194 protein-coding genes, 16 tRNA genes, 2 riboswitches and 2 other annotated features (1 of these 214 cut by a window edge) are annotated in these 230,686 nt (G+C 51.2%); of the genes, 71 read left to right on the top strand and 139 right to left on the bottom strand.

What is annotated here, in order from left to right; all coding sequences use genetic code 11:
• Positions 1–3, bottom strand: the start of a protein-coding gene (locus B212_RS0102230; protein WP_019908670.1) for a transglutaminase-like domain-containing protein. The gene continues 1,143 nt to the left of window position 1, outside the view; only the first 3 of its 1,146 coding nucleotides appear in the window; its start codon is at positions 1–3; the stop codon falls past the left edge of the window.
• A 33-nt stretch (positions 4–36) separates the two neighbouring features.
• Entirely contained in the window at positions 37–474 is a 438-nt protein-coding gene (locus B212_RS0102225) for a hypothetical protein (RefSeq protein ID WP_019908669.1), read from the bottom strand.
• 279 nt (positions 475–753) lie between these two features.
• Here B212_RS0102225 and B212_RS0102220 point away from each other — a divergent pair, with 279 nt between their 5' ends.
• Positions 754–1,926 carry an MFS transporter gene (locus tag B212_RS0102220; RefSeq protein ID WP_019908668.1) on the top strand — a complete coding sequence of 391 codons (1,173 nt, stop codon included), beginning with the start codon at positions 754–756 and terminating at the stop codon, positions 1,924–1,926.
• A 716-nt stretch (positions 1,927–2,642) separates the two neighbouring features.
• Positions 2,643–2,999 (top strand): hypothetical protein, encoded by a 357-nt coding sequence (locus tag B212_RS0102215; RefSeq protein ID WP_019908666.1) that lies wholly within the window; start codon positions 2,643–2,645, stop codon positions 2,997–2,999.
• Between the two features lie 92 nt (positions 3,000–3,091).
• Here the strand turns inward: B212_RS0102215 and B212_RS34260 are convergent, their stop codons facing one another.
• Together B212_RS34260 and cyoE are read right to left on the bottom strand one after the other, a co-directional pair.
• Positions 3,092–3,295: a hypothetical protein gene (locus B212_RS34260; RefSeq protein WP_156830052.1), complete on the bottom strand. Its 204-nt coding sequence runs from the start codon at positions 3,293–3,295 to the stop codon at positions 3,092–3,094.
• A gap of 9 nt (positions 3,296–3,304) precedes the next feature.
• Positions 3,305–4,237, bottom strand: coding sequence for a heme o synthase (gene cyoE, locus B212_RS0102205; protein WP_019908664.1), 933 nt, complete (start codon positions 4,235–4,237; stop codon positions 3,305–3,307).
• Between the two features lie 229 nt (positions 4,238–4,466).
• Between cyoE and B212_RS0102200 the strand changes: the two genes are divergently transcribed.
• The gene (locus B212_RS0102200; RefSeq protein WP_019908663.1) at positions 4,467–5,471 is read left to right on the top strand and encodes a metal-dependent hydrolase; all 1,005 of its coding nucleotides are present in this window, start codon (positions 4,467–4,469) and stop codon (positions 5,469–5,471) included.
• Between the two features lie 182 nt (positions 5,472–5,653).
• Positions 5,654–5,851, top strand: coding sequence for a hypothetical protein (locus B212_RS0102195; protein WP_019908662.1), 198 nt, complete (start codon positions 5,654–5,656; stop codon positions 5,849–5,851).
• Here B212_RS0102195 and trpS read toward each other — a convergent pair.
• On the bottom strand, positions 5,848–6,837 hold the full coding sequence (trpS, locus tag B212_RS0102190; protein ID WP_019908661.1) for a tryptophan--tRNA ligase: 990 nt from the start codon (positions 6,835–6,837) through the stop codon (positions 5,848–5,850). The genes B212_RS0102195 and trpS overlap by 4 nt on opposite strands.
• A gap of 441 nt (positions 6,838–7,278) precedes the next feature.
• On the opposite strand from trpS, the gene B212_RS0102185 reads away from it, so the two are divergent.
• Entirely contained in the window at positions 7,279–8,253 is a 975-nt protein-coding gene (locus B212_RS0102185; protein WP_019908660.1) for an aldose 1-epimerase, read from the top strand.
• A 101-nt stretch (positions 8,254–8,354) separates the two neighbouring features.
• The gene (locus B212_RS0102180; RefSeq protein WP_019908659.1) at positions 8,355–8,588 is read left to right on the top strand and encodes an alpha/beta-type small acid-soluble spore protein; all 234 of its coding nucleotides are present in this window, start codon (positions 8,355–8,357) and stop codon (positions 8,586–8,588) included.
• A gap of 123 nt (positions 8,589–8,711) precedes the next feature.
• On the opposite strand, the gene B212_RS0102175 is transcribed toward B212_RS0102180, so the two are convergent.
• Positions 8,712–9,122 carry a hypothetical protein gene (locus B212_RS0102175; RefSeq protein ID WP_019908658.1) on the bottom strand — a complete coding sequence of 137 codons (411 nt, stop codon included), beginning with the start codon at positions 9,120–9,122 and terminating at the stop codon, positions 8,712–8,714.
• Positions 9,123–9,500: 378 nt separating this feature from the next.
• A complete protein-coding gene (locus B212_RS0102170; RefSeq protein WP_019908657.1) occupies positions 9,501–11,300 on the bottom strand; it encodes a M3 family oligoendopeptidase in 1,800 nt (599 codons plus the stop codon).
• A gap of 153 nt (positions 11,301–11,453) precedes the next feature.
• Between B212_RS0102170 and B212_RS0102165 the strand changes: the two genes are divergently transcribed.
• Together B212_RS0102165 and B212_RS0102160 are read left to right on the top strand one after the other, a co-directional pair.
• Entirely contained in the window at positions 11,454–11,645 is a 192-nt protein-coding gene (locus B212_RS0102165; protein ID WP_019908656.1) for a YycC family protein, read from the top strand.
• Positions 11,642–11,872: a hypothetical protein gene (locus tag B212_RS0102160; RefSeq protein WP_019908655.1), complete on the top strand. Its 231-nt coding sequence runs from the start codon at positions 11,642–11,644 to the stop codon at positions 11,870–11,872. Before B212_RS0102165 ends, B212_RS0102160 begins: the two co-directional genes overlap by 4 nt.
• A gap of 129 nt (positions 11,873–12,001) precedes the next feature.
• Here the strand turns inward: B212_RS0102160 and B212_RS0102155 are convergent, their stop codons facing one another.
• Together B212_RS0102155 and B212_RS0102150 are read right to left on the bottom strand one after the other, a co-directional pair.
• Complete coding sequence (locus tag B212_RS0102155; protein ID WP_019908654.1) at positions 12,002–12,706, bottom strand: DUF2225 domain-containing protein; 705 nt, start codon at positions 12,704–12,706, stop codon at positions 12,002–12,004.
• A 31-nt stretch (positions 12,707–12,737) separates the two neighbouring features.
• Positions 12,738–13,121 (bottom strand): globin domain-containing protein, encoded by a 384-nt coding sequence (locus tag B212_RS0102150; RefSeq protein ID WP_019908653.1) that lies wholly within the window; start codon positions 13,119–13,121, stop codon positions 12,738–12,740.
• A 383-nt stretch (positions 13,122–13,504) separates the two neighbouring features.
• On the opposite strand from B212_RS0102150, the gene ylbJ reads away from it, so the two are divergent.
• From ylbJ to B212_RS0102130, 4 genes are all read left to right on the top strand, one after another.
• On the top strand, positions 13,505–14,764 hold the full coding sequence (gene ylbJ, locus B212_RS0102145) for a sporulation integral membrane protein YlbJ (RefSeq protein ID WP_019908651.1): 1,260 nt from the start codon (positions 13,505–13,507) through the stop codon (positions 14,762–14,764).
• Between the two features lie 86 nt (positions 14,765–14,850).
• Positions 14,851–15,654: an NAD kinase gene (locus B212_RS0102140; protein WP_019908649.1), complete on the top strand. Its 804-nt coding sequence runs from the start codon at positions 14,851–14,853 to the stop codon at positions 15,652–15,654.
• A 172-nt stretch (positions 15,655–15,826) separates the two neighbouring features.
• The gene (locus tag B212_RS0102135) at positions 15,827–16,999 is read left to right on the top strand and encodes a stalk domain-containing protein (RefSeq protein WP_019908648.1); all 1,173 of its coding nucleotides are present in this window, start codon (positions 15,827–15,829) and stop codon (positions 16,997–16,999) included.
• A gap of 55 nt (positions 17,000–17,054) precedes the next feature.
• Complete coding sequence (locus B212_RS0102130; protein WP_019908647.1) at positions 17,055–18,518, top strand: S41 family peptidase; 1,464 nt, start codon at positions 17,055–17,057, stop codon at positions 18,516–18,518.
• A 140-nt stretch (positions 18,519–18,658) separates the two neighbouring features.
• Here B212_RS0102130 and B212_RS33595 read toward each other — a convergent pair whose 3' ends face one another.
• Both B212_RS33595 and lipA read right to left on the bottom strand, forming a co-directional pair.
• Positions 18,659–19,270, bottom strand: coding sequence for a YutD family protein (locus B212_RS33595; protein ID WP_019908646.1), 612 nt, complete (start codon positions 19,268–19,270; stop codon positions 18,659–18,661).
• A gap of 687 nt (positions 19,271–19,957) precedes the next feature.
• Complete coding sequence (lipA, locus tag B212_RS0102120) at positions 19,958–20,860, bottom strand: lipoyl synthase (protein WP_028530560.1); 903 nt, start codon at positions 20,858–20,860, stop codon at positions 19,958–19,960.
• Positions 20,861–21,164: 304 nt separating this feature from the next.
• Between lipA and B212_RS0102115 the strand changes: the two genes are divergently transcribed.
• Positions 21,165–22,253, top strand: coding sequence for a M23 family metallopeptidase (locus B212_RS0102115; protein ID WP_019908644.1), 1,089 nt, complete (start codon positions 21,165–21,167; stop codon positions 22,251–22,253).
• A gap of 12 nt (positions 22,254–22,265) precedes the next feature.
• On the opposite strand, the gene B212_RS0102110 is transcribed toward B212_RS0102115, so the two are convergent.
• The 3 genes from B212_RS0102110 to yunB all read right to left on the bottom strand — a co-directional run bounded on the left by B212_RS0102110 (position 22,266) and on the right by yunB (position 25,809).
• Complete coding sequence (locus tag B212_RS0102110) at positions 22,266–23,966, bottom strand: alpha amylase N-terminal ig-like domain-containing protein (protein WP_019908643.1); 1,701 nt, start codon at positions 23,964–23,966, stop codon at positions 22,266–22,268.
• A gap of 207 nt (positions 23,967–24,173) precedes the next feature.
• Positions 24,174–24,845, bottom strand: a complete 672-nt coding sequence (locus B212_RS0102105; protein WP_019908642.1) for an alpha/beta hydrolase — start codon at positions 24,843–24,845, stop codon at positions 24,174–24,176.
• A 115-nt stretch (positions 24,846–24,960) separates the two neighbouring features.
• Positions 24,961–25,809, bottom strand: coding sequence for a sporulation protein YunB (gene yunB / locus B212_RS30565; RefSeq protein WP_442950107.1), 849 nt, complete (start codon positions 25,807–25,809; stop codon positions 24,961–24,963).
• Between the two features lie 550 nt (positions 25,810–26,359).
• Here yunB and B212_RS0102095 point away from each other — a divergent pair.
• Positions 26,360–27,712 carry an IS4 family transposase gene (locus tag B212_RS0102095; RefSeq protein WP_019908640.1) on the top strand — a complete coding sequence of 451 codons (1,353 nt, stop codon included), beginning with the start codon at positions 26,360–26,362 and terminating at the stop codon, positions 27,710–27,712.
• A gap of 181 nt (positions 27,713–27,893) precedes the next feature.
• Here the strand turns inward: B212_RS0102095 and B212_RS0102090 are convergent, their stop codons facing one another.
• Positions 27,894–28,514 carry a TVP38/TMEM64 family protein gene (locus B212_RS0102090; protein WP_019908639.1) on the bottom strand — a complete coding sequence of 207 codons (621 nt, stop codon included), beginning with the start codon at positions 28,512–28,514 and terminating at the stop codon, positions 27,894–27,896.
• 1,267 nt (positions 28,515–29,781) lie between these two features.
• A complete protein-coding gene (locus tag B212_RS30560) occupies positions 29,782–30,792 on the bottom strand; it encodes a ketoacyl-ACP synthase III (RefSeq protein WP_019908637.1) in 1,011 nt (336 codons plus the stop codon).
• Positions 30,793–31,051: 259 nt separating this feature from the next.
• Between B212_RS30560 and B212_RS0102080 the strand changes: the two genes are divergently transcribed.
• The 4 genes from B212_RS0102080 (at position 31,052) to B212_RS0102065 (ending at position 35,823) form a co-directional block, all read left to right on the top strand.
• A complete protein-coding gene (locus tag B212_RS0102080) occupies positions 31,052–32,701 on the top strand; it encodes a helix-turn-helix domain-containing protein (RefSeq protein ID WP_019908635.1) in 1,650 nt (549 codons plus the stop codon).
• A gap of 163 nt (positions 32,702–32,864) precedes the next feature.
• On the top strand, positions 32,865–33,809 hold the full coding sequence (locus B212_RS0102075) for an iron-hydroxamate ABC transporter substrate-binding protein (RefSeq protein ID WP_019908634.1): 945 nt from the start codon (positions 32,865–32,867) through the stop codon (positions 33,807–33,809).
• A 5-nt stretch (positions 33,810–33,814) separates the two neighbouring features.
• The gene (locus tag B212_RS0102070; protein ID WP_019908633.1) at positions 33,815–34,819 is read left to right on the top strand and encodes a FecCD family ABC transporter permease; all 1,005 of its coding nucleotides are present in this window, start codon (positions 33,815–33,817) and stop codon (positions 34,817–34,819) included.
• Positions 34,816–35,823, top strand: coding sequence for a FecCD family ABC transporter permease (locus tag B212_RS0102065; protein ID WP_019908632.1), 1,008 nt, complete (start codon positions 34,816–34,818; stop codon positions 35,821–35,823). The genes B212_RS0102070 and B212_RS0102065 overlap by 4 nt, the downstream gene beginning before the upstream one ends.
• Positions 35,824–35,921: 98 nt before the next feature.
• Here B212_RS0102065 and B212_RS0102060 read toward each other — a convergent pair whose 3' ends face one another.
• From B212_RS0102060 to B212_RS0102040, 5 genes are all read right to left on the bottom strand, one after another.
• The gene (locus tag B212_RS0102060) at positions 35,922–37,277 is read right to left on the bottom strand and encodes a glycoside hydrolase family 28 protein (RefSeq protein ID WP_028530559.1); all 1,356 of its coding nucleotides are present in this window, start codon (positions 37,275–37,277) and stop codon (positions 35,922–35,924) included.
• A 78-nt stretch (positions 37,278–37,355) separates the two neighbouring features.
• The gene (locus B212_RS0102055) at positions 37,356–38,447 is read right to left on the bottom strand and encodes a glycoside hydrolase family 88 protein (RefSeq protein ID WP_019908630.1); all 1,092 of its coding nucleotides are present in this window, start codon (positions 38,445–38,447) and stop codon (positions 37,356–37,358) included.
• Between the two features lie 186 nt (positions 38,448–38,633).
• Complete coding sequence (locus B212_RS0102050; protein ID WP_019908628.1) at positions 38,634–39,509, bottom strand: carbohydrate ABC transporter permease; 876 nt, start codon at positions 39,507–39,509, stop codon at positions 38,634–38,636.
• Between the two features lie 21 nt (positions 39,510–39,530).
• Positions 39,531–40,499, bottom strand: coding sequence for an ABC transporter permease (locus B212_RS0102045; RefSeq protein WP_019908626.1), 969 nt, complete (start codon positions 40,497–40,499; stop codon positions 39,531–39,533).
• Positions 40,500–40,633: 134 nt separating this feature from the next.
• Complete coding sequence (locus B212_RS0102040) at positions 40,634–42,187, bottom strand: extracellular solute-binding protein (RefSeq protein WP_019908625.1); 1,554 nt, start codon at positions 42,185–42,187, stop codon at positions 40,634–40,636.
• Positions 42,188–42,830: 643 nt separating this feature from the next.
• Between B212_RS0102040 and B212_RS0102035 the strand changes: the two genes are divergently transcribed.
• The 5 genes from B212_RS0102035 to B212_RS0102015 are packed head-to-tail and all read left to right on the top strand — an operon-like array spanning position 42,831 to position 47,073.
• Positions 42,831–43,151, top strand: coding sequence for a PadR family transcriptional regulator (locus B212_RS0102035; RefSeq protein ID WP_019908624.1), 321 nt, complete (start codon positions 42,831–42,833; stop codon positions 43,149–43,151).
• Complete coding sequence (locus tag B212_RS0102030; RefSeq protein ID WP_019908623.1) at positions 43,148–43,705, top strand: HAAS signaling domain-containing protein; 558 nt, start codon at positions 43,148–43,150, stop codon at positions 43,703–43,705. Before B212_RS0102035 ends, B212_RS0102030 begins: the two co-directional genes overlap by 4 nt.
• Positions 43,702–44,532, top strand: a complete 831-nt coding sequence (locus B212_RS0102025) for a DUF4097 family beta strand repeat-containing protein (protein ID WP_019908622.1) — start codon at positions 43,702–43,704, stop codon at positions 44,530–44,532. The genes B212_RS0102030 and B212_RS0102025 overlap by 4 nt, the downstream gene beginning before the upstream one ends.
• A gap of 26 nt (positions 44,533–44,558) precedes the next feature.
• Positions 44,559–45,443 carry an ABC transporter ATP-binding protein gene (locus tag B212_RS0102020; RefSeq protein WP_028530558.1) on the top strand — a complete coding sequence of 295 codons (885 nt, stop codon included), beginning with the start codon at positions 44,559–44,561 and terminating at the stop codon, positions 45,441–45,443.
• Positions 45,436–47,073, top strand: a complete 1,638-nt coding sequence (locus B212_RS0102015) for a hypothetical protein (RefSeq protein ID WP_019908619.1) — start codon at positions 45,436–45,438, stop codon at positions 47,071–47,073. Before B212_RS0102020 ends, B212_RS0102015 begins: the two co-directional genes overlap by 8 nt.
• A 10-nt stretch (positions 47,074–47,083) precedes the next feature.
• Here the strand turns inward: B212_RS0102015 and B212_RS0102010 are convergent, their stop codons facing one another.
• Positions 47,084–48,595 carry an extracellular solute-binding protein gene (locus B212_RS0102010; RefSeq protein ID WP_019908617.1) on the bottom strand — a complete coding sequence of 504 codons (1,512 nt, stop codon included), beginning with the start codon at positions 48,593–48,595 and terminating at the stop codon, positions 47,084–47,086.
• Between the two features lie 181 nt (positions 48,596–48,776).
• On the opposite strand from B212_RS0102010, the gene B212_RS0102005 reads away from it, so the two are divergent.
• Positions 48,777–51,116, top strand: coding sequence for a helix-turn-helix domain-containing protein (locus tag B212_RS0102005; protein WP_019908615.1), 2,340 nt, complete (start codon positions 48,777–48,779; stop codon positions 51,114–51,116).
• A gap of 67 nt (positions 51,117–51,183) precedes the next feature.
• On the opposite strand, the gene B212_RS32925 is transcribed toward B212_RS0102005, so the two are convergent.
• The gene (locus B212_RS32925) at positions 51,184–51,891 is read right to left on the bottom strand and encodes a DUF3153 domain-containing protein (RefSeq protein WP_156830050.1); all 708 of its coding nucleotides are present in this window, start codon (positions 51,889–51,891) and stop codon (positions 51,184–51,186) included.
• Between the two features lie 390 nt (positions 51,892–52,281).
• Here B212_RS32925 and B212_RS34255 point away from each other — a divergent pair, with 390 nt between their 5' ends.
• From B212_RS34255 to B212_RS0101995, 3 genes are all read left to right on the top strand, one after another.
• Positions 52,282–53,040 carry a hypothetical protein gene (locus tag B212_RS34255; RefSeq protein WP_156830049.1) on the top strand — a complete coding sequence of 253 codons (759 nt, stop codon included), beginning with the start codon at positions 52,282–52,284 and terminating at the stop codon, positions 53,038–53,040.
• A 77-nt stretch (positions 53,041–53,117) separates the two neighbouring features.
• A complete protein-coding gene (locus B212_RS30550) occupies positions 53,118–53,489 on the top strand; it encodes a hypothetical protein (protein ID WP_036667961.1) in 372 nt (123 codons plus the stop codon).
• Positions 53,490–54,142: 653 nt separating this feature from the next.
• The gene (locus B212_RS0101995; RefSeq protein WP_019908613.1) at positions 54,143–54,409 is read left to right on the top strand and encodes a hypothetical protein; all 267 of its coding nucleotides are present in this window, start codon (positions 54,143–54,145) and stop codon (positions 54,407–54,409) included.
• 10 nt (positions 54,410–54,419) lie between these two features.
• Here B212_RS0101995 and B212_RS0101990 read toward each other — a convergent pair whose 3' ends face one another.
• From B212_RS0101990 to B212_RS0101965, 6 genes are all read right to left on the bottom strand, one after another.
• Positions 54,420–55,157 (bottom strand): hypothetical protein, encoded by a 738-nt coding sequence (locus B212_RS0101990; RefSeq protein WP_019908612.1) that lies wholly within the window; start codon positions 55,155–55,157, stop codon positions 54,420–54,422.
• A gap of 126 nt (positions 55,158–55,283) precedes the next feature.
• On the bottom strand, positions 55,284–55,967 hold the full coding sequence (locus B212_RS32920; protein ID WP_019908611.1) for a TetR/AcrR family transcriptional regulator: 684 nt from the start codon (positions 55,965–55,967) through the stop codon (positions 55,284–55,286).
• A 97-nt stretch (positions 55,968–56,064) separates the two neighbouring features.
• Positions 56,065–57,321, bottom strand: a complete 1,257-nt coding sequence (locus B212_RS0101980; protein ID WP_019908610.1) for an aminotransferase class III-fold pyridoxal phosphate-dependent enzyme — start codon at positions 57,319–57,321, stop codon at positions 56,065–56,067.
• 33 nt (positions 57,322–57,354) lie between these two features.
• A complete protein-coding gene (locus B212_RS0101975) occupies positions 57,355–58,134 on the bottom strand; it encodes a hypothetical protein (protein WP_019908609.1) in 780 nt (259 codons plus the stop codon).
• 24 nt (positions 58,135–58,158) lie between these two features.
• Positions 58,159–59,511, bottom strand: coding sequence for an APC family permease (locus tag B212_RS0101970; protein ID WP_019908608.1), 1,353 nt, complete (start codon positions 59,509–59,511; stop codon positions 58,159–58,161).
• 222 nt (positions 59,512–59,733) lie between these two features.
• Positions 59,734–61,563 (bottom strand): APC family permease, encoded by a 1,830-nt coding sequence (locus tag B212_RS0101965; RefSeq protein ID WP_028530555.1) that lies wholly within the window; start codon positions 61,561–61,563, stop codon positions 59,734–59,736.
• Positions 61,564–61,759: 196 nt separating this feature from the next.
• On the opposite strand from B212_RS0101965, the gene B212_RS0101960 reads away from it, so the two are divergent.
• A complete protein-coding gene (locus tag B212_RS0101960; RefSeq protein WP_019908606.1) occupies positions 61,760–62,470 on the top strand; it encodes a WD40/YVTN/BNR-like repeat-containing protein in 711 nt (236 codons plus the stop codon).
• A gap of 77 nt (positions 62,471–62,547) precedes the next feature.
• On the opposite strand, the gene B212_RS0101955 is transcribed toward B212_RS0101960, so the two are convergent.
• Complete coding sequence (locus tag B212_RS0101955) at positions 62,548–63,225, bottom strand: hypothetical protein (RefSeq protein ID WP_019908604.1); 678 nt, start codon at positions 63,223–63,225, stop codon at positions 62,548–62,550.
• A 194-nt stretch (positions 63,226–63,419) separates the two neighbouring features.
• Here B212_RS0101955 and B212_RS0101950 point away from each other — a divergent pair, with 194 nt between their 5' ends.
• From B212_RS0101950 to B212_RS0101940, 3 genes are read left to right on the top strand one after another with little or no spacing between them, the layout of a single operon-like run.
• On the top strand, positions 63,420–64,889 hold the full coding sequence (locus B212_RS0101950) for an FG-GAP repeat domain-containing protein (RefSeq protein ID WP_019908603.1): 1,470 nt from the start codon (positions 63,420–63,422) through the stop codon (positions 64,887–64,889).
• Positions 64,890–64,903: 14 nt separating this feature from the next.
• Entirely contained in the window at positions 64,904–65,599 is a 696-nt protein-coding gene (locus B212_RS0101945; protein ID WP_019908602.1) for a response regulator transcription factor, read from the top strand.
• Entirely contained in the window at positions 65,593–66,999 is a 1,407-nt protein-coding gene (locus tag B212_RS0101940) for a sensor histidine kinase (protein ID WP_019908601.1), read from the top strand. Before B212_RS0101945 ends, B212_RS0101940 begins: the two co-directional genes overlap by 7 nt.
• Positions 67,000–67,015: 16 nt before the next feature.
• On the opposite strand, the gene B212_RS0101935 is transcribed toward B212_RS0101940, so the two are convergent.
• Both B212_RS0101935 and B212_RS0101930 read right to left on the bottom strand, forming a co-directional pair.
• On the bottom strand, positions 67,016–68,011 hold the full coding sequence (locus tag B212_RS0101935; RefSeq protein ID WP_019908600.1) for an NADase-type glycan-binding domain-containing protein: 996 nt from the start codon (positions 68,009–68,011) through the stop codon (positions 67,016–67,018).
• Positions 68,012–68,154: 143 nt separating this feature from the next.
• Positions 68,155–69,078 carry a helix-turn-helix transcriptional regulator gene (locus B212_RS0101930; protein WP_019908599.1) on the bottom strand — a complete coding sequence of 308 codons (924 nt, stop codon included), beginning with the start codon at positions 69,076–69,078 and terminating at the stop codon, positions 68,155–68,157.
• Between the two features lie 122 nt (positions 69,079–69,200).
• Between B212_RS0101930 and B212_RS0101925 the strand changes: the two genes are divergently transcribed.
• Positions 69,201–69,620 (top strand): pyridoxamine 5'-phosphate oxidase family protein, encoded by a 420-nt coding sequence (locus tag B212_RS0101925; protein ID WP_019908598.1) that lies wholly within the window; start codon positions 69,201–69,203, stop codon positions 69,618–69,620.
• Between the two features lie 61 nt (positions 69,621–69,681).
• Here the strand turns inward: B212_RS0101925 and B212_RS0101920 are convergent, their stop codons facing one another.
• The 9 genes from B212_RS0101920 to isdC form a co-directional block, all read right to left on the bottom strand.
• Positions 69,682–71,736, bottom strand: coding sequence for an iron ABC transporter permease (locus B212_RS0101920; protein WP_019908597.1), 2,055 nt, complete (start codon positions 71,734–71,736; stop codon positions 69,682–69,684).
• 8 nt (positions 71,737–71,744) lie between these two features.
• On the bottom strand, positions 71,745–72,779 hold the full coding sequence (locus tag B212_RS0101915; RefSeq protein ID WP_019908595.1) for an ABC transporter substrate-binding protein: 1,035 nt from the start codon (positions 72,777–72,779) through the stop codon (positions 71,745–71,747).
• Between the two features lie 217 nt (positions 72,780–72,996).
• A complete protein-coding gene (gene cydC, locus B212_RS0101910) occupies positions 72,997–74,655 on the bottom strand; it encodes a thiol reductant ABC exporter subunit CydC (protein WP_019908594.1) in 1,659 nt (552 codons plus the stop codon).
• A complete protein-coding gene (gene cydD / locus B212_RS0101905) occupies positions 74,652–76,961 on the bottom strand; it encodes a thiol reductant ABC exporter subunit CydD (RefSeq protein WP_019908593.1) in 2,310 nt (769 codons plus the stop codon). Before cydD ends, cydC begins: the two co-directional genes overlap by 4 nt.
• Positions 76,962–76,992: 31 nt before the next feature.
• Entirely contained in the window at positions 76,993–77,775 is a 783-nt protein-coding gene (locus B212_RS0101900) for an ABC transporter ATP-binding protein (protein ID WP_019908592.1), read from the bottom strand.
• Positions 77,762–78,748 (bottom strand): FecCD family ABC transporter permease, encoded by a 987-nt coding sequence (locus B212_RS0101895; protein ID WP_028530552.1) that lies wholly within the window; start codon positions 78,746–78,748, stop codon positions 77,762–77,764. Before B212_RS0101895 ends, B212_RS0101900 begins: the two co-directional genes overlap by 14 nt.
• Positions 78,749–78,791: 43 nt before the next feature.
• Positions 78,792–79,739, bottom strand: coding sequence for a heme ABC transporter substrate-binding protein IsdE (isdE, locus tag B212_RS0101890; protein ID WP_019908590.1), 948 nt, complete (start codon positions 79,737–79,739; stop codon positions 78,792–78,794).
• 128 nt (positions 79,740–79,867) lie between these two features.
• Positions 79,868–81,913 carry an NEAT domain-containing protein gene (locus tag B212_RS0101885; RefSeq protein ID WP_019908589.1) on the bottom strand — a complete coding sequence of 682 codons (2,046 nt, stop codon included), beginning with the start codon at positions 81,911–81,913 and terminating at the stop codon, positions 79,868–79,870.
• Between the two features lie 67 nt (positions 81,914–81,980).
• Positions 81,981–82,538 carry a heme uptake protein IsdC gene (gene isdC / locus B212_RS30540; RefSeq protein ID WP_019908587.1) on the bottom strand — a complete coding sequence of 186 codons (558 nt, stop codon included), beginning with the start codon at positions 82,536–82,538 and terminating at the stop codon, positions 81,981–81,983.
• Positions 82,539–82,953: 415 nt separating this feature from the next.
• On the opposite strand from isdC, the gene B212_RS0101875 reads away from it, so the two are divergent.
• Genes B212_RS0101875 through isdG form a run of 3 tightly spaced genes read left to right on the top strand, consistent with a single transcriptional unit; the run spans position 82,954 to position 86,035 of the window.
• A complete protein-coding gene (locus B212_RS0101875) occupies positions 82,954–83,916 on the top strand; it encodes an ABC transporter substrate-binding protein (RefSeq protein WP_019908586.1) in 963 nt (320 codons plus the stop codon).
• Positions 83,913–84,911, top strand: a complete 999-nt coding sequence (locus tag B212_RS0101870) for a FecCD family ABC transporter permease (protein ID WP_019908584.1) — start codon at positions 83,913–83,915, stop codon at positions 84,909–84,911. The genes B212_RS0101875 and B212_RS0101870 overlap by 4 nt, the downstream gene beginning before the upstream one ends.
• A complete protein-coding gene (isdG, locus tag B212_RS35645; RefSeq protein WP_019908583.1) occupies positions 84,908–86,035 on the top strand; it encodes a heme oxygenase in 1,128 nt (375 codons plus the stop codon). Before B212_RS0101870 ends, isdG begins: the two co-directional genes overlap by 4 nt.
• A 215-nt stretch (positions 86,036–86,250) precedes the next feature.
• Here isdG and B212_RS0101860 read toward each other — a convergent pair whose 3' ends face one another.
• The 20 genes from B212_RS0101860 to B212_RS0101765 form a co-directional block, all read right to left on the bottom strand.
• Complete coding sequence (locus B212_RS0101860) at positions 86,251–86,721, bottom strand: C40 family peptidase (RefSeq protein WP_019908582.1); 471 nt, start codon at positions 86,719–86,721, stop codon at positions 86,251–86,253.
• A gap of 4 nt (positions 86,722–86,725) precedes the next feature.
• A riboswitch (cyclic di-AMP (ydaO/yuaA leader) is annotated at positions 86,726–86,858 on the bottom strand.
• Between the two features lie 228 nt (positions 86,859–87,086).
• Positions 87,087–87,644, bottom strand: coding sequence for a Fur family transcriptional regulator (locus B212_RS30535; protein ID WP_019908581.1), 558 nt, complete (start codon positions 87,642–87,644; stop codon positions 87,087–87,089).
• A complete protein-coding gene (locus B212_RS0101850; RefSeq protein ID WP_019908580.1) occupies positions 87,641–88,327 on the bottom strand; it encodes an ABC transporter ATP-binding protein in 687 nt (228 codons plus the stop codon). The genes B212_RS30535 and B212_RS0101850 overlap by 4 nt, the downstream gene beginning before the upstream one ends.
• Before the next feature lie 20 nt (positions 88,328–88,347).
• Positions 88,348–89,484 (bottom strand): ABC transporter permease, encoded by a 1,137-nt coding sequence (locus tag B212_RS0101845; protein ID WP_019908579.1) that lies wholly within the window; start codon positions 89,482–89,484, stop codon positions 88,348–88,350.
• Between the two features lie 2 nt (positions 89,485–89,486).
• A complete protein-coding gene (locus B212_RS0101840) occupies positions 89,487–90,788 on the bottom strand; it encodes an ABC transporter permease (RefSeq protein ID WP_198015822.1) in 1,302 nt (433 codons plus the stop codon).
• A 31-nt stretch (positions 90,789–90,819) separates the two neighbouring features.
• On the bottom strand, positions 90,820–92,124 hold the full coding sequence (locus B212_RS0101835; protein ID WP_019908577.1) for a Fe-S-containing protein: 1,305 nt from the start codon (positions 92,122–92,124) through the stop codon (positions 90,820–90,822).
• 37 nt (positions 92,125–92,161) lie between these two features.
• Positions 92,162–92,788, bottom strand: coding sequence for an iron transporter (locus B212_RS0101830; RefSeq protein WP_019908576.1), 627 nt, complete (start codon positions 92,786–92,788; stop codon positions 92,162–92,164).
• A 52-nt stretch (positions 92,789–92,840) separates the two neighbouring features.
• Entirely contained in the window at positions 92,841–94,037 is a 1,197-nt protein-coding gene (locus tag B212_RS0101825; protein WP_019908575.1) for an FTR1 family iron permease, read from the bottom strand.
• Between the two features lie 272 nt (positions 94,038–94,309).
• Positions 94,310–96,043, bottom strand: a complete 1,734-nt coding sequence (locus B212_RS0101820; RefSeq protein ID WP_019908574.1) for a hypothetical protein — start codon at positions 96,041–96,043, stop codon at positions 94,310–94,312.
• Between the two features lie 35 nt (positions 96,044–96,078).
• Positions 96,079–96,951 carry a carbohydrate ABC transporter permease gene (locus tag B212_RS0101815; protein WP_019908573.1) on the bottom strand — a complete coding sequence of 291 codons (873 nt, stop codon included), beginning with the start codon at positions 96,949–96,951 and terminating at the stop codon, positions 96,079–96,081.
• Between the two features lie 26 nt (positions 96,952–96,977).
• Positions 96,978–97,844: an ABC transporter permease gene (locus B212_RS0101810; protein ID WP_051128216.1), complete on the bottom strand. Its 867-nt coding sequence runs from the start codon at positions 97,842–97,844 to the stop codon at positions 96,978–96,980.
• 115 nt (positions 97,845–97,959) lie between these two features.
• On the bottom strand, positions 97,960–99,552 hold the full coding sequence (locus B212_RS0101805; protein ID WP_019908571.1) for an extracellular solute-binding protein: 1,593 nt from the start codon (positions 99,550–99,552) through the stop codon (positions 97,960–97,962).
• 328 nt (positions 99,553–99,880) lie between these two features.
• Entirely contained in the window at positions 99,881–102,127 is a 2,247-nt protein-coding gene (locus tag B212_RS0101800) for a helix-turn-helix domain-containing protein (RefSeq protein WP_036667957.1), read from the bottom strand.
• 25 nt (positions 102,128–102,152) lie between these two features.
• Positions 102,153–103,352 (bottom strand): MFS transporter, encoded by a 1,200-nt coding sequence (locus B212_RS0101795; RefSeq protein WP_232231459.1) that lies wholly within the window; start codon positions 103,350–103,352, stop codon positions 102,153–102,155.
• 202 nt (positions 103,353–103,554) lie between these two features.
• Positions 103,555–105,933 carry a glycoside hydrolase family 95 protein gene (locus B212_RS0101790; RefSeq protein WP_019908568.1) on the bottom strand — a complete coding sequence of 793 codons (2,379 nt, stop codon included), beginning with the start codon at positions 105,931–105,933 and terminating at the stop codon, positions 103,555–103,557.
• A gap of 30 nt (positions 105,934–105,963) precedes the next feature.
• Complete coding sequence (locus tag B212_RS0101785; RefSeq protein WP_019908567.1) at positions 105,964–106,980, bottom strand: zinc-binding alcohol dehydrogenase family protein; 1,017 nt, start codon at positions 106,978–106,980, stop codon at positions 105,964–105,966.
• A gap of 19 nt (positions 106,981–106,999) precedes the next feature.
• Positions 107,000–107,941 (bottom strand): aldo/keto reductase, encoded by a 942-nt coding sequence (locus B212_RS0101780; protein WP_019908566.1) that lies wholly within the window; start codon positions 107,939–107,941, stop codon positions 107,000–107,002.
• Positions 107,941–109,434, bottom strand: coding sequence for a UxaA family hydrolase (locus B212_RS0101775; RefSeq protein WP_019908565.1), 1,494 nt, complete (start codon positions 109,432–109,434; stop codon positions 107,941–107,943). The genes B212_RS0101780 and B212_RS0101775 overlap by 1 nt, the downstream gene beginning before the upstream one ends.
• Positions 109,431–110,909, bottom strand: a complete 1,479-nt coding sequence (locus tag B212_RS0101770; protein WP_019908563.1) for a tagaturonate reductase — start codon at positions 110,907–110,909, stop codon at positions 109,431–109,433. Before B212_RS0101770 ends, B212_RS0101775 begins: the two co-directional genes overlap by 4 nt.
• Positions 110,906–111,736 carry an amidohydrolase family protein gene (locus tag B212_RS0101765; RefSeq protein ID WP_019908562.1) on the bottom strand — a complete coding sequence of 277 codons (831 nt, stop codon included), beginning with the start codon at positions 111,734–111,736 and terminating at the stop codon, positions 110,906–110,908. Before B212_RS0101765 ends, B212_RS0101770 begins: the two co-directional genes overlap by 4 nt.
• A gap of 167 nt (positions 111,737–111,903) precedes the next feature.
• Between B212_RS0101765 and B212_RS0101760 the strand changes: the two genes are divergently transcribed.
• On the top strand, positions 111,904–112,776 hold the full coding sequence (locus B212_RS0101760; protein ID WP_019908561.1) for an AraC family transcriptional regulator: 873 nt from the start codon (positions 111,904–111,906) through the stop codon (positions 112,774–112,776).
• Between the two features lie 85 nt (positions 112,777–112,861).
• Here the strand turns inward: B212_RS0101760 and B212_RS0101755 are convergent, their stop codons facing one another.
• From B212_RS0101755 to B212_RS0101740, 4 genes are all read right to left on the bottom strand, one after another.
• Positions 112,862–114,811: a glycoside hydrolase family 2 protein gene (locus B212_RS0101755; RefSeq protein WP_019908560.1), complete on the bottom strand. Its 1,950-nt coding sequence runs from the start codon at positions 114,809–114,811 to the stop codon at positions 112,862–112,864.
• A 42-nt stretch (positions 114,812–114,853) separates the two neighbouring features.
• Positions 114,854–118,237 carry a DUF5107 domain-containing protein gene (locus tag B212_RS0101750; protein ID WP_019908559.1) on the bottom strand — a complete coding sequence of 1,128 codons (3,384 nt, stop codon included), beginning with the start codon at positions 118,235–118,237 and terminating at the stop codon, positions 114,854–114,856.
• Between the two features lie 92 nt (positions 118,238–118,329).
• Positions 118,330–119,274 (bottom strand): hypothetical protein, encoded by a 945-nt coding sequence (locus B212_RS0101745; RefSeq protein WP_019908558.1) that lies wholly within the window; start codon positions 119,272–119,274, stop codon positions 118,330–118,332.
• A gap of 15 nt (positions 119,275–119,289) precedes the next feature.
• A complete protein-coding gene (locus B212_RS0101740; RefSeq protein ID WP_019908556.1) occupies positions 119,290–120,132 on the bottom strand; it encodes a helix-turn-helix domain-containing protein in 843 nt (280 codons plus the stop codon).
• 119 nt (positions 120,133–120,251) lie between these two features.
• On the opposite strand from B212_RS0101740, the gene B212_RS0101735 reads away from it, so the two are divergent.
• Complete coding sequence (locus B212_RS0101735) at positions 120,252–122,567, top strand: beta-galactosidase (RefSeq protein WP_028530546.1); 2,316 nt, start codon at positions 120,252–120,254, stop codon at positions 122,565–122,567.
• Positions 122,568–122,644: 77 nt separating this feature from the next.
• On the opposite strand, the gene B212_RS0101730 is transcribed toward B212_RS0101735, so the two are convergent.
• From B212_RS0101730 to B212_RS0101720, 3 genes are all read right to left on the bottom strand, one after another.
• The gene (locus tag B212_RS0101730; protein WP_051128151.1) at positions 122,645–123,418 is read right to left on the bottom strand and encodes an alpha/beta fold hydrolase; all 774 of its coding nucleotides are present in this window, start codon (positions 123,416–123,418) and stop codon (positions 122,645–122,647) included.
• A gap of 182 nt (positions 123,419–123,600) precedes the next feature.
• Positions 123,601–124,395 (bottom strand): TrmH family RNA methyltransferase, encoded by a 795-nt coding sequence (locus tag B212_RS0101725; protein WP_019908553.1) that lies wholly within the window; start codon positions 124,393–124,395, stop codon positions 123,601–123,603.
• 26 nt (positions 124,396–124,421) lie between these two features.
• Positions 124,422–125,084, bottom strand: a complete 663-nt coding sequence (locus tag B212_RS0101720) for a potassium channel family protein (protein WP_019908552.1) — start codon at positions 125,082–125,084, stop codon at positions 124,422–124,424.
• 137 nt (positions 125,085–125,221) lie between these two features.
• On the opposite strand from B212_RS0101720, the gene B212_RS0101715 reads away from it, so the two are divergent.
• A complete protein-coding gene (locus tag B212_RS0101715; RefSeq protein ID WP_019908551.1) occupies positions 125,222–125,458 on the top strand; it encodes a small acid-soluble spore protein SspI in 237 nt (78 codons plus the stop codon).
• Between the two features lie 173 nt (positions 125,459–125,631).
• Here B212_RS0101715 and B212_RS0101710 read toward each other — a convergent pair whose 3' ends face one another.
• The 10 genes from B212_RS0101710 to B212_RS0101665 form a co-directional block, all read right to left on the bottom strand.
• A complete protein-coding gene (locus tag B212_RS0101710; RefSeq protein ID WP_019908550.1) occupies positions 125,632–127,218 on the bottom strand; it encodes a peptide chain release factor 3 in 1,587 nt (528 codons plus the stop codon).
• Between the two features lie 699 nt (positions 127,219–127,917).
• Positions 127,918–129,468 (bottom strand): glucose-6-phosphate dehydrogenase, encoded by a 1,551-nt coding sequence (zwf, locus tag B212_RS0101705; protein ID WP_019908548.1) that lies wholly within the window; start codon positions 129,466–129,468, stop codon positions 127,918–127,920.
• Between the two features lie 298 nt (positions 129,469–129,766).
• Positions 129,767–130,702, bottom strand: coding sequence for a YwmB family TATA-box binding protein (locus B212_RS0101700; protein WP_019908547.1), 936 nt, complete (start codon positions 130,700–130,702; stop codon positions 129,767–129,769).
• A gap of 75 nt (positions 130,703–130,777) precedes the next feature.
• Positions 130,778–131,431 carry a response regulator gene (locus B212_RS0101695; RefSeq protein ID WP_019908545.1) on the bottom strand — a complete coding sequence of 218 codons (654 nt, stop codon included), beginning with the start codon at positions 131,429–131,431 and terminating at the stop codon, positions 130,778–130,780.
• Between the two features lie 15 nt (positions 131,432–131,446).
• Positions 131,447–132,481 (bottom strand): histidine kinase, encoded by a 1,035-nt coding sequence (locus tag B212_RS30530; RefSeq protein WP_019908542.1) that lies wholly within the window; start codon positions 132,479–132,481, stop codon positions 131,447–131,449.
• 36 nt (positions 132,482–132,517) lie between these two features.
• Complete coding sequence (gene liaF / locus B212_RS0101685) at positions 132,518–133,165, bottom strand: cell wall-active antibiotics response protein LiaF (protein WP_019908541.1); 648 nt, start codon at positions 133,163–133,165, stop codon at positions 132,518–132,520.
• Between the two features lie 189 nt (positions 133,166–133,354).
• Positions 133,355–134,053, bottom strand: coding sequence for a PspA/IM30 family protein (locus B212_RS0101680; RefSeq protein WP_019908540.1), 699 nt, complete (start codon positions 134,051–134,053; stop codon positions 133,355–133,357).
• A 3-nt stretch (positions 134,054–134,056) separates the two neighbouring features.
• Positions 134,057–134,542: a PspC domain-containing protein gene (locus B212_RS0101675; RefSeq protein WP_019908539.1), complete on the bottom strand. Its 486-nt coding sequence runs from the start codon at positions 134,540–134,542 to the stop codon at positions 134,057–134,059.
• Positions 134,543–134,546: 4 nt separating this feature from the next.
• A complete protein-coding gene (locus B212_RS0101670) occupies positions 134,547–135,224 on the bottom strand; it encodes a PspA/IM30 family protein (RefSeq protein ID WP_019908538.1) in 678 nt (225 codons plus the stop codon).
• Between the two features lie 45 nt (positions 135,225–135,269).
• Positions 135,270–135,572 carry a hypothetical protein gene (locus B212_RS0101665; protein ID WP_019908537.1) on the bottom strand — a complete coding sequence of 101 codons (303 nt, stop codon included), beginning with the start codon at positions 135,570–135,572 and terminating at the stop codon, positions 135,270–135,272.
• 250 nt (positions 135,573–135,822) lie between these two features.
• Here B212_RS0101665 and B212_RS0101660 point away from each other — a divergent pair, with 250 nt between their 5' ends.
• The 5 genes from B212_RS0101660 (at position 135,823) to B212_RS0101640 (ending at position 143,184) form a co-directional block, all read left to right on the top strand.
• Positions 135,823–136,509, top strand: a complete 687-nt coding sequence (locus B212_RS0101660) for a response regulator transcription factor (RefSeq protein ID WP_019908535.1) — start codon at positions 135,823–135,825, stop codon at positions 136,507–136,509.
• Positions 136,506–137,540, top strand: coding sequence for a sensor histidine kinase (locus B212_RS0101655; RefSeq protein WP_019908533.1), 1,035 nt, complete (start codon positions 136,506–136,508; stop codon positions 137,538–137,540). The genes B212_RS0101660 and B212_RS0101655 overlap by 4 nt, the downstream gene beginning before the upstream one ends.
• Positions 137,541–137,636: 96 nt before the next feature.
• A complete protein-coding gene (locus B212_RS0101650) occupies positions 137,637–138,335 on the top strand; it encodes an ABC transporter ATP-binding protein (RefSeq protein ID WP_028530544.1) in 699 nt (232 codons plus the stop codon).
• Positions 138,332–140,857: an FtsX-like permease family protein gene (locus B212_RS0101645; protein ID WP_028530543.1), complete on the top strand. Its 2,526-nt coding sequence runs from the start codon at positions 138,332–138,334 to the stop codon at positions 140,855–140,857. Before B212_RS0101650 ends, B212_RS0101645 begins: the two co-directional genes overlap by 4 nt.
• Positions 140,858–140,991: 134 nt before the next feature.
• Complete coding sequence (locus B212_RS0101640; protein ID WP_019908530.1) at positions 140,992–143,184, top strand: alpha-galactosidase; 2,193 nt, start codon at positions 140,992–140,994, stop codon at positions 143,182–143,184.
• Between the two features lie 997 nt (positions 143,185–144,181).
• Here B212_RS0101640 and B212_RS32915 read toward each other — a convergent pair.
• The 4 genes from B212_RS32915 to B212_RS0101620 all read right to left on the bottom strand — a co-directional run bounded on the left by B212_RS32915 (position 144,182) and on the right by B212_RS0101620 (position 147,680).
• On the bottom strand, positions 144,182–145,129 hold the full coding sequence (locus B212_RS32915; protein ID WP_019908529.1) for a helix-turn-helix domain-containing protein: 948 nt from the start codon (positions 145,127–145,129) through the stop codon (positions 144,182–144,184).
• Between the two features lie 28 nt (positions 145,130–145,157).
• On the bottom strand, positions 145,158–146,123 hold the full coding sequence (yedA, locus tag B212_RS30520; protein WP_051128150.1) for a drug/metabolite exporter YedA: 966 nt from the start codon (positions 146,121–146,123) through the stop codon (positions 145,158–145,160).
• 53 nt (positions 146,124–146,176) lie between these two features.
• Positions 146,177–146,632, bottom strand: coding sequence for an Lrp/AsnC family transcriptional regulator (locus tag B212_RS0101625; RefSeq protein WP_232231458.1), 456 nt, complete (start codon positions 146,630–146,632; stop codon positions 146,177–146,179).
• A 487-nt stretch (positions 146,633–147,119) separates the two neighbouring features.
• On the bottom strand, positions 147,120–147,680 hold the full coding sequence (locus tag B212_RS0101620) for a GbsR/MarR family transcriptional regulator (RefSeq protein WP_019908524.1): 561 nt from the start codon (positions 147,678–147,680) through the stop codon (positions 147,120–147,122).
• 220 nt (positions 147,681–147,900) lie between these two features.
• Here B212_RS0101620 and B212_RS0101615 point away from each other — a divergent pair, with 220 nt between their 5' ends.
• From B212_RS0101615 to B212_RS0101590, 6 genes are all read left to right on the top strand, one after another.
• Positions 147,901–148,782 (top strand): carbohydrate ABC transporter permease, encoded by an 882-nt coding sequence (locus B212_RS0101615; RefSeq protein WP_051128212.1) that lies wholly within the window; start codon positions 147,901–147,903, stop codon positions 148,780–148,782.
• A 32-nt stretch (positions 148,783–148,814) separates the two neighbouring features.
• On the top strand, positions 148,815–149,657 hold the full coding sequence (locus B212_RS0101610; protein ID WP_019908522.1) for a carbohydrate ABC transporter permease: 843 nt from the start codon (positions 148,815–148,817) through the stop codon (positions 149,655–149,657).
• Between the two features lie 33 nt (positions 149,658–149,690).
• The gene (locus tag B212_RS0101605; protein ID WP_019908521.1) at positions 149,691–151,037 is read left to right on the top strand and encodes an ABC transporter substrate-binding protein; all 1,347 of its coding nucleotides are present in this window, start codon (positions 149,691–149,693) and stop codon (positions 151,035–151,037) included.
• 94 nt (positions 151,038–151,131) lie between these two features.
• Positions 151,132–152,112: an HAD family hydrolase gene (locus B212_RS30515; RefSeq protein WP_019908520.1), complete on the top strand. Its 981-nt coding sequence runs from the start codon at positions 151,132–151,134 to the stop codon at positions 152,110–152,112.
• A complete protein-coding gene (locus B212_RS0101595) occupies positions 152,109–152,450 on the top strand; it encodes a DMT family transporter (protein ID WP_019908519.1) in 342 nt (113 codons plus the stop codon). Before B212_RS30515 ends, B212_RS0101595 begins: the two co-directional genes overlap by 4 nt.
• A gap of 24 nt (positions 152,451–152,474) precedes the next feature.
• Positions 152,475–153,374 carry a metallophosphoesterase family protein gene (locus B212_RS0101590; RefSeq protein ID WP_019908517.1) on the top strand — a complete coding sequence of 300 codons (900 nt, stop codon included), beginning with the start codon at positions 152,475–152,477 and terminating at the stop codon, positions 153,372–153,374.
• 56 nt (positions 153,375–153,430) lie between these two features.
• Here B212_RS0101590 and B212_RS34250 read toward each other — a convergent pair whose 3' ends face one another.
• From B212_RS34250 to B212_RS0101530, 12 genes are all read right to left on the bottom strand, one after another.
• Positions 153,431–153,886, bottom strand: coding sequence for a hypothetical protein (locus B212_RS34250; protein ID WP_156830046.1), 456 nt, complete (start codon positions 153,884–153,886; stop codon positions 153,431–153,433).
• A gap of 100 nt (positions 153,887–153,986) precedes the next feature.
• Entirely contained in the window at positions 153,987–154,817 is an 831-nt protein-coding gene (locus B212_RS0101580; protein WP_019908514.1) for a MetQ/NlpA family ABC transporter substrate-binding protein, read from the bottom strand.
• Positions 154,818–154,871: 54 nt separating this feature from the next.
• Positions 154,872–155,534 carry a methionine ABC transporter permease gene (locus B212_RS0101575; RefSeq protein WP_019908513.1) on the bottom strand — a complete coding sequence of 221 codons (663 nt, stop codon included), beginning with the start codon at positions 155,532–155,534 and terminating at the stop codon, positions 154,872–154,874.
• Positions 155,527–156,288, bottom strand: a complete 762-nt coding sequence (locus B212_RS30510) for a methionine ABC transporter ATP-binding protein (protein WP_084673215.1) — start codon at positions 156,286–156,288, stop codon at positions 155,527–155,529. The genes B212_RS0101575 and B212_RS30510 overlap by 8 nt, the downstream gene beginning before the upstream one ends.
• A gap of 265 nt (positions 156,289–156,553) precedes the next feature.
• Positions 156,554–157,567, bottom strand: a complete 1,014-nt coding sequence (locus tag B212_RS0101565; protein WP_019908510.1) for an endo-1,4-beta-xylanase — start codon at positions 157,565–157,567, stop codon at positions 156,554–156,556.
• A gap of 25 nt (positions 157,568–157,592) precedes the next feature.
• The gene (locus B212_RS0101560; protein WP_019908509.1) at positions 157,593–159,170 is read right to left on the bottom strand and encodes a family 43 glycosylhydrolase; all 1,578 of its coding nucleotides are present in this window, start codon (positions 159,168–159,170) and stop codon (positions 157,593–157,595) included.
• Positions 159,171–159,210: 40 nt separating this feature from the next.
• Entirely contained in the window at positions 159,211–160,170 is a 960-nt protein-coding gene (locus B212_RS0101555; protein WP_019908508.1) for a carbohydrate ABC transporter permease, read from the bottom strand.
• A gap of 1 nt (position 160,171) precedes the next feature.
• The gene (locus B212_RS0101550) at positions 160,172–161,140 is read right to left on the bottom strand and encodes an ABC transporter permease (RefSeq protein ID WP_019908507.1); all 969 of its coding nucleotides are present in this window, start codon (positions 161,138–161,140) and stop codon (positions 160,172–160,174) included.
• A 99-nt stretch (positions 161,141–161,239) separates the two neighbouring features.
• A complete protein-coding gene (locus B212_RS0101545) occupies positions 161,240–162,925 on the bottom strand; it encodes a sugar ABC transporter substrate-binding protein (protein ID WP_019908505.1) in 1,686 nt (561 codons plus the stop codon).
• A 117-nt stretch (positions 162,926–163,042) separates the two neighbouring features.
• Positions 163,043–164,581: a response regulator gene (locus B212_RS0101540; RefSeq protein WP_019908504.1), complete on the bottom strand. Its 1,539-nt coding sequence runs from the start codon at positions 164,579–164,581 to the stop codon at positions 163,043–163,045.
• Positions 164,578–166,395: a sensor histidine kinase gene (locus B212_RS0101535; protein WP_019908503.1), complete on the bottom strand. Its 1,818-nt coding sequence runs from the start codon at positions 166,393–166,395 to the stop codon at positions 164,578–164,580. Before B212_RS0101535 ends, B212_RS0101540 begins: the two co-directional genes overlap by 4 nt.
• Positions 166,396–166,412: 17 nt before the next feature.
• Positions 166,413–167,954 carry a response regulator gene (locus B212_RS0101530; protein WP_019908502.1) on the bottom strand — a complete coding sequence of 514 codons (1,542 nt, stop codon included), beginning with the start codon at positions 167,952–167,954 and terminating at the stop codon, positions 166,413–166,415.
• Positions 167,955–168,149: 195 nt separating this feature from the next.
• On the opposite strand from B212_RS0101530, the gene B212_RS0101525 reads away from it, so the two are divergent.
• The 3 genes from B212_RS0101525 (at position 168,150) to B212_RS34245 (ending at position 169,593) form a co-directional block, all read left to right on the top strand.
• The gene (locus tag B212_RS0101525; protein ID WP_019908501.1) at positions 168,150–168,515 is read left to right on the top strand and encodes a Na-translocating system protein MpsC family protein; all 366 of its coding nucleotides are present in this window, start codon (positions 168,150–168,152) and stop codon (positions 168,513–168,515) included.
• Between the two features lie 165 nt (positions 168,516–168,680).
• Positions 168,681–169,235, top strand: a complete 555-nt coding sequence (locus tag B212_RS0101520) for a UbiX family flavin prenyltransferase (protein WP_019908500.1) — start codon at positions 168,681–168,683, stop codon at positions 169,233–169,235.
• 22 nt (positions 169,236–169,257) lie between these two features.
• Positions 169,258–169,593, top strand: coding sequence for a hypothetical protein (locus tag B212_RS34245; protein WP_198015821.1), 336 nt, complete (start codon positions 169,258–169,260; stop codon positions 169,591–169,593).
• A gap of 140 nt (positions 169,594–169,733) precedes the next feature.
• Here the strand turns inward: B212_RS34245 and B212_RS0101515 are convergent, their stop codons facing one another.
• The gene (locus tag B212_RS0101515) at positions 169,734–170,405 is read right to left on the bottom strand and encodes an NAD(P)H-dependent oxidoreductase (RefSeq protein WP_019908499.1); all 672 of its coding nucleotides are present in this window, start codon (positions 170,403–170,405) and stop codon (positions 169,734–169,736) included.
• 155 nt (positions 170,406–170,560) lie between these two features.
• On the opposite strand from B212_RS0101515, the gene B212_RS0101510 reads away from it, so the two are divergent.
• Positions 170,561–170,905 (top strand): winged helix-turn-helix transcriptional regulator, encoded by a 345-nt coding sequence (locus B212_RS0101510; protein WP_019908498.1) that lies wholly within the window; start codon positions 170,561–170,563, stop codon positions 170,903–170,905.
• A 124-nt stretch (positions 170,906–171,029) separates the two neighbouring features.
• On the opposite strand, the gene B212_RS0101505 is transcribed toward B212_RS0101510, so the two are convergent.
• From B212_RS0101505 to B212_RS0101480, 6 genes are all read right to left on the bottom strand, one after another.
• On the bottom strand, positions 171,030–172,427 hold the full coding sequence (locus B212_RS0101505) for an ADP-ribosylglycohydrolase family protein (RefSeq protein ID WP_019908497.1): 1,398 nt from the start codon (positions 172,425–172,427) through the stop codon (positions 171,030–171,032).
• 3 nt (positions 172,428–172,430) lie between these two features.
• Positions 172,431–173,387, bottom strand: coding sequence for a nucleoside hydrolase (locus B212_RS0101500; RefSeq protein ID WP_019908496.1), 957 nt, complete (start codon positions 173,385–173,387; stop codon positions 172,431–172,433).
• 718 nt (positions 173,388–174,105) lie between these two features.
• Complete coding sequence (locus B212_RS0101495) at positions 174,106–175,041, bottom strand: ABC transporter permease (protein WP_019908494.1); 936 nt, start codon at positions 175,039–175,041, stop codon at positions 174,106–174,108.
• Entirely contained in the window at positions 175,038–176,084 is a 1,047-nt protein-coding gene (locus B212_RS0101490) for an ABC transporter permease (RefSeq protein WP_019908492.1), read from the bottom strand. The genes B212_RS0101495 and B212_RS0101490 overlap by 4 nt, the downstream gene beginning before the upstream one ends.
• Entirely contained in the window at positions 176,077–177,639 is a 1,563-nt protein-coding gene (locus B212_RS0101485) for an ABC transporter ATP-binding protein (RefSeq protein ID WP_019908491.1), read from the bottom strand. The genes B212_RS0101490 and B212_RS0101485 overlap by 8 nt, the downstream gene beginning before the upstream one ends.
• Positions 177,640–177,746: 107 nt before the next feature.
• On the bottom strand, positions 177,747–178,895 hold the full coding sequence (locus B212_RS0101480; protein ID WP_019908490.1) for a BMP family ABC transporter substrate-binding protein: 1,149 nt from the start codon (positions 178,893–178,895) through the stop codon (positions 177,747–177,749).
• A gap of 328 nt (positions 178,896–179,223) precedes the next feature.
• Here B212_RS0101480 and B212_RS0101475 point away from each other — a divergent pair, with 328 nt between their 5' ends.
• From B212_RS0101475 to B212_RS0101405, 14 genes are all read left to right on the top strand, one after another.
• Positions 179,224–179,979, top strand: coding sequence for a helix-turn-helix transcriptional regulator (locus B212_RS0101475; protein WP_019908489.1), 756 nt, complete (start codon positions 179,224–179,226; stop codon positions 179,977–179,979).
• Positions 179,980–180,482: 503 nt separating this feature from the next.
• Positions 180,483–181,826, top strand: a complete 1,344-nt coding sequence (locus B212_RS0101470; protein ID WP_019908488.1) for a UbiD family decarboxylase — start codon at positions 180,483–180,485, stop codon at positions 181,824–181,826.
• Positions 181,827–182,284: 458 nt separating this feature from the next.
• The gene (locus B212_RS0101465) at positions 182,285–182,551 is read left to right on the top strand and encodes a BMC domain-containing protein (RefSeq protein ID WP_019908487.1); all 267 of its coding nucleotides are present in this window, start codon (positions 182,285–182,287) and stop codon (positions 182,549–182,551) included.
• Positions 182,552–182,732: 181 nt separating this feature from the next.
• Positions 182,733–183,893, top strand: a complete 1,161-nt coding sequence (locus B212_RS0101460) for a hypothetical protein (protein ID WP_019908486.1) — start codon at positions 182,733–182,735, stop codon at positions 183,891–183,893.
• A gap of 17 nt (positions 183,894–183,910) precedes the next feature.
• Complete coding sequence (locus B212_RS0101455; RefSeq protein ID WP_019908485.1) at positions 183,911–184,276, top strand: BMC domain-containing protein; 366 nt, start codon at positions 183,911–183,913, stop codon at positions 184,274–184,276.
• A 27-nt stretch (positions 184,277–184,303) separates the two neighbouring features.
• Complete coding sequence (locus B212_RS0101450; protein WP_019908484.1) at positions 184,304–184,585, top strand: BMC domain-containing protein; 282 nt, start codon at positions 184,304–184,306, stop codon at positions 184,583–184,585.
• An 8-nt stretch (positions 184,586–184,593) separates the two neighbouring features.
• Complete coding sequence (locus B212_RS0101445; protein ID WP_019908483.1) at positions 184,594–185,343, top strand: hypothetical protein; 750 nt, start codon at positions 184,594–184,596, stop codon at positions 185,341–185,343.
• Between the two features lie 44 nt (positions 185,344–185,387).
• Positions 185,388–185,669: a EutN/CcmL family microcompartment protein gene (locus B212_RS0101440; protein WP_019908481.1), complete on the top strand. Its 282-nt coding sequence runs from the start codon at positions 185,388–185,390 to the stop codon at positions 185,667–185,669.
• Between the two features lie 3 nt (positions 185,670–185,672).
• Complete coding sequence (locus tag B212_RS0101435; RefSeq protein ID WP_019908480.1) at positions 185,673–187,487, top strand: adenine deaminase; 1,815 nt, start codon at positions 185,673–185,675, stop codon at positions 187,485–187,487.
• 102 nt (positions 187,488–187,589) lie between these two features.
• Positions 187,590–188,273, top strand: coding sequence for a cyclase family protein (locus B212_RS0101430; RefSeq protein ID WP_019908479.1), 684 nt, complete (start codon positions 187,590–187,592; stop codon positions 188,271–188,273).
• Between the two features lie 24 nt (positions 188,274–188,297).
• The gene (locus B212_RS0101425; RefSeq protein ID WP_019908478.1) at positions 188,298–188,909 is read left to right on the top strand and encodes a DUF1989 domain-containing protein; all 612 of its coding nucleotides are present in this window, start codon (positions 188,298–188,300) and stop codon (positions 188,907–188,909) included.
• Positions 188,910–189,193: 284 nt separating this feature from the next.
• The gene (locus B212_RS0101415) at positions 189,194–191,425 is read left to right on the top strand and encodes an AraC family transcriptional regulator (RefSeq protein WP_019908476.1); all 2,232 of its coding nucleotides are present in this window, start codon (positions 189,194–189,196) and stop codon (positions 191,423–191,425) included.
• A gap of 196 nt (positions 191,426–191,621) precedes the next feature.
• On the top strand, positions 191,622–192,131 hold the full coding sequence (locus tag B212_RS0101410; protein ID WP_019908475.1) for a sigma-70 family RNA polymerase sigma factor: 510 nt from the start codon (positions 191,622–191,624) through the stop codon (positions 192,129–192,131).
• A 20-nt stretch (positions 192,132–192,151) separates the two neighbouring features.
• On the top strand, positions 192,152–193,672 hold the full coding sequence (locus B212_RS0101405; protein ID WP_019908474.1) for a DUF4179 domain-containing protein: 1,521 nt from the start codon (positions 192,152–192,154) through the stop codon (positions 193,670–193,672).
• A 1,090-nt stretch (positions 193,673–194,762) separates the two neighbouring features.
• On the opposite strand, the gene B212_RS0101395 is transcribed toward B212_RS0101405, so the two are convergent.
• The 4 genes from B212_RS0101395 to B212_RS0101380 all read right to left on the bottom strand — a co-directional run bounded on the left by B212_RS0101395 (position 194,763) and on the right by B212_RS0101380 (position 200,152).
• Positions 194,763–196,358, bottom strand: a complete 1,596-nt coding sequence (locus B212_RS0101395; RefSeq protein WP_019908470.1) for an extracellular solute-binding protein — start codon at positions 196,356–196,358, stop codon at positions 194,763–194,765.
• A gap of 172 nt (positions 196,359–196,530) precedes the next feature.
• On the bottom strand, positions 196,531–197,424 hold the full coding sequence (locus B212_RS0101390; RefSeq protein WP_019908469.1) for a carbohydrate ABC transporter permease: 894 nt from the start codon (positions 197,422–197,424) through the stop codon (positions 196,531–196,533).
• A 14-nt stretch (positions 197,425–197,438) separates the two neighbouring features.
• Entirely contained in the window at positions 197,439–198,377 is a 939-nt protein-coding gene (locus tag B212_RS0101385) for an ABC transporter permease (RefSeq protein WP_084673384.1), read from the bottom strand.
• Positions 198,378–198,754: 377 nt separating this feature from the next.
• Positions 198,755–200,152, bottom strand: a complete 1,398-nt coding sequence (locus B212_RS0101380; RefSeq protein ID WP_019908467.1) for an MATE family efflux transporter — start codon at positions 200,150–200,152, stop codon at positions 198,755–198,757.
• Between the two features lie 162 nt (positions 200,153–200,314).
• Between B212_RS0101380 and B212_RS0101375 the strand changes: the two genes are divergently transcribed.
• Together B212_RS0101375 and B212_RS34890 are read left to right on the top strand one after the other, a co-directional pair.
• Entirely contained in the window at positions 200,315–201,301 is a 987-nt protein-coding gene (locus tag B212_RS0101375; protein ID WP_019908466.1) for a helix-turn-helix transcriptional regulator, read from the top strand.
• A gap of 444 nt (positions 201,302–201,745) precedes the next feature.
• Entirely contained in the window at positions 201,746–202,141 is a 396-nt protein-coding gene (locus B212_RS34890) for a hypothetical protein (RefSeq protein WP_198015820.1), read from the top strand.
• A gap of 169 nt (positions 202,142–202,310) precedes the next feature.
• On the opposite strand, the gene B212_RS0101365 is transcribed toward B212_RS34890, so the two are convergent.
• The 3 genes from B212_RS0101365 to B212_RS30505 form a co-directional block, all read right to left on the bottom strand.
• Complete coding sequence (locus B212_RS0101365) at positions 202,311–202,871, bottom strand: cysteine hydrolase family protein (RefSeq protein WP_019908463.1); 561 nt, start codon at positions 202,869–202,871, stop codon at positions 202,311–202,313.
• 28 nt (positions 202,872–202,899) lie between these two features.
• Positions 202,900–204,333, bottom strand: a complete 1,434-nt coding sequence (gene allB, locus B212_RS0101360; protein WP_232231457.1) for an allantoinase AllB — start codon at positions 204,331–204,333, stop codon at positions 202,900–202,902.
• 104 nt (positions 204,334–204,437) lie between these two features.
• Positions 204,438–204,541, bottom strand: a riboswitch (purine riboswitch).
• 416 nt (positions 204,542–204,957) lie between these two features.
• Entirely contained in the window at positions 204,958–205,377 is a 420-nt protein-coding gene (locus B212_RS30505; RefSeq protein WP_019908461.1) for a MerR family transcriptional regulator, read from the bottom strand.
• 166 nt (positions 205,378–205,543) lie between these two features.
• Between B212_RS30505 and B212_RS0101350 the strand changes: the two genes are divergently transcribed.
• On the top strand, positions 205,544–206,464 hold the full coding sequence (locus tag B212_RS0101350) for an aldo/keto reductase (protein ID WP_019908459.1): 921 nt from the start codon (positions 205,544–205,546) through the stop codon (positions 206,462–206,464).
• A 301-nt stretch (positions 206,465–206,765) separates the two neighbouring features.
• Here B212_RS0101350 and B212_RS0101340 read toward each other — a convergent pair whose 3' ends face one another.
• The 15 genes from B212_RS0101340 to B212_RS0101265 all read right to left on the bottom strand — a co-directional run bounded on the left by B212_RS0101340 (position 206,766) and on the right by B212_RS0101265 (position 225,619).
• Complete coding sequence (locus B212_RS0101340) at positions 206,766–207,929, bottom strand: ABC transporter permease (RefSeq protein ID WP_019908455.1); 1,164 nt, start codon at positions 207,927–207,929, stop codon at positions 206,766–206,768.
• Entirely contained in the window at positions 207,877–209,154 is a 1,278-nt protein-coding gene (locus B212_RS30500) for an ABC transporter permease (protein ID WP_019908454.1), read from the bottom strand. The genes B212_RS0101340 and B212_RS30500 overlap by 53 nt, the downstream gene beginning before the upstream one ends.
• Before the next feature lie 15 nt (positions 209,155–209,169).
• Positions 209,170–210,102 (bottom strand): ABC transporter ATP-binding protein, encoded by a 933-nt coding sequence (locus tag B212_RS0101330; RefSeq protein WP_019908453.1) that lies wholly within the window; start codon positions 210,100–210,102, stop codon positions 209,170–209,172.
• A gap of 250 nt (positions 210,103–210,352) precedes the next feature.
• Positions 210,353–210,997: a response regulator gene (locus B212_RS0101325; RefSeq protein ID WP_028530537.1), complete on the bottom strand. Its 645-nt coding sequence runs from the start codon at positions 210,995–210,997 to the stop codon at positions 210,353–210,355.
• A gap of 30 nt (positions 210,998–211,027) precedes the next feature.
• A complete protein-coding gene (locus tag B212_RS0101320) occupies positions 211,028–212,179 on the bottom strand; it encodes a sensor histidine kinase (protein WP_019908451.1) in 1,152 nt (383 codons plus the stop codon).
• A gap of 305 nt (positions 212,180–212,484) precedes the next feature.
• The gene (locus B212_RS0101315; protein WP_019908450.1) at positions 212,485–213,006 is read right to left on the bottom strand and encodes a GNAT family N-acetyltransferase; all 522 of its coding nucleotides are present in this window, start codon (positions 213,004–213,006) and stop codon (positions 212,485–212,487) included.
• Positions 213,003–214,211, bottom strand: coding sequence for a Gfo/Idh/MocA family oxidoreductase (locus B212_RS0101310; RefSeq protein ID WP_019908448.1), 1,209 nt, complete (start codon positions 214,209–214,211; stop codon positions 213,003–213,005). Before B212_RS0101310 ends, B212_RS0101315 begins: the two co-directional genes overlap by 4 nt.
• Positions 214,208–215,032, bottom strand: coding sequence for a metallophosphoesterase family protein (locus tag B212_RS30495; protein WP_019908447.1), 825 nt, complete (start codon positions 215,030–215,032; stop codon positions 214,208–214,210). Before B212_RS30495 ends, B212_RS0101310 begins: the two co-directional genes overlap by 4 nt.
• 12 nt (positions 215,033–215,044) lie before the next feature.
• Entirely contained in the window at positions 215,045–215,944 is a 900-nt protein-coding gene (locus B212_RS0101300; protein WP_019908446.1) for an ABC transporter permease subunit, read from the bottom strand.
• Positions 215,945–215,965: 21 nt separating this feature from the next.
• Complete coding sequence (locus B212_RS0101295; RefSeq protein ID WP_019908445.1) at positions 215,966–216,856, bottom strand: carbohydrate ABC transporter permease; 891 nt, start codon at positions 216,854–216,856, stop codon at positions 215,966–215,968.
• Between the two features lie 234 nt (positions 216,857–217,090).
• Entirely contained in the window at positions 217,091–218,476 is a 1,386-nt protein-coding gene (locus B212_RS0101290) for an ABC transporter substrate-binding protein (protein WP_019908444.1), read from the bottom strand.
• Positions 218,477–218,735: 259 nt separating this feature from the next.
• Positions 218,736–219,602: a DUF6923 family protein gene (locus tag B212_RS32910; RefSeq protein ID WP_019908443.1), complete on the bottom strand. Its 867-nt coding sequence runs from the start codon at positions 219,600–219,602 to the stop codon at positions 218,736–218,738.
• A 181-nt stretch (positions 219,603–219,783) separates the two neighbouring features.
• Complete coding sequence (locus B212_RS30485) at positions 219,784–220,635, bottom strand: helix-turn-helix domain-containing protein (protein ID WP_019908441.1); 852 nt, start codon at positions 220,633–220,635, stop codon at positions 219,784–219,786.
• A gap of 171 nt (positions 220,636–220,806) precedes the next feature.
• Complete coding sequence (locus B212_RS0101270) at positions 220,807–224,316, bottom strand: alpha-amylase family glycosyl hydrolase (RefSeq protein WP_019908439.1); 3,510 nt, start codon at positions 224,314–224,316, stop codon at positions 220,807–220,809.
• Positions 224,317–224,866: 550 nt separating this feature from the next.
• Entirely contained in the window at positions 224,867–225,619 is a 753-nt protein-coding gene (locus B212_RS0101265; protein ID WP_019908438.1) for a helix-turn-helix domain-containing protein, read from the bottom strand.
• Positions 225,620–225,728: 109 nt separating this feature from the next.
• Between B212_RS0101265 and B212_RS0101260 the strand changes: the two genes are divergently transcribed.
• Positions 225,729–228,017, top strand: a complete 2,289-nt coding sequence (locus B212_RS0101260; protein WP_019908437.1) for a glycoside hydrolase family 65 protein — start codon at positions 225,729–225,731, stop codon at positions 228,015–228,017.
• Between the two features lie 74 nt (positions 228,018–228,091).
• On the opposite strand, the gene B212_RS0101255 is transcribed toward B212_RS0101260, so the two are convergent.
• The 16 genes from B212_RS0101255 to B212_RS0101180 all read right to left on the bottom strand — a co-directional run bounded on the left by B212_RS0101255 (position 228,092) and on the right by B212_RS0101180 (position 229,798).
• Positions 228,092–228,170 (bottom strand) — tRNA-Leu (locus B212_RS0101255).
• Between the two features lie 36 nt (positions 228,171–228,206).
• A tRNA-Cys gene (locus tag B212_RS0101250) sits at positions 228,207–228,280 on the bottom strand.
• 8 nt (positions 228,281–228,288) lie between these two features.
• Positions 228,289–228,363 (bottom strand) — tRNA-Gly (locus tag B212_RS0101245).
• Positions 228,364–228,368: 5 nt separating this feature from the next.
• A tRNA-Gln gene (locus B212_RS0101240) sits at positions 228,369–228,443 on the bottom strand.
• A gap of 19 nt (positions 228,444–228,462) precedes the next feature.
• Positions 228,463–228,538, bottom strand: a tRNA-His gene (locus B212_RS0101235).
• A gap of 48 nt (positions 228,539–228,586) precedes the next feature.
• Positions 228,587–228,662, bottom strand: a tRNA-His gene (locus B212_RS0101230).
• 23 nt (positions 228,663–228,685) lie between these two features.
• Positions 228,686–228,759, bottom strand: a tRNA-Trp gene (locus B212_RS0101225).
• Between the two features lie 5 nt (positions 228,760–228,764).
• Positions 228,765–228,850: transfer RNA gene (locus tag B212_RS0101220), tRNA-Tyr, on the bottom strand.
• Positions 228,851–228,855: 5 nt separating this feature from the next.
• Positions 228,856–228,931 (bottom strand) — tRNA-Thr (locus B212_RS0101215).
• A 20-nt stretch (positions 228,932–228,951) separates the two neighbouring features.
• A tRNA-Phe gene (locus B212_RS0101210) sits at positions 228,952–229,027 on the bottom strand.
• Between the two features lie 138 nt (positions 229,028–229,165).
• Positions 229,166–229,243 (bottom strand) — tRNA-Asp (locus tag B212_RS0101205).
• A gap of 4 nt (positions 229,244–229,247) precedes the next feature.
• Positions 229,248–229,324 (bottom strand) — tRNA-Met (locus B212_RS0101200).
• A gap of 80 nt (positions 229,325–229,404) precedes the next feature.
• Positions 229,405–229,480 (bottom strand) — tRNA-Val (locus tag B212_RS0101195).
• Between the two features lie 56 nt (positions 229,481–229,536).
• A tRNA-Glu gene (locus B212_RS0101190) sits at positions 229,537–229,611 on the bottom strand.
• Positions 229,612–229,626: 15 nt separating this feature from the next.
• Positions 229,627–229,719, bottom strand: a tRNA-Ser gene (locus B212_RS0101185).
• Between the two features lie 3 nt (positions 229,720–229,722).
• A tRNA-Asn gene (locus B212_RS0101180) sits at positions 229,723–229,798 on the bottom strand.
• A gap of 76 nt (positions 229,799–229,874) precedes the next feature.
• Positions 229,875–230,128: a sequence feature (23S ribosomal RNA rRNA prediction is too short), on the bottom strand.
• Positions 230,129–230,143: 15 nt separating this feature from the next.
• Positions 230,144–230,686: a sequence feature (23S ribosomal RNA rRNA prediction is too short), on the bottom strand.

The raw sequence follows: 230,686 nt of genomic DNA, 5'->3' as shown, positions 1-230,686 counted from the left end.
CATGTTTGTCCCGCCTTTCCATTCGTACAAAATTCATTACTGATTTTTCTTGGCTTCATCAATAAAGGTGTTGGTGGTGTCCGTAATGCTCCACTTGCCCAGGCTGACACCGCGGAATACAACTTCCACTTTGTCATTGCCAGCCGCACCCTTCACTTCAAGATTGGGCGTTGTAATCGTAAAGGTGCCGTCACCGCCGGAGGTATATTTGGCTTCCTTCGCTTCCTTCAGCATAACGTCCTGCGCTTCGCTCTTCAGCGTGCTAATCGTTTCGTCGGCCACCTTATTCACAGCGTTTCCAATTTGATCCATCGTAACCCCGCTGTAAATGAATAGACCTGCGACGATAGCAATAACAATCCCCCACTTCAGAACGGTCTTGATCAGATTAATCACCGCGAACAGCAGAACAAGCGCAATAACGATAACCAGCCAATTCTCTCTGATGAACTGTGACCACACTGCCGGATCCATCAATTTCACAACACCCCTATCGCCAAAATTCGTCACTGCAGGGAGCCTGTCCCCGGGACATTTCATTAATACTGATTATTATACATGAATGCTTCTTATAATTCATTGTAGTGCGGCCTAGTACAAGCAACACATCAATAAAATGGTATAAGCCCCCCTGGACTCACGTAGAGTACAAGTAGGTCATTCTTAGCAAATACGTGCCTGCCTTACATTTCGAAAAAGCGCCTGCCTGCGCCCCTGTGGTGCGGAGACTGGCCTTGTGGAGGTGTTTTTTTCGTGAAAACCGCGCTGTGGCTGTACTTGTTCCTCTTTCTGGCCTTCTTCGACCTGCATGCCCAGTACCCTATTCTGACCCCCTTTGCCCTATCGCTGGGCGCAGGACCGGCCTTTATCGGCTGGATGATGGGCATGTATTCGCTGACTCATCTTCCCGGCAATCTGCTGGCTGGTGTGCTGGTCGACCGCAACGGCAGCCGCCGCTATATTGTCTTTGCGCTCACGGCAGCAGGAGCCCTTCTGCTGCTGCAGTCCCACGTGCAGCTTCCCTGGCATCTGCTGCTGCTGCGCGCAGCCAGCGGCTTCGTTCTGGCCTTCCTCTCTCCGGCCTGTATGACACTGCTGGCCTCACTCTCCTCCGATCCCGCGACCCAAGGCAAATACATGTCCGGTCACGGAATCGTCCATACGCTTGCCTCGGTCGTTTCTCCGGCCGCCGGCGCGTATATTGTGGCGAAGGCCGGATACTCCGGCACCTTCAGCACGCTCGGCTGGCTGCTGATTGCCACCGGCGTCATGGCTTACTTCAGCGTGCCGAAGCATTCGCGGATCATGCCCGCTGCCAAGCCGGCGCTGCCATCAGAAGCGCCCTCCCTCAGAGATGAGCGGCAGCCCGCCCCGGTTACAAAACGTTACTACCTGCTGCCCTTTTTCGTCTCCTGCTCGCAAGGTGTGCTGTTCTTCGAGCTTCCTTTGTCACAGGGAAGCAAGGGATTGCTGTCAACCGGAATCCTGCTGTCCCTCCTTAGCCTGGGAGCCCTTGTGACGCTTAGCCTCTTTTTCCTCAACCGGCTTGCACCGGGGATAAGAATCGCCGCTGCTCTGCTGGGCATGGCGCTCTGCTTCTTTTCGCTGGCTGCATTCCGAAGTATTCCCGCGGGTGCAATTCTCTTCCTGCTCGGAGCAGCTAAGGGTGTGCTCTTTCCGGCCATGGCCTCGCTCTTCATTAGTCTGGGCGGCGAGGGGCGGATGGGCCGCACCTTTTCATTCCAGTCCATTGCCATGTCGCTCGGCGCGTTTGCCGGGCCGGTTGCCGCCGGACAATTGCGGGGCTTCGTCTCTCCCTACTTCATTGCCTTTGTGCTGCTGATGACCGCCATTCTGCTGCTTCCGCCCAGAGGCTCCGGCAAGCTGCAGTCATACCGCGCGGAATGGAATAATCCCGCAGCTTGATTTCACACATTGCGCACCAACCCGTACCCGGCACCCCCTAGCTCCTGTATGCCGGACTTCAACAACTAGCATTCTGGTGCTGTATATCCTGCTGGTAATTATTCAGAATGCCGGAATATTCTAGCCCAGCATCAGAGCTAAATCAGTGGGTGAGGTCATACACACAGGGATTGGTTAAGAGAAACCGCAGCAGCGGAGTCGGCTCCGTACGGACCGGAGAGCCGTTATTTTCAAGAAAACGCCATTTGTTGCGGCTTAGCGGACCGAGGGGCGCTTATGGTCTCCCAAAGGAACGTTTAGGAGCGCAACATTCGACCATAAGGCCCGTGGTGTCCGTAACATACCCAAGCCGTGACTCTCAGACGAATGAAGCGCAACTCAGTCCGTAACGCCGAGCCAAACGCCAATTTAAGAACGAACCCCCTCTGAGAAGGGGGGGACCTGAGGGAGGATCGCTCCACGCCTTCCGCCTTCCGTCCTTCGGGCATCCCAAGCCCCTACTCCACCATTGTAAATCTGACGTTCTGCCAGCTTGTCTGTATTTGCCGAATCGCTAAGCCTGCAATCACCCGGCCAGCAGCACCCGCCGGGTGATTGTTGCTTTTTACGACATTTCCCGGGGAATGATTCCATAATGCTTATTGACTATTAAAAAGTACAACTCTTAGGTAAAATATCATCAAAGACACATCACCACCGGGGGAGGCTGACAGAATATGCCCATCACCATCATTGTAGAAGGTAAAAATGACCGCAGCAGATTACGGCGGCTGCTCGCACCGGAAGTCGATATCCAGTGTACTTACGGAACACTTAACACCCTTAAGCTTGAAACATTGCGGCGCAATATAGGAGACAGGGAAGTATATCTGTATATGGACAATGACAGCTCAGGCAAAAGAATACGCGGTGTCTTAGGCGATGCCTTCCCCGATGCCGTTCACATTTATACCAGAAGAGGTTACGCCGGAGTGGAGGGCACCCCTGATGAATACAGCATCACACAGCTTGAAAAAGCCGGGCTTGAAGAGTTCATCCTCTATCCCCCGCCTTTGCCTTATTTGGAACCTTAGCCTCATATGAATGAGGGCAAAAAAACGCCTTGCTCCGTTTCTTGCGCAGGACGCAGAAAACCGGACAAGGCGTTTTTCCGTCTCAAATTACTTTATTGACGTAATAATTTATTCAATGCACCAGTAACCTGCTTCCCGTCCACATTCTCAAGTGAGAAGTCCTGCATTTTCCCGAGGACCGGCAGCTTCCGTGTACCATTGCTTAAAGAAATAGCCGCCAGATCAATGGCATGCCCACTGCCAGCAGGAGCAGAAGCCACGTCCATTTGTACCGTTTCAAGGTCTGCACAGGACACTCTCCTCACTTAACCGTGAATCGTGTTCAGTACAAGCGCAATCAGACTGACCGTCAGGTAATTAATGGAGAAGAGGAAATTTTGCTTCGCCCAGGCTTCGTCATCCTTTGCCGTTAAACCCTTCAGGGTTAAGTACAGCCAGCCGAGCGATAAGCCCGCAGAGATAACGAGGTAAAAGATGCCCGCATAATCATACACATACATCAGCACCGGTACCGGCAGCAGGAGCGCCACATAAGGGATCATCTGCAGCTTGGTGCGACGTGTTCCCTTAACGACCGGAAGGAGCGGGAATCCCGCCGCTCTGTATTCCTCCTTGCGGCGGATGCCGAGCGCCCAGAAATGAGGCGGCTGCCAGAGAAACAGCATAGCGAACAGCAGCCATGCACCCAAATCAACCTTTCCGGTGACTGCCACATATCCTATAACCGGAGGCATAGCGCCGGAGATGGCCCCTACCGATGTGCTCCATGTAGATGTTCTTTTCAGCCAAAGGGTGTACACTACTACGTAAACGAACATGCCGACGATGCCGAACAATCCGGCCAATACGCCCGAGAAGGCGAACAGCACTGCCAGCCCGGCTATCCCAAGACCGATGGCGTAGAGCAGCACGGTATTCGGCTTGAGTCTTCCCGTTGGAAGACCGCGCTCACGCGTTCTTTCCATCTTCATATCCAGGTCACGGTCGAAATAGTTATTAAATACGCAGGCCGAAGCCATAACCAGCATCGTGCCAAGCAGAGTCAGGATTAAACGTCCATATTGCACATCCCAGCCCGAAGCCACCCAGTAGCCTGCAAAAGCAGCGATCAGATTGGAGCGGATAATGCCGGGTTTCGTCACTGTAATGAAATCGCGCCAGCTTGCGCCTTCCTTGGGCGATTTGGCGGACAGAGCCGCGGAATCGGATGAAGCCTGATATCTCATATGATTGTCCACGTTTGGTGTTCCTCCTTCTTTGGGACTTTTAACGATCTATATCGAGAATGATATTTGCTTCGCTGTTAACTTTATCATAACAAACCGCAAAATACTTTGACAATCATTGACGTTAACGTTCATCAATTTGACAATTACGTGACAAAATTTATTTAGCCCGCTCTAAATAACTGGACATGAAATTGGGTAGTAATTAATAGAGAACCTACGTACAAAGGAGATCTGACCAATGGATACCGCTACACACTTTGTTATGGGCCTGGGACTCGCCGGACTTTCCTTCGTCGATCCCGTTGTCGCCTCCCACCCGACGCTGGCCGGAGCCGTTATGGTCGCTACTGTACTTGCTTCTCAGGCACCCGATGCCGATACTGCGCTTCGCCTGAAGGGGAATGCGATGTATATCCGCAACCACCGGGGAATCACGCATTCTTTGCCTTTTCTACTGCTGTGGCCCGCTTTGATCACACTGGTCATCGGACCGTTATTCGGGTTCACAAATGTTCATTTCCTGAGCCACATCGCGCTGTGGAGCTTCATCGGGGTGGCCGTCCACGTATTCTCTGATCTGTTCAATACTTACGGCACCCAGGCTGCGCGTCCCTTCACTGAGAAGTGGATTGCCTGGAACATTATCCACATCTTCGATCCGTTTATTTTTGGCAGCCACTCAGCGGCAATTATACTCTGGATCAGCGGGATGATTCCTCCGGCCCCCTTGTTCATCACCTTGTACAGCGTCACTGCGCTTTACTACATTTGGCGGACTCTGGTCCATTCACGCCTTACAAGAAATATCCGGAATAAAGATACACATCATCGGGCCGGTGAACGCTACATTGTGATTCCCACCGTTTCTCCTACGCGCTGGAATGTAGTGAAGGTTAAGCCGGACGGGAGCTACAATGTCGGACAGCTAAACGGGAGAAAGCTTGAATGGTTCAAGCATGCGGTATGCTCCACTCATCCGGCGGTTGAGCACTCCAAGACCCATCCGGACATTCAGTCCTTTCTGTACTTTACCTCCTATGCGGTAGCTGAAGTCGAGGTGCTGCCCTCAGGTTATATTGTACGCTGGGGAGATGTGCGTTATTTACACCGCAAGCAATTTCCGTTCGTCGCAGTGCTTGTTATGGATAAGCAATATCATCCACTCCATACCTACGTGGGCTGGCTCAGCAGTGAAAAGCTGGATGAACGGTTCGCCATTGATCCGGGGTCGATGAAGCTATAGCTTTGCTGGGAAGGCGTCCGTGCTGCGGGCGCTTTTTTTTCAGCTTGACGCCCGCTGTTGTATAGGGCACAATCACCATAAAGCGATTTCACTATTACAAAAATACAAAATCCCGCAGCGCACTTAGCGCTCCGGGATTCGCTCTATTCACTCTATTCTGATCAAGAAAGAAGGCTGCGTTTATGGGTAAAGGCCTGTCGCTCTGGTTCGCGTGCTCCTCCATTCTTATGCTTACCGCAGCTTCCATCTCCATTAGCTATAATATCTGGCTGGCTCTGCTGCTTGGCGTCTTGTGCATATTCAATATTGGCTGGGGGTTTATCGTTAAGGCAAAACGGAGACGCAAGGCTGAAGCTGCTACAGCACAACGGTCCTCTTAACGCAGCGGCAGGAATCCCATCCGTTCTTTAACACCTGCAAGTGTCTGGGCGGCAACTCCGCGCGCCCGCTCCGCGCCTTCAGCAAGTATATCGCCCAGGGCGCCGGAGCTGCGGATTTCCTTATATTTCTGCTGTAGGGGCTCAAGCGTCGCCACGAGAACTTCTCCCAGATCCTTTTTGAAGCCCCCGTACATTTGCCCTTCGTACCGGTCGGCAATCTGCTGCAGGGCCAGTCCCGAGCATTCGGCGTAAATGCTCATCAGGTTGCTGATCTCCGGCTTGTTCGCCGGATCAAAGATAACCTCACGCCCGGAGTCGGTTGTCGCCCGGCTGATTTTTTTGCGGATAACATCCGGCGGGTCCAGCAGTGCAATATAGCTGCCCGGATTCGGGTTGCTTTTGCTCATTTTTTTGGTGCCGTCATCCAGTGACATAATACGCGCGCCTACTTCCGGAATATACGGCTCGGGCACAGTGAAGAATTCACCGAACCGGTGATTGAAGCGTCCCGCCAAATCGCGTGTCAGCTCCAGATGCTGCTTCTGGTCTTCTCCTACAGGAACCAGGTCTGCATTATAGATCAGAATGTCCGCTGCCATCAGTGAGGGGTATACAAACAATCCCGCGCCAACAGAATCTTTACCGGAGGACTTGTCCTTGAACTGTGTCATCCGTTCCAGCTCGCCCATTGCGGTGAGCGTCGTCACAATCCAGCCCAGCTCCGCATGCTGCGGTACATGTGACTGCATATAGACATTCGAAATTTTCGGATCAATACCTGCGGCAAGATAGAGCGCTGCTACGGATTCCGAATGTTCACGCAGTGCGGCAGGGTCCTGGGAGACCGTAATCGCATGCAAATCCACTACCATGAAGTAACATTCATGCTCCTCCTGCAGCTTGACGAAGTTCTTGATCGCTCCGATGTAGTTGCCCAAGGTGAGTGAACCGCTGGGCTGAATGCCGGACAATACTTTTTTAGCCATAATATTACCTCCGTTTGATGTTATATGATTCAGGAAACACGCAAAAAAGCCCCACATCCGCAAGGGACGTGAGACCGTGGTGCCACCCTTATTCGCTGCTTGCAATCCCCCTTGAAGAGGCATAAGCAAGCTGCCTTAACTTCCTCTAACGGGGAAGAGCCGGCCGGTCTACTCAGGCTTCTGAAGGCCTGTTCAATCGCGGCGCTCATGGGTCCATTCGGACGGCTGCATCCCGCCGGTTCGCATCAACCACCGGCTTTCTGAAGGCACGCTTGCCGCTTACTTGTCCCTGTCATCACATTGTCATTTTCATGAATGCATTCATCATAGTGCGATACAGAGAAGTTGTCAAATGACTTAACCACGGGAATATAAATCTGGTATGATAAGGTTATTCGTGTTTGAATCAGATCACAGTTATTTCAAAGGAGCATATATCTCATGAAACAGGTGACCAAAGGGCAGTGGGGCGGTTATGATACGTACATTCTGCATAGCCGCGAGCTGGAAGTCACGCTTTTGCCGCGACTGGGCAACAACGTCATTTCGCTCTTGGACCGTAAGGAGAACCGGGAAATTCTGCGCCGGCCCGATGAAAGCGACCTGGAATATTATATGCAGAAGCCATATCATTTCGGCATTCCGCTCCTGGTTCCCCCCGGACGAATCCGTCAGGGAAGATTTCAATTTGAAGGCACAAGCTATCAATTCGAACAGAATACGGCGGAAGGCAACCATATTCACGGGCTCCACCGGATACAGTCGTGGTGCGTCAGCGATATTGAAGAGGATGAAGACGGCTGTGCGGTAACAACGGAATTCACTACCACTGATGATGCACATTGGATGGAACAATTCCCCGCTCCGCTTAGATTCGAAATGACGTTCCGCCTTCAGGATAACCGGCTCCGGCAGACCCTCAAGGTCACGCATTTAGGAGACAAGCGTATTCCTTTTGGCATCGGATATCACACCTGGTTCATGCTTGATGGCGAGCCTGACCGCTGGAAGCTGCAGCTCCCGGCTGAAGCTGTCTATGAGCTGAACGATGAGCTGCTGACGAGCGGCAATCTGCTGCCTCTGGATGATTTGAAGGCACTACCGCAAGGCATGAGCCTGAAGAACACTGACCTTGACACCGTATTGCGGATACGAGAGCAGCAGCCTGCAGAGGCTCTGCTGATGCGTGATGACGGCTATGGACTCCGCTATACCGCAGACCAGGACTTCTTCCGTCACTGGGTGATATATACGAAAGGGCAAGCCGAACAATTTCTGTGCATAGAACCTTATACCTGGCTCCCGGATGCACCGAATTTGCCCAAGGATGCTTCTTTTACAGGCATGATCATCTTGGAACCGGGCCAGGCACTGGCTTTGACAAGCACTCTTGAAATGATCTATCCCGAGCTCTAAATTTCATATAATTACCACCCTGCAAACCTTTCGAACCCGTGCATGAATTCTTCTCATAGCGCTCATACTATCTTCACAACGGGCGAAGGAGGTGAACAAACATGGGTCAAGCAGGTCAACAAGGTCGCGGTAGCCGTTCCAACAACCTGGTCGTTCCACAAGCAAACGCAGCGCTTCAGCAATTGAAATATGAAGCAGCGCAGGAGCTTGGTGTAACAATCCCAGCTGACGGTTATTACGGGAACTACACTTCCCGCGAAACCGGTTCTTTGGGAGGTTACATCACCAAACGTCTGGTGCAACTGGCAGAACAACAACTGTCCGGTCGTGCATAGTAACTAGCCTTATCATAAGTATCCCGCCAGGCCAAATGCCTGAAGCGGACTAGCTTCTCAGCCCTCCCGCGCTTCTTCCCAGAAACGCAGGAGGGCTTTTGCATGCGCATATCTATGTATAACTCAGCCGAAGGATTGGTCAGCGTTGCCCGTTTGGACATTGCGGGGGTAACGGATCATCAGGTTGGCCATATTGTAATTGGACTCCAGCGTGGCATCGACTACCACCATTCCCTTGCGGACTGCGAATTCGTAGCTGATCTCTCCATGTGTCCAGCGCCGCTTGTATTTTAGGCTCTCCAAGGCCATAAGCCGGAAGGAGGATTGCTGGCTTGCGGTTAATCCCTCCTGCTCTTCCTCAAACGTGCCGCTTCGTCCGTTCAGCGGATTGTGGCGGATGCCGAATTTGCCAATGGCGTTATTCCTGATTTGCACGAAAACCGTACCGGAAGACAATCCTGACAATTCCTCCTGCAGCTCCTTAAATACCAAATCAATCTGTCGTGCCAGTGATAGTTGTTCCGTTCTTAACATGTGTATCCCCCTAAAAGTTTTGTGAGCATAACTACCTGGCTGTTCTTCGTACAAAACTTGCTTCGCAAGCATTTCCTTAGTTTTGTGCGCTTAACTTACCTGTTAGCACGCCTTATATAAGGCTTTAGGCTCATTATAGGCCACTCCTCAGGGGTGTTCAACATTATTCAACATAATTGGGCATTCATCCCTATAAATGCGCAAATTTCATTATTTTATTATACATATCCTTCTACCAATCGTCTTAATTCGACAAATTTTCGAGTATAATAATAAAAAAAAGACCTCGAATAAGAGGTCTTTGCGTGTTCATTCAAAGCTAATAAAACTTGATTGTAGGCTGCAAAAATATGAAACGCCTTAGTTCAGACAAATTTCTTAGGCCAAATGCTCCGTCATTCTCAAAAATTCGTTAATATCCGCCGTGATCAAATCGGCAGCTCCCTGCCAGAAATCCGGCTGGGTTAAGTCCACACCCAGGTGCTTGGATACCAGATCCTCCAGCGTCATGATCCCCGTATCCCGCAGCAAGCTGTCGTATTTGTCGGCAAAAGAAGCCCCTTCTTGCAGCGCAAGCCGGTATAACCCCGTACTGAACATATATCCAACGGTATACGGGAAATTATAGAAAGGAACGTCGGTAGCATAGAAATGCAGCTTGGCAGCCCAGAAATGCGGATGATATTCAGACAACACACCGCAATAGGCTTCCTTCTGCGCTTCTACCATGAGCGCCGATAATTCTTCGGCATTCACAAGCCCTTCCTTGCGTTTCTCATAAAAACGGGTCTCGAACAAGAAGCGGGCATGAATATTCATGAAAAAGGCGACACTGTTCTGGATCTTCGTTTCCAGCAGGGCCAGTTTTTCTTCATCACTGGACGCCGCCTTCACCTGCGCATCGGCCACAATGACCTCGGCGAAAGTTGAAGCCGTCTCCGCCACGTTCATGGCGTAGTTCTGGTTGAAGTACGGGAGATCGTCCAGCAGGAAGGAATGATAGGCATGTCCAAGCTCATGCGCCAGTGTCGAAACACTGGACGGCGTGCCGCCATATGTCATAAAGATGCGGGATTCCTTGCTTTCCGGGAAAGAAACGCAGAAGCCCCCGGGACGTTTGCCCGGGCGGTCCTGGGCCTCAATCCAGTTGCTGTCGAACGCGCGCTCGGCGAAATCCGCCATCTTCGGACTGAATTTGCGGAATTGCGCAACAATGTCTTTTGCTGCCTCATCATAAGGAATTTTGCCGGAAGATTTGCCTACAGGCGCATCCACATCCACCCAGGCCAGGGATTCCAGCCCCAGAACCTTAGCTTTGCGTTTGAGGTAAGCGACAAGAGCCGGCTTGCTCCGCGTGATGACATCCCACATCATATCGAGTGATTCACGCGACATACGGTTGATGCCAAGCGGTTCCTTGAGCACATCCTCCCAGCCGCGGCCGTTATAAAGATTCAGGCGGAACCCCGCCAGATGATTGAGGGTATCCGCACAATAATCAGCAGCGCCTTCCCAAGCTTCTTCCCATTTGCGGAACATCTTCTTGCGCACATTCGGATCAGCATCATCCAGCTTGTTAAATGCCTGTCCGACGGACAGCAGCTTGGTTCCTTCTTCATCTTCATAGGGAATCTGTATTGCACCAACAATCGTTTCATAATGCTCGCTCCAGCCATGGTATCCATCGACAGCCAAGGACAGCGCAAGGCCTTCAAGCTCGGGACTCATCTTCTCACGGGCCAGATTACGGCTTTCGCTAAGTACAAATTCCAGCGGGGCAACTTCCGGACGGGCCATCCAGAGGCTCCATACTTCATCCGATGTTTGACGCAGCACATTGTCAAATTGTGAGCTGATTCCTTCAAATCCGGCGCGCATCCCTGTAACTTTGGAGGACAGTCTTACAGCCCCTTTGTCCAGTTGATTCTGTGCGCCAAGACAACTGGTGAATTCCGCAGCCTGAATCAGACGGCCGGAGCAGCTCTGCAAGAGTGCTATCACACTATCCAGCTTCTTCGTTGATTCAGCATCCGTTGGAGGGACAGAAGCCAACACCTGCTGCCCCAACACATTAATATCAGTCTCCAGCTTCTTCAAATAGCTCTCAAATTGAGGTGAAGCCGACCCTCCCGGAAAAAAGGAATCAAGCTCCCAATTCAATGATAGCGGTTCTTTCATGCAGTCTCACCATTCCTTCTTATCGCATTTGGTTTTCTTTGTATTTGGCCTGAAGCCATGGTAAAGTGAAGTACGATACAGCACCTGCCCGCAAGATCAAGCTTAAGCTTGCCGCAAGTTATCGCGAACAATACTATTTAGGAGGGCATTCACATGACGCCACTGAAAATCTCGCCTGAGACGGCCATCACGTTATCCAAGCAACTTGGCGTTCCGCTGGAACACTTAATGCATATGCCTCAACATATTTTGCTGCAAAAGATTGCGGAATTATCCAAGAAGCAAGACGGCGGCGCTCCGCAAGACAAAGCGGAAACCCAGCCCCCCGAGAAGGAAGAACAATGATTCCATTCAGCCACACCTGGCCTTATGACATTCTATTGGGCGATCTGTACGTGCAGTACTGCCCGTTCTGCAGCAAGGAGAACATTCTGCTGCCCATGAAGCCGAAGGAACTGCAGACGGTTCGTGACGGCAAAAAAAAGCTGCTGGTCTTTCCCTGCTGCAACACCAGTCTGACGGTCATCGACAACGATAATGACTACCTGCTGTTTGATCAGGCTGTACGCTGACCCTCTGTGTACAGATTAACCCCGGCACACCCATATGACGCACTAGGATAAGCCCCCTGTGCGTTTATTAGGCTTATGTTTCAGAAGACACCCTTCAGCAAGCGCCGAAGGGTGTCTTCCTGAAGCGCTCTATGTAGTTGAAGGCAGTCCATCCGGACTTACTCCGTCCCCCTGCATTTGTTCGCGAAGAATTGCCCACTGCTCACGGGCTGCCCGAATCATCGCGGCATCCATAATTTTCTGATCATTGATCAAGCGGGAAAACCACTTCACGGCATTTCCGAAATCGCTGATGCGGCGGTACAGCTCACCGATCAGGTACATCAGGCGGGCATCGTTCCCGCCGATCCCGTCATTTTCAAACACCTTAACATACATATCAAGCGAATACCGCAAGAAACGCTGCTCCTGCGCTGTATCCCCCTTGTAGCGATACATCCATGCAATATGATGCAGCAGGCTGGCGATAATCCGGTCCTTGTCCTTAATGCTCTGGGCACAGATAAGCGCAAGCTTGTAGGTCTCAAGTGCAGCTTCCCAGTCGCGCTTCTCTCCGAAATCCCGGCTAATCCAGCGTTTGCCCACTTGATCACTGAATGACTTGCGCTGCCAGTCGGCCAGCTTGTCCGCCGAATTCTCCGTAGAGGCAAAACCGCAGCTAGGGCAGACACGTACGACATAATAATCAGGATTCTCGTTCTTGTAATAAGAGCAGAAATCCGCGTCCCGTCGAATAGCCTTCTTGAGGCTTGGACGTACTCTTGAGGTCGAAAACTCATGTTCACAGTTGCAGCAGATAATTTTAATAGAATAAAGAGGTATTAATTCCGGCAAATGCCCTCATCCTTTCACGATCATCTACGCGTTACTCCTGGGGCATGTTGACAAAATGATGCGCAGGTCCCGCGAGCCGGCTCATTACAAACGAACGCAGGGGTTCCTCCACCCCCGTCTCCTCCAGCGCCTCTTTCATGCATTCCAGCCACTCCTCCGCGCGCTCCGGCGTAATAGGAATATGCATATGCCTTGCTCTCATCATCGGATGGCCATGCTGATCTGAATACAGCGTTGGACCGCCAAAAAACTGACTCAGGAATTGATACTGCTTCTCCATAACCGGAGTGATGTCTGCAGGGAATAATGGTCCCAGTTGCGGATGAAGCTGTACCTTGGCATAGAATACCTCCACCAGACGGTGAAGACCTTCAGCGCCCCCCAGGCTGTCGTAAATGCTGTCATTTGGATTCATCGGAGGTTACCAGCTTTCTTCCATATTAATTTAACGCCATTAGTATTATACCAAAATTTACGCCGCACGGTTATCCGCCTTTCGTCAGAAAAAAAGCGCCAAACAATTTGTTCAGCGCCTTGAGTATTTTAATAGGTCCGAAATTCCTCATCACCAGGGGGGACGAGAGAGACCCGGATAACATATACAAAAGCACAAACCAGAACTCCGGCAACTACACTCATCACCATCACTCCATCCCTTATAAGGTGTGCATTAATTAATTTTATAATACCATAATTTCAGTCAAAAAGCACAATGCAATGTAACCGCTTTCCTATATTTTTTGTGCTGTTTGTCCTAATTTCTGCATACATCTAACCATATACCGGGAGGCGTTGATCATGATTCTGAAAAAAACCTACGGCCCCCTGCTGGGCGGCATTCTGGCTGGGTGCATGCTGCTGATGCTGGTCCATCCGGCAAGCTCGCTGGAGGCTGCGCTGCGCGGGCTTGCTGTCTGGTGGGATGTGCTGTTCCCCTCGCTGTTTCCATTCTTCGTGATATCCGAGATCATGCTGGGCTTCGGCGTTGTGCATCTTTTTGGCGCACTGCTTGATCCGCTCATGCGTCCGCTCTTCAACATACCCGGCAGCGGCGGCTTTGTAGCGGCTATGGGATATGTATCAGGATACCCTGTCGGCGCCAGATTAACCGCCAAGCTGCGTGAGCAGGAGCTGATTAACCGCCTGGAAGGCGAGCGGCTGGTGGCCTTCACTACCTCCTCCGACCCGATCTTCCTGCTGGGCGCCGTCTCCGTCGGATTCTTCCACGATGCCTCAATAGGGCTGATCCTGGCACTCGCTCATTACGGGGGCGGCTTAATTGTCGGGCTGCTCATGTCGTTCCACGGACGGCGGGAGCCTCTATCCGGCGGGACGGTTGTGCCGGCGGAGCCTGATGTGCATAAGGGAACTCCAGCCGCTTCCAGCCCCGGCAGACTTGCCCTGGCGCTGCGGTCCATGGCCGAAGCCCGCCGGAAGGACGGCCGGAATCTGGGCGAACTCCTGAAGGGTGCAATTCAATCCTCATTACAGCTAATTATTGTCGTTGGGGGTCTGGTTGTGTTCTTTAATGTGCTGATGGAGCTGCTGGCCCGCGCAGGAATCATGTCTATACTCTTTACAGGTACAGCAAATCTGCTGCAAGTGGCGGGTTTTCCTTCGGAGCTGTCCAAAGCTCTGGTCAGCGGCTTCTTCGAGGTCACGCTGGGCGCCCGTTCGGCCGGAGCAGCAGCCTCGGCGCTGCCCCTGCAATTCAAAGCCGCCGCCGCAGCCTTTATTCTCTCCTGGGGCGGGTTGTCTGTGCATGCGCAGGTGGCCAGTATCCTGAACGGCACAGGACTGCGTTATCTGCCCTTTATGGCCGCACGGCTGATCCATGCCTTCCTGTCAGCGGGACTGGTCCTGCTGCTCTGGAAGCCCGTAGTCGGCTCGGGGCTCTCCAGAGATTTTGGCTCCACGCCAGCCGCCGCAGGCTTTGTCTCGCCGGGTTCCGGCCTTGCAGGAAGTCTAAGCCTGCTGGGCATTCTGCTCGGCGCGCTGCTGCTGCTCTCGCTGCTGTCCTGGCTGCTCCGCAGGATACCACGCTTGCGCCGCCGCTGACTTTTCGCTGCAACAAATATTGTGTTCCGCGTCAAGATTGATTATGATCGGTGTATGACTGAATCAGACAAAGGAGCCTATACACCTTGAGATATTATGTTCTGGACCGCGGAGACGAACTGTCCAGCGAACTTGCAGAGCAATTTCATAAGCTGGCAGCAGAGCGGAACCTGGAGCTGGATGCCGAATCTCCTGAAATTGTTGTTTCGATTGGCGGGGACGGCACCATGCTGCATGCTTTTCATACCTTTATCAATCAGATTTCCAATCTGGCCTTTGTAGGTGTTCATACCGGGCACTTAGGCTTTTATGCAGACTGGAAGGTCGATGAGCTGCCTACCCTGATTGATTATATGTGTGGAATTGGCGATTCCGGGCCCCATAAGCCCCGCATCGTCCAGTATCCGCTGCTCGAACTTGAGATCCACAAGAAATCAGGTACCACCTCGCATATTGCCCTTAACGAGTTCACCCTGAAAGGGGTAGATGGTACTGTTGTCATCCAAGTAGACATTAATGATGTTACCTTTGAAATGTTCCGGGGCGATGGCTTGTGCATCTCCACTCCATCAGGCAGCACTGCCTATAACAAAAGCCTTGGCGGCGCCATGGTGCACCCTTCCATTGAAGCGCTGCAGATTTCCGAGATTGCGTCGATTAACAACCGGGTCTTCCGGACGATGGGCTCGCCGCTGCTGCTGCCCAAGCATCATCACTGCGATATTTTTTCGCGCAAGGACCAGCGCCTGCTGCTGACGGTTGACCATAACAATATTCCTGTGGATGATCTGATCTCTGTCCGTTGTCAGGTATCCAGCCAAAAAATCAGCTTTGCCAGGTACCGGCCGTTTCCGTTCTGGGAACGGGTCCGCGAAGCGTTCCTGATCTAATTAAGCAAACAGAAAGCCGGAGATGCGGGAGCATTTCCGGTTTTCTTATGGGCTTTAACCCGTTAACATTTCTCTTAAAATAAGCTTACATGTTTGGATAGACAGCAGGAAAAAACGGATGGTATAATGAACCTATTTTACAAAGAGCTGTTATTTTAAAGGAGAGAGATTATTGAAAAGATTATTATCCCTGCTTGGCATAAGTTTGCTGGCCCTCACGCTGGCGGTTCCCGCTTTTGCCGCAGAAAAACCGATTAAGGTCTACATTAACGGAAGCAATGTTGCTTTTACCGCCGGCTCTCCTTATCTGTACAACAATACAGTGCTGGTTCCTTTCCGTGTAGTATTTGAGAAGCTGGGGCTTAAGGTGCTCTGGGATGCCAAGACGGGAACAGTCACCGGAACCGGTTCGAATCTGGAAATCCGGCTGAAGGTCGGCAGCAACCGGGCAACCGTCAACGGGCTTGTCAAGAAATTGACCACAGCGCCTGTCGCAACTAGCGGCACGACATACATACCCTTGCGTTTCATCGCAGAAGCTACCGGCGGCACAGCCGTCTGGGAATCAGCAGGCAGAACCGTACAGATCACCACCGCCGTATCCGCTGCAGCCGATGAACAGGAGATTACAGCGCTCATCCAATCCTCTATACAGTACTTAAATGAGGAGAATGCAAAAGGCTTCTACTCCCTTTTCATATCAGAGCAGGGTCAGACGGAAGCCATTGAGAGCATGAATGATTATTTCAAAAGCTATGATGTGAAAAACTCCATTGATAGCCTTAAGATCCTGAGCCTTCAGAGCAATGAAGCCACTGTCTACACCAAGGAAAGCTCCGTTCGGACAGGCGGCCGCTATCTTCCTGACGAGCAGATTGAATATTTGTATAGTCTGGTCCGCAAGAACGGGGTGTGGAAGATCTCTGGTTCGGAGGCACAGAATCGTTCAATTCTGCTGACGCGGGAGCAAGGAATGGCCGCTGCGGTAATTCCGCAGAACGACGCTTCTGTTATTAAAGACAATCTGAGCAAATATTTACAAGCGATGAGCGCTAAGAATGTGGACGGCGTCCATGCGCAAATGACCTCATACGGCCCAGAATATGATGACGCAAGCAAGAAGGATACCGCAGACTTCTTCAATAAATATAACATCAGCTACACATTGAATGATGCGAATGTCTTCTATTATGGCGGAGATGAAGCGGCGGTGTATGTGGAAACCTCGGTTAAAGACGCCGATTCAGGAGAGAGCTACAAGCAGTCCTTAATTTTTATTTTCTCCAAGTCGGACAGCGGTGCATGGACCATTGACGACAACTACCATGTTGCCTATTCTGAATAACAATCTTAAGGACCATGTCATTATAAATCTCATATAAAAAAGGGTGTATCTAATTATGAAATCAGGCAAGTTAATAACCACTGTTCTTAGCGGCTGTCTGGCTGTATCCCTTGTTCTTGCTCCGGCTGCGCTGGCGGCGGACAGCACTCAGACTACTGATGCTGCAGCCAGCACCAAGGCGGCTTCAAGCACCGATATTATTAATGAAATTATGGAGTATTTGGAGAAATACAACGTTGAGGGAGTGGACAAGGATAAGCTCGTCCGCGGAGCCATTGACGGTATGGTGGACACGCTTGATGATCCTTACAGCCAGTACTTTGACGCAGATGAGGCGGCTGAATTTAGCCATCAGGTCGATCTCGAATATGTGGGTATCGGTGTCAGAATGATGTACAGCTCGAATGATCTGTACATTGAAGAAGTAATGCCTGGTTCTCCAGCAGAAAAAGCCGGCCTGAAGCGCGGCGATACCATTCTGAAAATCAATGGTGTGAAGATCGAAGATACGCAAGGCGATGAGCTAGGCGGTAAAGCCGGCACGAAAGTTACACTGCTCGTAAAAAGAAACGGAGCGCTTAAAACTTACTCTGTCGTGCGCAGCGATATTGAATCGGTATCTGTGACCAGCAAAATCCTCGGACAGAAGGTTGCCTACATTTCCATCAGCGGCTTCACTCAAAATGCCGACGAAGAGTTCTCTGCCGCACTGGACAAAATGCGCGCCGCCGGCATGAAATCGCTTGTGCTCGACCTGCGTGACAATACAGGCGGATACATGGATTCCGCCTATAATATCGCCTCTAAATTCATGGACAAAGGGATTATGATGTACACCTCCGATGTAAGCGGAGCCTTGACCCCTGTTGCCATTACCGACGGCAGTAAAATCGGGGTGCCGGTTGTGGTGCTGACCAATGAATACACCGCCAGTGCTTCTGAAGCGCTGACCGGCGCACTGCGCGATAATAAGCTGGCCACGGTCGTCGGTACGCGTTCCTTCGGTAAAGCCCGGATTCAGAGCCTCATCCCTGTCTCTGGCGGAGCACAGCTCAAGCTGACAACACAAAAATATTTGACACCAAACAAAGAGGATTTCAACCACATCGGGCTGTCGCCTGACATTGAGGTCCAGGGCAAAACCGCCCAATTAATTACCGCCCTGCAGCTTGCCGGAATGACCAGCATCAGTGCCTCCGGGGATAATCATATTCTCGATATTAACGGCATTCCTTTTGTTGGAAATGTTGGACTCTTGAAGCAGGGAGACAAGATTTACGCTTCAGCCAAGGTGCTTGCTGCCCTTACTGAAAGTGAACTCACTTGGGACTCCAAGAGCAAGAAGGTAATTATTACTACCGGTGCCGGCACCGTTTACGGATTCGCCCAGGCTACCAAAGAGGGAATCATCTATAATAATGAGACCTATATTGAATTAAACGCCTTTAAAAAGAAATTCCCGACAATTACATGGAGCTATAACAGCTCCCAGAACCAATTAAAGCTAACTGTAAAATAACAAGCGTCGATCTCCATAACAAGGGTGTCTTGAAGCCACGAATGAACCGGCTGCCAAGGCACCCTTCTTTTATTTCAGAAAAAAAGAGTGCCTCATGCTGCCGTTATCGTACCGGCACCTGAGACACTCTTGCTGTTTCATTAGTTCGAAGGATTCTGCGGCTGACCCGAAGACTGGCTTTGCTGTGGTCTGCCTTGGGTTTCCTTATAATTTTTCTTATTCTGGGCGTCTCTGTTCCGGTGATTCCGGCTCTGATGCTCCCGTACGGGTCTGTCCTTGGCGGCATTCTCCTTAACCGGGGCGGACAAGCCCTTGTCACGGGCTGGAGAAGCCTGATTCGAAGACGGCCTGGATGGCTTGACTTGCTCTTCTTTTTCCAATGCGGCCGCTTCAGGGGAATCCAGTTCTGCTTCTTCATCCGCACTGGCTACCGAAGGCTCTTTGATCAGAATATCCTTGAAGGTACCGTCTTTAGGCAGCTCCTTCAGCTTGTGCAGCACAAAATAGGCGCAGCCAAAATTGCAGTATTCATTAATGTAATCCACCATGCCCGAAATCGCCGTGTCCCGGCTGACCTTCGGATGGTTATCCCGGTAAAAGCCTTTTAACCGTAATTGGCTATAACCCCAGTCACCGATAATGTAATCGTAACGGTCCAGCACCTCGCTGTATCTTCCGCGAAATGCCTCCGGGTTCCAGCCGTCCTTGTGATCCAACATGAGCTCGTAGCCTTTTCCACCAATAACGATCAAGCGTTTGTCGCCTGCCTTTCGGATGTGAGTAGGGAGGCGTTGATGAAGCCGTCATTCCGCGGGTTTTTGGATTTCCGGTCGCTGTTGTTGTCTGATTTCCTCATTTGAACCGCTAGGCGGTTGAAATCAGACAACTGCTTATGCTTACGATGCCAGCTTTCCTACGGAAAGCTCTCAGGCGAACGCTACGCTCCTCCAATTCCAAAATCCCTCTCCATGACTCCCTCAACGCGGGAGGGGTAGAGCAAACACCCAAAGAGCGGGTTGATTGCTGGCGCTCCAACCTAAACCATTAACATTAAACCCTAAAAACCTTAAAGACTAAACCTTAAACTTTAAAGACTAAACCAGTAAACCTTAAACCTTTAAAACATAACAAACAATACAAATCGGCCAAAGGCCGGAGGTTAAGTGGAATTAGTACCACTAATTTGCTTAAATCGGTGGCACACGCACATTTAGTGGGAATTTGTATACCTAATCGGGGAATAAACAGGCACTATCGCTCTATTTGGTCAGATTAACTGTACTTTTTCCCACTAATTCCGGTTTGAACTCATAATGATTCTGATTAGTTGTACTTTTTCCACTTAACTTTTTAATTCAATGAGGTGCAGATAGCAGAGTCCTTCCACAGCCAGGAATTTGCTCTCTTTCCGGCAGCCAAGGTCGGGCAAGCCGTTCACTTTACAGAATAACAGAACGCTCCTCACGCGCAGCAGTGGCGGACTTAACCTGCTCATGCGCATGATAGGAGCTGCGGACCAGCGGGCCGGACTCCACATGGCTGAAGCCGCGCTTCATTCCTTCGTCCTTGAGCTTCAGGAATTCTTCCGGTGTGTAGTATTTCTCCACATTCAGATGCTTAGGGGTAGGCTGCAGGTATTGGCCTATTGTCAATATATCACAATCCACCGCCCGCAAATCATCCATCGCCTGAAGAATTTCATCCCATTCCTCACCGACGCCAAGCATAATGCTTGATTTGGTAGGGATATCCGGCTTGATCTCCTTCGCTCTGCGCAGCAGCTCCAGGGACCGGCGGTATTTGGCTCTGGCCCGTACACGGTCGCTCATCCGCTCCACCGTCTCGATATTGTGATTCAGAATATCCGGGCGGCTGTTCATTACAATCTCCAGGCTGTCCCGGTCTCCAAGAAAATCCGGAATCAGCACTTCCACACTGCACAGCGGGAGACGCTTGCGAATCGCGGCCACCGTCCCGGCAAAAATCGCCGCACCGCCATCCTTCAGATCATCGCGGGCTACACTTGTGACTACACAATGCTTCAGCATCATGTTCTCTGCCGCCTCGGCCACACGCTCAGGCTCCAGCAGGTCCAGCTCAGTCGGCAAGCCTGTGTTCACGGCGCAGAACCGGCAGGCCCGGGTACAGATGTCCCCCAGAATCATAAATGTAGCTGTGCGGTTGGCCCAGCATTCATAAATATTCGGGCAGCGCGCTTCCTCACATACGGTATGCAAGGTTTTGGAGCGCATCATGCCTTTAATTTCCTGATAGTTATCACCAGTAGTTAACTTGATCTTGATCCAGTCTGGCTTGGGTTGTTTGGCTGTTCGATTAGACAAGTGTTGAACCCCGCTTTCGCCTGAATATTTGCTTCTCAAGGTTAAAAGTTGCTGCCTCATATTATAGCATGTGCAAGGGGCAAATGCCTGTTTTTGTGAACACTTTTAGGCAAGAACGGATAAAAATAACCCTTTTGCTTCAATCTAAAAGAAAAGCACCCTATCCGGGTGCCGTTCGATGACAAATAGAAACGGCTGCGCCGTCCTCTGGCAGAGGCGGCATCCGTTTCAGCGAGAAATAGAAGGATGATTTATAGCGTGAAACATATAATTCCTTATATTTGGACAAATGGAGGTTGTTATCATGCTTACCCTGTTCAAGAACTGCAACAAGCGGAGAACACTGCTCTGTCTGTCTGCCGCTTCCCTGCTGCTCAGCGGAGGTCAATTCGCCGCAGCCAACGCTGCTGGGCAGGACTGCCTGCTGCCCACAGCCGCATTCAGCGGAGGTTCAGTCCACAGCAAGGAGAACAGTGCCATCGCCCGCAAGGAGCTGTACGAGCAAATGAGCGCGGCCACAGGGATATCCTGGTTCAGATTCGCCGCCATCGACCAATACGAGCGGACGATGATCAAGAAGAAGAACAGCAGTGACAAGGTACAAGCACACCCGCGCCTTACCGGAATCAATATACCGGCACCGGTGTGGTCCGGTCCGCTTAATCCGGATCAGGAGGACCGGTCGCCGCAATCAATCAGTTTTTTTGGAGGTTTTGGCCGTGACGGCTCAGGAGATGGGGTAGCCGATCCTGACAATGACGCCGACGTGCTCTACAGCATGGCAAGCCATCTGTTGAAGTACGGAGATTCCCCCAGCGACTTCAACATCGGTGTCTGGGAATATTACCATAACGGACGCGCCACACAGCGGGTTGCGCAATTCGCCAAGCTGTACGAGCATTTCGGACGGCTTGACTTGTCGGGCAGCGCTTTTCCCCTGCCGGTCGGAACAACCTACTCCTACAACAGCACCTGGGGGACCGGCAGAAGCTGGGGCGGAGCGCGCATCCATGAAGGGACAGATCTATTCACCCCGCATGGCATGACCGTGCGCAGCACCTGCATCGGCGTAGTCGAGACCAAGGGCTGGAACCGTTTTGGCGGCTGGAGAATCGGCATTCGCGATATTGAGAACCGCTACCACTATTACGCGCACTTGGCCGGATACGAGAAATCCATCGCCCGGGGAGATATTGTAGTGCCGGGACAGACCATAGGCTGGGTAGGCAGCTCGGGCTACGGCAAACCCGGGACACAGGGCAAATTCCCTCCGCATCTGCATTACGGGATCTACCGCGACCGGGGAATCACAGAATGGGCCTTTGATCCTTACCCGCTGCTGAAGCAATGGGAGAACCAGGAGTTCAGAGCATTGAAAAAACACAAGAAATAACACCGTCAGTTACTATTGCAGCATTAGACAGCCAAAAGGCGCTACTTCCACCAGGACACGGTTCCCGCTGCGGAGGGTCTCTCCGGTCAACAGGTCAGTCAGCTTATCAGCATCTGGACGGAAGGGACTTAACTCCAGTTGATAGCTGTTCGGAGAATTATTGATGATCAGTCCGATTTTGTTCTGCCCGCTGCTGCGCACATATCCCAGGACATTGCGGGCCTCATCCGTAAACCAAGGACGGAAAGAACCCTGCCGCAGCACCTCATGCTCTTTTCTCAGCGCGATCAGCTTGGTGTACCAGCCGTGCAGTGCGGTATTCTGTTGCTCCTCCTGCCACAGCATCGGCTTACGGCAATGCGGGTCCGTCGCCCCCTCCATGCCGACTTCATCCCCATAGTAAATCATAGGCATGCCAATATAGGTCATCTGGAAAAATACAGCCAGCCGCATCCGCGGCAGCGCCGTGTTCTCCCGGTCCCAGCCGCGTCCGCCCAGCTTACAGGCCGTCAGAAAACGCAGTGTGTCATGGCTGCCGAGCAACTGGAACATGGCGGTATTGGCCTGATCGTTGCAAAGGGCTTCCAGATGAAGCAACTGTTCACTAAAACGCACCGGGCCAATGGATTGCTCGGCAAAAAATTCCAGCACCGCATCGCGCAGGATATAATTCATCCCGCCGTCGAACTGGTCGCCCCGAAGCCACGGACCTGAGTCATGCATGACCTCGCCGATCAGCAGCAGCTCAGGAAATTCTGCCTTCAGCTCCCGGCGGAACCGCGTCCAAAATATCGGAGACACCTCGTTGGCCACATCCAGACGCCAGCCGTCAATTCCCGCCTCCCGGACCCAATGCTTGGCTACACCCATCATATAATCGGCCACCTCGGGGTGCTCCATATTCAGCTTGGGCATATGCGCCTCTGCTTTGGCAAAGGTCTCATAATTCGGCGAGGGGGACTGCGTTACCGGGAAGGAGCGGATAAAGAACCAATCCTTATATTTCGAAGCCTCCCCTTTCTCCAAGACATCCTTGAAGGCAAAAAAAGTATCGCCGGCATGATTGAACACGGCATCCAGCAGCACCCTGATCCCATGACGGTGCGCCTGGTCCACCAGAGCCTTCAAGCCCTCAGTATCGCCAAAGGCGGGATCAACCCTATAGTAATCCGAGGTGTTGTACTTATGCTCGGAAGGGGACTCGAAGATGGGCGTCATATACATAACGGTAACGCCCAACTGCTCCAGATAGGGAATTTTGTCGCAAATCCCTTTCAGGGTTCCCCCGTTATAGCTGCTGGGATAAATCTGATAGACAACCGCATCCGAAGTCCAGGAAGGCAGCTTAAGCGCCTCCGGGCGATGCAAATAAGCATATTGAAAAGAGCCTGCACGCTCCCTGCTCTCCGCCGTTCCCCGCTCCCCGTACCACAAATACTCACCGGCCGAATTCTGCACATGGAACATATATCTGCATTTGCCCGTTTCCGTATAGAGGATTGCCTCATAAATCTCATAGGCACCTGCAGAGCCTACCCGCTCCATCAGCAGCGGAATTTCACAGCCTGGTGAATCGTAACGGTCAGAATGAATCACAGTACAGGTCAGTTGCCGGCCATTTTGCACAAATAGCCGCAGCTTCAACGCACCGGGACCTACCGGAAAAGCAAAGGGATCTTCGGCGGTATGATATAAAAACCAGCGGGTTGGCATATTTTACATAGCTCCTTTTATTGTAGGATGATGCTGTTTTTACAAAATATAATCGTATATCACATCAAGGGAAACCGGTTTCCTAACTAGAAAGTATCATACCCGATTGTGCGTTGTCAATGAACAAGGACTCTTCCTTGCCACGCAAAAAAGCCTCCTCAGCTCATTCGTGAAGGGGCTTGGCTATAACTCATACATGGGGGCACATCAATCTTCGGAGCTTTGAATGAACCTCAATATCTCATTCATCACATATTCGCTGTCATCGCAATAGCAGAGCATGTGTCCACTGTTCTTCACGAGCAGCAATTGCTTGCGGCCGGCAGGAATAGTCTGTTGCAGGTAAGCCGCGCTTTTGGGCTTCACCAGATGATCTCTTGTGCCCTGCACTATCATTGTCGGCGTCTTGATCTGCGGATAAATTTCAAAGCTCTCACGGACCAGCCGCAGAAATTCTCTGGTGGCCTTCCCTGGAGTGGAGCCGAATTTGCTCAGATAATTCCTGATCATCACCGGGCTGACGAGCGTCCTCAGAATCTCTACCGGATTGAGTGGAAACACCGGAGCAGACAACAGCGTAAGCGATTTGATCCGGTCCCGGTACTGTACCGACAGCCCGGAAGCAATAAGCGCTCCGGTGGAAAAGCCTATCAGATTCACCTTCCCGCCCCCATCATGGCGCAGCAGCTCCTGCAGCTCGTCCTCAGCGCTTTGCCGCCAATCATTTCTATCCGATTGAAGCAGAGCATGCCGGCTGCCTCCGTGTCCTTTTAGCGTAAATGTTCTGACAGGGTAATTATGCCGCTCCATAAATTGTGCCAACGGAGAGATTTCGTATTCGCCCCCGGTAAAGCCATGTATAAATAAACAACTGTCCATATACACCCTCTTCTCGCCGTAAATGATCGTAAGACCAGGCGATATGGTTATCCGCTTCATTTCATCCATATTATGAAAAATAAACCTTGGCAGTCAAGCCGCCAAGGTTCGTATCTTATTCTCCCTGCTGTCCGGGGTCCGCCCCGGCATCGCCGGCGTTTGAGGACGGCTCATTAACCGTTCCGCTGCCCGGTGTGCTGACATTGCCGCCTCCTTCGTTCACCGGAGCATCTTTTTCCGTCCCGCCATTCTTCTCCCCGCTTACAGGCGGGGCGGGAATGGCAATTCCCGGGGCGCTGCTGCCGTTTGTTCCCACAGGCTGACCCTGATTGTCGTAGTAATACATCGGCACATCACCGACAACCATCAGATAGGAGACGGGAATTTCCGTATCCACCACCTGAGGTTTCATATCGAACGGAATCACAACCGCCACCTCAGTGACAATATGAATGTAGACCTCGACGAGAATCATGTTAATTCCCGCATCCTTCTGGCGGGTGTTCAGCTCCACCTTGACCGCGCCCTGCGGCTCGACCTTGATCGGCACATCCGGTCCATAGGAAGCTATGAGCGAACTTCCGAGCGCCTGGCCGAGCGGGATATGCTCCGTCTGATTGCGGAGCTGCTGCAGCGTGGACTGGATAACCTCCGCCGCCTGCGAGGTAATGCGCATATGCTCCCTATAATTGAGCATGAAGCCTGAGATTTTACCGTTTTTGTCCGTCTTCCAGTCAATCAGCGCCTCGGCGTTTCCGCCGTCGGCCACTTGGGAGTTGATCGCCTTATTAATCGCTTCCGTAGCGATTTGCTTCACACGGATTTGCGCCAGATGAAGTATCGGCGGCTTCAAATGCTGCTCCACGTAACGCAGTCCCTGCAATACGGCCAGAATGAACAGAAGGCTGAAGATGATCCAGAATCTGCCTCGTCTCCGCGGCTTCTGCCCCCGTACTGTGGGGATATTGGCTGCTCCTTTCCGCTCGCTTCGTCTGAACAGCCTGAATGGCGTTCTGCTTCTTGGGACCCGATACTGTGCTCCCTGGTCGGACTGACGGAGGCCCGTCTTTGCCGGTTTTGCCTTAAATGCCGGACTGCACCCCGCCAGTCTGGGAATGCTGTCTCTGGATGGCCGCGCCTTGAACGATGGACTGCGGCCCGCTGCTCTTGGCATGCCGTCCCAGCTCAGCTTTGGCAGCCGCAGGCGGCCCAGGTTCGGCACCCTTGCTCTTCGGCTCCCCCATTTTCTGATTCTGCCCATGCCCTTCCCCTCCCAAGATTCCCGGAGGTCAAGCCGCCTCCATGTACTATAAGGCTATTCGGGCAAAGCGCAAAATAACCCCAAAAAGTGGGCCATATCTATATAACTCAACTTTCGCACCTTGAAAAATGGCTTAAACCCTTGAGCGCGTAAGGAGAACTCAGTAAAGTTAATCGAATTGACAAAAACACCTCGCTTGTTTGGTATCATGGAAGTGTCGAGCTTCATGCCAACAAGAAAGGTGCGTAATCCTATGTTACAACATCATTCCCTATCTGACCAGTCTCGCTTCTCCAAACTTTTTGTTCGTCTTCATATCGGAAAAACCTTGCGACAAGCGGGAATTTCTAAATCGTTTGGTCTTTCCAGTCTAGCCATTTTTCAAATCCTGTTCTCTTTGGTCTTCGAAGGAAAGAACTGGTTTCGTCTGCTGGAAAGTGACCGCGCAGCAGATCTTCCTGGCAAAGACGTCATCTACCGTTTTTTAAACCAAGCTTCTTTTGCATGGCGACGCTTTCTGCAGGCTTTAAGTCTTCGCATTGTACGACATTTCGAATCGCTCATTTCGCCGCATCGCGTACGTGTCTTCATTATCGACGATTCCGTTTTGAGTCGTAACCGGAGCAAAAAAGCAGAGCTGTTAGCACGCGTTTTTGACCATTCCACGGGCAAATTCACGAAAGGCTACACCATGCTAACTCTAGGGTGGTCGGACGGCTTTAGCTTTGCTCCCCTTGATTTTGTCATGTTGTCTTCCGCCAAACTGACCAATCGGTTATGCGAAATGTCTGGGACTCTCTCCAAGCGCAGTCAAGGGTACAAACGTCGGCTGGAGGCTTTTTTGCGCAAACCAGATGCGGTGGTCACTATGCTAAAACAGGCGCTGCGTGCAGGATTTACCGCCGACTACGTGCTTATGGATAGCTGGTTCACCCAAGCTCCACTTCTTCGCGAACTCGCCTCGCAGGGACTTCCTGTCATTGGCATGGTGAAAGAGTTGAAGCAGCGGTATCTCGTGCAAGGCAAACGCCTGACACTGCGTGAGGTGTTTCAAAGTCTTCCGGCCTCCACGGCAAAAGACGTGAAAGGCTCCGTCATCGTGCAAACGGCTTGTGGGTTACCGGTGAAGCTTGTTTTTGTCCGCAACCGGAATAAAAAACGGGAATGGCTAGCCCTGTTAAGTACCGATGTGACGCTGGATGCCGCTGCAATTGTACGGATTTACGGCATGCGCTGGAGCATTGAGACCTTTTTCAAAGTCACGAAAAGCTATTTAAAACTCGGAACCGAATTTCAAGGCCGATCTTTCGATGGGTTAATTAGTCACACTACAATTGTATTCAGCCGCTATTTGGTGATGGAATTCGAACGGCGTCAGTCGAGTGATGACCGGACCTTAGGAGGACTTTTCTTTCTTTTTGCTGACGAAGTCCGCGATCTGGACTACCAGACCGCACTTCAGCAGCTCATGAGTTTGTTTCTCGAAATGGCCCAGGCTAAAACGAAGAAGAACAAAACGACTGTTTTTTGTCAACTACAGGAATGGATTTCCGGTTTGCCCAGCTATATCAAGGGTTTGTTTAAAGTATTGAGCTGCGAAAGTTGAGTATATAAGTTAAACTAAAGAAAATATAAAAAGGGCGGAAGTGACGGAGGGGAAGTTTGGATACTTACGGAGCGGTAGTGACCGCACCAGACCCAATATGAAATCAATAATTCAATTTATATAGCAGCAAAAAAAGAAGAACACTTCCCCGGGTGAACCCCTTGGAAATGTTCTTCTCATATTATCCTTTTGATTCCAGCCTGCTCCGCTTATCCTCCTGCAGATGTCCCCAATGTCGGCGGATGAAGATTCCGATAAGAATCACAATAAAAACTCCATACCACGTTAAATAGCCGTCCCATTCCTCCCGCGGGACAATAAGGGTCGAGCTGATCGTTCCGAACAGCCAGATGTACGAAAGATTGCCAAGCACCGTTCCCCAGATAAAAGCCGATGCCTTGATCGGTGAAACGGCCGACATGAAATTAATAATATTGCTGGGAATGATCGGCACTGTGCGCAGCAGCACCAGCGTCCAGATCCCGTATCGGTCCAGGTAACGCTGCCACTTGTCATAGCGCTTCAGCTTGGAGCGCCACTTGCGGTCGAACCAGTTAAAGAGGTAACGCCGGAAGAGGAAGTACATCAGCACCGCACCCAGATTGCTGGCCAGCCAGCTAATCAGCATACCACCGATAACATCAAATACGGACACATGCAGAACAATCAATGCCGCTAAAGGAAAAAATCCGAACAAGCTCTGCAGCAGCGCCAAAGGAACGGTGACGAACAAAATATACGGCCCGCTAAGCCCAAGCGTCTGCAGCAGCCAATCAATCCAGGCGTTTATAGTCTCTGTCATGGAGCAGCCTCCTTTCTGGATTCCTTGAAGCAGCGCTGACTAACTTCTTTGTCTTCAAGAAAAACACCCCTTCCGGGGTGTTTAATGAACGAGTCTGCTGTATAACGATGCGTATGAAAAGAACATATCATCTTAGTGCACAGGGGTGTACAAGAGTGTACAAGTTACAGAATTGTAGCCTTTGGTTTTCTACATCATAGCACACAACATCGGCCGCTGCAAAAACTGAGCATTCATACATATCTCTTATTTTTGCTGGAAATACTCCTTGTATTCATCCTAATGCCTCATTATCTCGCAAGGCCTCATTGTTCCTTATGCTTCATCATATTCCCCAGTATTATTCTCTCTGCTCTATCCTAAAATTTCACCGTCTGAAGTACCGCGAACGAGCGGCATGAGTGTCTATGCACCAACAGTCGGCTAATTGCACTTTGTGCAATAACAATCGCCAATAATCGGCCATTCAGCAGGTCTATTGCACTTTGTGCAATTAAAATGAGCCCAGCATCCGAAAAAAGCGGAAATATTGAAATTCTGCTGTACAAAGTGCAGTTAAAACGAATTTCACCCGAAAAATGAGCGATTTTACTGCACAAAGTACAATTCTCTCTGCTCTATCCTAAAATTTCACCGTCTGAAGTACCGCGAACGAGCGGTATGAGTGTTTATGCACCAACAGTCGGCTAATTGCACTTTGTGCAATAACAATCGCCAATAATCGGCCATTCAGCAGGTCTATTGCACTTTGTGCAATTAAAATGAGCCCAGCATCCGAAAAAAGCGGAAATATTGAAATTCTGCTGTACAAAGTGCAGTTAAAACGAATTTCACCCGAAAAATGAGCGATTTTACTGCACAAAGTACAATTAAACGAATTTGCGCGCATCAAGCTTGGGTCTGAGTGCTGAACTGTCACTCCCAACACTAAGACTCAATTCCGAGGACTCAACTGTCACTTCCAACACTAAGCTATACTCCGGGGACACAACTGTCACTCCCAACACTAAGCTCTACACCGGGTGCTCAACACTTGCTCCCAACACTAAGCTTTACTCCGAGTGCCCAACTGTCACTTCGAACACTAAGCTCAATTCCGGGAACTCAACTGTCACTTCCAACACTAAGCTCTGTACCGGGTGCTGAACTGCTGCTGCGAACGTCCGACAAATAAGAGAACTATTGGCCTGGACTGCAGCAAACTATACTCTCTCTTACACTACTTACCATACACATTGCTCAAAACACGTTTACTACTTTGTGCCCCTTATAGCGGAGCAGGCCGCGACACCTCGGGGTCCAGCGCCAGCTTCATCAGCAGGCCGGCATGCGTGAGTCCGGCGCCGAAGCCGTACAGCAGAACCTGCTGGCCGTTCACCACCTTGCCTTCGCGGACACCCAGGTCCAGGGCAAGCGGAATGCTTGCGGCCGAGGTGTTGCCGAAGTACTCCAGGCTGTATAAAGCCTGCTCAAACGGGTAATTCATCCGTTCGCAGATAGGCTCGATCATGCGCAGATTGGCGCTGTGCGGAATGAACCAATCCACCTGCTCCATGCTAGCGCCTGCATTATTCAGTACCTGCTGCACCCCCTGAGGCACGGTTCGCACCGCCCACCGGAAAACCTCGCGGCCATTTTGCACCAGCTTGCCGGTATCTATCAGATCAACCTCATTCACCTTATGCGACAGGTTTGTGCGGTACACATGATGCGCCCCGCTGCCGTCGCTGCCCATATGGAACCCGGTGAAGCTGTCCTGCTGCGCGTCGCTCTCCACCAGCACCGCCCCCGCTCCGTCACCAAACAGGATACAGGTGCTCCGGTCGGTATAGTCCGTGATTTTGGACAAGGCATCCGCGCCAACCACCAGCACCTTACGGTGCAGCCCGGAAGCGACATAGGCATGCGCCGTATGCAGTGCATAGACGAATCCGGCGCAGGCAGCGCTCATATCTATGGCTCCGGCCGTGGCCGGAATGCCCAGACGGTTCTGCAGGATAGACGCAACTGAAGGAAAAGAAAAATCAGGCGTGCTTGTTGCGACGAGAATCATATCGACATCCTGTACGCTTTTGCCATAACGATTCATCAGATCCAGCACAGCGGCTGCACATAAATCACTGGTATATTCGTCCTCGCGGCTGATTCTGCGTTCGCGGATTCCGGTCCGCTGGACAATCCACTCATCATCGGTATCCACGATCTGCTCCAGGTCGTGGTTCGTAAGTCTCCGGGCCGGAACATAAGCTCCAATTGCGGTTATTTTGGCACCTTTCAAGAGGTTCACCCCATAACTTAGTATCTGATATTAGTACTTGGTACTAATTATAACCTCCGGCCCTCTATTTTGCAAAAGAAATCAAGAGCCAGCTTGACCGCCTTTACTAGCACACATACTCCATATCCCCAAAAAAAGAAGCTCTATATCATGAATTCCCCAGTCCGGGTAAATATATTACGCAGAAGGGCGGCAAACGTTATAATTAGAACACTGAACATGAAGAAGTATGTATCTTTACAGGATTGGAGGCTTTGTCTTGAATAATTTGAACCCGGAATGGGCTGAATCCCATTTTCCTTTATATACCGCTGACAGTATTCAGTCGATCTACGGAACCTCAAATCTGCCGAGAGTCCATATACACGAGAACAGAGCCGTACTGCTTGTCCTTGCCGCCGGCAGCGGCAGCCTGGAACTCAATAATCAGACTTATGAGCTTACGGAAGGAAGCGTGGTTCTTCTTCCCGCGAATACTCCGGCTTCTGTAGCTACAGTTCTCCAGCAGCCGTTCCATGCCTATAAGCTCGCTATCGGCGTTCAAGATCAGATACAGACACTGCCTGCCCATGCGATGCTGCGGGAAAGCGAAATTGCCTCAGCTAAGCTGCTGCTGCTCCCCTGTGAGCCGGCTATTTTATCCCAAATGAAAGAGCTGTATCTCCATCGCCTGCCGGATCACGAAAAACGCCATGTACAGAATCAGATCCTGTTCCATCAGATTATTCTGCAAGTGCTGGAGCACCAGGAAGAGAGACACGCTGTCACTGAGCAGCCATCCATGGAACGCAGCATTACCTACCTGGAGAATCATTTTAGCGAAAAAATAACACGGCAGCACCTGGCTGCGATGGCGGGGGTAAGCCTCTCCCATTATTCGACGCTTTTCAAGCAGCTTACGGGTTTCTCGCCCAATGAATATTTGTCCCGGCTGCGAATCCACCATGCTATGGGACTGTTGCTTAACGGCTCGGGCACGCTCAGGGATATTGCACTGAAGGTAGGCTATAAGGATGAATTCTATCTCAGCCGCCGTTTCAAGCAGCAGACAGGCGCATCCCCGTCGGGCTATAGCCGTACAGTGTTCCAGCGGGTAGCGGTCATGCTCACTCCGTATGCCAGCCATTTACTGCTGCTTGGACTGGAGCCGGCAGTCACGATTTCGGAGAGCAGTGAATATTTGAACCTTGCTGACCAGGAGCCTCCGCAGTCGATGAAGTTCATTAGTACAAGCAGCTCCGTCGAACAGATGAAATCAGCATTGCTTGAAGCGGACGTTGATTTGATTATTGCAGCCAAGCAGCATATAGAGGAATTTGGATTAAATTCCGCGCAGTTGTGGGGTGTAGCGCCTATTGTGGAAGTTCCGTGGATGGAGCTGGGGTGGAAGGACCACCTGCGGCTCATCGCCAAAACGGTTCAGCGGAAGGAACGGGCGGAGCAGTGGCTGGCGGAGTTCGAGCAAGAAGAGGAGGAAGCCCGCACATTGGTGCAGCACAGCGAAGCGGTTAAGGATATCGTGACCATTCTCGTCATCAAACCGGACGGTCTGCTCATTTACGGAGCCAGAAACGCCGGTTATGTAATCTACCAATCGCTTAGACTGAGAGCGCCGGCCTTGATTGAGGCGGAGATAGAGAAGCTGGGCGACCGGTTTCATTCGACTCCCGTTGACGTATCAGAGCTTGCAGATTATGCAGGTGACCGGTTCCTGGTCATTGTATTTCCCGATGCCAAAGGCTCCACCGCGCACTCGGAAGCGGTCTTTCACTCCCCCTATTGGAGCCAGCTTCCAGCCGTACAGCAGAAGAGAATCCATTTGCTCGATCTGCATGAATGGGTTCCTTATAATCCGGCTTCGATTCGTCTGCAGCTCGCACGCGCTGTAGCCTTGTTTGAAGCCCAATAATAATCCAAGGCTTTTCCCTAACAAAAAGGCATGGTTACCCGCAGAAGTGATCCCTATAATGATTACAAATGCGAATGATTCTCATAATCAACCACAAACAAAGCTGATCATTTGAATTGTTCACTGGAACACTGCCATTCGACAAAGGGGAGAGAATCATTTTATGAAAAAGATATTTATTCCGCTGGTACTTATTTTGGGAATCGCACTCAGCGCCTGCGGCGGAAATGGGGCCAAAGATGCAAGTACTGCAAGCAGCCCGCCTGCGGCAGCATCCTCTGAGCCGGAGAGCGGCACCTTCACCTATCAATCCGAAAATGGACCGGTTGAGGTTCCGAAGAACCCGCAGCGTGTCGTTGTGCTTACAAGATTTTTAACCGGTAATGTTATGGCGCTGGGTGTGCCTGTAGTGGGCGTAGACGAAATGTCCAAAACCAATCCGCGCTTTGAAGAGAAGCTCAAAGATGTTGAAGCCGTCAGTGATGAAAGCGTGGAGAAGATCATTGAGCTGCAGCCGGATCTGATTATCGGGCTGTCCGACATCAAGAACATTGATAAATTCAAGCAAATCGCACCAACCGTTACTTATACCTACAATAAAGTTGATTATTTGACCCAGCAGCTTGAAGTCGGGAAATTGCTGAATAAAGAGAAGGAAGCCCAGGCTTGGGTCGATGAGTTCAAGGTCCGCACCCAAAAAGCCGGAGAAGAAATCAGAGCAAAAATAGGCGAGAATGCGACCGTCTCGGTCATTGAGACTTTCAATAAGCAACTGTATGTATACGGATATAACTTTGGACGCGGCACAGAGCTGCTCTATGGAGATTTCAAGCTGGGCATGCCCGAAAAAGTGAAGGAAGGAACAAAAACGGACGGTTATGTTGCCCTCTCGACGGAAGTTCTCAAGGACTATATGGGCGACTATATTATTTTCAGCAAAAATGCGGATGAGGATAATTCCTTCCAGAACACAGAAATCTATAAGAGCATTCCGGCCGTCAAAAACAACCGCGTCTTCGAGGCCGATGCCAAGGCCTTCTACTTCAACGATCCGCTCAGTCTGGAATACCAGCTTGAATTCTTCGAGAAAAGCTTCCTTGGCAAGTAATACGCATGATGAACGCGAAGAAAGCTCCCTTCTTGTACAAGCTGCTTGGCAGCATGCTGGCAATGCTCCTGTTCTTCCTGGCCGCTATGATTTTCGGAGCCAAGGAAACAACGCTGCATGACCTGTGGCTGGCTATAACTTCCGGCTCTACGGCAGACAACGTGCTTATTCTGCGTGAGATCCGGCTGCCGCGCGAGCTGGCCGCAGCTCTGATCGGTGCAGCTTTTGCCGTGTCCGGTGCCATAATGCAGGGGGTTACGCGCAATCCCCTGGCCGATCCGGGCCTGCTGGGCCTGACCTCCGGTGCCAACATGGCGCTTGCACTTACGTTGGTATTTCTGCCGGGGCTGAACTATTTTGGAATCATGATCGCTTGCTTCTTCGGTGCCGCTCTGGGAGCCGCCCTGGTTCTCGCGCTTGGTTCGATGAGGCAAGGTCGACTGTCACCTATCCGCATCATCCTCGCCGGTGCAGCCGTGTCTGCATTTTTATATGCCATCGCAAGCAGCGTCACCATTGCCTTCAAAATATCCAAGGATGTGTCCATGTGGACGGCCGGCGGATTGATTGGCACAACCTGGGGACAACTCCAGGCCATTGCGCCGGTTATTCTTCTCGGGATCGTGGCGGCGCTGGCTTTTTCAGGACAATTAACCATTCTGAGCCTAAGCGATGAGGTCGCTATCGGTCTGGGTCAGAGGCTGGTATTCGTCAAAGCAACACTGTTCATTCTCATTATCCTTTTGACCGGAGCATCGGTTGCCCTGATTGGGGACATGGCCTTTGTGGGGCTGATGATCCCGCATATTGTCCGCAGAATTGTCGGCACCGACTACCGGTATATCCTGCCGGTCTCGATATTTACCGGTGCAGCCTTCATGCTGCTTGCAGATACTATCGGACGTACGATCAACGCGCCTTATGAGACACCGACAGCCGCCGTCGTGGCGACGCTGGGCCTGCCTTTCTTCCTGTTCGTTGTGCGTAAAGGAGGCAAAACCCTCTCATGATGTCATCCTCCTCCGTTCGTAAACAACGTCTGATCCTGTTGATCTGTACCGGGCTGATAGTGCTGACGGCTATGGGCGGCATGGGGCTTGGGTACGCTTCCCTATCCTTTGACCGGCTGCTTCCGGTATTGTTCGGCCACGGAACCTTCAAGGAGGATTTCGTGCTGTTCTCTGTGAGGTTGCCGCGAATCCTGATTACACTGCTCTCGGGCATGGCCCTGGCATTATCCGGGTCGATTCTGCAAAGTGTTACCCGCAACGACCTGGCAGACCCGGGCATCATCGGCATTAATTCCGGCGCAGGCGTGGCTGTCGCTGTTTTTTTCCTGTACTTCCCGGCCAGCGCCGGAGCATTTATTTATGCGCTGCCGCTGGCCGCTTTTGCAGGTGCACTGCTTACGGCAGCATGTATCTATTTGTTCTCATACAGCCGGACCAGAGGGCTTGACCCCATTCGGCTGGTGCTGGTCGGGGTAGGCTTCTCCCTGGCGCTGTCGGGCGTGATGATCGTAATTATTTCTTCGGCTGAGCGCGCCAAGGTTGATTTTATCGCAAAATGGATTGCCGGCAATATTTGGGGAACGGATTGGCCTTTCATCTGGGCGCTGCTGCCCTGGCTGCTCCTGCTCATTCCCTTTACATTGTTCAAAACAAGACAACTCAACCTGCTCAGTCTGAGCGAAGAAACAGCCATTGGCGTCGGTCTCAATCTGGAGCGTGAGCGTATCGTGCTGATCCTGGCTGCTGTCGCCTCCGCTGCGGCCGCAGTATCCGTCACAGGAGGGATCGCCTTCATCGGGCTAATGGCCCCGCACATTGCCAAAAGGCTGGTAGGGCCGCGCAATCAGATGTTCATTCCCGTTGCGGTGTTGCTCGGCGGCTGGCTGCTCCTGATCGCGGACACCGTCGGCCGCAACCTCGCCGACCCTGACGGTATTCCTGCAGGCATTATGGTATCGCTCATCGGCGTGCCTTATTTCGCCTATTTGCTGCTTAAGAAGTAACTGGGAACGTGAACATAAAGGGATGACCTGGGGCATTGCATTGGCTGCCCTTTGGTCATCCCTTTGTTATGCGCAGAAGTTTTGTTCCGGCAGTTCCATTACCCTTGACCGTTCACAGGCTCCACCGTAACCTGCTCGACCAGCTTTTCCGGCTTCGCGGTGTTCTTGGAGCGGCAGTTGATGAACTCCACCTCTTCCCCATTTTCAATGTAAAAGGCTGGCCCCTCATGGTTCTCAATAGTCACCTGATTGAACTGCACATCTCTTACATTCCCCAGGTAAAAGCCCCGGCCCTTCATCGGCTCAAGGCCTGTCATCATATCCGGAGCACCGGACACTGCATTCTCCGCCATCGAGATATCGACATTCGTGAAGGTAATCTCCGAGACATACTGCTCCGCAAGCCCATACAGGAAACCCGCCGAAGCGTGGACCTTCCGGGCTGTAATATTGGCATAATGAATCCGTCTGAAGCAAGGCGTGTCGGCCGTGATCGGATACGGGCTTTTGTCCCAGACATATTTCTCCTTGCCGCGCGGTCCGCAGAAATAATACAGATTAAGGGTAAAGGGGCAAATCACGTCCTCCATCACTATATTGCTGATACGGATATCCTCAATTATTCCGCCGCGTCCCCGTCTGGACTTCATGCGGATGCCGCGGTCCGTCTGCTTGAACACACAATTGCTGATCGTCACATTACGGATATCGCCGCTCATCTCGCTGCCGAGCACAACCGCTCCATGCCCGTGAAGCATTGTGCAGCCCGTGATGGTGATATTCTCGCAGGGAACACGCTCCTGTGTGTCTTCGGTTCCCGCTTTGATGGCGATGCAATCATCGCCAACGTCGATGTTGCAGTTGCTGATGCGAACCCCCGAGCAGGATTCGGGATTGATGCCGTCCGTATTCGGCGAATCCGCCGGGTTCAGAATCGACAGATTGTGAATGGTCACGTTGCTGCAGCCGATAGGATTCACCGTCCAGCTTGGCGAATTGATCAGCGTCACATCCTGAATGGTTACCCGCCGGCAGCCGATGAAGCCAATCAGGGTCGGACGCGGAAACTCCAGCTCTGCGGGTTGATTCCGGTGCTTATCCCACCACGGCGCACCGTTGCCATCGAGGGTCCCGCTTCCCGTAATGGAGATGTTGACCAGACCGGCTCCGTAAATACACGGGCTGTGAACCTGCCGCTTCACGCCCTCCCATCTCGATTCCACCGCCGGATAATCCAGCGGATTAGTGCTGAAGCTCAGCACCGCTCCCGGACTGAGCCGCAATTCAATGTTGCTGCGGAGCTGAATGGCTCCGGTCAGAAAAGTTCCCGCCGGAACGTACACGGTTCCGCCGCCAGCCTCACTTGCCGCTTCAATCGCAGCGGCAATCGCGTCCGTGGCCGCGACCGGACTATCCCGCAGCGCACCGTAATCGACTATATTGTACACGCACATATTCTCCTTTCTTGGGGATAACGGCATTTCTGCCGTTGTTCCACCCGGTTCCCGCCGGGGGCGTTCCAACGGCGCCGCCTAATACAAGCCCTGTATCTCCACGCAGGCCATGACCAGTGCACCGACGCCGTGCAGGTCATTGCTGACCTTCGGGCGGGTGACGTAACTCTCGTAGTCGCCCGCCGGGGTGCCGATGCAGATGCCGGGCAGAATGAGATTGCCCTCTTCATCCTGCTGCAGCACCCGGATCAAGCCCTCATAGCCTTTGCGGGCGGCGGCGGCCGCTCCAGGCGGGGCGATGCCCAGCTTCACAGCTCTGGCAATCGCATAGACGAACAGGCAGGAGCCGGAGGTCTCCAGCCAGTTATCCGGGCGGTCGCCTTTATCGACCACCTGATACCACAGCCCGCTCTCTCCGTCCTGATAGCGGATCAGCGCCTCCACGAAGCCGCCCAGCTCGGCGGCAAGCTCTGCCCTGCCCGGCTCCTCTGCCGGGAGCAGGTCCAGAAACTGCGAGACGGCCAGGCCGTACCAGCCAAGCGAACGGCTCCAGAACTCCGGCGAGCAGCCGGTCTGAGGATCGGCCCAAGGCATCCGCTTGCTCTCATCCCAGGCGTGATACAAAAGGCCGGTTGCCTCATCCTTCATGTGCTTACGCATCAGGCGCTCCTGGTGCAGCACCGTTTCCCGCAGACCCGGCTCGCCATAAGCGTTGGCATATTTCAGCGAGAATACACCGGCCATGTACAGCCCATCCAGCCACATTTGATTCGCGTATTTATCCTTGTGCCAGTATCCGCCTTCCGAGGTCTTGTTCAGCGTCAGCAGAAGATGGCGCAGCTTCTCCGCAGCGGTCCGGTATTTCATCTCGCCGGTCCGCTTATGCAGCGCGAACAGCAGCAGTCCGGCCTGAACGGCATCCAGTTCATCCCGGGCAAAATACAAATTGCCCTGCTCATCCACCAGATCATCAACATACTGCTGAATATATTCAATATACCGGTCCTCCTGGACCGCCTCCCACAATAGCTCCATCCCGCACAGGAACACGCCTTGATGATAATGCCAGCGGTGGGCCGGCGGCAGCTCGCCCGCTGCATAAGTTTCCATTAATGAATCACAGGCTTTTTTGGCCCATTCCACAGGTGTTGCCGACAGACTGCCTATCATCTCCATACCCCTTCCACTCTATAAGTTGAACTTTAGATTTGTCATATTTGGTCTGGTCATAACTGCAGGGAATGTTTGGACTTCCGGCCACTAACGCTCCTACAGTTCCAAACTTCCCCTCCGTACTTCTACCTTTTTATTCATTTTCCAAATTCATCTTATATAGATAAATCCTCTTTCTTTCCTTCAACCCTTCATCGACCCCAGCATCGCACCCTTGGCGAAATGCTTCTGCAGGAACGGATAGACCATCAGAATCGGCAGCGTAGCCACCACGATAACCGCCATCTTAATCGTCTGGTCCGGCGGAGGATTGGTCGCATCCAGCGAGGAGCTGTAATCCATGCCGCTGGCGAGCACGACAATTTGCCGCAGCAGCACTTGGATCGGCCATTTGGCACTGTCATCCAGATACAGAATCGCACTCATATAAGTGTTCCAGTAGGTAACCGCATAGAACAGCGAGATGGTCGCAATCGCGGGCAAGGACAAGGGCAGCACGATACGGAACAGGATGCCGAAGTCATTGCAGCCGTCGATTTTGGCCGATTCCTCCAGACCTTCGGGGATATTCTGAAAAAAGTTTTTGAGAATAATCATATTGAACGCGCTGATGGCCGACGGCAGAATGAGTGCCGAATACGTGTCGATCAGCCCCAGCTCCTTCACCACGAGAAATGTGGGAATCATCCCGCCGTGGAACAGCATGGTGAATACGACGAGAAAATTGACCACGTTGCGCCCGTCCAGGTCCCTTCTGGAAAGGCCGTAAGCCATCAGAGAGGTAATCAGCATACTGAACAATGTGCCAACAAGCGTAATGCCAATGGATACACCCATAGCTTTAAATATCGTATTGGTCGAGAAAATAAACTTGTACGCCTCAAAGCTCCATACCTTGGGAATCAGCACAAATTTGTTGGCCGCAATCTCTGCACTGGTAGTGAACGAGCCGGCAACCACATGGACAAACGGCAGCACGGTAATGAGTGTAATCAGGGCAAGCAGTATAAAATTCACAGCGGAAAAGATTCTCCCGCCTATGGTGCGATCTTCTACCATTTCAATTCCTCCCGCAGGTTCTCAATAAACGCCTTCTTCGCCCATTTTCTTGGACAATTTGTTGACCGACATCACCATAATCAATCCAATCACCGATTTAAAGAATCCGATAGCCGTACTATAGCTGAACTGACCCTGTCTCAAACCAGCCGTGTATACATACGTATCAATAATTTCCGCAACCTCGCGATTCATGGAGTTAAGCATCAGGTACACATGTTCAAATCCAAGATCCAGCACGGAACCAATTTTCAGAATAAGCAGGGTAATAATGACGCCGCGGATCGCCGGGAGCGTGATATGCCAGATTTGTCTGAGCCGTCCGGCGCCGTCCATGCGTGCTGCTTCATAGAGTCCGGGGTCGATGGCTGCAATTGAAGCGAGATAAATAATCGTTCCCCAGCCCGCTTCCCGCCAAATGACCTGAAGGATGTACATCGGCCTGAACCAGCTTGGATTCAGCAGAAAATTGATCTTTTCAAAACCGAAATAGGCCAGCAGCTCGTTAATGATCCCGCCGTCCATCGTAACCATAACAAAGGAAATCGAAACGACAATAACCCAGGACATGAAATGGGGCAAATAGATGAGCGTTTGAAAGGTTCTTTTGAAAAAAGTGCCTCTCAGCTCATTCAGCATCAAAGCCAGAATAATCGGAATCGGAAAATAAAACAGAATGTTCATTCCGAACAGAATCAGGGTGTTCCCCAAAATATTGAGGAAATCCGGCTCGGTAAACAGCCGCTGGAAATGCTTCAGCCCTACCCAATCACTGCCCGTTATCCCCTGATAAGGCTTGTAATCCTGAAAGGAGATAATTAATCCATACATCGGCAAATATTTGAAAATCACAAAATACAGCACACCCGGTAACAGCATGACGTAGAGCAATTTGTTTCTCCACAGTCGTTTTTTAAGCTCACTGCTGCTCTTATAGCTCTTCGGCTTCGGCTCGGGAGCGACACCTGGCTGAGCGGCGACTTCCTGCATAATACTCTTCCTTTCTCCTTCATAGTGAATACCTGACTGCGGGCGCGCCGCAAGAATCTGAAAAGACCGCTGAATATACGTTGTTAGCAGTCTTTTCAGCTCTTGGCTGTACTCAGTCACTCAATGCTGGCTGTCTATTTCTTGTACACGGCATTGTACTCTTCAATGATCTTGGCACCGCCGCGGTCTTTCCAGGCCTGCACTTCTTTTTCGAATCCGGCTTTGTCGATTTGCCCGTAGATATATTTATAAGTAGCATCCGAAATAATCTGCTGAAGCTCTACGCCCTTGGAAGTATACGTAGCGGAATCCAGCGCCGCCGTAGGATCAGCTACACCCACCTTGACATTCTCCAGCAGCAATTCTTCGGCATGGATTCTGCCCGGCAGGACGTTTAAGCTTTGGTACATGCCGTTGGTTTCCGCTTCACCGATCACACTGTCCTTGAAGCCCTTAACCTCGCGTTCAATCAGCTCCTTGTCATCCGAAGGTTTGGCTCTGCCGTCTACGACCGTGTAGTGCTTGCCTTCAATACCCCAGTACATCAGATTAGCCACCTCGGGAGTCATCATTTTATCGAAAAAGGCAAGAATCTGCTTCAGCTCGGCTTCATCCTTGACGGCCGATTTCGGGAACAAGACGACATTGTTATAGCCCGGAATCATCCACTGCGCAAATTTTCCATCCGGCCCGGCAACCATACTGTGCGTATCCAGCACGGCATTCGGGAAGTTTTTGATCAAATCCTTGTTGAGGGTATCAATATCCTGCATAGAGCCGCCGATGTACATCCCTGCTTTGCCGCTGACGAACATGTTGACGGCATCCGTTTTACTGGTCGCTGCGAAGTCCTGGTTCATGTAGCCGGCATCGCGGGCTTTTTTGAAGAAATCCATGGTGTCAAAATACTGCGAAAACGTGAACTCCGGCGCGAGCTGGCCATCCTTCTCTCCCCAGCTATTCGGTGTGCCGAACCAGGAGGATACGGTTTTGAATGCGCCATACACCAGCTCATTGCGGTCCACAATGCCTGTGGTATCTTTTTTGCCATTGCCGTCCGGGTCCTGCTCTGTGAACGCTTTCGCCATAGCGAACAGCTCATCCACCGTTGCCGGCGGCTTGAGGCCCAGCTTATCTGCCCAGTCCTTGCGGTAAATCATCCCCTGGCGCGCCAGCGGACGGCCGATGTACAGGGTGTAGAGCTTGCCGTCCACCTTGGTGTTGTTCAGGATTTCCGGCTTCAGCTTGTTGAGATTCGGGAACTCGCTTAAGAGCGGCCCGATCTCCCAGAACTGTCCGTCCTTGATCGACTCCTTCATCTGCAGGAAGGTCGTCTGATTCTTCAAATAAGTAACCTGCGGCAGGGAGCCGGTGGCGAACGAGGAGTTCAGCTTCTCCTCATACGTATCTGCCGGGTAGAACTGATAGGTGAGCTTCGTATTCGTTAACTTTTCCACTTCCGTCTTAATCGTATCCGGCGGAGTCTCTGTTGTGTTCAGCGGAAGCATAATCATGATCTCTGTCGGTTTGTCCTGCTCGGGCGCAGTGGTCGCCGTATCTGTTCCGCCCGTTGTTCCCGCATTGCTCGGAGAAGCTTCATTATTCTTGTTGTTGCCGCCTGAACACGCTGTCAACATACTGAACGTTAACAATGCGGACAGGAGCAGGGTGAAGGATTTTTTGTTCATGCCAATTTGACCTCCGTTTAACTTGTAATTGGTTACAAGCCCCACATTACAGCGTCCGCAAGGGTACGAATACAATCATTTCCTCATACAGCGGGGGTGGAGTGGGGGTTCTGGGGAAATGATTATCGTGATAATGGGGGAGCATTGAACGGAAATCTGGCGCGCGTTTGGGAGGCGGCTGGGCGTGGCTGCGGGGAATGTTTGGACTTTCGGCCGCTGTTATGTTTGGATTTCTCTGATTATAGACCGCTGCTAGCGGTAGAAATCCAAACATAAAGGCGGACGCTACGCTCCTACAGTTCCAAACTTCCCCTCCGCCACTCCCACCTCCCTTACGGGTGGATTTAAGTTCAATGCAAGGGAGAAGGGCAGAAAAAGATAGGGTGGACCGGATAAGGTGGTTGGCTTATCGTTAAAGGAGGTCTAGTACACGACCTTCTTTTTTGAATGACATCGTGAACTAGTTTACTGATAATCCGGCTGTCAAGGCAAGCGCCGGGAATGTGGTTATCAGCAATGTATCGTAGAGCACTATATTGCATTATTGAATAGTAAATGTTATCTTATAGCAGGAAGTTATTTTTTTTGATTCAGTATTCTATAATATTGAATAGTGAACATTGCTGCATAGGAGGACCGCTAAATGAATATACAGTTCAAAAAAGGTGTTCTTGATCTGTGTGTGCTGGCATTGACCGCACGTGAAGACCGTTATGGCTACGAGCTCGCCGTGGCGATTTCTTCGAAATTTGAGGTGGCGGTGGGCAGTGTGTATCCGCTGCTGAACAGACTGACGCTGGAGGGGTATTTCTCCACCTATCTGCGGGAGTCGCGCGAAGGACCTCCCCGCAAATATTACAAGCTTACAGCGCTTGGACAGAATCATCTGGATGCGCTGATCAGCGAATGGCGATCCTTCACCGTATCCGTAGATCAATTAATAAAGGAAGGTGTCGAGCGATGACACAGGAGCAATTTCTGAAACAACTCCGGGAGCTCATGAATCCGATTCCCGAGCCGCTGCGCAGCGAATGGATACTTGATTATGAAGAGCACTTTCGGCAGGCGGCCGGAGACGGACTTGCAGAGGAGCAAATTGCAGAGGAGCTTGGCGATCCGCGCCAGCTCGCCAAAGAAATGCTGCTAGTCTACCGGGTAAATGAGGCGGAAAGCAGCAACGGACGTTTTGCTCCTGTGTCACGGGCAGTGTTTGCTACGGTGGGGCTGGGCTTTTTCAATCTTGTTTTTGTGTTGGGGCCCTATATCATGCTTCTAGGTGTACTACTGATGTGCTGGGCTTCGTCCGTCATGAGCGGGATAGCCGCGCTTACTGCGATTTACGAAGGAATCATCGGAGGTGCCTTTACCCTAATCCAGGGAATTTTTGTTGCTATATTGCTGCTAGGCCTGGGAATGCTGCTCGGGGCGTTCTCACGCTGGCTGACCCAGGCAGTTTCAAGAATGACTTTGCAATATTTAAAATTTAATTCCAGGGTGATGAAGGGGAAACGAACATGAAAAAATGGATGATTACAGCAGCCATTCTACTTGTGGTCGGATTGATCGGCGTGGTCGCGACGATGTGGAATGAGGGCGGCTTCAGTTTTAGGAGTGTGGAGATCAACCAAAATCAGGCGATTGATGCTGAGGGTGTGAAGGATGTCGTTTTTTCATTAAACGGTATGAATATAACAACTGTGAAAGGGTCAACAAACGAGATTAAGGCTGCGCTTACTGGCAAGGTAAGCAAGAAATTTGTGGAGCTAACCAAACTGAACATTGTTCGGGAAAACGATACGGTCAAGATCAGCGTTGACACTAAAGGTTCGACTGTCGGCATCAGTATTTTTGATGTACAGATCAGAGTGGAGCTGCCCGAGCAGCAATATGATTCTGTAGTTCTTAATACCGGAAGCGGCGACCTGAATATGGCCGAATTGGCTGCCAATACCATTCGCATTGAAGCTGATTCAGGTAAAGTCACACTTGATAGGCTGACAGCACAGAAGCTGAAGCTGAAGACGGGCAGCGGTAATATCAACATGAAGGATGTGGAAGCTGAGCTTGAACTGGAGGCGGATACGGCCGAAATTGAGGCGGACATGGCGGACATCACGCACCCGATGAAAATCACAACCGGCAGTGGCGAGGTCACCCTCTATACAACTGAACGGCCTTCTTCCGCAACAATCAAATTCAGCCACGGTTCGGGTGAACTTCGTAACCAATGGGATGGGACTAAGCAGCCTGCTGCCGACGAGGAGCAAAGCATAGTCTTTGGCGATGGGAGCGTACCAGTGGACATCAAAACCGGTTCAGGCAATTTAACGCTTGGAAAGCGGTAAACGGCAGACCTTGGAGAGGAGAGATTATTGTGCTTACAATTGAAAAGGTAGGAAAAAGATATAATAAAGATTTCTGGGGAATCAAAGATATCAGTCTGGAGCTGAATTCCGGCATTATTGGGTTGCTGGGGCCAAATGGAGCGGGCAAATCGACACTGATGCGCATCTTGGCAACCATTTCCCAGCCGACTGAAGGGCGTGTGACTTGGAATGGCAGCGATTTGGCGGCGTATCCTGATGAGCTGCGCAACGTTTTGGGTTATTTGCCACAGGATTTCGGCGTGTACCCCAATTTAACGGCTGTCGAGTTTCTGCAATATATGGCGGCGGTCAAGGGACTTGGTGGCAGTCAGGTGAAGCGGAGAATTGACGAAATACTTGAACTGCTGAATTTGAATTCCGCCCGCAAACGCAAAATCGGCGGATACTCAGGCGGTATGAAGCAGCGGATCGGCATCGCACAGGCGCTGCTGAATGACCCGAAACTATTAATCATTGATGAGCCGACGGTAGGACTTGATCCTGAGGAGCGAATGCGGTTCCGCAATCTGCTTGCGGATTTGTCCAAGGAGCGTATCATTATTTTTTCGACCCATATTGTTTCCGATATCGAGGCAACGGCAGACCGGATTATCATTCTGGCAAAATCCCGCTTGCTGGCCGATGAGACCCCTTCCCAACTGCTGAAGCAGGCCGAAGGAAAGGTATGGTCAACGGTTATACCGGAAAATCAATTGCACGAAGCACGCTCAAAATGGCTGATCAGCGGATCTGTTCGGACTGAAAATGGACTGCGGGTCCGCATGGTGGCGGAAGGTGCTCCGACTCCTCAAGCTGTAAAGGTTGCTCCAGACCTTGAAGATGCCTATTTGTATCTTCGCTCTGATTTCGGGGGAACAGTCCATGAGTAAAGCATATACAATCTATCATCTCGCCCGTGCCGATTTTCTTGAAAGAACGAGGCGGTATTCATTTTTTATAACGGCTGTACTGGCGGTTTTTGCAGCTTATTTGTTCGTCCCTCCTGCCGATTCGAATTATGTGACTTTTTATCTGGGCAGTTACAGGGGGCTTTACAATTCTGAATGGGTTGGCGGAACGGTAGCGATCTCAACGACCATGTTTTTGACGCTGATTGGATTTTTTTTGGTCAAGAACAGCATTGACAGGGATCAGCGTACAAGGGTGGGCTTTATCATTGCAGGGACTTCGCTGAAGAGGCGGCATTACCTGTTTGGCAAGGCGCTCAGCAATTTTGCTGTTCTGTCAGTGATTGCATTCCTGATGATGTTCGTCGCCCTGTTTATGCAGCTTATACGCGGAGAAGATATGACAATTCATATCTTGGACCTCGCTTTGCCGTTTCTGATTGTTGTCATTCCCCAGATGGCTATTGTGGCTGCGCTGGCGGTTGTCTTCGAAAGCTGGTTCCTCCTGCGCGGAGTCGCCGGTAATATAATTTACCTGGCGTTGTTTATCGCAACTGTTACGATTTCAATTAATAGCGGTAATATTTCTACAGGTATTATTTCCGGACAAATGCAGAGCGATCTCAAGCAGATACATCCCGCATATAACGGAGAATTCGGGCAAGGCATCCTGTTTCTTGACAAACCATTGAGCCTGTTTCAGTGGAATGGGGTTCATTGGAGCGGCAGCATAGTGGGCATGCAGCTACTGCTGTTCGCCGCCGCGTTGGTCCTATGCTTGCTGGCATCTCTGTTATTCGGCGGTTTCGCGGAGCTGCCGACAAGCCGGAAGCGAGACAAGCACAGCAGATTTCCCCAAAAAACGGCGGCAAAAAAGAATACTGCATCGCCGCAGTCCGAGGAAAACGAACAGCCTAAGCAGGCGGCAGCAGCCGTAGCTCCGACGTTCTCGGCGGCAGAACTGACACCGGTTGCTTATAATTTCCGTTACATAACACTTATAAAGGCTGAATTGGGCCTCATGCTGAAGGGCGTTTCATGGTTATGGGTTGTCATTGCCGCAGTACTGAATGTGCTTTGTCTCCTGTTGCCGCTGAATACGTCTTTTCCTGTCCTCTGGCCGCTGGCGTGGATTTGGCCGCTGATTCTGTGGTCCAGTATGGGCTGCCGTGAAGTCACGCATGGTACTCATTTCTTCCTTGCCACCAGCCCCCGGCTGATATCCAGACAACTGCCTGCTGTTTGGACAGCAGGTTACATCGTTACTGCGGCAGCAGGAGGCGGCATACTAATCCGTCTGCTTATAGAAGGAGACATGCTTCATGCCTTGTACTGGCTGCTCGGCAGCCTATTCATTCCGACTCTGGCCCTTGTATCAGGCGTTATTACCCATTCTAAAAAAATGTTTGAAGTTCTGTACATGCTCTTGTGGTATATCGGCCCGTTCAATCAGGCGCCGGGAATTAACTTTCTGGGAACGGATTCACCTGCCCGTTCGCTGGTTCAGGTCAGCTCTCTTACGTGGCTGTCACTGGCCGGATGCCTCGTTCTGACAATTGTATTGTTTGTTTCAGCTTTCGTGTTCCGCCGCAGGCTTGCGACTGTGCACTAACACAATGGACTTATTTCCCTGCCTCAGCCTCCCCATACTCCTGAATAATCAGGTCGCCGCCGCCGGCTCTCCACTTCTCTACCTCTACGCGGAAGCCTTCGGCAGTGAGGTTGCCAAGGATATAATTGTAGGTGGCATCCATGATGATGGCGGACAGCTCGGTGTTTTTCTCGTCAAAGGTTGTGGAGCTTAGGCTGACGGTTGGATCATCGACCAGAAACTGTTCGTTGTCTTCGCTGAGCTGGTCGGCTAAGGCGGTTAGCTGTTCTTTTTGCGCAACCCCCATAATATTCTTATTGCCGATATCGGCAATCATGAGGGAGTAGAGCGGGTTCACTTCGTACACACGTAGCTGCGAGGTTTCATCGGGAAGGATCACTTTTCCGTCTTTAAGCTTATAATGGCGGCCTTCAATCCCGTACATCATCAGATTCGCAACATCCTTATCCATCGTCCGGTCAAAAAAGCCCAGCACCCGCTTCAGCTCCTGCTCCGTCGCAATTGCCTTTTTGGAGAAAAGATACAGCCCGTTATAGTTGGGGATTGACCATACTTTATAGCCTTGCGGCCCTTTGATCCGGTTGATCAGAGTAAGCTCGGCTCGCGGGTTAATCGCCTGGGCCTCGATGGAGAGCCGCTTCGCATCGGTCATGCTGCCAATAAATATGCCTGCCGTCCCCCGGATAAATTGATCCCGCTGCACTTCCTTGCTGGTCAAGGCAAAATCCTGATTGATAATCTTCTCCTTATATAACTTCCGCATAAAATTCATTGTGTCCATATATTCGGGCGTCTCGAATTCAGGGATGAACCGGCCGTTCACAAGCTTCCAGTTATTCGGCGTGCCGAAATAGGAGCTAAGTGTTTTGAATACCCCATAGACCAGATCATTGCGGTCAACGAGTCCGAGCGTATCCGCTTTACCGTTTCCGTCGGGGTCATTATATGTGAACTGCTTCATAACCTCATACAGCTCATCCAGTGTCTGCGGCTTATTCAGATGGAGACGGTCCAGCCAATCCTTGCGGATGATAATCCCCTGTCTGGAAGAAGGGCGCTCGGTGTAGAGGCCATAGACTTTGCCGTCCACAGCAGATTGCTTCAGAATCGAAGCGTCAAGCTGCTTCAGATTCGGGAAGTCCTGAAGATACGGGCCAATCTCCCAAAAAGCCCCGGAGCGGATCACATTCTTCACCAGATTGGAATCCGTGAATTTGACGAAGGTGACTTTCCCCAGAGAATTGGTTGTCAGGGCCGTGTTCATTTTATCCGTGTAGACGCCCTCTGGAACCCAGGTGATATCCAGCTTGACCCCGGTCAGCTTTTCAATTTCGGCAACAATGTCCTTGGAGGGAGTCTGGGGAAAATGAAGCGGTGCCAGAATCGAAATCGAAGAAACCTCCCCGCCTGGGCGGGACTGAACGGAAGCCTCCCCACTGCAAGCGCTTAACAAAATAACAGCAAGTAACACAAGCAAACAGCAATACCGGGCACCATTTTTCCTGAGCCGTGGTCTGGACATTCCCGCATCCTCCTACAAAATATTATACATTTCATTCCTAACAGATGAATAAATTGCAATTGATAGTGATAATTAGAGAAAATGATTATTGCGGCACCAGATGATTATTGTTATTATCCTTCGTGATGCATACACTTGAAGCAGGCGATTGCTTCTACCTAATGTAAAGGTGCTGAATCTATTGAAACATTTGAGTTTCCTGAGCAAATTAACCATGTTCGCCTTTGTCATCAGCATACTGCCTGTGCTGTTCATTGGTTCGTTCTCTTATTTTACATCCTCCAAAGAGATTCAAAAAAATGTTAACCAAAGCAAAAAGGAACTTATTTTACAAATTAACTCAAATGTAGAGCATAAGCTGAATACTGTCAACCAGACCTTGAACCAGGTAGTGAACTCATCCGTTTTAAAAAAGGCATTGAATAACCCGCTGGATGTAAGCGATTTCATTTTATATAATGACATACGCACCGAAATCCGCAATATGCAATCTTTTGACACGAAGCTGGAGGATGTTATTCTGCTCAATCAGCGGCAAAATTGGATGATCAAAAACTCAGGGCTCTACCGCCTGAATGAATATAAGAATTACGAGCAGCTCACCAACCTGATTAATCTGCCGGATGAAACCTCATGGGTGCTGAACCCCTCTTCCCTGTTCTACAGCGAGGAGAGCATTAACTTCACCGGTTGTGATTACAGCATTAGCCTGATTAAAAAGCTGCCGACCACCAAGCTGCAGAAATACGGCCTGGCCCTGGCCAATATTCCCGCCTGCAGTCTGCAGGATTTCATTACATCCGACGTGCAGCCGCTCGACAGCATTATCATCCTGGACAGCTCCGGCCGCATTCTGCTCCACCCGGACCGCAGCCTGATCGGCCAGTCTGCCGCTTCAAGCGGCTTTACCGAATTCGCACAGATTGCCGGCTCCGCACAAAGCTCGGGACAATTCAAAACGGTGATGGACAAAAAGGATTACTCCGTCACCTACATGCGTTCACCGCAGAGCGGCTGGATCTATCTCTCCGTGACCTCTATCGAGAGTCTGACTAAGGAATCAAGCAAAATCGGAACCTACACCGTATACGTATGCACCTTCATGCTGCTATTATCTGTTCTGCTGGCTTGGCTCGGTTCCCGCCGGATGTACACGCCTATTGAAAGGCTGCTCAACGAGATGGGACAGCGCAGACCCGATATCAGGGCCAGACATGCGAATGAATTCCAGATTATCGGCGAGCAGGTACATCATCTGTTTCAATCCAAATCCCAGCTTGAGAAGGAGGTTGCCCAGCATATTCAGCAGGTGCGCACCTTTTTTCTAATGAAGGCTTTTCAAGGCAATATCAAAAAACGCGAGCTGCTAGAAGAACTGGAGCAATTCGGCTACCATGACCAGACCCTGGAATGGCAGACAATGGCCGTGATCACGGTCAGCATCGACTTCTCCGAGGAGAACAGCTATCAGAAAAAAGACCTCAGCCTGCTGCTGTTCGCCGTGCATAATATGATCGAGGAGCTGATTCCTCCGTGCAACCGGCTGGCTCCGGTCATCATGGACCACGCTGTGGTGACGCTGATCGGAAGCGCGGACGGCGATCCGCAGTCTTTTCACAAAACGCTCTATTCCCTAACGGAATCGCTGCAGCAGAAGATCAACAACTACCTGAAGCTGGAGGTCAGCATCGGGCTCAGTCTGCCCTTCCACGCCTTTGATAAAATATCCATTGCTTACAGAGAAGCTCTGGAGGCGCTCAAATACCGGATTACGCTGGGGAAAGGCATTATTATTCAGTATGAGAATATCAACTCCGGCAACCACTATCTCAACCTGAACTACCCTACTCATAAGGAAAACGATCTGCTGGACGCGATTAAGCTGGCTGACACAGAGAATGCAAAGGAGACGCTGCATAAGCTGTTCGCCTGTATCTTTGCACTGGGACTCTCGCCGCAGGAATACCAGATTCCGCTGACCCGGCTGCTGAACAATATTCTTATTATGATGCAGGAGTCAGGAATCAGCCTGAATCAAATCTATCCGGTGAACGGTTCTTTATTCGAGGAATTAACGGATCTGCACATCGTGGCGGAGATTGAGGATTGGTTCTGGAGCGTGGTCATTCAGCCGATGGTCCGTATCTTCAGCAGCAGACAAAATGCCCAATACCATAATATTTCGGAAAAGCTCATCGACATCGTCCAGCATGATTATGATAAGGACCTTACGCTGGAGGAATGCGCGTCCCGCCTGCACTATAATGCCAACTACATCAGCAGCGTGTTCCGTAAGGAGACCCAGTATTATTTCAGCGACTACCTTGCCATGTACCGGTTCAAAATGGCGAAGAAATGGCTCGCGGAGACCGACATGCCCGTCAAGGATATCGCCGCCCGGCTCCGCTACAACAACTCGCAGAATTTCATCCGCTCGTTCCGCAAGCAGGAAGGGATGACCCCCGGCCAATACCGCGAGCACGCCAGCGCAAGGCAGCGGGCGGTGCCGGATGATTATTGAAGGGCCGCGCCGCACAATTAAAAAGAGCTCGGAACGCTCAAATGATCCGGCTGCGGGTCCTTGCGGTTCAAGCTTTGGGCTTGCGCAATTTTCTCTTTCTCAGGAACAAAGTGACAGCGGCGGCCAAGAGTAGAACGATACCACCACCGGCGATGGCGATGTTCCTGACATTCGGCACGTATACGATCAGACGCATGGGCTCGGTATCGGCCAGGGTAATATGCCAGGTGAGGGTGTTCCCGTCCTGCTCGGCGGCATTGTTGGCCCCGTACAGATTATAGGGAAGCGTTAGCTGGAAATCCAGCGACAGGCCCTGTAGCATCAGCCGGACCAGCGGCTTCGGCACACTAAGCTTTCCAAGTCCATCTAAAATCTCTTCCGAGTAGGCATTCAGCTTGGGCTGAGCCGATACATCGTATTTGGTGTACAGCCAGTTTTTCCCCGTTGTTACCTCAGTATCCACGATATCAAGGCTTCTCGCGTTGAGTTGCATGTCCTCTATAGAGGCGAAGGATTTGAGAAATTGATATTCTGTAGATTTGCCCACTGTGGTTTTGTGCAGCTCAATGCCGTCTGCCTGCAGCCTGCTCGTGATCAACTCCTCGATTTTGCCGCCGACCAGCGACTCTGCACGGGAATCCAGCAGCAGACTGAAGGCGACATCCAGCCCGCCATCCTTCTTCACGGTAATGTGGGCCGTCCCATTGGCACAACCCGTCAACAGAACAAGCATTAACAGCATCAGTCCCAAGGTGTATACTCGTCTTCTTTTCAATGCTGTTCCCCCATTCTTGTTAAACTACTGCCTTCAGGAATTTTATGCCGCCCAGGCCCTTACTGTCAAACTATCACTACAATAAATAGCAACCACACTGCACGCAGCTCCCCTTCGTAGATAATGTGTGATCTTAAACTGCAAATTCGCCCGCGTATAATTTTTGACTGTCCAGTTCTTTAAATATCAAGTATACAAAATCAAAATATGATTCTAAAGACTCATTTATTTATTATGGATATTTTGTAAAATTATTTCATTGTAATAAATTTACAAATAGATGCGGAGATGGTCTATATACGTAGGAGATAGTTTGAGTTGTTTGTTTTCAATCGGCACTGGCAAGTTAAAGTTTTGTAAAAAAATAAATATTACTGGAGGTTCATTAGAATGAAAAAAAGCTTCAAGAAACCATTAATGGTCCTTGCGATCTTATTTCTTGCCTTTAGTATACTTCCTGGAACCGGCTTCGCTGCTTCTGATGATGTGATTGCTGAACCATATATTAATCCAACTGCAGCACAAGCCCTCACCATTCAAGCTCAAAGTCCCATGGTAAGAGATGATAACGGTAATGCGGTACAAGCTCTAGCGACAGATGTAGCAATTCTAACCTTATGGTCAGTTCCGAGCGGTAGCGGCACTGGAAGCTCTGGTGGTGATGGATCTTCAAATTTTGGGACTCATTCATTTATTACTTTAAATAACATTAGTTCTTCAAGTATTACAGTTGGAAAATTATCTGGCATTGCAGCAAATAAACTGGTTTCTGTTGGAACTTGGGGGAATAAAACAGAACATACTGGTGTATGGTATAATTTAGAGGCAATGTTCATTAATAACTATAGTGCTTACAGTGGTAGAGTTTCTCATTCCATGTATATAAATTCTACCCAATTAAGTAACGTAAATAGTTATATTATAAATCATGATTCATGGAGTTTAACAAACAATTGTTCCTCCTTTGCTGTTGGTCTATGGAACTCGATATCCTCTGACGATTATTCTGCTGGAACAATAAATACTCCTCAAAATTTATATTACTCAATTAAAGATGGTGCTTATGACACCAATGCTGCCGTTCCATATAATTATGTAGTTTATTATGCACAAGGTACTGGTACCCCTATAAGAAGTTCACAATATTAAAATTATTTATATACTAAAATCAATGCACCCATTTAATTGAGTGCATTGATTTGAATTGATTAATGAGGTGATAGAAATTGATTATAAAAAAGCGTAACTTTGTACTCGTAGTAATGGCTATGCTTATAGTTTCTATATTGGGGTTTCTTTTTATGTTTACCAATATAATAAATCCTAGCTCAATTTTCATATCACAATGTAATATATCAAATCATATCATATCAATAAAAGGTGGATTTTCTGATAGTGCAAATAGGTATAGAGGATATAAGGTTGATTATAGCGACAATGCTCTCTATATAAAAATAAAAGGAAGTATATTATCATTAAATGGATCAACTGGAGATTTCAATATTTCAATTAAGAATAGTTTTGGTGATATTCAGAAAATATATCTACAAGGCTCTGATTCCTCACAAAGAACTCTGATTTGGTCTAATCAGAAATAGAATCAAATTGAGCAGTTAAGCTTAGCCCAAGCTTCGGTGCGTGTGTTATATATTCGACGTGCCCAGGTTTATTTTATACATTCTCCCCCACTAAGAAAGAACCTACACTGCATACAGCAGCGTGGATGCCTCCATTCCTTATTCACTAATTCAACTAACGTTCGCCGTTAGCTCAACTCCATGGTATTTCCCCTTATCCAAGGTTCACGATATATTTCTGATAAGTTTTTCACTGCGTTAAAGTCACTAAAGTCCTGTGGATCAATCAAGGAGCCCGCCGTGATGTTTAATCTCGACTCTGTATCAGAATACTCTACTGATCCGAAACCCTTTCCAGAAACACAAGCCGCTTCCAGCTCCTCCTTATCATTTTGCCACAGCTCTCCGGTCTGCTAGGTGGGGGCTATTTGACGCTCACTCTTTTACTCCATAAACGAGCGTTCGTTACGAGTCGGTCTCCCCTGAAGGTGGAGACTGGGCATAGCATTCATAGGCACAGCATCAGTCCCAAGATTCATACTCGTCTTCTTTTCAATACCTGTTCCTGCTGACAAAAATCTATTTCTATGTAAATATGTAATAATTTATAGTAATATGTTGAGGAATAGCTATGTTCCGATATTTATTTCCAAATTTCCATTACGGAGGTTACAATGGTCCCTTTAAAAGAAAGCTCGAATAAAGAAATATTACAAACCCAATATGAACAGCTCTGGATTGAATTTCTAAATTCAGATGAGAACAAGGTTGAAAGAATCCTAAACAGGGCTCAACGCGAATTACTGCCCACAAAAGAAAAATGGCTTCAAAGATTGAAGCCATTTCAAACCCATTTACTATGGATTGTTCCGCTCAGCGCACTTATCGTGGCTATTTTATTGTACGTGATTTTTATTTGGGTAGCATTGTTAGTGGAGTAGCTTCGGCTCCTTACCAGATAGGCTTCTTATCCCCGATCTGCTCTTTGGGCGGGAACTTCATAACCATGATCAGATTTCTCAGCGCATAGGCGGATACAATTACACCTGCAATATAGAACCAGGGCTGATCGAAATAAGCCGAGGCTGTCGTCCACATCCCGTATCCGGGCGGCAGAAAAGTATTGACGGTTCCGATCAAGATCACAATCGCCAGGCCGACAGAGGTTCCGCTGCGGTTCTTCCGTTCATTCCACAAATAGCCGGGCGCGACTGCAATCAGGATGTTGGTAAATGCGAACCATTTGAACATGACCACATCATCCATGAACACTCTGAACAGATTAACAACAGCGAACATTAATACGATCTGTCCAGCTACACGCATAAGGGCCTGCTGTACAGTCACGGGAGAGCTGTAGAATTTGCCCCATATTTCTTGCCGTTCCACTTTGACCGCTTTATAAAGATTGTACACTTCAAAACAATTCCAGACCACCAACGCCGCCGATGCGGCAGAGAAAAACCAGAACCAATCGTTATGCAGGGCCAGCAGGAAGAAAATAACCGCTCCGGTAAAATCATGCGCAAAATAAAAGGTGTGCATCCAGACAGGGTAAGGCGCCCGTTTCTCCCGGTTAACCAGTCTGAAGCTGTAGATATATTCCATATAACCAATGAAAAAAGTAAACGCCGAAATCACAACCAAACCTGGATTGTTGGTGTAGGCATTCATGATTTCTTGCACCATGTTAATCATCTCCTCAAAATAAACTATACTAGTATAGTTATAATGTAGAGCGAACCTTTTATTTTGTCAATCACAAAAAACCGCCCTGACGCACGAACGTCATCTGGCGGCTTTTCGAATTATTATTTAATTAGTTCTGCTTGCTTCTTCATACCAGAAAATCTGCTGGACACAATATTGATTGAATTCATTAAAGTCGAAATTCCGCAAAAGGTTCTTCGTCTGGGCAATCACACTCCGGGCGGACTCTGAACTAGCATCTAGAATTCGCATAAACGACGAGAGCATTTGCTCTGCAATGAACGATACCGGAATACTCCACTCCTCCTGTTGAAGCAGCAGTTCAGTCCCTCCAGCCATGGCGAAGGATAGGGCAATTTGGAAATCCCGTTCCGGCACATGTGCCATCTCTTCGGTTTTAATTGTGCTTAGCCACCGGTGCACGATGTTAATCCACAATGTCAGCAGCGCTTTGTCTGTGATGATATTTTCTATAAACCGGCGCAGGTCCTTTTGCAGAATCGAGGTTTGGAAGAACAGATTGGTATAGACAGAGAGCTGTAAATAAATACTCTCCTGCGGCGTCAGAATGCGGTTAACATAGCTGAAGGATACCTCCAGAATTTCTTGCAGCATAGCCTCTAGAATATCACTTTTTTTAGTAAAATAATGCTGCACCAGCGCCTTGCTGATCCCCGCCTCATCCGCGATTTCTCTAATAAAAACTTGCTCATAGCCTTTTTCGCAGAACATGCGGTAGGCAATTTTCAGGATTTCATTCCGCTTCAACATATTTTTCGGTCTGGCCATGATAAGAGCAGATGCCCCTTCCTTATGTAATCTGCATGCATCCCACCTTTTCACACTTGGAATTAGTATAAAATAGCGTAACTTGATTATCAAACATCTACACAAAACTCGGATGCATCTTCTTCACGGCCCGGAAAGCCTCGTCCGCTACATCCAGCGTGAAGGCGATGTCCTCCTCCGTCAGAGCCGCATTGATAAAATGGTTATGATGGTTGGTGAAAAAGACCCCGCGCTGAACGCAAGCCGCAATCCACTCCTGATGCAGCACCTGGCTGGGATCGTTGGCGATTCTCATATACCACATGGGCAGCTCTCCGCTGATCCGTAGGTCAAGGCCATGTCCGGCGGCGACGTCGGTCAGGCCGCTGGTCAGCTTGCTGCCAAGCGCCTGTAGGCGTTTCGGAGCCTCAAGCTCCTTCAGCTTGTGCAAGGTCGCGATGCCGGCGGCAAAAGGAACCGCAGAGAACCAATAGCTGCCCGTATAGAACACCGAAGACGCAGCGCTTTTCAGCGCATCTATTCCGCAGAGCGCAGAGACATTGTAACCGTTAGCCAGCGCTTTGCAGAAGCAGATCAGATCGGCCTCGAAGCCGTAATGATGGTCTGAGCCGGACAGATCCAGCCGGAAGCCGCAGCGCACATCATCAATGATCAGCACGATGCCATGTTTCGTGCAGAGCGAGCGCACCTTCTGCCAATAATCCTGATCCGGCAGCACGTTATCGACAAAATTTCCCTGGAAATAAGGACTGGCAATAAAGCAGGCAATTTGTCCGGGATAGGCGCTGATTAAGGCTTCAAGCTGCCCGATATTATTCCAATCGACATATAAATTATTGGCAATCTCCTCCGGTGCAATGCCGGGATTGCCTGCAAGCTTCGTCCACGGCGCTACGCCATGATACCCTTTATTGACGAGCACCGCCTTCTTCCTGCCCGTAGCAGCGCGCGCAACCATGACCGCAAAGCTGGTGGCGTCACCGCCATTTTTAGCGAAAAATGCCCAGTCGGCACTATGTACGGTATCCACCAGCAGCTCTGCGAATTCGACCATTTTCACCGAAGGCAGTGTTACACAGTCTCCCAGCTCCCGCTGCTCCCTTGCCGCCCGGTCAACATCCTCGTCATTATAGCCCAAGATGTTGGGGCCATATGCACACATGTAATCAATGAACCGGTTGCCGTCCACATCCCAGAAATAAGCCCCCTTGGCCTCCCTGGAGAAAAAAGGAAAGGCGCTCGGCGGAATCATACTGCCCTCAACAGGCCCCAAATGTCCATAGACACCGGCCGGAATAACCTTCATCGCCCGTTCAAAAAGCAATCTGCTGTTTGTATATTTATAGGCTTCCATATCTCGTCTCCTTTTCTCATCCCTGACTCAGGTTTACACAAACTGGGGTACTTTAGCCAATATATCATTCATGTGCTGAATCATCGGCAGCATTCCTTTGAGCTTCAGCCTCTCGGTTACGATCAGCTCATGAACATCGGCCTTTTCGCTCAGCACATCGTTCGCAGACTGCACGGTATCAAAGATCATGAAGGCTCCGGGTGCAGATGAGGTGCTCTTCATCGCCTTAAGCCGGCCTTTCACACAGTGGAGGAAGACCTGCTGCCCGCTCTCCTCAATGGAGATCGAAATGACACCGTCCGGGATTCTTGCCGCGATCCGCTGACCAATGTCATCGTAATTGCCGATACAGGCCACGGCATAAGCAGCGGTATTCAGCAGCAGCCGGGTATGTATGGCGAAATAATCACCGTCCAACAGCAGCTCCTCGCTTGGCTTCAAATAGTATTCCAGCCGCTTGCTCAGCGCCGTGAATTCTTTGGTCAGGAAGCCCAGCCGGGTCAGTCCCCGGAGCGGAATCGGGCTTGCCGCACCTTCTATCATCCGGTTGAAATGCTCCGGTGAGCGGAAATACAGCACAATGGACGCCGTGCCCGCCGGTTCACGCATGGAACAAGCCCCATCCGCAATGAGCAGATCAGCCGAGGAGCCACCTCGGATTTTGAAACGGATCGTATTCTGTTTGTCTTGAATCAGTGAAGCTGAGATAGGGTCAAGACGGCATAATTCCTCCAGATTCCCCAGAACCGCATACAGATTAACCGCCGCTTTTGTCGCATGGACTGAGGTGTTCACAGACTCGCTCACTGGCATACGCTAACTCCCTTTCCTTCATTGTTATAAAGAAGTGTCAAACAGACCCCAATCCGGGATTTGTGTGAACACTTTGGTCCTTACCGTCAGATACAAAAGACCTGCCGCAAACCATATGCCGCCCACTAAGAACGCCTGGTGACTGAGGCTTGAGAGCAGCCAGACATTGCTCACAATCCCGAGGGCGGGCAAGAGCAGATACAAGAGCAGCGCCTTTGGCGAACGAAGCTTGCTTTTGACGCAGTAATGAAGGATCACACACAGATTTACAAAAGCAAAGGCCACAAAAGCGCCCAGATTGACAAGCGAAGCCAATGTAACCAAATCAAACAGCATAGAGGCCGCTACCGTCAAAATACCGATAAAAACAATGCCGCCTACCGGAGTTCCATACTTGGGATGCTTATAGCAGAACAGCTTCTCGGGAAAGACATGGTCCCGTCCCATGACAAAGAGCAGCCGGGAAATCCCCGCTTGCTGAGACACAATAAGTGTAAAGACGGAAGCTGCGGTCACCAGCATGAATAGAGTTTGGAAGAGCGGCCCGCCTAAGAATTCCACAAGCTCCACAGCCGCCGTATCCGTGCTGCTGAAGCTTCGCCCCTGATAGGCTAGCACACCGAGATAGGCAATCAGGATGAACACCAACCCGTTCAGCACCGTCACAAAGATTAGTGTCCGGGGGATGGTGCGCTGCGGGTCAACCGATTCTTCGGCAATCGTCGTCACTGCGTCAAAGCCGAGAAAGGATTGGCAGACCAGTGCGGTCCCGGCAATGACGCTGAGCAAGGAGAAGTCGGGATTCCAGAAGGGGGTCGAGGAAATCAGCGAATGGCCTGGCGAAGGGGATACGAGGGCATAAATACAGGCTCCGAAGAAAAAAGCGATTAGCACAAACTGCATCCCCACCATGATCCGGTTGACCTTCACCGCCATTTGCAGGCCTTTGATATTGATTAAGGTGCTTAATGTGATGAAGAGCGCAACCCACACCACAACGGGAATCACGGGGAGCATCTCGTGCAAGGCCAGACCGAGGAACAGCACAGACAGCATCGGCACAAAAGCATAGTCGAGCAGCAGCATCCAGCCCACCAGGAAACCCGCGAGCGGATGAACAGACTTCTGGACATACCCGTAGGCGGAACCGGAAGTCGGGTATACCTTGACCATCCTGCCGTAGCTGTAAGCCGTAATGAGCATCACTAGAAAAGCCAACAGATATGCTGTAGGCAGCATTCCCTTCGACAGCTCGTTAGCCACGCCGTACGTTCCAAAGATGGCAATCGGCGCCATTAAGGAAATCCCAAATATCATTTGCTTGCCTTGCGTCATTACTCTAACGGGGATACGTGAGACTTCCTCTGCATTTTTCAATCATCCATCCTCCTTTTTATTAAATTCATTTATATATGTCATAAATAATGACACACAACTGATGATCCGAAGCGATTCTTGCTGTATTCTTACTTTATATGCAAAAGAAGATATTGTAAATGTTATTAAACATTACATTTCAATTTTTTTCACGCATACAAAAAAGCCCCTGCTATCCACATTGAAAATGGATAACAGGGGCCTACCGGATGGACGGCACCATTATTTCTTCAAATGATAAGGCACTGTAGTAATAATTACATTTCTGCGGTACAGCAGATGTGCGCGAAGCAGCAGGCTGGACTGGTTGTGCAGGATGTTGTGCCAGCCCTTCTTCGGTATGAACTGCGGCACAACCACTGTCACCTGATAATTGGATTCGCTCGCCTTGCGCTGTACCGTGTCAATGAATTTGGTCAGCGGCTGGGTGATGCTTCGGTAAGGCGAATACAGCGTCACCAATCGGATTTCGGGGTGGAATTTCTTCCACTTCTCTTCAAATACCGCCTCATCCTCCCGCTCGAACGGAACATGCACGGCAATAATCTGCTCGGTCCCCAAAGACTTGGCATAACGGAGCGAGTTCTCAACCACATGTGTTATTCCGGCAACAGGCAGGATGATGACGTTCCCCTCAATGGCAAGCGGCGGCTCTTCGCAGGTGGAGATCCGCAATTGGTCAGCGACGGACTCATAATGCTTGTGAATCCGGTGGAACAGCAGAATAATCAGCGGCAGGAAGATCAGTACTGGCCATACCTGCGTGAATTTGGTCAGGAAGAACATCATGGTAACAATAAAGCTGATCAGCGCGCCCGCAGTGTTGATAATGAACTTGACGGCCCAGCCCCGCGGCTTTTGCCGGACCCATTTCACCATCATCCCGCTCTGGGAGAGCGTAAAGGGAATGAACACGCCTACCGCATATAACGGAATCAGGTGCTCCGTCCGCCCTTCAAAGGCAATGATTAGAATGATGGAGAAGATCCCCAGCATCAGAATGCCGTTCGAATAACCCAGCCGGTCTCCCCGGACTGTGAACATACGCGGAATAAACTTGTCTTTCGCCAAATTCACCGCCAGCAGCGGGAACGCGGAATATCCGGTATTGGCCGCCAGAACCAGAATCAGCGCGGTAGTCCCCTGGACGAAGAAGTACATGAAATTGCGGCCGAATACCTCTTCGGCAATGATGGACACCACCGTAGCCTCTTCCCGTGGCGCAATGCCATAGTAATAGGCCAGAAACACAATACCTGTAAATAACACGGCCAAAAGCGTACCCATCGCCGCCAGCGTTTTGGCAGCATTGTTCGGGGCCGGCTCTTTGAAGTTAGGGATGGCATTGGAAATGGCCTCCACCCCTGTCAGCGCCGAGCTCCCGGAGGAAAAGGCCCTCAGCAGCAGGAACAGACTGATGCCCGCCACCGGAGTACCAATAGGAGTGTGCAGGTCGGCCGGCACGCTGCCGGTGAGGATTTTGAACAATCCCAGACCGATCATAATAAATAATGCGAGCACAAACAGATAGACCGGGTACGCCAGGAACGACGCCGATTCGGTGACCCCCCGCAGATTCAAGGTTGTAATGAACAAAACGAAGATAATGGCAATAGGCACATTATACGGATGCAAGCTTGGAAAAGCCGAGGTAATCGCGTCAGTTCCGGCGGAGACACTCACCGCCACTGTCAATATGTAGTCCACCAGCAGCGAGCCACCAGCTATAAGCCCGGGATACTTTCCCAGGTTCTCTTTGGATACAACATAAGCTCCGCCGCCGTGGGGGTATGCAAAGATAATCTGCCTGTAGGATAAAATCAAAGCCACCAGCAGAACCAGAACTCCTGCCGCAATCGGTATCGAATACCAAAACGCCGCAGCGCTGATTGTAATCAGCACCAGCAATATCTGCTCAGGACCGTAAGCAACGGAGGACAGGGCATCTGAAGAAAGAATGGCCAGCGCTTTGGTTTTGTTCAATTTCTGTTCGCCAAGCTGGTCCGACTTCAGCGGACGTCCAATCAGGAATCTTTTCAATGAAGACATCATTAGCCTCACCCATCACTTTTTAATGTTATATTACCCTTGGAAGTAAATAATAATCTCAGTTCTTTATTATACGCTTTTGAAACAAGCGTGGTTGCTATTATTTTCAAATCATAACCACTCCTAAATATATCAATTAGTTACATTATTATGATAAAATCAGGAAAGGCTGCTCACTCCACATAAAGGGAGAATGACAATGAAAAATCTGGCCGTGACAGGTCTCGTTGCCGCAATAATCTTATCCGGCTGCTCCGAATCCAACTCCGCCCACGGTTCCGCTTCCCCAGAGGTTACTGCAAAAACCAGTACAAGCTTGATTGAAGCAAGCCCTAAGCACAATGCCGCAGGCGACAGCACGGAAGAAACCTTTTTCCTGAATAAAACGCTTGGCTGGAAGGCCGTTTATCATTTTCAAGGCATGGCCCGTGAAGATATGGAGCTGTATCAGACTAAGAATGCAGGCCGGGATTGGAAGAAGATCTCAGACAGCAGCCAGTCAGGCAGCACTCTTCCCGGAGGGGTGAAATCAGGTTTTGTTTTTACAAGCGGGACAGAGGGCTGGATTACCGCAAACGCCCCATGGCAAGGTAAGATAGGTCTCTTCAAAACCAACGATGGCGGAGTTTCCTGGAGCGAAGTCCCCCTCATCGTCCCTGATCTTTTGTCAACGGCTCAAATCCGGGTTGGCCCTCCCCTCTTTCTCTCGGAGAACCTGGGAATTCTGCTAACCCGCCCAGATGCTGCAGATCATACCTTACTGTACATCACCAAGGACGGAGGACAGAGCTGGAAATCATTTGTAGATAACGCAAGCGGTGAATATTCAGGGATTACATGGTCTATATCGGAAGGGGTTATGAACGTTAAGTATGATAATAAAACCTTGTCGATCAGTGTGCCGGATTGAGGAAAAATATACTGGACAGCAAAAAACGGACCACAGGAATGAAGATACTCCTGCGGTCCGCTCTCACCTTCTACTTCTTAGCTGGGCAAAGAGGTTGCAACGTTGGCATCGCCTGTCTTGGTGGCATCATGTGTTCCGGTTACCCCATAATATTGCCACATGGTTGGAGTGATGCCATTAATCGCCTTACATTTGCTGAAATCAGCAGGCGGTGAGTTGAAGGTGAGGCCCGGCCAATTGGCGCCCCACAACACCGAAGAATAGCTTGGTGATTTACTTCCCATGATTGCACTCCAGTCGCCCGCTGAAGTATACACCCCGGATTTATACACACTGCTCGATACACTGTCACAGAAGCCCTGGAACACGCGGTAGTTAACGTCTGCCCCTTTTTCCAAATTTCCGTTAACGGTATCATTCGCCCCGAACCAGCCGCCAAAACCCGATTCAATATCCCCAAAAATAGTGTTCATATTCGCCGGAGAATTGGCCCGCTCTGTACGAGCCGCCGAACCCTGCTTTTGCCCCCATGCATAGCCCTGATCTCCTGTATAACGGCCTGCCGTGAAGTTCGGGTCGGATACCGGACCTTTCAGCCCCCAATACATATATCTCTTCTTCGCAAGATTGGCTCCGGCGGTATTCCAATAATCTGAATTAGCCGTAGTCCCCGTACCGCGGCGCCCCGCGTAGAAATCCTTGCTCTTTGCACCTGTAGGAAATGTTGCAGTGTCGCTGTCAATACCGTAATACATATCCCCTCATCCTCTTCTATGAATTGAAGCTTTAGGCTTCTACTATATAAGAGAAATAGACTTAACCTTTTACAACCAAAATTACATTTTCAGGAAAAATAAACTTTTGTTCAATGACCTTTACCATTTTGAAACTACTTTGCCGAAGGGTTGGGATATACTAGCGACAGACATAACAAAGGAGATCACACTTTATGAATAAATCAGCTATTAGCGCCATTATTGTACTAACCCTGCTTGCGACAGGCTGCGGCACGATGAAAACTCCCAGCGATTTGCTCACGGCTCCGTCGCAGAGCAACTCCGATGGAACGATTGCAGGCATCGTACAGTCTTTTCTTCCATCCAATGCCCATCTGACCGTGCCCGTCCACTCTGAATCGAGCAGCGCCATCCAGCTTCAGGACCTGGACAAGGATGGTCAGGATGAAATACTGGCCTTCTACAAAACAGACAAAACCGACTTTGAAATCAACACACTCGTACTGTCAAAATCCGGCGGAGAATGGAAAAAGCTGACCAGCTTCACGGGAGTCGGCAGCGAGCTGGACTACGTGAAGTTTGCAGATGTTACTGGAGATGGCGCGGCAGATGTGCTGCTTGGCTTCAGCGGCGGCAAGGATCTCAGCAGGGAGCTGGCCGTCTACAGCCTGAGCGGCGGCAAGTGGTCCGAAATTCTCAAGAAGCCTTATGATCATCTGGCGGTGGGGGATTTGACGAATGAAGGGGAGACGGAGATTGCCTTGATTCAGGCCAATGTCAACGCGGATTCCCAGCAGCTATCCCATCTCCAATTGCTGCGCCTTCATGGCGGCCAAATTCACACCTTGGCAGACCAGACCCTAAGCGGTGTTGTGATTCAGGCCTTATTCGCTAAAGCTGCTCCCGCCAAAAACGCTCTGATCATTGATTCGGCCATTGGCGCGCATTCCTCCTACACCTCTCTGCTGACTTGGGAAAATGGCAGGTTTACTGATATACTTGCAACAGATGATTATCAGCATACCGCTCTGGCGGACAGCAAAGATCTTGTGCTTAAGCAGCTCGCCCCGGATTCCGGCGGCATGCTGGGTGAACGCAGCATCGCGATGAAGGACTATCCGCTGTACAGCGAGGATGTTAACGGAGACGGAATTATCGAAATCGGGTTTCCAGTTCCTCCTGCGGGTACAGAAAGCTTCGCTCCGCTGGCTACCCCTTTTATCACTAAATATTATCAATGGGACGGGCAATCGGGGCTGAAATTTGTGCAAGAGCAGTTTGACCGATGGGGCTTCAATTTCCATATTCCTCAGAACTGGACAGGAAAATATATACTGAAAACTCCAGGGGAAACCCCTGCTCCGTGGAAGAGCCTACAGTTCGGCTACAAGAGCGCCGATTCCTCTCTGACAGCTCCGCTGCTGGAGCTGCGGCTGCTCACCAAGAAGGAGTGGCAGACGGCCGAAGCCAAGCTGCTGGCGGAGAAAGCTTCTTATACGCAGCTCTATGAATTACAGAATACGGATGATGACACGGAGCCTACGGTGCTCGTTGCTGTTCTGCCATCCGCTACAGCAGGCAGCAAGCTGACCGGACCCTCCCTACAGGAATATGAACAGCTTAAGCTGACATTGGATGAAGTGCAGCGGCTGGCCGGCACACCGCAGAAGCCTCAGCTTTAATTAGGAGGGGAACTATGAAGGTGCTGGTACTGGAAGACGAGAAGCCGATACGCGATCTTCTGCGGGTGAATCTCAAGCGTGCGGGCTTCGAGGTTATCGAAGCCGTCACAGGGGAAGAAGCGCTGGCTGTTGCCGGGGATCACAAGGATTTTGACATCGCCATTCTGGATCTGATGCTTCCGGGAATCAGCGGCTTTGAAGTATGCGGACGGCTGCGCAGACAATTCCCCCGTCTCGGCATTATTATGCTGACTGCCAAAAGCCAGGAGATAGACAAGGTCATGGGACTGGAATCCGGCGCTGACGACTATGTCATTAAGCCGTTTAGTCCGGTGGAGCTGGTAGCGCGGGTTCGCTCCTTGTACCGGCGGATGTATCCGGGGGAAGCGCCGCTGGCCGGGAACCACATTGAGCTGTCTCCCTTCACACTGATGCTGGATGAACGCAAATTGCTGAAGGATAAGCTCGATATCCCCCTGACACCGACCGAGTTCGCCATTGTGAAGCTGCTGATGGAGCAGCCTAACAAGGCGATGAACCGCGATGATATTCTGACCTCCGTATGGGGGCAATATTTCATGGGCGAGCTAAAGATTGTAGACGTCAATATCAGCCGAATCCGGCAAAAGATCGGGCAGGGTCCTTCCGGGCCCCAGTACCTCGAAACGGTGTGGGGATTTGGCTACCTATGGAGGGTCCAACATTGCTGAAGGGAATCAGGTCTCGGCTTATCATCTATATCACCCTTGTTCTCCTTCTGATTGTCCTGGTGCTGGAGGGGGTATTTATTGCGGCTGTCCACTATTATTATCTGGGCAGCGCCATGGAGACGCTGAATACACGGGCCACAACCTCTGCTACCTTTTTCAATAAATATCTGGAAGGTTACTCTATCAACGAACGGGCCAGATATATTCTCGAGAACCTCTCGCCTGAAGAGAGCAGCAAGGTTGAAGTGCTGAACGTAGAAGGCAATGTCATCATCAACTCCTTCGGCTTCGCAAGCTCCGAGCGTGTGAATACCCCCGATGTGAGGGCTGCCCTCGCTAACGGCAAGGGCAGCTATCAGGGGCTTACCCCGTTTAACGGCGAACGGATTCTGGCCGTATCCATCGCCTTGAAAGAATCCGGCACGAATATCGGCGTGCTGCGCTATTCAGTCTCTGCCGAGCCACTGTACAGTGTGATCTTAAAGATTATCCTGAATGCTTCCTGGGTGGGGCTGCTGGTCATAACGTTCGGTTTCCTGCTGAGTGTATTTATCGCCAAGCGGATTGTAGGTCCGATTCGGCAATTAACCTCTGTCGCCGAGGAAATGGCTACCGGCAATTTTGCCGTTAGAGCGGCGAAGCAGCATGACGATGAGATCGGCACCTTGGCCGACACCCTGAATTACATGGCAGAGGAAATGGTCAAAAGCGAAAAAATCAAATACGACTTCATCTCCTCCGTCACGCACGAGCTGCGCACCCCCCTCACCTCCATCAAAGGCTGGGGCGAAACGCTGCTTGTGGGTGATTTGTCGGATACGGAGGAGACTCTGCAGGGGCTTGAGGTCGTAACCGGCGAAACCGACCGCCTGATCGGACTGGTTGAGGACCTGCTGGATTTCTCCAAATTTCAGGCCGGAGAGCTGAAGCTTGTGCTTCAGCCTTATGATCTGCGGGGACTGCTTGAGGATTTGCTGCTGCAATTCCGGTACCGCGGATCAACCAAGCAGATCCGATTGTACGCCGATATCCCGGATGAGCCGCTGCCTGTAGACGGGGATTTCAACCGCCTGAAGCAGGTTTTTGTTAATCTGCTGGACAACGCCTTCAAGTTCACCCCGGCACAGGGAGCAATCTCACTTTCGGCAGTCTCCAATGAAACACTAATTATCATTACAGTAGCGGATAACGGTGAAGGCATAGAGGAGGACGACCTGGCGAAGCTCGGCACCAAATTCTTCAAGGGCAAGTCCCGCCAGTCCGGCAGCGGCCTGGGCCTTGCCATCTGCAAGGAGATTATTGAACTGCACGGCGGACACCTCCGCATCGAAAGCGAGTTCAGCAAAGGAACCACTGTCATTGTGGAGCTGCCGCGTTACCGGGTTCAGCAGGAGGGCTAGGGAGCCAGGCACTTCCTCAGAAAACAGCCAGCTCCGTTACACAAGTATCGTCATACTTGGAGCCTGGATTAACCTCCAGGATAGTGAACTTAATGCTGTTCGTCCTTTTGATTTCCGGCAGCTCAAAATAATAACCCTTCGTAAAATCAACAATAGTGGATGATCCATCGGAGAAGGTTATTCTCGCTTTGCGCACACTGTTGTTTTCCAGATAAGCGGAGACGCTTTTGCCATAGCCGGGTAAAATCTTGAGACCCTCAATTTCGATGGTTTTGGTGAACTGGATTGTGAAGCTTTGCCCGATTCCGCTGCCCTTAACCCCTTCGCACCAGCATGTGGTTGAATCACCGTCCATCACTTGATTGGGGCTGTAGGATGATGTTTTTGATTTAGGCAGGGTAGAGGTCGCTGTAATTTTTGAAGTCTGGATTTGGTTATGGGTTTGATAGGCTTCCGACCATGAATCCTTCAGATTAATAGCCGTATTGGTGTGAAGGTTGACCTTGTATTCGGTTATAAAGATATCTCTTACATACACACTGACATAACGAATCCATTCCTTGTTGCTCTCATTGTCTCCAGCCGGGTAATCGAATTTCACCAGCTTGGATGGCTTGCAATTGCAGTATTTAGCTACGATATCGAAGTCAGCTCCAGGTTTCGGAGCCCGATTACCATAAGGATCACGGATAAAGCTCCGCGGCTTCGTAAAGATCGGGTCTACCTCCGATGGAAGCTGTCCCATCTGCAGCACAATCAGGCCTGGCTTGAATTGGATGCTCCCCTCTCCGCTTGCAGATCTTTCTTCTCCGTCCCCGTTATACACCTTGTATTTGTAGGTGAACTTGACGGGTTGTTGTCCATCAATAGTTAGGAGGGTTGCCGATTGAAAGGTGTAGGTTTCTCCTCCATCCCAGACATCATACGCAAGCTTGGCCTTGCCTGTCTGCTGATTAACCGTAAGATTGAGCGTACCGTCACTGTCCTCGTCCTCCACCAATGCCTTATCCACCCACTTGCCTCCATACGCCGAGGCGGGGGAGCCTGCAGTTGAAGGCGCCGCATACGCGCTTACACAGTAAAGAGAGAACAAAACTACCGCATTTAACAAAAGATAGAGTATACTTTTTCGAAATTTCATCTTCATCCCCGTTTCTATTTCTCATAGACCCCCAATACAGCTTTAATTCTCTGAATCAGCTCAGCCCGGACATGCGGAGGCTCCAGGCATTCACATTTATCCCCCAGCCGCAGCAGCATCTGATATCCGAAATCATTGTCCGTGAATGGAAATTTAACCGTGAATTTGTTATTTCCGCATGGCTCCACGTTCTCTTCTCCGCATAATTCAAGCATCAAATCCAGCAGAGATGAATCAATTCGAAGTGTAATCGTAATCTTGTTGTGGTCCGGGGGGGTTAATGGACTGGAGTCAAATTCCCGGGGCGTATAGATCTCCTCAAGAAGCTCAAGGTCCGTTACGCGGGATAGCCGAAAAATACGAAAGTCCTCCCTTGAGGAGCAATAGCCCTGCAAATACCAATTCGAGTCCTTCAGCACCAAGCGGTAGGGTTCAACCTTTCTCCGGGTCTTGTTCCCCTCCTGATCGCTGTATTGAAAAGACAACAATCTCCGCTCATGCAGCGCCGTCCTGATATCCTTCAGATTAAGCTTCAGATTCTTGTTCCCAAGCCAGGGCATAGGATCGACGACAATCTGATTTGATTTTAACTCAATTTCTCTGATCTGCTCCTCTGGAATTAGCCCCTTCACCTTAGCCATCGCATTCATGATCTCCTCACTGGACATCGTGGCGTGCATGCTTCCCAGACCTGTTAGTAAAGCCGTAATATCGGAAACGGTAAACAGCCTTTTCTCAATCTTGTATTCGCCCATAATGCCAATACCTCCATGCACGCCGGGATAGGTAATAATCGGAATGCCCGCCTGATTGATCGCTTCGATATCTCTGAAGATGGTCCGGCGCGTTACCTCGAACATTTCCGCCAATTGGGAAGCACTGATTTTTTCGCGTTCCAGCAGAACCATAATAATGGAGATCAATCTGTCTATTTTCATTGCCATCACCTGTTTTAATTTTATCACAGAAATGATGACATATAGTTGTCATAATTATATGTGTTAGTATCAAATCAACCGCTAACCCACGGTTCAATATATAGACACAAGGGAGAATGAACATGGAATTTTTACAAGGCTTCAAAGAAATTATGGAGGTCAGTGGGCACCTGGCTTTGGCAACCTCCAAGGATAACAAACCCAACGTCAGAGTCATGAGCCACTTCTATGATCAAGACAAAGGCATCGTGTATATTTCTACTTTTAAGCAATCCGCAAAAACAGCAGAATTCGCAGCCAATTCCTCAGTTGCATTCACTACAATTCCTGATGAATCGAGCAGGCTGGTAAGAGTTACGGATGCCACCGTGCAAAAAAGCGAACACACCGTATATGATCTAAAAGACGGGTTTACCAAAAACAATCCAAGCTTTGAATATACACTTAAAGAGGCAGGGCACATGTTCGAGGTGTATGAAATCCATTTTAAAGAAGCTATTGTAACGCTGGGTCATCTTAAGATGGAGAAAATAACTCTGTAAGACGAAACAAAAAAGGATATGGAACAAGGGCATCCCTTTGATCCATATCCTTTTGCAATATTTATTTGCTGACAAGCGAACGGTACATGAGAAACAGGAAATACGGCGCTCCGATCAGCATAATAATGAGGCCTGACGGAATTTCGGTCGGCGCCATGATGGTTCTTCCGACAGTATCCGCCATGACGAGCAGCAATCCCCCCAGCAGCCCGGACAAAATAATGGAGCGTCTTGTGTGATGTCCGATCATCATCCGCACCGCATGCGGCGCCATCAGTCCCAGAAAACCAATCGTTCCTACGTTGGCTACGGCTCCCGAGGCAAGCAGTACGCCGATAATCATCGCCCAGAGTCTTGTCCCGCGAACCGGTAAGCCAAACCCTGTCGAGCTCTCATCGCCGAACGCCAGCAAATCAAATCTGCGCCCCAAATAGTAGGCAATGGGTACAAGGACGATGAGGAATACAAAAAGGATACTAAATTGATCCCATCCCCGGCCATAGGTTGAACCCGTTAACCAGATAAAAGAGGAGCTGCTCCACAGACTTGCCTTGACGATCATCGCCTGTATGCCTGCAGAGCCGATGGCCGATACTGCGATTCCGAGCAGAATGAGCACTGACGGATTCAGTGCTTTGCGCCAGGCCAGAGTAAACACAAAGGCTGCGGCAACGACCCCGCCTGCAATTGCAGCAATCGGCAATGCGAATATCGTAAGCCCCGGCCATACGACCAGTACAAGCAGTGCGCCAAAGCCGGCTCCCGATGTCACGCCGATAATCGAGGCGTCAGCCAGCGGATTGCGGACAGCACTTTGAATTAAGACGCCGCTGACGGCAAGCGCAATACCGCCGCAAGCCGCAACAAGTGTGCGCGGAAGCCTTAGATTCAGCAGAACCGAATACGATGTCTCTCCCTTATGGGTAAGGCTGCTTAGCAGCTCGGCCAGCGGAATTCTCGTTCCTCCAAGCGACAAGCTCACCAGGATAATCACGATGAGCAGAACGCTCATCAATATCGCCGTCGGAATGAAGCGTAGGCGCAGCGCCGCCCCTCCTATACTCATGGAGGTCTGCCCTGTGCCTGCGCCGGATATATTTTTCATCTTGGTGAGCACCAGCCAGATCAGCCAAGGGCCGCCGATAATTGCCATAACCGCACCGACCGGCATTTCCCCCACATTGCTGCGTACCATACGCGCAAGCGTGTCGGCCGCTGTAATAAGCAGCGCCCCCCAGATCGCGCTCGCGGGAATGAGGTAACGATGCTTGCGAACCCCGCTAAGGCGGACAAGATGCGGAGCGACCAGACCCACAAACCCAATCGGTCCAACCACACTCACCACAATTGCAGCCATGAGTACCGATAAGCCGAGGCCGATCGCCCGGGTCAGCCCTACGCGCTGCCCGAGTGAGCGGGCGGTGGACTCATCCAGCTCAAGCGCATCGAATTGCCTGCCCGCGAGTACCGAAACCCCAAGCAGTGCAAGGACGAACGGCCAGGCATACTGAACGCCGCTCCAGTCGAGCTGGATTAAGGAGCCCGAGCCCCATAAGAACAGGTTTTGCGTTTCCGTCTTTTTGAAGATATGAATCGCCGATGTAAACGCTCCGAGCACCATCGACACAATCATCCCTGATAAAGCCAGGCGGACAGGCGTGGCCTTCCGCCCTCCGCTAAGGATATAGGCCGTAAGCGCCGCTAGCAATCCTCCTGCTGCCGCCAGGATAAATGGATACTGATGCTGCATAGCCGGAAAGGCAACCATGCCGAGAACCACCATAAAGTAAGCTCCGGCATTGATTCCCAGTGTATCCGAGGAAGCGAGCGGATTTTTCGTTATCGTCTGCAGCAAAGTACCGGCTGCGGCAAGAGCAGCACCGGCCAGAATGCCGATCACTGTGCGCGGCATACGAATATCCCAGAGCAGATTATGCTCCATCACATCCTGGCGGTGCAGCAGTCCCTCCCATACGGTGGATGCCGGGATCTTGGCCTCCCCGAAGCCAAGGCTCAGAATAAACAGAACGAAAAGGGCGGCAAGGCCGCCCCCGAAAATTCCAATTAGCCGCCAGGTCATGCCATTTGAGGCTGCGGTATTGTTATTTCTGTTCATCGAAGTGCTCATTTCGTTAATGTTTTTACAACTTCATCAACGATAACCTTGGAGGAGACCGGACCGCCGAACACCCAGGTCGCGCTGTTTAGTCCGAAGGTGCGTTTCTCCTTAACGAAGTTAAGGCCGTTCCAGACGGAGTTATCCTTCAGTTCCTTGGAGAAAATATCATCATCCTTCTGAACGATGTAGAGCAGATTCGTATCCTGAACCGCAGGCAAAGCTTCAACTGTAGATGTACTGAATCCGTAATCCTCGAATTTTTCCGGTTTCCAGTCGTTCTTCAGACCAATCCGGTCCAGAGTTTGTACAGCAAGAGAGTTGTCCGTAAAAAGACGCATTGTCGCTGCATTCTGATAGCTGTAGGCCTGGGTCAGCACGTAATTCAAGCCTTCCTTGCCTGCTGCCGCCAGCTTGGTCTTCGCCTCTGCGTAATGCGCGTCCAGATCGGAGAGGACCTTATCGCCTTCTGCTGTTTTGCCAAGCGCTGCCGCAATGGTTTTGAAGGTGTCTTCCATGAGCGTATATTGATCGCCCTGTCCTTCCTGCGGATACAGACTGAAAATCAGTGTTGGCGCAATGCCCTTCAATTGCTCATAGATTGCATCGTGGCTACCCGTAATGCCGATAATCAAATCCGGCTTCAAGGAAGCGATCGTCTCCAGATTTGGCTCGTCGCGGGTCCCCACGTCCGTTACGCCCGCATCAAGCGGAGCTTCAGAAGTTACATATATGCCATAGTTTTTGTTATCTGCATTGCCTACCGGCTGAACACCGAGTGCAATAACATCCTCCGTAAATGTCCACTCCAGAACTACAACCTTTTTCGCAGGCTTGTCCAGCTTAACCTCGCCTTTGGCATCCTTCAGAGTGATAGGGCCGCTCGCGGCTTCGCTTCCGGCCGTTTCAGCAGGCGCAGTTGTAGCCGCCGCATTATTAGCCGCTCCGTTCGATGCTGAATTATTTGTGTTCTTAGAGCCGCAGCCCGCTGCTATCAGAATGACAACCATGAGCATAATTAAGCCCTTTAACCTTTTGTGCATGTTGCAAATCCCCCTATATAATAAAAAGTAAAAACAGCACTCCATGATAACCGTTATCAACATTGTGATAATGATTATCATTGTTAACCAATATATGCTATCTTATATGTGATTCCGCCGAAAGTCAAAGATTAACCTGGAAATTATCTATATAAGCTAATCAAAATTCCCGAAACAGATCCCAAAAAGAAACCCCATTGTATCGAAACAACCTGCTCTATGCCCCGTGCCGCGCCTTCAGGCGCAGCGTCCGGTCCGCCCATTCCACCGCAGCAGGCCGGTGCGAGACCATAATAACCGTGCGGTCGGACAGCTCTTTGCGCAGCAGTGACAGCAGACCCTGCTCATTCAGCGCATCAAGGTTGCTAGTCGGCTCATCGAGCACAATAATACTGGCGTCAGACAGCAGCACCCGGGCAATGCCGATCCGCTGCCGCTCCCCGCCGGACAGCTTATCACCAAGCTCGCCGACCCTGGTCCCGTACCCGTCCGGCAGCCCTTCAATAAATGGCGCGATCATCGCCCGGCGCGCAGCGGTGCGCATCTCTTCATCGGTAGCTCCAGGCTTGCCCAGCTTGATATTAGCAGCAATCGTATCGTCGAACAGGAATGTGGACTGCGTCAGCATCGCGATATGGCTGCGCAGCGCCGTGAGCGGCAGGCTGCGAATATCCTGCTCTCCGGCATAAATGACGCCCTGGTCACAGTCGTAGTATCTCAGCAGCAGATGCAGTGCCGTGCTTTTGCCGCAGCCGCTTGGCCCAACCAATGCGGTTTTGTCCCCCGGCCGCACCCCGAGCGAGAAATCTTCCAGCACAGGCTGAGGGCTGCCGGGGTACCTGAAATTCACGTGGTCATAATGCACACTGCCTGGAAGCAACGCCGCCGGGCTGGCAATTTCCGCCGGAGGAGCCGCCATATCCTCCCCGGCCGCAGGCTTCTCGTCCAGAATGGCAAAAATTCGTTCCGCCGCCGCAAACGTATTCGACAGATCTACGGTCAGCAGGCTAAGCGAAGTAATCGGCCCGAAGGAGGAGAGCACGGTAACGGTAAGCAGTATCGTCCGGTCCAGCGCCAGGCCGCTGTTAACCGCCACGGCAAAGGTGGCCATGCCAGTAAGGGTGATCACCGCCTCGGGCCAAGCTGCAGCTATGCTTTTCAACAACCGTTGCCGGTCGAGCGGACGGCTCAGCCGGTGACTGCCCTCTTCAATTTGCCGTAGACTGTCCGTCTGGCGGCCGAAGATAAGAATTTCCTTCAGACCATAAATATGGTCAAGCAGCCGCGACGAATTTTCGGCAAAGGCTTGCCGGTAATCCCGACCCTGATGTTTGCCCGCCCGCGAGGACACGATATAGCTGACAAGAAGAGTCATAGCGTAGAAGCCGCCAATCAGCAGCGGAAATATCCAACCAAAGGTTGCCGCAAAAGCAAGCACCACCGTACTGACCCCAACCGCGATCAATACCGGTGCCACCGTGTGGGCAAAAAACACTTCGATTAATTCGACATCGGCGACAATCGCCGCGTTCAAATCAGCGGAATGCCGGCCCGCTGTCTTGGCCGGGGCCAGTCGCCGCAGTGCGGCAAACGTCTGCTCACGCAGCAGCGCCAGCAGACGGAAAGCCACATCATGGCCCGTGTACTGCTCCAGATAGCGCAGGACTCCGCGCAGGACAGCAAAGATGAATAGAAGCGTAATCAGCAGGGATTGGCTGACCGGCTGCGCATATCCCATGACACTGCACAGCAGAAGCGCACCGGCGGACATGATGCCGATCGCACACAAATGGCCAATAATGCCCGCAGTGGCCGACAGCAGCATCGTCCCTTTCAACGGCCTAAGTAATTGCAGCAGCCGCTTCGCAGTTTTCATAAGACAAATTCCCCTTCCTTAAGCAGTTCACCCTGCCCGGCAGCCAGTTCGAAATACAGTCCTCGCCGCTGCATGAGTTCCGCGTGACTGCCAGCCTCCACGATCCGCCCTGCGTCCATGACATAAATCCGGTCGGCGCGGGCAATGGTGGACAGCCTGTGCGAGATGATCAGCGTTGTTTTCTCCCGGGCGGCTGCCCAGATCGCCTTGCCGATCTCGGTTTCGCTTTCGGTATCCACATTGGAGGTCGCTTCGTCAAAAAGATAGACGCGCGCATCATGCAGCAGTGCGCGGGCAATTCCCAGCTTCTGCCGCTGGCCGCCCGACAGCCGCGAGCCTCCTTCGCCTACAGGGGTATTCAAGCCCTCGGGGGCGAGGTCTACAAATTCAGACAAGCCTGCGGCGGCGCAGGCTTGCAGCAGTTCTGCTTCCGTTGCTTCCGGCTTGCCCATCCGCAGATTGTCAGCCAACGTACCGGAGAAGATATAAGTGTTCTGCGGGACCAGACAAATCCCGTCACGGACGGCTTCCACGGACAAGCTGTTGATATCTTCGCCGCCAACCGTAACCGTTCCCGAATCCTGCTCCAGAAAACGGGTCAGCAGCGACACCAGTGTGCTTTTTCCGCTGCCGCTTGGCCCGACAACAGCCGTTGTTTTGCCGGCCTCAATGACCAGGTCGATGTCCCGAAGCGCAGGCTGTCGTCCGTCATAGGAGAAGCTGACCCGGTCGAAGCGGATGGAGAGCTGAGCGGGCAGCGGCTGTCCGCCTGAAGCGGCGGCTGCAGCTTGACCGTACTCGCTTTGCCCGCGCTTCGATTCGGGCACATCCAGCAGCTCGAAGATTTTTTCCGCTGCCGCAATTCCATTCATTGCTACATGGAAGTAGGAAGACAGTAGGCGAAGCGGGAGAAAAAATTCAACCGCAAGCAGCAGGATGGCAATCGCGCCGCCCAGCTCAAGCCCGCCGGCTCTGGCCGAAACTGCGGCAGCGGTTATGCCGCCAGCAGCTCCGCCGTAGGCGATCAGGTCGATTAGGGTAAGCGAGTTTAGTTGCATCCTCAGTACACGCATCGTGGTTTTTCGGAAGCTCTCAGACTTTTCTCTGAGCATGTCGGCTCGTTCCTCATCGCGGCGGAACAGCTTCAGCGTTGTCAAGCCCTGAAGGCTTTCCAGAAAAAGACCGCCGAGCGTTTGATAGCTTTTGAAATGGCGGGCGCTCATCTTGCGGGCAATGGCCAGCATCAGCGCGAGCAGCAGCGGTATGAGCGGGGAGACAACCAGCAGCACCAGCGCAGAGCGCATATCCAGCAGGCCGACGAAGCAAAACAGTACCAGCGGGGCCAGCAGCGAATAAAACAACTGCGGCAGATAGCTAGCGAAGTACGACTCCAGCGCCTCCACCCCGTCAATGGCCGCCGACACGGCCTGTGAAGTGCCGATGGAGCGGGTATATCCCGTCTCAAGGCGCAGCAGCTTGCGGTATACAGCCAGCCGCAGCTCCAGGCGCGTCCCGTTCGAGCTGCGGCTCGCGCTCAGAGCGGCCAGCGGGCTAAGCAGCAAGCGGATCACAATGACGCCGGCCCCTGTCAGAAACAGACGGCCCAGCACGCCGCTCATGGCTTCGCCGTCTAGCAGCGCCTGTACCGCACCGCCAAGCGTAAAGGCAAACCAGATGCCAGCGAGCAGCCCCGCCAGCTTAACCGCAACAGCCAGTACAATCCATCGCCGCGTGCTGCGCGCGAGCGAGAACAGCCGGCGTCTGGCCGGAACAGCGCGTTTGCCGGCTGTGCCGCCAGTCCCCGGAGATGCTGCCGGCCCGGCCGGAGGCGTATGGACAGGCTCTGTACCGCTGGTGCCAGTGCTGGAAGCGCCACCCCCGTCCAGCACTCTGCTGTCCGCATTCTTTGGGGCAGCAGGGGCCGTTTTCATCCGGGCAAACACCACCGTTTTGACCGTTCCAAGCGCAATTGCCAAAATTTTCAGTCCAAGCACATCCGTGCGGAAAAACATAAGCAGCAGCAGCCCCCATACAGGCAGCACAATGCTGAGCTTGGCCTTCAGCGTCATTCCTTTACCATCCAGAAGCGGCTGTACATTTAAGCGGTAAAATTTCGTCGCTCTCAGCCAGGCATGAAGCCTCCGCGAGCTTCTGGCCAGACAAAAGGAGGCCAGAAGCCAGAACGGCGTTGTGGGCAGCAGCGGCAGCACAATGCCGACTGCTCCGATTACCAGCAGCAGCAGACCGGCTACCAGAAAAACAAAACGGGTAACCCGGCCGCTTTCGATATTTTTGTTTATTTGCACATTCTATTCCTCCACTCCCGGTTCACCGGGATCATTCACGCATCGGTTTTCTCAGCGGAACTATATACAGCCCCGTTTCCGGCTCTGTTCTGACCATTACATCGACGCCATAGATATCTTTGACCGCAGCGGGCGTAATCGTCTCTTCAGGAGCGCCTTCCAGCACTACCTGACCGTCTTTCATTGCGATGATATGATCGCTGTAATGAATTGCCTGATTAATATCGTGCAGCACCATCACAACGGTCAGGCCATGCTTTCTGTTCAGACTGCGGATCAGCTCCAGCATCTCATATTGATAAAACATATCCAGATATGTAGTTGGCTCGTCCAGGAACAAAATCGGTGTCTTCTGCGCCAGTGCCAGTGCCAGCCATACCCGTTGCCGTTCCCCGCCGGACAGCTCCGCCAGCGGCTTGCGGCGTTTGCTTCTCAGATCCGTACACTCCAGCGCCCACTCGACGGCTTCCCTGTCCGCGCCGCGTTCAGGGGCCAGCAATGAACGGTGCGGGAGCCGTCCAAATGAAGCCAGCTTCTCCACAGTCATGTCCCCTGGCGCGCTGTTCTGCTGGTGAACCACAGCCAGCTTGCGGGCGATTTCCCGCGGAGCGCAGCGGTGCAGCTCCTTGCCGTCAACAATAACCGTACCGGACGAAGGCGCGTAATTCGCAGCCAGAACCCCAAGCAGTGTCGATTTCCCGCTGCCGTTGGGGCCGATGATCGCAGTTGACCGCCCTGCGGGAATCTTCATACTCAGTTGCTTCAGCAGCGGTTTTTTATCGCTGTAGGAGAAGGATACCTCATTGATCTCCATGACTCACCTCTCCTTTCCGCAGCAGAAATATCAGAAAAGGCCCCCCGATCACCGTCATAATGATGGAAGCCGGGATTTCCACCGGAGCAAGCACCGTCCTTCCCAGCGTATCTGCCGTCAGGATCAGCAGCGCCCCGGCCAAGGCCGTGAACGGAATCAGCAGCCTGTGATCTGACCCGACCAGCAGCCGTGCAATATGCGGCACCAGCAGTCCGACAAATGCGATCAGACCGCCGATGGCCGTCGCTGTTGCCGCCAGCAGCACCGCTACTGCTGAAACGGCAACCCGTACTCTGCTGACGCGCAGGCCTAAATTTTGCGCGGTCTTGTCCTGCAGCATAAGCACATTGCACCAAGGACTGACCAGCAGGGCGAGAATAAGGCCGACCGTACCATATAGAGCCAGAACCCGCACGTCCTCCCAGGTCTTCAGATTAAAAATTGAAGTCGTCGCCATGTTGACTGTTGTCACCGCATAGCTGCCCCGATAATTAAACGATTGTCCCAAGCCTGTAAAGGTGGCATTGACTGCAATGCCGACCAGAATGAGCCTGAGCGGCTGCAGCCCTGACTTCCAGGACAGTGAAAAAACAAGCAGGCAGGCAAACGCTCCACCCAGAAAAGCAAATAACGGCATCCAGAAAAAAAAGGCCGGGAAAATCGTTACCATCGTCAGCGCAACAAAACCGGCGCCGGAGGAGATGCCGATAACTCCCGCATCTGCCAGCGGACTGCGCATGACAGACTGGAGCAGCACACCGGAGACAGCGAGTGCGGCTCCGCTGAACATGGCTACAATGATTCGCGGCAGCCGCAGATCGCGGATAACCGCCACATTGTCATCTGTACCCGAAGCAAGTCCCCGCAGCAATTGGGGAAGGCTGACCTGGAGGCTCCCGCTCTGCACCGACCAGAGCACAGCCGCTGCCAATAATCCGGCCACAGCGGCAAAGCTCCACAGCAATCTGTTCATGTTCTTCATCCTCTACCCTCTGCGCTAATATTCATGCGCCTTCTCATTGCCGGAGCTCCGGGTACAGCATCGGAACCAGCTCTGTAAGCGCCTGGTCTGCCGCAAGATTGGCAGTAGTGCCAAATAAATTCTCCGGCAAATCATAGACCCGCCCGTTTTTGACGGCATTGAAATGCTTCCAGATATCGTTCTTTTTAAATTCCTCGTCGAACATCTTAACCACTTCCTCAGGCATGCCATGCGCCGCCCGCAGAATTACATCCGGATTGGCCTGCTGCAAATATTCAGTGTTGGAGGCCAGGTATTCCACCTTCTCCCCCTGTACAATATTTACGCCGCCCGCTGTACGCACAAGATCACCGATGTAGGAATATTCCGTCCCCACCAGATAGCTGCCGGGAACACCGAGCAAAATCAGCACCTTCGGCGATTTTTTTCCGGCTGTTTTGGCCTTGATATCAGCGATAGTATCGTCATAACGTGCAATAAGACCGTTCGCCTGCTCCGTGCGGCCATATTTCCCGCCAAGCATGGAGACGGAATCTTTCAGCTTGTCCAGGCTTGTCAAATCAAGAAACGTCGCCTGAATACCGGCACCTTTGAACAGCGGCTCCAAATCGTATTTGAGCGTAGTCACGGACAGCACCTCGTCCGGCTTCAGGGATTTGATAATCTCCATATCGGGGCTCATTGGACTGCCAACCTTCGCAACCCCCGCATAGCGCTCGGGCAGCGATTTCGAACTGGTCGGAATACCCGCCAGATCCAGACCCAGCACGTTCATTATTTCAACTGCCGACACTGTAGTCGCAACAATCCGGGGGGCCTGTGCCGCCGGAACATCACCGGCAGACTGGCCGGTCTGTGCCGTCTGCACGGGCTGTGTTCCGGCTGCGGCTTTACCGGCTCCGGTTGTGCCCGTTCCTGCCGCACAACCAAGCAGCGCCACAATGCAGCATATCACCGTAAATAATCCGATTGCTCTTTTCATTTCCGGAATTTCCCGCCTCTCTCCCACAAACTGCGGAAGGACACCGGTAAGCCGGCATCCTCCGCAAATTTTGACTTTATTGGCAAGCCTGTGCGCTTGCCTCTAAGTGTGCCTATGTCTTTGCCGGCTTAGCGCAGCTTCAGCAGCAGTACCACTGCCTCGGCGCGGGTTGCATATTCGCCCGGCGCAAATTGATTTCCGGCTTTACCGCCGATCAGGCCCGCTTTTTCTGCTGCAGCGATATATGGACGTGCCCAAGCGGCAATGTCCGCTGCATCGCTGAAGCTTGGTACAGACTTCGGATCAACCGTCAAGCCCTGGGCGCGGACAACAATCACTGCCAGCTCGGTGCGGGTGATTTTACGATCGGCACGGAAGCTTCCGTCTTCATAGCCGCTGATAAGCTTGTTCGCAGCGACTTGAGCTACGCCCTCAGCGGCCCAGGCAGGAATCCCGTCCTTGTCGCTGAATCCGGCATTTGTCACGCTGCCTTCCAGCTTGAGTGCCCGGCTGAGCAGCACGGCAAGCTCGGCGCGGCTAACCGGATTGTTCGGCCGGAACGTGTTGTCATTGAACCCCTTGACCAGTCCGGAATTGAGGGCTTGTTGAATCGCCTGCTTCGCCCAGTGCCCGTCAATATCACTCAGCTTCACTGCGTTTGCCGATTGTTCTGGTACAGATGAAGGTGCAGTATTTGCGTTAGCGTTTGCCGGTGCAGGAGCCGCAGACGCTTGGGGCGTAGCAGAGGCACCAGGGATAGGAGCGGCTGCAGCGATAGAGCCGGCCGGATTGGCGACCTTTCCCCCTGCCGAACTGCCAATACGGATGTCTACATTATATGAATTGAAATAGTTGAATTCCGGCCAGTCAATTTTAACCGATGCCTTCAGTTTCGTTCCAAGCTCGCTAATCGGAAATTGCACAGTGCGCGTGTTGGCCGCGGTATTGGACGCGATGACAGATACCGGCTGCTGCACGCTGAAAGCGGTGATTTCCTTGCTCTGAGTCAACGTGAAGGACAAATATTTCTGCCCATTAACCACGGAAAGCGTACCCGGATGAACCACATACTTATCCATCATGGAAACTTCATCGGTTCCTTCTTTGAGAATAGAATAATCAATGCTGTAATGCCCGTCCTCCAGGGAGGCATTCGCTGTTGGCGAAGGCGAAGGTGATACAGACGGTATAGGTACTGTACCGCCTCCTCCTCCAGATACCGGTTCCGTTGATACCGGTGCCGGAGTAGACGTTGGTGTTGGCGTTGCCCCCGGAGCGGCGGTAATGGAATCAAGGTTGAAGCGGAAGCGGATGAGATGGTTCATGTCATAGACTTTACCGCCATATTCTGTAACTATGTGAACTTTACCCGGCAATATACCCGAAATCCGGTCTACTTTGAAAGAAATGATGCGAGTATTTGCAGTCTTGTCTTCACTTACATTCGTAACAGGCACATAATTCGTTCCGTCATTTGCGGTATAGACATTTTTAACAACGGAGCTGTCTTTCACAATACTGAAAGATATTGTTTTTTCTCCCTTGTCCACCGTCAGCACTGCCGGATTGCTGAAATACCCTTTCATGCTGGAATCCTTTTCCTCGGTAGCATGCAGCACAGCGTAATCAATGCTGTACTGCCCGTCCGCCAATACAGGGTCCGATGGCACTTGCGGCTGCTCGGGCTCCTTCTCGGCCAGTGGAATACTGCTGGCATTGAACTTGAAGTCCACATCATATTGATTGTGATAATTCAACTCGTCCCAGTCTATTTTTACCCAGCCATCATTTATGTCGGTTAAGCTGCCAAGTTCGAATGTTGTCGTTCTTCGGTTGTTATCCGCAGCAACGGAGGCGACGGTCCCGTCCGAAAGTTTGCCGTCAGCCGTTGTCAGCTTCAGCCCTGTGATCTCCTTGTTTTTGTTGACAGTAATGGAGACGTAGTTCCGGCCATCCTTCACCTCAAGCGCAGCAGTTTTATTTACATAATTCTCCATTACAGATGTTTCATTAGTGCCATCCTTAAAAATCTGGTACGGCAGCTCATATTGTCCATCCTTGTAACGCACACTTTCAGCCTCAGCAGAAGCACCTCCAACCGGTTGAAGAATAACCCCTGTCAATAATATAAGTGCAAGAACCTTTAGCAAGTAACGATGTGCTACTTTTTTCAAAGCGATCATTCTCCTCTGGTCGTTATTTTTCGGGCTCATTTGGCCCACACAGCAATTGCTCTGACTATTATCTTGCCGGCGCCGTTGCTTTCGGCTTATTTGTTGGCGATGCCGTTGCCTTAGGCTTCTTAGTTGGCGCCGCCGTGACCTTCGGCTTGTTCACCGGTGCAGTCGCTTTCCCCGTGACCTTCATGCTTGCTCTATTAAATACCAAACGAATCGTGTAGTCGTGATCGTAGTCAATCGCTGGAACTGTAACATGAATTTTAGAAATTACCGGCTGTCCAATGTCTTTTACCACAAATTCCACAACGCGGGTATCCGCCTTTTTGTTGCTGCTTATCACCTTGCTGTTTCCTCCCGGTACCTGAAAATCAGTAATCCACTCGCTGTGATTAAGCTGGAGGCGCACTTTGATCTTCCCACCGGAGACAGACAGCGTGGCCGGCTTCTCGAAATAATCGTTAGCCATGGAGACAGACTCGTCCTCCGCTTTTTTGATCACATAGTCAACCGTGTACATGCCATCAGCCGGAGCAGCGGACACTACGCGGTCAAAACCTGGAACCAAGGTGCACAGAAGGATGGCAGCCAGCACTGTCAAGAAGCTTTTTTTCAAATTCAATCTATAATCCCCCCCTTTTTCTTCAGCTTATACGATAATGATAATCATTATCAATAGATCGGCAAAAAAAAAGCACATTTATACTTTAATTTGCCTTTCTCCCACTCTCTCTCCTCTTTGACACAATCAAAACATGAAGATAAGGGTTACTGAGTCGATAATAATGGGATAATTTGTGCTTTGTCAATAGATTCATCTGATTTTTTAATCCGTAAAATATGATAATGGATCAAATTCGAAATGTTTGTGAATTAAATTGTGAAATATTATTGACAATGAGAATGATTTTCATTATCATACTCCTCGATGGAACAGCGCTTATCCGCTGCTATACAAATTTGCTTCTCGCCTCTCTGTAAATAATCCCGCCTTTAAATACAGATGCGTAGCATCCAAAATTACAGGAGGTGTCCAGATGGCCAGGTCATGGCGTACAGCTTTTTTTCTTCTCGGATTGCTTCCGCTCCTTCTGACGGCTTGCGGTACGGCTCCCGGAAAGGCTATTGCCACAAATACAGCCGCGGCAGGCTCACTGACAATCACTGATTTTGCCGGGCGGGAAATCAATTTTGCCGGTACTCCACAGCATATCGTCGCACTGGGTAACGGTGAAACCGAGATCATCTATGCCCTGGGAGGGACGCTAGCCGGCAGACCGACTGCCACCGTCCCTGTATCGCTGAAAGCCGCTGAAGGCGCGATGCAGATCGGCTCGGCCCATGAGATTGATCTGGAGAAGCTTGCCTATCTCAAGGCGGATGCCGTACTCGGCAATGAACGAATGAATGCCAAAGACATTCCCGCAGTTGAGGGAATCGGGGCACGCATGGTGCTGACACGTGCCGATTCGGTTGACGATATCAAGCAGCAAATCCTCCTGTTCGGGCAAATGCTCGGCAAAGAGCAAAAAGCAGAGCAATTGGTCAGCGGGATTGAATCTGGAATTCAGGAGCGACAGGTGCAATTAAAGGGGCCCAAGCCACGGGTGCTGCTGGTCTACGGAGCCCCTGGTACCTACATGGCCGCGCTGCCGAGCTCACTTGGAGGCAACCTTCTTGAGCTGGCGGGGGGAGCCAATATCGCCGCCGAATATCCCGCGCTGCAAGGCTATCCGCAATATGCCGCATTGAACCCGGAGCGGGTAGTCGAAGCGAATCCGCAGTTCATTCTGATCATGACGCATGGCAACGCTGAAGAAGCGCAGCGGGGCTTTGAACAAGAAATGCGGCAGAATGCGGCGTGGAGCTCACTTGATGCTGTAGTACATAATCGCGTCAGTGTACTGCCTTCGGAGCTGTTCGGTACCAATCCGGGCACACGGGTAACCGAGGCCTTGCAATTGCTGACCGATCTGTTTGCCGGGACGAAAACGCAATGAACAAGAAACAGCGCAACAAGCGCCGCATACTCGCGCTCATTCTGACTCCGCTGCTGGTGCTGCTTGCCTGCATTTACGGATTGACCTACGGATCGGTGCCTATCTCGCCCGGCGAGGTATGGTCTATACTCTTCGGCGGCCGTCCGGAAACAACGGGGCTGATTATTATGGATCTTCGACTGCCCAGAGTGCTGACCGGGCTCCTGGTCGGCGCCTGCCTGGCCGCCTCAGGCGCACTGCTGCAAGGCGTTATGCGCAATCCGCTGGCCGATCCGGGTATCATTGGCATTTCCTCCGGCGGAGGGCTGGCTGCCGTAATAACAATGATATTGCTGCCGCAGTACAGCTATCTGCTGCCAGCCGGAGCCTTTATCGGCGCTTTTCTGGCCGCTATCGTAATCTATGCACTCGCCTGGGATGACGGAGCCTCTCCGATGCGGATTGTGCTCGCGGGGGTAGCGGTCAATGCCCTGCTCGGGGCAGCCATGAACGGGATTATGGTCACATTCAGCGACCGCGTGCAGGCCGTACTGCCTTGGCTGTCCGGCGGGCTCGCCGGACGGAGCTGGCATCATCTGTCTTTTGCCGCCCCCTATGCGATCGGCGGACTGGCCCTGTCTCTGCTGGCCATCAAACCGGCAAATCTGCTGCTGCTGGGCGATGATTCCGCCCGCCTGCTTGGGCTGCGTGCAGAACCCGCCCGCTTCCTGATTGTCATGCTCGCGGCGCTTCTGGCCGGAACTGCTGTCAGCGTAGCCGGTCTGATCGGCTTTGTGGGTCTGATCGTGCCTCACGCTGTCCGGCTGCTGATCGGCGACGACTACCGCTTCCTGCTGCCAATCTCCATACTGGGCGGCGGCGCGCTGGTCGTTATTGCCGATGCCGCAGCCCGCACCTGGTTTGACCCGATCGAGCTGCCCGTCGGTATTCTTCTGGCCGCTGTCGGCGCTCCCTTTTTCTTAATTCTGCTAAGAAGGAGGCGGCTGACTTCATGACAACTGAAACCCTGCCGGCTATTGAATGCCGCCATATCGGATATTCACGAGGCAACTTCAGGCTCGAAAGTATCGGATTGTCCATCCCCCAAGGGCAACTGACCACTATTGTCGGACCTAACGGCTCCGGCAAATCGACATTGCTCCGGCTGCTGTCCGGCCTGGCCGCTCCCGGCTCAGGTGAGGTGCTCCTGCTCGGCAAGCCGCTGCAAGCCTATGCCCGCCGCGACTTGGCCCGCACCTTGTCCATGCTGCCGCAATCCCGTCAGGTACCGGAGAACCTGACCGTCCGCGAGCTGGCGGCTTACGGGCGTGCCCCTTATCGAAGCCCCTGGAGCTACCGTCCAAGCACCGAGGACAACGCTTTGATTGACCGGGCGCTGCAGTTGACGGGTACGGCCATCTTTTCAGACCGTATGTTTCATACTTTATCCGGAGGTGAGCAGCAAAAAGCCAGAATCGCTATGACTCTGGCACAAAATACAGAAATCGTGCTGCTTGATGAGCCGACAACTTTTCTCGATCTCGCCCATCAGCTTGATGTCATGAATACACTAAGAGAGATCAACCGCGAGACTGGTATAACGATAGTTATGGTGCTTCACGATCTGCCGCAGGCTGCCGCCTACAGTCATTATATGATTGCGCTCAAGCGCGGAACTGTCGCTGCCGCAGGAAATCCACGCGAATTATTGAACACTTTATTTCTGCACAAGGTCTACGAGCTCGATGCTACTGTCCATTACGTGGACGATTACCCCGTTATTATTCCGAAACCCTATATAAACTGGAGGAATGAAACCATTATGATTATCGTCAATAACACATCGCAAATCGCCAAAGGCCAGGCTTCTCTTTTGATCGACCGTTTTGATAAAGTAGGTAAGGTAGAGAGCATGGAGGGCTTCCTTGGACTGGAGGTGCTGCTGAATGAGAAACCTGCAGACTACGACGAGGTCACGATCAGCACCCGCTGGAACAGTAAGGAGGATTTCCAGAGCTGGACCCGCAGCGAAGCCTTTCGTGAAGCACATTCCCACCGGGATGGTACGCCAGCGTACATTTTGTCCAACACTATTTCGTTTCATGAGGTGAAAATCGTCCGCAACCCGGTCAAAGCCTGATCAAACGGGAAATCAGCAGAACGCCGAATCCGCTATACTGCTTACTATGGATGGCGTTCCAGCAATTCGAAGTCAACAACCAGGGCCTATATGCCATGTACTTGGAAGCACATGGCACATAGGCCCTGGTTGAAGGTATGAAGATCTAGATTTGCTGCGAGGTTCTACTGAAACCAAGGGATCAGCCAAATGCTTCCCCGGCTCGTTCAAGCTCATTATTCACTAATCATCTTGCGATAGCTGGTTTCGCTCGCTACACGGCGGGCTGTAACATAACGATCACGATAGTAGGACTCCGAGAGGCTGCTTATTCTTACGCCCTTGCTGCTTGAGGAATGGGCAAACTGATTATCACCGATATAAATCCCTGCATGGGAAATCCCCGAACCGAAGGTGTTGAAAAAAACTAAATCTCCTACGCGCAGATCATCTTTAGCCACCGGTGTACCAACCTTGGCTTGAGATTGTGAGGTGCGCGGCAAATCGCCAGCATTAAATTTCTCCATTATGTATAGGATGAATCCAGTACAATCGAAGCCAGCCGCCGTAGTTCCTCCCCATTGGTAAGGAGCTCCCAATACCTCTTTTACTTGACTTTCAATGCTTATGTCACTTGCGTAAGTGCTAGCAGGAACAGAAGTGAACAATGCTGCGGCCCCCACTAAGGCAAAAATGAACTTTTTCAAAATCAGGTTCTCCCTTCGATGCCTACGGAGTTAGCTAAGGGTTCGGTTAAAGGTTCCCTATATTCCCTTGCTTTCAGGAATAATTCACCCGAGGATGGTTCCCCCGTTTTCCATATGAAATTCGGCAATAATTAACTTTTTGTAACTATTTCTATAGTATTGTATTTATACTGACTCTGTCAATCCAATATTAAAATTTCTATTTTTATTTTCAAACCACATAGAAACCACACAATTTTACAGTATAATACATGATTTTCAAGGGGAAAGCCGTCATTTCCAGAATTCATATGATAATAATAGATAGAATAAGAAGTAACATTATTGTCATTGCTTTTGGGCAAGGTGCAGATATTAAGGCATACTTAAAGGGCTGCCCGGGAGCAGCCCCTTTCTTCTTCAACCTGCTGTGTGGGAAAAAAACGTGCTTTATCCTCATGATTACATGAGCAATGGATCAAAGATAAGCGCTCACTCTGTGTGTGCAGGCCAGTCTCATGAATACCTTTGAAGATTAACAGATGATCTATCACTTTGAATTCATACTCTTGTTCCAGCCGTTTTTCCACTTCCGTTAACCAGTCTTCCTTGATCTCTTCTACATTTCCGCAGATTGCACATGATAGATAATGATGCATGTGATTATACCCGTCACCACGAAAATAGAAGCGGGTTATACCTTTATCAAAATTCAGCTTTAAAACGATACCTATTTCAGCTAAAAGCTCCATTGTCCTATATACAGTGGCCCGGGCAATTTTTGAGGGTGTTTTATTTATATGATGGAAGATCTCCTCTGCACTTGGGCGACAAGATTCTTGCTCCAATAATGCCCGGGCAATAATCTCCCGCTGCTTGGTAAACTTGTAGTTTTTGCTTATCATTTGTCTGCCGATTTGCTCCAGCTTATCCGTAATGCTCATTGTATGACAGCCTCCCTCCGGCCATCAGGTGTGCGAATCTCTTTGATGATTCCATGCTCCAGACGGATCTGCCGCTCGGCCAGCTCACCTACCTCAGGCGCATGAGTCACCATAATAATCGTATGCCCTTCTCTATGCAGCTCCTGGAATAGCTCCAATACAATTTTTTCATTGGACTCATCCAAATTCCCTGTAGGCTCGTCTGCCAGGATCAGCGCCGGATAGTTAATCAGCGCTCTGGCGATACATACACGCTGCTGTTCCCCGCCGGATAGCTGTCGCGGCAAATGCCGGGCCCGGCTCTCCAGTCCAACTCTGGCCAGCGCAGCAGACGCCTCTTTCTCGTCAGGCATACTATGATAATATTGGGCAACCATTACATTCTCCAGAGCTGTAAGATGAGGGATCAGGTGAAACTGCTGAAACACCAGTCCAATTTTGTCTTTTCGTATTTCCGTCAGCTTCTTGGAGTTCAGTTGGCTGGTCACAATCCCGTCTATTCTCACCTCACCACTGGTTGGCTTATCCATGAGTCCGATCATGTTCAGCATTGTGCTCTTTCCTGAACCGGAGGAGCCCATAATCGACAGCCATTCCCCTGGCTCTACAGAAAATGTGATATCCTGCAATGCATGCAAATTGCCATATTTCTTACTCACTCCGGAGATCTCCAGAATGCTCATTATCCTCCCACCTTTCTATGCTATTCCCCCTTGAGAACAACAGCCGGCTCAATGCCGATGACGGATCTTAGCGGAATCAGCGAAGCCAGCCCGGCTACAAGCAGTGCAGTAACAGTGACCATCGGAATCACTGCCCAGCGGAAGGAAATGGAGGCATGGAAGACGCTTTGCCCAATTATTTGGGCCAGAAAATAGCCAAACACCAGACCCGCAAGTGTGCCTGCCAGCGCGAGCACCCCGGCTTCGCTCAGAAACTCCAGAGAAAGGGCTTTATTCTGGGCTCCCAGCACTTTTTTCAAGGCAATTTCCTGTTTACGCTCCATGACCATCGTCATCATCGTAGTGGCTACGCATAATAATGTGGACAAAAGAATAATTACAACGACGATATATACAAGCGAACTGATTTTATCCAGCATGACTGTCTCAGATCCGGAGATTTGCTTAATGGGACTAAGCTTCATTTGCGGGAATTTCACATTGACCGCTGAGGCTTCAGCATCGAGGCCTTCCCCGGTAACACTGAAGTAAGCAGTATTTGCCAGACCTTCCTGATGAAATAGCCTCTGGGCATCCGCAAGATTGATGAAAATCTGATTATCCTCCGTCCCGCCGCTGCTAACGATGCCTGTTACCTTGACCTTTTGTTCATTTCCTGTCAGTTCGTCCTTCAGCGGAAGAAGCGTTCCAATTTTGTAGCCCAGCTTATCGGACACTGCTTTTCCGACAAGCACCGTACCGGAAGCCTTCCGGTCCTTATCCATAGTTCCTGTAATCTCCCAATACGGAGTGATTTTTGAGATTTGATCAAACCAGGTGCCTACCAGCACCAGCTTGCGGGAATTAATTTTCACTAACCCGTAGAGATTAGTCGTGTATCCAACCAGATTCTGCTGCGGGAATACGCCTGCGATCTCCTGAGTGGTGCTCTCCGGAAATACCTTCTGCCGGGAATCGGAGGAGGGAGTGAGAATTAGATTCGCGCCATAGGAGCGGAACTCCATCCCCATTTTAATTTTGATATCGTAATAGACACTGAGTAAGCCTGAGATTACCGCAGTTCCGACAATGATGGCGAACAACGCAATCAGCATTCTCGATTTCCTTTGCTGAAAGGAGCTGGCCAGCATCCGGAAGAACATCGTGGATTTACGCATTTCTATCTCCCACCCCTCATTACGCTGGCGGGCTGAAGCCGGATGACCATCCGCATCGCCGAGAAGCTGCCTGCCAAGGTAAGCACCACAGAGAGCAGCAGCACCAGCGGCAGCACCAGCTCTTTGAAGGTAAGCGCGGTGTCAAATACAGTCCGGTCTATAATATGAGCAAAACCAAGGCCCACCCCGTAGCCAAGAAGTCCGCCCACAATGCCCGAAATTACGGCCTCCATAACAAATAACATCAGAACCGCGGGATTCTGGGCTCCCAGCGCTTTCATCAGGCCAATCTCTTTACTTCTTTCCAGAACCTTGGTTGTCATCAGGCCCGAAATGCCAAGCCCGGAGCTGACCAATGCGGCGGCTGTAAGTATAAACATCAATAGCTGGATTTTGGTCAAAATCATCCCTTCGGATTCGGCAACCTGCCGGATCACCTTGGCCTCTGTGCCGGGCAGAGCCTTCTCAATCTGATAGGCAATAGCACTGACATAGGCGGTGCAATACCAGGTCTCGTAATCCTTGGCTGACAGTTGCTCCGGATTCAGCGCCGCTCTTCGCGCCAGCTCATTCTCCGGGGTCGTCAGGGCACTGACCTCAACCCTGCCCACTTTGCCGGATAACCCCATCGTTTGCTGCAAGGTGCTGAGGGACACGAAGATCTTGTCATCATCCGTCCCGCCGCCGCTTAAAATTCCGGTTACCTTCAGCGGCAGGATCTTGCTGTCCCCGTCCACTTTTACATTGACCTCCAGGTTCTGTCCTGGCGACAACCCAAGCTGATCGGCCAAGGCCGTGCCTACCAGCGCAGTGTTGCTGTCTTCGTCTTTTACCCATTCCCCATCAACCTGCCACCATGTTTTGAGCTGCCGGATTCCGGTAGTGATCTGTTCTCCCGTGGGAAGCGCCAACTCTTTATTGAACCAGGTGCCTACCACTGCTACGGGATGGTTCACCTTAGCTATACCGGCGTTGGCCTCCAGATAAGGAGTAAAGGCGACAATGTTATAAGCCCAGAAGATCGTCTTAAGCTTCGGCAATTCTTCTTCTGCAATAAACTCCCTGTCGGCCAGCGGATTGAAATCCACACCGTCTATTTCTGCCGGCAAAGCATCCATTTTCGGGACAACCTGCAGGTTGGCGCCGTAGGTTTTTAATTCCCGGTTCATTTTATCGCCGACATCCAGAGATACGTTCAGCATAGCCGTAGCGAGGGAAGCGCCAAAGGCAATTGTGACGATGAGCAGAATCTTGCCTTTAAAGCCAACGGTAAACGCTTTGCCCAGCATTCGAAAAAACATCATTCCATCCCCAATCTTATACCGCCGTCATCCCTTAATGCTGGAAGAGATCCTCCTGATGAAAAGTAGCGGTCTGCTTCTCCAAATCACCGCTGGCAATAATCAGGTTGCCCTTATCCATATGATAGGCAAGCGGAATGGGATTGCATCCTCCCTCGAAGCCAATCGTTGGAATATTCATGACGACATCACATTTCCGGCAGATTACCTTGTTATTCTTCTGGTAGTACCCTGAAGATCCACAAATTTTACAGGCATCGAATCCGATCCCGTACATCGTTTCCGATTTGCGGATAATAATGAACCGGACAATGGTACCGTCTGCAGCCGTATACCCGAACCGGTGGAGATTTCGGTCATCCACAGATGCACGCGGAATGACAATTTGCTGATTTGTATCTGGAGTGACCGGCTCTGCCGGGGATAGCTCAACGGTTGTATTGGCCAGAACCGCCTCTATACCGAGCAGGGAAGGAACAAGCACCATGAGTCCCGCAATAAAAGCCAGCCAGCGTTTATCGTTGCGCACCCGCGCCTTGAACTTACGCTGAACCGCAGGATTCCATGCCTCAGACAATTTTTCTTTTCTTTTCCTGTACAACAATAAAACTGTTGCTGTCCAGATTAATGAAACTCCAATCAGCACGTAAATGTATTTATCCATGTTATTGATAATGGGAACCAGAATCTTCATGGTCAGCGGAGTTAACGGAAATACCCCTCTGGCGAATAAAATCTGCGTGACGGCAAACATTTGATTGAGCATCATAGTTGCCAGAAGCAGCACACTTCCAGCCACTGAGCCGCGAACTGAAAGTATGCGTGTGCTTCGTAGAAAGGACATTCCGAAAAGGAAGCTGAACACCAGTCCGAGCAAACCGCCGGTAAACTTAAGGATAAGCTCTGTGTTGACCACACTATAGGTCTGAATAAAGATACTGCTTGGAAACTGCAGAATACGCATCAGCGGCAAAATGGTCAGCAAAGCAGCGGTTAGGAAGACAAAAGTTTTCTCCGCTGTGTCTCTGCTCCAGAGCGAATGATTTGCATTGGGGGATGCCGAATGAACTCTCGTGTTTCGGCTTATCCAAATCAGATACAGCATCTCCAAGATAAAACACGCTGCCATCGCCCAGCCGGTAAAGCTTTCCTTCTTCGGACCGGACCATTTCAGTACATAGAGCACAACCCAGCCGGTAAATGCAGCTACGCCTGTTCCGCCATATATCCATCTGGATAAATGACGGTTTCCTGTATGCCGAAGCCACACGATAAGAACGGAAATCACCAGCGCAATCTCAAATCCGTTTCCGAGAGTAATCGAAATCGCTTTTAACAATTCTTTCTCACCACACTGTTCTGGTTAAATAACCGGCTTACCAAGTTCTTGGCACCCAAGAGAATTCCCAGGTCAAGTTGATCGGCTCTTTCCAGAAGCGCCCCTTCACGCCTGTCGCATTATCCGTATGCAGCAGGTAATCCATTTTTTCCGGGGATTCCACCACATAGTTCAGCTTATAATCCCCTGCACCGGCGAGTTTAACATTGGCTCCATAGTGGGCACCGTCGGAAGCGTTCATTGGCATAAAGGTTCCTTCGGAAACAACCTTATCCGTAGCTTTAGCTTTGATCTGATAATGAACAGTCAGGTAAGGGATAAACTCACCAATCCCGAAGCCTGTTTTATTGCCTTCCAGGGCTGAAATATCAGCTTCCAGGTGAAAGTCCGACTGTGCGGAAGGCAATCCCGCTTTGTCCATTGGCTCCATATCTACCGGCTGCAGATACAACGCTCCAATTTTTATGCCATCGACTTCCTGCTCTTCACCAATCGGAAACTCTTCAAAGGCCGCCGCTTCCTCTGCTGGAGCATTGACTGCCGTATTATTACCCTGGCTGGCTTCATCTTTAGCGCTATTGCTGTTCGAGCTGCAGCCTACCATTAACGCAGACATTGCCAGTACAATTCCTGTAAACATCAAAGCATTTTTTATTTTTTTCATTCTCTTTACACCCCTATATATTTGTTGTAAATCATTAGCAACATGAATACCATTAGCCCGGCAAGCGGTTGCCTTCCGGTTTGACCTTCCCTTTGCGGGAAGATGCTTTATACCAGATTAGGCCTATGACAGTTGCCAGCAGCAGCAGTCCCTGTGCTGTCAAGCTTTCTACCGTTGGATAGATCCCAAAGAAGCTTATGATTGGAAACCCGGATACCGTAGTTGCACTAACCATATATCCAGCCTGAAGCTCCATGATGGCCTCCCCGGAAAAGACAAAAGCCAAATAGTACATCAGAATACTCGTGCCGATAAAGAAAGGCTTGAGCGGGATTCTAAGGCTGCCATAGCGGATAATCAAGAAAACTACAACCAGCGCCAAAGCTCCGACCACAATTCCGAGTCCGATCATGCTAATCCCTGATTTATCCTGTCCATTCACTAAAGCCTGATAGAAAAGGACCGTCTCTGCACCTTCTCTATATACGGCGAGAAATGCAGCTAACCACAAAGTCAGGGTGTTACCCGTCGTTATGGAGGTTTGAATCTTTCCTTCAATATAATTCTTCCATCGTTTGGCGTCGGCTTTGCCGATTAACCAGAAGCTCATGGAGAAAAGCACAGCTACCGCCAGCAGCATCGTAATGCCCTCCAGATTTTCCTGGCTGGCTCCACTGATATTAAATAGATATTTGATCCCTATCGCGGTCAGCACGCTTGCCCCTAGAGCCACTAATGTACTCTGATAAATGATCTTGACCTTGTCCTCATTGCCGGACTTGATCAGATACGCAATAATTGCAGCGATAACGAGAATAGCTTCAATGCCTTCCCGTAAGATAATGCCGAGTGAGGATAAGAAAATCCCCCACGGAGTACTGTCAGACTTGCTGAGTGTGGCCGCATCCTCCTGCAGCATGTCTACCAGCTTCGACATCCGCTGATTCACCTCAGCCTTGGAAGCCCCGGCAGTCATCGACTTGCGGATCAGACGAAATTCCTCCTCGATGATGGCATTTCGCTTCGATGAAATATTAAATTTCACCGCTTTCTCCATCTGTCCGCTTTCATAAGGTCCATAATATGCGTTATTGACCTGATTCTTTGCCTCCGCGACATCTCCCTTACTGTATGTCTCCAGCGCTTGCTGCAAAGTGTCATCTATTTGAGCTACCACCTTGCGCCAATTGCCGTCCGCCGCATGAGCTTGACCTGGAATGATCAGTATCATTAGCAGTATAACTGTCAACCCTATTCGCCAATATCGACCACGCAAACGAATCCCCCCAACTTTTAGTCTATAAAAGCAAAGATTTCTCTAATTGATAATGATTATCATAATCAATTATTTGCTATAGTGTAATGAATAAACCCTCTTAAATCATATGACATTTGTCATATCAAATTTGTAATTTCTTGCATAACAGCAATGATTTTCGGGCAATCCAGGCTCAAAAAATAAACAAGGACATGCAAGCCGGGGGTGTCCGGTTTGCATGTCCTTGTTTATTAGCTATCCCCCTAAGAGAGGCGGATTCGCAGCGTATAGTCCAGCGGCGTAATCAGGGTCACGATGACCTTCAGGCAGCCATCCGGGTAGGTCATTCCCCGGATATCCGCCAATTCATGCTCATGGGCCCCCTGCTCCAGCTCCATCCAATCTTCACCGGCGGTATAACGGATCGTGCCGGATGCCCAGAACGAAGTGTCCCGCATCTCCGGCACAGGCACGATGCCGGTTCCCTCCAGGCCGCCTTCCTTGCCGAACAGCAGCACAATCTGCGTCAGCACATCCGACGGCGCTTGCTGGGCAAAGTGCACATCCCATCCCCCGCTGTGATCGGTCACTTGAACCGTGACCTTGCTGGGCTGGGAATGGGTGAGCGGTCGTTCCCCGTGAGGCAGCAGATACCAGGGACTGGCCGATAAGCCGGACAGTGACGGCAGCTTGTCTCCCGGCACGGGTCCATAATAGCCCTTCTCCGCGGTGGAGCTTAAGCGGAAGCCCGAAGCCGTTTCTTCCAGCGACTGCATGGTAATCAAGCCGGGCTCGAAGCTTGAAGCGAGCTGAACTCCGAGCAGCCGGGCCTTGCCGTGCCGCAGTGAGAAATGCGAGGAAGCCTCGGTCATTACCGTTGCACTTGTGGCCCCGCTCCGAATGCGGGCAACCGGAGCGCCGAATTCGGTATGCTGCTTGCTGTGGCGGACCGGTCCGCCGTAGCCGTCCTGCCCGATTTTGCCCAGCAGCTCCTCCCGGTTGAAGGCTCCATTGATTACCTTGCGGTAATCTACAGGCAGTTCCTCCGGCTGCACGGCGGCTGCCTGCATTTGCGGATACAGCAGAAATCCGAGCATGATATTGTTCGGCAGCGAACCCGGATGGGTAACGGCGCTGCCGGCAAGCTCGGCAAGCGCCGCGAACTCGGGATCACGGTCATGCTCCGCCATCAGCTTGTAGCACAGATAATAATCCGCCAGCGAGAAGACGCTGCCGAAATCCTGGCGTCCCGAATAATCCGTGACCACTTCACCATCGGGGTGCACCAGATATTTCATCATTCGCAGATTCCGGCGCACCGGCTCCAGTAATTCGGGACGCTCCAAATCCTGCGCCGCATAATAGAGCATAATGTCACTGACTGTGTTGTAGATTCCATTGCTCCGTTCGGTCCATTCGCCATCCGGCGTAATGTCCATTCCCTCCTGAAGCCACTTCTCCGCCCGCTGCTTCAAGCCCTCCAGTGCGAAAATGCGGTACAAGGAGCCGAGAGCAGCGGTAAGCACCCAGCGGTGGTTCGGGGTATGAACGCCTCCGGTCAGCATCGCCGGAACCGTCCGCTGCAGAAATAACCGGATCTGCTCGGTGACAGCGGCCAGAGGCTCCCAAGTCTGCTGCTCCAACAGCGTAAGCACGTTGGCTAAGCCAACCACCACGAACGCCGTATCCGGCGGGGAATGATAGTTGGTCCAGCCCGGCGAGATCGTGCCGTCCTCATGCTGGAACCGCAGCATGAAATCCATCGCCTCCTGAAGCTTCTCCAGCAAGGCTATATCGAGATGATACTGCGACACAGGATTAACCAGGGAAGCGGCCCATACAGCAATAAACTGGGCCGTACCGGTGTGACTCGGCCAGGCAACACCGGTATATGGATCACGGACACCGCCGAAATAGCGGTTGCTCCGGTCCGTGATTTGACGCTGAAGCGATTCATCGGTCCACTTATCATTTATAGCGCTTATTCTCTTGAACATCTGATACAGCTCCCTCCGTCTTCCTGTACCTGGCCTCAGCCCTTCACTGCTCCGGTCAGCGCACCCGATACAAAGTATTTTTGCAGCCAAGGGTATACCAGAAGAATAGGCACCGTTGCGAACATAACGGTTGCTGCTTTGAGACTTTCCGGTACGACAGTGCTTACCGCATTCCCTTCCATTCTCATCAGGTCCGACACCTGGCTGTTCTGAATCATCTGATACAATTTCAACTGCAGCGGGTACAGCTCCGACTTGGTGATATACATCAATGTATCTTGAAATCCATTCCATCTGCCGACGGCATAGAACAAGCTCAATGTAGCGAGCACCGGCATGGAAAGGGGGAGAATAATCCGCATAAGCGTGCCGAATTGGCTGCTGCCATCAATCTCCGCAGACTCCTTCAGCGCATCGGGAATGCCGGACAAAAAGGAGATCAGAATGATCATATAGAACGGACTGATCAGACCAGGCAGAATGAGCGCCCAGATCGTATTGAGCAGATGCAGCTCACGTGTAAGAATGTATTCGGGGATAATCCCACCGCTGAAGAACATGGTGACGATAATAATGAACATGAAGACTCTACGGCCCTTCAGATCCTTCTTGGACAGCGCATAAGCGGCCGAAATGGTCATCACCATACACAAGACGGTGTATAACACGGTCAAAAATACAGTAAAGCCCAGCGAACGGATCATCGCCATATCACTAAAAACTTTTTTATAGGCCTCCATGTTAAAATCCAGCGGGAACAAGGTCACTTTGCCCGAGGTGATCGGCACCGTTCCACTGAATGAAACTGCTAAAATGTGAATGAACGGAATTAGACATGCCAGCACCGATAGGGTCAGACAGATAACAATGAATGTATCAAATGCCTTGTTAGCTGCTCTTTCACTCATAATGTACACTCCTGTCAAAAGGTTGTTTAGATAATACTTTCGTCTGTCAGCTTCTTGGAGATGTAGTTAGCAACCAGCAGGAAGATCAACCCTACCACCGCCTGGAACAACCCTACTACTGTAGCCAGTGTGTACTGCCCGGATTCCAGACCTGTCCGGTAGACAAAGGTACTCAGCACATCCGAATACTCTCTCACGGCAAGGTTGCCAATGACAAACGGACGTTCAAATCCGATCGAAATCATATTTCCCAAATTTATAATCAGAAGCGTAACGATCGTTGGCTTGATTCCCGGAATGGTAATGTGTAGAATCCGTTTCAACCTTCCGGCTCCATCAACTTCAGCCGCTTCAAACAATTCCTTATTAATTCCAGTGAGTGCCGCCAGGTATAGAATCGTTCCCCATCCCGCGCTTTGCCAGACACCGGTCAGCAAGTAGGTGATCAGCCAATAATTTTTATCCGACAGAAAAGGTACTGCATCGAATCCCAAGCTTACTAGTAAATTGTTAATCATCCCCGACTGGGTGCCGAACAATTGATACACAATCCCCCCGATGATAACCCAGGAAATAAAGTGCGGGATATAGAGGATTGTCTGAGACAGCTTTTTAAACCAAACAACTTTGAGCTCGAACAGCATAATGGCAATAATCAAGGGTGCCGGAAAAGAAACGATCAGGTCCAGAAAATTCAGCATTAACGTATTGCGTAGTGTTAAGTAGAAATCGGGGTTCGCGAATACCTCGCGGAAACCATCGAATCCAATCCATTCACTTCCGCCAATCCCTTTAAAAAAGTTAAAATCCTTAAATGCAATTTGCACGCCGTACATCGGACCATATTTGAAAATAATAAAGAACATAATAGGCAGGAGAAGCAATGCGTACATCTGCCAATTTCTGCGAAAATAACGAGTGTGTCCCAAACCGGTTCCTCCTCCGTTCTATCAGGGGCTTGTATTAGGAGCAGCGCGGCCTAGTGACCGCGCCGTTCCTGGTCAGACCTTATTTATTCTCTGCGTAAGCAGCCTTGCGTTCATCCAGAATAGCCTGTCCGCCATTAGACATATAATCCTTCAGCATGCTCTCATAGGTCGCATCAAATTGATCAGGGGACACCATTGTTGATTTCACAATCAGTTGCTTCGCTTTTTCACTAAGTGTAGTGCCGTATTTGCTCTCAGCTTCAATCGGGCGTTTGGTGAAGACGGGTTCAATGGCATCGGTGTTCGAAATGGCCAGCGACTTCGCAATAATGTCTTGATACTTGGCTCTGAAGCTCTTTACAAAAGCCTTATCATTCTTCTCCTGGCTCTCAAAAATACGGCCATTGGCGATAATGCCAATATCCCCGCCGCCAACCAGCTTGTTAGCCGACTCTACAGACATGTCCGGAATCGAGACAGGAACGCCATCCTCAAGTGTATAATGCTCTCCTTCGATCCCGTTCTGGATGTATAACAAGTGGTCATCGGAAGCCATCCAGTTCAGATACTTAATCGCTTCAACCGCATGCCTGCTGGATTTCGGAATCATGATGTACATGCCGTTAGGAGCGGAAACCGGCTTAGCATGCTTGCCTTCACTGTTCGTATATGGATCAATAGCGGTAAGAACCGCATCCGGTTTATTCTGCGACAGCACATCATAAGTGCCGTCCGGATAGAAGATGGCATCATTGTCATCGCTGAATGCTCCCACTATCCCAGAGCCAATATTCTGCGTAATTGTCTCCTTATTCTCATCCAAGGCAAAGTCCTTGCTAATCAAGCCTTCGTTGTACAACTTGTTCAAATATTGAACGCCGTCTTTGAAGCCGGGCAACAGCACCGGGTAATCTCTGGAGCTCAGATTCTGTGTGAGTTCAAACCGCTCCTGGTCCGTCACAGGCTTAATAAAGGACCAAATCAGAGATTCGTACTGTCCGGGAGCAATCGTCATACCAAGTGGAATTACTTTTCCGCCGGTCTCACCCGGGTCCTTCTCCTTGAAGGCTTTTAGCGTATTGTACAATTCATCGGTGGTGGCAGGAACCGGCAATCCCAGCTTATCCAGCCAATCCTGGCGAATAAATGAGGCATATTTGCCGACCGTCGAACGTTTTGCAGGAATAGCGTACTGAACGCCTCCATACTGGCCGTATTTCAATGTATCTTCTCCAAGGAAGGATTTCAGGTTCTGACCGTGTTCATCTAATAGAGATGTTAGATCTGTTAGCCCGCCTTGCTCAGCATATTTGTTAAATGTACCAGAGTCATAGGTGAAGACGATGTCGGGAATATCGGTACCGCTAGCCATCAATACATTAAGCTTGGTCACTTCTTCCGAGCGGGGAATCGGGACAAATTCAACATCAATATTGTTAGCTTTACCGAAATTTTCTTTAACGTAATTGGTCAAAAAATTGTTGGCTGCCGTTTGACCTGCAGGTGCGTTGCCGCGATCAAAAATTTCGATTTTCAAGCTTCCGGCTTGTCCTGAATTCCCACCGTTGCTTGCGCTGGAATTCTCTGATGAACACGCTGACAATAACACTGAAGAAACAAGAACTGCCGAAAGACCAAGAGCCATTTTTCTTTTGGTGTGACCGATTACCATATCCCTATCACCTTACCCTTTCGAATGTTGATATTAATCCAGCCGCCCTTTTGTTTTTCTAATTCATGCGGCCCGATCATGGAACGTATTATCACATCATTAGTATTTTTACACAATATACATGTTTCATATTGATTTTTCTGATGAATTTCAATGGTTTGTGTCATTTTTCATAACATTTATACAATTTTCGCACAGAAGTTAACCGCTTTCATGTGTTTTGCAATTATATATCTAACATATAAATAACACAGTTCGTTACTTGTATTTATTTCCCTATTGAATAAAAGCGTAAACCCGAAGCCGCTTGTCCGGATTTACGCTTTTATTATTCGTCATCTTTATTTAATTTAAGCTTCCGGTGATCGCCGGGTGTCATTCCCGTTACCCGTTTGAAGACTCTCCCGAAGGTAATGGCGTTGGCGTAACCAACCTGTATGGCAATATCCTGAATACTGTCCGCTGTCCGGTCCAGCAATTCCTTGGCTTTGCTTACCCGAAGCTCTGCAAGGAAATCTACAAATTTCATGTTGAACTCTTCCTTGAACAAATAGCTGGCATATTTGCCGGATATTCGAAACCGTTCACTAAGATGGTTCAAGGAAAGATCGGAGTTAACGTAGTTCTCCTCGATATAATGCTTAACCTCGGTAATCATGACCCGGTGGCTCTTCAGCTCATTCACGGAAACATAGACATGGTAAGTCTCATTGAGCCATTCCGTTAAAATTTCACTGATCTCCTCAAGCTCAGTACACTTTCTGATTTGCTCCTTCATGTCAGCTATCCTGGCTCTCGCAAACTGCCGGTCAAGGGTTTCAGAAAGCCCGCCAAACTCCCGTTCCAGCAGTTGCAGCATAACTTCCAGCAGCATGTAAATCTCGTTATCCTTCAAGCGGTTCTTCCGGAAGGAGTCGAATAATTCGACCAGCCTGGTTCGCCAGTTCTCCCCTGAGAGACGGAATTCCCGGACCAACTGCGTGAAATCCTCGAAATAAATATAACTCTGCATCGCTGAATCATCCGGCTGATCTGCGTTATCCGCTACAATATCGGTTCCCAGCGACAGCCTGTGGCTAAGCAACTCGTCTGCTGCCGCATAAGAAAGATGGATATCCTCCCAACGGGAGACAACAGAGCCGATGCCGAGCGAGAGAGAAATCCGCAGATTCTCCAGTACCCAGCTATGGCAGCTCTTCGCCAGATCAAGCAGGCTTTCTGCATCATAAGTGGATTGCTGTTCTCTAAGTCCAATAATGGTAACCACACGCTGGCCGCTTATCCACTCGGACCAAGCCTGCATCTGCTTCTCCGCCATCAGATTGCTCAATACATTGGTCAGGGCAAACTTCAGTAGGTTCTGGTCCTGCAGAGACAACGCCTGAAATTCATCCAGACGATTCATGTCGGCCGCGAATACAACATAGGCACCGAAATCCCCTTTGCCCTCAAAAGGGTCCAGCGTTTCCAATCTTTCCGGGATATCATTCAGCCGTTCTCCGGTGGTAATATCCATGAACAGTTGCCTGCGTTGAATAATCAGATTCTCATAGCGCTCCCGCTCGTAATCGGTTGTTATTTGAACCAGCTTGTCCAGTGCGTTGTGCATCAGAGTCAGCTCATCCGATTCGATGGAAGCAGGAGCCTCATTCTTGCCACGCAACTGCAGCGATTGAATCCGCACCATTAACTGATGAATCGGCCTGTAATTGCGCCTGGTGATATATATAATATAGAGTACGCCCAAAGAGATCGTTACAAGCCCAATAATAAACCAGACATAGGAAATGACTGAGATCCAGGCAAATAACCGGCCTGCTTTGAGTCCACTCTCAAAAGTCCAACCCAAATTTTCCGCTTTTATGGTAGACAGTATCCTGATATTCTTATCGCCCGTTGATTCGGAGGAATCGTACACCAGCGTACCGGCTGAATCCTTCATTCTCAGGAATGACAATTCTCCATTCGTCAGACTGTCCACCATGCGCTCCAAACGGTACACATTGACATTGATCACAATATAACCTTCCGAGCCATAAGGAATCGGGAGCCTTCTGACCAGGCTGACCACCTGATGCGGCTGCTTGGAATTCCTTGGCTGGAACATCCGCACAGGGCTCCACGCAAGCTGATCTTTTTCCTTAGGAATATGGTGTATAAAATCAGCTTCATGAAAAAACTCCAGATCCACGTACCCGCTTTGGCTTAGAATCTTCGCATCCTTGTTGCGGTATAGATAGATAGAGTCGATCAGGCTGAAGCGTTCAGCCAGGTTGTTCATGCTTTGCACGATTTCGTAGGAACTGTTCGCGGGATATGCACTGCCGGATTGGTCAAAAAAATCGTTATAGAAATAATTGCTCTCAATTTCCTGAATCACACTCATCTGCACATCGCTCAGAGACCGTTCAACAGTGTCCACAATATAGCTTGTTGAGATATAGTTGGCTTTTTGAGTTTCGCTGCGGGACAGCTCGGTTACGATAATAAAGGCCAGCACAATCAATACGGATACCACTAAAAGAAAGACAGGGAAGTACGAAAAAAGCATTCGACTGTACCAACTGCGCTTCAATAGCCTCTCCCCTTCCCTATTGATGTTATTGATTACGGTGCGATACAACCTTTACCCTGTACAGCATCAATGTGCCGAGCGCAGCACTGACTGTGCAGGAGAAATACATTAAGCCGGGTCCGCCAGCCTCCAGCAAATAACCGTTCAGCAAATTCCCGATAATGCCGCCGAGGCCCACAAACACCATATTAAACAGACTTTGTCCTGTGGCCTGCAGCTCTTTGCCTGTTACGGAAGCTACATATTCCACGGCAGCGATATAGAAAAAGCCAAAGGAAAGACCATGCAGCACTTGGACTCCTATCATAACACCTGGGACCGGAATCAGCCACTGAAGCGCCCAGCGCAGCATGTAAGCCGTTGAAGCGAACATGAGTGTTTTTTCATAGCCATATTTCCTGAGTACTTTGGATGCAGCCAGCATAGCGGGAACATTGGTTATAGAAGCAATAAGCAGGGCAATCCCGGACCACGCAAAGCTTCCGCCAGACATTTGAAAAGAAAGCACGAAAAACGAGTTAAAGGCCGTTAAGGTCTGGTTGACCAGAAAGCAGCCAGCCAGAAAGAGCAAAAACACCCGGTTGCTGAGCAATTGCCTGATCCCCTGCGAAAAGGATACGGTTGTAGATTTCCTGTCCACATTGGTGGGAATGGTGATCACAAGAGTCAGCGCAAGCAGATTAAAGACCAGAAACGGAATCCATAACTCCGTAATCCCCAGCCAGTTGAGATATAATCCGCCAAAATAGCCTCCCAGCGCGGTGCCAATACTGCCGAACAGCCGGATCGTCCCATAGGAAGTACCCGCCGCACGGGCAGCCTCCACAGCATACGAATCAGCAATTGGAGTCTGGGTACTCTGAAAAATAGTGTACAGGCTGTACACCAGAATAATAACCGCAAGCCATTTAACGTTATAAAAATAAACCAGCGTTCCCGGAACGATCAAGGTCAGGATCAGCACCAGACGTGTTCTTTGATAGCGGTCTACCATAATCCCCCAGAGGGGCTGAACCAAAATGGCAAGCAAGGTGCCAAATGCCATCATGACCCCGATCACCTGGCTGGTCAATCCTTGATGAACAAGCAGTGAAGTCACGTAAGGATTAAAGATCCCTCCAGCCAGTCCTGTAAAAAGGTAGAGCCCCCGCATCTTCAAAAGCACTTCCGACTCCCTATCTCTGGTAGAAAGAATCCCTCGTATTGTGCCCATTTCCCATTTCATTATCAAGATCCCTTCCCTTTCATTCCCATGCAGCGAGCCTGCTTCCTACTGTGGCCTCAGCCCTGACGGCTCCGGCTTGATTGCTAAATCCCACCCCGGAAATCAAAAAGCAACTCATCCGAAGACAAGTTGCTTTCACAACGCTGTATTATTATCGGATACCAATTTTTGTGATCATCATCTTGTGTATAGCCGCAATCACTTATTCTGTAAAAGACAGCACATACTTCTCTCCGGCTGTTACCGGGAATTTAATCAGGCCGTCTGAGGGCTCCACCTGCTTCTTCGCTCCCTCTCCCCCGACCCATACCGGCGAGTCGGCAAGGACGGAGCATACTCCGCCAAGATTAGCAACAATCTCCGCTTCCGCCGTCCGGCCATCCTTCCAGTTCAGGCTGACTTCAAAGCCGCCGCGGGCCCTCAATCCCTTGACCGAGCCCTCCTGCCAGCGTGCGGGCAATGCAGGCAGAAATTCAAGATACCCCTCGTGGGATTGCAGCAGCATTTCCGCGATTCCCGCCGTTGCTGCAAAGTTGCCGTCGATTTGAAACGGAGGATGCGCATCAAATAGATTCGGATATACTCCGCCTTTTTCATGTTTGGCCGGTTCGTTCGGCTTCACCAGATTCAAGAGATTTGAGATCAGCCGCTCTGCCCGGTCGCCATCCTTGAACCTCGCCCATAGACCGATTTTCCAGCCCAGGCTCCAGCCTGTTCCCCCGTCACCACGAATTTCAAGCGATTTTCTCGCCGCCTGAAATAGCTGGGGGGCCGATTGCCCGGTAATTAGCCGTCCGGGGTACACGCCCACCAGATGGGAGACATGGCGGTGATGGACATCCTCATCTTCAAAATCTACCGACCATTCCTGAAGCCGGCCCTGGGCCCCGATTTGCAGAGGCAGCAGTCTATCTTTGGCTCCCTTGAGGCTTTGAGCGAAATCTTCATCAATCTTCAGCAGCTCCGCTGACCGGATACAATTCTCAAACAGCTCCGCGATCAGAGATAAATCCATGGTTGCGGCTGCGCTGACGGCGGCATAACGCCCTTCTTGAGTCTTGAACAAATGCTCAGGGGAGGTGGAGGGAGAGGTTATGAGATAACCGTCCTTATTCTCAATCAGCCAGTCCATACAGAACAGTGCCGACTCCTTCATCACCGGATAAGCCGTATCCCGCAAATAGGTCTCATCCCCGCTGAACGCATAGTGCTCCCAAAGATGCTGAGTCAGCCATATCCCACCCATGGTCCAGAATGCCCACACCGGATCGCCATCGCCAAAATCCCCTACGGGAGCGGTCTGGGCCCACAGATCGGCATTGTGGTGGGCAACCCAGCCTCTTGCCCCATAATTGATCTCTGCGGTCTTCCTGCCGTTAACGGCAAGTCTGCCGATATAATCAATGAGCGGCTCATGCATTTCCGCCATGTTGCAGATTTCCGCCGGCCAATAGTTCATTTCCGCATTGATATTAAGCGTATAATTACTGCTCCACGGCGCACGTGTATCCTGATTCCATATTCCCTGAAGATTAGCCGGCTGGGTTCCCGGACGGGAGCTTGCGATCAGCAGGTAGCGGCCGTAATGGAACAGCAGCTCCACCAGGCCGGGATCGCTGCTCCCGTATTCGGCAATCCGCTGGTCGGTCGCCATATCAGCGGGTGCCAAGCTTTCACCTAGTTGCAAATCGACTCTGTCAAATAACCGGCGGTGATCCTCCAGATGGCGTTGCCGGATTTCGGCATACCCCTTCCCGCTTAACGAGTGAATCACCTCAGCGGTCAATGGTCCCGGACTACGCTCCGCATGTATTGCACCCATGCCGGGGTCAAACGTCGTCGCTGCACTGAAGTAGAGCGTCGCTTCAGTCGCTGCAGTGACATGGAGGCCGTCTGCATCGGCCTTAAAGGCGCCGCCTTTCTGAATAGCCGCCAACCGGCCATGAAAGCGCAAGCTTTTGGATGTCTCGGGATCGCCATACCTTACCGGATCTTCTACATCGTAATAATTGGGAGCGACATATTCAGGCGCTGTACCGGATAGCGTAAAATGATCTCCGTCCACCCTTGTCGTGTACCTGATCGGACTATCCAGGGTTGCCCGGAAGCTTAGCCCTCCCTCCTTGCTCGCCGACAGCCTGACGATTACTGCCTGATCCGGGTATGACGCGAATATTTCACGGGTGTATCGAACGCCTCCAATGGTATAAGTGACCGTTACGATACCTGTAGACAGATCCAGCTTCCGGCTGTAATCCCCGCTGCTTAACTGGCCGTGATCCATCCAGATTTGCAAATTACCGAATGGCAGGTAGGATTGCGTATACGGGCCCATCATCTGCTTGCATAACTGATCCGCTGCCTCGTACTTTTGCTCTGCAATGAGTTCTCTTACCTTTGGCAGAACTTCCTTGGCTCCAGGATTATTCCAATCCCGCGGATACCCGGACCACAAGGTGTCTTCATTCAAGGCGAGACGTTCATGCTCAATACCGCCGAAGATCATTGCGCCGAGCCTGCCATTTCCGACAGGCAGCGCTTCTACCCAATGCACCGCAGGAGAGCTAAATTGAATATTCATCTAAGGGTGGCCTCCATTATTTTGAATATACTAGAGTTCAACAATTGCTTTGATTACTTTGGATTCTGGCTTCAGCCAGCCATCGAATTTGGATATCATATCCTCAAAGGAGCTGCGGTGCGAGATATACAGGTCCATATCCGCGTATCCGGCACTTATTGCCTTCAGGACATAATCAAAATCCTCCTTGGTTGCATTGCGGCTTCCCATAAGGGTCATTTCACGGCTATGAAAATCCGGATCATTAAAAGTAATATCACTCTTTACCAGTCCAACATACACTAGCGTTCCGCCGTGAGCGACATATCCAAACGCCCCGGTCATGGAGCCTGCGTTCCCGGTCGCATCAATGACAACCGGTGCCAGATTGCCGTTCGTCAGCTTGGAAAGCTGCTCTTCGGGGGACACAAGGGCATTAACGGTATGCTCAACTTTAGCCCATGTCTGACAAAACTTCAGACGCTCCTCATTCACATCCATTGCAATGACAGAAGCACCGGCAAAACGGGCCAAAGCCATAACGCCCAGACCGATCGGTCCAGCTCCAATAACGAGTACGGTGTCCCCTGGGCGGATTCCTGAGCGGCGTATGGCATGCGCCCCAATCGCAAGCGGTTCAAGCATCGCGGACTGGTCCAGGGTAAGGCCTTCTGTTTTGAGCAAATGTTGGGCAGGTATAACTACTCGTTCCCTCATGCCTCCGTCAATATGCACGCCGAAAACCTTCATATTTTTGCAGCAATTCGTTTTACCGCTCAAGCAGGCCGGGCACTCTCCGCAATGCATATATGGGATAATGCTTACTTGATCACCTGCACGGAGCCCAGCCTCATTCGCGCCAATGCTTTCAATAATACCGGCCAGCTCATGCCCAAGCACGCGGGGATAGCTGAAGAACGGCTGATTTCCCTGATAGGCGTGCAAGTCCGTACCGCAAATACCGATGCGATGAATCCGGACAACCGCTTCACCTTCTGCTCTTACCGGTTCTGTAAGATCCTCATGATAAGCAAATCTTCCAATCTCTTCACATACAATTCCTCTCATGATCCCTGCATCTCCTTGTCTATTCGAATAAGCCGTTATATTCGGGACGTCCGCTTGCCCAGGTTAGATTATGGACCGGAGCAAGAATTTCGAGCACAACGCGAAGCAGCTCTTCATCCAATGGCTCATCCGACCAGGCTGCATTCTTCGTGATGTTATCCGGGCTGGCGGTACTTACCAGGGTGGTCGGGATACGTTCATCCCTGGTAGCGTACTGGACTGCCAGCCTCGCAATATCTACTCCCTGATCTGCGCAATATTCTGCGGCTTGTCTGCAGGCAATCTTTAATTCCTGCGGTGCCGGATGCCAAGCGGCCGGTTCACGCGTACTCAAGAGGCCCATGGACAGTGGGGAAGCATTCACAAGTCCAATGCCTTGGCTGTTAAGCAAAGGCAGAAGATTTAACAAAGACGTATCATTTAAGGAATAATGGCAATACGAGAGAATAGCATCCACTTCAATCTGCGGCAAAAGCTTCTCAAAAAGCGGCAGCGGCAGTCCGCTTATACCGCTATACCGGATTTTCCCTTGTTCTTTCAGCTTCTGCATCGCAGGCACGGCTTCTTCCAGAATGATCTCTGCCGGCACAAATTCGATGTCATGAAGGAACAGCACATCCAGATAGTCGGTATGAAGACGTGATAGGCTTTCGTCTACACTGCTAAAAATACGTTTGGCACTGAAATCAAACGTGTCCTCTCCATACCTTCCTGCTTTCGAAGACAAGAGAAACCTGTCGCGCGGAATTTCCAATAAGGCTTGACCAAGCACAGTCTCCGCCTTGGTAAGTCCATAATAAGGTGAAACATCAATGTAATTAATGCCGGCATCAATGGCGGCATGGACGGTTCGGATGCTATCCTTATCATCGGTCTGCCGGAATACGGACCCCAGAGAAGATGCGCCAAAGCTGAGTGCCGAGACTTCAAGCCCCGTGTTGCCCAATTTTCGATACTTCATTATAAAGTCACCCCATCCTTAAATATGGCGATTTCTTTAAAGCCATTCACTTCGTTAAGCGTCCGGCTGTCGCCGGAAGCGATGCGGATGATCTGCTCCCACAGCTCATCCGTCAATCCGCTCATCGTCTTGCCTTCAAGAAGCTGGCCTGCATTGTAATCAATCCAGTTCCGTTTTCGGGCTGCAAGCTCGCTGTTCGAAGAGATTTTTACCGTCGGCACCGGTCCGCCAAAAGGTGTGCCCCGCCCGGTTGTAAACAGCACCAGATGTGCTCCTGCTGCCGACAATGCTGTCACGGACACCAGGTCGTTGCCCGGAGCTTCAAGCAAATTAAGACCCGTTTCCGTTACGCGCTTACCGTAGCTGACCACATCACTGACAATGGCATGGCCGCCCTTTTGAGTGCAGCCCAGTGATTTTTCTTCCAGCGTGCTTATCCCTCCAGCCTTATTCCCCGGCGATGGATTCTCATAAATCTCCTGGTTATGGCGGATGAAATATTGTTTGAAATCATTGATAAGCGATACAATCTGTCCAAAAACCGCTTCGTCCTTTGCCCGGTTCATAAAGATGGTTTCCGCTCCGAACATTTCGGGAACCTCAGTTAGAATAGCCGTTCCGCCATGTGCAGTAACGCGATCCGCGATAGAGCCTGCCAGCGGGTTAGCCGTAATGCCGGACAGACCGTCGGACCCTCCGCATTTTAGTCCAATCTTCAGCCTGGATACCGGCACGGATTCCCGTTTGAAGACCGCAGCATAATCCGCAAGCTCTTCGATTAGAGCCATTCCGGTTTCCAGCTCATCCTCCTCATCCTGTGAGAGCATAAACCGGATACGGCCCGGATCGACAGCCCCGATGGCTTGACGGAAGTCATTGATTTGATTATTTTCGCAGCCCAAGCCTACAACGAGCACCCCTGCGGCATTCGGATGATTGACGAGCGAAGCCAGAAGCTGTGCCGTATGAACCAAGTCATCGCCAAGCTGAGAGCAGCCGTAAGGATGGGCGAAATGATAGACACCGTCTACCCGGTCCCGAAACTTCTCTGCGCCTCTCCGGGCCAGAATTTCACAGGTTTTATTAATGCATCCCACTGTGTTGATGATCCAGATTTCGTTGCGGATACCCACCTCGCCGTTTGAGCGCACATATCCTTGGAACACACCCGAACCGGTGGGGGCAGCTTGAAATTCTACCGGCTTCGGCTCATAACGGTAATCCAGTATCCCGGAAAGTCCTGTACGCAAATTATGCGTGTGCACCCAGACTCCCGGCTCCAGATCAGCCTTTGCTTTCCCAATGGAGTACCCGAACTTCAAGATATCTTCACCCTCTGATACAGGAACGGTCAGAATCTTATGTCCTTTGGCAACATCCTCTTGAATAACGATTTCTGCGCCTTCTTCAACTTCCAGTCTTTCTCCGGCTTGAAAAGAGCGCAATGCGATCACCACTTGATCCCTTTGCGACAGCCGTACCCAATCGCTCATGCCGTATTCATCCTTTCCCAAGTAGTCAGCCAGGCCGTCACGTTATCGGCGAGACAGGCCCATTCCGCGAGCGATTGGCCCCAGAATAATTCCTCAGCCAGCAGAACATTTACGGTCTGGCTTAATGCTTCTCCTGCTGCCGATGCGCAGCTCCAGATCTCAGCCATTCGTTCAAGCTGCGCCGCATTATCGCTGACGGTATAGCTCTGCCCGTTAAAAGCCGTTCCGGTGAATGTCCCGTCCGGCTCACGGTTTACTTTGTAATAACGCAACAACCCGGCAAGTCCCAGCATCAATTGTTCAGGCACAGCCCGCCCCTGCTCTTCATACCAGGCCAGTGAAGGAAGCAGCCGTATTCTGAACTTGCTCAGCGAATTCATGGCGATAGCAGACAGCCGATGGACAATGTGCGGGTTCGCGAAGCGGTCCCGAACCTCTGCCGCGTAGGCCTCCATTTCTTCTGCGGGATAGGGAAGCGCCGGAATAATCTCTCTACCCGCCAGCAGCCGAAGGCGTTCTCCCAGTTCTTCATGCTCCAGCAGCTCACGCACATGACCTACACCGTACAACAGTCCAAGCGGAGCCATCCAGGTATGCATGCCGTTCAGTATTCTCACCTTCCGCTGCTGAAAAGGAACAAGATCGTTCGTCCAATGCACATTAAGTCCCGCTTCATGAAAAGGAAGCAGCTTGCCAAGCTCCGGTTCCGCTTCAATCGCCCAGAGATGATACGGCTCTGCCGTACACAGCATGCGGTCCCGGTATCCCCATTCTTCGAACCAGGCCTCCGCTTGGGCTTCTTCCGGGTACCCTGTAACAATTCGGTCAACCAGTGAATTCAGAAAACGGTTGTGGCGGATGACCCATTCCTTGAATTCAGCCGAAAATCCCCAATCGTCGGCATATTTAAGCACAGCATCGCGCAAGGCTTCTCCATTACGCTCCAGCAGCTCACAGGGAAGAAAGATCAGTCCATGACTGCTTGAATCCGGGTAAGCCGTGTATCTTAAATACAGCAGATAGGCTATTTTGCCCGGGAACGAAAGAATCGGACCTGAGCCTAGCGGTTCCGGCAGATAGCTTAGTCCCGCTTCCGTCGTGTTGGACACAACAACCCGGAGCCCGGGGCTAACGGCCAATCTCTTGAATTCTTCCCACTCCGTATAGGGATCGAATACCTTCGAGAACACGGAAATGATCTCTGTCCTGCTGACAGGGACTCCTGCTTCCAAACCGCGTGTCACCAGCGTGTACAAGCCATCCTGGGAAGCCAGTCTGGCAATACTGTCTTGTCCTGAAGGACGGGGCTGCATCACGGCGATACTCCCCGGGAATAGATTCCGCCTGATGCATTCGTTCATCATCCAGTCAAAAAAACCGCGCAAAAAGTTCCCTTCGCCAATCTGCAGGACAGTTACCGGCAGCGTTCGTATCTGTTCCAACCCTTCCGGGTGAACCGTATTCAGGCTGCTCATAGTTGATAGAACTCCTTTGCATTCAGGCCGAATAGACGCGCTTGTTCCTGCTCCCCCCAGCTATCCGGTAAAGAACGAAGTAAAATCTCGACAACCTCCCCGTATTCAGCAGCCAGCAGGCATACAGGCCAGTCGCTGCCAAACATAACTCTATCCGGGCCAAACAGCTCCAGCACCCGGCTTATATAAGGGGTAAAATCCTCAAGCTTCCATGTCTGTGCATCGGCTTCAGTCACCATACCGGACAGCTTGCAATAGATATTAGGAAAACGTGATATTTCTTCCATATAAGAAAACCACGGCTCGATCTCCGCTTGTTTAATGGAAGGTTTGGCAATATGGTCGATAACGGCATGCAGCTCTGGAAGCTGCCGCAGCATCGGAAGCACGAACTCCAACTGGCCTGATACCACCAGCAGATCAACAGGAACCTTCTCCGCCGCATAACCGCGAAGCGCCTCCAGAAAGTCCGGTTCCAGAATACGGGACGCATCCGGCATATCTTGAATCATTAGCCGAAAACCGGCGAATTTGGGGTTCCGGCGGTAGATTTCATACTGCAGGCGGTGCCCGGGATCAAATAAATCCAGCCATCCCACAACCCCTAATACGGATGAATGACGATCTGCGATAGACAGGATAAATTCCGTCTCTTCTGCGGTAGGCGCAGCCTGAACCAGAATACTTCCATCCAGCTCATGCCGTTGTAATACCGCTTCCAAATCGTCCGGCATAAAATCGCGATACAGCACTGGAAGCGCCGGTGTGATCCAGCCATAATCCCCCCGGGAAATCTTCCAATAATGCTGATGGGAGTCAATTCTCACGTTATCACATCCTTTAAGTAGTCTCTCTGCTGAAAAGTAAAGGTTTCTTTTTTAAAAGAATATATCAAAATTAAAGTTATTGTAATGTCTGTTTCTTGCATGTTTATAACAATATTTGATATTATACACTCATCTTTTATCCGTTATTAAAAAGAGGGACCTTGCAAATGAAGCCGATTCGCAAACCATTTTACGGTGACCCTTTGTTTCCGTATGAGCTGGTCTATCAAACGGCCAAGAATCAGGATAACGAGCTCCCGGATCACATCCATGACCGGTATGAGCTTGTCTATATTCATCAGGGAAACGGTATTTTTTTCATTGATAACACCTGGTATGAACAGCAGCCTGGAGATTTGTTTGTAATTCCGGGCAATACCATTCATCATTCCCTGCCTGATTATCACAATCCCATCGTTTCTTCCGCTATATTTTTTGCGCCTGCTTTGGTTTCCAGAACCACTTTGGATGACTCCTATTCCCACCTGTTATGCTTCGAAATCGCAAGGCAGCAATCATCATACAAGTTCACCTTGCCCGAAAATCTGAAACTACGGACAGAGGAGACGCTGGCCCTGATGTCAGAAGAGCTGAATACCCGCAGCATCGGCTACCGGGAATCGCTGTTAATCAGCCTGAATCAACTGCTGTTACGCTATAACCGGCACCTTATGGTAAACATCCATACTCACCCCAAAAGCCCGCGGATCGCTCCCTCCTGGATGATGAATGCTCTGAGAAAAATTGACGAGCACCCGGAACGCGAATGCAGTCTGGCGTCTTTAGCCGCCGATGCCAATGTCTCAGCGCCTCATTTTTCCCGTCTGTTCAAGAAGCTGACCTCGATGAATATCACCAGTTATATCAATGCCAAGCGTATTATTAAGGCAAAAGAGCTGCTGCTGGAGACGGAGGATAATGTGAGTCTCATCTCCGAGATATGCGGCTTTGATACACCAACGCATTTTTACCGGGTATTTAAAGCACTGACGGGGACAACTCCCAATATGTATCGGAACAACAAAAACAGCTTTGAGTAACTAAAAAAAACCCTCCGATCAACAGCGTAAAGAAGCCATCTGTATAGATGACTTCTTTACGCATGATACAAAGGGGTTGCTTCGATCAGTCCAATTGCCGTTCCAGCACACTGAAGCCGGCAGGACGTTGAATGGACAACGTTTGGTTATGAGCAGCACCCGACGGTAACGGGATATGCATGGTCTTGATATCTCCGGGATATAAATCGGGTATTACCAGCTTGCTTGCCCGGCCATCCGCAGGGGAGACAGTTAGAGTATAACCTTTAACAGCATAGCAAGGAATATCGGCCCGGCATTTCAGAGTCACCTCAAGCCCGCCGTCCTTCCATACCGGCTCCCCGGCCAGCATAAGCGGTGACGAAAGCTCGCGCAAGGCGGCAAACGATGGCTTCGTCCGGTTGTAAATATCAAGCGAGCCATGAATCCTTTGCCTCATTCTGCCCTCTCCGTCCTCCCCCATTTGAGTACGGTAATCGTTCAGGCTGAAAAATATTAATGCTGCAAATTGAGGATAACGGCGGTATATTTCTGTTTTGTCCAGAAGAATGTTAATTCTTCTGGCATCGCCGCCTTCATATGCAGGTTCACACAGACCATATTCAGCGACAACCATCGGCCTAGCCGGATGGTCAGCAATAATCTGCCGGATCACTTCATTTTCATCCAAATCCCCATGCCAGGTTCCGATATAATCGTTCCACATCAGCATATCTCCGGCACCTGTCGCGTCCTTGGCCGGCTGAAGCTGAAGCGTGTTGCTCACATAATTGACGAGCCGGGTAGAGTCTAGCTGCACAATCTCCTGTTTGAGCCGCTCCATGTAACGCAGGGTCACTTCGGATTGGCCATCCAGCTCATTTCCCATTCCCCAGGCAAAAATACACGGATGGTGAGAATGATCCATGATCATCTCCCTGGCTTGAGCCATCGCCAGCATGAATGTGTCATTGTCCGGCTCTGCCGGCTGCTGCCAATGCGGAATTTCCTCCTGCACCAATAGGCCGTTACGGTCACACCAGTCCAGCAGATCATTGCCTTGCTGCCAGTGGAATCGCGTGATTACACAGTTTGCCTCTTTTAGCCTTTCCAGCATGGCGGTCAGGTCCTCTATTCGCTCTGCCATCCCAACATCAGGATGAGAGCCGGGCATCCACTCCACACCCATCAGACGGACCGGTTCACGGTTCAGCCAAAGCTCATGGCCCTTCACCACAATCTCACGGAAGCCAAAGGTGCGGAGAACACGATCCTGAACCTTGTCTCCCTTGCGCAGAACAACCTCAAGCTGATATAAATGAGGTTGGTCAAAATGCCACAGATCGACTTCAGGCAGCTCGATATCAGCAACTCCCCATGCCGGGACTCCAGCCTGCACTTCTTGGGTCCCTTGCCAAATCCGGGCTTCGTTCCGGTAAACGGCGATGTCTGCACTGACGGTCTCGCCCGGTTCACACAGCTTAATGTGGGCGGATAGTTTGCCACCTGCGCTGTTGCCATTATCAGCAAAGATAACCTTAGGCTCCACCCGGACCTGTTCCACGGCTGTACGGCCCGTTACGATAAGGGTTAACGGCCGTATCAGGCCGCCGTCATCCGCCCAGTCAAAGCTGCCCCCTTTAGGCAATGCCGCATCACTGTTCGCATTGTCTACTTTAATTACAATCCGGTTCCCGGCAGCAATGAGAATATGCGGGGTAAGATCGACTTCAAACGGGGTATAGCCCGAATTGTAATGGCTGCCTGCTTGGACGCCATTCACCCATATGTCCTTGTCGCGGTAAACCGCTTCAAACCGGATTCGTATCCGGCAGCCGGTCCATTCCTCAGGAATATTTAATATTTGCTCGTACCATCCTGCCCCGCGGTATTCCTCAAGACCTTCCTGAACATTCCAGGTATGCGGAACAGATACAGCGGCCGGAGAAGGCAAGCCGTTAGCCGGCCATCCTTCCCGTTCTCCTTGGTTCAGAGGATCAGGCTGGAAGCTCCAGCCCTCCTCCAGTCTTACTGCGTAGCGCCCTTCTGTGATCAAGATATCCGCAACCTTCCGCCTATATATTGTAATCGCATCAAGTCAGTTCGTTTCTGTGCTGCATAACCGGTGGTGGATAATCGCTCCTTGATGATTCGGCTCCATTTCCAGGGCGGTCTCCAGCTCTGCTGCCGCTTCTTTGACAAGGCCAAGCCCGAGCAGCCCGAGTCCCCGCATATACCGGCAATGAATGACATTGCGGCGGTCCAGATCATCCTCAAACACCAGGAAATCCGGAAGAGACACTGCAAAATAATCAATTTTGATCTCATCAAAAATATGCTTCTCTGCAAAATCAATCAATTTATTAAAGCGGCGTTTCGCTTCCTTTTCATTGTAGAGCTTCAACCAGGCGAGCCCTTGATAGAAAATCATTTCCGGCGGCTGATCATTATAGAACATTGCGCTTGCAGGCTCCTCCAGACCCTGTGAAGCTGCCGTGTAGCTCTCCAAAGCTTCCTTCTCCAGCTTCAGACCTTCGTATGCCACACCCAGATAATAATAAATATTGTTCTCCTGGGCACCCTCCAGTTTGCCTTCACCCAGGTTGAGCGGATATACCAGCGCTTGCTGGAAATGGGCGACAGCTTCCCTGTAGCGGCCTTGCTGAATGCACGTTTTTCCAAGCTCGGTATGAGCCAGTTTGTACTGTCCGGTTACCTTGCCTTCCCCGCCTTCCCAAGGATGGAAATTCCGTGAGCTTAATGCTTCAATGGCTTCCTCGTACCGGTCAAGATTATTCAATAAGGTGACATATTCCACAAAAAGATCATCCCGCTGCTCAACCTGGCTGCGCTTGGATTCAAGAATGCCGAGACGCTCCCGGGACATCCAAGCGAGCTTCTTGCGGAGCTGATCCAGTTCGAACAGAATCCGCACATCCTCTGGCGAGCAGGCATACGCTTGCTCCAGCGAAACCAATGCCGCCTGCGGGTTGCTCTGCTTATTGAAATAGGCAAGCCCCAGGTTGCGGTGAACCGTGGCGAAATCTCCCCGAAGCTCGCGGGAACGCTCCCAGCATGCAATAGCCTCTTCCGGACGTTTTTTATCATAATAAAAGTTGCCAAGGTAATAGTACGCCCGGTCATCTTCGGGACTGGCTTTTACGGTGCTTTCCAGCAGATCAAGCTCGAACAAGGTATTAGGGAAGCAATACGCAGGATCAGCCACTTGGCCGGCACGGCGCTGATCTTCCGCTTGCTCAGGCTGACCCGCTAGTGCATACAGCTCACCCAGTGCATAATGCAGCATCGGATACACGGAGTTTCCGCCCTGAACCGCTCTTTTACCTACTACAATAGCCTCTTCCAGAAGACCGCAGCTCATATAGTCGGAGATCAGATTCAGATAATTGTGCGCGTCATTTCGCATCAGGAGATTCAGTCCGTGCAGAACCTCTTGTGCAGCCGCAGTCTCTTCCAAGGCTCCGAGTGCCAGCGCCTGCTCGTTATATGCACCGAAGTCAGCGATATCGAGTTCAGATGTTTCAAGCGCAAATGCCTTTGCCTGATCAAGAAGCCCCAGCTTGCGCAGCATAGCCGCCTTAAGATTACGGGCCTTATAATTGCGTGAATTGCGGATCAGCGAGCGTTCCACCAGATCAAGCGCTTCAGCATATTCCCCCTTCTGACTGGCAATCTGCGCCAGAGAGAAGTAGCCTGCATCCTGCCAGGCAGAGGACCAGACCGCTTTGTGGAAAGCCGTATAAGCCTCCTCCAAGCGATTCTGACCCCGCAGCGCCACACCTAGCTGGTAATACGCTTCACTGTCATACGGGTTGGGATTTCTCCAGGTCAGACGTTCAATGGCTGTTCGGAAATACTGTTCGCTCTCAGTATACAATCCCCGGCGGAGCAGCAGAGTTCCATAAGCCACATTCAGCCGGATATCCCCTCTGTCCCGCTTTAGACCTTCCAAGTAATAGGCCTCAGGTTCAAACGTGGCGTGCCGGTATTGCTCCAGATGCAGTCCCGCCAGATACAGTTCTTCGGTCGAGCGCAGCTCATGCGGCTCTGCGAGCGGCTTCGCGGCATCAGGGACTCTCTCAATATCAGGACGTTTCGGTTGATACGATATTAACAATCTGCCATCCGCAGCTCTGACGGACAGCTTCAAATCAAACTCCTGCTCACCCGCATCCAGAGGGACGACCGCCTTGAAAGGGTCTTTTGGAGACAATGGAACAATTTTCTGTAGATATTGACGGCTTGCCCCCTTCAGCTCCACCGTTGCCTGCTCCAGCAGAGAGGTAGCGTACACCTGGATAACGGCTTGACCCGCTGCGGCATCCACCTCCAGATTAACCGCCGCTTCAATCGAAGCATTCTTCACCACACCGATGTTTTTGTATGGCATGAAATATTGGGTGAAGGTCTTTTCCTCATAGGGCTGCAGCCATGTAAAGTCGGGCTGGTTGTCTGTGTATACGCCGGTCATAAGTTCAATATATGGGCCGTCCTCATCCGTCAATTGACGATCCCACGCCTGTCCAAACTCCCCGCATCCCCAAGTCCATTGCTTTTTACCCGGCGAGATATGGTGATTTGCCACATGCAGCAGTCCTGCCTGGACTCCGTGATCATACCCGCCGACGAAATTATAATCCGATTTATAGGCCATATATGAGGTCGGAACCGGAATGTTTTTATAGCGGGAAATGTCCACCCCTTCAGAATAATCCTGCTTGTAATAGGTTCCGGTAGCGATAGGGAAGCGGGAGACATCTCTCTTGCCATGATCAAATACAGCGGTCACGTCAGGAGGAAACACGGATTGGGTGTGATCATTGACCGCTACTGCCGGATTAGCCCACCAGAGGAAGGTCTGCGGCTCCGGGGTCCGGTTATACAATTGGGCGTTAATCTCAAGATAAGCCTTCCCGGGATACAGCTTGAATGCAGCGGTAACCTTGGTGCCGTACATCCGGTCAATTTCACTCACCCATACTGTAGCGCTTCCATCCCCGGCCTGCTCATACCGGTATTCCACCGGACCAAACGTGTTCGGACGATGATGCTGCGGCCAGTTGAACTCAATGCCTCCGGAAATCCACGGTCCTGCCAGGCCCACCAGCGCTGGCTTGATCACCCGGTTATAGTAGACAAAATCATAGTTATTGGTCTTATCCAGTGCCCGGTAGATTCTTCCGCCGATCTCCGGCATAATCTCAATCCGCACATATTCGTTCTCCAGAATAACCAGCTTGTAGTTCTTATCAGTCTTCACGTCCGAGATGCTCTCGATTACCGGGTGAGGATACACGCGTCCCGAGCTTCCTTGATATACTCTCTTCTCCAGAAACATAGGATTGGGGTCAGCCGCCCCCGCCTCATACGTAGGAATCAGCACATTCGTTTCCCATACCTGCACATTACCGGATGCCATCTGATTAGCCTCCGGCTTGTGATTTATTGTTTCTTTAGTCATGTCTGCATTCGCCTCCCTTGCCTTGATAGTTATACTGTATCCTCTGGCGAAGGAGGTTCCAATTGACGAAATACGGGAAGTGATGGATTATATTAAGATTTTGAAAAGGATTCATGCAAGCCAAGCTGGCCCAACGAAATTTCCAGTTCCCAGTTATATTCCGCCCCAGGCGGCAGCTCTACAGCGGTCCTGTTTGCTACGGTCCGTTCCAGAGAATCGTAGTAACCGATGGCTGGCTCAAGTGCGACAATGGATTTTTTATTAAAAAGGCCTTTATCTATCCATATCCCCAAGTAGGGCACCTTCCCGCTTGCGGTGGTCAGGATTACATAATTTCGGGAATGCTCGCCCATAAGCCCCGACCATCCTTCGGTTACCGGATACGGGTAATAGAATTTCAGGCCGGTTCTATCCGTTACGTCATCCACTATCCAGCGGTTTGGCACGGTGAATCCCGGGCCGCCGCCCCCTTCAGCTCCTCCATATACACAGAGCAGATTGCTCATGCCGCCAGGAAGCAGTATGCGCGTCGGTTCAGTGACCCTGAACTGCGGATGGGCTACCCACATGAACGGGAATGGAAGGCTGCCCCTGTTCTCTACCCTATAAGAAAACTTCACTGTGTTTGTATTGACGAATTCAGTCTGCCTAGTCAGCTTATACGGCAATTGTCTGCCTGCGACTGAACATACGATTCTCCCCTCCTCAATCCGAAGGTCCCAGGGCAGAGACCATACTTCGCCGTGATCAGGCAGATTTATCGCTCCATGCTCCCCTGTCCGGCAAGCATCAATCGTAGGAAAACACTCGTCCCATCCGCACATCCCTCCATTGGCAAAAGAGTCCCCGTATTGTACCTGATTCAACTGAGGTTCTGTGGAATCCGCAAGCCATTCTTTTCCTGACGGCTTATAAATGAGTGATACCAGCTTGGCTCCAAGCTGAGGCACTATTTCAATACGGACCTTTCCGGTTTCGAGGACAACTGAAGACAAGCTTTTATACCGGGAGTTATAAATATTCATATCATCTCTCATTCAAGCACGTTCCTTTCAAGTTACCTGATTTTTCCGTTTTCTGTACCCGGACGGCGTCTCCCCAAAGGCCTCCCGAAACTTGCGGGTAAAATGTATGGAGCAATCATAGCCTACGTCAGAAGCAATTTCCGCTACCTGTCGGGTCGTTCCTGACAGCAGTTGAGCCGCCCTCTCCAGCCGGAATTTACAAACCGTATTTAAGATCGTATCTCCTACCTGCTCCTTGAACAGATGTGACAACCGCGACGGAGAGAGACAGCTTCGCTTGGCAAGCTCGGGAATGCTGATCTTCGCCGCCGGGAACTGCTGCAAATGCTGCAGAATCTCCGCGACCCGCGGGTCCATAGAGGAGTGGTATTCCGTGTTGCAGTGAAGCTGAAGGTGAATAAGCGCTTCTTCCAGCGCCAGCTCGGACAGCTTGCGGTGCAGCTCGGATCTTCCTGCCGGAAGATCATTCAGGGCCATACGCACCAGCCCGTCCTCAACATTACTGCGCAGCTCGCCGGCCGGAAGATGCTTATAAGCAAAAAGCTCAGACATTAGCGGCAGCTTAAGCCATGTCAGCCACTGCGGATCAGGAATAAAATGGACCCAGATAAATTCCCATCTGCTCCCCCTCGTCCCGTAATGATGAGGCATCCCCGGCAGGAGCACTGCCAGATCTCCCGGGCCGCACGTGACAGTTCCCTCTGGCCTCTGGATTTCACCTTCACCCGAAAGCGTATACATTAACAGCCAATCGACACTGCCCGAAGGCCGATGGATAGAATAACCCGGCTCCTCAGCATAGTGGCCAGCGATAAGAATGCCATAAGGCCGCTCACCATGAATAGCATAATCGGTTTGTTTATTAGCCATTTCCTCACTACCCCGCATTCTGAAATAATGCATAAATTAAAAGAGAATCAGCAATTATGAATATCCGATCTCAGTAGAATTGATCGCAAACAACATATCACAGGGAGGACAGACAATCAATGACTGTTATATCAAAACTCTTACTTACAGGTGAGGTTAGCTTGGACATCCAGCCCGGCAAAATGGGTGCTAACAGCGGAGGCAACTCTAAGGGCGAATCCTTTGGCTTCACCAACTACTACATGACCAAGAACGGTGAGCCTTTTATTCCGGTTGTAGGTGAATTCCACTTCTCGCGTTTTTCTTATTTGCATTGGGAAGAAGAGCTGCTCAAAATGAAGGCCGGCGGTGTTCATATTGTAGCGACCTATATTTTCTGGAATTTCCATGAGGAGGAGGAGGGCGTTTTTGACTGGAGCGGCAACCGCAATCTAAGGCACTTCATCGACCTGTGCGCAAAACATGATTATCCGCTCATTTTGCGGATTGGCCCGTTCTGTCACGGGGAAGTCCGCAATGGCGGAATTCCGGACTGGGTGTTCGCCAAGCCGATTGAAATCCGTTCAAATGATCCCGGTTACTTGGTACTCGCTAGAAGACTGTACCGGGAGATAGCCATGCAGATGAAAGGAAGCCTGTTCCAGGAAGGCGGTCCTGTCATCGCGGTTCAATTGGAGAATGAGTTCATGCACTGCGGAGCGCCCAATGATGCCTGGGGCTATAAAGCGGGGAAATTCCTTAGCTCCGGCACAGGAGGCAATCTTCACCTTGCGGAGCTTCGGAGGATCGCAGAAGATGCAGGTATCCGCCCTTTGTTCTTCACCGTTACCGCCTGGGGCGGCGCGGCCATTCCGGAAGAAGGCTTTCTTCCTATGCTGGCCGGCTATGCCTACACTTCATGGATTCCGAATCAGCCGCCAAGCGGAGAATTTCTATACAGGGATCTGCGGATTCTGCCGGCTGAGCCTGTGAATTTTGACGCCCGTGATTATCCCGTCGCTTATTGCGAGATGGCTGGAGGGATGCAGGTCAGCTATAATGCCCGTCCTTCAGTTCCTGCCGATAGTATAGAGGCAATGACCTTGGTGAAGCTCGCCAGCGGCAGCAATCTGCTTGGTTATTACATGTATCATGGCGGTTCAAATCCGGTTGGTAAAAGAAGCTTCCTGAACGAACAGTATCTTCCCAAAATAACCTATGACTATCAATCTCCGCTTGGTGAATTCGGCAGAGTCGGCGAATCCTATCATCGAATCCGCTCTCTCTCCCTGTTCCTTGAGTCATTTGGCAGCGTGCTGGCACCTATGGCCACTGTGCTTCCAGCGGGACAATCTGAGCTGAAGCCGGAAGATACAGAAACACTGCGCTGGAGTGTCCGGCACAAGGAGGGCTCAGGGTTTATATTTCTGAACAACTTCCAGGACCAGGTGGACATGCCTGACCGGCCATTCCGCATTGAGCTTGAGACCGCACAGGGTGTGGTGTCTGTTCCAAAATCCGGTGAAGCTATCCTTCCGGGCGGTGCAGGAGTCGTGCTTCCGTTTCAGTTGAATCTTCATGGTGTTTCACTGATCAGCGCAACTGCCCAGTTGCTCACGGAAGTGCAGCAAGCGGATGAGCATGTGGTCGTCTTCTATGCACATACCGGACTGGAACCGGAATACGTGCTGCTGAAATCCAGCATTTCACACATGAATCCGGGAGACAGCACAGTTACGGATCACGAAGAGATGGTGGTCATTCAGCCAGCCGTTGGCAAAGAGCATCACATCCTCATCAACACAGCCGGGGGTCAAAAAGTACGTCTGCTGACACTTACCCGCAAAGAAGCCTTAAATACTTATCGTTTCGACTTATGGGGGCAGAAGACGCTGGTTATATCAGAAAGCTCGATGGTCGTGCACAATCACCGGCTGATCTGTACCTCCCCGGGTCAGAGCCGTATCTCGGTTTCCTTGTACCCCGCGCCTGAGGCAGGGCTACTGACAGATTCGGGAGAGCTGAAGCTTGCCGGCGAAGAAGGCTTATTCCGCACCTTCGAGATCAGCCTTCCCGATTGTCAAGCGCAAATGAGCATTATCAAGCCTTCGGACAAATCCGCACTTCTGCAATTTTCCGGAGATTGGCCGTCCTATGTAGAAAATGTGTGGCTGGAGGTCGATTACGACGGTGATGTGGCTGAAGCCTACTTGAACAATCAGTTGCTGACGGACCACATTCATTTTGGAAAGACCTGGTCTATCGGACTAAAAGACTTTGCCAATCAGCTTGAGCATGCAGATCTGCATCTGCAAATTACTCCTCTGCGGCAAGGAACCGTCCATACCTTTATCAATCAGGCACAAGTGGAACGATTTGAAGGCATTGAAATTGCGGTGTTTCACCGTATCGAGGCTATTCCGCACTACCAGGTCAAGTTAACACCCGCTCGTTAAGATGAGCTGTTGAATACAACAAGGGCTGTCTCATTCGCAGAAAACTCTGCCTGTGAGTCAGCCCTGCTTGTGGCAGATCATTGAGGCATCGTCTGCAACATGTTCATGATCTCCTCAATTACAATTTCCGGCTCATCGTGATGAATATAATGTCCGCTGTTACTAGCGATTCTCAGACTGCTGGCGGTTGATAAACGCTGGAATTCTGATTGCAGCTTTTGTTCAATTTTCAGAATTTCCAATCCAGGCCATTCCCCCTCATCCCCATCCGGCAAACCTCTGGTTATGATGGAGAGAGGAATGTCGGTTTGACAGGAATGATCAACGATTTGCTTATAGCTCGTAACCTTATCTATCTTTTCAAGGTTCAACATAGGATTTAGGTAATATTCTCTATTCTCCCCGGCGAGCTTCACCGGCAATACCCTATCATACGCAAGTTCCTTATATTCTGGAGCCGCGTCAACCAGAACCATTCCGGAAATATATTGAGGATAAAGGCTTGAATATAACCGGGCCACTAATCCGCCGAATGAATGCCCCACCAAAATATAGGGCGGCTCTATCTTAAGCGCCTGTATAAGTCCAGAAAGCTCCTCCACCAAATCCATGCACGTCCTCGGAACAGATGTTTCTTCGCTCCTCCCCACGCCAGCCCTGTCATAAGAAAGGGTTGACGTTAACAACGATATACGGTCCTGAACCGCACTCCATATTTCACAACTATCGCCTAACCCAGCTATGAAGATTACGCCCGGAGTACCCTTCTGCGAATATTTGCTATATAATCTGCGGTTATTTCGAGTGTAGAAACTCTCTTGATAATTCACTTTAAATCCAGAATCATTCATTTTCTTCCCATCCCCAGAGATCATATGATCAGATATCAATAATTTCAAAAAAAGTCCTGATATATCAAGGGTTTCTTGATTATCAGGACTGAGTTTGCTGTGACAAAAATCATTCCAAATCTGTGCCAAACTACGTTCCAAACGGTGACAAAGTGAATTACAACTCACAAGCGATTCCGGTGCTACACAGCCGCCCCACGCTGCCGCATCCCCTCGAACAGCAGGATTGTTGCCGCCATCGCTGCGTTTAGCGATTCGGCGCGGCCGGCCATCGGGATGATGATGCTCTTGTCGACGAGGGCGGCGGTTTGCGGCGAGATGCCCTGGCCTTCGCTGCCGATCAGCAGCCACTGGCTGCCGTGAAAATCATGGGTGTAGCAGGAATCCACTCCCGTCAGTGAAGTGCTGACCAGCAGGGCGCCGCGCTTCCGTGCCTGCGGCAGAATAACGCTCAAGTCTCCCTCCACTACCGGGAGATGGAACATCGAGCCCATCGTGGAACGGATGGTCTTGGGATTATACAGATCGGCGCAGCCTTGGCCGAGGATCACTCCGTCCGCGCCCGCGGCATCTGCGCTGCGGATGATGGTCCCCACGTTGCCGGGGTCCTGAACCCCGTCCAGCACGATAACCCAGCTATCCTGCTTGTCCAGGATGGCTTCCAAGCCCATCTGCTCCTTGCGCACAATGGCAAATACCGGCTGCGGCGTTCCCGTGCTGCTGCATTTGGCAATAACCGCTGCCGAGACACCGATTACTTCCAGGCCCTGCACGGACTGAAGATGAGGCTTCAGCTCAGCGGGCATGCCTTTGTCAAGATCATAAGCCAGGCATTCCACATCGGCTTCGGCCAGCAGCGCCTCCTGCACCAGGTGAATGCCTTCCACAATATATTTACGGGCTTTGTCGCGGTGCTTTTTCTCCTGCAGCCCGGCCCATTCCTTTACCCGCGTATTGTGCGGAGACATAATTTCCATGTGGTCCTACCTTTCTGTTGTCACGCTTATTGATACGCCGTCTCCAGCTTCGCCAGATTATCCTTCCGGCCAACGATAACGAGTACGTCCCCTTCAACGAGACGATCCTCCGCTCTGGGGGAAATGTTCATTTCCTCACCCTGGCGGATCGCCATAACATTGCAGCCAAATTTGGCGCGGATGTTGAGCTCCAGCAGGTTTTTGCCCAGCATGGCCCCGGAGACCTTCATATCGAGGATGCTGTAGTCCGGTGACAGCTCGATATAGTCTAGAATATTAGGCGAGGCCAAATGATGCGCCACCCGCAAGCCCATATCCCGTTCAGGATAGATCACCTTGTCCGCACCGATCTTGCTGAGCACCTTGCCGTGCAGCTCGCTTTTGGCTTTGACCAGAATCGCCCGCACGCCCAGATCCTTCAGAATCAGTGTCGTCAAAATGCTGGCCTGAATGTCCTCGCCAATCGCCACAACCACCACATCAAAATTGCGGATGCCCAGCGCGCGCAGCGCCTCTTCATCCGTGGAATCCGCAGATACGGCATGGGTTACAATTCCCGAGATTTCCTGTGTGCGCTGCTCATCGGCATCAATGGCCAGCACATCATATCCCATGCCGCTGAGCGCTTTGGCAACACTGGAGCCGAACCGCCCCATTCCGATAATGGCATATTGTTTTTTTGCAGCCATGCCCGTTCCTCCCGCTCACAATTTGCATCTCACACAGTATAGCATAAGCATACCCAAACTTGAATTTTCATCGCAGCCGCAGGGCATATTAGGACAAGCGGTTCAGCGAAACCACACAACTATGAGGAGGAACACTAATGCCGGTTACCATTGATTTACGCCAGGCGATTATCCATAAAGTGCACGGACAGTCTGAAGCCGATTTGCGGGAGATGATAGAAGGCTCTGTAGATGGACCGGAAGCAGCGCTTCCCGGGCTTGGCGCTGTTTTTGAAATGATGTGGAAGGACCTCGATCACGCGAAGCAGGATGCCCTGGTCTCCATGCTGCACAAGCACCTGGAGCAAATCACGCCAGGGTCCATCACCTCCTAGCAGAAGCCAATGAGCCAAAAACCTCCGCCATCCACGCTGCAACTGCATACGTGAAGGCGGAGGTTTTTTAGCAGACAGATAGCTTCCTTATACAAAGACAGGCGCGGGCCGCCCTACTTAATCAGCACCTTATTCAGCTCACACAGCCGTCTCTCATTTTACACTCCCATTACTCAAGGAGCGGTCTCCAGGAATTTGGCTGTAGGGTTCTTCTCCATAGCGGTGCGCATCGCATACTCATTCTCGAACAGCACAACATAGTTGCCCTTCTTGTCTGTGACGAGCGTGGAGTTGATGCGGAACTTGCTTGGGTCCGGTTTGTCTTCGTCTACAATCCAGCGTGCGAACTGATAGCTCATCCGCTGTAGCTGGACATCCACACCATATTCGCCCTTCATGCGGTATTCGAATACTTCGAACTGCAATTGTCCGACTACGCCCAGCAGAATATCGTCGAAGTTGACCGTGCGGAACACTTGAATCATGCCTTCCTCGGTTAACTGGTCGATCCCTTTCTGGAACTGCTTCGATTTCAGCGCGTTCTTAATGCTTACTTTGGAGAAAATCTCCGGCGAGAACGTCGGCAGCTCATCGAACTCGATATCCCCGGCTTGACTCAGCGTATCCCCAATCCGAAAAATCCCCGGATCGAACAGCCCGATAATATCTCCCGGAAAAGCCTCCTCGACGATGTCGCGGTCCTGGGCCAGAAATTGCTGCGGCTGGGACAGCTTGATCTCCTTGCCCGCACGTACATGCTTCACGCTCATTCCGCGCTCGAACTTGCCGGATACGATTCGCAGGAAGGCAATCCGGTCACGGTGGGCCGGGTTCATATTCGCCTGGATTTTGAACACATAGCCGGTAAACTTCTCATTCGTCGGCTCGACAGAGCCTTCGGTACTGCGGCGCGGCTCCGGCTTCGGTGCCAGGTCCAGGAAGTTGTCCAGGAAGGTCTGCACGCCGAAATTATTGATCGCACTGCCGAAGAACACCGGTGTCAGCTCTCCGCGCAGCACTTTGTCATAGTCAAAAGCGTCCCCAGCCACATCGAGCAGCTCCAGGTCCTGGCATAACTGATCATGCAGGTATTCTCCGGCCATCTCGCGGATGATCGGATCGCGGTAGCTTTCTACCTTTTGCACCTTAATTACAGAGTGGTCGTCGCCCTGGAACAGCTCCACCTGGTTCTTCATCCGGTCGTATACGCCACACAGCTCCCGTCCGCTGCCGATTGGCCAGTTCATGGGTACGGATCGGATGCCCAGCACATTCTCCAGCTCTTCCATCAGATCGAACGGGCTTTGGCCCTCGCGGTCCAGCTTGTTGATGAATGTGAAGATCGGAATTCCGCGTTTGGCGCAGACCTGGAACAGCTTGATCGTCTGTGCTTCCACACCTTTGGCCACGTCAATCAGCATGACTGCGCTATCCGCGGCCGTTAAGGTGCGGTAGGTGTCCTCACTGAAGTCCTGGTGACCCGGAGTATCCAGAATGTTCACCCGATGATCCATGTAGTCGAACTGCATGACAGAGGAGGTTACGGAGATTCCGCGCTGCTTCTCAATTTCCATCCAGTCACTTGTCGCATGCTTGCTTGCTTTGCGGGCCTTAACCGAACCCGCCAATCGGATTGCGCCGCCGAACAGCAGCAGCTTCTCCGTTAGTGTTGTTTTACCCGCATCCGGGTGGGAAATGATCGCAAACGTTCTGCGTTTGTCCACTTCCTGTTGCAGCTTCTGATCCGGTGCCTTATTCATTGCACATATCCCTTCATATATAAATTCATGCTTCTGCCTCAATTACCGGGTATCCATCAAATCGGTGCTCTGCTCATTCGTACAAACCCCTTCATTGGTGAATTCGTAGTTCCGTAATGACTCTTAAGTCTCAATTCCGCTTCTTAGTGAAAGCATCCTTTTCAGTATAACAAAATCGGGCAAGGATTATCTACATAAAAGGCGGCGAGAGCAGAAACTTAAAAATTGTTACACAGATGCTTTAGCTTTTCTGCCGGACAAGCTCCTCTTTTCCATATAGATTCACAACTCTTTGAAAGAAGAACCTGCACATGTTAGGATATTTATGCAGTCTGCCTTTCAGGTGTGATTGCGCCTGAGAAGTGGCGTCGTTCTTTTGTCGGGATGCGCCGCTTCTTTTTATTTTTCTTTGGACAAAAGCAGCTTTACCCCATGTCTTATCGCCTCAGTTCGAGAAATGTTGTGCTTGGCACAATAAGCGCTCAAGGCTTCGTTCATCTCTTCATCAAAGCGCACTTTAATACTGAAATTCTTAGGGTTGTCTGCTTTTGGCACTCCGAAAAGTCAATTTCGTTATTGTGGGTGATTATGAGCAACTATGATGTCTTTAAGCCCTAAACCTTGGCCTCTACGCAAAAAATCCCCCTGCAACTGCTGCAGGGAGATTCACTTCACACCATATATCATTTACAGGCTTAACTAAGCGTTAACCTGCCATACCACATTGTCTTCATCCTGTCCGTTGACCGGCCACCAGTGGAAACCCTCCTTGGCCAGAAGCTCATCGGCTTCTACAGGACCCCAGGAACCGGCAGGATAAGAGGTCAAATCGCCTGGGCCTTCTTTCCAGGCATTGGCGATACGGTCCACGAAAGACCAGGCCGACGAGACTTCATCCCAGCGGGTAAAGTAGGTCGAATCGCCGCGTGCCGCATCATGCAGCAGACGCTCGTAGGCTTCAGGTGAGTTGATGCCGACCAGACAGCTCTGGCAGAAATCCATAGCGAGCGGCTGAATCTCCGACTCCGAGCCCGGCTTCTTGGCATTGATCTTCACATAGATGCCTTCCATTGGATTGACGCGGATAACGAGCAGGTTCGGCTCCAGCTTATGCTTTTGACCCAAATAAACGTTGGTCGGCATACCCTTGAACTCCACAACCACTTCCGTTGTCTTCACGGGGAGGCGTTTGCCGGTACGGATATAGAACGGAACACCCGCCCAGCGGAAATTATCCACAAATACACGCGCCGCAAAATACGTTTCGGTGTTTGATTCAGGATCAACCTTGTCCTCCTGGCGGTAAGCCGGGAGCGTCTTGCCTTTGTGCAGGCCTTGAGTATATTGTCCGCGAACCACGTTCTCACGGACCTCGTCAGAGGAGGCGTAAGGACGCAGCGAGCGCAGCACCTTCACCTTCTCGTCGCGGATATCTTCAGCGAGCAGACGGCTTGGCGGTTCCATAGCAATCATCGTCAGGAGCTGCAAAATATGGTTCTGCCCCATATCGCGCAGCGCTCCGGCATGATCATAATACCCGCCGCGTTCTTCCACACCGACGGTCTCGCCGAGAGTAATCTGAATGTTCGCAATGTGCTTATTGTTCCAGAGCGGCTCAAAGAACGCATTTGCAAAACGGATAACCTCAATGTTCTGCACCATTTCCTTGCCCAGGTAATGGTCAATCCGGTAAATTTCTTCTTCCTTGAACACCTGGCGAATCTGCTCGTTCAGTTGCTCAGCGGACTCCAGATTATAGCCGAACGGCTTCTCGATAACGAGACGGTTCCAGCCCCGGCTCTGCAGCATGCCGCCAGCCTTAAGGTTGAACGAGACACTGCCGAACAGCTCCGGTGCCAAGGCGAGGTAGAACATCCGGTTGCCCGGAATCTTGAACTTCTCCTCCAGCGCCTCCGTCTGCGCATTCAGCTCACGGAAGCCCTCAATATTGTTAATGTCCAAAGATTTGTATTCAAAATGCTGTACGAACTCATTCCATTCCGCATCATCGCCCGCCTGGTAACGGCAAAATTCATGAATGGACTCTTTCACGTCTTCGCGGAATTCATCTTGGGTACGGGGACGCCGAGCCACGCCAATTACCGCAAAATCACGGGTCAGCTTGCCTTCACGGTACAAACTGTAAATCGCCGGAAAAAGCTTACGCCGGGCTAGATCGCCGGTTGCCCCAAAGATAAAAAATACAGCTCCGGGTGTATGCAGTGCATCAAGGGTTTGATTTTCAGCCATGGCTCCTCATCTCTCTGTATGTAATATAGTTGACAATCATTCTCAACGTCAGTCAGTTGATAAAATACGTGCGACGACGTGATGTCATTTTATCATATCCGCGATAAGGATGCCATCACATTCCTGACAGTTTTTCTCGGGATTTCGTAAATTTCCATTACATTTTCTTATCCTTATGTGAGCTCCCGCTTATAGGACGTTAGAATTGCTGCTTACAACATATTATACCCCTATGAAAAAAGCTCCGCAACGCGGAGCCTGAATGCTGAGTTGTGCCTGCTATGAGCTTACCGTTTCATCAATACTCAATGGTGATCAAAGGAAATCCGAGCGTCATCCGATTTGTATTATTGTTGCCGTTCTTGTGAACAGCCACCTGGAGAGCAAGTCTATGGCTGCCGCTGCTAACGGTGCGTTCAAGGCTTGGCACACTATAGGAGCGGCTGTATGTAGACTCATCTTCATAGCTTTCTGCCACATTCATGCCGTGGAGCCGGACGCTAATGGATTGCTCTATCGAAAAAAGTGCAGCCTGAGGCTCACCTTGGTCCTTCGCAGTGCCCTGCAGGGAGGCATTCCACTCGGCGGCAATCCCCGCCTGAGCCAGCTCCCGTCCTGCTCTCACCGCAGCGGCCGGAAGCTCCGGCGACTTGAGCAGATCCGCCGTCTCCAGAGTTACAATCACATAGCTGCGCCCTTCTTCCAGCTCGCTCCAGAACAGCGAGACATGGGCACCGGCAAGCGTGGCAGCGGCACGCGAGGTCATATGCCCTTCTTCGTCAGCACGGCTGGCAGTACCAAGCCCGAGCTTCGCTGCAAGGCTCTGCGCGGCATCTCCAGCGGATGCGGCCCCGCTGTATTCGCCCTGCCATTTGAACACAAGGCGGAGCGGGGAACCGGGCAAGGCAGCATCGCTGCCGAGTGTGGTTAACAATGCTAGGGATTCTGAGGGCCCGGCTGCACTAGCGGTCTCTCTCGGGGCGGACTCCTGTGAGGGGACTTGCGCTGAAGCGGGAAGAGCAGCTTGACCGGCGGATGAAGCAACTGCTTGCGAGGAAGAAGCTTGCGCCGCAGACTCAGCGAAAGAATACTGCTGATCCGCAGCTATGGAAGCCGCTCCCATCATTGAACCCTGTGTTCCGGCACCCACGTTGCGGAACCCGGCCAGCAGAATGGCCGCCGTGCACAATCCAATCAGCAGCAGCGTTCCCTTGCTTGTCCCTCTGTTCTTCATTAACAATCTCCCTCTCTATCCGGTCTAGTAATCTACTAGACAGGATATCCAGAAAGAGAGATTATATACCTGCGGCTATTCCGCCAGTCCGTTCTTATATGCGTAAATTGCCGCCTGGGTCCGGTCCTCCACACCCAGCTTGGCGAGAATATTCGTAACATGAAATTTCACAGTCTTAATGCCAATAATAAGCTGATCGGCGATATCCTGATTGGATTTGCCTTGCGCCAGCAGCTTCAGTACCTCCATCTCGCGTTCGGTCAGCTCCTTGTAGGCCGGAGCTTCGCTGCCCTTGGCGCTGGAGCGGAAGCGGTTCATCATTTTGGAGGCCACCTGGGACTCCAGTACCGACTGGCCTCTTGCGGCAGCGCGGATCGCATCCGCAACCTCACTGGCCCGGGAGGTCTTCAGCAAATAGCTGAATGCCCCCGCTTCAATTACCGGGTACATCTTCTCATCATCCAAATAGCTGGTCAGCACAATCACTTTACAATCCGGGTACAGCTTGAGAAGCTGTCTTGTCGTTTCAATACCGTCCATGCCTTCCATAACCAAATCCATCAGTACCACATCAGGATTGTATTCCTGCGCGAGCCGTATCCCTTCTTCCCCGCTCCCGGCCTCGCCCACCACTTCGATTCCATCCTCGGTGCCAAGCACCGCGGCAAGTCCGATCCGGACCATTTCATGATCATCGACAAGCAGTACTTTTATCTCTTCCGTCTCCATGACTGTCCTCGCCTCCTATTCATTGACTAACGGTACGGTAATCTCAATCCGCATGCCCTTGCCGGGAGCAGTGATGAATTGGATCGAGCCCCCGGTCTCATTAATCCGCTCCTGCATATTGGACAAGCCATAGGAAGTCTGCTTGCTCTCATCCATCTCGAAGCCGATTCCGTCATCGCGCAGCGTGAGCCGGACAGTATCGCCACGGCGGTGCAGCCTGATCTCCATCTTCTCCGCCTTGGCATGGCGCAGTGTATTGGAGATGGCCTCTTGCACAATGCGGAACAAATGGTTCTCGACGCCCTTCAGCAACTGCACATCCGGGTCCATCTCGAACACGATATGAATCGGAACCTTGATCTCCAGCTCCTTGATCAGCTCCTGCAGCCCCTGCCGCAGCCCCTTGCCGTCCAGGTAGACCGGCCGCAGATGCAGCAGCAGCGCACGCATCTCGGACTGGGCAACCGCTGACATTTCCTCGATCAGCGCAATTTGCCGCTGCGCCTTATCAAAGTCCTTCTCCAGCGTCCGCCCCACCGCTGTCGCCGTCATCGAGATGGCGAACAACTGCTGAGATACGGCATCATGCAGCTCGCGCGCGAGGCGCTGCCGCTCCTCCATAATTGCCGATACGCGGGCCTGCTCGGCAAGCTTGGCGTTATTGGTGGACAGGCGCTGCAGCGTGTTCACCTGATTCTCCCATTTGCCGCTGATCCGGCCAAGCTGCTCGCTGAGCCTGCCAAGCTCATCATTGCCCAGCTCCGGCATAGACGGAGTCAGGTTGCCTTTCTCCCAAGAGACCAGCGTCGACCGCAGCCGCTCCAGCTTATGTTTGGTGCGGAAGCTCTGGTAGAAGCCAAAGACCGTCCCAAAAACCATCGGCAGCAGGATCAGCGTCACCGCTGTTCTTACGCCGATCTTCCAATCCTCAAAAGGCTGCAAATATCCGTATGTATACATAATATAGAGGATAACCAGCAGCATGACCAAGGAGAAAAGAGCCCCCTCGCCCATGCTGCGCGTCACCATGTTGCTGCTTTTTTTATCCATGCGGGAGCCCTCCTCCTTAGAACAAATGCCGGGCGGTCAATCCGACCGTACATCCAGGTCACCCATAATATAAGAAATGTTAATCTTCACCTTATGCTCACAGCTATCATAATTGGCAGATTTCCAGTTCAGCCGGTTCAGCATTCCCGTGTCGCGGTGGCTGCCGAATTCAATAGAACCGAACAGCACAAATGCCTCGATCTCCACTCCATAATTCTCAGACAGATGGAAATCCATATCTCCGAAGATCCCCTGGAACACCATCACCGTCTCCCGGTCCTCCGCCATCGCCAGCGACAGATCAACTTCCGCCTCGCCCAGCACATGCCAGGCGCTCAGGCTGCGCATCACCCACGGCGAAAGATCCCAGTCGAATCTGGAGGAGAAGCTCATCTTCTGCATAAACCCGCCCCTGCGCTGCATCCTTTTGGATTTGGCAAAAAACAACCCCAGAGAAATCAGACATACCGCCAGCACCAGCATCATGTGGTCCAGCAGCAGCAATACGGCGCCAACGCCCAGCAGCCTGTACCCCTGCTTCACCTTGCCTGACGTCGTCCGGTAAATCCCCAGCAGCAGGAGCAGAAGCGCGACAATGGAGAAAAATCCGAGCCATTTGCCAAATATCATCATACAGCCAATCCCGATCAGTCCGATGGCAAGCATCCGGTTCCGTTTATCCATATCGCACCTCCTATAAGTTTTGCGAAGCAAAACTGTCTTCGTAAGCATAAGCTACTGTCTTCGTAAGCAATTTTTATTCTGCACCTGTTGCCGCATCCCGCTACAAAAGCCATACCGGTATGGGAATCCATACCGTATGGCTTTGCTTTGTACAGCATATCATATCTGCCTGGTATTTAGGAACAGGCTTTAATCTTCTTTTTTGTCCAAGGATGGGGAAGCCGGAGCTCCGTTCAGCTTGCTCTTGAGTGCGGCGAGCTGCTCATCCACCTTCAGTTGCTTTTCGACGTCAACCGGTTTGGTATAAGAAGGGCTGTAAGGGGCGCGCATAACATCCGCTTCCGCTTCAAGCTGCATAATTTTCTCTTCCATGCGGTGGAAGCCGAGCGATGCGCTGCCGCTTTCGATGGCATGAACGCTGCTGATTTGCGACATTTGCTTCTTGGCCTTAGCCATTTGAGCCCGGGATACCAGCTCGTTGCGTTTGTTGCGCAGCTTGTAGAACTCATCCTTCATGTCATGTAGCTGCTGTACCAATTCCTTGGCCTGAGCCTCTGCCTGAGCGTGAAGCTCGCTGTATTCGGTGAACTTCTGGTCGAAGTAGATCTTTTCTTCCAGCAGCTTGCGGGTAACTTCCTCCTGGCCATTCTTCAGCGCCAGCTCAGCCTGTGCCGCACGTTGTCCGGATACCTTGGCTGCTTCCTCTACACGCTGCTTCATGCGCCGCTCATTAGCCATCTGCTTCGCTACGGTTACCTCAGCTTCGTGAATTTCAGCCTCCATATCGCGCAGATATTGGTTCAGCATTACGATTGGGTCCTCTACCTTATCCAGCAGGTCATTAACCGACGCCTTTGTCATATCCTTAATCCGTTGAAATACTCCCATAATTTACACTTCTCCCTTCTCGTATTTAGCAAGTTTTTGTTTGAGCTCTTCGACTTCTTTTTGCAGGGCCTTCTTCTCAATATCTTTCATCATGGCATCCAGACCGGAGTCCTGTGCCGGATTAGCATTAGCTTTGTCATAACCGGGGTTATAGCCCGGCTGGCCGCCATAGGGGCCGTAACTTCCCTGTCCGTAAGGACCCTGAGGGCCTTGAGGGCCCCGTCCATGCTCAGGTCTGCCCGAGTAGGGTCCGCCATAAGGTCCGCCCGGCGCTCCGGGCCCGGGTCCGAAAGGATTATACTGGGTAGGCTCCTTGGGAATAACAATCGCGGCGATGAAGTATACCAGAATTGTGGCCCCGCCGGTAAAAGGAATACTGACCAGCAGCAGAATCCGAAACAGTGTGGAGTCAATACCGAGCGTCTCGGACAATCCGCCAGCCAGCCCTGTCATCACCTTGTCACGGGTGGAACGATACAATCGGGTCATAGTCCTACTCCTTTCCATCGTTGTTCAGCTTCTCCTTCAGCCTGGCCATTTCTCTCTCCAGGATAGTGGCCACCGTTTCTCCGGCCTGCAGTGCGTATTCCTGTCCCATGCGGCGCAAATCGCGCAGGCTGTTCGCTTCCAGCTCCCAATCCGTCATCCGGTCTTCCAGCCGGCCGAACATCTTGGGAACGTCACCGCCATTGCCGTAAGCAGTGGCTCTTTGGTTCATGCGCTGCTGCAGCCGCAGCGATTCCATCCGTGCTGCATAATACTGGCGTTTGCTGTACACGGTCTGATACTCTAATTTTAGCTCGTTAAGCTGGCCTTCAAGCTCGAACAGTGATTGCTGGCTCTGCTCCAGCAGACCGCTGTACTGCTCCAGCTTTTCCTCGTGAATGATCTTCTCCTGCAGCGCCAGCTTAGCCAGATGATCCTCGCCTGCCTTCAGCGCCAGCAGTGCCTGCTCTTCACGCTTATTTTTCATTGCTGTCGCCTGATTTACCTGTTGTTGCAACTGCTTCGTATGCGCTGCATACTGCTGGTACAGCCTCTCGGCCTCGGCGATTTCCTCACGGGTTGAATGTAGAAATTGATCAATCAGCTTCACCGGGTCCTGGCTCTGCTCCAGTCGTTCATTCAAGTTAGCTACGGTAATATCTCTCATGCGGCGAAAAACACTCATGATTTCCTGCTCCCTCCCTGCTTCTAAATAAGTAATTTCCAAACATTAATATGTTCTGTTGCTCTTGCCCTTCAGCACCGAGATACCCCAAACCACCAGCGCGATACCGAGCAGCGGTCCGATGATCCAGGAAAGCTTGGCGATCAGGGACATAACACCGATGAACATTACCACCCAACCGATAATTTTGCGTCCGCTTTTGATTCCGTAGTATCCGAGAACAACCAGCAATATCGGGAACAGCAGTCTGAACACTCCGTGGATCAAAGGAAGGGCAATCCCCATCAGCATAATCGCTCCAAGCACGATCAGGATGATCGCAAGTCCGTTACCTTGTCTTCTTTGCATTTTTTCTCACCGCCTTTCGTTAACCTTGAACCTTATAGCCTTATTCTAGGGTAATCCGCAGACTTTCAAAACAGACCGGGGACGGTTTTATGTACTGGACCTTAGTCGGGGAGGCTCTGCGACCGCAGACTACCGGGCACTGGACCGGGTTCGTATTGGCTGTTCAAGCTGCGTTATTGCTGTGTATAATTATTCCAGCACACCTGATAAGGCTGTAACAGCATCTCGAAGAACGAAGGAGCCTGAAGTCATGACAAGATTATTGATCGTCGAAGACGACCGCAGTCTCAATAAGGGGATTGCCCTCACCCTGTCCCATAATGATCTGCATATCGAACAAGCCTATGACATTGCCACTGCAGAGCAAATCGTCTCCTCACAGAAAATTGACCTGATTATTCTTGATATCAATCTCCCGGACGGAAGCGGACTGGATTACTGTGAAAAGCTTCGCAGCTCCTCCCAGGTGCCCATCATTTTTTTGACAGCCAACGACATGGAGCCTGATATTGTTACAGGATTTGAGCTGGGAGGGGATGACTACATCACCAAGCCGTTCAGCCTTATGGTTCTGCGGGCAAGAGTGATGGCTGTTCTTAAAAGAGCGGCTTCCCCCAGCGGTAACAAGATTACGCTCGGACCCCTGAGCTTTGATTTTGCAAAGATGGAGTATTATAAGAACTCACAGCCCTTGCTCCTTAGCAGAACGGAACAGAAGCTCCTGAAAATCCTGGTGTCGAATCCCGGAAATATTCTGGACAGAGAGCAGCTCATCCACAAAATCTGGTCCCAGGAGGCGGACTTTGTGGATGAGAATGCACTTACAGTAGCGGTTAAACGGCTGCGGGCCAAGATTGAAGATGATCCTTCTGCTCCGAATTATATAAAAACGGTCTACGGTCTCGGGTATATGTGGTCGGAAAGGCAGCATCCATGAAGAAAAGCCGGCAGGTACAACGTTCCAAGGGGATCAATCTGATGTTCTCCGCATTATTCGTTACGCTGGTCTTGGGATATGCGGCGGCAGCCACTATTCTGGGGGGAACGGCCCCCGCCTTCCTTCGGCTCACCTTGCTCTTTGCAGTCACGATGCTGATCTTGGGCGGGGCATGGAACTGGTCGCTACGAAGTCAAATTACAGCCTTTATGGAAACTATGGACGAAATGATAGATGGAGCTATTCAAGGCAGGAAGCCCGCGACTCCCTTCGAGGAAACCGCCCTCTCTTCAATGGAACATAAGTTAATGCGGTACATAGAGATCTCCAGAGCGAGCGGCTTGAGCCTGGAAACCGAGAAGAACAACATGAAAGAATTAATCTCCGATATTTCCCATCAGACCAAAACTCCCCTCTCCAATATTATGCTGTACAGCCAACTGCTTGCCGAGAGGCCTGAAGGCTCCGAAGACACCCGGTTTATGGTGGAGCAGATTCAATCTCAATCGGAGAAGCTCGAATGGCTCATCTCTTCTTTGGTTAAGCTGTCGCGGCTGGAGTCGGGCATGATTACTCTGAGCAGCAAGGCGAACTCCGTAGTACGGACGGTAAATAGAGCTGTAGCCCAAGTTCACACCCGTGCAGAGAGCAAGCAAATCTCCATTCATGTGAACTGTGACCCGCTGATCAAAGCCCGGCACGATTTGCCGTGGACGGGTGAAGCCTTGTTCAACCTGCTGGAGAACTCCGTGAAATATACCAGATCAGGCGGCAGTATAACCATTCAGGCGGCAAGCAATGAAATGTTCACCCGCATTGATATTTCAGACTCCGGAATTGGAATTCCCGAAGATGAGCTGGAGCATATTTTCAAACGTTTCTACCGCGGGCAGGCGGCACGCGAATATGAAGGCGTCGGTATCGGGTTGTTTTTGGCGCGAAAAATCATTACTCTGCAGGGAGGTTTTATTACTGCTGCATCCGAATCCGGCAAAGGTACGGTCATCTCCATTTTTCTGCCGCAGCTCTAAATGTGTCATTACTGTCAGATTTCAGACACGGCCCAGTTAGAATCATCTGCTATCTTGGGAGGGTAAAACAACAGATACTGGAGGGATCGACAACTAATGCCCCTATTAAAAATGGAAAATTTGAAGAAGCACTACGGAAAAGGCACGCGGACGGTCAAAGCCCTGGATGATGTATCCCTTAGCGTGGAGAAAGGAGAATTTGTTGCTATTGTCGGCACCAGCGGCAGCGGAAAAAGTACCCTGCTGCACATGCTCGGCGGTTTGGACCGGGCTACGGAAGGCAAGGTGTATGTGGATGGGAATGATATTTTTACGATGAGCGATGAGAAGCTAACGATTTTCAGACGCCGGTCCGTTGGCTTTGTGTTCCAGAGCTATAATCTGGTTCCCATTCTAAATGTACTGGAAAATATTCTGCTGCCCCTGGAGCTTGACGGCGGCAAGATAGATCAGGGATACCTGGATCAAGTCATTCGGGCTTTGGGGCTTCAGGACAAAATCCACAGTCTGCCCTCCAACCTCTCAGGGGGACAGCAGCAGCGTGTCGCTATTGCCCGGGCACTCGCTACCAAGCCTTCTATTATCCTTGCTGATGAGCCCACCGGCAATCTGGACAGCAAAACCAGCCAGGAAGTGCTTATTTTGCTGAAACAAATGAGTGAGAAATTCAACCAGACGATTGTAATGATTACTCATAACGAGAATATCGCCCAGACCGCCGACCGGATCATTCGAATCGAAGATGGCAGAATCGTATCCGGCAGCTCGCCTGCCCCCGGAGCAAGCCCGCTATGATAGAGACCAATAATCGAAAAATGGTGTACCGTCTTTCACTGAAAAGCCTTAGAGCAAATCCAATACGAAATTTGGCCGTCATGTGTGCCGTTATTTTGACTACCCTGTTAATTACTTCGGTCTTCACGATGGTCATGAGTCTCAATAAGTCTATGGAACTGGCACAGATGAAAACAGTGGGCACTGATTTCCACGGCGGCTTCAAATATTTAACTCCGGCCCAGGTTGAAATTCTTAAGAAACACCCCTCAATAAGGGAATATGGCATTTCGCTTAACGCGGGTGAAATCATCAATCCGGTGTTCAAGGATAGTCGGGTAGAGGTCAAGCGGATCGACAGCAGCTATGCGAAACACGGATTTATCCAATTCATTGCAGGCGGGCTGCCTGCCGCCGAGAATGAGCTTGTCCTTAATACCTGGGCGATGGACAAGCTTGGAATCAAGCATGCGCTCGGCGAGAAGGTATCCCTCGACATTGATACGAACGAGCGGGTCATCCGGCAGGATTTTGTCATTTCAGGCTTCTATGAAGCAGATGCGCATTTGGCGCTTGCAGGACTGGCGTTTGTCTCGGATGCCTTTGTAAAGAAGAACCTGGCCTCTATCGACCCGGTCCTGTCCAAAGCCAGCAACTCCTACGTGAACACCTCCGAGCTGTCGGTGATGTTCAACAACGCTGTCGATATCGAGCAAAAACTCAATAAGGTACTCAAGGATACAGGTCTCGACGTACCGTACGGGGTGAACTGGGCATACAGCACCTCTTCACTTTCGGAGAATATCCTCTCCTTAATCCCTTATCTGGCTGTCGTGTTCATCATCATGCTTAGCGGATATTTGCTCATTTATAATATTTTCTACATATCCGTTGTACGGGATGTGAAGTTCTATGGACTGCTGAAGGCGATTGGGGCAACTCCCAAACAGCTTAAACGGATGATTGGCATTCAGGCGCAGCTCCTGTACATTGCAGCCTTGCCTGTTGGCCTGGCTTCAGGGTACTTTATTGGACGATTGCTGGTCCCCATGCTTAGCACTCTATCCAGTGAGCCGGTTGAGCCTTCCTATTCGGCCAGTCCATGGATTTTTGCCGGAGCGGCTGTGTTCTCTTATCTCACGGTGTGGATCGCCGCGAACAAGCCTGGCCGGATGGCCGCACGGATTGCTCCGGTAGAAGCGGTCAAATTCACGGGACTCAGCAGCGGACGCCGGATTCACAAACGCTCGAAGCGCGGGGCGAAGCTGTACAGCATGGCTTTTTCCAACCTGTTCCGGAATAAAAAAAAGCTGTTCCTGATGCTGACCTCTCTATCCTTAAGCATTGTCCTGTTCAGTATTATCTTTACTGTGATTTCCTCGCTGAATGTCAATAAGTACCTGTCTTCTTTTATTAATGGTGATTTAGTAATCAATAATACTGCAATTGCCACGCGGGGGGAACGGGAGGGCGATCCTTATAGTCTCTCGGCGGAAGTCCGAAGCAAGTTGAGCAAGATTGACGGAGTCGAGAGTGTGGACAATGTGTATTATAATACCGATCTGTATCCTATTGACGCTAACATCCGTGCCGTTCTAGAGCCACTGACCACAGTCCCCAAACCTGACCCCCTTATCGCGTCCACAATAAAAGAAGATTTCATTTGGCTTAATCTGTATGGGATAGATCCCGGCTGGTATGATTTGGTGCAAAAGGATGTGATAGAGGGCACTTTTGATAAACAAAAGTTCGACTCCGGCAGCTACGTGCTGATCACGGAATCGCTGGTTACGCCTGAAGAAAATACAGTGTACTACCATCCCGGTGACCTTATTCAATATGGCAGCCTTGGAAAGAGCTACGAGGTACTGGCCGTGTTGAAGTATAATGCCCTGTATGCCGCAACAACAAAATCTTTCTCAGCCAACGGCTACAATGCCTTCTTCCCTTCTTCGGAATTGGACAGGGCTCTGCCATCAAAAAGCAAGCCGTCTATGGCCTTATCCGCAACGCTTCATGTGGACTCGTCCAAGCTGGACAGTGTAGCTCAAACAGTGAAGGGTCTAACATCCGCTACAAATGATCTGGTATACAAATCAAGAGCGGATTACAGAGATGAGCTGGGCGGATTTATTCGTATTTTTCAAACAGTCGGATATGGGCTTAGCTTTGTAATCGCATTGATTGGAATAGTCAACTATATCAATACCGTGCTGACCGGGGTGATAAGCCGCAGGAACGAATTTGCGCTGCTGGAGAGCATCGGGATGACCAAACGCCAGTTGAAAAGGGTACTGATCTATGAAGGAATGTACAATGTGCTGTTCACAGCAGCCATTACTTCCAGCCTGGGTGTATTTTTGACCTACAATATTTCCAAGAGCATAGCAGACAACATCGCGTTCACTGTATTCCATATGGGCTGGCTGCCATTTATTCTGGTCATTCCGCTGCTTGGGATTATTGCTTTTACGGTCACTCTGAGCTCTTATCGTATGCTGGCCAAAGCTACTATCGTGGAAAGATTACGGCAAGTGGAATAATCCTGTTCAGTAAAAAGACGACATTCGTCCATATGGACTCTGCTTTTCTCCATACGCTTGGCTGCGGAACGGACTTATAATGAGGCTGTCTCTCCATATTACGCTTACACAGCATATTTCAGGAGGTTGTTACCTTGTCCATTATGTACGATGCCAAGCATCAAATCTTTCATCTGCAAACCGTAAATACCAGCTATATATTCGGCCTTGTGCGCGGCGCTTACCCTGTACATCTGCATTGGGGTCAAAAAATCCGCAGCTCCGCCGTTTCCGACCTCTTCGGTCCCGGAGCGATGGGCTTCAGCAGCACCGTTGATCCCAAGGAGCCTGCGTTCTCCCTGGACACGCTGCCTCAGGAATATCCGGGGTATGGCTCTGGCGACTTCCGGGAGCCTGCTTATGTAGCGGAGCTGACGAATGGCACTACGGTGACAGAGCTAACTTATGTATCCCATAGCATCGTCAAAGGAAAACCGGCGCTTGAAGGGCTGCCCGCCGTGTACGCCGAAAGCGCTGAAGAAGCGGAAACGCTGCTGCTGGTGCTGGAGGATACCGCCGCAGGCCTGCGCGCCGAGCTGTCCTACACGGTAATGCACGGCTTCGACGCCATTATCCGCTCCGCGCGGCTGACCAATACGGGAAGCGGCGCGCTTAAGCTGAACCGTGCCTTGTCGGCAGCGCTCGACTTCCCGCACGACAACTACGAGCTGATCCAGTTGTCCGGGTCCTGGGCCCGGGAGCGCCATCTGGTCCGCGCCCCGCTGCACAGCGGCCGGCAGGGCATCGACAGCAAACGCGGAGCAAGCAGCCATCAGCAGAATCCGTTCCTCGCCCTCCTCTCTCCGCAGACCGGGGAAGAGAGCGGCGAGGCCTACGGCTTCAGCCTGGTCTACAGCGGCAGCTTCAGCGCGCATGCCGATGTGGATCAGTACGGCACTACCCGGGTGACTATGGGGATCAATCCGTTCGGCTTCCGCTGGCTGCTTGCGCCGGGCGAGAGCTTCCAGACGCCGGAAGCGGTGCTGGTCTACTCGAACCAGGGCATCGGCGGCATGTCCCGGACGTATCACCGGCTGTACCGGACCCGGCTGGCAAGGGGACTCTACCGCGACGAGCCGCGTCCGGTGCTGATCAACAACTGGGAGGCCACCTATTTCGGCTTCGATGCAGATAAAATCGAGGACATCGCCCGTGCCGGAGGAGAGCTTGGCATCGAGCTGTTCGTGCTCGACGACGGCTGGTTTGGCCGCCGCGACGACGATACCACATCGCTGGGCGACTGGTTCGTGGATCAGCGCAAGCTGCCGCAGGGCTTGCCTGATCTGGTGGAGCGTGTCCGGCGGCTCGGCATGCAGTTCGGCCTATGGTTCGAGCCGGAGATGATTTCCCCGGACAGCGAGCTGTACCGTGCCCATCCCGACTGGTGCCTGCACGTGCCGGACCGCAGACGCAGCCAGTCCCGCAACCAGCTCATTCTCGACCTCTCACGCCAGGAGGTCTGCGATTATATTGTTCAAGCGGTCAGCAGCGTACTGGCTTCGGCTCCGATTACCTATGTCAAATGGGATATGAACCGCCATATGACCGAGATCGGTTCAGCCGCTCTGCCGCCCGAGCGCCAGGGCGAAACAGCCCACCGCTATATGCTTGGGCTGTACCGGGTAATGGAGGAAATCACCTCCGCATTTCCGCATGTGCTGTTCGAAAGCTGCTCCGGCGGCGGCGGCAGGTTCGATCCGGGCATTCTCCATTACATGCCGCAGACCTGGACCAGCGATAACACGGATGCCGTCGAGCGCCTGAAGATCCAGTACGGCACCAGCATCGTCTACCCTGCCAGCAGCATGGGTTCGCATGTCTCTGCGGTGCCGAACCACCAGGTTCACCGCAGTACCCCGCTCTCCATGCGCGGCGATGTTGCGATGTCCGGCAACTTCGGCTACGAGCTGGACCTGACCCGGTTCACGCCTGAGGAACAGGCCGAAGCTGCTGCACAGGTCGCCTTCTACAAGGAGATCCGCTCCCTTGTCCAGCAGGGCGACATGTACCGGCTGCTCTCGCCGTTCGAGGGCAACGAAACGGCCTGGATGTTCGTGGCGGCAGACCGTTCCGAGGCTCTGGCCGGATACTTCCGCGTCCTGGCCGGACCGAACACCAGCCGCCCGCGCCTGCGCCTTCAAGGGCTGGACCCGGAGAAGGACTATGTGCTGAAGGAGACCGGCGCTGTATACGGAGGCGACCGGCTGATGTACGCCGGACTGCTCCTGCCGGAGCTGCACGGCGATTTCCAGAGCAAGCTGTTCCACTTCGCCGCTGTGGAAGAATAGCACAGCAGCAGCAGTTCTAAATCTGCGAACTAGAGCGGAGCCTTTGTGGTTTGGGGGGAGAGGGATTCGTCGATATCCATCCTCCTGTTCCTTACGGACCGTGAGGCCCTTATTTTCCCGAAAGGGATACATTTAGCCGGGCTAACGGACGGTAAAGCCCTTATTGCCTCTTCGGCAGGCATATTTGGGGTGATTGTCCGCCCATAAAGGCGCTGGAGTCCGTTGACTTACGGAAAGATGACTTCCCGAAGAAATAAGGACTGCTCTGTCCGTTACAAACGGGCGGACTCTTCCGATCAGGAGATGACTTTGTTGGCGGGACTGACACGCTTGCACCAATCTCTACACCCTATTCCATTTGGCAGAGCAAAGATTGAATTCCATCATTTAAATTCTGACAATATAGTAGTCCAGCATCAGAACCAAATCTGTGGGTGAGGTCATACACAGGGGGGGTGAAGAGAAACCGCAGCAGCAAAGTCGGCTCCTTGCGGACCTGAGAGCCGTTATTTTCAAAAAAACGCCACTTGTTGCGGCTTAACGGACCGACGGGCGCTTAGGGTCTCTCCAAGGAACGATTAGGCGCGGAATATTCGATCATAAGGCCTGTGATGTCCGTAACTTCCCCAAGCCGTGACTCTCATCCGAATTAAGAGCACCATAGTCCGTAACGCCGAGCCACACGCCAATTTATGAGCGAACCCCGTCTGGGAACGGGTACACCTGAGGGAGGATTCCAAGTGGAAAAAGTAAACTTAATTCCCCCCGTTCCCCTCTCACACCAGCGCTTGTTGGAAAAAGGTCACTTAATCCGGCCAATTCGTACGAAAACAGGCAAGCTGGCTTGTATTAAGTTTACTAATTCAACTAACGCTGCTGCAGAACGGCTTTTGAGTAAAATTAGGTCTACTAATTCCATTTCACTCCCTTGCTGCTCCCGCAGACCATGAAGAACAGGCCCACGCAAACAGCGTGGGCCTGCACATTCAGATGATATTCATTTAGCAAACGGTTGGGCTCCCGATTCGCGGAGTATTCCTTCGCGGAGATATGGAGCGAGCGGCAGCAGCGCTTTGACTCCTTCTTTGGCAAGAATCTGCTGGGCCAGTTGTTCCAGTGTCTCCTCGCGGAGATACGGAGCGAATGGCAGCAGCGCTTTGACTCCTTCTTCGGTAAAGACCTGCTTGGCGAGCTCATCCAGCGTCTCCTCGCGGAGATACGGAGCGAATGACAGCAGCGCTTTTGCTCCTTCTTTGGAGAGGACCTGCTCGGCGAGTTCGTCCAGCGTCTCCTCGCTGAGATATGGAGCGAATGGCAGCAGCGCTTTTGCTCCTTCTTTGGAGAGGACCTGCTGGGCCAGTTCGTCCAGCGTCTCCTCGCTGAGATATGGAGCGAATGGCAGCAGCGCTTTTGCTCCTTCTTTGGGGAGGACCTGCTGGGCCAGTTCGTCCAGCGTCTCTTCGCTGAGATATGGGGCCAGTGGCAGCAGCGCTCCTGCGCCTTCTTTTTCAAAAGCCTGCTTGGCGCATTCATCCAGCGTCTCCTCACTGAGATAAGGAGCAAGTGCGATAAGATCGCTGACAGCCGCACTCTCTTTTACATACTCAAACGCCTCGCCAATCTGCTCTAATTGAAGTAAAGGCGCAACCTCCGAAAGCTCTTCGGCGGATACGGCATTCTGTTGAAAATAGTCCTCCGTGTTGTTGTCCAGCACACTCCCGATGAATTGACTCCCCTTCCCTTCACCCAGAATCTCGTCAATACCGACATTAAAGATTTCCGCCAGCTCCGGGAGCTTGGAGATATCAGGCATGCTTGCGCCTCTCTCCCAATTACTGACCGCCTGATAGCTGATCCCCAGCTTGTCCGCGAGCCCCATTTGCGTAAGCCCTGCGTTTCCTCTTAATCTCACGATATTTCTGCCTACCATTTGCATATCAAACATTGCTTCCACCCCTTCGGCTGTGATGACCTCAGTGTATCGACTGCTGCTGATTTTGTATATCAAGCGCTGCTTGAGTTGCTGTCTTTTGCGGCCTGCTGCGGAAAATGGTTACCAAAACTACGGCAGCAATAATGATAACGGCAGCGGTCAGGGTGTTCACGGTAAGTTGTTCGCCCGCCAGCAGCCAGCCAAGGAACACAGCGACCACCGGATTGACGAAGGCATAGGTCGAAACCAGTGTAGGATCGGCGTTCTTGAGCAGCCAAATGTAGGCCGTGTACCCAACGATGGAGCCAAAGATTATCAGATAACCCAGAGCAGTGTATGAGCGAAGGGAGATTGACGGGATATCCAGCTTGGACCAGTCCCCGGTAAAATAGGAAAAGACGATCAGGAGCACACCTCCCGTCAGCATCTGAGCCGCCGTAGACATGAGCGGGGAATCCGGCATTTGGGCGCTGCGCGAGTACATGGAACCCGCAGCCCAGCTCAGGGAGGCCGCAAGCAAGGTGATAATTCCGATCATGTCGGTAGCGGTCCCGCTCTCTTTTCCCGGTTGGAGGACCAGTACGGCGATGCCCAGCAGACCCAGTACAATCCCGGCGATGATGCCGGTATTTGGACGTTTGCCGCCGCGGCCGAACCAGCCGAACAGCATCATCCAGACGGGAACAGCAGCGACGATCAGAGACGCAATGGACGAGGATACCCGCTGCTCCGACCAGGCCACCATCCCGTTGCCGCCAAGCAGCAGCAGCGCTCCGACAATTGCCGAAGACCTCCATTCACGTCCTGAAGGGCGTTTGGCACCGCTTAATCTTGAAATTACATACAGAACGACTCCCGCTGTAAAAAAGCGCACCCCTGCCATAAGAAACGGCGGCATCGTCTCAATCGCGAGCTTCATGCCGACATAGGTTCCTCCCCAAAATACATAAACGGATAGTAACGCAATGCCAACCCCATACATCGCATTAGCATTCTTTGGTCTCATGCTCCACCATTCTCTCATATAAAATATGTATAACCGGTAAACTCCAACGTCTGCTAGATGTCCTTGATACCCTCTTCATATATAGTAGACAAAATAAAAGTGGTCGAGGTTTCCTTGATGCCCTCAAACCGGAGAATTTCATCCAGCAACAGCGTAAGCTGGTCGGGTGAGGTCACTCTGACTTTGAGCAGCATGCACCACTCTCCCGCCAGCCGCTGGCATTCTATAATGGTCACTCCCGGGATTTGAATGCCGATGATCTTGCCCGCCGTTTCCTTGAAGCTCTGGCTGACCACCTTCACCGAGATCATGACTTTGATTTTCTGGTCCAGCTTGCCCCAGTCCACAACCGCCTTGTAGCCTTTGATGACTCCGTTCTTCTCCAGCTTGCCTACTCTTTGATGCACCGTGGGCCGCGAGATATGCAGCAGCTTGCCGATCTCTTCATGGGACAATCTCCCGTTCTCTTCGAGCAGCTTTAGAATTTTGATATCCAATTCATCCATCATACCGCCTCCTGGGCAAATTATATCATGTACTATTTCATTTTTAACTAACCGTTATAGACTTGGCTATTATTTAAAACGAAACGTAGTCTCAACGTTCAGTTATTTACACAATCGTTATAAACATGACCGGAAGCCGACTTGAAAATAACGAATCGTAAGCTGCTTTTTCACATGCAAAAAACCCTCAATACGGAATCCGCAGGAGGGTTGCTTAAGCGCTGCTGGCCCGATAAATGTATTTGCTACAATTATAAGACCGTGCAGTCTCCTATTATTGGCTTTAGATGCAGTCTGTACAGTTAAAAAAAGACCATATGCTCCTTTTGCCGGGATCAGCCTTATATAAGTGTACCAAGTGCAATTAATTCCGTTTTGCGGCCGATTTCTTCCCTTATAGCTGTATAGAATGCAGTTAGGGCTGAAAAATGGCGCCTCCGCCAAGCTACAAACGAACCGAAGAGATGAGGTTTCCCAGGATAACGGAACTTTACTCCCTTCCGGGAAGCCCGCCGAACATCGTTCCTATCTCCAGACCGTCCACGAACCGCTGCAGCCAGACATAATACTCCACTGCGTGCCGCAGCTTGTCCAAATCTCTCTGGCAGGCCTGCCGCTCCTCTGCAGAAATGTCCTCCGCCTCCATCAGCGCCTGAAGCTCCGGCATCGCCGTCCCCATCGCCTCCTGCATGATATCAATCTCCCGCTGCAGCTTCAGAGTGAAAAAGTTCTTGAACGCCTGAAAGAAATCCGTCTCCGCCGCATACAGCTCCTTACGCTCGCGTTTCTCGTCCAGCTTGGTCACCATCCGGGAAGCGATGAGGGAACGGACGCCATAGCTCATGTTGCTTTTGCTCATATTCATAACCTGCTTCATTTCCTCCAGCGTCATCGGCTTGTCCTCAAAGAACATAATCCCGTAAAGCTGCCCGAAGGAATAATTCGCTCCATACAAGTCCATCGTCTGCGCAATTGCATCAATCATAGGACGCAGGAGCTGCTCACGCTGAGATAAATGCTGGTTGTCCTCGCCAAATACTGCCTGTTTCATCCGCTGCACCTTCACTCTAATTAGAATCGTTCTCTCTAGATTACACAAAACTGAAGCTTCATGGCACTATTTCTGCAAATTTTACACAAGTTCCGAACGATCTTTACTTCCGCTTGACCACAGCATCGCATCATGAGTGTACAATTTTTTTTGAACGGAGGAGCTTGCCTCTGAATTATACCGCAAAACAAAGAAGATGGAATGGGGTATCAGAACGAAAATGACACGCTCAAAGCTTATCAGCGGCTTGAAGCCGGTGCTGTTCACCCTGCCGGCCATGGTGCCGTTCGTCGTGTTCTGGCTGGCGCCGCTGCTGTATGTGCTGTATCTCAGCTTCACGGAGTGGGACTTCATGAGCCCGGAGAAAACCTTTGTAGGTCTGCAAAATTATACAGATCTTCTCAGCAACCCGGCCTTTTACAAAGCCCTGAGAGTCACTTTGCTCTTCTGTGCAGGCAGTGTGCTGCCGGTCATCCTGATCGGACTGGGACTTGCCCTGCTGATGAACCGCAAGCTTAAAGGCTCCGCCCTTTACCAGGTGCTGCTGTTCTCCCCCTGGGTCACGCCGACTGTTGCCGTATCTATCATCTGGTCGTGGATTTACGAGCCGGAGGTCGGGCTTGCCAACACGGTGCTTGATTTCCTGGGACTGGACAAAATCGGCTGGCTGCAGGACCCCAAATGGGCGCTCATCGGCGTGCTGCTTGTGACCATCTGGAAATCGGTGGGCTGGGCGATGATTTTTTATCTGGTGGCGCTGCGGAATGTTCCTTCCGACCTGCTCGAAGCCGGGGAGCTTGACGGGGCAAACGCTGTGCAGAAATTCATCCGCATCACACTGCCGCTGATCTCGCCAACCACCCTGTTTCTGTTCGTGGTGCAGCTCATCCAGGCGCTTCAGGCCTACGATCAGATCAATGTGCTGACACAGGGCGGCCCTTCCGGTTCTACCCGGACCTTGCTGTATTTGTATTATCAGTCCGCTTTTGAATCCTTCCAGATCGGAGAGGCTTCCACTGTAGCCGTTGTTCTTGTGTTCATTTGCATGCTGCTGTCGGTATTCTCGCTTAGCATCAGCAAACGGACCACGCATTATCAATAATCAGGTGTTGTGTATAAAGGAGGTCTTACCGCTTGCGTACGATCACACGGCTGGGCGGGCTGTCCCGCCATCTGTTTTTTGCAGCCCTTGCCCTGCTCATGGCGTTCCCATTCTACTGGATGGTCACCAGCGCGCTGAAAACCAATGATGAAATCTGGCGTTCCCCGCCTACCCTCTGGCCTGAGGTGCCGCTCTGGGGCAATTTTGCTGCGGCCTGGCATGAAGCGCCGTTCGCAAGGTACATGGGCAACAGTATTCTCGTCGCCACTTCCATTGTCATTCTGCAGACGATCAATTCAGGCATGATGGCATACGCGCTGACGCATATGAAATTCCGCTGGAAGGGGATTTTCTCCGGGGTAATCCTGTTCGGTTATATGGTTCCGGCTACAGCGGTGTACCTCCCCGGCTATCTTGTCTTGTCCGAGCTGCACCTGCTGGATTCTTACGCCGGCCTGATTCTCTCCAACTGCGTGAGCGTCTTCTCGATCTTTCTGATCAGACAAGCGTTCCTGCAGGTATCACATGAGCTGGTGGAGGCCGGCGAGGTTGACGGCGCATCCCATATGCGGATTCTCTGGACGGTGCTGGTGCCGGTTACGCGCTCTTCTTTTGCCGTACTTGCGCTGATCACCTTCATTGATCAATACAACAATTATTTCTGGCCGATGCTGATTACCAAGAACCCTGATCTGCAGCTTGTATCCGCCGGTCTGCGCAGCTTTTTCGTGGAAGGAGGTGCTTACGGGTTACAATGGCCGCTAATCATGGCCGCCAGCGCCTTCACCATCGCCCCGCTGCTGCTTGTCTTCCTGCTGGCGCAAAAAACGATTATGCAAAGTGTCAATATGACCGCAGGCGCAAGTAAAGGCTGAAATCTTATATTTTATCCAAAGAGGAGAATGATGATGAACGTATTAAAAAGGTTGTCCGCAGTATCCATGATTGCCGGTTTCACCGTGCTCACAGCTTGTGGCGGAAATTCCGCTTCTAATAATACTACGGAAGGCAGCGCTGCCTCAGCAGCTCCTGCGCAAGACGCCGCTCCTGCCCAAAGCGCACCCGTCACTATCGAATTCTGGTATGGACTCGGCGGTAAGCTTGGGGAAAACATGGAATCGCTCATTCAGAAATTCAACGCCTCGCAGCAGGAGGTTATCGTCAAAGGGATTGTACAGGCCGACTATACCGAAACCGAGCAGAAGCTCCAGGCAGCCATCGCTACCGGAAAAGTGCCTGCGGCTGTGCTGTCCTCCAATGTAGACTGGGCGCGCAAGGGTTATTTTGCACAGATGGATGATCTGATCGCCAAGCAGGCGGATTTCAATAAAGAGGATTTTGTCCAGACCTTCCTGAACCAGGGACAAGTCGACGGCAAGCAGTATTTCCTTCCGATGTACGGAACGACACAGGTTATGTATTACCGGAAGGATGCTTTTGAGAAGAGCGGAATTGACGCCAGCAAGCTCAAGACTTGGGAGGATCTGGCAGCAGCCGCTGAGAAAATGGCTGTCCAAAGCGGCGGCAAAACAACCTTCTACGGCTGGGAGCCGATGTGGGGCTCCGGCAACATGGTTGATGCCGTATTGAGCAAGGGCGGCAGCATTCTTAGCGAGGACGGAAAGAAAGTAACCCTTGACTCGCCCGAGTGGGTTGAGACCTGGGATCTGTTCCGCAAATGGATTCATGAGGACAAGACCATGCGTATTCACTCCGGCGGACAAGGCTGGGAGTACTGGTACAAGACGATTGACGATGTGATGAAAGGCCAAGCGGCAGGCTACACCGGCTCCAGCGGCGACCAGGGCGATCTGGATTTCAGCATTGTCTCGGCAATGGAGCAGCCGGGCTGGGCCGGAGTGGGTGAAGGCAAACCGGTGGCAGAGGCCATTATGGCCGGTATTCCCGCCAAAGCCGGAGATGCCGAGAAGCAGGCCGCGATGAAGTGGCTGACCTATTTCACGAATTCCGAGAACACCGCCTCCTGGTCGATCAACACCGGATATATTTCTGTCCGCCAATCTGCGCTCAAAGATCCGGCATTCGTCTCCTTCAGCGAGAGCAACCCGCAGATCAAGGTGCCGTTGATGCAGGCATCCCACGCCTCCGCCCCTTTCCAGGACCCTACCGGGGGCAAAATCAGCGATGCGCTCAAAATCGCTGCCGACAAGGTGCAAATTGAGAACATTCCGGCAGCCGAAGCGCTCAAGGAAGCGCAGGCCACCGCTCAGGCTGCTCTGGATAAAGTGAAATAAGCAAGAAATCTAAGATGATTCCAAAAAGGGAGGCCGCCGTCCTGTGCAAGAGACGGCAGCTTCCCGTGAAATTTTAACATAAAGGGGCGGCGACATGCCTAAGCTTATCACTTCGAAAGGAGTCACGGCGGTATCCGCGATTCTGTTCGACAAGGACGGCACACTGCTGCAGTTCGTCTCTCTGTGGGGGAGCTGGAGTCACTGCTTCCTGGAACAGTTCACCCGGCAATTGGAACAACGGGGGCTCGCATTTCCGGCTTCCTCCCTGCCCTCCCTGCTGGGTACCGTTCACGATGCCGAAGGCAGCATTACAGATTATGACCGCAACGGTCCTCTCGCCATGGGCACAATGAATGATCTCTACGCTATTCTGGCCTGGCAGGCTTATCAGCTCGGCTTGTCATGGGCCGAATCAAAAGAACTGGTGGATCTCAGCCGCGAGGAGGCAGATGCCCTGCTGGAGCGGACCCGTCCGGTGCTTCCGCTTCCCGGCCTGCTCCGCTTCCTTGACGACTGCGCGGCTTCGGGCATGCCAATGGCCGTAGTCACTGCCGACGAAACGGCAGCGGCGGAGGCACATCTCCGCTGGCTCGGCATCCGCGGGTATTTCTCCGCCGTGATCGGCACAGACCAGGTGGAGCGCGGCAAGCCGTTCCCCGACATGGCGCTGCTCGCCTGCGAACGGCTGGGTGTAGAGCCTCGCGCGGCCGCCGTGATCGGCGACACGAACGGCGACATGCGGATGGCCAAGGCCGCCGGGGCGGCTGTGGCCATTGGCATTGCCGGCGCGGTTGGCGTGGCGGCGGACGCGGTTTGCGGCGTGGCCGGAGTGACGGCGGGCGCGGTTGACGGGGCGGCCAGCGGGGCGGCGGGGGCGGCTCGCGGCGTGGCCGGAGTGACAGCGGACGCGGTTGACGGGGCGGCCAGCGGGGCGGCGGATGCGGCTCGCGGCGTGGCCGGGGGTACGGGGATTAGCCGTACAGCGGAGACGACGGCTGCGCGGGAGCTTTTGCCGGATGCCGATTGTATCGTGCAGTCTTATGCCGAGCTTAGCATTGAAAGGATTGTACCTTGAGGGCCGAGGGGGCCTGGGCCTGGGTTTTTCTGGCGCTGGCTATTATCTTCGAACTGTCGGGAACCCTCTCTATGAAAATCTCTCATGGCTTCACCCGCTTCTGGCCCTCCGTGCTGATGTTTCTCTTTTACGGGATTAGCTTCACCTCACTGAACGTTGCGCTGACCTCCATCAAGGTTGGAGTAGCTTATGCGGTATGGTCAGGGGCCGGAATCATTCTGATCTCTGTGGCGGGTACGGTGTTTTTCGAGGAGCGGATGTCTCTGTCCTCTGTGCTGTGGGTGACCGTCATCGTCGCCGGAATTGTGGGACTGAACATTAGCGCCAAAGGGCATTAATTACTGAAGGAGGTTTCCTTGCCAATGAGTACAAACGAATCGGGCGGACAACAGCCGCTGCTAACCTTTCAAATTATTACGGATACCCATGTCACTGCTGATCCTGCGCATGAGTACAATCTCAATTTCGAGCGGGCGCTGCATGATCTTGCCGTTCATGCTCAGGGCAGCAGCGGGATCATGCATATTGGAGACATTACGGATCATGGTTTCAGGGAGGAATATGAAGAGGTCCACCGCATCCTGCGGCTGTATCAGGCTGAGCTGCCGGAGATTCATTTTACGCTAGGGAATCATGACGTTGGCCTGGGCCACTGGGAATCCCGCCTTGAGATGTACACTTCAAGCATGGGAATGCCCGGCCCGTATCACGACCATTGGATCGGCGGATATCATTTTATTTTTCTTGGAACGGAGGAAGGTCTGCCAACGTTCTGTCATCTGTCGGACGAGCAGCTTCACTGGCTGGATGGTAAGCTTGGAGAACGGCAGGAGAGCGGCCAGTCGATGGATGGACAAGCAATGAGGGAACAGCCTGTTTTTCTTTTTCTGCACCAGCCGTTGAAGGACACGGTAGCCGGATCGCTGGAATCTCAGGAGTGGTACGGGGTTACTCAAGATCAGGATCTGCGCTCCATACTGTCCAAGCACCCGCAGACTCTTCTATTTACCGGGCACACCCACTGGGAGCTTGAGGTAGACAACACCATGTATCCCGGAAACGGGGAGACGGCCACCATGTTCAATGCTGCTTCTGTTGCCTACCTTTGGACCAATGCAGATGAGCATAAGAGCGGCAGCCAAGGCTTCTATGTGGAAGTCTACCGCGACAAAGTCCTTGTAAAGGGACGGGATTTCACCACAGGAAGCTGGATTGAATCCGCGCAGTATGAGGTTGCTGCGTTGGTAAAGGCACACGGCTAGTGCCTCTGGAGAAGCTTGGCTTCCACAACGAAACATCTGAGTAGCCGGATTCATTGTTAAAAAAAGCAGCCGTTCTCCATGAATGAACTGGAGAGCGGCTGCTTTGTGTTGCCTGCTGCTGTACAGCCCGCATCAGCAGGCGATGGATGAAACTGGGCTGAGCTGGCCAGTTTCGTAGCGTCTGGCCCCGGGGGACGCTCTAACAACGGCGTTTCTGCCGTTGTTTCGGCCCGCAGCCCGGGGCGTCGTTCTAACAACGGCGTTTCTGCCGTTGTTCCGGCCCGCAGCCCCGGGGGACGCTCTAACAACGGCGTTTCTGCCGTTGTTTCGGCCCGCGGCCCCGGGGGGCGCTCTAACAACGGCGTTTCTGCCGTTGTTTCGGCCCGCGGCCCCGGGGGGCGCTCTAACAACGGCGTTTCTGCCGTTGTTCCGGCCCGCAGCCCCGGGGGACGCTCTAACAACGGCAGTTCTGCCGTTGTTCCGGCCCGCAACCCGGGCGAGCGCTCTAACAACGGCAGTTCTGCCGTTATTCCCCGCCTGTCCGCGCCGGAGTTGCACCACCGGCAGCGGCCTACAGCGTCGCTCGCTGGGCTACCCAGCTATCACGCTTCCTTAAAATGCGGGCAGCGCGATATCCGCATAATTGTCTTCAAGGAACTTTTTCACTTCCGGGCCGCTGATGCGTTTCGCCAGCTTTTGGATAGCGTCAGAGTCCTTGTTGTCCTCCCGTGCCACCAGAGTGATGGTAAATTCGGAATCATCACCTTCCGTGATCAGCGCATCCTTCTTCGGCGTCAGCCCAAGCGGGCTGGCATATGCCGGAGTCATGGCTACCAGGTCAGCATCATCCAGCATGCGGGCGAGCATCAGCAGATCGACCTCCTGGAACTTGAATTTTTTGGCGTTCTCGGTGATGTCGGCCTGAGTGGCCTTAATGCCCACATTATCCTTCAGCTTAATCAATCCCGCCTTGGCGAACATTTGCAGGGAGCGTCCGATATTCGACGGATCATTCGCCATTACCAGCGTTGCGCCATCCGGCAGATCGGCAATGTTCTTATAACGCTTCGAGTAGCCGCCGTAGATTGCATCATATACAGGCTGAACCGGTACGAGCTTTGCGCCTTTGCTGGCATTGAACTGTTCCATGTAAGGCACATGCTGGAAGAAGTTCGCGTCCACTTCCTTATTTGCCAGCGCCTCATTCGGCTGCACATTGTCAGACAGGATGACGACCTCCATGTCTACTCCGTCTTCCTTCAGCAGCGGTTTAACGATATCCAGGATATCGGTCATTGGCGGAATAAGCGATGCTACCTTTATTTTGACAGGCCCGGTGCTGGTCGCAGCCGGTGTACTTTCGGCTTCCTTGTTGTTACCACAGCCCGCGGCAATCATAACCAGTACGAGCAGCATCAGCGTAAATTTCATTGTTTTTTTCATTTGTTCAGTAACCCCCACTATTCTTCTATTTGATTCATAAAAACGGGCCATTTCTCAGCGTTTATCCAGCAGTCTGGCCAGCGTACTCCCGGTAAATTGTATCATCTGCACCAGTACGATCATCACGAGAATCGCATAGACCATCACTGCGGTCTCAAAACGCTGATATCCATAACGGATGGCGAAATCGCCAACTCCGCCGCCCCCAACCACACCCATAACGGTCGAGAAGGAGATGAAGCTGATCGTTGCGGCCGTCAGTCCGAGCACCAGGCCCGAACGGGCCTCCACATACAGAAATTTGAAAATCAATCCAAGCTTCGACGCCCCCATAGCCAGTGCAGCCTCAACCGTCCCTTTTGGCACCTCCAGCAAAGACTGCTCCACCAGCCGCGAATAATACGCTATAGCAATGATGGACAGCGGCACTGTAGCCGCCATTGTACCGATGGCCGTACCCACCAAGAGACGGGTGAACGGAATCAGGGCCACCACCAGCAGCAGGAACGGGAACGAACGGACCACGTTGACGATGCTGTTCAGCGTAAGCGACAGCGCCCTGTTCTCATAAAGCTGGCCCTTGCGGCAAAAATACAGCAAAGTCCCCAGCGGAAGCCCCAGCAGCACCGCTGCGCCTACCGAAATGCCCACCATCACAAAGGTTTCCCCGATGGACTGCCACATTTGATCCTGAAATTTCAGCATATTCTCAAGCATGAGCTTCCCCAGCCTTCCCCGTAATCCGCTCCCGGTACGAACCGGAGTATGCATCCGGCGGAAGAAAACCGCTCTCCGCACGGGAAAAGGAATCGACAATTCGTCCCGCTTCCATTACGGATACATCCGTACAGATGCTCCGAACGACGTCCAGCTCATGGGTAACAATGACTATGGTTACGCCAAGTGCAGCGTTAATATGCTGAAGCACGCCAAGAAGATCCGCCGTTGTCTCAGGGTCCAGCGCAGAGGTCGGTTCGTCGCACAGCAGCAGCTTCGGGCTGTTCGCCAGCGCGCGGGCAATCGCCACCCGCTGCCGCTGCCCTCCGCTAAGCCGGGCCGGATACTGCTCCGCCTTGTCCGCAAGACCGACAAATTGCAGGCATTCCCGCACCCGCTCCATCCGTCCGCTGCGCGGCATTCCGGCCAGCTCCAGCGGAATAGCCACATTCCGGCTGACGGTGGCGTTGCCTACCAGATTGAACTGCTGAAAGATCATGCTGATGGTGTGCCGCTCCTTGCGCAACAGCTTTTCCGGCATAGCTGTCAGCAGCCTGCCGTCCACCTCAACCGTGCCTGTATCGGGACGTTCCAGCAAATTGATCAGCCGCAGCAGGGTGGATTTACCGGCTCCGCTGGCTCCGATAATGCCGTGAACAGCTCCTGTACGCACTTCAAGCGATACCTTATCGACCGCAGTATAGCGGCCTTCCTTCAGGTTGAAGCTTTTGCTTACCCCGTTCAGCGATAGAATATGAAGCCCTCCTTCCAGACCGCCCAGACTATAGCCTTTGAGTTTCCAAAATGTGTACTACCATTATTTAAAAACTGTTTTATTAAAAATCTCTTTAAATAATAAGGTATTTTCTCCGCTGTGTCATCATTTTTTTAGAAATGATATACCAAAAGGGCCCTTTCTCTCCCGCAAAAGCGTGGTGCAGCCACAATAGCCGCACGCCAAAAACACCGCTGATGCGAAATCAGCGGTGTTGTCATCGGTACGCTCTAACCCTCTTATGTCAGCCCTTCAAGCCAGCCAGCCGGTGGAAGGCAGCCTTTGGCTGATGCCCTTCATCGAACAGAAACGGCCAGTTCTTCCGGCCCCGGACCGGAAAATCATTCAGCCAGGTGTAATCATCCGCCGCTCCCCAGAAGGTGACGGACGAGATCACCTCGCGGTATTCCTTGAGCAGCCGGAACATGGCTTCGTAACGCTGTGCCTGCAGCTCCAGCAGCTCCGCCGGAGGTGCCTTGAGATCAGCCCGCCGGTCCTCGAAGCGGAATACAGACATATCTAGCTCCGTGAGCTGGAGCTGAAGCCCGAGCGAAGCATATTTCTCAATTGCCGTACGAACCTCATCGAGTGACGGATCATATACATTCCAGTGTGCCTGCAGGCCAACGCCGTGTACCGGAACCCCTTGCTCCAGCAGCGATTTCAGCAGGGTATAGATTTTGTCCCGCTTATGCGGGTGTGACTCATTATAATCGTTGTAGAACAGCAGCGCCTGGGGATCGGCGGCATGGGCGAATTCGAATGCTGCGGAGATGAAGCCGGGACCGGCAATCTCCAGCCACTTCGACGGGCGGAGAAGCTCTTCGCCTTCGTCGGCAATAACTTCATTGACCACATCCCAGGCGTAAATATCGTCTTTGTAGCGCCCCACTACCTTGTGGATATGCGATTCCAGCCGCTCCAGCAGAGCTTCCCTGCTGACCGTACCGCCTTTTCCATCCGCAAACAGCCACTCAGAGGTCTGATTATGCCAGACCAGCGTATGCCCGCGCATCGCCATCCCATGCTTCCGGGCAAAAGCGGCCAGCTCGTCCGCCTCTCCAAAGCGGTATACCTCTTCCTCAGGATGCAGACGCTCGAACTTCATCTCATTCTCGGCGGTGATACTATTGAAATGATATGCCAGCAAATGCCCCTGTGAGCGGATCGTATGCGGATTCACTGCCGCGCCGATCCTGAAATCCCCGGCAAAAAGGGTCTTCAGCGCAGGCTCCGTGAAATCCTTGCTCTCTCTCATATTAGTGCCTCCTCGCAACGCTTACTTATAGTCCCCGATAATAAAGCCAGTCGAAGTACGCCGGCTGCTGCGCGGTCTTCCCGCCTCCCACAGCATACAGGCCAGTTACTACTCCAGTGAAATTGTTGCCCTCTACGGCCTGGGGAGACAAGGCATAAGCTTCTCCGGCAGCCAGCTTGCTCCACTCCTGACCATCCAGGGAATACAGCAGCGAATATTCAGTCCGGTCAGCGGCAATTTTCAAATACACGCCCGCCCCTTCCACCGGAACCTCGGCTGCAAGCTGTGTTTGTCCTTTTACCGTCAGATATGCAGCAATTACGTTATGCCTGTCTCTATGCTCCAGACAAATCTCGTAATGCGTCTGCTCGTTCATCCGGGCGCACAATCCGGCTGCTGTACCGTCCCCCGGGGCTTCCAGCTCCAGCAGAGTGCTCCATTCCGCCTCCATGTGCTGCTGTCTTCTGCCTGCAAAGGCCATCTGTCCGATATCCCCCGGACCAGCGGCCTGTCCGTACAGCGCAAGCCAGCCCGGACGCTCCGTAAGCGACCAGCTTCCCTCCGCCGGATTGCGCACAAAGGTCAAGGCAAACGGCAGCGCAGGCTCATCAAAATCGTATTTCGATGCAGATTCTGCTACTGTCTCCGGCAATTGTTCCGTTCCCGATTCCGCTGGAGAAATATGCCAGGCGTTCATCTCCAAACCAACTGTTCCCTCGTTGTTGTCAATCATCGGCCAGCCGTCCTCCGTCCAGTTCACCGGAGCCAGGAACGTCTCCCGTCCAAGCACACTGAAGCCCGCCTCCCCGGGGCGGACGCCAAGAAATACAGCCCACCACTGACCCCCAGGCCCTTCAATCAGATCGGCATGGCCCAGATATTGAATGTGATGCGGTATCGCGTTATGGGTCAGGATTGGATGGGGCAACTGTTCAAAGGGACCGTATGGAGAAGTACCGCGTCCGATAATCTCACGGTGCTCCGGCCCGGTTCCCCCAGAGGCGGTCATTATATAGTACAGACCATTAATGGCGTACAAGTGCGGGCCTTCCGCCCAAGGTCCACCGTCCCCGGTCCAGATGACCACTGGCTCAGACAAAGCTTCCCCGGTAGCGATATTTATTTCGTACTGGATAATGTGGGAGTCATACCCTGCTCCCTGTTGAACCGTGACATATACTTTGCCGTCATCATCGAACATCAGCGACGGGTCTATCCCTCCAAAGGGAACGGTAATCGGATCTGACCACGGTCCCGCCGGGTCCGCAGCCGTCACATAAAAGTTCCCGATGCCGCTCACATTCGTAGTGATCATATAGAACAGGCCGTCGTGATAGCGGATGGTCGGCGCATAAATGCCCCCGGAGCTTGCGCAGCTTCGGATATCCAGTTGGCTGATCCTATCCAGCACATGGCCGATCTGCGTCCAGTGGATCAGATCCCGGCTGTGAAAGATTGGCACTCCGGGAAAATACTCGAACGAGCTGCATACCAGATAATAGTCCTCCCCCTTGCGGGCGATGCTGGGATCAGGATAAAAACCCGGCAGCACCGGGTTTTTGTAAAATATTTTTGCTGACGATAATGAAGAACTGTTCATCATATTTAGCCAACCTTCCAGCTTCCCGTAAATAACGTCGAGCTTATTCTTTTACACTGCCGACATTCAGGCCCACTACAAAATATTTCTGCATAAAAGGATATACCACCAAAATCGGCAAGGAGGCTACTATCGTAATCGCCGCCCGAATTGAGATCGGGGTCACCATTGCCCTCGCGGAATCCTTGTCCATCCCCACCCCTGCGGCAACGTTCGGGTTGCTGTTCGAATTCATAGTGGTGGACAGCAGCTTCATCAGCTCATACTGCAGTGTGCTTAGACTTTGCTTGGAGGACGTGTAGATAAAGGCATCGAACCAGGAATTCCATGCCCCTACCGCCACAAACAGCGCAATAGTTGCCAGCACCGGCTTACATAACGGGAACACGACACGCATGAAGATTTTGAAGTCGCCTGCGCCGTCGATCCGGGCCGATTCCATCAGGCTTTCCGGCAGGGTCCCGATATAAGTGCGGATAACGATCATATTAAAGGCACTGATCATCGACGGGAAGATATATACCCAGAAGCTGCCCAGCAGGTTAAGATCCTTGATCAGGAAATACCCCGGAATCAGACCGGCGCTGAAATACATCGTAAGCACGAAGATCACGGTAATCGGCTTGCGGAACACATATTCCTTACGGCTCAAGGTGTACGCAAGCATCGTGGTCAGAAAAATATTCAGAATCGTCGAGAGCACCGTCCGCGCCACGGAAATCCAGAACGCATTATAGATTGTGCCGGAGGCGAAGATGGCCTTGTAATTCTGCGTGGTCCATACTCTCGGCCACAGATAGATGCCGCCGCGGATGGTATCATTACCCGCATTGAATGAGACGGCAATCGTATTAATGAACGGATATAAAGTAACGAGTACCAGACAAATCATGAATACCGTATTGAAGCTATGGAAGAGCACCGGCTCCAGTCCGCTGGGTCTCAGTCTTTTTCTCACAGATACGCCTGCTCCTGCGCCAGGACTAATTTGCTGATTCGCCATACTATAACAACCTCTCTTCCCCAAGCCGTTTTGCCGTGAAGTTGGCCATCAGCAGCAAGGTGACGCTAACGACTGTCTTGAAGATTCCGCCTGCGGTGGCGAGGGAATAGTTCCCTTGGGCGATCCCGTATTTGAGTACGAAAATATCAATCGTCTCTGACCAATCCACGACAAGCCCGTTGCCAAGCAGGTACTGCACTTCAAAGCCCGCTTCCAGCACATGGCCTACCGACATAATCAGCAGAATGACAATCGTAGCTTTAATCCCCGGAAGGGTCACGAACATCATTTTTTTGTAGCGGCTGGCGCCGTCAATTTCTGCGGCTTCATAGAGTGCAGGGTCGATGGAGGCAATGGCGGCCAAATAAATAATCGTATTCCAGCCGACCTCCTTCCAGACATGCGAAGCCCCTACAATGCCCCAGAAGTATTTGCCTTCACTGAGCCACAGAATCGGGTCCTTGATCAGATGCAGCTTCATCAGGACAATGTTGACGATCCCGTCATTGATGGAGAGTGACGTAGCCACAATTCCGGTAACAATAATCCAGGACAGGAAGTGAGGCAGATAGGAAATGGTTTGCACTATTCTTTTCCAGAATACTTTGCGAATTTCATTCAGCAGCAGTGCAAGTACAATCGCGGTGACAAACCCGAGTACCATGTTGATAATCCCCATCGCCAGCGTATTGCGCAGTACACGGATGAAGTTATCATCTGTAAACAGGAACTTGAATTGCTTGAAGCCCACCCACTCCTGCTCACTGAAGGAACGGCCCGGCCGGTAATTCTGAAAAGCCATGGTCCAGCCCCAGACAGGGACGTAGGCAAAAAGAATAATATACAGCATTAAGGGAACAGACATCCAAATCAACTGGTTCTGATTTTTGATCAGCGACCATGTGACGGGCTGCTTCTTTTTTTTCTTTGGATGCCGGACGACACTTTCTTTCCCTAAGGTCTCATCCATATTAGTTGGTCTCCCCACCAATCATTTTAATGCAGAAGGTGAGGACCGGCTTTCGGTCCCGCACCTCCTGTTACTTCTCCTGCTAACTGAGCGCCCTGACTATTTGCTCCAGTTTTTAATTCTCCATTGAATTTGCTCGTTGATCTTGTCTTCATAGGCCTTCACATTAGCCTTCTTGACTTCACCCACATAATCGTTCCAGACGGACTCGAAATCACCCGTATTTGCGAGTATGGCTTTCGGCAGGAACTTGGTGGACAGCTCATTCAGCTTAGTGCTGGCAATTTTGGCATCGGAGCCTTCTATGAGGTCAATAGACCAGGCTGGATAATAAACTGGGTTGGCTGGTGGTGGACTGAAGAAGTCCACATAGCTTTTGAATCCGTATGCAGCAAGAACTTCCTTGTCGAAAGGCTTCAGACTGGCTGCATATTCTTCAGGCTGCGCTGCCGCATCTGTAGAGTTGCCATCGCTAAAGCTGCCTTCAATCTTAGGCAGGTAGGTAAAGAAGGTCTTTGCCTTGTTAGCCATCTGCCAAGTCGGATCAGAGGCATTATCCCGCTGCTCCTGGGTTTTCATAAATCTGCCGTCCTTGACAATGTAGTCCTCACCCTCAACCCCCCACGAGAAGGTCTTCTGCCAATCCTCACTGATCAGCGTATCAAGCAGCTTGATAATCTTCACAGGGTCCTTGGCATTGATGCTGATTCCGAAGCCATTGTTCAGGTTCAGTACTGCAAGATCGCGATAGTAGTCTTTGGTGGATGCATCATAGACCAGCGGAAGTCCAACATAGGTACGCTCGATCTTCCCTTGTGTGGTCAAAGAATCCTCTGCAGCGTTGAAGTTCCAGTGTTGGTCGAACATGCCGAGAACCGAACCGCTGGACAGTTTCGCCATATACTGGTCGTAGTTCTGGACGAAGGTTTCCTTGTCAATCAGTCCCTGCTGATTCATATCATTCAGCTTCTTGTAGTATTTCTTCGCATAATCTTTATCTGCGAAAATTTCTGCTTTACCGTCCGTCACCACAACACCGCCATCATTTGGATGGCCGATCAAGTGCTGAGGGGCGTTAAGCAGACCCCAGTTTTTCCAGTCATAGTTAAGTATTTCGAAGCCAATGGTCGGGCTTCCGTCAATCTTCGGATATTTTTCTTTGTATTTGGCAATCAGGTCAAAGTATTCATCCAGTGTTTTAACTTTTGGATAACCGAATTCCTTGAGCACAGCCTTTTGAATCCAGAAGGCCGGTCCCGAATACCATGAGCTCTTGACTTCCCCGTTGTACACACCGTAGTTCGGCAGAATGTAGATATGTCCGTCATTCGGGTCCTTCATCATGTTCCAATAGTCTGCGTAATGCGCTTTCAAATGAGGAGCATATTTCTCAATAAGATCCTCCAGCGGAATATAGGCACCTGCCGCTGTAAGCTTCGTATTCCCCGTCATCACATCCGGGTAATCCTGCCCTGCGATCATAACGCCGAGCTTCTGGTTAATATCCCCGGCCAAATATTCGAAATTAAAGTTGGCTCCTGTTTCTTCCTTGATCTTCTTGAAGATTTTGTTGTCCGGTGTCGGCGGCTGGCCCGCTTCTCCGATGAAGACGCTGATGTCGAACGGCTCAACCTTGCCATCTGTACTAGCCGCTTGTGTAGCACTAGCCCCGTCATTCTTCGCGGCATTCTTGCTGTTATTGCCGCCGCAGCCTGCCAGTGTGAAGCTTAGGGATAGCAGAACAATCAAGGATAGCTTAAATACGTTTTTCGACTTGCCCCCCATAAAGCACCTCCATATTTGGTTTGCACAACTTATTTTGTAAGCACTTACATATATGAATTATAGAGGTGGAGCAGCCTGGAAAATACGACCGAACTAAAGGTGTACCCCCCAAAAAGTTTAGAACTTTCCATTGCGGTAGTGCCCGGGACCCATTCCCTTTTTCCTCTCAAATTGCTTCAAAAACTGTCCATAGTTAGAATAACCTACCTGTTCCGCGATCTCTGAAATCTTATACGTATTCTGGCGAAGCATCGCCGCAGCCTCTTCAATCCGCAGGTTATGGAGCTGCTCATGGAAATGAATTCCGTTCTTCTTGCGGAGCAATTGCCCAAGATATACCGGATGCAGATAGAAGATTTCCGCCAGCTTTTGTATCGTCAGGCTTTCGCGGTAATGCTCCTCGATATATTGATTGATCTTCCGCACAATTCCGTATGAATTCCGGTCCTGCTCCTGAATAAGCAGGTCGATTCCGGCCTCCCCGCACATCAGCAAACGGTCCATCAGCCCGGTTAATGAAATCATGTTTTGCGGAATTTCAGCAGCGCCAATGCCGCCCGGCAGGGCCGACTTCCGGCCTCCGCCCTCCTCCGGGGTAAGCTCGAAGATCCGGTACATGATATGAATGACCAGCTTTTTCACCACCTCGGGAGCTATACGCTGGTCACGGAAGCTTCGGGCAGCCGCTGCTGCCGCATGCCGGAAGCCTTCCAGGTCCAGTGTGTTAACAGGTCCCATAATGGCATCCATAAGCCGGATATGATCATAGTGATAGCTGAACGGCCTGTCCTGAATGTCCTGGTAAGCCAGAAAGCCGTAAGGCTCCGGTTGGTAAAAGAAATGCATAAGCGCTTCCTTCGCCGTATGATAGCTGTCCGCCAGATGGAGCGGGGAGGACACAGCAGCTCCAGCCGCTATGAGCAGGGGTTGATCCGCATAGCTCTGCTGCAAGGGAGTCCGCACAGCTTCCGCCGCTTCGGCTTCCCGGGAATGATCTCCAGCGCCATATACGATGGCGAAGCTGCTTGCATCCAGATCTATCAAATACATAGCCGCTTGCCCGGCTGCGAGGGCTGCCGCACTCCCTCTCAGTTCCGGGTGCAGGTCCGGCACGGTCTGGAACAGAATAACATTCCACGCTTCCATTCCCTCCGGCAGCCCCGCCGGAAGCTCCGGCTCTCCCTTATCCTCCGGCTTAAGCTGCATCAGCGCCTTTAGCTGCGTTGCCGTTTCCTCCAAGGAAGCGATTTGATTCATCATCGCCTTGCGCCGCCCCTGCTCCAGCTCCTCATATATTTCCTGCAGCTCTTCAGCAGCCTCCTCCGGAAAAATCGGCTTCAGCAAATAATGATGTATGCCATGCCGGATGGCGGCCTGGGCATATTCAAATTCGCTGTAGCCGCTTAATATGGCGAACCGGATAGCCTCTGGCTCTTCCTGCCGCCAGGCGGCAACCATCTCCAGCCCGTTCATCACAGGCATGTTCACGTCCGTAATGACCAAGTCCGGCTGTAGCAGCCTCATCTGCTGCAGCCCCTCCCGGCCATTCTCGCAGGTCCCGCAGATCTCGAAGCCCAGCGCCTCCCAATCAATCCATAACAGCAAGCCTTCAAGGCTGCTTGGCTCATCATCAATCAACAGCACCTTATATTTCATAATCCTCCCTCACCTTCAAGCGGGTTCAGCCGCTCCAGCAGCCGGAGCGGGATGCCAAAGGTAACCAGCGTTCCCTGGTCCGGCGCACTGATAATCTCAAAGCGGACCTGATCCTCGTAATACAATTCCAGCCTGCGGTACACATTGCGCAGCCCGATATTTGCCCCCGAGGAATCCTCAGTCCGGATGGCATTGAGCAATTCCTTGAGTCTGTCTGCTTCTATCCCTTTGCCGTTGTCGGAGATGGTAATCTGCAGACGGTTCTCCTCCACGGCAGTCTTCACTGTGATAATGCCCAGCCCTTCGATCGTCTGCAGCCCATGCTTGCAGGAGTTCTCCACCAGCGGCTGCATGCTCAGCTTCGGAATCTTGTACTTGCGCGACTGCTCGTCAATCTCAAAGACATAGTCGAATTTGTCCCTGAACCTGAATTTCTCAATCTTCAGATACATCTCGGTAAAGATAATTTCCTCATCCAGCGACACCAGATCCTCTTTCCAGCTAAGAAGCCTGCGGAGCAGCTTGGATAAGCTTTTCACAATATCCGTCACGTCGGAATAGTTGTTCTTGGTGCAGACGACCAGGATGGCATTGAGTGTGTTGAACAGAAAATGGGGGTTCATCTGGCTCTGCAGGAAATTCAGCTCAGCTCTGACCCTCTCCATCTCCAGATTCTTTTTCTGAATCTCCAGCTTGTACACATCATTGATAAGCGAATTGATCCGGGTGGTCATCCGGTTGAAGTTATGGATCAGCCCGCCAATTTCATCCCGGCCCTCGTCAATGCGGATCAGCTCGAATTTCTCGTTCGTCACCTTCTGCATATGTCTGGACAGCCGTTTGACCCGGTAGTTGTAGGATCTTAGCATCACATAGATAAAACCGCTGGTCAGCAAGGTAATTGTGGTCGCCAAAAAAGCGGCATACAGCCGCATATCCAGCACCGCCTGGGTAATCCGCTCGCCCTGGGTAATCCCGACAAGCTTCCAGCCCTTCAAATAGCTGGCCGTACCCACCGCCACAACACGAACATCCTCCTCCCGGTCATCCATCTGCTTGAAGAGCGGATAGGGGTCCTGGGTCACCCGCTGGTAGCCGCTGTCCGCCGACATCACAATCTGATTCTGATCATTGACCAGATAGAGACTCAGGTAATCTTTTTCACGGACAATGACGTCATAGATTTCGCTGAGATCCAGATCAATCCGCAGCAGCTTCTCGTATTTATTGTATGCGCTGTATTTCTCCATCGTCTCAAGGACGCTGAGGGTGGGAACTGAAGCGGTGCTGCCGTTCTCGCTCGTACGGTAAGCGGTAACAATGAGCTGATTGTGCGAGGTGCGCAACTGGTTGTACCAGTCACTGCTCCAAACCCGCTCATCCATGACCTGATAGTTGCTCCCGGATACAATCGTCTGATTGTTCGTGAACACTGTGATCCGCTCAATCTGATTGTTCACCGGCATATAGCTGTTCATCCGGTCCCGCAGTTGTTCGTCAAAGGCACTGTAGAAATCAATAGAATCCTTATAATTCCGGTCCAGCATTTCGTACAGGTTCTTATCTGCGGCCAGCGTATAGCTGACGGCAACTCCGCCCTCGATATAATCATGGATATCCTTCCGCGCTCTCTCCAGTGAAATTTCCAGGTTCTGCTGCTCTCGTGATTTGATCAGGTCGGTAATCCGGCCCAGAAACACAAGATTAATAATCATAATGGGCAGCAGCACGCCCACGAAGTAGATCAGGAAAAATTTATAGTTCAGCGGAATGTCATTGACGAAATGGGCGAATCTGAATCTCTTTTTCTCCATGGCACGCACCGGCTTTCTTAGAGCTGCTTATTCTTATCTGCATGTTTATAGACAGAGGGCGGAACGCCAACAATCCCCTTGAATTTATCAATAAAATAATCCGTATTCGAAAATCCGACCTGCTGCGCGATATCCGATATTTTTAGCTGCGTCCGCTTCAGAAGGCCTTTGGCGGCTTCAATCCGCTTCTCATTTACGTATTCGCTGAAGCTGCGCCCCGTTTCCTTGCGGAAAAGCTGTCCCAGGTAGGTGGAATTCATATGGAAATGCCTCGCCAGGTCCTGGAGCTGCAGCTTGCCCCGAAACTCAAGGTCCACGTATTGTATGACGTTATACATCGTGTTCCCTTCATTCGCCCGCTTCAATTCCGCCAGATAAACTGCGGTCTCCATACACAGCTTGTGCACATAATGGCTCAGCAGAAAATAATCCCCCAGCCCGCCTAAATTTCCGTGCTCCGCCTGCAGCTTGCCCATGATCCGGTCAGGATCGCCATTTCTCTCCTTCATCTGCCGGCATAGGGTTATTTCCAGATGGGCAACCTCGGCCTGGACCTCTTCAACCGTCAACAGCTCCCCGGCAAATACAGCGAAGGCATCCCTGACGTCTGGCAGCAGATCTGCCATATCGCCGGCTTTAACCTTCTGCAGCAGCTCTTTGAAGCTGTCCTCATGGATTTCCCGCTCATTCTTGGGCTTTTTCAGGTCACTGTAATAAAAGATTCTGCTCTTCTCTCTCCTGTACTTCAGCTTCCACACCTCAAGGGTCTGCAAGTACAGCTCACGAATAGAGCCGATTCCTCTCAGCCTGTCGCTGACAACCACGGCGACAGGCTCCGGCTGCCGCTCTGCAAGCTCCCTTTGCAGCAGAACAGCGGCTGCATCCAGACTTTCCGGTGTGAGCGACGCCGACTGGACAAGCAGGCCGTGTCTTCCCTCACTATCCTGAAAGGCACAGCTCAGCTCCCGCGGAAACCCCTCGCTTGTACTCAGCACTGCATCGAATCCGGAGGAAGCGGCAGGAATAAGAATACATACCAGTTCAGTATCCGGCTGCAGCTTCAGCAGATGGTGCGCCAAATGCCTCAGCTCTTCGTTGTCTTCGCCCTGAATGAATCTTCCCAGCAGATGACTGCAAATTGAGGCCTGTCTTATGCGGCTCTCATTCTCGGAAGCGATTTCATTTTGAATCAAACTGCTGAGCCTGCTGAGCAGCGTCCCGATTTCCTCATCATCAATCGGCTTCAGCAGATATTGCTCCACCCGCTGGCGCAGCGCTGTCTTGGCATAATGAAAGTCATCATAGCCGCTGAGAATTACAAAGCGCGGGGGCTTCTCCATAACTTCATTCAGCCGGGTGATCAGTTCCAGGCCATTAATGGCGGGAATGTTGATGTCCGTCAGAACCAGATCCGGCTGCTGCTCCTGAATCAGTCTCAGCGCATCCGGCCCGTTAAGGGCTTCCCCGCATACCTCGAAGCCGCATCTCTCCCAGTCCACCATTGTTCTCAGCCCTTCAAGCACCCACGGCTCATCATCAACAACGATTACTTTTAGCATAAACCCTGCTCCCTTTCCCCTATTATAGAAAGATGTGTCAGTAAAATAATATAAATTATGCTAGCACACTTGGATAATGATGTGAAACATAATATGTAGCAGGAAAACGTGTTAGACAACATAACATCATTGTTTACATTTTGATTTTTTTCTCTATAATTCTGTATAAAGGTTTTATAAGGGAAGTGAAAATACATGTCGGTGGCCGGGCTTCTGTCATCCAATGAATTCAAGAAACGCTTGTCCCGCTGCTATAATGAAGTGCACAAGGAATTGTATGGTGTGGGAGTGACTCAGCTCAAGATCGAAGCTGCCGGTGAAGCGATGATTATGTTCCTGGTTAAGCATCAGCGGGTGACCGCGCTGCGGGCGCTGGAGGAGCATTATCCCGAGCTTAAGCAGTCCGTCGATGCCGCTCTCCACCAGGAGTTCAAGCAGCGGATACAGAGGAAGCTCACCGATGAGCTGGGCCTGACGGTCACAGGAGTGCTGCGGGATTACGATCCCGGAACGAACTGGGCCTGTACAATTGTGATTAGTGAAGCCGGTTCAGAGCAATGATGCAGGATTTATCTTGCTGGCCTCCTGCTGACCCGGCGAAAAATAAGGCTTGCCCGATTTCTGTTCACAGACTGAAGGAAGCCGTTGATTAGAGAAGGTCTCTATTTCAACGGCTTCTTTTTTTGTTTCTGCAACGCAAAATCCATCCCCAAAGGAGCATAAATCATGAAAATTATAGTCGGCATTACAGGAGCCAGCGGGGCAATTTACGCCTATTCGCTGATCCGCAGCCTCCATCAGCTTGGAATCGAAACCTATGTCATAGCGACCGGCGCCGGTGAAAACGTGCTGAAATACGAATGCGGCGCCCGGATGCAGGAGATCGCCGAATATGCCACCGTGCTGCACAATAACGACCTGTTCGCCCCTGTAGCGAGCGGGTCGTTCAAGACGGACGGCATGGTGATCATTCCCTGCTCGATGAATACACTCGGCGCTATTGCGAACGGCATGGGCGACACGCTGCTCAGCCGTGCAGCCAGCGTGGTGCTCAAGGAGAAGCGCAGGCTGATCATTGTGCCGCGCGAGACGCCGCTGCACCTGATCCATCTGGAGAATATGCTGCGCGTTGCCCGCGCGGGAGCGGATATCATGCCCGCGTCTCCGGGCTTCTACAATCATCCGAAGGAGATTTGGGAGCTGGTGAATTTCATGAACGCCCGCGTCCTTGACGCGCTCGGCATTGATCATGATCTGATGAAGCGGTGGGGCGAAGCCTAGCGGTGGGGATATGGACGGGAGCGTGAACAGCGGTGTCAACGTCCAAGAACCAATTGACTGGCGGTGCTTAGGAACAACGGCATTTCTGCCGTTGTTCCTAAGCAAACTGAGCGGTCACGCTTCAATAACGGCATTTCTGCCGTTGTTACTGAGCAAACCAGCCGTTCATGCTTCAATAACGGCATTTCTGCCGTTGTTACTGAGCAAACTGACCGGTCACGCTTCAATAACAGCATTTCTGCCGTTGTTACTCAGCAAACTGACCGATCCCGCTTCAATAACAGAGTTTCTGCCGTTGTTACTGAACAAGTTCATCATTTTGATTATGTCATTTTCATCATTTCGCTATCGCTTCTAAGATGTGTTGCTTATATTCGACAGCGAGGAAATGAATTTCCTTAGTTTAACTTACATAGAGAACGATAGTAAAAAGGCCTCAGTCCAATGGGTTTCAGGACTAAGGCCGTTCTAATTGAGGGGTATTGCGATCTCAATCCTTTATGTCCAACGCACAAGTTGATCCATACTGCTTCTTGTTTTGGCTCGTTTGGGCTCTTCATTCCGATATCCAAAAGCAACCATCACGGATGCCTTCAAATTTCCTTCCTCTGACAAACCTTCTTCTTGTAAGATATGGTCTACTGCTGCATAGTCAAATCCTTCAATCGGACAAGAATCAATTCCAGCTAAAGCAGCGGCTGTCATCATATTTCCCATAGCAATATAGGTTTGCTTGGCAGACCATTCATACATTAAACGTTCATCTTTCAACAACCCGCGCACTTCCTGAACCTCTTTTAATGCACCAGAGATATAAGTAACAACCTCTTGGGGCATTTGTTGCACATTTTTCATTTGATCAAGCACATATTCGGAATCATACCTTACATTTGTCCGGGCAAGAATGATCAGAAAATGACTCGCAGTGTCCAGTTGGCCCTGGGCTCCGGGTGAAACTGCTTTTAGCTTATTCCTTAACTCCGGATTTTGCACAACGACAAACCTCCATGGCTCTAAACCAATCGAACTGGGAGATAACCTTCCCGTTTCTAGAATATAGTTAAAGTCCTCTTCGGATATTTTTTGGGTCGTATTAAAAGCTTTGGTAGCGTGTCTATATTGAAAAGCTGAAATAACGTGTTCTTTGCAATCGGGTATGTTTGGATACATCCGAGTACTCTCCTCTGTTTTTCATTTTTTGTTTAAAAATTTATCATATGATAAAATTATATCGCGCAATTAGTATTATAGAAGTATCTCTAGAGGGTTTCTACGCTCTTGGAGTAGCGTTAGTATGCAGTTGGATACCGGAAAGGATAGCTATTATGAACTATTACACAAATGAGATATTGGAAGAATGCGGATTCACAAACGCTCAAAGGATATTGTCAGGAAAATGGTCCATGCTGATCATTCTGTTTTTAAGTGAAAAAACGATGCGATTTAATGAAATTCAGCGGTTGTTTCCAGACATTACTCATGCAACCTTAACCAAGCAGCTTCGCATTTTGGAGGATTATGGCATTGTTGTTCGTAACGTATATTCTCAAATACCGCCTAAAGTCGAATATTCATTGAGCGATATCGGAAAAAAACTAAAGCCGATACTAGATTCAGTTATGGTCTGGGGGGAGGAATACAAGCAGGTCTTGAAGAAGGACGAAGCGTAATGCCGGAGATGAAAAACAATTCCCTGAATAGTAAAACAGAGAAGACCGCGGCCTGCCTCTCCTGGCTGCGGTCTTCTCTGTTAGTGCCAAAGCCGCGTAACTTAATAGGCTTCGCTTCGTGCTATTATTTCCGGACCGCAAGCTCTGCGCGAAGCTTCAGGAACACCTGGTAGCTCCGCTCTGCGACCTCTGATATCGCAATCGGGTGAAAGCCGGGCAGATCGGCATACAGTGTATCGTTCAGCGGGGCCGTCCATTTGGACGGCAGCCGCGCAGCTCCCAGCTTCGCTCCCATGATGGAGCCAACCGTAGCGCCGTTGCAATCGGTATCCATTCCCGCGTATACCGAAGCCACTACCGCCTTCTCAAAATCCTCGCCCCCATACACCAGCGAAGCCGCGACAATAGCGGCATTGTTGTTCGCATGTACGGGATCGTAATGGCTGAACCGGTCCCACAGTCTGCTGACCAGTTCCCGCTCGCTGCTTGCCTTCTTCGCGATTTCAATTCCCTGCAGAACGTCGCTGGCTAGCCTGCTCGTCTGTGGAATCTCGCTCAGCCCGATCTCCACAATGCGCTCATTGTCCAGCCCGGCGAACGCGGCGGAGATCATCGCGGCATTGAACATTTCGCCGTAAATTCCGTTCTTCACATGCGAAAAGGAGGCATCCCGGAAGCCCAGCTCCGCCGCCAGCTCGGGATATCCGGCCGCTCCATAGGCCAGTCCGTCCGCACGGATAGCCGCCCCGATCCATTCCCGGTAGGGATTGAGGTGCATCCGCACCTGCTCCTGCCGCAGCGGCCAATCCTCCGGCTTGTCTCCATGCAAATGGGAGGTTTCCCGGGCGAAATTCATATAGGCCTGCGTTTCTGCTGTGCATACCTGGCTGTAGGTCAGATGGCCGTGCCACAGCTTGCCGATATCCCACGAATCCCAGTCCAGCCCCTTCTGCTCCAGCAGCAGCAGGCTTAGGACGGTATAACGGATATCATCGTCGCTCTCCATATACGAAATTTTCTCCCGGGTGCTCGTGAACGACCAGTCGCTTAAGCGGAGGCCATATTCCTTCTCCGCCCGCGAATGCTCCGGGGTATAACCTGTGATCGGCCAGGCATCCGCGCCGCGGAACCACAGCTCAATATTCTCCCAGCCCGGACGCCCGTCCTTGCCATACAGATAATCCCAATATTCCAGCGGCTTGCCGAGTGCACAGCCAACGCTTCTGCCCAGCCAGGCTCCGTAGAATCTGTCCCTCCACTGCTCCGGGGTCCATTCCACCTCAAGCCTGCGCGGCCCGTCCGGGCGCAGCTCCCGTATCGCCGGAAGGTCCGACGGCTCCTGATACGGGAAGTCCTCTGCCACAGTCAGTGCCATCAGCTCCCGGTAAACTTCCATAAGCTTATCTTCATCGCTTCCAGCGGAAGTCAGCTTCTCTGACAGGCTGCCGGTCCGGCAGCCCTCCTCCCCGCGCTGCAGCAGCTCCAGCCGCACGGTCTCCTGCAGACGTTCCCAGCCCGCCATCCGCTATTTCGCTCCCGCCGCAAGCCCCTGCTCACGGTCAAGTCTCTCCAGCGAATCAAACAGCAGTTGGATGAAGGCTTCGCGGTCCACTCCCATCAGCACCTGCGCATTGGCGGCACGGCCCGGCTTCTTGCGCCGGTCGGCAACGGTCATGCCCCGGGTCAGCTTGCCTTCGGTCTCTACGGTAACATATAGCTGCTCCGATTCGAACAGCTCAGGGTGCAATAGCCAGGCGACAGCACACGGATCATGCAGCGCATTGCCGATGTAGCCCATTTTTTTGCCATAGATCGAATAGAAATCCAGCAGCTCCCCGACCATTACGGACACGGGTCCCCGGGTTTTCAGCTCTTGAATCTCCTCTTCAAAAATAGCGGCCTTATCTGTCACATCCAGCCCGCTCATCACAATGGGAATCCCGGATTCAAAAACAATCCGCGCCGCCTCCGGGTCTACATAAATATTGAACTCCGCTGTTGACGTTACATTTCCGTAAGCCAGTCCGCCGCCCATCAGGGAAATCTTCTCGATCTTGTCCTTCACTTCGGGGTAAGCCGTAATGAGCAGGGCAATATTCGTAAGCGGGGCTGTCGGCACCAGCGTAATTTTCTCTTCCGATGACCGGATGATCTCCAGCATGAATTCTACCGCTCCCTGGTCCACCGGCTTGAATTTGCTGGCCGGCAGCGCCGGGCCGTCCATGCCGGATTCACCATGCGCCTCCTCCCCCGTTACCAGCTTGCCCAGCAGCGGCGCCGCCGCCCCTTTGGCTACAGGAATGTCGGCATTTACAAAGCTCAGCACTTTGAGTGCATTGTCGGTGATCTTATCAAGGATCTGGTTGCCGCCAACCGTGGTGATTCCCCGGATCTCCAGTTGCTCGGGATGAGCCAGCGCAAGCAGTATGGCAATCGCGTCATCATGCCCCGGATCGCAGTCAATAATGATAGGTGTTGGCATCGTTGTTTCTCCCTTGTCGTTTTATCTAAAAATACTTATTAGGTAAAATTCGTAGCTGCGGGGAATGGTTGGACTTCCGGCCGCTGTTATGTTTGGACTTCTGATTTAAACCACTGTTCGTGGTAGTAATCCAAACCTAGCCTAATCATACGGCCAGCTTTCCTGCGGAAAGCTCTCAGGCGGACGCATTCGCTCCGTAAGTATCCAAACTTCCCCTCCGCTACTCGTATCCTAATTTGTTTTTCATAATTACATCCTCTATGTCAGGTAAATACACAGTTGCCCTGGTACAGCATCAGTTGTAAATCTGCGGCTTAGGACGCAGCCTTTGTGGTTCGGGAACAGAGAGGGATTCATCGTCCCCATTCTCCTGTTCCTTACGGACAGTAAAGCCGTTACTTTCCCGAAAGAGATACATTTCACTAAGCGAACGGACCGTAGAGCACTTATCGCCTCTTCGGCAGGTAGATTTGGGGTGAATGTCCGCCCATAACGGCACTGGAGTCCGTTCACTGGCGGAAAAACGACTTCCGGTAGAAATAAGAGCGGCCCTGTCCGTTACGAACGGGTGGACCCTTCCAAATCAGGAGATAATACTGTTCGTGGAACCTGATACGGCTGCAGCGTGATCTCCAACGCCCTAATCCATTGCGCGTCGAATTGTTTGAACTCCAACAGGTAGAGCCTGACGATCTATAGCACTTAAGCAGGTCCTTGCCTATTTCGTAGTAGTCTTAAGCTTCTTGTTCTTCTTCCGTGTCTCCGAAACTGCATAAATAATCAGACCGATGACCGTTGCCACATAAGGAAGCGTAGCGATCAGCTCGGCCGGAATCTTCAGCACCTGGAGCGCATTGGCGAGCGCATCGGCGGCTCCGAAGAGGAGTGAAGTCAGCGCGGTTCCAATCGTCGTGCTCCGGCCCATGGATTCGGCGGCAATCGCGATCCAGCCCCGGCCTGCGACCATATCGCGGGTGAACAGCGACAGATAGCCCATCGACATATAAGCACCGCCCAGACTGGCAAAAAATCCGCTGAGCAGGAGCGCAGTGTACTGGATTTTGATCACACTGACCCCGACCGACTGAGCCGCATGCGGGTTCTCGCCTACCGAGCGGATACGCAGCCCCAGCGGTGTGCGGTTCAACAGATAATAGACCACCAGCACGGACAGAATGGAGAAATAGGTTAGAATATGATGTCCCGACAAAATTGGCCCCAGCACCGGAATGTCCTTCAGCAGCGGAATCTGTACACTCGGCAGCACCTTGCTGGCCAGAGTAGTGGACGAGCCCTTATCCCCGCTGAGCAGATACAGAATGAACACCGTTCCGCCCGATGCGAACATGTTGATCGCCACACCGCCAAGAATGATATGGGTCTTGAACTTCAGGGTAAAAAAAGCCAGCACCCCCGCAATAAGCGTACCCGACAGCACCGCGCCCAGCAGCCCGACCCACGCGCTATGCGTGTAGGCACTGACAATCACCCCGGCCAAAGCCGAAACCAGCATAATTCCTTCCATCCCGATGTTGATGATGCCGGCGCGGTTCGAGATCAGTGCTCCCAGCGCAGCGAACAGAATCGGTGTCGTTACACGAAGCACAGAAAAGGCAAAATCCGTTGTCAAAATGACATTCAGCAGACTGTTCATGCTTCTTTCGCCTCCTTCAGCAGCATCCGGTTCTTCCAGAACTTAAGGAATTGCTCGGCAGAAATCAGCAGAATAATAACGGCCTGGATAATTGAGATCATCTCGGACGGCACATCGGACAGCCTCGCCATCAGGTCGGCCCCGATCCGAATGTAGGCCAGGAAGAGTGCGGAGGCAATGACGGACAGCGGATTATTTTTGGCCAGCATCGCCACTAGCGCTCCATCCAGACCGTAGCCCGGCAGGGAAGTCCACTGGAACCGGCTGTACATCCCGAGCACCTCGACCGATCCGCCCATTCCGGCAATGAATCCGGCGATCAGATGGACCAGAATAATCACCTTCGCCGTCTTCATGCCCGAGTAGCGGGCGAAATCCCGGTTCACTCCGGTCATCCGCAGCTCGTAGCCCCATTTGGTTTTGTAGAGAAACAGATGGGCCAGCACAATCAGCACGAGCACAATAATAAGTCCGGTGTGAATCCGCGTGCCTGTAAAAAGCTTGCTGAGCTGCGCAGTCTTCTCGAATTTGAAAGAGACGTTGGCGAAGGCCTTGGCATCCCGCAAATGGTAATTCAGCAAGTAAAGGCCAATACCAAAAAGAATATTATTGAACATTAGTGAAGTTACCAGCTCGTTGGCGTTCCATTTGGCTTTGAGAATTCCGGGAATCGCCGACAGCAGCGCCCCCACTATAGAGCCGGCGGCAATCGCCACAACCGGATGCAGCCAGCCGTTCAGACTGAGATGAATTGCCAGCACAGAAGCCACAACCCCGGAGAAATAAAAGATTCCTTCGGCCCCCAGGTTGAACATATTCGCCCGGAACAAGAGCGATACGGCCAGTCCTGTGAACATCAGCGGAATGGCCATTTCAATGACGTTGCCGATATGCCCCTTCGTAGATAAAGGCTCCAGCAGAAAAATACCGATCGTCTTCACCGGCTGGTCGCTGACCAGCGAAATGATCACAAAAGCGATAATCAGCGCAATCACAATAACGGCCGCCGTCCGGATAGCCTCGAAATATTTGACTTTAAACATGGTTTACGGCCCTCCCGGTCTGCTCTTTGTCCTGACGGTGGATGCCCAGCATGTACAGCCCCAATTCCTCTTCGCTTACCTCGGAAGGCTTGTCGAAGTAAGCGACGATTTGTCCTTCGTACATCACCAGCAGAGTGTCGCTCAGCTCCAGAATTTCATTCAGATCCGCTGAGACCAGCACTATTGCACAGTTGTTGGAACGCAGCTCCAGCAGCTTGTGGTGAATGAACTGCGCAGCTCCGATGTCCACGCCCCGGGTCGGCTGCTCGGCAATGAGAAGCTGCGGACTGGTGGAGCATTCTCTGGCAACGACTACCTTCTGCATGTTGCCCCCGGACAGCATGCCGATCGGCTGCTGCGGCCCGGAGCAGCGCACCTTGAATTCTTCGACCAGCGAAGCGGTCAGGGCGGCGATTTTGGAACCTTTGAAAAAAGGCCCTTTGTTCAGCTCCTTGGAACGATACTGCGTTGAGATCAGGTTGTCTGCAATGCTGGCGTCTCCGGCCGCCCCTTGGCGCATGCGGTCCTCCGGGATATACGATACCCCCAGGCTGCGGATGCCCAGAATATCCGACTCCCGGATATCCGTACCTCTGACACTCACCGCCCCGCTGGCAGATACACCGTGAAGCCCCCCGGTCAACGCCTCAATCAGCTCTGTCTGACCGTTCCCCTCCACTCCGGCAATTCCGACAATCTGGCCTGCCCGGACGGAGAAGCTGATCTCCGACAGATGAGCTTTTCCCTGACTGTCCGTAACACCCAATTGGTCCACTGTGAGAATGGGCTCCCCCTGTGGGGTGTTGTCCTTATCGTATTTCAGCACAACATCACGCCCGACCATCAGCCGGGAGATTTCCTGCTCGGTCACTTCACTGGTCTGAAAGACGCCTTCGCTTCTGCCGCCGCGCATAATGGTAATCCGGTCGCAGATCGCTTTGACCTCCTTCAGCTTGTGCGAGATGAACACGATGGTATGCCCTTGCTGCTTGAGCTGCTTCAGCTCATGGAACAGCTCCTGCGTTTCCTGCGGAGTCAGCACCGCCGTAGGCTCATCGAGGATAAGGATCTTCGCTCCGCGCACCAGCGCCTTCAGAATCTCCACCTTCTGCTTCATGCCCACCGTCAGATCCTCGACCTTGGCTTTGGCATTAACCGCGAGATTGTATTTGCGTGCCGTTTCTTCTGTCAGACGCACGGCTTCGCTATAATCGAAGCCGATGGCTTTGCGCGGCTCCATGCCGAGCACCATATTTTCAGCCACGGTAAAAGAAGGCACCAGCATGAAATGCTGATGGACCATGCCGATGCCGCGGTCAATGGCGTCTTGTGGGGACTGCAGCTTTACTTTTTCACCTCGGATATAGATCTCACCGTCACTCGGCTCTTCCATTCCGAACATAATTTTCATCAGAGTCGATTTACCGGCCCCGTTCTCTCCCGCAATCGCATGGATTTCGCCCTCGGTGAGCGTAAATTCAACGTCCTTGTTCGCAACGACGCCGTTTGGATATACTTTCGTGATTCCCCGCATTTCCAGCAGAGCATTTGGCATGGGTCATCAACGCCTTTCAACATAGGTAATCTGCAAAAATAGGCAGTTGGAACCCTTCGTGCAAGGAAGAGACTCCAACTGCGTAAGCTGTCTTATCGGTGCTTGTCTTAAGGTTTAACCGCATTACGGATCGCTTCAACTTCGGAGGTTTCCATCCCCATCGCATTGTCGACCTTAATTTCCTTATTGATCAGCTTCTGTTTCACTTCTTCTACCTTGGCCTGCAGGTCCGCCGGGAATACGCCTTTGTAAATGTCGTTCTCAGCGATACCCACACCGTCCTCTACAAAGCCCAGCACATCACGTTTGCCCATTTGCAGCGTGCCTTCCTGCAGCTTTTTCACTGCGCCGAGAATGGCCATGTCGATTTTTTTGATGGCGGAAGTAACGATGAGATTGGCTTTTTCACTATCCGTGTCCTTCAGCAGCATTGCCTGGTCGGAATCGACACCGATGGCGTATTTGTTCTTCTCCTTGGCTGCATCAAAAATCCCAAGCCCCGTACCGCCTGCTACATTGAAAATCACATCCACGCCCGAGTTATACTGAATCAGCGACAGCTCCTTGCCCTTGGCCGGGTTCACGAAATCGCCCGCATAGGATACCGCCACCTTCACATCAGGATCAACATATTGCGCTCCCTGAATGTAGCCGACGAGGAATGCATTAATGCCGGGGATATCCATCCCGCCCAGAAATCCGATAACGTTGTCCTTGTTGGCGTGCGGCATGTCGGACTTTGTGGCAAGTGCCGCTACAGCTCCGGCCAGAAAAGAAACCTCATTGGTTGCGTAGGACATGTTGTACATATTTGCCGGCGCTTCGTCGATGTCGGTGTCGTAGTTGATGAATTTTTTATCCGGATTTGCTTCAGCCGTTGCATTGAACATTTCCGTAATTTCCGACCCGCCCGAGATCACTATATCCCAATCCTCAGCGGCAATATCGTTAAAAGTCGGTTCCCATTTCGTCTTGTCAGTGCCCATTTCCACCACTTTGGTTTCCGCGCCAAGCTCGTCCTTCACCTTTTGCAAACCGCTGCCCGCTGCATCAAAAAACGACTTGTCTCCCAGCGTCCCCGGAATCAGCAAGACCACCTTCAGCTTGTCCCCTCCAGCAGCTTCTTCGCCTTTCGTATTCGTTCCCGCATTCGTTCCTGCATTCGCAGCATTTCCATTGCCGGACGAGTTGCTCCCGCAAGCAGTGACCAGTACTATTACCGCCAGCAACATTAAAGCCAGAATATTCTTTTTCATTTTCTAAGCTCACACCCCTGTTTGAAGTTGATTAACCACTGAGGAAACAGCATCATGTTCCAATTGCACGTTTTGATATATCCTTCTTTATGTGGTGCTTGGACAAAAGAGTCTTGAAATATTGAAAATGAGTGAATCAGGTTGTAAACCAAACAATTCATGTTACATTTGGTCCTAAAACCTTGTAATTCCCGAACAAGATGGCCAGTCTGGTTGCGAATCTTCGGTTTTATTGATACGATCATAACAAATCAATGATTAAATATTTATATGCTTTCGGTCAGATTTTTGCATGATTCGGCTAAATGATGAGAAATGGAGGGGCATCATGGATCGTGTCCTATATATTGTAAATGCAGAGCATGAAGCGAATACGTATATTCCCCCGCATCAGCACGAGTGTTTCGAGCTTGTGTATTACATTCACGGCCATGGGACCACGAGCATCGGAAACCGCAGCTTCCACTTCCGGCCCTTCACCTTCGCGCTGATTCCGCCCAATTTCAAGCATGACGAGAATCATCAGCCCAGACCGGAGGTTCTGTTCGTCGGCTTCCACTGCGGCAATCCGATTATCAACACACTGTACGGCGTATATGACGATGATAAGGAACACACCGTACTGCAAACCCTGCAGCGGATGAATGCGGAGTTCAAGCGCAAGCGCGAGGGGTTCGCCGAGCTGCTGAATTTGCAGATGAGCGAGATCACCGTATTTCTGCAGCGTCTGCTTGGCGCGTCGGATTTTCACTCCCCGGCAGAGGACCAGATGCAGTACATGCTGAATTATATGAACGAGCATTACCGCCACAAGCTCTCGGTGGCATCGCTGGCAGAAATGTCCGGCTACAGCTATGACCGGTTCCGGCATTTATTCAAGGAAAGATTTGGACATTCGCCGCACCGTTATCTTTTACTGAAACGTCTGGATTATGCCAAATCCCTGCTGCTGCATAACCAGATGCATATTTCCGAGGTATCTTCGGCCGCAGGGTTCGTGAACGACGCCCAATTCTGCAATATTTTCAAAAGAGAGGTTGGAGTATCTCCGCGCACCTTCCGCATCAGCAGTAAGGCGAAATGAAGCCGAGTGAAGTGCGCAGAAGTGAAGTGAGTTAAAGTGAGTGAAGTGGATTACAGCGAATCGAAGTGAAGTAAATTAAAGTGAGTTGAATTGAAGTAAATTAAAGTGAGTTGAAGTGAAGTGAGTTGAGTTGAAGTGGATTACAGCGAATTGAAGTGAATTAATGTAACATTGAGCATTTACTTTTTGCAGGTTTTCACTATAATGGTACTTAAGCTTACGCAATTATAACTTGTACCGGCCGGCTCCCTCCCTATTTGCGGGATTTATCTTGCAGTTGGGATATCGCTGAACCCGGTTTACAGTGCAGACGGTTCATGCATCATCAACGGCTATATCTCGATTTCATCCTGATAAGCCGCCTCAACATAAGGTTTGCCCCATTTCTGTTCACAGAATGAAGGAAGCCGCGATTTAGAGAAGAGACTCTCTATTTTCGCGGCTTCTTTTTTTGTTAGCTGGAAGTGAAGAACGTTAATGACGAGCTGGAGGTGTCTTTTACTATGGCTTATATGAACATACGCGAGCTGCTTGCCCATTGGGAACAGACCGGCAAGCTGCTGTACATCCGCAGGGAGGTTGACCCGCGGTTTGAGCTTGGGGCAGTGATTAAGGCAGTCAAGGGAGCACATCCGCTGGTATTCCAGAAGGTCAAAGGCTATGACATGCCGATGGCTGCCGGTCTTGGCGGCTCCAAGGAGCTGATGGCCGAGAGCATGGAGATGTTGCCTGCGGAGCTGCTGCCCCGGCTAATCGAGGCCGTGGTCCATCCGCTGCCGACGCGCAGCCGGGAGCAGGCTCCGGTGCACGACAACGTGCTCACCGGCAGGATCAGCCTGCGGGAGCTGTTCCCGGTGTGCACCTACAATGCGCTGGACAGCGGAGCCTATTATGTCTCCGGTGTCATGGTCGTTAAAGGTGCGGATGGGCATAAGCGTTACACCTCCATCCGGCGCATGCAACTGCTGGAGGGCAACCGGACCAGCATCCTGATCTCCTCCCCTGAGCTGTTCCAGCAGTTCAGGGAATTCGAAGAACGCGGCGAGCCGATGGAGGCGGCATTTATGTTCGGCATTGTGCCGGCGGTGGTGCTGGCCTCCCAGATCAGCACCCATCTGTTCCATGCCGACAAGCTGGAGGTCGCCTCCGCTCTGCTCGGAACGCCGCTTGAGGTGGTCCGCTGCAAGACGGTGGACCTGGAGGTGCTGGCGGAAGCCGAGGTCGTCTTCGAGGGCCGGATTCTCCCCCGCGTCCGCGAGCCGGAAGGCCCGTTCGGGGAGCTGGGCGGCTACTACGGGCCGCGCACGGAGCAGCCGGTGGTCGAGTTCTCCGCTGTCACCTACCGGAACAGCCCAATCTGGCAGACCATTCTCCCGGCCAGCCATGAGGAGAAGCTGCCCATGGCGATCTCCCGCGAGATCGCCCTCCTGGGCTCCGTCCGCCAGGTGGTGCCCGGCGTGCAGGATGTGCATATCAGCATGGGCGGCATCGGCCGCTATCATGCGGTGATCCGCATCCGCAAGGTGAACGAAGGCGACGGCAAAACCGCCCTGCTCGCCGCCTTCGCCAGCGACAAGGACCTGAAGCATGTGGTCGTTGTTGATGAGGACGTCAATCTGCTGGACCCGCTCGATGTGGAGTGGGCCATCGCCACCCGTGTCCAGGCGGACCTGGACACGTTCATCGTCGCAGGCGCCAAAGGCTCCCCGCTGGAGCCTTCGCACAACCTGCGGGGGGTTTCAGCCAAAATGGGCATCGACGCCACCTTCCCCCTGGCCGAAGCCGAGCATTACCGCCGGACTCACATCCCCGGCCAGGAAGAGATTGATCTGGCCCGGTATTTGTAATTGGTGTGGGGAAATAACCAAGGCAAGCCGGGCTAAGATGCAATTAGCAGCTCCAACGGTGATTGCAGAATGTGCAACAGATGGAGCAAATTTCAGCGCAAAATCTCATTCTACTGTAGTTCCTGCAATAGATTCTTCGAGAAATGCCCTTTAAGGGCCAATTTCCCAAGTTCAATTGTACAAAGTGCAATTGAACTCTGATTCGGCTGGCTACGAGGATTATCTACTGCACGAAACACAGCAGATTGGCGGACGGCCAGCAGGCATTATGCCGGCTGCTTGGATGATTATCCGGGCAAATGTAAGCCGATAAAACCTTGTTGCTCAGAGCAAATGTCAATGCGCACGATTTCCGCTTCGCAAAGCCAAATCTGTGCCCGATGCCGGCTTGCGCAGTAAAGCTAAGCTCATGCTCTCGATGCCAGCTTTGCTGCGCAAAGCTTATAAGGAGGTGGATCATGCAAGCTATCGGATTAATTGAGACCCGGGGACTGACCCCGGCGCTAGAGGCGCTGGACGCTATGTGCAAGGCAGCAAATGTGAAGCTTGTCAGCTTCAAGCGGGTAGGCTCCGGCCTGGTGACCGTAATTGTCGAAGGCGATGTCGCCGCTGTGCAGGCAGCCGTGGGGGCTGGAGCTGCCTCTTACGGGCGAACGGGCGGCGAGCTTGTGGCTTCAAATGTCATCCCGCGGCCGCACCATGATTTAGCCAAAATGCTTTTTTAGCCCTGCTACCAAATAGAAGGCGCCACCTAAGTAAAGCTCATACTCTCAGGCGGTAACGGGTTTCCATCCCGAGGTCAGGACCATAAACCCGCTATTTGCTGCTAAGACCAAATTCCAGCCGCTCCTGACCCAGATACTACAAATTCACAATGTTACTCAAAACCTTAAGGAGGTGATGAACATGTCCGACTTTATGAAAAATATTGTCTCCGAAGTGCTGTTGAGGAACCACCAGCCAGCAGTTCCCGGGGCTACCGGGGCCGCTATCGCTCATGCTAATTCAAGCCTTCCCGCTTCATCCGGCGTCTCCTCCCCTTCCCGCATTCCCGGCATTCCCGGCGCTCCAGATACTGTCCGCGGCTTTGACTACAGCACAACTGGCGTCCCCACACTTTCGACCGCCACCGTCACTGCCCATGCCTGCACAGCCAACAGCAAAGCGGATTGCCCGCATACCTGCTTGCAGCCGGGAAATTGCCGGAAGCCATCCGGGGAGATCAAGCGGATTAATTACCAGAAGGAAAAAGCGGAACAACGGCTGGCGCTGATCAACGGTGCTGCGGGAGCCGGACAGCTTCAGAACAGGCAGTTTCAAAACAGGCAATTTGCCGAGCAATGCCTGTCTCCTCTGCTGCTGCGCACCCTGCCGGTTAAGCCCTCCCCGCCTCGCATAGCTGGAGCGAACTCCCTCGCAGCCTCCGTTCCATCCGGACCGGCAGCCTTCCAGGTCCCCGGCTCGCCGGAGCCCTGCCGCCTCCCTGCTGCGGAAGGAATCGAGTGCTGGCTGTTCCCCGAGATCAGCAGCAGGCTGCGCCCGCTGCTCGGTATATCCGGCCGCAATTCCAGCTCGGCGGGGCTTCTGCTTGCACCGGCATGCCATCCGGGACAGCTCTTCGCCGTAGAGGATCTGCTCGCTGCAGAGCCTGGACTGGAAACCGATGTTAGCTGGAGGCCGGCCGGAAGCGGATTTGAGCTTATGCTGTTCAGCAGCGATGCCGGCAGAATCACCCGTCATCTGACGGAAATGGCGGGACGGCTGCACAGCGAAGCCTCCCGGCCTGTCCAAGTATACGTCAGCCCAAATCCCGGTCCCTTACTGCGGCGGCATTTGGGCGCAGGGCTGCAGGAGGCCATAGCCGTAATTGACACTGGTTCCCGTTGGAGCAGCATTGGGACCGCAGAGCGGCTGCTGTACAGCCAGCCCAATGCTGGCCTGAGCCTCCGCGCAGAGGATAGCTGCTGCATTATAAGCGGGACCCCGGCACAGATAACGGCTCTAGGACCTGCTTTGAACAGCTTAATGGTTGAACAGCGGCAGCAGGCCGCTTATGCAGATCAATAGAAGGGGAGGACGTAAATATGCAAGCATTGGGGTTGATTGAGACACTTGGATACACTACCGCCGTTTCTGCTGCGGATGCGGCCCTGAAGGCGGCAGATGTGCAGCTAGTGGCGGTCGAAAAAGTCATTGGCGTCGGCGGTTCACTTGGAGTAACCATCCATCTGAGCGGAGATGTCGCTGCCGTCAGCGCTTCGGTGGAAGCGGGCAAAGCAGAAGCACTGCGTATCGGAAAAGTGATTTCTGCCCACGTCATCGCCAAAGCCCATGAAGATGTCAGCAGCAAAATACTGACGAAATTCCTTTTCGCTCCACAGACACACGATATAGCAACGACCGCTTCAAAGGAACCCGCCGACAAGAAACTGCCGGATGAACTTGAATAAACCAATAATTTCATGGAGGTTTTTATAATGGGAGAATCACTCGGATTGATTGAAACCAAAGGTCTGGTAGGCGCGATTGAAGCTGCGGATGCAATGGTCAAGGCAGCGAATGTGGAAATATGCGGGTATGAAAAAATCGGCTTTGGTCTCGTAACCGTCATGGTCCGTGGAGATGTCGGCGCCGTGAAAGCCGCTACCGATGCAGGCGCCGCTGCTGCCAAGCGGGTTGGAGAGCTGGTATCCGTCCATGTTATTCCGCGTCCGCACAGCGAAGTGGAACGTGCCCTGCTGTCCAAAGGCATTGAATAAGCGCTCCAATGGACAGCCGGCATAGTACAGTTGCAGCCAATGCCCTGCTGGGGTTGTCTTACCGGTCACGGGCGGCAGTGCTGCAAGAAGAGTATCCCCGGGTTCTGGTGCTGCTGGCCGGACATTTTATCGGCATGGAGGAAGGGTATGCGGCGGTACGCAGCCTAAGCAGCGGGAAGATCCGGCTACAGTTATGGGCGGAGGAGCAGCTCCTTGCCTCAATAAGCGCCGGAGAACTGATCAGCCGCACAGGGGTGGATGATTTGATTATCCCCACCTCCTCCCCCTGCTCTCCGGGAGCTACGGATGCCGATGCCCTGTTTATTCCGGTGCTTTCGCTGTCCTTACTCTCCCGGCTGACCCAGCTCGATACAGGCCATCCCTTCGTGAACCTTATCGTAGCATCACTGTGCGCCGGCAAACCGACCGCAGCTTTGACGCTTGGCTCGGAGCCGGAGCATTACCTCTGGGGCGAGCAGGGTCTGTCGCAAGCCTCCCCTCTGCTTAAGGCTGAGATGCACGCCATGCTCGGCAAAATCGAGGGCTACGGCATCAAGCTTCTTGAGCCGGATCAGGTGTGCGGGTGGCTGTCCGGTACATCCGCCGGCAAAGCGGCGCACAAAAAGCAGGTGCTAACCGCAGAGGACATCTACGCTGCACACAAGCTGGGCAGAACGTCCATCGTGCTGAACGGACCTGCGGTAGTCACCCCGCTGGCTGCGGATGCCGCCAGACAATACGGAATTGAGCTTTTCTAGCAGTCTCACATATCATTCATTCAAATCAAAGAGGTGACAATCACATGAAGCTGGGACTCATTACCGGGCACGTCGTTGCCACGAGAAAGGATGAGAATCTCGTCGGCGCCAAGCTGCTGATTATACAGCCGATCCTTCCGGGCGGCTCGTCCGCCGGGCAGCCGGTCATTGCTGTCGATACAGTTGGCGCAGGCATCGGGGAGACGATCATCTACGTCATCGGCAGCGTGGCGTCAAGAGCCACACAGCATCCGAATGCCCCCATCGACGCCGCGATTGTGGGCATTGTGGACAGTGTGGATTGTCCCGGAGCAGGAGGTTTGTAGCATATGCTGACTACAGAGATTAAAGATGCGATCCAGAAGCGGCGGATGATTGACGTGCTGCTGTCCGATCATCTTCACGCCGACTTAGTGCTGACAGGCGGCTACATTATCAATGTGATTACCCGGGAGATCTATCCCGGCGATGTGGCGGTCAAAGGCGACCGGATTCTGCTTGTGGGCAAAGCCGATAAGCTGATCGGCCCTGCCACTGTCACCAGGGATATGACCGGGAAGTTTATCAGCCCGGGCTTCATTGATTCGCATATGCATTTTGAGAGCGCAATGCTGACCGTTACGGAATTCTCCAAGCTGTCCATTCCTACAGGCACAACAACCTTAATCGCCGATCCGCATGAAATTGGCAATGTGCTGGGTGTCCCCGGCATGAAGGCAATGATTGAAGAAGCCAAAACCTTACCGAACCGTGTTCTGTTCACCGTCCCCTGTCTCACGCCTGATGTGCCTGGCCTGGAGACCGCCGGCGCCGACATTGGCTCCAAGGATATGCAGGAGCTGCTGAGCGATGATTATGTGCAGGGAATCGGCGAGCTGCAGGGATTCAGCAACGTTCATCCTGTGTACCGCAATGCCCCTTATCTTATTGATGATCTGCTTGCCTCCGTCTCTTACGCCAAGTCCATCGGCAAAAGCATCGAGGGCAACGCCCCCGGCCTGTTCGGCCCGGAGCTTGCCGCCCACATCATCTGCGGCGGCGGCCATGTCTCCTGCCATGAGACAACAACCAAAGAAGAAATGATGGAGAAGCTGCGCTACGGCGTCAGTGTGTTCATGCGTGAAGGCTCCTCACAGCGGAATATGGCCGAATGCATCCGGGCGATTACCGAGGAAGGGATGGATTCCCGGCGGGCGATTCTGGTGTCCGACGATATGGTGCCCGAGGATCTGCTGAAGCACGGCCACATGAACGATATCGTGCGCCGGACGATTGCCGTAGGCATCGACCCCGTTGAGGCGATTCAAATGGTGACGATCAATCCGGCCACCCACTTTGGCTTCGAGGATATTGGTCTGCTCGCCCCGGGGGCCAAGGCCGACATCGCCGTCATCAGCGATTTGGCGCAAATGACGATTGCAGAGGTGTATATCGGCGGAGTTCAGGTCGCCCAGAATGGCGAGCTGACCCGTGAGATCCCCTCTTACATTTATCCCGGCTCGGTCAAAAAATCCGTCAAACGCAAGCCTGTCAAGCTGGAAGAGCTGCAATTGCCCTCAGGCGGCGCACAAGGCAGCGTCCGGGTCCGCGCCATCGAGATCATTCCCGACCAGAACCTGACCGGGGCCGGAATCTACACTGCCGCCGTCAAGGACGGGGTTGTGCAGCCCTCTGTTGAAGAGGATCTCCTGCCCCTGCTCGTTGTCGAGCGGCATGGCCGCAGCGGCAAGATCGGCAAGACCTTTGTGCGCGGCATGAAGCTGAAGGCCGGAGCTATCGCCGAAAGCGTGGCCCACGATACGCATAACATCATCGTCACCGGCACCAATTACGCCGATATGGTGACGGCGGTTAACCGCGTTATCGCCATGGACGGCGGAATTGCCATGATCGAGGGCGGCAAGGTGGTCGGCGATCTGCCCCTGCGCATCGGCGGGCTGATGACCGACGAGCTGACCGGCAAGGAAATGAGCGCCAGAATTACCGAGCTGCACCGGCTGGCCCGCGAGGAGCTGGGCTGCACGCTGCACGTGCCGTTCATGCACCTGTCCTTCCTCTCGCTCGTCACCAGCCCGGCGTGGAAAATCACCGACATCGGCCTGATCGACGCGGATGCCTTTACCGTACTGCCGCCGCTGGCTTAACGGTTTAGACGTACAGCTTCGTTCACCAATATTCCCGCTAACGGCAGTGCCCGCCGGAGCAGCGGGACGCTTTTGACTAACACGCACAAGGAGGTGTCTTCCATGGGAATTCAAGTCATTGACCTCTCTCAGGAAATCTATCAGGGAATGCCGGTATTCCCGCCCCATCAGAAAACGATGATCTTTCCCAACATGAGCCATGAGGAGAGCCGGCAGAAGCTGGGCTTCGAGTTCGCCACGAACAATCTGATCATCAATGAGCATGGACCCACCCATAGCGACGCCATCTACGAATATGATCCGCAAGGCCCGACCATCGACGAGATGCCGCTGGAGTATTTTTATGGACCGGCCGTCTGCCTTGACGTCTCCCATGTCTCGCCGGATAGCTATGTTACCCGCCAGAACCTGGAGGAAGCGCTGCGCAGAGGGTATCTTCATCTCGACAAAGGCGACATTGTGCTGCTCTACACCGGACACTATAGCCGCGCTTACGGCACGGAGGAATGGCTGACCCGCTACACCGGACTGGACTACGAGGCGGCGAAGTGGCTCGCGGAACAGGGCATTGTCAATATCGGCATTGACGCTCCTTCCATCGACAATCCGCTGGATACACGATTCTCCGGGCATCTGATCTGCCGTGAGTATCGAATGACCAATACCGAAAATCTATGCAATCTCGATAAAATCGCTCAAAAACGCTTTCTGTACTTTGGACTCCCGCTCAAAATCCGCAAAGGCACCGGCTCCCCTGTCCGGGCCGTCGCGGTGTTCGTTGACTAAACACTTTAGGCAGGTGAAGGTAACATGAGAAACGCCATTATCGTTGAGGAAATTACGGTCCCGCCCTATGAGGGCAGAAGCCTCCGGGTACGCAAGGGCCAGACGCTCTATATCATTGATGTGGAAGGCAAGCAGGTTGGCGATTTTATCTGCTTCAATGCGGAGGACCCGGGCGAGCATGTCTCGCCGGTGCATATGCGCTCCTCGCTCAGCAGCATCCGGCTGAAGATCGGCGACGGGCTGTACAGCAACCGCCGGAGACCGCTCATGCAGCTAACGAAGGATACCGTGGGCAAGCATGATTTCTTTTTCCCGGCCTGCGACTATTACCGCTACAAGGTTGATTTCGGACTGGAGGAGCACCCGAATTGCCATGACAATCTGCAGAAGGCGCTGCACAAATACCAGCTAGGTCATCTGGAAATCCCCGATCCGATCAATTGGTTCATGAACAATGCACTGGACGAGAATCTCGACTATGTAATTGAGGAGCCGCTCTCGAGGCCCGGAGATTATGTGGCCCTGCTGGCGCTTACCGATGTAATCGTCGCCCTCTCCTCCTGCTCCCAGGACTTGGCCCCCGTCAACGGCTTCAAGGTCACCCCGCTGCAAATGCAGATTGCCGAAGGCCAGTGAACTTCCTAAAGCCGGGCCACCGGCTTTTTTTGCTGCATTCTTTCTTGCCACAGCAGGCTGAACCCTACGTCCTCCAACTTCGCCCCGAAGCCAATATTTTCGCGCACATTGTAGCTTTTGTACATAAAAATTAGATTTGTTCACTGCCTCGGGTATCATCTTTGTACACTGTTTCCAGCTTGATCCACTGTTCTGTTCACGGTGTGAAGATTATACTTATACTGTGAACTATAAAAAGATGAGATGACGAATAAGTCAGTACACAGTGAATTAGGGGGATGCTTATGAGACTGAACAAGATTGGCAACAAAAGAGCACTCTACAGCAAAGTATTGGTCAGTATGACGTTATGTGTATCCTTAACCTTCCTCGTATCCACCATTATCTACTACAAGTACTACATTGGGGTGGAGAAAACACAAGCCTTTCGCTCAGATCTAAGCAACCTTACCCAGACGAGCAAAGAGGTTGTTAACATGACCGAAGCGGCGCAATCGCTTTCATTTCAAATTTACCGCAACAGCACCGTCTCGAAAATTGTTTTCTACGACAAGCCGGATATTTATGATGTCACGGCCGCCATGTCGGAGCTGCGCAACTATCTGAATTCCATGCCTTATATCGAATCCATTTATGTCTACAATCCTTCAAGCGGGCGGCTGTACATCTCCTCTTCCGAAGGCCAGAACGGCGTATTTACTGAAAAAGAGCTCGTAGACACCAATATTCTGGATATTCTGAACCACTACCGGGAATACAAGCCGTTCACCCCCATTCCCCGGGTATATTCGAACGGTGCCGAGCAGAACGACCAGGTTAGGGCCTACACTTTCTTATGTTACGATGCCATCGGCTGGGACCGGGCGATTAACTCTGCCGTGATCGTCAATATCTCTGCTCCTTGGATCAATAAAGAGATTACCAGTCCCGCAGATTCCAGAAGCTCCACCTTTATTCTTGGCGACCAGGGGGCTTTTCTGTCCGGCAACACGCTGGAGCAGCAGCCATTGTCTCCGCAGGAAGCGAACTGGGTTCAGCAGCGGATCAAGGGGCAGAAGGCCGGTTATTTTATCGACAAATTCGATGGAATGAGCTCGCTGATCTCCTATACGGCGCCGGATGATTTAAGCTGGCAGTACGTGCGCATTACACCTTATGACATCATTACCGAGCAGACTAATAACATCCGCAACGCCACTCTGCTGATTGCAGCGGTTATATTTGTTGCAGGCATCGGGTTTTCCTGGCTCATGTCGCGGAGCCTCTATCTGCCGATTGACCGGATTGTCAAGGAGATGAATGTTCTGGAGAGCGAGAAACGCGACAGTATGTTTACGATCAAGCAAAATACGCTGCGGGACCTGGTCCTCGGCCTGAAGCCTCTGCAATCCATTCAGCAGGTGGAGAAGCTGCAGCAGCTCGGCATCCATTTTACCTTTAGCGATGATTATCGCCTGATCCTGCTGCGGATTGACGATTACAAAGATTACAGGGAGGCCCGTTCCTCCTATTTGCTGGCGTATAAGTTTGCGATTATGAACATCGCTTCCGAAATTTGCGGCCAGACCTACCGGGTGGAGACCGTGGATATGAATGATGACGGCATCCTTGTGCTGCTGAACATCGTTGACCCCAAGGAATATTCGGACACCGTGCTGATCGAAACACTGCTCCGGCAGATTCAGCAGGCTTGCTCCGACTACTTGAAGATCAGTCTTACTTTGACCTACAGCCATATTGACCACAACCCTCAGCAGCTCCCTCAGCTATACAAGCAAGTTAGGGAAGCGTCGAATCACCGGCTGTTCTACGGGCATGGCTGCATAATCAGCGCTGGGTCCATCAATGAGCTTCAAGCCAATGCCTATCACTATCCTACTGAAAAAGAGAAAAAGCTCGTGGATACCCTCATGAGCGGTAAAATAGAAGATGCCCGGGAGCATTTCAGCAGCATTATCCGCGAGACCGCATCCTATCCGTTCCCAACAGTCCAGCTCGCGGTATCCAGGCTCAGTGTAACAATTAAGGAAATCATCAATACTGTCCAGAAACGTAATCGTTTACAAAATGAGGGAGACGTTCAGCTGCCTACTTTAGATGCTGTAGAAACCGTCGATGAGCTGGAGCTGGCCTTTTTCGCCCTGTTTAGCGGAATGTACGAGCAATTGGCCGAGAAAAAAAGCTCCAAGCAGCATGATCTGGTCCGCCTGATTAATCAAAAAATCAACGGCGCTTACATGGAGCCCAGCCTAAGCCTCAATCAAATCGCAGATGAACTGGATATGTCTCCGATTTATATCAGCCGTCTTTACAAGCAGCAGACGCTGACGAGTATCGTAGACGTTATTCTGGAGGTGCGGATGCGCGAGGTATGCAGTCTGCTGGAGAATACCGACCTGCCCGTGACGACCATTGCCGAACGCTGCGGCTTCACCAGCAGCTCTTACCTGCACCGGATGTTCAAGCGCAGCTTCGGCACCACCCCTAACGACTACCGCCGTTCCAAACACGCATAGTACTGGTCTTAAGACAATTTTAGGGGTGTCTTTTTTATCAGGTCAGCCAGAAACTACTGGTTGGCCTATTCCTGTTTGTGTTTTAATTTAGAAAAAAATCAATCTTTTTTCCGGTCAGCTCCGTCTTACTTGCGAAAACCTATTACGGGGCGACTTCTTCCATAGCGGGGTACAAACAAGGAAGAGGGGGTGTTGAATGGTGGAGAACATAATGAACAAGGCCAATACAGCGGATTTTACGCTGATGGATGAAGAGGTATTCTTTCGGCGGCTTGCGGGCGAGCACCGTAAGCTGTATGCGATCGCATACAGCTATCTGCGTTCCGAAGCGGATGCCCTGGAAGCAGTGCAGGAAGCGTCGTGCCGGGCCTGGATGAAGCGCAAAAAGCTCAAAAACGAGCAGGCCTTCACGCCCTGGCTAATCCGGATTACCATCAACTGCTGCATGGATGAGCTGCGGCGCAAAAAACGCGTCGTGCCGGTGGAGAAGCTCGAGGAGAAGGAAGCCCAGGAGATGAGGAGCAGCGACCGGCTCGATCTGGAGCGGGCGATGAGCCGGTTGAAGCCGAAATACCGGCATGTCGTGATGCTCAAATATTACCAGGACATGACGACTGCCGAAATTGCCAAGGTGCTGAATAAACCCGAAGGCACGATCAAAACCTGGCTGCGCGAAGGACTGGGGCAGTTGCGGAACTATTTGTGAGCATGCAGGAGGTGACAGAAATGTCGGAAAAAGAAGAACACATCCTGAAACAGGATGCCCTGGAGGTTAATCATAATGCGGAAACGATCCGGGAAATGAAAATTTATAATGCAATGCGCAGCGGAATGGCGCAAGGCAAAAAACGCAGCAAGCGGCGTTTCTATTCTTACGGAGCAGGAGCGGTACTTGCCGCAGCGGCAGCCGTTGTTCTGATCTTCTCCTCCATCGGCCTGCCAGCCTTAGGTACGGACGATTCCGGCCTTGGCGGTTCGGTGCAGACGGCCAGCACCAAAAGCTGGAATGATTTTGCGGGCTATCGCAGCCAGCCATTACACAATCGGCTGGTTGCCGACATACTGGAACGGGATCTGGTCAAGCCGGTCCGGCAAAGCGCGACAAACAAAGGCTGCCGCATGGATGTGGATGGCGCCGTCACGGACGGCCGCAAAGTGTATATTCTGTTCAGTGTGCAGAACGATACGGAAAAAGAAATCACACCTGCGGATACAAAGATTCAATTCGGGGATTATGAGGTTCCATCTCCGCATAGAGGTGCATCCCTGGAAATGGCATACTCTAGCGACTCCCGGATTCAGCCCGGCCAAAGCAAGGATTTTATTTATTCCACCAACTATCCCGCTTCCATCGCCTATTCCAAGGCTGTGAAGTTCACTCTGATTCTCACCGGAACGTCCGATGAGGCGCTCGCTTCCAGCAGCAGCAAGTACCGGACCGGTCTGGAGGTATCGTTCGAGCTTGATCCGGCCACATTCAAGGACCGGGAGCATACGTTGCCTGTGGATCGCACGCTGACGGTAGACGGTCAGAAGATCAAAGTGCTCCAGGTGGAGTATACTCCGCTCAATACCTATGTTGATCTGGAGTATGACAAGGCGAACACCAAACGGATATTCAGTCTGCTTAATCCCGTTCTAATCGCAAGCAGCGGGAGTCAAACCGATAAATTGGTGTATCCGGGCAGAATCACGGCCGATAATTCCGAGGTGTACACAGACCAGTCGCAGGCAACGCTGGTGTTCAGGCATACCGGGCTTAACCAGCCGGACTCCGCCACGCTGAAGATTGCCGGTATCTCGGCTCTGGAGCCGGACCGCATGAAATTTGTGGCCGATCTGAACAAGCAGCAGGTTATTGAAGCGCCGACAGACGATTTTGAAATTGTCACATCCAAGCAAGAGCATCATGCAACAGAGGATGAGATTCTGCTCCGGCGCAAGGTGACCAGCCTGTCTTATTATACCGATTCGCAAGGCGCGGTGCAGGCGGAGTACACCGGCACATGGCTCGCCGATAATTTTACCGATGCGGACGGCCAGGTACACGAAAGAACGAACCGGGAAGCTGCACTATACAATTTCGGCGGCACCACGACCTCCAGAGATGGTACGGGAATGGACGAGATGAGTTTATTTTTTGACAATCAGGCCGCAGATTACCCGCAGCCGCTTACCTTATCGGTTAATCGCATCTGGAATCCAATTCTAGAGACGCACAGTATCGAGCTGCTCTCCAAGAAATAGAGTTTATCGCGGATTTCGCGAATAGCGTGTATTCCTTGGAACAGAAGCATTCTGTAAGTAAATAAGCGCGTCTCCAAATACTCGGAGACACGCTCTTCCCTTACCCCCTCCCCCTTTGTCCCGACAGCGGCAAAGGGGCTTTCCGTTCTTGCTTGATGCCTTAAAAACCACCTTTAGGTGGAAAGTAACGGAGGGGAGGTTTGGATACTTACGGAGCGAACACGTCCGCCTTTATGTTTGGATTTCTACCGCGATCAGCGGTTCCAATCAAAGAAATCCAAACATAACAGCGGCCGGAAGTCCAAACATTCCCTGGAGTTACGGCCAGCACCTAACAGGGCCCTTCCAGGAACAAATTGGACCTAAGACAGTAGGTAGCTCAGAATTCCATTCTATTGCAGCTCTGCAGCAGATGACCCATAGATCATTCCAAAAACTCAATCTACTGCACTCCGTACATTAGAATCTCTTGGAAAAGCTGATTTTAACTCTAATTTCGAAAGTCTATTGCACGAAATACAGCAGAAGGCGATTCGACGCAAAATAATAAGTATTCTATTGCAAGAAGTGCAGTCATGCAAATATTCCATTATGGTTATCCAACATGAAGACTACGGAATTTCAAGTTCAATCTACATAGCACTGCTCACCTGCTTCTTCGCCAGCATTAGTTGGAAAAGGAGATCGAATCCGACTGATTTTCACTCATTTGAAAGAGGAATCATAATTTCCTAAACAACATAAAAAAAAGCGCGTCTCCAAATACTCGGAGACACGCTCTTTCTTTACCCCCTCCCCCTTTGTCCCGACAGCGGCAAAGGGGCTTTTTGTCTTGTCCTGATGAACTTGGAATACCATTAAGGTGAACAGTAACGGAAGGGAAGTTTGGAACTGGAGGAGCGATAGCGTCCGCCTTTGTCTCCAGATGTTATCCGCTATAAGCGGTACAATCCAAAACATCTGGAGACAACAGCGGCCGGAAGTCCAAACATTCCCTGGAGTTACGGCCAGCACCAAACATGACACCCTCCTAGTTCGCCTGGGCTCTAGACAAAGAAGCCCCGGCAACCGCTGCCGGGGCTTCCCTCTATTATTTAATACCTTTTTGCGCAGTATACTCGTTCCACTGCTTCGTCCATTCTGCCTGAATCTTTTCCAGACCGGCCTGTTTGGCCTTCTGCATAAAGGTTTCAAGTCCTTTATCCACATCATCTACCAGTCCGGCTTGGAGTGGATACAGGTACTGCTTCTCTACCTGCTCAAGTGCTGCCTTCTCTGCCTGGTATGAGCTGTAATCCTCTGCAAAGCCCAGGAACAGGTCCGGCTTTTGAATCTTGTCAAGCTCGTCGAAAATTGCTTTTACCCCGTCAAATCCTTTGTCGAACAGCATGAACTCCGGATTTCTCCATGCCCAGCCGTTCATGCCTTCACGGGTGAAGCCATTGGATTGGCTGGTGCCGACCATTTTGTAGTAGCCGTCTTCCACAGTATAGTTCTTGCCTTCAACGCCGTATTCCGTCAGTTGGTTATACCGTTTGTCGAGAACCAGCTTCTGATAGAACGCAAGTGCTCTTTCAGGGTTTTTGCTGCTCTTCGGAATCGCAAAACCATTATGAATCGGATGCACAGGTGTAGCATAACCAGTAGTTTTGCCGAATGGATAATAAGCCAGCTCCCAATCGGGATGTGTAGTGGCGATCTTCATCTTCATGTCGTTATAGCGTGTCGGGTTATCCCCGAACATGCTGGCTGCTTTCCCCGAAGTAATCGGATCTTGCATCGTATCCTTGATGTTCAGCACGTTCTTCGGAATAAATCCTTTGTCCGCCCAGCGTTTCATCGTCTTCAGCTCTTCTTTTTGCTCATCGGAGCCCCAGTAGGAATACACTGTAGTTGGTGTTTCATATTTCACGCCCATACCGTAAGGCAGCGCGCCGACCATTTTGTTCAGCTCCGTATAAATGTAATGGAGGTTGTTGCCGACATCGCTGTTCAGGGACATAGGCATCAAATCCGGCTCGTTCTTGGCAATGCCGTCCATGTAGGCTTCATAGCTGGCCAGGTCGGTTGGTGCTGGAAGATTATATTTCTTGCGCAGATCCTCACGGTATACAAAACCGTTGGTAACGTATTCTTTATACGTTGCAGGAACCGTGTAGATTTTATTGTCTACCTTCACATCCTCCCACATGGATGCAGGAACGAATTTTTGCAGCTCCGGAGCCGCTTTTGGCAACAGATCATCAAGGGCCAGGAACGCGCCGCGTTTAGCATAGGATTGATATTGAGTCCAGTCCGCTGTAAAAATCAGATCAATCGCCTGGCCGGAGGACAGCAGCAGCTTGTATTTCTGGTCCCAATCCGTCCAGCTCGTATAGTTGAACTTCACGGTGGCATTCAGATCCTCTTGAGCCATCTTGTTAATTTCGTCTTGAATTATCGGCAGATCCTTTGGAGCATCTCCAAGCATGTAGAACTGCAGTTCAACCTTCTTCGAGGTGTCAAGTCCGGTATCCGCTTTGGTTGCAGTGTTGCTGCTTGAGTTCTTGGCAGCATTGCCGCTGTTGTCCTTGCCGGCGTTAGCGCTGTTGCCATTGTTGTTGCCGCCGCATCCCGCCAGAAGCGAAAGGGACAGCATTCCTGCCGTAAGCACCACCAGAGATTTTCTGCCTGCTTTCTTTCTCATTATGAACCCTCCTAAAAGTTTTGTAGCATACACTTCCTTGATTCACTTCGCAAAACTCACTGCGGAAGCATAAACTTAAGTTTTGTCGCTTAAGCATACGCTTACAAAATCCACTACTCTATGTTAGCCGAATAACAGAAGCACCGGTAATGGTGCTTTCTGCCATTTGGTTCTAACCTTTCACAGCCCCGATCGTCAGACCTTTTACGAAATAACGCTGAATGAACGGGTACAAGAACAGGATCGGTCCGGTAACGACGATAGCCATCGCCATCTTCGTTGACTCTGTAGGCAAATCGCTGCCCAGGCTGACACCGGTACCGGCGCCCATGTTGGCAATGAAAGCTGCGGAGTTGATAACATTGTACAAATGGAACTGCAACTGATACTTATGCGGATCATTGATGAACAGCGAAGACGAGAACCAGTCGTTCCAGTAAGCCAGGGCAAGAAACAGGCCGACGGTGGCGATGCCGGGCATCGAGAGCTGGAGGACAATCCTCCAATAGATTTTGAAATCACCGGCCCCGTCGATCTTGGCGGATTCGAACAGCTCCTCAGGAACGGCCGAGCGGATGAAATTCTTCATCAGAATAATCAGGAACGGGGTCATTAGCCCCGGAAAAATCAAAGCTCCATACGAATCCGTCAGATGCAGGTATTTGGTGATCATAATGTACCAAGGCACCAGCCCCCCGCCGAACAGGGTTGTGAAGTAGATGTAGAATGAGAAGCTATTGCGGTACTTGAAATCTTTACGGGCCAGCACATATCCGGCCATTGTCATAAAGAACAACCCCAGCGCCGTGCCTACCACCGTTGTGAAAATAGTAACCCCATAAGCGCGCAGCACCTCATCCGGGAAGGTAAATATTGTCTTGTACCCTTCAAACGAGAATTCCGCCGGTATTAGATGATAGCCTTCCTTAATGATTGATTCATTGGAAGACAGGGAGGCCGAGATAATCAGCAGGAACGGAATCAGACAGGCCAGCGAGCCTATAATGATAACCGTGTACGCAAGCGCCTGCAGCAGCTTTGTATAGTTATCGTCCTTGATATGCATACTCTTTTCCCCTCCTAGAACAAAGCGTAGTCGTCATTAATTTTGCGGATAATATAATTGACCGTCATGATTAGAATGAAGCCGAACAGGGACTGATACAGGCCGGCCGCCGTCGCCATTCCGATGTCAAAGGTAACCTTGAGCGAACGGAACACGTACGTGTCCAGAATATCCGTTGTGTTGTAGAGCACACCGTTGTTGCCGATAAGCTGGTAAAAGAGGTCGAACTGCCCCTTCATAATACTTCCGAGCGAGAATAGCAGCAGCACAACAAAGGTTGATTTCAGCATTGGCACTGTGATGTACCAGATCCGCTGGAAAATATGCGCTCCGTCAATCTTCGCCGCTTCATAATATTCATCACTGATTCCCGTAATGGACGCCAGATAGATGACCATGCTGTAGCCGAGATTTTTCCAGAGATAGAACATGATGATCAGAAAGATCCAGATTACCGGTTTGTTGTAGACATCCACCGGGCCGGCGCCAAACTGTGCCAGCAAGGTATTCAAGAAACCGTTATCATAATTGAACATGTTGTACACGATAACGCTCAGAATAACGAAGGATACGAAATACGGCAGGAACATGATGGATTGGGTCAGCTTTTTGAACCATTTCACCCGCAGCTCACTGAGCAGAATCGCACAGACGATAGCGAGTATATTCCCCAGCAGAATAAAGGCCAGGTTGTAGCCGATCGTATTCAAGGTAAGCTTCACCAGCGTGCCGGATTTCCAGAGAAATTCGAAGTTTTTCAATCCCACAAAAGGCGAATCGAACAGTCCGGAATTAAAATCAAATTGGGTAAACGCATAATACACACCGACCATCGGGAAGTACGAGTTTACCAGAAAGAACAATAATGTAGGCAACAGCATCAGGAAAAGAACCCGGTTATGCACCAGCTCATGCAGGAAGCCTTTCTTTTTCTTCTTTAACCCTGACCCCATTTCTGACGGCAACTGCCCCGCTCCCTTAAGGGGAAGCTCTATGGCGAGCGGTGTTCCGGTGTTGCGTTTGCGGTGTCTCAAAGCCTTCACTCTCCTATCTATATAAGTTGCGTTGCGGCGGCACCCGCTTTCCGCCTCCGCTTGGACACTCTGGCTGCGTTCAGCGCTCCGTCCAATGTATGTTTTGAGTATAGAAGACAACCTCGGCCCGTGAACAGTGCAGCTTGAGGGTATTCCTGTATTATGTGGTTAATTGGTCAGTGAACAATTCCAACCTTTGTGCAGTTAATGAATATCAGACAGCAAAAAACCCCGTAAACTCTCCTGTTTCAGGACAGCTCCGGGGCATTGCACACGGGCAGACAGCTTTATATTTTCTAGGATTCCATGAAAAGAGTTCCGCTAAACGGCTCACTCAGCACAGGCTGCTGTGCTTCCGCCTGCTCTTCCACCTTGCGCAGCACCTTCCGCTTCCGCCAGCGCAGCAGCACCAGCAGCCCCCGGGTTGCTTCATCGGCAATCATACAGCAGTAAATACCGGTAAGCCCCCACCCTGCCCCGATGCCCAGCCAGTAGGAGCACCCCACCCCGATGAGCGACATGGAGAAAATGGAGACATACATCGTATAGCGGGTATCGCCGATCGCATTAAGGGAATTGCCCATAGCCATGTTTAGCATTTTGCAGGGCTGCAGCAGCAGATTCAACGCAAGCAGAGATACGCCAATTGAGATAATCGCCTCATCCTTGGTGAAAAAGCCCAGCAGCGTTCTGCCGAACAGGAACAGCAGCAGCACATTCGCGCCCACAATGGCAAGCCCGATATAGAGTGTGCGGTAAGCGCCTCTGTAGACCTCCTTGGTCTTCCCGGCGCCAAAAAGATGCGCAAGCTGAATCTGCCCGGCCATAGCCACGGCATAACCCAGGGTGAAGCAGAAGGACTCCAGCGTATTCAGATACGTGCGGGCAGCCAGCTCTTTAGCACCCAGCATCGCCAGAAAAGAATAAACCACAAGCTGTGAAACCACCCATGAAGAGGAATTGAGTCCCAGCGGCCAACTGATGCGGACAATTTCCCCGAACAGCTTCCGCTTGAAAATCCGGAAATCCCGTAATCTTACCGTATGCTCAAAAGACCGGGTGAACATATACAGCAGAATTCCCACACCCAGCAGTCGGCTGATCATATTGGACAGTGCAATTCCGCCCAAGCCCAGCTCCGGCAGTCCGAACACCCCGAAGATCAGTATATAATTAAGAACGATGTGAATGACATTTACCGCTACTCCAGTATACATGGGCCCCCGCGTATTCCCGGTATTGCGGATCGCTGAACCCAGCGAAACGGTCAGGCCCATCATGAACAAACTCCCGCCCACATAAGTCAGATAGACATGGGCAAGCGGCAGCAGCTCAGAGGAGATATTCAGCATCCGTGCAATAGGGTCGGAGTACAGGAGCAGCAGAATACTGACGCCGACGCCCATCAGGCTGCTGGATGTTACCCCCATAATGGCTATTGTGCGCGCCTCCTCTGTCCGCCCGGAGCCAAGACGCTGGGCAATCAGAATCCCCGCACCACCTGCCAAGGTAGTGAAGAGCGTAATTAACGCGCCGAACAATTGATTAGAAATTCCGACAACCGCAACCGCGTCGTCAGATATCCGGCTGACCATGACCGTATCTACTGTCCCCAGGAGGGTCTGCAGAAAAATCTCGATAAAAATCGGCCAGGCCAGCATCCACAATCCGGCTTTTCCAGCTATCGGCTTCACAAAACCAACCCTTCCTATCTGTTCATCTCTGTAGTATTTGAGCACAAGCTTCCTTGCAAATCCTCTTGTCAGAACTAAATTATAGGTGATATACTCTGGAAAATGTACCACATCCGAAACCTAAACTTTCAATATTCCAACCTTCACTCAGGAGGACGCTCAATGGATGTCCTGGAATTTTCCATCCCGCCCCTGCCGCATTATATTATTAGCGGGCTTAACCAATGCCAGCCTGGTTATCTTCATCTGAACCGCCAGCACCTTCAGGTATTCGATCTGCTGATCGTTCGCCAGGGCTGCCTCTACATCGGCGAAGAAGACCGCCGCTTTGCAGTACGGGCCGGAGAGGCGCTAATCCTGCGCCCGGACTGCCACCACTATGGAACCGAGGGCTGTCATGAGGATACCGCCTATTCCTGGCTGCATTTTCAAACCCTCGGTAGCTGGAGTGTTGACAGCGCGGCTGCGGAACACTCCAGTGAATCATCCGAAGCAGCGCTGAGCGAAACCGGAGAACTCAGTGTATCTGCCGCGCTGAACGTACCCGGCAACACTGATGTCTCCCGCGCGCTCAGCAAACCAGGAGAATCCAGTGTATCTGCCGAGCCGCTTCCCGCAGCCTATTTTGGCATCGGCCCCTTCAGCCTGCGTTTGTCCCAATTCATCACCCTGCTCCAGCCCGCCAGAGTAGACGATCTGCTCCTGCAGTTGGAGCAATTAAAGAGCAACGCCCACCTGACCACCGTCCGCTTCAAGCAGCAGATCCTCTTCCAGGAAATTCTGCAACAGCTTGCAGCTTCTATGAACCAGAACCGTTCCGGCTCCCAGTCCACCGCCTGCGCTGAACAAGCCGCTTCTTTCCTGCGCGCCCATTACCGCGAGGAGATTACCACCGCCAGGCTGGGCGACAGCCTCAACTTCCATCCGGTCTACATCGCCCGCTGCATGAACAGGGAATACGGCTGCTCGCCGATGGAATATTTGCTCCGCTACCGCATCGAGCAGAGCAAGCTGCTGCTGATGCAGACCAGCTTCCCGATTGCGCGGATCGCCGAAGAGGTCGGCTTCAACCAGGCTCCCTACTTCAGCTCCAGCTTCTTGAAGCTGGAAGGCATTTCCCCGCGCCAGTACCGCCAACGTTTTTCTTGACGTCTGCGCACAAATAGGCCATTGCCTGTTATTCCGGGCAATGGCCTGTAAATCCTGCTTGGCCTGAAACCTCACAGCCGCTGCTGTTTTCTTGGCTGGCTTTCCTGAAATCAATCCTGGGCAAGGTCCGTTTTTCATTTTCTCCTTTCCGTTATTCCGCCACATCCGTTGACGGATTTCCGGTAGCCCCTCCCGTTCCCGCACTTCCAGAATCACAGGACATTCATACGGATACTTATTCGGAGTCTGAATGGCCGGCAGCAGCCGATCCTCCAAGGATCTGAGCAGCATTTCGTGTCCGCTATCCTTGGTCAACATCGGCTAGGGTCCTGTGTTCAGAGACTCGGTAAATGGTTCCACCCCACGGAGCGCACTGTGCAAGATTGCAACCTGGGTGAACAATACTGGTTTTTTACAATTTCATACATTTGAGGCGGCCATGATGTGCCTAACAACGGCATTTCTGCCGTTGTTCACGCCGATCCTAGCCAAAACGCGCCTAGCAACGGCATTTCTGCCGTTGTTCCCACCGATCCCAGCTATGGCGCGCCTAACAACGGCATTTCTGCCGTTGTTCCCACCGATCCCAGCCATGGCGCGCCTAACAACGGCATTTCTGCCGTTGTTCCCACCGATTCCGGCCACAGTGCGCCTAACAACGGCATTTCTGCCGTTGTTCACGCCGATCCTAGCCAAAACGCGCCTAGCAACAGCATTTCTGCCGTTATTCTCACCGATCCTAGCCAAAACGCGCCTAGCAACGGCATTTCTGCCGTTGTTTCCGAGTCCCCTCCGACATCGGGCAATTCCCCAATAAATAACTTCGTGCGCCGACATTGATCCAGCGGTACACAGAGTCTTTATAGAACGTTTTACTTTTAACGCTCAGCTTTTGACACTCAGCTTTTAACGTTCAGCTTTTTTCACTCAGCTTTCCAGCAGCAGCCCGGCCTCCGAGCCTCCCTTTTACTTTTCACCACTCGGCTAATGCCCCGAATCTCCTCTTCCATCAGCCTTTCACGACAGTGTTCTTCTCCTTGTACTCCTCAAGGGTTACCACTTGTCCGAAGATTCCGATATCTCGCAGCCCCGAGATATGCATGTCCTCATCCTTCGACGCGCAGCAGTCGCTGATGCACATCACCTTGTACGTGTGGTACATCGCATCGGATGCTGTCGAGCGCACACAGACATTCGTCCATACGCCGGTGACAACGACGGTATCAATTCCTTCTTCACGGAGGAACAGATCCATGTCAGTGTAGCTGAAGGCGCTGTGGCGTCTTTTTTGTACAATATAGTCGCCTTTATCTTCTTGCGGCGTCAGCTCCGCGATGAAATCCGAGCCCCAGCTTCCTTTGATGGCATGAATGGGGCGCACTCTGAAGTCGGCATCGTTCTTGCGGTGCGCCTCCTGCACGAAGATCACCTGGATGTCGTTCTCATGGCTGAATTCGATCAGCTCCTGCAGCGCCGGAACAATCCCTGCACCGTTCGGACAGGTCAGCGCCCCATCCGGGTGAATAAAATCATTTAGCATATCAATAATGACAACAGCATGTTTGCCCATAGGATTCACTTCCCTCTCAGTTCAATAATTAGTATTTCAGCATGCGCGGAAGCTCGCTGATACTCTGACGTTTCACAAATTCACCGTAGCCCGGCTTGCCGACCACTCCCAGCTCATCGTCGTACACCAGCGTACCTCTGACAATGGTTTTATCGACTTTCCCCTTCAGCTTCATGCCGTGGAACGGCGTGTATTTCGGCTTGCAGTGCATTTTATCCTTGTCGACCGTCCATTCCTTCTCCAGATCCACAATCGTAAAGTCGGCATCCGTGCCAATTTCCAGCGCGCCTTTCTTAGGATACAGGCCATAATGAACCGCAGGATTGGTGCACAGCAGCTCTACCAGCCGGGACAGACTGAGCCGGCCCTTGTTGTAGCCTTCACTGATCATGATTGGAACGAGTGTTTCTACCCCCGGAATGCCAGGGAACGAGGTCCAGACATCCATGCCGGGCGCATCCTTTTCCGTGGCTATCTCATATGGAGCATGGTCCGTTGCCATGAAGTCAATCGTTCCATCCACGAGGCCCTGCCAGAGCGCTTCATTATCTTCCGTGCGGCGCAGCGGCGGCGCAATTTTGGCAAACGTGCCAAACTCCGTCATCGCCTCCACCGCGTTCAGGGTCAGATAGTGCGGACAGGATTCCGCAGTCACTTTTACACCCTTAAGCTTCGCTTCCTTGATCAGTTGGTTGCCTGCCGCCGTGCTCATATGAACAATATGCAGACGCGCCCCTGTTTCCTCCGAGAAACTTATGCCGAGCTGAATGGCTGCTTTTTCCGCCAAAATCTTCCGCGCCTCCGCCCAAGCCGGATAATCCATACGCCCTTCCTTCTTCAGCTTCTGGGTATAGTAATCGCAGATTGCATAATTCTCGGCGTGGATTCCGATTGGCATTCCTGTCTCCGCAACCGCGTAGAACGCTTCAAGCATTTCCGGGTCCGTCACACGCGGATAAGAAGGCACGGACGGCGTCATGTAGACTTTAAAAGCAACAACCCCCTCTGCGGCCTGCTCTTTCACGATGTTCAGCACATCATTGCGCACATCTTCGCCGGTAATCCCGCCCCACATGGCGTAATCGACAATCCCTTTGCCCTCCAGCGCATTCAGCTTATTGTGCAGATTCTCCACCGAGCGCACCGATGGGACGCTGCAGCACGGCATGTCAACAATCATCGTTACTCCGCCGGCTGCGGCGCTGCTGGTGCCGGTAACGAAATCTTCCCGGTGCGTAAAGCCCGGATCATTAAAGTGTGTATGTGAGTCAATGACTCCCGGCAGCACCAGCTTGCCTTTGGCATCAATCACCTGCTCGGCCTCCGCTGCAATATCCTTTGCAAATCCAACGATAACGCCCTTATCGACCAAAATATCCGTCAATACCTGTCTGTCGCCTTGCGGAATGTTAGCGTTCTTGATGATCAGTTCATAGCCCATAAATACACACCTCTTCTTCATTATTTGTTCTCCCGATTTCAGCACACAACAAAAAACCCCGGGTCACAAAAGGTATACGACAGAAAGCATTCGCCTGTCCGCCAGATCAGATCAGCGAACAGCAATCCCTATCCTATACCTCTTGTAGCCTGGGGCAATTTACGGTCGCCTGGTCGAAACGCTCAAACCAAATTATTGAGCTTATACAAGAGCTTATCCTGTTAGTCCATCTTATCAGCACGCACTTCAGAATATTGTATGTTACATTATATAACACTAATTCTTAAGCGCTTTGCTTTAATTACCTATATCATAACATCACGATCTCTTTCGTCAATATAGAAAGGTTGTTTGTCAAAGAAAAGTCAAAATATATGTTATATTAACTAACATAACATTTGATTATACTCCTGAATCTTCCCTCTCTTATTTTACTCGCTTCTTCTTATTTTCTGCTGCACCCTTCATCTTTAGGCCCGTACTAACTCAAGCAAAACACGGGATGGGCTGATGCCAGTTCTAGCAAACTCCCTTATTCAATCTGGCTTATGCTTCAATTATGGCTAGAATCATAGATTAGCCTTTCTCTTCCCCTATTTATTATCAACGATAATAATCACACCGTAAATTTTCAAGAATGCTGCATTATCCCTGTCCCCGTTCTGCCAGCGACCTTGCCTGCTTACCTGCACTTTGCTCTTGGGACTCCCTCTCCAATGAAGCGAAATAAGCGATCTTATGCTCAATTTTTTGCGCAAAGCTCTGATAGAATTTAATCTTCTCGTCAATTTGCAGCTTGTGCGCCTGAAGCAGCTTTCGTTGATCCGATAGCGTCTCCACCCCTTCCCGGGATAAAGCGATAAATTGCTTGATTTCCACAATCGGCATTCCGGTGTCCTTCAGGCAGCAGATCAGCGAGATCAGCTCCAGATCCTCGTCATGAAAGCAACGATTGCCATGCTCATCCCGTGCTACGACAGGCAGGACTCCCTCTCTTTCATAATAACGCAGTGTATATTGGCTTAATCCGCTTTTTTGTGCTATTGTTTTGATGCTGTAACCCATATAGCTACCACTCCACTTCCGCCGCTCAGGTCCCGGCATATAGTTGTATCATTAAATTAACACCATTGCGAGTCTATTAAAAGCCTGCCAACAAATCTATTGACTTACACCTAACTCTAAGGTCTACACTTTACACCATACCTTCCATTCAAGGAGTGAAGCATTCATGGTAAAAAGAATTAACGCAGGTAATGGCGCTCTCGAGGTTGCTGAGATTTCACTGGGTTGTATGCGGATTGCGGACTTGTCCCCCAAGGAGGCGGATGTGCATATCCACAGCGCGCTTGAGGCAGGGATCGACTTTTTTGACCACGCAGATATATATGCTGCCGGCAAAGCCGAAGAGGTATTTGGCGACGTTCTGTCCAGCAGCTCCGGCATGCGCGAGCAATTGATGATTCAGACCAAATGCGGCATCCGGCAGGGCTTTTTCGACTTTTCCAAGGAGCATATTGTGAATTCAGTAGAGAATAGCCTGAAACGCCTCAAGACCGACTATGTAGATGTGCTTCTGCTGCATCGTCCCGACACCTTAATGGAGCCGGAAGAAGTTGCTGCGGCCTTTGATTACCTGGAGCAAAAAGGCATGGTCAAGCATTTCGGCGTCAGCAACCTCAACCCGCTGCAAATCGAGCTGCTCAAAAAAAATGTCAAACAAAAGCTGATCTTCAACCAACTGCAGCTTAGCGTAATGGTTACAGGCATGATTGATTCCGGCTTCAACGTCAACATGACCAACTCCGCTTCGGTTGTGCATGATGGAGGCATTCTGGAGTACAGCCGCCTGCATGACATGACCATTCAGCCGTGGTCCCCGTTCCAGTACGGCTTTTTTGAAGGCGTATTCCTGGGCAACGACAAGTTCCCTGAAGTGAATCAAGTAATCGGACGTCTGGCCGGAGAAAAAGGTGTTGCCGATACCGCCATTGCCATCGCCTGGCTCCTTAGACATCCCGCTAAAATGCAGCCGATTGTGGGCACCACCAATACCGCCCGCCTGCTCGATATAGCCAAAGCTTCGGACATTACCCTCTCCAGAGAAGAATGGTATGAAATCTACCGCGCAGCAGGCAACAAGCTTCCGTAAGCAAGCTCGCCGTATGCAAACAGCCCGTAAACCTCCTGCTTGGAAAGCAAGGGTTTGCGGGCTGTTTGAGCTGTTTGTTACCTTCATCAGACATGAAAAGCTCTTGAAATCCCATTAATAATAAGGAAAACGCCGATGACTCTTAATATAACTCTGGACTTTCTGTCATCTTTTCTAAAGATGGCCTGCCCAAGTGTTCCAATAAATACGTTAATCAGAATTCCAACAATCAGTTCCACAAACCCAATTAGCTCCACTATACCCAACCTAATCACTTCCCGATTCATATTTTAATTATCCTTTAGCCCTTCATTGCCTTAAGCTCTCTGTTCATAAATATGAGACCGGCTGCGAAGCCTACAATTCCAATCCCTGCAAACACAACTAGCGGGACCCACTCCGACGTAATTGGCTGACGGTCAAAAATAACGGATGATAAGGATTGGATAGCCCACGATTCGGGAGTGAACTTGGAGATCACCCGCATGAACTTTGGAGCCATTTCCATAGAGAAAAAGGAGCCGCCGACCATCCCGGTTACAGCTATGATTATTGAAGCAGAAGACGTAAACTGTTTCTGGTTTCGCATAAAGGGTATGACAATCATAGTGATACTGGTCAGGGCAAATAAATAGGCAGCGAATAGAACTCCGACCGCAAGCGCGTTGTCTGCGATACTAACCTTAAGCAAATACTTGCCTGCAGCCAAAATGACCAGAACATGAATAGCTCCAAACAGATATGTCGCCGTCATTTTTGCCAGCAGATACTTCTTATAATCAATGGGTGTGCTTAATAATCGGGTAAAGGTATTGTTTTCTCTCTCATCAATTAAGGTTCGCAATCCCTGTATGACAACGAACCAAATGAACATGACTAGAAAACCGATTAACCTCGCTGTAGCATTGTCATGGGTCTTCTCTCCATTACTTAATGTTTGATCATCTATCGTTAGATTCGACGCCTCATTGATGCCTTTAAATACGCTGGTTGTGATTTCTGAGCTGTCTACATTCAGTCCGCTGGAGATGATTTTTGAGTCGTGAATTACTTTTTGGAGTGTGCCTACTTCACTGGTAATCATCTCTTCCAGAATAGTCCCTTCGCCATTTTGATAATTTTGTACAAAGTAAATAGGCAGATCTTCCCCAGATAATAAATGAGTGCTGAACCCCTGATTCACAACCAAACCAAAGGAAATATCCTGATCATCGACCTTTTTTTTGATAGTAGCTTCATCGGAATGCACAATTTTTACCTGGTTGTGTTTCTGGATCATCTCCATGAGTTGATTCGAATACACACTATGGTCCACATCAGCTACATATAAGCTTTCCTGACTGCTCCCCTGTGAGAAGGAAAACAGAAAGGTCAGGATTAAGGGAACCGCGATGGATACAAAAACCGCGATCCTATTTCGAAACATCAGTTTCAACTGGTTTTTTACCATGACTATAAATTGCACTTTTATTCCACCTTTTCCCACTGTATACGATAATGTTAAAGATAATAAATATCAGTCCTATACCTATAAGCTCCAACAAATCCATATACATGCCGTCAAGGCCCACCCCTTGGCATACCTTTAAATAGGAATTTATAGCTTTACCGTTAGGTATGATCTCCTGAATGACGCGCAGGCTGTCCGGCAAACCGCTTTTATTGACAAAGCTCCCGCCCAAAAAGCTGAAAATGTACAGCACAGGAGAAGCCAAGCTGGAAACAGTCACATGGTCTTTCGCAGTAAAGCCCCATAGCAGAATAATGCTGCCAATGGCAAAAGCATAAACAATTGTAATCACAAGGAGGTCAAAAAGGTTCCCCCATTTCATCTGGAACACCACGCGGCTAATAATGATCACAATGATCATTTGAATAACCACCGATAAAATAATCCCAAAAAGCTTGCCCAGCACGTACTGTATATTTAATGTAGGTGTTGATTGGATTCGAAACAGGGTATGGTTCTGCTTCTCGTCCACTATGCTGTGAACCAGCACAAACGCCGTCATAATGGAGAACATAACTACCATAGCGATCGAATAATACTGCATGGCATCTATCGGTATAGCTGATTTATTAGTTGGCACTTCTAGTATTTTAAGGCTGAGCTCCTTATTGCCCGATATTTGGCTCATCACCTTATCCATGCTGTCTTGATGAGCACCGCCTTTACTGCCTATAGTCTGAAGAATCGTCCTTTGTTCAACATTCATTGTCCTGACACTTGCATTGAAGCGATTCAGAATAGTCGCAACGATTTCTTTATCCAAAGGCTTGTCGTTGTCACCGATCAGGACGATATTCGTTTTTTCATTGTTCATTGCAGCTTTAGTGAAGCTTTCCGGTACGTATACAAATACTGCAGCTTGACCGTTTTGGAGTAGCCGCTTGCCCTGCTCATAACTGGAGGCTTCTTTTAAATGAATGATGTTCTCCAGATCCTCTTGTTTAAATACGTTGTCTCTTAAGACGTTCCCCAAGGAAACAAGATGCGCCCCATCAGCAATGCCTTTATCTGAATTATAAAAAGCTACATCAAAGGTCTTGATTTGGGAACTCGAATCACTGAATACCGTACCCAGAATGAGAATTAAAATGGATGGGAACAGAATAAGCTTTAGATAAAATGTTTTATTTTTAGTTAGCAGCCGCAGATCCAACAGAAATAAACGTAATAGCTTTCTCAAAATATCACCCCCTCACTACCCCCTTAAGGCCTTGCCTGTTATCTGCAGAAAAATACTTTCCAGGTTTACTTCCTCATATTTGAAGCTGGTGAGTCTAATTCCTAATTTTTTGATCTCATCTACAATTTCAATCACATTCTTATCATTCGTGGAGACCAGCATACTGATTTGATTCCCCTCTATAGTTACCTTGGAAATACCGGGAATCCCGTTTAGCTGCTCAAGTGCGCCGTCACTCGCTTCGCTGTAATTCACGGTCAACGTGTCACATGCCGCCAGGCTTTGTTTTAATTCTTCTTTTGTTCCCCGCGCGATCAAGGAACCGTGATCAATGATGGCAACATTCTTGCACAAGTACTCCACCTCCTCCATGTAGTGACTTGTATAGATCACCGTCATACCCCTGTCTTGATTTAATTTTTTCACCGTCTCCAGGATATGATTTCGGGATTGAGGATCAATGCCTACTGTAGGTTCATCCAGGATTAATAATTTGGGATCATTCATAAGCGCAACTCCAATATTAACCCGGCGTTTCATCCCTCCCGAGAACTCGGCCACATCCTGATTTTTCTTATCCTGTAATTCAATGATTTCCAATACTTCGTTGGTTCTGTCTTTAAGTCTTTTCCCGGTAAGTCCATATAAGCTTCCGAAGAACTCCAGATTCTCCTTGGCGCTTAAGGCTTGGTACAACGCTAAATCCTGCGGCACAATCCCCATGATTTTTTTAATATCCATAGGTTTCTCCCTAAGGGACTTGTTATCAATGGTTATACTGCCGCTGGTTGGTGTAAGAACTGTGCTGATCATAGATACGGTCGTCGACTTTCCGGCTCCATTAGGACCTAACAAACCAAATATCTCCCCACGCTTCACATGCAACGAAATATCATTAACCACAGTGATATCATTATATTTTTTGGTCAAATTTGTTAATTCAAGCATCGGCAAAGCACTCCTCGCTTATTTCTTGTTTCTGAATTCATTCTAACTCCACATCCATTTTCAAAAAATTTACTATAGTACTTAATCTGAGTAGTACTTTAGTTATCAATTCGATAATTACTTTAGTCATATGGAGACAAAAAAAATATGCCGCCCGGAGTCTGTAGTCTGTGCAACAGACTGACTGTCGGGACGGCATAGCGTAAGCGAGATTGCTGTAGTTGAGGAGATAAATTATATGAGGGGAGAATTACAGTGATTTTTGCAGGCATAAGGTTAATTCCGTTCTATTCTTCAGCTCAAGTTTTTCCAGCATCCGCGAGACATAATTTTTCACAGTGCCTTCCGTAATAAATAAGTCGCTGCTGATCTCTTTATTACTTTTGCCTTCCATGATGCACTTGGCAACTTCAAGCTCACGCGGCGTAAGCAACTGCAGAATCGGCTCATTTTTTGCGATCTCTGCACCAGTATGCTTCACAGAATTCAGTGCGTTTACTACTTCCCGTGTAATCTTGGGATTTAATAAGATGTTCCCCTCACAAGCGGTTTTAATAGAATAAATAATCTCCTGGGAGCCCGAATCTTTAAGAATATATCCATCTGCCCCATTCTTAAGGCCTGTAAAAATATACTCACTGTCATTAAAAGTGGTAAGAATGATAACCTTGATCTCAGGGTATTTGGCTTTCATTAATTTGGTAGCTTCGATTCCGTTCATTACCGGCATTTTTATATCCATTAGAACAACCTCAGGGGAAGTGTATTTGAGAAGCTCCAATGCTTCTTCTCCATTGGATGCTTCTCCGATAACATTGATCTCCTCGTGAAGGCTAAGAATCATTTTCAAGCCTTCCCGGACAATTTGCTGATCGTCCACTATAATAATTTTCACCATACAGGTGCCTCCTTCTTAACATCGAAATCAACAAAAAATTTTAGGAATACTGGCCTCAACTCTAAATCCTGAAGATATGCTTGAACAAAAATCAACCGTTCCCCCCAGGGCTGTGATCCTCTTTTCCATTCCTTGAATTCCCTTCGACTTAATAATCTCCGTACAAGCTGCCCCATTATTATGAATGAGCACTGAGATTTGATCGGATAATTTATGAATTTCAATGGAGAAATGTGTGGCCTCCCCATGCTTAATGCCATTCGTGATAGACTCCTGCACAGTTTTGTAAATACAATTTTTGATATCAGAATCCACATATTCAATATCTACATCCATATTCAGTTCGAATTGAATTTTATTCGTTTCAAGGAAGTTATCAAAGATCTCATGAAGGGACTGCAGAAGTTTCTTAGAAGATTGATCCTCCGCCAGAAGAGCTACCGTTTTCCGAAGGTCGATAATACACTCCTTGGTAAGCTCATGAGATTTGTTCAGCGCTAACTTTGCCTTACCTGGCTCCACATCCACAATTGTACTGGCATATTCCAGATTCATATTTAAGGCTATCAGATAATGTCCAAGCGAATCGTGAAGCTCTTGGGCGATCCTCGTTCTTTCTTTGGAGATGGTCAGCTCCTGAATCTTATCCGAGTACTCCTGCAATGTGGTATTGGCAATGAGTAATTCTTGATTTAGTTCTTGGGTTCTTGCTTTCTCAATCAATACATTCCGGAACAGGTAGACGATGGCGATAATTATTAAGTATGAAGACAAAATATCCTTAAGTGTAGTATGATCTGCTATCAGCGAAACCGTAAAAATAGCAAAGTGTAAGCATAATACATACATAGGAATTTTTTTTGTGCTCACAATGATTTCAACAAGTAAAATAATAATGTAAATTTGTGAGCCTATGCAGTAAACCTTAAACAGCAAAAAACCAGCTAAAATATTGGCGACGATAAAAGATACATACCACAGCACCTTAGACTGATTCTGAAACTTGCCTCTGATAAAATCATTTCCGAGCAATAATACAGCAACAAGGGATAGAAATACAATTGCTTGAGAATCCTCAGAGTACTTTCCAAGAATGGTGGTGAATATGGAAAACATAGAGAACCCTTTGATGATTTTTTGCACAACCATTCTACTATCCACTGTGTACAGGTCCTTCATGATCTATACCCTCTTACTGAAGTTGGAGTTTTAACCCATAATAGGATTTATCTATCCTGAAATAACGATGTCCGAACAGAGGACATTGTTATGGAAGCCTCGAATTTGGCGAAGCCAAATTGAGGGTCTTCTATGAAATTTCATCGTCTGAAGTGCCGCGAAAGAGCGGCATGGATGTCTACACTATAGCATAAATTTATAAGCCCATAGAAGCCCATAGAAGCCTATAGAAGCTTGTACAGGGGTAGTGCTCCCCTTCATATCCAAGCTTCCATAGGCTTTTTTATTGTGGTGTTTCCCTTTGATTAGGATTTCAATTGTGACAATATATGAATCCACCGCGCTGGGTGATCCTTCTCTGCGTAGACGGGATGAAAACCTAATTTTTGATAAATCCGAATTGCGGCAAGCCGGAAGTCGTCCGTCTCCAGCATCGCCTCCTGTTTGCCCTCTTCCCTCATCCGGTGCAGCGCAGCCAATGCGACAGCATACCCAAGCCCCTTGCCCGAATGCCCCGGCATTGCGCCGACCATATGCAAATATCCACACCGCGAATCGCCTTCCGGCTTCTCCCACGCAACCGCCGTAGCGACGGCAAGACCTTCGCGGCAGAGAAACAGAATCTTCTCCGGCTGAAACGGCGGCTCAAATCCGATTTTGTCGCCGAACGCTATTTCTCTGGCGAACGAAATCCGAACCAGTTGTTCCCATTCGGTCACGTCCACAGGCTGAAATGACCTCAAGCTGTATCCTTCCGGTATAATGAGCTGCGGCAGCTCTGCCAGCGACTCCTTCTTCATGACCAGCTTGGAGTGCCCGTCCCTCATCTGGCGAACCCTCTTCCTGCTTTGAAATCGGGAAAAGCGACCGGATTCCCGCCTGCCTGTACAGATGCCATAGAGAGGAAGAAGACTGCGCTCCAGGTAACTGCATCGTATACATCTACCAATGGGGTCCGGTCCTCCTGTATCGCCGAGATGAACTCTTCGAGCACAAGGAAATCTCCTCCGCCATGCTTCGTACCGGCGGCAAAGGTTCCCCATTGCTTCCATTTCGGATGATCGTACTCCGGCTGGTAGCTGGACATCGGCTCCCACATTTCCGTTCCGCTCTCTCCGTCCAGCGGCGAGCGGTCCTGCAGCCAGATCAAATCATCTTCATTCGGATGCCGCGCCGATAAATAAGCTCCCTTAGTCCCTTGCAGCATATACTGCGTTTTGTTATGCGGCCGGACAGAGGTCCAATCCACACGGATCGTGATCAGCACGCCATTCTCCGTCATCAGGGCCGCTACAGCAGAATCGCCTTGCCGCCAGAAGCCTTCACGGGACGCCGGATGGTCCTTGCCATAGTGCCCGCTGAAATATTCCTGCAGTGCTCTCGATTTGGAGACATGGGTGGAAATACTCTTCAGCCGATCCCCGCCGGGCTTGTTAATATCAATCCACTGGGCGGCGGGACCGATAGAATGAGTGGGATAGTTGACCCCGTTATAATTTTGGTGAAGGTGGCCGCGCCAGGTAAGCGAGCCGTCCGGGTGGTGAATCAAATGGCGCAGATCGTGAATGTATCCTCCCTCTACATGGGTGATCTCGCCGAACAAGCCTTGCTCTGTCATATGCTTCACCATTAAATTTGACCTGGAGAAACAATAATTTTCCGACATCATATATTTCAGCCCGGTACGCTCCACAGTCTCGACCAATTCCCAGGCTTCTTCAAGCGATTGAACGGCAATAACCTCACTTAATACATGTTTTCCTGCGTTTAAGGCCTCTATGGAATGACGGGCGTGCAAGTGCATGGGACTGATTACGAATACAGCATCAATTGAAGAATCCTGCAGCATATGGGAATAGTCATGATAGGTGCGGATTTCAGGAAATATCTCCTTCCACTGGTTCAGCACCAGCTCGTTCAAATCGCAGGTCGCCGTGAGGTCAATCCTATCGGACATGGCCTGCAAAGCGTTCAGAAAGCTCGCTCCCCGGTTGCCTCCCACAATGGCCAGTCTGACACGCTTTCGGGTCATGCGCTTCCCTCCTCTATCGCTTCTTCTTCCACATACGGCCGGGGATCGTAGTCATACATGCTTTTGACAAAAATCTCCGCCAGTTCCCTGTACTGGGCAGCACATAACTGCACAGTTTCAATGCGGATATCTTCGCCCTGCAGATTGATGACCGTAGCCTCAGGAGCATCGGGCACTGCCGTAGTTTGTACGAAGCTCCAACTTCCCCGCCGGATCATGGAACGGACATGATTATGGCCGCTGAAGAAAATTCCCGGTCCTTGATGCTTATCGAGAATAGACAATAAATCCAGATCCGGCTCAAGAGACATCATAGGTTCTGTCGACCTGGCGGTTGTGTTATAAACCGGATGATGCGCGAATACGAGAAGCGGTTTATGTCCATATTGCGTCATCTGGCTGCGGAGCCATTCGAGCTGATCTTCATCAATAGCGCCGCTCCAGTCTTCGGGAGTTTCCCGGGCTGTATCCAGCAAGAGAATAACGGCTTCAGCCTCTTCGATAGCCATATACCGGGGCTGGCCCGTTAAATTCTGAATATCCGTCTTGGAGCAGGCGTGTGTATCATGGTTGCCCAAGACATACAGGAAGCGGCCGGGGCTGTCCGGAAGTGCTTGTTCTACATTTTGCATAATGAATTTGAACTCAGAAGCCGAACCGGCATGAGTGAGATCGCCGACAGAGATATAATAGTCAGCCTCCGCTGCCAGAAACTCTTGTAAATATTGTCCAAAAAAAGTATCCCTTGCTTCATTCATCCTGTCATCGGCATCGACCAGTTCTCCCGGATAATGCAAATCGCCCATAATCATCAGTTTCATTAAGAATCCCCCTTACCCTTTAATACCGGCATGCATAAAACTGCTGATAAATTGCCGCTCAAACAGCAAAAATCCAACGATCATAGGTGTGGTCACAATCAAGGTGGCTGCGCTGACATCCGTCCACTGCGCTCCCGCCTCCGTTGATTTGGCAAACATGGCCAGCCCCACTGTCAGCAGGCGGTTCTCCGGTGAATTCGTTACAATAAGCGGCCACAGAAAGTCATTCCAATGGAAGCTGATGGATACTATTGCGAACGAGAGATACACCGGTCTCGCCAAGGGCATATAAATACGGAACAGCATACCCAGCGTTGAGCAGCCTTCCATCCGGGCCGCCTCCTCCAGTTCATTTGGAAGCTGTTTGAATGCCTGACGAAGCAGAAACACCCCAAAAGCCGAAGCAAAATAAGGAAGCATAATACCAATTTTCGTATCCAGGAGGCCCATCTCATTGATAATCTGGTAATTGGAGAAAATGAGCACATCCTGCGGAACCATAATCTGTACAAGAAACAGCATGAACACAACGTTTCGTCCGGCAAAGGGCACACGGGCAAACGCAAAGGCAGCCAGCGTCAGTGTAAAAATCTGCACCGCGAATATTCCTGTGGTCACAAGCAGCGTATTCCAGAAGTACTGCCCAAACGGTGCGCTTTGCCATACATGTATGAAATTATCGAATGTGAAAGTCCAGGACCAGCCCGCCCCAATCGAGGTCCCTTTTGGTAAAAAAGCGTTGCGCAGCACCCACAGCAGCGGAATCAGCCATGCAGCCGCACACCCCAGCATGACCGTCTGCCACAGCACAGTTCCGGTCATCCGGCGGCGCGCCGGCTGAAGCCTCTGTGCTCTTCTCTTCCGCTCACGCTGCTGATTCGCAGGCAGGAGGAGTTCTGCAGAATTTTTCATGTTACCCATCTCCTCCTTAGGTTACTGGTAATGAATCTTGCGTTCCCATCCGGCAAATTGCAGGCAGGATATAATAAGCAGCAGGACAATCATCACAACAGTCATCGCTGCCGCCATTCCTTCATCATTGAAATTGAACGTTGTCTCATAAATGTAATACAGCAGCAGGCTGCTCGCATGATCCGGCCCGCCCTTGGTCATGATCCAGAGATGGTCAACCCACTTGAAGGCGTTCGTAACTGCCACAACCGCGACAAATAACGTAGTGGGCATTGTGAGCGGCAGCGTAATTTTCCAGTGCTGCGCCCATGTCCCGATTCCGTCTACCGAGGCCGATTCATAAAGATCCTTGGGAATTTGCTGCAGCCCGGCCAGGTAAAATATCATGAAATAACCGGCTTCCTTCCAAATGGTCATTACCACCAGAGACCCAAGCACCGTATTGGGATTCCCAAGCAGGTTAACCTCACTGCCCGCAAACCAGGACGCTAACTGAGCAAATAAGCCGAATTGAGGCATATATAGGAACAGCCAGATGCTGGCTGCAGCAATCATCGGAATCATATTCGGGTAGAAAAAGGCAATGCGGATCAGCCCCCTTCCCCGGATTGCTTTATCCGCAAACAACGCCATCAGGAAGGCAAGCACCATAGAGACTGGTACCGTGCCAATGGCAAACCAGATATTATTCCGGAATACTTCAGCAAAAACCGGATCATGCAGCAACGCCTTATAGTTATCCAAGCCTACGAATACGGGGCTGCGGACAGCCAAATTTTGCTCAAAAAGACTGAGCCATGCTGATTTGAGCATCGGATAATAAGTGAACATACACAGAAATAACAGTGAAGGCAATACAAGCCCCCAGCCGAGTCCGTTCCGCCTAAGCTTTTTGCCCCATTGGATATTCATGCAGGTGTTCTCCTCCTTATAGCCTCTATCTATGAGCCGGGCTTGCATGTACAGAAATACCGGCGGGAGGCTCTGTACAAGCGCATCCCGCCGGGCCAAGTAGAAACGGCTACGCCGTCCTCTGGCAGAGGCGGCATCCGTTTCAGCGAGAAATAGAAGGATGATTAATAGCGTGAAACATATACATCCTTATATTTCCAGAAATCGAAGCCCTGCAATTTAGCCGCAGCGGCCTTATTTGTTAAATGGGGCCAGTGCGCGGTCTGCTTCCTCCTGCGCCTGCTTCAGTGCGCCCGCTGCATCTACCTTACCCGCAAGTGCCGATTGAATCTGGTTCGTCAGCGCCGAAGACACCTTGCCGTGATTGTGCGTTGAGAGCTCACGGAACGCATATTGCAATTGATCGCGTGCTACAAGAGCTTGCGGGAAGCTCTCGGTGTAGCTCTTCATCGCTGCTGTATCATAAGCGGATTTGCGCACTCCGACATAACCGGAAGAGGAGCTGAATAATGCGGCCTGCTCCGGTGCCGTCATGTATTTAACAAATTCCCAGGCGGCCGCCTGCTTCTCAGGACTCGTATCCTTGAAGATATACAGGTTGCCCCCGCCCGTAGGTGAGCCGTATTGCTTTTTGGCCGGAGAAAAAGCTACCCCGAAATCGAATTTTGCATTATTCTTCACATTCGTCAGATTACCGCTGGTGTGCATCATCATCGCTGTTTTGCCTGCAATGAAGTCGGTCGGCGTAGCCGCCCAATCAATGACACCTTCCGGCATGGCCTTATACTTATGCGACAGATCAAGCCAGAACTGCAGGGCCTCAACGTTCTCCGGTGTATTAAAGTTTGCCTTCTTGCCATCGTCCCCCATAATACTCTGCTTCGGATCGCTCGCAATCTGGCGGGCCAACATCTGGAACATCCAATAAGAATCATCATTGCCCGGAATCTCCAGTCCTGCATGCCCGTCCCGGTTCAGCTTCTGCGCATACTGCACCAGTTCATCCCAATTTGTAGGCGGTTTGTTCGGATCGAGACCGGCAGCCTTGAACATATCCTTGTTGTAGTACAGAATAATTGTACTCCGCTGGAATGGGACGCTATACGTATGTCCATCAGCTTGCGTATCTTCCACGAAGGCGGGATAGAAATCATCTTTTTGATAATCCGCATCCTTCGCAATGAAATCATCCAGCGGAATAATCGCGTTCATGTCCAGCATGCTGTACAGCTCGGTAGACATCATTACCGCCACATCCGGCGGCTGCTTGGCCTGCACTCCGGCTTGAATCTTAACCGTATTGTCACCGTAATTCCCCGTGTAGACCGGCTTGACCTTAATGTCAGGGAACTTTGCCATGAAGGAATCCGCCATACCGTCGATAACCTTTGTGAGCGGCCCTCCTACATTTACCGGATAATAAAAAGAGATTTCAACCGGCTCCTTGGCAGCCGGAGCAGCGCTTGCGGGAGCAGCGCTTGCCGGTGCCGCTAACTCTTCCGTGCCGGAACTCCCCCCGCTCCCCGCTGTACTGTTACTGTTGTTGTTTCCTTGTCCGCAGCCGGCCAGGACCAATGTGAAACCTAACGAAGCCAGCATGTATTTTCCATACTTCAACATGATTATCTCCCCTCTTTGAATGGAACCTTCTCTCTCTGCTATATAAGTTGAACATAATAAAATCATTAAAAAGGTAGGAGTGCGGAGGGGAAGTTTGGAACTGGAGGAGCGTTAGCGTCCGCCTTTGTCTGCGGATTTCCACCGCGAACAGCGGTATAAATCAAGAAATCTGCAGACAACAGCGGCCGGAAGTCCAAACATTCCCCGCAGTTACGACCATTACCCTAATATGAAAATCTAAGGTTCAACTTATATAGCATCAAGGCGCGTAGTGTCTGAAATTAATACTGATCCGGTTGGAGCCTACGTCAAGAATATGCAGAATGGCACCGTTTGAAGTGGGGAGTACTGCAATGCCCTGTGCTTCAGTGCTGCTTCCCAGGTTGCGGCTGAGCGCAAGTACAACTTCTCCCGTATCGGGGTTGATGCGGTAGACCGACTTTGTGGCGTCATCGCTAGAGGCATACAGGTAACCGTTGTACATCTCTGCACCCTGAATACGGTCAATAGTCTGACTGAGCGGAACAGTCTTAACCAGAGACATGTCGCTGAGATTAAATACATTCAATACCGGGGCATGACTCCACTGAGCGGTATAGACCTGATTGCGCGGGGCATCAACAGCTACCCAAGGCACACCTCCGGGATGAAGACTGAGCGGCAGCTCATAAGAAGTTCCGGTATAATCAAGAGTCTGTGAGTTAAAAAGTGCGATATAAGGATGCTCATATTTACTGCTGTCTTCAATTGGAGCATAGATTAAGCCGTTATAATAAGAGATGTCACCGATATGGTCGCCGCCCTTCAGCGCAATTGCTGATGGAATAGCTACCGCATTTCTGGCTTGTACGCTTTTCCCGTCCAGTGCTGTTTTGAGAAGGCCTAGCTGTGAATTGAATATCCAAGAGTTGCCGTCTGAGGTGACACCTTGTCCGCGCTCGAATGCATCAGTAAGCCAAAAGGTTGTCTTGGACACCTCATGCCACGACTCATTGACTCCCGCAGCCAGTTCTGCCGTTGCCGCCGCTTCATTAACGACCGGATCAGCCCATACCGCACCTGTAGTCAGTGAACCCATAACTATGGCTCCTGCGCAGACCAACCCTGACACTCTTTTCAGTTTCATTTTCTTGTCTCCTCCTGAATTTTTAGCCTGTCCCCATTGAATGAACATCCTTTAACAGAGACTTAGGCTCAGTTTTAGCTGGCGGTTCAACCTATTGCGTATTCGCCAAGCTTTAACCTAATTGTAGCTTCAGGGGGATACCCTCTCTTGAACAAAATGCGGTTTTTCTTGAACAAAACAATCATCTTGCAATAATTCTGTTAGCGGTTACCTCCTGCATATACTGCTTGGGAGTCATTCCGGTCAAGCGCTTGAACATTCTCGTGAAATGGCCCTGATCCGCAAATCCCGCACGGTCGGCAATCTCCCTCAGCCCATAATCCCCTTGGCAAATCAATGACTTGGAGCGTTCAATCCGCAGGCGAATTAAATAATGGTGCGGTGTATGTCCCGTCTGCTGCTTGAAGAGCCGGATATAATGGGATAAGCTCAGATTGGCCCGGTCAGCCAGCTCCTGTATCGAAAGCTCCTCTTCCAGTCTCTCTTTCATATATTCTATGGTTTGATGAATATCCTGATTGGCAGCAACTCTTGAAACCACCCGCCCCCTGCTGACCTCCGCATAATGACTGAGCAGATGAACCGCCAGCATATTGGCGAGGGAGTCGCTGTATAATTTTCCTTGTCTGCCCTCATTCTGCAGCTCTTCCAGCATCCACAGGCCGAGTTGAAGCAGCTTAGGATCTTTAACGTAAGACTTGCGTTCCAGCTCTATATAACCTTCCTTGAGAAACCCGGACTCCCGGGCAATACGCTCCAGATAAGCGGGAGGAATTTCAATCAGCAGAAAATATAACGAGGCCTTCCCCCAGGAAGACAGCACCGGTTCTCCTGCAGGAATAATATGAATGGTGTAATAATTCTCATAATATGCGGAGCAATGTATACCGATCAGATGCTTTGATTCGGACAAATTGGCAATTGCCTGCAGAGGGTTTGGCCATCTGGCCACCTGCAGCTTGTCCCAACCAAGCGCTTGACTTGAAAGTACGGGCTGGCGGTTCATTGAATATGCTGTTTCCGTCGTACTCATCCTATCACCCCTTTTCATTACGTTAACAATCCACTGTGCGAAAAGTATAAACGACAAGTAAAAGGGGTGGAACATATTGTAAAGGAGGCTGCATAATCAGCCCGAAAAAAATAAAACCCGTAAAAACCTTTGAAATCAAGGTTCTTACGGGTTTATGCCTATTGCCTGCGGTTACTTCAAATAAGTTCCCGTCTCTCCAATTCCGCCCTTGCCATTTAATACATACACTCTTGCATTTCCTTTGCCGGAGCAGGTTAATGTAATCGTGCCATTGTTAACGTACTTGGTATCGCCTGTGACCGCATCTACATAGGTTCCGTTCGGAATTCCGGTAAACGTAGCATTTCCCGAGATCGTAACAAGTGCGAAGCTGTCAATGCCTTTGGCACTGTCGGTATATCTTCTCTTAAAAGCCAGATTGCCGGATACATTTTCTGTAGAATACTGGCCTTTTTGCAAGGCTGGAACGGCTCTTCTGATTAAATTAAGCTGTCTGATATGCTTCGCCAAAGGATAATTCAGCGATTCCGCAAGCTGCCCGGTTGCATTTGTATATTTGCCGTAATCCTGAACCGTAACACTTCCTTCCATATGATCACCGAAGTAAGCGCGGCCTGTGGTGCTGAGCGGTGCGTTCGGGCCGGGATCAATGACTTTTCCCTTTTGGAATTCAATCTCTGAACCGTAGAAAATGGCGGGAATTCCCCGGAACGTGAACATCAGCGCCAGATTCTCCGCCCAGGTGTCCTGTGTCCCTGCGAATCTTTGATTTTCCGGAGCCTGGTCGGGTGCATAGTCATGAGAATCTACATAGGTGACATTCCAGGTAGCATCGTTATAGTATTGGTCGCCGCTTCTCATACCGAATGCTTCCTGTGCCGACTTAAAGGCCCAATGCATCGGAAAATCAATCACATCCAACCCCGATTTCATGGAATAGTCAGGCGCATGATAATTATTGCCGTTCAAAATGGCATTGTTCGAGGTTGGCTGTCCTGCTGTTGTCGAATTATCCGCCCACTCCTGCTCAACGGATGTTTTATTGGAAGCGTAGTCATTTTTACCGTCACCAGGGTATGACTTGGAGCTCTTCCAGGTATAGAACGGGGTTGAGATTGCCGGAATCCCGCTGTTCCATACATCTCTGTACCGGGTAGCCACTTCACCAAAGATGTAGAAATCAGAGCCTCCTCTAGCCTTCCAGGATGGAATAAAATATTTATTGAAAATATACCGGCTCACATGCTTCACTGTATCGACGCGGAAGGCATCCACACCCATGTCAATATACTGGTTATAAGTGTTGATTAAATATTGATCCACTACAGGATTTTCCGTGTTCAGGTCAACACAGTCTCCGGCGATCTGCCCTGTCTGTACCGTGTAAGATTCCCAGGACAAGCTTTTCTCTGTATGGTACATGTTATTATTGGTGCCTTCAGTCTTCATTAGGGCAAGTCTTGCCTGATACTGCTGATCGGGTGTCATGGAATCATAGTTTGCCGGCAGCTTATCTGTTAATTTGATCAAATTATTCACGGTGTCCGCCTTGGTGGTATCCTTCTTGAACATAGGGAACAGATTCTCTTCACCAAAATTACCCGTGTGATTGACGACGATATCCTGAATAATCTTCAGTCCTTTGGCATGCGCCGCATTGATCAAATCCTGATAAGATGCTCCTGCCGATTCATATCTTGGGTCTACTTTGGCAAAATTGATTGCGTGGTAGCCATGGTAGTCATACCCGCTCGCATTCTGCACAACAGGCGTAATCCAGATGGCGCTGAAGCCAAGAGCTTTGATGTAGTCCAGCTTCTGGATCAGCCCCTTGAAATCCCCTCGCCAAGCCGGGTCAGAATCCGGATTTCCCGCCTTCGCATCATCCCATGCGTGTACGTTGTTGCCCGGATCACCATCATAGAACCGGGAGGTGATTACGAAGTAAATAGTGTCCTCGCGAAAATCGCCCGATTTTCCAATGTTGTACACAAAGCTCTGCGTAGTTTGATTCCCGGCACCGTCTACCACAAGAAATTTCAGGGTTGTGGTCTTGGAAATGAGAATGGACGGTCCAGCCAGGCCCGCCAATGCATTGCCGGAGATATAAAGCTTGGAGCTTGCCGAGGGTTCCGTACCGTCATCCGTGTAGTAGGCTTTAGTTGTTGCCGCTTTGTTGTCTTTAATGTTAAAAGATACAGTAACCGCCGAATCCGAATGCCCGACAGGCAGATTGGCCGTGATGGTTGGCGCCTGCAAATCAGCATTCAGATCAATGACATAAGCGAAAGAAGCGATGCTTCCAGCTTGACCTAGTGAGTTGACACCTAAGGCCTTGATCGTTAAAGAGGACGCAACCTGAACTGGAGCAGTATATAAAGCCGATGAAGCTGTAGGCGTCGAGCCGTCTGTTGTATAGTAGATTTTATCGCTGCTGTTGCTGCTAGACAGCGTTACTGTCTGGGCAGAATCATAGGTTTTCGGTACAGGAGCGGCAGAAATCACCGGAATTTTTGGGGTTTCCGGGTTGGCATCATACCACACGTTATCTGTGTAATACCAGCCCTCCTTCACGCTGCGGGACAAATCCGCCGTCTGCTTGCCGGTGCCATCATTAAAGATAAGGCTTGCGCCCGTGGCTCCAGTAATAGTATAGCTATACCAGTCATTTCCGTCCGCATTCATCAGAATCCCCGGCCACGCTCCGCTTACAGGAACTGTTGCAGGGCTCAAATTCCAATAATGGATTCGCAGCGCCGAATTCCATCCCGAAGGCCTCTTAACGTGAACCGTTACCCCCGTGGACGTCGGAGTAGGCGTTACTGTTGGTGATGCTGTTGGCGTTGGAGTTGGCGTTGGTGTCGGTGTTGGCGTTGGTGTCGGTGTTGGCGGTGGTGTCGGTGTTGCTGTTGGTGTGGCTGTGGCTGTCGGTGTTGGCGTTGGTGTGGCTGTCGGCGTAGTCCCCAGCGCGATCTTGATGTAATCAATATTGATATTTCCGCTGTCGGTTGGATCATATTTGTATGCAATTGTATTATTACCCGCCAGCAGGGAGAGCGGTTCTGTCTGGTCGCCCCATGTATCCCAATTGGCCAAGCTTGCGAGAGCAGTCTGCTTCACCTTTGTTCCGTTAACGTAAATAGATACGTTTTTGGCGCTTCCGGTGGCATTTGCGTAATGAAGAGTGGCGTTATAGGCAGCCGAAACAGAAGCCTGAACGGTGAAAGTGGTAGCTGCTCCGCTGGCTGTGTACCCGTCAACAAACCCGGTTCCCGAATATCCGGTGTGATCCGTATTTATTTTCGCCCCACCCGATAGGGCTGCGCTCTCAGCTTCATATTTTCCGGCAACCGGAATAACGGCTGTCCAATTCTTGCCGCCATTGTTGTCCCAACTGTCTGTAGGCGCTGTGATGTGATAACAATAAATTAATGCGGCGCCCTCAGGGACATTGATATTTGCCGTAAATGTGGTCCCCGACTTCGACATCGGAGTGTCTGTAACACTGGTCCAATTCGTAGTACTCCAATGCAGTGTCACTGCCGTTGCTGTGGAATTTGTATAGGTGACTGTATAATCAATATTGCTGGCAGATGCCCCGCCGGATAAACCAAACAAGCTGCAAATTAACGCAAAAATAACCATCCATGAAATAAAAGACCTACTTTTTTGCCGTTCCAATCAAACAACCTCCCCGTGAAATTTTCAAATCCGATTTGCGCAAACGTTTGCATTTAAAGGAAAAAAAATATGCTCCACCTACATTGTTCATTTCTCACCCCCTGAATTTTAAAAAGGAAAACATCATTGTATGCGTTTACAAATATAGTTTTCATAAAGCGTCATTAACCCGTATCCAGCCAATGAGTTTTTCCTTTTATGATTATAATCTCCAATCTTTTACTGGTCAATGATAAACTTTTCCTAGAATACTCCTTGAAATCTATCCTGAAATCACGATGTCCGAACAGAGCATATTGTTATGGAAGCCAAATTGAGGACCTTCTATGAAATTTCATCGTCTGAAGTGCCGCGAAAGAGCGGCATGGATGTCTACTGTGCCAGCCCATAAGCACCTTCCTTAGTGAAACCCGGTTCGACCACCCGTGACGGAACAAAAGAAAGACCCGCCTTCTTCAAGCAACATTACAGGCTTTCCCATCCTTTTTTTATTTTTCCATGTATCTCATCTGGTCTTCACTATAATAAGCAGGAGACAACAATGCTCTAATCAACCGCGCTCCTTGCGGTACTGTCCGGGTGTTTTTCCTGTGTATTGCTTGAACAATTGCGTATAGTAGCTTTGCGTGCAAAATTTAAACATCAGCGAAATGTCGGAAATAGACTGACTGCTGTGAATCAGAATGGACTTGGATTCTTCGATTTTCCGGCGGTTAATGAATTCGGTAAGGGGCATCCCCATCTCGCGCTTGAAACGGTCCGAAAGATAACACGGGTGAACGCCGACATGCGCGGCAATCCTCCCCAGCGTCAATTCCCGGCAAATATGCTCGCGGATAAAATAAATGGACAAATTCACAATGTGCGAATAGTGCAGCGCCTCCTTCTCTCTTTTCATAACAGCTATGAACTGCAGCACCATCTCATATTCAAAAAGAAGCAGCCTTTCGAGGTCGTCCGTGTTCTCAATGTCACGAATGACTGTATCACTCAGTTGAAAAGCCATCTCCGGGTTCACGCCGCCGCGGATAATTGCCCTTGTGAACAAGGTGCAGGTGGCAATCATGGCGTTCTTCTTGGAACGAAGCGGATAGCGGGCCAGCGTAGCCGCCTCCAGCGCATTAATCTTGCGCAAAGCCTTCATCGCCCGGGACTCATCGCCAATCCGGATCGCTTCCAGCAGCTCATGCTCGTAATCCAGAGGCGGATGAACAAACTCTCTGCTGAGGTCCTGCGATCGTGTAGACCAATAAGATGGTACTCCGAAATGAGGGGCCCCTAATTCCTCTTCACCATCGACCATAATGATTCCCCCACCTAAAGAATTTGATAATAAGCTAAATAATTTAGTATAATCTTAAGCCTTTATATCCTACAATTCAATCCATAACGATCCAGGGGGAGATTAAGCGATGAGCTGGCGCATTTCGGGTAATGGGCTTTCGGCAGATACGCTGCTGAACCTTGAGAGTATTTTTGCATTAGGGAACGGTTACTTAGGCGTGCGCGGCAACTTCGAGGAAGGTTATGCGGACTCTGAGATTCAGAGTATCCGCGGCACGTATCTCAACGCTTTTCACGATGTAATCCGCATTCCATACGGCGAAAAGCTGTTTGCTTTCCCTGACACCCAGCAGAAGCTGGTTAACGGGATTGACGCTCAGGATGTGCGCATCTATATCGGGGAGGACGAGGAGCTTGTAACATTTACGGAAGAGAGCCTTCTGAGTTATGAGCGTATCCTGCATCTGGACAAAGGGTATTCAGAGCGCAGGGTGCACTGGAAATCACCAACCGGCAAAGAGCTGCAGCTTCGCTTTCGCAGGCTTGTATCTTTTACGCACAAAGAATTGTTTGTTATAGATATTCACATCGAGCCGGTCAATTTCACAGGCCGTATTAAGCTGGTATCACGGGTGAACGGCGATGTCAGCAATTACAGCAATCCGAATGATCCACGGGTCGCGGCCGGACATTCCAAACTTCTGTCTGTCGTAGCCTGTGGCGTACAAGGAGAATATCTGTATGTGGAAGATGAGACCTCCATATCGGCACTGCGCACCTGCTGTGTAACCCGGCATCACTGGGAAGGAAACTGGCAGGTCCATACACAGTCCGGTGCCACGGAAGGAACCGTTACGGCCACCGCAGAACTGTATGAACCGCTGCATCTGACCAAATGGAATATATATACAGATACTTTGCGTCATGAAGAGCGCTTGGTGGAACAAGGCATCGAACTTCAGCGAGCGCTTCAAGGGCTGTCGATGGATGATCTTTTGACAGAGCAGAAGGTCTATTTGCAGGATTTCTGGAAAAGATCTGATGTGGTGATTGAGAATGACCAATTGCTCCAGGAGGGAATCCGTTTCAACCTTTACCAGTTGCTGCAATCCGCAGGACAGGATGAACACAGTAATATTTCCGCCAAAGGCTTATCGGGTGAGGGCTACGAAGGGCATTATTTCTGGGATACAGAAATTTATATGCTCCCCGTATTCCTGATGACCTCCCCTAAGCGAGCCCGGCAGCTTCTGCTGTACCGGTATTCCAAGCTGGAGCAGGCCAGAAATCGGGCCAAGGAAATGGGTCATGCCCGGGGGGCACTGTTCCCGTGGCGGACGATCGCCGGGACAGAATGCTCCTCCTTCTTCCCGTCAGGCACGGCGCAATATCATATCAGCGCAGATGTGGCCTACAGCTATATCCAGTACTACCTGGCTGAAGAGGACCGTGAATTTCTGTTGAACTACGGGGCTGAAGTACTGTTTGAAACTGCCCGGCTATGGATGGAAATCGGTCATTACCACGAGGGCCAATTCCATATCGACGAGGTAACCGGGCCTGATGAATACACTTGCCTGGTGAATAACAATTACTATACCAATGTCATGGCCAGACATAATTTGAAATGGGCTGCGCTCAGCTTTGAAATCCTGCAGTGCTATCAAGATCAGGTTGCACAACAATTATTCTTCCAGCTTGGAGTTACCCCAGAAGAAGTAACCCTTTGGCGGCAGGCCTCTGAAGCCATGCTGCTTCCCTATGACCAGGAGCTAGGCATCAACCCGCAGGACGACACCTTCCTTCGCAAAGCGGTCTGGGATTTCAAAAATACACCCAAGGACCAATACCCGCTGCTGCTGCACTATCACCCGCTGACGCTATACCGTTACCAGGTATGCAAGCAGGCGGATACATTGCTGGCGCATTTTTTACTTGAGGATGAACAGACGGAGGAGACCATCCGGCATTCGTATGACTACTACGAAGCCATCACCACTCATGACTCCTCTCTATCATCTTGCATTTTCAGCATTATGGCCTCCAAAGTCGGCTATCACGACAAGGCTTACGAATACTTTATCGAGACGGCCCGGCTTGATCTGGACAATACACATGGCAACACCAAAGATGGCCTGCATATGGCCAACATGGGCGGAACCTGGATGGCAATAGTTTTCGGCTTTGCGGGGACGAGACTGAAAGAGAGCGGGTTGTCGCTGTCCCCGGCAATTCCGGCCGGATGGACAAAATATGCGTTTCGCCTGACCTTTCGCGGACGGCTGATCGCAGTCACAATCGGCGGTAAGGATGTCGAGCTGGAATTGCTGGAGGGCGACGCACTAACGTTGACTTTATACGGACAGCCGGTTGAGCTTTATCCAGAACACATTGCCAGACAGCTGTTAATCCAATAGCCATTAATTCAATAGTCAATACAAAAAAGACTTGTGAGATTGCTGAAGCAAATCTCACAAGTCTTTCATTGGTATACCGGCGAGAGGACTCGAACCTCCACGGTTTCCCACTCGATTTTGAGTCGAGCGCGTCTGCCATTCCGCCACGCCGGCATATCTCTTACGACAATAATAAGTTCCATTATAAAATGGAGGCGCCACCCAGATTCGAACTGGGGGTAGAGCTTTTGCAGAGCTGTGCCTTACCACTTGGCTATGGCGCCATAAAAAATGGAGCGGACGACGGGAATCGAACCCGCGACCCTCGCCTTGGCAAGGCGATGCTCTACCGCTGAGCCACGTCCGCATAAATGGCTGGGGATATAGGAATCGAACCTATGAATGACGGAGTCAAAGTCCGTTGCCTTACCGCTTGGCTAATCCCCAATATTCATTTTTAAAAAAATGGGGCGACTGATGGGTCTCGAACCCACGAATGCCGGAACCACAATCCGGTGCGTTAACCCCTTCGCCACAGTCGCCATATTAAGTTTTCTAATGCAGAGTAGAACCAATCATTTTAAAAGAAATGGGGCGGCCGATGGGTCTCGAACCCACGAATGCCGGAACCACAATCCGGTGCGTTAACCCCTTCGCCACGGCCGCCATATTAAGCTTTTAAAAAGGTTTGGCAGGGGCAGCAGGAATTGAACCCACACCAACGGTTTTGGAGACCGTTGTTCTACCTTTAAACTATGCCCCTAAAGATGGTGGAGGCTGATGGATTCGAACCACCGAACACGTACGTGAGCAGATTTACAGTCTGATGCGTTTGGCCACTTCGCTAAGCCTCCACGGATGGTGCCGGCGAGAGGACTTGAACCCCCAACCTACTGATTACAAGTCAGTTGCTCTACCAATTGAGCTACACCGGCATATTAAGTTGTAGAAAAAATGGTGGCGCGGGACGGAATCGAACCGCCGACACAAGGATTTTCAGTCCTTTGCTCTACCGACTGAGCTACCGAGCCATATAAGTTATTTGATTCAAATAATGGCGGAACAGGGCGGGATACTCTTCACTTCGTTACGAGATTGCGATGTAATTCTAACGAAGAATATGCTCCAACGAACCCTATGTGGGATTCTCATCCCTGAAGTAATACTGATGGCGGAACCGACGGGATTCGAACCCGCGATCTCCTGCGTGACAGGCAGGCATGTTAGGCCAACTACACCACGGTTCCATGTTGGTTGCGGGGGCAGGATTTGAACCTGCGGCCTTCGGGTTATGAGCCCGACGAGCTACCGGGCTGCTCCACCCCGCGTCAGTAATAATGTTTCCCTTGTAGGCCTGGGAAAGTACCCAGAATCCTCTGCGAAGCATCGCTTCACTTAGGGAATGTTATGGTGGAGGCTGAGGGGTTCGAACCCCCGACCCTCTGCTTGTAAGGCAGATGCTCTCCCAGCTGAGCTAAGCCTCCATAAATCAACAAATGTTATTTTACCAAATCCTGCACATCAAAATCAAGTGAAGAATTGGTGACCCGTATGGGATTCGAACCCATGTTACCTCCGTGAAAGGGAGGTGTCTTAACCCCTTGACCAACGGGCCTTGCTGTAAAAATAGTGGCGGAGAGAGAGGGATTCGAACCCTCGAGACGCTTGTGGCGCCTACACGATTTCCAATCGTGCTCCTTCGGCCAAACTCGGACACCTCTCCAGATGGCTCCCCGAACAGGACTCGAACCTGTGACAACTCGATTAACAGTCGAGTGCTCTACCAACTGAGCTATCAGGGAATATTCATTTCAAGCCTTGATCGCCTGAAAACTGAATCCGAAACGAAACCTGCGTTTTAGTTCTTTGGATAAGCCCTCGACCGATTAGTATTGGTCAGCTCCACACGTTACCGTGCTTCCACCTCCAACCTATCTACCTCGTCGTCTTCAAGGGGTCTTACATGCTGGGAAATCTCATCTTGAGGGGGGCTTCACGCTTAGATGCTTTCAGCGCTTATCCCGTCCGTACGTAGCTACCCAGCCATGCTCCTGGCGGAACAACTGGTGCACCAGCGGTACGTCCATCCCGGTCCTCTCGTACTAAGGACAGCTCCTCTCAAATTTCCTACGCCCACGACAGATAGGGACCGAACTGTCTCACGACGTTCTGAACCCAGCTCGCGTACCGCTTTAATGGGCGAACAGCCCAACCCTTGGGACCTACTTCAGCCCCAGGATGCGATGAGCCGACATCGAGGTGCCAAACCTCCCCGTCGATGTGGACTCTTGGGGGAGATAAGCCTGTTATCCCCAGGGTAGCTTTTATCCGTTGAGCGATGGCCCTTCCATGCGGTACCACCGGATCACTAAGTCCGACTTTCGTCCCTGCTCGACTTGTAGGTCTCGCAGTCAAGCTCCCTTTTGCCTTTGCACTCTGCGAATGATTTCCAACCATTCTGAGGGAACCTTTGAACGCCTCCGTTACTCTTTAGGAGGCGACCGCCCCAGTCAAACTGCCCGCCTGACACGGTCCCCGTACCCGTTTAGGGTACCAGGTTAGAACCTAGATACGATCAGGGTGGTATCCCAACGGCGCCTCCAGCGAAGCTTGCGCTCCACCTTCAACGGCTCCCACCTATCCTGTACAGATCGTACCCAAATTCAATATCAAGCTGCAGTAAAGCTCCA

This window comes from Paenibacillus sp. HW567 (genome assembly GCF_000374185.1).
GTDB lineage: Bacteria > Bacillota > Bacilli > Paenibacillales > Paenibacillaceae > Paenibacillus_AQ.
The sequence above is the reverse complement of the archived record's forward strand: the minus strand, read 5'-3'. Positions and strand labels throughout refer to the sequence as shown.

Bases quoted from the DNA above. Each gene is read 5' to 3' on its own strand.
- B212_RS0102225 (WP_019908669.1), bottom strand. From the start codon at position 474: ATGGATCCGGCAGTGTGGTCACAGTTCATCAGAGAGAATTGGCTGGTT.
- B212_RS0102215 (WP_019908666.1), top strand. From the start codon at position 2,643: ATGCCCATCACCATCATTGTAGAAGGTAAAAATGACCGCAGCAGATTA.
- B212_RS0102200 (WP_019908663.1), top strand. From the start codon at position 4,467: ATGGATACCGCTACACACTTTGTTATGGGCCTGGGACTCGCCGGACTT.
- B212_RS0102195 (WP_019908662.1), top strand. From the start codon at position 5,654: ATGGGTAAAGGCCTGTCGCTCTGGTTCGCGTGCTCCTCCATTCTTATG.
- trpS (WP_019908661.1), bottom strand. From the start codon at position 6,837: ATGGCTAAAAAAGTATTGTCCGGCATTCAGCCCAGCGGTTCACTCACC.
- B212_RS0102185 (WP_019908660.1), top strand. From the start codon at position 7,279: ATGAAACAGGTGACCAAAGGGCAGTGGGGCGGTTATGATACGTACATT.
- B212_RS0102180 (WP_019908659.1), top strand. From the start codon at position 8,355: ATGGGTCAAGCAGGTCAACAAGGTCGCGGTAGCCGTTCCAACAACCTG.
- B212_RS0102175 (WP_019908658.1), bottom strand. From the start codon at position 9,122: ATGTTAAGAACGGAACAACTATCACTGGCACGACAGATTGATTTGGTA.
- B212_RS0102170 (WP_019908657.1), bottom strand. From the start codon at position 11,300: ATGAAAGAACCGCTATCATTGAATTGGGAGCTTGATTCCTTTTTTCCG.
- B212_RS0102165 (WP_019908656.1), top strand. From the start codon at position 11,454: ATGACGCCACTGAAAATCTCGCCTGAGACGGCCATCACGTTATCCAAG.
- B212_RS0102160 (WP_019908655.1), top strand. From the start codon at position 11,642: ATGATTCCATTCAGCCACACCTGGCCTTATGACATTCTATTGGGCGAT.
- B212_RS0102150 (WP_019908653.1), bottom strand. From the start codon at position 13,121: ATGAATCCAAATGACAGCATTTACGACAGCCTGGGGGGCGCTGAAGGT.
- ylbJ (WP_019908651.1), top strand. From the start codon at position 13,505: ATGATTCTGAAAAAAACCTACGGCCCCCTGCTGGGCGGCATTCTGGCT.
- B212_RS0102130 (WP_019908647.1), top strand. From the start codon at position 17,055: ATGAAATCAGGCAAGTTAATAACCACTGTTCTTAGCGGCTGTCTGGCT.
- B212_RS0102115 (WP_019908644.1), top strand. From the start codon at position 21,165: ATGCTTACCCTGTTCAAGAACTGCAACAAGCGGAGAACACTGCTCTGT.
- B212_RS0102110 (WP_019908643.1), bottom strand. From the start codon at position 23,966: ATGCCAACCCGCTGGTTTTTATATCATACCGCCGAAGATCCCTTTGCT.
- B212_RS0102105 (WP_019908642.1), bottom strand. From the start codon at position 24,845: ATGGACAGTTGTTTATTTATACATGGCTTTACCGGGGGCGAATACGAA.
- B212_RS0102095 (WP_019908640.1), top strand. From the start codon at position 26,360: ATGTTACAACATCATTCCCTATCTGACCAGTCTCGCTTCTCCAAACTT.
- B212_RS0102090 (WP_019908639.1), bottom strand. From the start codon at position 28,514: ATGACAGAGACTATAAACGCCTGGATTGATTGGCTGCTGCAGACGCTT.
- B212_RS0102075 (WP_019908634.1), top strand. From the start codon at position 32,865: ATGAAAAAGATATTTATTCCGCTGGTACTTATTTTGGGAATCGCACTC.
- B212_RS0102070 (WP_019908633.1), top strand. From the start codon at position 33,815: ATGATGAACGCGAAGAAAGCTCCCTTCTTGTACAAGCTGCTTGGCAGC.
- B212_RS0102065 (WP_019908632.1), top strand. From the start codon at position 34,816: ATGATGTCATCCTCCTCCGTTCGTAAACAACGTCTGATCCTGTTGATC.
- B212_RS0102060 (WP_028530559.1), bottom strand. From the start codon at position 37,277: ATGTGCGTGTACAATATAGTCGATTACGGTGCGCTGCGGGATAGTCCG.
- B212_RS0102055 (WP_019908630.1), bottom strand. From the start codon at position 38,447: ATGATAGGCAGTCTGTCGGCAACACCTGTGGAATGGGCCAAAAAAGCC.
- B212_RS0102050 (WP_019908628.1), bottom strand. From the start codon at position 39,509: ATGGTAGAAGATCGCACCATAGGCGGGAGAATCTTTTCCGCTGTGAAT.
- B212_RS0102045 (WP_019908626.1), bottom strand. From the start codon at position 40,499: ATGCAGGAAGTCGCCGCTCAGCCAGGTGTCGCTCCCGAGCCGAAGCCG.
- B212_RS0102040 (WP_019908625.1), bottom strand. From the start codon at position 42,187: ATGAACAAAAAATCCTTCACCCTGCTCCTGTCCGCATTGTTAACGTTC.
- B212_RS0102035 (WP_019908624.1), top strand. From the start codon at position 42,831: ATGAATATACAGTTCAAAAAAGGTGTTCTTGATCTGTGTGTGCTGGCA.
- B212_RS0102030 (WP_019908623.1), top strand. From the start codon at position 43,148: ATGACACAGGAGCAATTTCTGAAACAACTCCGGGAGCTCATGAATCCG.
- B212_RS0102025 (WP_019908622.1), top strand. From the start codon at position 43,702: ATGAAAAAATGGATGATTACAGCAGCCATTCTACTTGTGGTCGGATTG.
- B212_RS0102015 (WP_019908619.1), top strand. From the start codon at position 45,436: ATGAGTAAAGCATATACAATCTATCATCTCGCCCGTGCCGATTTTCTT.
- B212_RS0102010 (WP_019908617.1), bottom strand. From the start codon at position 48,595: ATGTCCAGACCACGGCTCAGGAAAAATGGTGCCCGGTATTGCTGTTTG.
- B212_RS34255 (WP_156830049.1), top strand. From the start codon at position 52,282: ATGAAAAAAAGCTTCAAGAAACCATTAATGGTCCTTGCGATCTTATTT.
- B212_RS0101995 (WP_019908613.1), top strand. From the start codon at position 54,143: ATGGTCCCTTTAAAAGAAAGCTCGAATAAAGAAATATTACAAACCCAA.
- B212_RS0101990 (WP_019908612.1), bottom strand. From the start codon at position 55,157: ATGGTGCAAGAAATCATGAATGCCTACACCAACAATCCAGGTTTGGTT.
- B212_RS32920 (WP_019908611.1), bottom strand. From the start codon at position 55,967: ATGGCCAGACCGAAAAATATGTTGAAGCGGAATGAAATCCTGAAAATT.
- B212_RS0101980 (WP_019908610.1), bottom strand. From the start codon at position 57,321: ATGGAAGCCTATAAATATACAAACAGCAGATTGCTTTTTGAACGGGCG.
- B212_RS0101975 (WP_019908609.1), bottom strand. From the start codon at position 58,134: ATGCCAGTGAGCGAGTCTGTGAACACCTCAGTCCATGCGACAAAAGCG.
- B212_RS0101965 (WP_028530555.1), bottom strand. From the start codon at position 61,563: ATGATGTCTTCATTGAAAAGATTCCTGATTGGACGTCCGCTGAAGTCG.
- B212_RS0101960 (WP_019908606.1), top strand. From the start codon at position 61,760: ATGAAAAATCTGGCCGTGACAGGTCTCGTTGCCGCAATAATCTTATCC.
- B212_RS0101955 (WP_019908604.1), bottom strand. From the start codon at position 63,225: ATGTATTACGGTATTGACAGCGACACTGCAACATTTCCTACAGGTGCA.
- B212_RS0101950 (WP_019908603.1), top strand. From the start codon at position 63,420: ATGAATAAATCAGCTATTAGCGCCATTATTGTACTAACCCTGCTTGCG.
- B212_RS0101945 (WP_019908602.1), top strand. From the start codon at position 64,904: ATGAAGGTGCTGGTACTGGAAGACGAGAAGCCGATACGCGATCTTCTG.
- B212_RS0101930 (WP_019908599.1), bottom strand. From the start codon at position 69,078: ATGAAAATAGACAGATTGATCTCCATTATTATGGTTCTGCTGGAACGC.
- B212_RS0101925 (WP_019908598.1), top strand. From the start codon at position 69,201: ATGGAATTTTTACAAGGCTTCAAAGAAATTATGGAGGTCAGTGGGCAC.
- B212_RS0101920 (WP_019908597.1), bottom strand. From the start codon at position 71,736: ATGAACAGAAATAACAATACCGCAGCCTCAAATGGCATGACCTGGCGG.
- B212_RS0101915 (WP_019908595.1), bottom strand. From the start codon at position 72,779: ATGCACAAAAGGTTAAAGGGCTTAATTATGCTCATGGTTGTCATTCTG.
- cydC (WP_019908594.1), bottom strand. From the start codon at position 74,655: ATGAAAACTGCGAAGCGGCTGCTGCAATTACTTAGGCCGTTGAAAGGG.
- B212_RS0101900 (WP_019908592.1), bottom strand. From the start codon at position 77,775: ATGGAGATCAATGAGGTATCCTTCTCCTACAGCGATAAAAAACCGCTG.
- B212_RS0101895 (WP_028530552.1), bottom strand. From the start codon at position 78,748: ATGAACAGATTGCTGTGGAGCTTTGCCGCTGTGGCCGGATTATTGGCA.
- isdE (WP_019908590.1), bottom strand. From the start codon at position 79,739: ATGAAAAGAGCAATCGGATTATTTACGGTGATATGCTGCATTGTGGCG.
- B212_RS0101875 (WP_019908586.1), top strand. From the start codon at position 82,954: ATGGCCAGGTCATGGCGTACAGCTTTTTTTCTTCTCGGATTGCTTCCG.
- B212_RS0101870 (WP_019908584.1), top strand. From the start codon at position 83,913: ATGAACAAGAAACAGCGCAACAAGCGCCGCATACTCGCGCTCATTCTG.
- isdG (WP_019908583.1), top strand. From the start codon at position 84,908: ATGACAACTGAAACCCTGCCGGCTATTGAATGCCGCCATATCGGATAT.
- B212_RS30535 (WP_019908581.1), bottom strand. From the start codon at position 87,644: ATGAGCATTACGGATAAGCTGGAGCAAATCGGCAGACAAATGATAAGC.
- B212_RS0101850 (WP_019908580.1), bottom strand. From the start codon at position 88,327: ATGAGCATTCTGGAGATCTCCGGAGTGAGTAAGAAATATGGCAATTTG.
- B212_RS0101845 (WP_019908579.1), bottom strand. From the start codon at position 89,484: ATGCGTAAATCCACGATGTTCTTCCGGATGCTGGCCAGCTCCTTTCAG.
- B212_RS0101840 (WP_198015822.1), bottom strand. From the start codon at position 90,788: ATGATGTTTTTTCGAATGCTGGGCAAAGCGTTTACCGTTGGCTTTAAA.
- B212_RS0101830 (WP_019908576.1), bottom strand. From the start codon at position 92,788: ATGAAAAAAATAAAAAATGCTTTGATGTTTACAGGAATTGTACTGGCA.
- B212_RS0101820 (WP_019908574.1), bottom strand. From the start codon at position 96,043: ATGTTCAAGAGAATAAGCGCTATAAATGATAAGTGGACCGATGAATCG.
- B212_RS0101815 (WP_019908573.1), bottom strand. From the start codon at position 96,951: ATGAGTGAAAGAGCAGCTAACAAGGCATTTGATACATTCATTGTTATC.
- B212_RS0101810 (WP_051128216.1), bottom strand. From the start codon at position 97,844: ATGTACGCATTGCTTCTCCTGCCTATTATGTTCTTTATTATTTTCAAA.
- B212_RS0101805 (WP_019908571.1), bottom strand. From the start codon at position 99,552: ATGGTAATCGGTCACACCAAAAGAAAAATGGCTCTTGGTCTTTCGGCA.
- B212_RS0101795 (WP_232231459.1), bottom strand. From the start codon at position 103,352: ATGAAATGGGAAATGGGCACAATACGAGGGATTCTTTCTACCAGAGAT.
- B212_RS0101790 (WP_019908568.1), bottom strand. From the start codon at position 105,933: ATGAATATTCAATTTAGCTCTCCTGCGGTGCATTGGGTAGAAGCGCTG.
- B212_RS0101785 (WP_019908567.1), bottom strand. From the start codon at position 106,980: ATGAGAGGAATTGTATGTGAAGAGATTGGAAGATTTGCTTATCATGAG.
- B212_RS0101780 (WP_019908566.1), bottom strand. From the start codon at position 107,941: ATGAAGTATCGAAAATTGGGCAACACGGGGCTTGAAGTCTCGGCACTC.
- B212_RS0101775 (WP_019908565.1), bottom strand. From the start codon at position 109,434: ATGAGCGATTGGGTACGGCTGTCGCAAAGGGATCAAGTGGTGATCGCA.
- B212_RS0101770 (WP_019908563.1), bottom strand. From the start codon at position 110,909: ATGAGCAGCCTGAATACGGTTCACCCGGAAGGGTTGGAACAGATACGA.
- B212_RS0101760 (WP_019908561.1), top strand. From the start codon at position 111,904: ATGAAGCCGATTCGCAAACCATTTTACGGTGACCCTTTGTTTCCGTAT.
- B212_RS0101750 (WP_019908559.1), bottom strand. From the start codon at position 118,237: ATGACTAAAGAAACAATAAATCACAAGCCGGAGGCTAATCAGATGGCA.
- B212_RS0101745 (WP_019908558.1), bottom strand. From the start codon at position 119,274: ATGAGAGATGATATGAATATTTATAACTCCCGGTATAAAAGCTTGTCT.
- B212_RS0101740 (WP_019908556.1), bottom strand. From the start codon at position 120,132: ATGGCTAATAAACAAACCGATTATGCTATTCATGGTGAGCGGCCTTAT.
- B212_RS0101735 (WP_028530546.1), top strand. From the start codon at position 120,252: ATGACTGTTATATCAAAACTCTTACTTACAGGTGAGGTTAGCTTGGAC.
- B212_RS0101730 (WP_051128151.1), bottom strand. From the start codon at position 123,418: ATGAATGATTCTGGATTTAAAGTGAATTATCAAGAGAGTTTCTACACT.
- B212_RS0101725 (WP_019908553.1), bottom strand. From the start codon at position 124,395: ATGGAAATTATGTCTCCGCACAATACGCGGGTAAAGGAATGGGCCGGG.
- B212_RS0101720 (WP_019908552.1), bottom strand. From the start codon at position 125,084: ATGGCTGCAAAAAAACAATATGCCATTATCGGAATGGGGCGGTTCGGC.
- B212_RS0101715 (WP_019908551.1), top strand. From the start codon at position 125,222: ATGCCGGTTACCATTGATTTACGCCAGGCGATTATCCATAAAGTGCAC.
- B212_RS0101710 (WP_019908550.1), bottom strand. From the start codon at position 127,218: ATGAATAAGGCACCGGATCAGAAGCTGCAACAGGAAGTGGACAAACGC.
- zwf (WP_019908548.1), bottom strand. From the start codon at position 129,468: ATGGCTGAAAATCAAACCCTTGATGCACTGCATACACCCGGAGCTGTA.
- B212_RS0101700 (WP_019908547.1), bottom strand. From the start codon at position 130,702: ATGAAGAACAGAGGGACAAGCAAGGGAACGCTGCTGCTGATTGGATTG.
- B212_RS0101695 (WP_019908545.1), bottom strand. From the start codon at position 131,431: ATGGAGACGGAAGAGATAAAAGTACTGCTTGTCGATGATCATGAAATG.
- B212_RS30530 (WP_019908542.1), bottom strand. From the start codon at position 132,481: ATGGATAAAAAAAGCAGCAACATGGTGACGCGCAGCATGGGCGAGGGG.
- liaF (WP_019908541.1), bottom strand. From the start codon at position 133,165: ATGGATAAACGGAACCGGATGCTTGCCATCGGACTGATCGGGATTGGC.
- B212_RS0101680 (WP_019908540.1), bottom strand. From the start codon at position 134,053: ATGGGAGTATTTCAACGGATTAAGGATATGACAAAGGCGTCGGTTAAT.
- B212_RS0101675 (WP_019908539.1), bottom strand. From the start codon at position 134,542: ATGACCCGATTGTATCGTTCCACCCGTGACAAGGTGATGACAGGGCTG.
- B212_RS0101670 (WP_019908538.1), bottom strand. From the start codon at position 135,224: ATGAGTGTTTTTCGCCGCATGAGAGATATTACCGTAGCTAACTTGAAT.
- B212_RS0101665 (WP_019908537.1), bottom strand. From the start codon at position 135,572: ATGCAAAGAAGACAAGGTAACGGACTTGCGATCATCCTGATCGTGCTT.
- B212_RS0101660 (WP_019908535.1), top strand. From the start codon at position 135,823: ATGACAAGATTATTGATCGTCGAAGACGACCGCAGTCTCAATAAGGGG.
- B212_RS0101655 (WP_019908533.1), top strand. From the start codon at position 136,506: ATGAAGAAAAGCCGGCAGGTACAACGTTCCAAGGGGATCAATCTGATG.
- B212_RS0101650 (WP_028530544.1), top strand. From the start codon at position 137,637: ATGCCCCTATTAAAAATGGAAAATTTGAAGAAGCACTACGGAAAAGGC.
- B212_RS0101645 (WP_028530543.1), top strand. From the start codon at position 138,332: ATGATAGAGACCAATAATCGAAAAATGGTGTACCGTCTTTCACTGAAA.
- B212_RS32915 (WP_019908529.1), bottom strand. From the start codon at position 145,129: ATGTTTGATATGCAAATGGTAGGCAGAAATATCGTGAGATTAAGAGGA.
- yedA (WP_051128150.1), bottom strand. From the start codon at position 146,123: ATGAGACCAAAGAATGCTAATGCGATGTATGGGGTTGGCATTGCGTTA.
- B212_RS0101625 (WP_232231458.1), bottom strand. From the start codon at position 146,632: ATGATGGATGAATTGGATATCAAAATTCTAAAGCTGCTCGAAGAGAAC.
- B212_RS0101620 (WP_019908524.1), bottom strand. From the start codon at position 147,680: ATGAAACAGGCAGTATTTGGCGAGGACAACCAGCATTTATCTCAGCGT.
- B212_RS0101615 (WP_051128212.1), top strand. From the start codon at position 147,901: ATGACACGCTCAAAGCTTATCAGCGGCTTGAAGCCGGTGCTGTTCACC.
- B212_RS0101605 (WP_019908521.1), top strand. From the start codon at position 149,691: ATGAACGTATTAAAAAGGTTGTCCGCAGTATCCATGATTGCCGGTTTC.
- B212_RS30515 (WP_019908520.1), top strand. From the start codon at position 151,132: ATGCCTAAGCTTATCACTTCGAAAGGAGTCACGGCGGTATCCGCGATT.
- B212_RS0101590 (WP_019908517.1), top strand. From the start codon at position 152,475: ATGAGTACAAACGAATCGGGCGGACAACAGCCGCTGCTAACCTTTCAA.
- B212_RS0101580 (WP_019908514.1), bottom strand. From the start codon at position 154,817: ATGAAAAAAACAATGAAATTTACGCTGATGCTGCTCGTACTGGTTATG.
- B212_RS0101575 (WP_019908513.1), bottom strand. From the start codon at position 155,534: ATGCTTGAGAATATGCTGAAATTTCAGGATCAAATGTGGCAGTCCATC.
- B212_RS0101565 (WP_019908510.1), bottom strand. From the start codon at position 157,567: ATGAGAGAGAGCAAGGATTTCACGGAGCCTGCGCTGAAGACCCTTTTT.
- B212_RS0101560 (WP_019908509.1), bottom strand. From the start codon at position 159,170: ATGATGAACAGTTCTTCATTATCGTCAGCAAAAATATTTTACAAAAAC.
- B212_RS0101555 (WP_019908508.1), bottom strand. From the start codon at position 160,170: ATGGCGAATCAGCAAATTAGTCCTGGCGCAGGAGCAGGCGTATCTGTG.
- B212_RS0101550 (WP_019908507.1), bottom strand. From the start codon at position 161,140: ATGGATGAGACCTTAGGGAAAGAAAGTGTCGTCCGGCATCCAAAGAAA.
- B212_RS0101545 (WP_019908505.1), bottom strand. From the start codon at position 162,925: ATGGGGGGCAAGTCGAAAAACGTATTTAAGCTATCCTTGATTGTTCTG.
- B212_RS0101540 (WP_019908504.1), bottom strand. From the start codon at position 164,581: ATGAAATATAAGGTGCTGTTGATTGATGATGAGCCAAGCAGCCTTGAA.
- B212_RS0101535 (WP_019908503.1), bottom strand. From the start codon at position 166,395: ATGGAGAAAAAGAGATTCAGATTCGCCCATTTCGTCAATGACATTCCG.
- B212_RS0101530 (WP_019908502.1), bottom strand. From the start codon at position 167,954: ATGCTAAAAGTAATCGTTGTTGATGATGAGCCGTGGGTGCTTGAAGGG.
- B212_RS0101525 (WP_019908501.1), top strand. From the start codon at position 168,150: ATGTCGGTGGCCGGGCTTCTGTCATCCAATGAATTCAAGAAACGCTTG.
- B212_RS0101520 (WP_019908500.1), top strand. From the start codon at position 168,681: ATGAAAATTATAGTCGGCATTACAGGAGCCAGCGGGGCAATTTACGCC.
- B212_RS0101515 (WP_019908499.1), bottom strand. From the start codon at position 170,405: ATGTATCCAAACATACCCGATTGCAAAGAACACGTTATTTCAGCTTTT.
- B212_RS0101510 (WP_019908498.1), top strand. From the start codon at position 170,561: ATGAACTATTACACAAATGAGATATTGGAAGAATGCGGATTCACAAAC.
- B212_RS0101505 (WP_019908497.1), bottom strand. From the start codon at position 172,427: ATGGCGGGCTGGGAACGTCTGCAGGAGACCGTGCGGCTGGAGCTGCTG.
- B212_RS0101500 (WP_019908496.1), bottom strand. From the start codon at position 173,387: ATGCCAACACCTATCATTATTGACTGCGATCCGGGGCATGATGACGCG.
- B212_RS0101495 (WP_019908494.1), bottom strand. From the start codon at position 175,041: ATGAACAGTCTGCTGAATGTCATTTTGACAACGGATTTTGCCTTTTCT.
- B212_RS0101490 (WP_019908492.1), bottom strand. From the start codon at position 176,084: ATGTTTAAAGTCAAATATTTCGAGGCTATCCGGACGGCGGCCGTTATT.
- B212_RS0101485 (WP_019908491.1), bottom strand. From the start codon at position 177,639: ATGCCAAATGCTCTGCTGGAAATGCGGGGAATCACGAAAGTATATCCA.
- B212_RS0101480 (WP_019908490.1), bottom strand. From the start codon at position 178,895: ATGAAAAAGAATATTCTGGCTTTAATGTTGCTGGCGGTAATAGTACTG.
- B212_RS0101475 (WP_019908489.1), top strand. From the start codon at position 179,224: ATGGATCGTGTCCTATATATTGTAAATGCAGAGCATGAAGCGAATACG.
- B212_RS0101470 (WP_019908488.1), top strand. From the start codon at position 180,483: ATGGCTTATATGAACATACGCGAGCTGCTTGCCCATTGGGAACAGACC.
- B212_RS0101465 (WP_019908487.1), top strand. From the start codon at position 182,285: ATGCAAGCTATCGGATTAATTGAGACCCGGGGACTGACCCCGGCGCTA.
- B212_RS0101460 (WP_019908486.1), top strand. From the start codon at position 182,733: ATGTCCGACTTTATGAAAAATATTGTCTCCGAAGTGCTGTTGAGGAAC.
- B212_RS0101455 (WP_019908485.1), top strand. From the start codon at position 183,911: ATGCAAGCATTGGGGTTGATTGAGACACTTGGATACACTACCGCCGTT.
- B212_RS0101450 (WP_019908484.1), top strand. From the start codon at position 184,304: ATGGGAGAATCACTCGGATTGATTGAAACCAAAGGTCTGGTAGGCGCG.
- B212_RS0101445 (WP_019908483.1), top strand. From the start codon at position 184,594: ATGGACAGCCGGCATAGTACAGTTGCAGCCAATGCCCTGCTGGGGTTG.
- B212_RS0101440 (WP_019908481.1), top strand. From the start codon at position 185,388: ATGAAGCTGGGACTCATTACCGGGCACGTCGTTGCCACGAGAAAGGAT.
- B212_RS0101435 (WP_019908480.1), top strand. From the start codon at position 185,673: ATGCTGACTACAGAGATTAAAGATGCGATCCAGAAGCGGCGGATGATT.
- B212_RS0101430 (WP_019908479.1), top strand. From the start codon at position 187,590: ATGGGAATTCAAGTCATTGACCTCTCTCAGGAAATCTATCAGGGAATG.
- B212_RS0101425 (WP_019908478.1), top strand. From the start codon at position 188,298: ATGAGAAACGCCATTATCGTTGAGGAAATTACGGTCCCGCCCTATGAG.
- B212_RS0101415 (WP_019908476.1), top strand. From the start codon at position 189,194: ATGAGACTGAACAAGATTGGCAACAAAAGAGCACTCTACAGCAAAGTA.
- B212_RS0101410 (WP_019908475.1), top strand. From the start codon at position 191,622: ATGGTGGAGAACATAATGAACAAGGCCAATACAGCGGATTTTACGCTG.
- B212_RS0101405 (WP_019908474.1), top strand. From the start codon at position 192,152: ATGTCGGAAAAAGAAGAACACATCCTGAAACAGGATGCCCTGGAGGTT.
- B212_RS0101395 (WP_019908470.1), bottom strand. From the start codon at position 196,358: ATGAGAAAGAAAGCAGGCAGAAAATCTCTGGTGGTGCTTACGGCAGGA.
- B212_RS0101390 (WP_019908469.1), bottom strand. From the start codon at position 197,424: ATGCATATCAAGGACGATAACTATACAAAGCTGCTGCAGGCGCTTGCG.
- B212_RS0101385 (WP_084673384.1), bottom strand. From the start codon at position 198,377: ATGGGGTCAGGGTTAAAGAAGAAAAAGAAAGGCTTCCTGCATGAGCTG.
- B212_RS0101375 (WP_019908466.1), top strand. From the start codon at position 200,315: ATGGATGTCCTGGAATTTTCCATCCCGCCCCTGCCGCATTATATTATT.
- B212_RS0101365 (WP_019908463.1), bottom strand. From the start codon at position 202,871: ATGGGCAAACATGCTGTTGTCATTATTGATATGCTAAATGATTTTATT.
- allB (WP_232231457.1), bottom strand. From the start codon at position 204,333: ATGAAGAAGAGGTGTGTATTTATGGGCTATGAACTGATCATCAAGAAC.
- B212_RS30505 (WP_019908461.1), bottom strand. From the start codon at position 205,377: ATGGGTTACAGCATCAAAACAATAGCACAAAAAAGCGGATTAAGCCAA.
- B212_RS0101350 (WP_019908459.1), top strand. From the start codon at position 205,544: ATGGTAAAAAGAATTAACGCAGGTAATGGCGCTCTCGAGGTTGCTGAG.
- B212_RS0101330 (WP_019908453.1), bottom strand. From the start codon at position 210,102: ATGCTTGAATTAACAAATTTGACCAAAAAATATAATGATATCACTGTG.
- B212_RS0101320 (WP_019908451.1), bottom strand. From the start codon at position 212,179: ATGAAGGACCTGTACACAGTGGATAGTAGAATGGTTGTGCAAAAAATC.
- B212_RS0101315 (WP_019908450.1), bottom strand. From the start codon at position 213,006: ATGAGGGACGGGCACTCCAAGCTGGTCATGAAGAAGGAGTCGCTGGCA.
- B212_RS0101310 (WP_019908448.1), bottom strand. From the start codon at position 214,211: ATGACCCGAAAGCGTGTCAGACTGGCCATTGTGGGAGGCAACCGGGGA.
- B212_RS30495 (WP_019908447.1), bottom strand. From the start codon at position 215,032: ATGAAACTGATGATTATGGGCGATTTGCATTATCCGGGAGAACTGGTC.
- B212_RS0101300 (WP_019908446.1), bottom strand. From the start codon at position 215,944: ATGAAAAATTCTGCAGAACTCCTCCTGCCTGCGAATCAGCAGCGTGAG.
- B212_RS0101295 (WP_019908445.1), bottom strand. From the start codon at position 216,856: ATGAATATCCAATGGGGCAAAAAGCTTAGGCGGAACGGACTCGGCTGG.
- B212_RS0101290 (WP_019908444.1), bottom strand. From the start codon at position 218,476: ATGTTGAAGTATGGAAAATACATGCTGGCTTCGTTAGGTTTCACATTG.
- B212_RS32910 (WP_019908443.1), bottom strand. From the start codon at position 219,602: ATGAAACTGAAAAGAGTGTCAGGGTTGGTCTGCGCAGGAGCCATAGTT.
- B212_RS30485 (WP_019908441.1), bottom strand. From the start codon at position 220,635: ATGAGTACGACGGAAACAGCATATTCAATGAACCGCCAGCCCGTACTT.
- B212_RS0101265 (WP_019908438.1), bottom strand. From the start codon at position 225,619: ATGGTCGATGGTGAAGAGGAATTAGGGGCCCCTCATTTCGGAGTACCA.
- B212_RS0101260 (WP_019908437.1), top strand. From the start codon at position 225,729: ATGAGCTGGCGCATTTCGGGTAATGGGCTTTCGGCAGATACGCTGCTG.